At 70.7% G+C, this 228,723-nt stretch carries 198 protein-coding genes, 14 tRNA genes, 1 other RNA gene, 4 pseudogenes and 2 riboswitches (1 of these 219 only partly in view); of the genes and pseudogenes, 106 read left to right on the top strand and 111 right to left on the bottom strand.

The features are described from left to right. Window positions 1–919: the 5' portion of an MATE family efflux transporter gene (locus ACIQ8J_RS14460; protein ID WP_403269364.1), read on the bottom strand. 431 nt of this gene lie to the left of the window's left edge; only the first 919 of its 1,350 coding nucleotides appear in the window; its start codon is at window positions 917–919; its stop codon lies off the left edge, out of view. 423 nt (window positions 920–1,342) lie between these two features. Between ACIQ8J_RS14460 and dnaB the strand changes: the two genes are divergently transcribed. The 9 genes and pseudogenes from dnaB (at window position 1,343) to ACIQ8J_RS14415 (ending at window position 11,348) form a co-directional block, all read left to right on the top strand. Beyond that, entirely contained in the window at window positions 1,343–2,836 is a 1,494-nt protein-coding gene (gene dnaB, locus ACIQ8J_RS14455) for a replicative DNA helicase (RefSeq protein WP_403269362.1), read from the top strand. A gap of 199 nt (window positions 2,837–3,035) precedes the next feature. Further along, window positions 3,036–3,755: a TnsA-like heteromeric transposase endonuclease subunit gene (locus ACIQ8J_RS14450; protein ID WP_403269360.1), complete on the top strand. Its 720-nt coding sequence runs from the start codon at window positions 3,036–3,038 to the stop codon at window positions 3,753–3,755. Continuing rightward, complete coding sequence (locus ACIQ8J_RS14445; RefSeq protein ID WP_403269357.1) at window positions 3,752–5,878, top strand: helix-turn-helix domain-containing protein; 2,127 nt, start codon at window positions 3,752–3,754, stop codon at window positions 5,876–5,878. Before ACIQ8J_RS14450 ends, ACIQ8J_RS14445 begins: the two co-directional genes overlap by 4 nt. Then, window positions 5,875–6,993 carry an AAA family ATPase gene (locus ACIQ8J_RS14440; protein WP_403269355.1) on the top strand — a complete coding sequence of 373 codons (1,119 nt, stop codon included), beginning with the start codon at window positions 5,875–5,877 and terminating at the stop codon, window positions 6,991–6,993. The genes ACIQ8J_RS14445 and ACIQ8J_RS14440 overlap by 4 nt, the downstream gene beginning before the upstream one ends. Beyond that, window positions 6,990–7,220 (top strand): annotated as a pseudogene (locus tag ACIQ8J_RS14435) (hypothetical protein); the annotation flags it as partial. The gene ACIQ8J_RS14440 and the pseudogene ACIQ8J_RS14435, both read left to right, overlap by 4 nt. A 95-nt stretch (window positions 7,221–7,315) precedes the next feature. Continuing rightward, window positions 7,316–7,381: pseudogene (locus tag ACIQ8J_RS14430) on the top strand (hypothetical protein); the annotation flags it as partial. Between the two features lie 147 nt (window positions 7,382–7,528). Further along, complete coding sequence (locus tag ACIQ8J_RS14425; protein ID WP_403269697.1) at window positions 7,529–7,888, top strand: hypothetical protein; 360 nt, start codon at window positions 7,529–7,531, stop codon at window positions 7,886–7,888. After that, entirely contained in the window at window positions 7,885–9,645 is a 1,761-nt protein-coding gene (locus ACIQ8J_RS14420; RefSeq protein WP_403269352.1) for a LysR family transcriptional regulator, read from the top strand. The genes ACIQ8J_RS14425 and ACIQ8J_RS14420 overlap by 4 nt, the downstream gene beginning before the upstream one ends. Window positions 9,646–9,944: 299 nt before the next feature. Continuing rightward, window positions 9,945–11,348: a serine hydrolase domain-containing protein gene (locus tag ACIQ8J_RS14415; RefSeq protein ID WP_403269349.1), complete on the top strand. Its 1,404-nt coding sequence runs from the start codon at window positions 9,945–9,947 to the stop codon at window positions 11,346–11,348. 54 nt (window positions 11,349–11,402) lie between these two features. Here ACIQ8J_RS14415 and ACIQ8J_RS14410 read toward each other — a convergent pair whose 3' ends face one another. Together ACIQ8J_RS14410 and ACIQ8J_RS14405 are read right to left on the bottom strand one after the other, a co-directional pair. Then, entirely contained in the window at window positions 11,403–11,855 is a 453-nt protein-coding gene (locus ACIQ8J_RS14410) for a GNAT family N-acetyltransferase (RefSeq protein WP_403269346.1), read from the bottom strand. 26 nt (window positions 11,856–11,881) lie between these two features. Beyond that, window positions 11,882–12,340: a MarR family winged helix-turn-helix transcriptional regulator gene (locus ACIQ8J_RS14405; RefSeq protein WP_403269344.1), complete on the bottom strand. Its 459-nt coding sequence runs from the start codon at window positions 12,338–12,340 to the stop codon at window positions 11,882–11,884. Between the two features lie 136 nt (window positions 12,341–12,476). On the opposite strand from ACIQ8J_RS14405, the gene ACIQ8J_RS14400 reads away from it, so the two are divergent. Both ACIQ8J_RS14400 and ACIQ8J_RS14395 read left to right on the top strand, forming a co-directional pair. Next, window positions 12,477–13,688 (top strand): MFS transporter, encoded by a 1,212-nt coding sequence (locus ACIQ8J_RS14400; RefSeq protein WP_403269342.1) that lies wholly within the window; start codon window positions 12,477–12,479, stop codon window positions 13,686–13,688. Between the two features lie 35 nt (window positions 13,689–13,723). Beyond that, window positions 13,724–14,152 (top strand): heme-binding protein, encoded by a 429-nt coding sequence (locus ACIQ8J_RS14395; RefSeq protein WP_403269339.1) that lies wholly within the window; start codon window positions 13,724–13,726, stop codon window positions 14,150–14,152. An 88-nt stretch (window positions 14,153–14,240) separates the two neighbouring features. Here the strand turns inward: ACIQ8J_RS14395 and ACIQ8J_RS14390 are convergent, their stop codons facing one another. Together ACIQ8J_RS14390 and ACIQ8J_RS14385 are read right to left on the bottom strand one after the other, a co-directional pair. Then, window positions 14,241–15,095 carry a GNAT family N-acetyltransferase gene (locus ACIQ8J_RS14390; protein WP_403269336.1) on the bottom strand — a complete coding sequence of 285 codons (855 nt, stop codon included), beginning with the start codon at window positions 15,093–15,095 and terminating at the stop codon, window positions 14,241–14,243. A gap of 5 nt (window positions 15,096–15,100) precedes the next feature. Next, window positions 15,101–15,622: a DUF2269 domain-containing protein gene (locus tag ACIQ8J_RS14385; protein WP_403269333.1), complete on the bottom strand. Its 522-nt coding sequence runs from the start codon at window positions 15,620–15,622 to the stop codon at window positions 15,101–15,103. 131 nt (window positions 15,623–15,753) lie between these two features. Between ACIQ8J_RS14385 and ACIQ8J_RS14380 the strand changes: the two genes are divergently transcribed. Then, a complete protein-coding gene (locus ACIQ8J_RS14380) occupies window positions 15,754–16,389 on the top strand; it encodes an HAD family hydrolase (RefSeq protein ID WP_403269331.1) in 636 nt (211 codons plus the stop codon). Between the two features lie 70 nt (window positions 16,390–16,459). On the opposite strand, the gene ACIQ8J_RS14375 is transcribed toward ACIQ8J_RS14380, so the two are convergent. From ACIQ8J_RS14375 to ACIQ8J_RS14360, 4 genes are all read right to left on the bottom strand, one after another. After that, window positions 16,460–16,942, bottom strand: a complete 483-nt coding sequence (locus ACIQ8J_RS14375) for an NUDIX domain-containing protein (RefSeq protein WP_403269328.1) — start codon at window positions 16,940–16,942, stop codon at window positions 16,460–16,462. A 59-nt stretch (window positions 16,943–17,001) separates the two neighbouring features. Then, complete coding sequence (locus tag ACIQ8J_RS14370; protein WP_403269325.1) at window positions 17,002–17,898, bottom strand: LysR family transcriptional regulator; 897 nt, start codon at window positions 17,896–17,898, stop codon at window positions 17,002–17,004. 217 nt (window positions 17,899–18,115) lie between these two features. Next, window positions 18,116–19,246, bottom strand: a complete 1,131-nt coding sequence (locus ACIQ8J_RS14365) for a cystathionine gamma-lyase (protein ID WP_403269323.1) — start codon at window positions 19,244–19,246, stop codon at window positions 18,116–18,118. Between the two features lie 38 nt (window positions 19,247–19,284). After that, the gene (locus ACIQ8J_RS14360) at window positions 19,285–19,665 is read right to left on the bottom strand and encodes a phage holin family protein (protein ID WP_403269320.1); all 381 of its coding nucleotides are present in this window, start codon (window positions 19,663–19,665) and stop codon (window positions 19,285–19,287) included. 50 nt (window positions 19,666–19,715) lie between these two features. On the opposite strand from ACIQ8J_RS14360, the gene ACIQ8J_RS14355 reads away from it, so the two are divergent. The 4 genes from ACIQ8J_RS14355 to ACIQ8J_RS14340 all read left to right on the top strand — a co-directional run bounded on the left by ACIQ8J_RS14355 (window position 19,716) and on the right by ACIQ8J_RS14340 (window position 22,025). Further along, window positions 19,716–20,033: a cupin domain-containing protein gene (locus ACIQ8J_RS14355; RefSeq protein ID WP_399048776.1), complete on the top strand. Its 318-nt coding sequence runs from the start codon at window positions 19,716–19,718 to the stop codon at window positions 20,031–20,033. Between the two features lie 139 nt (window positions 20,034–20,172). Next, window positions 20,173–20,394 carry a DUF5326 family protein gene (locus ACIQ8J_RS14350; protein ID WP_403269316.1) on the top strand — a complete coding sequence of 74 codons (222 nt, stop codon included), beginning with the start codon at window positions 20,173–20,175 and terminating at the stop codon, window positions 20,392–20,394. Between the two features lie 320 nt (window positions 20,395–20,714). Next, entirely contained in the window at window positions 20,715–21,485 is a 771-nt protein-coding gene (locus tag ACIQ8J_RS14345; protein WP_403269314.1) for an IclR family transcriptional regulator, read from the top strand. A gap of 102 nt (window positions 21,486–21,587) precedes the next feature. Then, the gene (locus tag ACIQ8J_RS14340) at window positions 21,588–22,025 is read left to right on the top strand and encodes an SsgA family sporulation/cell division regulator (RefSeq protein WP_403269312.1); all 438 of its coding nucleotides are present in this window, start codon (window positions 21,588–21,590) and stop codon (window positions 22,023–22,025) included. 11 nt (window positions 22,026–22,036) lie between these two features. On the opposite strand, the gene ACIQ8J_RS14335 is transcribed toward ACIQ8J_RS14340, so the two are convergent. Continuing rightward, the gene (locus ACIQ8J_RS14335; protein WP_403269309.1) at window positions 22,037–23,383 is read right to left on the bottom strand and encodes a YibE/F family protein; all 1,347 of its coding nucleotides are present in this window, start codon (window positions 23,381–23,383) and stop codon (window positions 22,037–22,039) included. 71 nt (window positions 23,384–23,454) lie between these two features. Continuing rightward, window positions 23,455–23,589, top strand: a riboswitch (TPP riboswitch). Between ACIQ8J_RS14335 and thiC the strand changes: the two genes are divergently transcribed. After that, a complete protein-coding gene (thiC, locus tag ACIQ8J_RS14330) occupies window positions 23,582–25,360 on the top strand; it encodes a phosphomethylpyrimidine synthase ThiC (protein WP_403269307.1) in 1,779 nt (592 codons plus the stop codon). Its footprint overlaps the riboswitch before it by 8 nt. Window positions 25,361–25,411: 51 nt before the next feature. On the opposite strand, the gene ACIQ8J_RS14325 is transcribed toward thiC, so the two are convergent. The 3 genes from ACIQ8J_RS14325 to ACIQ8J_RS14315 form a co-directional block, all read right to left on the bottom strand. Next, on the bottom strand, window positions 25,412–26,263 hold the full coding sequence (locus ACIQ8J_RS14325) for a hypothetical protein (RefSeq protein WP_403269304.1): 852 nt from the start codon (window positions 26,261–26,263) through the stop codon (window positions 25,412–25,414). 173 nt (window positions 26,264–26,436) lie between these two features. Further along, a complete protein-coding gene (locus ACIQ8J_RS14320) occupies window positions 26,437–27,591 on the bottom strand; it encodes a metallophosphoesterase (protein WP_403269301.1) in 1,155 nt (384 codons plus the stop codon). 261 nt (window positions 27,592–27,852) lie between these two features. Then, window positions 27,853–28,977 (bottom strand): LacI family DNA-binding transcriptional regulator, encoded by a 1,125-nt coding sequence (locus tag ACIQ8J_RS14315; protein WP_403269299.1) that lies wholly within the window; start codon window positions 28,975–28,977, stop codon window positions 27,853–27,855. 407 nt (window positions 28,978–29,384) lie between these two features. Here ACIQ8J_RS14315 and hisC point away from each other — a divergent pair, with 407 nt between their 5' ends. Continuing rightward, complete coding sequence (hisC, locus tag ACIQ8J_RS14310) at window positions 29,385–30,464, top strand: histidinol-phosphate transaminase (RefSeq protein ID WP_403269297.1); 1,080 nt, start codon at window positions 29,385–29,387, stop codon at window positions 30,462–30,464. 57 nt (window positions 30,465–30,521) lie between these two features. On the opposite strand, the gene ACIQ8J_RS14305 is transcribed toward hisC, so the two are convergent. Further along, on the bottom strand, window positions 30,522–30,902 hold the full coding sequence (locus tag ACIQ8J_RS14305) for a cyclophilin-like fold protein (protein ID WP_403269295.1): 381 nt from the start codon (window positions 30,900–30,902) through the stop codon (window positions 30,522–30,524). A 207-nt stretch (window positions 30,903–31,109) separates the two neighbouring features. On the opposite strand from ACIQ8J_RS14305, the gene ACIQ8J_RS14300 reads away from it, so the two are divergent. The 4 genes from ACIQ8J_RS14300 (at window position 31,110) to ACIQ8J_RS14285 (ending at window position 39,026) form a co-directional block, all read left to right on the top strand. Next, the gene (locus ACIQ8J_RS14300; RefSeq protein WP_403269292.1) at window positions 31,110–32,618 is read left to right on the top strand and encodes a cytochrome ubiquinol oxidase subunit I; all 1,509 of its coding nucleotides are present in this window, start codon (window positions 31,110–31,112) and stop codon (window positions 32,616–32,618) included. A gap of 18 nt (window positions 32,619–32,636) precedes the next feature. Beyond that, window positions 32,637–33,638 carry a cytochrome d ubiquinol oxidase subunit II gene (gene cydB / locus ACIQ8J_RS14295; protein WP_403269289.1) on the top strand — a complete coding sequence of 334 codons (1,002 nt, stop codon included), beginning with the start codon at window positions 32,637–32,639 and terminating at the stop codon, window positions 33,636–33,638. Window positions 33,639–33,724: 86 nt separating this feature from the next. Beyond that, on the top strand, window positions 33,725–37,249 hold the full coding sequence (gene cydD / locus ACIQ8J_RS14290; protein ID WP_403269287.1) for a thiol reductant ABC exporter subunit CydD: 3,525 nt from the start codon (window positions 33,725–33,727) through the stop codon (window positions 37,247–37,249). 19 nt (window positions 37,250–37,268) lie between these two features. Continuing rightward, window positions 37,269–39,026, top strand: a complete 1,758-nt coding sequence (locus ACIQ8J_RS14285; protein ID WP_403269285.1) for a GAF domain-containing sensor histidine kinase — start codon at window positions 37,269–37,271, stop codon at window positions 39,024–39,026. 124 nt (window positions 39,027–39,150) lie between these two features. Here ACIQ8J_RS14285 and ACIQ8J_RS14280 read toward each other — a convergent pair whose 3' ends face one another. Next, window positions 39,151–40,029, bottom strand: a complete 879-nt coding sequence (locus tag ACIQ8J_RS14280) for a Cof-type HAD-IIB family hydrolase (RefSeq protein WP_403269282.1) — start codon at window positions 40,027–40,029, stop codon at window positions 39,151–39,153. Between the two features lie 200 nt (window positions 40,030–40,229). Here ACIQ8J_RS14280 and ACIQ8J_RS14275 point away from each other — a divergent pair, with 200 nt between their 5' ends. Next, the gene (locus tag ACIQ8J_RS14275) at window positions 40,230–41,135 is read left to right on the top strand and encodes an LLM class flavin-dependent oxidoreductase (protein WP_403269279.1); all 906 of its coding nucleotides are present in this window, start codon (window positions 40,230–40,232) and stop codon (window positions 41,133–41,135) included. On the opposite strand, the gene ACIQ8J_RS14270 is transcribed toward ACIQ8J_RS14275, so the two are convergent. Beyond that, window positions 41,132–41,596, bottom strand: coding sequence for a hypothetical protein (locus ACIQ8J_RS14270; protein WP_403269277.1), 465 nt, complete (start codon window positions 41,594–41,596; stop codon window positions 41,132–41,134). The genes ACIQ8J_RS14275 and ACIQ8J_RS14270 overlap by 4 nt on opposite strands. Before the next feature lie 209 nt (window positions 41,597–41,805). Continuing rightward, window positions 41,806–42,321 carry a PadR family transcriptional regulator gene (locus ACIQ8J_RS14265; protein WP_403269274.1) on the bottom strand — a complete coding sequence of 172 codons (516 nt, stop codon included), beginning with the start codon at window positions 42,319–42,321 and terminating at the stop codon, window positions 41,806–41,808. Window positions 42,322–42,432: 111 nt separating this feature from the next. Here ACIQ8J_RS14265 and ACIQ8J_RS14260 point away from each other — a divergent pair, with 111 nt between their 5' ends. Both ACIQ8J_RS14260 and ACIQ8J_RS14255 read left to right on the top strand, forming a co-directional pair. Further along, entirely contained in the window at window positions 42,433–42,990 is a 558-nt protein-coding gene (locus tag ACIQ8J_RS14260; RefSeq protein ID WP_403269272.1) for a hypothetical protein, read from the top strand. 4 nt (window positions 42,991–42,994) lie between these two features. Next, window positions 42,995–44,362 carry a carotenoid oxygenase family protein gene (locus ACIQ8J_RS14255; protein ID WP_403269269.1) on the top strand — a complete coding sequence of 456 codons (1,368 nt, stop codon included), beginning with the start codon at window positions 42,995–42,997 and terminating at the stop codon, window positions 44,360–44,362. 154 nt (window positions 44,363–44,516) lie between these two features. Here ACIQ8J_RS14255 and ACIQ8J_RS14250 read toward each other — a convergent pair whose 3' ends face one another. Genes ACIQ8J_RS14250 through ACIQ8J_RS14235 form a run of 4 tightly spaced genes read right to left on the bottom strand, consistent with a single transcriptional unit; the run spans window position 44,517 to window position 49,034 of the window. Beyond that, window positions 44,517–45,446, bottom strand: a complete 930-nt coding sequence (locus tag ACIQ8J_RS14250) for a MerR family transcriptional regulator (protein ID WP_403269267.1) — start codon at window positions 45,444–45,446, stop codon at window positions 44,517–44,519. Between the two features lie 38 nt (window positions 45,447–45,484). Continuing rightward, window positions 45,485–46,417, bottom strand: a complete 933-nt coding sequence (locus ACIQ8J_RS14245; RefSeq protein WP_403269265.1) for a metal-dependent hydrolase — start codon at window positions 46,415–46,417, stop codon at window positions 45,485–45,487. Next, window positions 46,414–48,183, bottom strand: a complete 1,770-nt coding sequence (locus tag ACIQ8J_RS14240; protein WP_403269687.1) for an SDR family oxidoreductase — start codon at window positions 48,181–48,183, stop codon at window positions 46,414–46,416. Before ACIQ8J_RS14240 ends, ACIQ8J_RS14245 begins: the two co-directional genes overlap by 4 nt. Window positions 48,184–48,185: 2 nt before the next feature. Beyond that, window positions 48,186–49,034: a M24 family metallopeptidase gene (locus ACIQ8J_RS14235; RefSeq protein WP_403269262.1), complete on the bottom strand. Its 849-nt coding sequence runs from the start codon at window positions 49,032–49,034 to the stop codon at window positions 48,186–48,188. A gap of 251 nt (window positions 49,035–49,285) precedes the next feature. Between ACIQ8J_RS14235 and ACIQ8J_RS14230 the strand changes: the two genes are divergently transcribed. Genes ACIQ8J_RS14230 through ACIQ8J_RS14215 form a run of 4 tightly spaced genes read left to right on the top strand, consistent with a single transcriptional unit; the run spans window position 49,286 to window position 52,844 of the window. Continuing rightward, the gene (locus ACIQ8J_RS14230) at window positions 49,286–50,311 is read left to right on the top strand and encodes an ABC transporter ATP-binding protein (RefSeq protein WP_403269259.1); all 1,026 of its coding nucleotides are present in this window, start codon (window positions 49,286–49,288) and stop codon (window positions 50,309–50,311) included. Then, window positions 50,301–51,188 carry an ABC transporter permease gene (locus ACIQ8J_RS14225; RefSeq protein WP_403269256.1) on the top strand — a complete coding sequence of 296 codons (888 nt, stop codon included), beginning with the start codon at window positions 50,301–50,303 and terminating at the stop codon, window positions 51,186–51,188. Before ACIQ8J_RS14230 ends, ACIQ8J_RS14225 begins: the two co-directional genes overlap by 11 nt. Continuing rightward, a complete protein-coding gene (locus ACIQ8J_RS14220) occupies window positions 51,185–52,096 on the top strand; it encodes an ABC transporter ATP-binding protein (RefSeq protein ID WP_403269253.1) in 912 nt (303 codons plus the stop codon). The genes ACIQ8J_RS14225 and ACIQ8J_RS14220 overlap by 4 nt, the downstream gene beginning before the upstream one ends. Window positions 52,097–52,124: 28 nt before the next feature. Continuing rightward, window positions 52,125–52,844 carry an ABC transporter permease gene (locus tag ACIQ8J_RS14215; RefSeq protein WP_403269251.1) on the top strand — a complete coding sequence of 240 codons (720 nt, stop codon included), beginning with the start codon at window positions 52,125–52,127 and terminating at the stop codon, window positions 52,842–52,844. Between the two features lie 88 nt (window positions 52,845–52,932). On the opposite strand, the gene ACIQ8J_RS14210 is transcribed toward ACIQ8J_RS14215, so the two are convergent. The 3 genes from ACIQ8J_RS14210 to ACIQ8J_RS14200 form a co-directional block, all read right to left on the bottom strand. After that, the gene (locus ACIQ8J_RS14210) at window positions 52,933–53,694 is read right to left on the bottom strand and encodes a hypothetical protein (RefSeq protein WP_403269249.1); all 762 of its coding nucleotides are present in this window, start codon (window positions 53,692–53,694) and stop codon (window positions 52,933–52,935) included. A gap of 305 nt (window positions 53,695–53,999) precedes the next feature. After that, on the bottom strand, window positions 54,000–55,271 hold the full coding sequence (locus ACIQ8J_RS14205) for a CynX/NimT family MFS transporter (protein WP_403269247.1): 1,272 nt from the start codon (window positions 55,269–55,271) through the stop codon (window positions 54,000–54,002). A gap of 118 nt (window positions 55,272–55,389) precedes the next feature. Beyond that, window positions 55,390–56,070: a FadR/GntR family transcriptional regulator gene (locus ACIQ8J_RS14200; RefSeq protein ID WP_403269245.1), complete on the bottom strand. Its 681-nt coding sequence runs from the start codon at window positions 56,068–56,070 to the stop codon at window positions 55,390–55,392. 96 nt (window positions 56,071–56,166) lie between these two features. Here ACIQ8J_RS14200 and ACIQ8J_RS14195 point away from each other — a divergent pair, with 96 nt between their 5' ends. Then, window positions 56,167–56,853: a rhomboid-like protein gene (locus tag ACIQ8J_RS14195; protein ID WP_403269243.1), complete on the top strand. Its 687-nt coding sequence runs from the start codon at window positions 56,167–56,169 to the stop codon at window positions 56,851–56,853. Between the two features lie 306 nt (window positions 56,854–57,159). Here ACIQ8J_RS14195 and ACIQ8J_RS14190 read toward each other — a convergent pair whose 3' ends face one another. From ACIQ8J_RS14190 to ACIQ8J_RS14150, 9 genes are all read right to left on the bottom strand, one after another. After that, entirely contained in the window at window positions 57,160–57,981 is an 822-nt protein-coding gene (locus ACIQ8J_RS14190) for an HAD family hydrolase (protein WP_403269240.1), read from the bottom strand. Then, the gene (serS, locus tag ACIQ8J_RS14185) at window positions 57,978–59,267 is read right to left on the bottom strand and encodes a serine--tRNA ligase (RefSeq protein ID WP_403269237.1); all 1,290 of its coding nucleotides are present in this window, start codon (window positions 59,265–59,267) and stop codon (window positions 57,978–57,980) included. The genes ACIQ8J_RS14190 and serS overlap by 4 nt, the downstream gene beginning before the upstream one ends. Before the next feature lie 579 nt (window positions 59,268–59,846). Continuing rightward, complete coding sequence (gene pheA, locus ACIQ8J_RS14180; protein ID WP_403269234.1) at window positions 59,847–60,782, bottom strand: prephenate dehydratase; 936 nt, start codon at window positions 60,780–60,782, stop codon at window positions 59,847–59,849. A 74-nt stretch (window positions 60,783–60,856) separates the two neighbouring features. Continuing rightward, window positions 60,857–62,131, bottom strand: a complete 1,275-nt coding sequence (gene efeB, locus ACIQ8J_RS14175) for an iron uptake transporter deferrochelatase/peroxidase subunit (protein WP_403269231.1) — start codon at window positions 62,129–62,131, stop codon at window positions 60,857–60,859. A gap of 11 nt (window positions 62,132–62,142) precedes the next feature. Continuing rightward, window positions 62,143–64,059: a copper resistance CopC/CopD family protein gene (locus ACIQ8J_RS14170; RefSeq protein WP_403269229.1), complete on the bottom strand. Its 1,917-nt coding sequence runs from the start codon at window positions 64,057–64,059 to the stop codon at window positions 62,143–62,145. A gap of 28 nt (window positions 64,060–64,087) precedes the next feature. Continuing rightward, window positions 64,088–64,522, bottom strand: coding sequence for a copper chaperone PCu(A)C (locus ACIQ8J_RS14165; RefSeq protein ID WP_403269685.1), 435 nt, complete (start codon window positions 64,520–64,522; stop codon window positions 64,088–64,090). Between the two features lie 80 nt (window positions 64,523–64,602). Continuing rightward, on the bottom strand, window positions 64,603–65,256 hold the full coding sequence (locus ACIQ8J_RS14160; RefSeq protein ID WP_403269226.1) for an SCO family protein: 654 nt from the start codon (window positions 65,254–65,256) through the stop codon (window positions 64,603–64,605). Between the two features lie 45 nt (window positions 65,257–65,301). Further along, a complete protein-coding gene (locus tag ACIQ8J_RS14155) occupies window positions 65,302–66,021 on the bottom strand; it encodes a YcnI family protein (RefSeq protein WP_403269223.1) in 720 nt (239 codons plus the stop codon). Window positions 66,022–66,127: 106 nt separating this feature from the next. Further along, window positions 66,128–66,982, bottom strand: coding sequence for a hypothetical protein (locus ACIQ8J_RS14150; protein WP_403269220.1), 855 nt, complete (start codon window positions 66,980–66,982; stop codon window positions 66,128–66,130). 250 nt (window positions 66,983–67,232) lie between these two features. On the opposite strand from ACIQ8J_RS14150, the gene ACIQ8J_RS14145 reads away from it, so the two are divergent. Further along, window positions 67,233–67,691, top strand: coding sequence for an ATP-binding protein (locus tag ACIQ8J_RS14145; RefSeq protein WP_403269217.1), 459 nt, complete (start codon window positions 67,233–67,235; stop codon window positions 67,689–67,691). Between the two features lie 33 nt (window positions 67,692–67,724). Here ACIQ8J_RS14145 and ACIQ8J_RS14140 read toward each other — a convergent pair whose 3' ends face one another. Both ACIQ8J_RS14140 and ACIQ8J_RS14135 read right to left on the bottom strand, forming a co-directional pair. Then, window positions 67,725–69,191, bottom strand: a complete 1,467-nt coding sequence (locus tag ACIQ8J_RS14140) for an aminopeptidase P family protein (protein ID WP_403269214.1) — start codon at window positions 69,189–69,191, stop codon at window positions 67,725–67,727. Between the two features lie 117 nt (window positions 69,192–69,308). Further along, on the bottom strand, window positions 69,309–70,793 hold the full coding sequence (locus tag ACIQ8J_RS14135; protein WP_403269682.1) for a PP2C family protein-serine/threonine phosphatase: 1,485 nt from the start codon (window positions 70,791–70,793) through the stop codon (window positions 69,309–69,311). A gap of 442 nt (window positions 70,794–71,235) precedes the next feature. Between ACIQ8J_RS14135 and ACIQ8J_RS14130 the strand changes: the two genes are divergently transcribed. After that, window positions 71,236–71,901 (top strand): bifunctional DNA primase/polymerase, encoded by a 666-nt coding sequence (locus tag ACIQ8J_RS14130; RefSeq protein WP_403269212.1) that lies wholly within the window; start codon window positions 71,236–71,238, stop codon window positions 71,899–71,901. A gap of 199 nt (window positions 71,902–72,100) precedes the next feature. After that, window positions 72,101–72,643: a hypothetical protein gene (locus ACIQ8J_RS14125; RefSeq protein WP_403269209.1), complete on the top strand. Its 543-nt coding sequence runs from the start codon at window positions 72,101–72,103 to the stop codon at window positions 72,641–72,643. A 194-nt stretch (window positions 72,644–72,837) separates the two neighbouring features. On the opposite strand, the gene ACIQ8J_RS14120 is transcribed toward ACIQ8J_RS14125, so the two are convergent. The 3 genes from ACIQ8J_RS14120 to ACIQ8J_RS14110 all read right to left on the bottom strand — a co-directional run bounded on the left by ACIQ8J_RS14120 (window position 72,838) and on the right by ACIQ8J_RS14110 (window position 75,526). Then, window positions 72,838–73,803, bottom strand: coding sequence for a DUF5926 family protein (locus tag ACIQ8J_RS14120; protein WP_403269206.1), 966 nt, complete (start codon window positions 73,801–73,803; stop codon window positions 72,838–72,840). 230 nt (window positions 73,804–74,033) lie between these two features. Beyond that, window positions 74,034–74,645, bottom strand: coding sequence for an ATP-binding protein (locus ACIQ8J_RS14115; protein ID WP_403269203.1), 612 nt, complete (start codon window positions 74,643–74,645; stop codon window positions 74,034–74,036). A gap of 53 nt (window positions 74,646–74,698) precedes the next feature. Beyond that, entirely contained in the window at window positions 74,699–75,526 is an 828-nt protein-coding gene (locus tag ACIQ8J_RS14110) for a glycerophosphodiester phosphodiesterase (RefSeq protein WP_403269201.1), read from the bottom strand. Between the two features lie 262 nt (window positions 75,527–75,788). On the opposite strand from ACIQ8J_RS14110, the gene ACIQ8J_RS14105 reads away from it, so the two are divergent. From ACIQ8J_RS14105 to ACIQ8J_RS14090, 4 genes are all read left to right on the top strand, one after another. Further along, window positions 75,789–77,435, top strand: coding sequence for a S1C family serine protease (locus tag ACIQ8J_RS14105; protein ID WP_403269198.1), 1,647 nt, complete (start codon window positions 75,789–75,791; stop codon window positions 77,433–77,435). 50 nt (window positions 77,436–77,485) lie between these two features. Further along, a tRNA-Ser gene (locus ACIQ8J_RS14100) sits at window positions 77,486–77,570 on the top strand. A 746-nt stretch (window positions 77,571–78,316) separates the two neighbouring features. Then, window positions 78,317–79,441: a hypothetical protein gene (locus ACIQ8J_RS14095; protein ID WP_403269196.1), complete on the top strand. Its 1,125-nt coding sequence runs from the start codon at window positions 78,317–78,319 to the stop codon at window positions 79,439–79,441. 231 nt (window positions 79,442–79,672) lie between these two features. Next, entirely contained in the window at window positions 79,673–80,533 is an 861-nt protein-coding gene (locus tag ACIQ8J_RS14090) for a helix-turn-helix domain-containing protein (RefSeq protein ID WP_403269193.1), read from the top strand. A 226-nt stretch (window positions 80,534–80,759) separates the two neighbouring features. On the opposite strand, the gene ACIQ8J_RS14085 is transcribed toward ACIQ8J_RS14090, so the two are convergent. Both ACIQ8J_RS14085 and ACIQ8J_RS14080 read right to left on the bottom strand, forming a co-directional pair. Continuing rightward, the gene (locus ACIQ8J_RS14085; protein WP_403269190.1) at window positions 80,760–81,725 is read right to left on the bottom strand and encodes a DUF2690 domain-containing protein; all 966 of its coding nucleotides are present in this window, start codon (window positions 81,723–81,725) and stop codon (window positions 80,760–80,762) included. A 172-nt stretch (window positions 81,726–81,897) separates the two neighbouring features. After that, a complete protein-coding gene (locus ACIQ8J_RS14080) occupies window positions 81,898–82,770 on the bottom strand; it encodes a bifunctional DNA primase/polymerase (protein ID WP_403269188.1) in 873 nt (290 codons plus the stop codon). Between the two features lie 465 nt (window positions 82,771–83,235). Here ACIQ8J_RS14080 and ACIQ8J_RS14075 point away from each other — a divergent pair, with 465 nt between their 5' ends. From ACIQ8J_RS14075 to ACIQ8J_RS14035, 9 genes are all read left to right on the top strand, one after another. Then, entirely contained in the window at window positions 83,236–83,547 is a 312-nt protein-coding gene (locus ACIQ8J_RS14075; RefSeq protein ID WP_403269185.1) for a hypothetical protein, read from the top strand. 252 nt (window positions 83,548–83,799) lie between these two features. After that, window positions 83,800–84,981: an acyl-CoA dehydrogenase family protein gene (locus ACIQ8J_RS14070; RefSeq protein WP_403269183.1), complete on the top strand. Its 1,182-nt coding sequence runs from the start codon at window positions 83,800–83,802 to the stop codon at window positions 84,979–84,981. Continuing rightward, window positions 84,978–85,967, top strand: a complete 990-nt coding sequence (locus ACIQ8J_RS14065; protein ID WP_403269180.1) for a bifunctional MaoC family dehydratase N-terminal/OB-fold nucleic acid binding domain-containing protein — start codon at window positions 84,978–84,980, stop codon at window positions 85,965–85,967. The genes ACIQ8J_RS14070 and ACIQ8J_RS14065 overlap by 4 nt, the downstream gene beginning before the upstream one ends. Continuing rightward, entirely contained in the window at window positions 85,967–87,022 is a 1,056-nt protein-coding gene (locus ACIQ8J_RS14060) for an acyl-CoA dehydrogenase family protein (RefSeq protein ID WP_403269178.1), read from the top strand. Before ACIQ8J_RS14065 ends, ACIQ8J_RS14060 begins: the two co-directional genes overlap by 1 nt. Then, window positions 87,019–87,465: a MaoC family dehydratase gene (locus tag ACIQ8J_RS14055; protein ID WP_403269176.1), complete on the top strand. Its 447-nt coding sequence runs from the start codon at window positions 87,019–87,021 to the stop codon at window positions 87,463–87,465. Before ACIQ8J_RS14060 ends, ACIQ8J_RS14055 begins: the two co-directional genes overlap by 4 nt. Next, window positions 87,462–88,628: a lipid-transfer protein gene (locus tag ACIQ8J_RS14050; protein WP_403269173.1), complete on the top strand. Its 1,167-nt coding sequence runs from the start codon at window positions 87,462–87,464 to the stop codon at window positions 88,626–88,628. The genes ACIQ8J_RS14055 and ACIQ8J_RS14050 overlap by 4 nt, the downstream gene beginning before the upstream one ends. Before the next feature lie 156 nt (window positions 88,629–88,784). Then, window positions 88,785–89,615 (top strand): DUF1906 domain-containing protein, encoded by an 831-nt coding sequence (locus ACIQ8J_RS14045; protein ID WP_403269171.1) that lies wholly within the window; start codon window positions 88,785–88,787, stop codon window positions 89,613–89,615. 201 nt (window positions 89,616–89,816) lie between these two features. After that, entirely contained in the window at window positions 89,817–90,362 is a 546-nt protein-coding gene (locus tag ACIQ8J_RS14040; RefSeq protein WP_403269169.1) for a SigE family RNA polymerase sigma factor, read from the top strand. A 175-nt stretch (window positions 90,363–90,537) separates the two neighbouring features. Continuing rightward, window positions 90,538–92,193 (top strand): long-chain fatty acid--CoA ligase, encoded by a 1,656-nt coding sequence (locus ACIQ8J_RS14035; protein ID WP_403269167.1) that lies wholly within the window; start codon window positions 90,538–90,540, stop codon window positions 92,191–92,193. Window positions 92,194–92,209: 16 nt separating this feature from the next. Here ACIQ8J_RS14035 and ACIQ8J_RS14030 read toward each other — a convergent pair whose 3' ends face one another. From ACIQ8J_RS14030 to ACIQ8J_RS14020, 3 genes are all read right to left on the bottom strand, one after another. Continuing rightward, on the bottom strand, window positions 92,210–92,794 hold the full coding sequence (locus ACIQ8J_RS14030) for an antibiotic biosynthesis monooxygenase (RefSeq protein ID WP_403269164.1): 585 nt from the start codon (window positions 92,792–92,794) through the stop codon (window positions 92,210–92,212). A gap of 122 nt (window positions 92,795–92,916) precedes the next feature. Then, on the bottom strand, window positions 92,917–96,876 hold the full coding sequence (locus ACIQ8J_RS14025; RefSeq protein ID WP_403269161.1) for a PAS domain-containing protein: 3,960 nt from the start codon (window positions 96,874–96,876) through the stop codon (window positions 92,917–92,919). Between the two features lie 151 nt (window positions 96,877–97,027). Then, entirely contained in the window at window positions 97,028–97,465 is a 438-nt protein-coding gene (locus ACIQ8J_RS14020) for an SSI family serine proteinase inhibitor (RefSeq protein WP_403269158.1), read from the bottom strand. A gap of 190 nt (window positions 97,466–97,655) precedes the next feature. Between ACIQ8J_RS14020 and ACIQ8J_RS14015 the strand changes: the two genes are divergently transcribed. Together ACIQ8J_RS14015 and ACIQ8J_RS14010 are read left to right on the top strand one after the other, a co-directional pair. Then, window positions 97,656–97,749: transfer RNA gene (locus ACIQ8J_RS14015), tRNA-Ser, on the top strand. A gap of 195 nt (window positions 97,750–97,944) precedes the next feature. Next, window positions 97,945–98,017 (top strand) — tRNA-Arg (locus ACIQ8J_RS14010). Window positions 98,018–98,105: 88 nt separating this feature from the next. Here ACIQ8J_RS14010 and ACIQ8J_RS14005 read toward each other — a convergent pair. The 14 genes from ACIQ8J_RS14005 to ACIQ8J_RS13940 all read right to left on the bottom strand — a co-directional run bounded on the left by ACIQ8J_RS14005 (window position 98,106) and on the right by ACIQ8J_RS13940 (window position 107,291). After that, window positions 98,106–99,341, bottom strand: a complete 1,236-nt coding sequence (locus ACIQ8J_RS14005; protein ID WP_403269155.1) for a tyrosine-type recombinase/integrase — start codon at window positions 99,339–99,341, stop codon at window positions 98,106–98,108. After that, entirely contained in the window at window positions 99,329–99,538 is a 210-nt protein-coding gene (locus ACIQ8J_RS14000; protein ID WP_403269153.1) for a helix-turn-helix domain-containing protein, read from the bottom strand. Before ACIQ8J_RS14000 ends, ACIQ8J_RS14005 begins: the two co-directional genes overlap by 13 nt. Then, entirely contained in the window at window positions 99,535–100,890 is a 1,356-nt protein-coding gene (repSA, locus tag ACIQ8J_RS13995) for a replication initiator protein RepSA (RefSeq protein ID WP_403269150.1), read from the bottom strand. The genes ACIQ8J_RS14000 and repSA overlap by 4 nt, the downstream gene beginning before the upstream one ends. A 47-nt stretch (window positions 100,891–100,937) precedes the next feature. Then, entirely contained in the window at window positions 100,938–102,446 is a 1,509-nt protein-coding gene (locus ACIQ8J_RS13990) for a DNA cytosine methyltransferase (protein WP_403269148.1), read from the bottom strand. Continuing rightward, entirely contained in the window at window positions 102,446–102,640 is a 195-nt protein-coding gene (locus tag ACIQ8J_RS13985; RefSeq protein WP_403269145.1) for a hypothetical protein, read from the bottom strand. Before ACIQ8J_RS13985 ends, ACIQ8J_RS13990 begins: the two co-directional genes overlap by 1 nt. A gap of 90 nt (window positions 102,641–102,730) precedes the next feature. Next, window positions 102,731–103,072: a SpdD-like protein gene (locus ACIQ8J_RS13980; RefSeq protein ID WP_403269142.1), complete on the bottom strand. Its 342-nt coding sequence runs from the start codon at window positions 103,070–103,072 to the stop codon at window positions 102,731–102,733. A gap of 20 nt (window positions 103,073–103,092) precedes the next feature. Beyond that, window positions 103,093–103,257, bottom strand: coding sequence for a hypothetical protein (locus ACIQ8J_RS13975; RefSeq protein WP_403269694.1), 165 nt, complete (start codon window positions 103,255–103,257; stop codon window positions 103,093–103,095). 23 nt (window positions 103,258–103,280) lie between these two features. Continuing rightward, the gene (locus ACIQ8J_RS13970) at window positions 103,281–103,472 is read right to left on the bottom strand and encodes a mobile element transfer protein (RefSeq protein WP_331445673.1); all 192 of its coding nucleotides are present in this window, start codon (window positions 103,470–103,472) and stop codon (window positions 103,281–103,283) included. 18 nt (window positions 103,473–103,490) lie between these two features. Then, window positions 103,491–104,129 (bottom strand): DUF2637 domain-containing protein, encoded by a 639-nt coding sequence (locus tag ACIQ8J_RS13965; RefSeq protein ID WP_403269139.1) that lies wholly within the window; start codon window positions 104,127–104,129, stop codon window positions 103,491–103,493. Between the two features lie 75 nt (window positions 104,130–104,204). Beyond that, window positions 104,205–104,390 carry a hypothetical protein gene (locus ACIQ8J_RS13960; RefSeq protein ID WP_403269137.1) on the bottom strand — a complete coding sequence of 62 codons (186 nt, stop codon included), beginning with the start codon at window positions 104,388–104,390 and terminating at the stop codon, window positions 104,205–104,207. 2 nt (window positions 104,391–104,392) lie between these two features. Further along, window positions 104,393–104,578 carry a hypothetical protein gene (locus tag ACIQ8J_RS13955; protein WP_403269134.1) on the bottom strand — a complete coding sequence of 62 codons (186 nt, stop codon included), beginning with the start codon at window positions 104,576–104,578 and terminating at the stop codon, window positions 104,393–104,395. Window positions 104,579–104,659: 81 nt separating this feature from the next. Continuing rightward, window positions 104,660–106,015: an FtsK/SpoIIIE domain-containing protein gene (locus tag ACIQ8J_RS13950; protein WP_403269131.1), complete on the bottom strand. Its 1,356-nt coding sequence runs from the start codon at window positions 106,013–106,015 to the stop codon at window positions 104,660–104,662. A 2-nt stretch (window positions 106,016–106,017) separates the two neighbouring features. After that, window positions 106,018–106,374, bottom strand: a complete 357-nt coding sequence (locus ACIQ8J_RS13945; protein WP_345259843.1) for a hypothetical protein — start codon at window positions 106,372–106,374, stop codon at window positions 106,018–106,020. 137 nt (window positions 106,375–106,511) lie between these two features. Beyond that, entirely contained in the window at window positions 106,512–107,291 is a 780-nt protein-coding gene (locus ACIQ8J_RS13940; protein ID WP_403269127.1) for a GntR family transcriptional regulator, read from the bottom strand. 18 nt (window positions 107,292–107,309) lie between these two features. On the opposite strand from ACIQ8J_RS13940, the gene ACIQ8J_RS13935 reads away from it, so the two are divergent. Beyond that, window positions 107,310–107,777 carry an NUDIX hydrolase gene (locus ACIQ8J_RS13935; RefSeq protein WP_403269125.1) on the top strand — a complete coding sequence of 156 codons (468 nt, stop codon included), beginning with the start codon at window positions 107,310–107,312 and terminating at the stop codon, window positions 107,775–107,777. Window positions 107,778–107,789: 12 nt separating this feature from the next. Here the strand turns inward: ACIQ8J_RS13935 and ACIQ8J_RS13930 are convergent, their stop codons facing one another. Then, window positions 107,790–108,650: a nuclease-related domain-containing protein gene (locus ACIQ8J_RS13930; protein ID WP_403269123.1), complete on the bottom strand. Its 861-nt coding sequence runs from the start codon at window positions 108,648–108,650 to the stop codon at window positions 107,790–107,792. Between the two features lie 1,692 nt (window positions 108,651–110,342). Between ACIQ8J_RS13930 and ACIQ8J_RS13925 the strand changes: the two genes are divergently transcribed. From ACIQ8J_RS13925 to ACIQ8J_RS13895, 7 genes are all read left to right on the top strand, one after another. Further along, entirely contained in the window at window positions 110,343–111,221 is an 879-nt protein-coding gene (locus ACIQ8J_RS13925) for a DUF2797 domain-containing protein (RefSeq protein ID WP_403269120.1), read from the top strand. 319 nt (window positions 111,222–111,540) lie between these two features. Then, window positions 111,541–111,885 carry an antibiotic biosynthesis monooxygenase family protein gene (locus ACIQ8J_RS13920; protein WP_403269118.1) on the top strand — a complete coding sequence of 115 codons (345 nt, stop codon included), beginning with the start codon at window positions 111,541–111,543 and terminating at the stop codon, window positions 111,883–111,885. A gap of 220 nt (window positions 111,886–112,105) precedes the next feature. Further along, window positions 112,106–113,032, top strand: coding sequence for an amidohydrolase family protein (locus ACIQ8J_RS13915; protein ID WP_403269115.1), 927 nt, complete (start codon window positions 112,106–112,108; stop codon window positions 113,030–113,032). Between the two features lie 78 nt (window positions 113,033–113,110). Continuing rightward, on the top strand, window positions 113,111–113,851 hold the full coding sequence (locus tag ACIQ8J_RS13910) for a response regulator transcription factor (RefSeq protein ID WP_403269112.1): 741 nt from the start codon (window positions 113,111–113,113) through the stop codon (window positions 113,849–113,851). An 8-nt stretch (window positions 113,852–113,859) separates the two neighbouring features. Continuing rightward, window positions 113,860–115,359, top strand: coding sequence for a sensor histidine kinase (locus ACIQ8J_RS13905; RefSeq protein ID WP_403269109.1), 1,500 nt, complete (start codon window positions 113,860–113,862; stop codon window positions 115,357–115,359). Between the two features lie 26 nt (window positions 115,360–115,385). Then, a complete protein-coding gene (locus ACIQ8J_RS13900; RefSeq protein ID WP_403269106.1) occupies window positions 115,386–116,768 on the top strand; it encodes a glycosyltransferase in 1,383 nt (460 codons plus the stop codon). Beyond that, window positions 116,765–118,903, top strand: coding sequence for an ArnT family glycosyltransferase (locus ACIQ8J_RS13895; RefSeq protein ID WP_403269103.1), 2,139 nt, complete (start codon window positions 116,765–116,767; stop codon window positions 118,901–118,903). Before ACIQ8J_RS13900 ends, ACIQ8J_RS13895 begins: the two co-directional genes overlap by 4 nt. On the opposite strand, the gene ACIQ8J_RS13890 is transcribed toward ACIQ8J_RS13895, so the two are convergent. Further along, complete coding sequence (locus ACIQ8J_RS13890) at window positions 118,889–119,746, bottom strand: endonuclease/exonuclease/phosphatase family protein (protein WP_403269101.1); 858 nt, start codon at window positions 119,744–119,746, stop codon at window positions 118,889–118,891. The two genes, ACIQ8J_RS13895 and ACIQ8J_RS13890, sit on opposite strands and share 15 nt — an antisense overlap. A gap of 128 nt (window positions 119,747–119,874) precedes the next feature. Here ACIQ8J_RS13890 and ACIQ8J_RS13885 point away from each other — a divergent pair, with 128 nt between their 5' ends. Both ACIQ8J_RS13885 and ACIQ8J_RS13880 read left to right on the top strand, forming a co-directional pair. Beyond that, the gene (locus tag ACIQ8J_RS13885) at window positions 119,875–121,374 is read left to right on the top strand and encodes an MFS transporter (RefSeq protein ID WP_403269098.1); all 1,500 of its coding nucleotides are present in this window, start codon (window positions 119,875–119,877) and stop codon (window positions 121,372–121,374) included. Window positions 121,375–121,509: 135 nt separating this feature from the next. Next, a complete protein-coding gene (locus ACIQ8J_RS13880; RefSeq protein WP_403269096.1) occupies window positions 121,510–122,343 on the top strand; it encodes a TetR/AcrR family transcriptional regulator in 834 nt (277 codons plus the stop codon). A gap of 258 nt (window positions 122,344–122,601) precedes the next feature. On the opposite strand, the gene ACIQ8J_RS13875 is transcribed toward ACIQ8J_RS13880, so the two are convergent. The 3 genes from ACIQ8J_RS13875 to ACIQ8J_RS13865 all read right to left on the bottom strand — a co-directional run bounded on the left by ACIQ8J_RS13875 (window position 122,602) and on the right by ACIQ8J_RS13865 (window position 126,567). Further along, window positions 122,602–123,420, bottom strand: coding sequence for a YceI family protein (locus ACIQ8J_RS13875; RefSeq protein WP_403269093.1), 819 nt, complete (start codon window positions 123,418–123,420; stop codon window positions 122,602–122,604). Window positions 123,421–123,569: 149 nt separating this feature from the next. After that, window positions 123,570–126,032, bottom strand: coding sequence for an MFS transporter (locus tag ACIQ8J_RS13870; RefSeq protein WP_403269090.1), 2,463 nt, complete (start codon window positions 126,030–126,032; stop codon window positions 123,570–123,572). Window positions 126,033–126,081: 49 nt separating this feature from the next. Beyond that, the gene (locus tag ACIQ8J_RS13865; protein ID WP_403269087.1) at window positions 126,082–126,567 is read right to left on the bottom strand and encodes a MarR family winged helix-turn-helix transcriptional regulator; all 486 of its coding nucleotides are present in this window, start codon (window positions 126,565–126,567) and stop codon (window positions 126,082–126,084) included. Window positions 126,568–126,769: 202 nt separating this feature from the next. Between ACIQ8J_RS13865 and ACIQ8J_RS13860 the strand changes: the two genes are divergently transcribed. After that, complete coding sequence (locus ACIQ8J_RS13860; RefSeq protein ID WP_403269084.1) at window positions 126,770–126,988, top strand: hypothetical protein; 219 nt, start codon at window positions 126,770–126,772, stop codon at window positions 126,986–126,988. Window positions 126,989–126,997: 9 nt separating this feature from the next. Here ACIQ8J_RS13860 and ACIQ8J_RS13855 read toward each other — a convergent pair whose 3' ends face one another. From ACIQ8J_RS13855 to ACIQ8J_RS13815, 9 genes are all read right to left on the bottom strand, one after another. Further along, window positions 126,998–127,744 (bottom strand): hypothetical protein, encoded by a 747-nt coding sequence (locus tag ACIQ8J_RS13855; RefSeq protein WP_403269082.1) that lies wholly within the window; start codon window positions 127,742–127,744, stop codon window positions 126,998–127,000. Between the two features lie 82 nt (window positions 127,745–127,826). After that, window positions 127,827–128,678, bottom strand: coding sequence for an RNA polymerase sigma factor SigF (locus ACIQ8J_RS13850; RefSeq protein ID WP_403269079.1), 852 nt, complete (start codon window positions 128,676–128,678; stop codon window positions 127,827–127,829). A gap of 246 nt (window positions 128,679–128,924) precedes the next feature. Further along, on the bottom strand, window positions 128,925–129,800 hold the full coding sequence (locus tag ACIQ8J_RS13845; protein ID WP_403269076.1) for an RNA polymerase sigma factor SigF: 876 nt from the start codon (window positions 129,798–129,800) through the stop codon (window positions 128,925–128,927). 195 nt (window positions 129,801–129,995) lie between these two features. Continuing rightward, entirely contained in the window at window positions 129,996–130,289 is a 294-nt protein-coding gene (locus ACIQ8J_RS13840; RefSeq protein ID WP_403269073.1) for a Dabb family protein, read from the bottom strand. A gap of 82 nt (window positions 130,290–130,371) precedes the next feature. Beyond that, complete coding sequence (locus ACIQ8J_RS13835) at window positions 130,372–130,533, bottom strand: hypothetical protein (protein WP_403269070.1); 162 nt, start codon at window positions 130,531–130,533, stop codon at window positions 130,372–130,374. A 627-nt stretch (window positions 130,534–131,160) separates the two neighbouring features. Beyond that, window positions 131,161–131,245 (bottom strand) — tRNA-Ser (locus ACIQ8J_RS13830). Between the two features lie 58 nt (window positions 131,246–131,303). Beyond that, window positions 131,304–131,777 carry a tRNA adenosine(34) deaminase TadA gene (tadA, locus tag ACIQ8J_RS13825; RefSeq protein WP_403269068.1) on the bottom strand — a complete coding sequence of 158 codons (474 nt, stop codon included), beginning with the start codon at window positions 131,775–131,777 and terminating at the stop codon, window positions 131,304–131,306. Then, window positions 131,777–132,331, bottom strand: coding sequence for a hypothetical protein (locus ACIQ8J_RS13820; RefSeq protein ID WP_403269680.1), 555 nt, complete (start codon window positions 132,329–132,331; stop codon window positions 131,777–131,779). The genes tadA and ACIQ8J_RS13820 overlap by 1 nt, the downstream gene beginning before the upstream one ends. A gap of 159 nt (window positions 132,332–132,490) precedes the next feature. After that, the gene (locus ACIQ8J_RS13815) at window positions 132,491–132,676 is read right to left on the bottom strand and encodes a hypothetical protein (RefSeq protein ID WP_403269065.1); all 186 of its coding nucleotides are present in this window, start codon (window positions 132,674–132,676) and stop codon (window positions 132,491–132,493) included. A 124-nt stretch (window positions 132,677–132,800) separates the two neighbouring features. Here ACIQ8J_RS13815 and upp point away from each other — a divergent pair, with 124 nt between their 5' ends. Then, window positions 132,801–133,436, top strand: a complete 636-nt coding sequence (upp, locus tag ACIQ8J_RS13810; RefSeq protein ID WP_267058439.1) for a uracil phosphoribosyltransferase — start codon at window positions 132,801–132,803, stop codon at window positions 133,434–133,436. A gap of 64 nt (window positions 133,437–133,500) precedes the next feature. On the opposite strand, the gene ACIQ8J_RS13805 is transcribed toward upp, so the two are convergent. The 3 genes and pseudogenes from ACIQ8J_RS13805 to ACIQ8J_RS13795 form a co-directional block, all read right to left on the bottom strand. Continuing rightward, window positions 133,501–134,133 (bottom strand): LytR C-terminal domain-containing protein, encoded by a 633-nt coding sequence (locus tag ACIQ8J_RS13805; RefSeq protein ID WP_403269062.1) that lies wholly within the window; start codon window positions 134,131–134,133, stop codon window positions 133,501–133,503. A gap of 113 nt (window positions 134,134–134,246) precedes the next feature. Further along, window positions 134,247–134,543 (bottom strand): type II toxin-antitoxin system VapB family antitoxin, encoded by a 297-nt coding sequence (locus ACIQ8J_RS13800; RefSeq protein WP_053725882.1) that lies wholly within the window; start codon window positions 134,541–134,543, stop codon window positions 134,247–134,249. Between the two features lie 357 nt (window positions 134,544–134,900). Beyond that, window positions 134,901–135,554: pseudogene (locus ACIQ8J_RS13795) on the bottom strand (HhH-GPD-type base excision DNA repair protein). A 197-nt stretch (window positions 135,555–135,751) separates the two neighbouring features. On the opposite strand from ACIQ8J_RS13795, the gene ACIQ8J_RS13790 reads away from it, so the two are divergent. The 6 genes from ACIQ8J_RS13790 (at window position 135,752) to ACIQ8J_RS13765 (ending at window position 143,015) form a co-directional block, all read left to right on the top strand. Further along, a complete protein-coding gene (locus tag ACIQ8J_RS13790; protein WP_403269060.1) occupies window positions 135,752–138,088 on the top strand; it encodes a germacradienol/geosmin synthase in 2,337 nt (778 codons plus the stop codon). A 64-nt stretch (window positions 138,089–138,152) separates the two neighbouring features. Beyond that, complete coding sequence (locus ACIQ8J_RS13785; protein ID WP_403269057.1) at window positions 138,153–139,076, top strand: cation diffusion facilitator family transporter; 924 nt, start codon at window positions 138,153–138,155, stop codon at window positions 139,074–139,076. A 45-nt stretch (window positions 139,077–139,121) separates the two neighbouring features. Then, window positions 139,122–139,904 carry an SDR family oxidoreductase gene (locus ACIQ8J_RS13780; protein ID WP_403269054.1) on the top strand — a complete coding sequence of 261 codons (783 nt, stop codon included), beginning with the start codon at window positions 139,122–139,124 and terminating at the stop codon, window positions 139,902–139,904. A 206-nt stretch (window positions 139,905–140,110) separates the two neighbouring features. Continuing rightward, window positions 140,111–140,743 (top strand): MarC family protein, encoded by a 633-nt coding sequence (locus ACIQ8J_RS13775; protein WP_403269051.1) that lies wholly within the window; start codon window positions 140,111–140,113, stop codon window positions 140,741–140,743. 82 nt (window positions 140,744–140,825) lie between these two features. After that, window positions 140,826–142,373 carry an alpha/beta hydrolase gene (locus ACIQ8J_RS13770; RefSeq protein WP_403269049.1) on the top strand — a complete coding sequence of 516 codons (1,548 nt, stop codon included), beginning with the start codon at window positions 140,826–140,828 and terminating at the stop codon, window positions 142,371–142,373. Window positions 142,374–142,499: 126 nt separating this feature from the next. After that, on the top strand, window positions 142,500–143,015 hold the full coding sequence (locus tag ACIQ8J_RS13765) for a GNAT family N-acetyltransferase (RefSeq protein WP_403269045.1): 516 nt from the start codon (window positions 142,500–142,502) through the stop codon (window positions 143,013–143,015). Between the two features lie 48 nt (window positions 143,016–143,063). On the opposite strand, the gene ACIQ8J_RS13760 is transcribed toward ACIQ8J_RS13765, so the two are convergent. Then, entirely contained in the window at window positions 143,064–144,173 is a 1,110-nt protein-coding gene (locus ACIQ8J_RS13760; RefSeq protein ID WP_403269043.1) for a hypothetical protein, read from the bottom strand. A gap of 512 nt (window positions 144,174–144,685) precedes the next feature. Between ACIQ8J_RS13760 and ACIQ8J_RS13755 the strand changes: the two genes are divergently transcribed. Further along, on the top strand, window positions 144,686–145,207 hold the full coding sequence (locus ACIQ8J_RS13755) for a two-component system response regulator (RefSeq protein WP_403269040.1): 522 nt from the start codon (window positions 144,686–144,688) through the stop codon (window positions 145,205–145,207). A 51-nt stretch (window positions 145,208–145,258) separates the two neighbouring features. Here the strand turns inward: ACIQ8J_RS13755 and ACIQ8J_RS13750 are convergent, their stop codons facing one another. From ACIQ8J_RS13750 to ACIQ8J_RS13735, 4 genes are all read right to left on the bottom strand, one after another. Then, the gene (locus ACIQ8J_RS13750; RefSeq protein ID WP_403269037.1) at window positions 145,259–146,602 is read right to left on the bottom strand and encodes a sensor histidine kinase; all 1,344 of its coding nucleotides are present in this window, start codon (window positions 146,600–146,602) and stop codon (window positions 145,259–145,261) included. Between the two features lies 1 nt (window position 146,603). Then, window positions 146,604–147,341, bottom strand: a complete 738-nt coding sequence (cseB, locus tag ACIQ8J_RS13745; protein WP_403269034.1) for a two-component system response regulator CseB — start codon at window positions 147,339–147,341, stop codon at window positions 146,604–146,606. 116 nt (window positions 147,342–147,457) lie between these two features. Further along, window positions 147,458–148,438: an endonuclease/exonuclease/phosphatase family protein gene (locus ACIQ8J_RS13740; RefSeq protein WP_403269031.1), complete on the bottom strand. Its 981-nt coding sequence runs from the start codon at window positions 148,436–148,438 to the stop codon at window positions 147,458–147,460. Beyond that, on the bottom strand, window positions 148,435–149,436 hold the full coding sequence (locus ACIQ8J_RS13735; RefSeq protein WP_403269029.1) for a D-alanyl-D-alanine carboxypeptidase family protein: 1,002 nt from the start codon (window positions 149,434–149,436) through the stop codon (window positions 148,435–148,437). Before ACIQ8J_RS13735 ends, ACIQ8J_RS13740 begins: the two co-directional genes overlap by 4 nt. 310 nt (window positions 149,437–149,746) lie before the next feature. Here ACIQ8J_RS13735 and ACIQ8J_RS13730 point away from each other — a divergent pair, with 310 nt between their 5' ends. Further along, entirely contained in the window at window positions 149,747–150,118 is a 372-nt protein-coding gene (locus tag ACIQ8J_RS13730; protein ID WP_403269026.1) for a hypothetical protein, read from the top strand. Between the two features lie 188 nt (window positions 150,119–150,306). Next, window positions 150,307–151,479, top strand: coding sequence for an alpha/beta hydrolase family protein (locus ACIQ8J_RS13725; RefSeq protein WP_403269023.1), 1,173 nt, complete (start codon window positions 150,307–150,309; stop codon window positions 151,477–151,479). A 17-nt stretch (window positions 151,480–151,496) separates the two neighbouring features. On the opposite strand, the gene ACIQ8J_RS13720 is transcribed toward ACIQ8J_RS13725, so the two are convergent. After that, window positions 151,497–152,153, bottom strand: a complete 657-nt coding sequence (locus tag ACIQ8J_RS13720; protein WP_403269020.1) for a response regulator — start codon at window positions 152,151–152,153, stop codon at window positions 151,497–151,499. Then, window positions 152,150–153,256, bottom strand: a complete 1,107-nt coding sequence (locus tag ACIQ8J_RS13715; protein ID WP_403269017.1) for a sensor histidine kinase — start codon at window positions 153,254–153,256, stop codon at window positions 152,150–152,152. The genes ACIQ8J_RS13720 and ACIQ8J_RS13715 overlap by 4 nt, the downstream gene beginning before the upstream one ends. 365 nt (window positions 153,257–153,621) lie before the next feature. On the opposite strand from ACIQ8J_RS13715, the gene ACIQ8J_RS13710 reads away from it, so the two are divergent. After that, a complete protein-coding gene (locus tag ACIQ8J_RS13710; RefSeq protein WP_403269015.1) occupies window positions 153,622–154,527 on the top strand; it encodes a serine hydrolase domain-containing protein in 906 nt (301 codons plus the stop codon). A gap of 161 nt (window positions 154,528–154,688) precedes the next feature. Next, a complete protein-coding gene (locus ACIQ8J_RS13705; protein WP_403269013.1) occupies window positions 154,689–155,726 on the top strand; it encodes a DUF4185 domain-containing protein in 1,038 nt (345 codons plus the stop codon). A gap of 270 nt (window positions 155,727–155,996) precedes the next feature. Here the strand turns inward: ACIQ8J_RS13705 and ACIQ8J_RS13700 are convergent, their stop codons facing one another. The 4 genes from ACIQ8J_RS13700 to ACIQ8J_RS13685 form a co-directional block, all read right to left on the bottom strand. Further along, complete coding sequence (locus tag ACIQ8J_RS13700; protein ID WP_403269010.1) at window positions 155,997–156,419, bottom strand: PIN domain nuclease; 423 nt, start codon at window positions 156,417–156,419, stop codon at window positions 155,997–155,999. Then, window positions 156,416–156,631: a type II toxin-antitoxin system VapB family antitoxin gene (locus ACIQ8J_RS13695; RefSeq protein ID WP_403269007.1), complete on the bottom strand. Its 216-nt coding sequence runs from the start codon at window positions 156,629–156,631 to the stop codon at window positions 156,416–156,418. Before ACIQ8J_RS13695 ends, ACIQ8J_RS13700 begins: the two co-directional genes overlap by 4 nt. 1,123 nt (window positions 156,632–157,754) lie before the next feature. Beyond that, window positions 157,755–158,744, bottom strand: a complete 990-nt coding sequence (locus ACIQ8J_RS13690) for a hypothetical protein (RefSeq protein ID WP_403269005.1) — start codon at window positions 158,742–158,744, stop codon at window positions 157,755–157,757. Between the two features lie 1,462 nt (window positions 158,745–160,206). Next, window positions 160,207–161,166, bottom strand: a complete 960-nt coding sequence (locus tag ACIQ8J_RS13685; RefSeq protein WP_403269002.1) for a hypothetical protein — start codon at window positions 161,164–161,166, stop codon at window positions 160,207–160,209. 634 nt (window positions 161,167–161,800) lie between these two features. Here ACIQ8J_RS13685 and ACIQ8J_RS13680 point away from each other — a divergent pair. Both ACIQ8J_RS13680 and ACIQ8J_RS13675 read left to right on the top strand, forming a co-directional pair. Further along, window positions 161,801–163,330 carry a hypothetical protein gene (locus tag ACIQ8J_RS13680; RefSeq protein ID WP_403268999.1) on the top strand — a complete coding sequence of 510 codons (1,530 nt, stop codon included), beginning with the start codon at window positions 161,801–161,803 and terminating at the stop codon, window positions 163,328–163,330. 402 nt (window positions 163,331–163,732) lie between these two features. Continuing rightward, a complete protein-coding gene (locus ACIQ8J_RS13675; protein ID WP_403268996.1) occupies window positions 163,733–164,101 on the top strand; it encodes a hypothetical protein in 369 nt (122 codons plus the stop codon). Window positions 164,102–164,298: 197 nt separating this feature from the next. Here ACIQ8J_RS13675 and ACIQ8J_RS13670 read toward each other — a convergent pair. After that, window positions 164,299–164,386: transfer RNA gene (locus ACIQ8J_RS13670), tRNA-Ser, on the bottom strand. Window positions 164,387–164,457: 71 nt separating this feature from the next. Here ACIQ8J_RS13670 and ffs point away from each other — a divergent pair. The 6 genes from ffs to ACIQ8J_RS13640 all read left to right on the top strand — a co-directional run bounded on the left by ffs (window position 164,458) and on the right by ACIQ8J_RS13640 (window position 172,980). Next, an RNA gene (ffs, locus tag ACIQ8J_RS13665) (signal recognition particle sRNA small type) lies at window positions 164,458–164,556 on the top strand. Window positions 164,557–164,694: 138 nt separating this feature from the next. After that, window positions 164,695–166,926, top strand: coding sequence for a DNA polymerase III subunit gamma and tau (locus ACIQ8J_RS13660; protein WP_403268994.1), 2,232 nt, complete (start codon window positions 164,695–164,697; stop codon window positions 166,924–166,926). Window positions 166,927–166,984: 58 nt separating this feature from the next. Then, the gene (gene purD / locus ACIQ8J_RS13655; protein ID WP_403268991.1) at window positions 166,985–168,241 is read left to right on the top strand and encodes a phosphoribosylamine--glycine ligase; all 1,257 of its coding nucleotides are present in this window, start codon (window positions 166,985–166,987) and stop codon (window positions 168,239–168,241) included. 307 nt (window positions 168,242–168,548) lie between these two features. Beyond that, window positions 168,549–170,219 (top strand): hypothetical protein, encoded by a 1,671-nt coding sequence (locus ACIQ8J_RS13650; protein ID WP_403268988.1) that lies wholly within the window; start codon window positions 168,549–168,551, stop codon window positions 170,217–170,219. A 272-nt stretch (window positions 170,220–170,491) separates the two neighbouring features. Continuing rightward, window positions 170,492–171,970 carry a N,N-dimethylformamidase beta subunit family domain-containing protein gene (locus ACIQ8J_RS13645; protein ID WP_403268985.1) on the top strand — a complete coding sequence of 493 codons (1,479 nt, stop codon included), beginning with the start codon at window positions 170,492–170,494 and terminating at the stop codon, window positions 171,968–171,970. Between the two features lie 110 nt (window positions 171,971–172,080). Then, complete coding sequence (locus ACIQ8J_RS13640) at window positions 172,081–172,980, top strand: phosphoribosylaminoimidazolesuccinocarboxamide synthase (RefSeq protein WP_403268983.1); 900 nt, start codon at window positions 172,081–172,083, stop codon at window positions 172,978–172,980. 46 nt (window positions 172,981–173,026) lie between these two features. Here the strand turns inward: ACIQ8J_RS13640 and ACIQ8J_RS13635 are convergent. From ACIQ8J_RS13635 to ACIQ8J_RS13600, 8 genes are all read right to left on the bottom strand, one after another. Further along, window positions 173,027–173,099 (bottom strand) — tRNA-Gly (locus ACIQ8J_RS13635). A gap of 22 nt (window positions 173,100–173,121) precedes the next feature. Further along, on the bottom strand, window positions 173,122–173,736 hold the full coding sequence (locus ACIQ8J_RS13630; RefSeq protein WP_403269678.1) for a response regulator transcription factor: 615 nt from the start codon (window positions 173,734–173,736) through the stop codon (window positions 173,122–173,124). 23 nt (window positions 173,737–173,759) lie between these two features. Beyond that, on the bottom strand, window positions 173,760–175,043 hold the full coding sequence (locus ACIQ8J_RS13625) for a sensor histidine kinase (protein ID WP_403268980.1): 1,284 nt from the start codon (window positions 175,041–175,043) through the stop codon (window positions 173,760–173,762). 31 nt (window positions 175,044–175,074) lie between these two features. Then, complete coding sequence (locus ACIQ8J_RS13620; RefSeq protein ID WP_403268977.1) at window positions 175,075–175,890, bottom strand: ABC transporter permease; 816 nt, start codon at window positions 175,888–175,890, stop codon at window positions 175,075–175,077. Next, window positions 175,887–176,822 carry an ABC transporter ATP-binding protein gene (locus ACIQ8J_RS13615; RefSeq protein WP_403268974.1) on the bottom strand — a complete coding sequence of 312 codons (936 nt, stop codon included), beginning with the start codon at window positions 176,820–176,822 and terminating at the stop codon, window positions 175,887–175,889. The genes ACIQ8J_RS13620 and ACIQ8J_RS13615 overlap by 4 nt, the downstream gene beginning before the upstream one ends. Window positions 176,823–176,968: 146 nt before the next feature. Continuing rightward, window positions 176,969–177,041: transfer RNA gene (locus ACIQ8J_RS13610), tRNA-Gly, on the bottom strand. A gap of 75 nt (window positions 177,042–177,116) precedes the next feature. Beyond that, window positions 177,117–177,188 (bottom strand) — tRNA-Gly (locus ACIQ8J_RS13605). A gap of 125 nt (window positions 177,189–177,313) precedes the next feature. Continuing rightward, on the bottom strand, window positions 177,314–177,631 hold the full coding sequence (locus tag ACIQ8J_RS13600; RefSeq protein ID WP_403268972.1) for an Lsr2 family protein: 318 nt from the start codon (window positions 177,629–177,631) through the stop codon (window positions 177,314–177,316). Between the two features lie 335 nt (window positions 177,632–177,966). Between ACIQ8J_RS13600 and purS the strand changes: the two genes are divergently transcribed. From purS to purM, 6 genes are all read left to right on the top strand, one after another. Next, entirely contained in the window at window positions 177,967–178,221 is a 255-nt protein-coding gene (gene purS / locus ACIQ8J_RS13595) for a phosphoribosylformylglycinamidine synthase subunit PurS (protein ID WP_120722307.1), read from the top strand. Then, a complete protein-coding gene (purQ, locus tag ACIQ8J_RS13590; protein WP_403268968.1) occupies window positions 178,218–178,922 on the top strand; it encodes a phosphoribosylformylglycinamidine synthase subunit PurQ in 705 nt (234 codons plus the stop codon). Before purS ends, purQ begins: the two co-directional genes overlap by 4 nt. Continuing rightward, complete coding sequence (purL, locus tag ACIQ8J_RS13585) at window positions 178,919–181,180, top strand: phosphoribosylformylglycinamidine synthase subunit PurL (RefSeq protein ID WP_403268965.1); 2,262 nt, start codon at window positions 178,919–178,921, stop codon at window positions 181,178–181,180. Before purQ ends, purL begins: the two co-directional genes overlap by 4 nt. A gap of 107 nt (window positions 181,181–181,287) precedes the next feature. Continuing rightward, entirely contained in the window at window positions 181,288–182,085 is a 798-nt protein-coding gene (locus tag ACIQ8J_RS13580; protein WP_403268962.1) for a sterol carrier family protein, read from the top strand. A 288-nt stretch (window positions 182,086–182,373) separates the two neighbouring features. Beyond that, window positions 182,374–183,900, top strand: coding sequence for an amidophosphoribosyltransferase (gene purF, locus ACIQ8J_RS13575; protein WP_403268959.1), 1,527 nt, complete (start codon window positions 182,374–182,376; stop codon window positions 183,898–183,900). Window positions 183,901–183,935: 35 nt separating this feature from the next. Further along, window positions 183,936–185,006, top strand: coding sequence for a phosphoribosylformylglycinamidine cyclo-ligase (purM, locus tag ACIQ8J_RS13570; protein WP_403268956.1), 1,071 nt, complete (start codon window positions 183,936–183,938; stop codon window positions 185,004–185,006). Between the two features lie 123 nt (window positions 185,007–185,129). Here purM and ACIQ8J_RS13565 read toward each other — a convergent pair whose 3' ends face one another. Beyond that, window positions 185,130–185,390 carry a DUF3073 domain-containing protein gene (locus ACIQ8J_RS13565; RefSeq protein ID WP_403268953.1) on the bottom strand — a complete coding sequence of 87 codons (261 nt, stop codon included), beginning with the start codon at window positions 185,388–185,390 and terminating at the stop codon, window positions 185,130–185,132. Between the two features lie 280 nt (window positions 185,391–185,670). Then, window positions 185,671–186,768, bottom strand: a complete 1,098-nt coding sequence (locus tag ACIQ8J_RS13560; RefSeq protein ID WP_403268951.1) for a Leu/Phe/Val dehydrogenase — start codon at window positions 186,766–186,768, stop codon at window positions 185,671–185,673. Between the two features lie 164 nt (window positions 186,769–186,932). Between ACIQ8J_RS13560 and ACIQ8J_RS13555 the strand changes: the two genes are divergently transcribed. Then, a complete protein-coding gene (locus ACIQ8J_RS13555; RefSeq protein ID WP_403268948.1) occupies window positions 186,933–187,775 on the top strand; it encodes a hypothetical protein in 843 nt (280 codons plus the stop codon). Between the two features lie 487 nt (window positions 187,776–188,262). Next, window positions 188,263–188,469, top strand: a complete 207-nt coding sequence (bldC, locus tag ACIQ8J_RS13550) for a developmental transcriptional regulator BldC (RefSeq protein ID WP_003949541.1) — start codon at window positions 188,263–188,265, stop codon at window positions 188,467–188,469. Window positions 188,470–188,867: 398 nt separating this feature from the next. On the opposite strand, the gene ACIQ8J_RS13545 is transcribed toward bldC, so the two are convergent. The 3 genes from ACIQ8J_RS13545 to hrpA all read right to left on the bottom strand — a co-directional run bounded on the left by ACIQ8J_RS13545 (window position 188,868) and on the right by hrpA (window position 193,286). Continuing rightward, window positions 188,868–189,041: a DUF6274 family protein gene (locus ACIQ8J_RS13545; RefSeq protein ID WP_403268946.1), complete on the bottom strand. Its 174-nt coding sequence runs from the start codon at window positions 189,039–189,041 to the stop codon at window positions 188,868–188,870. A 135-nt stretch (window positions 189,042–189,176) separates the two neighbouring features. Continuing rightward, a tRNA-Asp gene (locus ACIQ8J_RS13540) sits at window positions 189,177–189,251 on the bottom strand. A 90-nt stretch (window positions 189,252–189,341) separates the two neighbouring features. Continuing rightward, entirely contained in the window at window positions 189,342–193,286 is a 3,945-nt protein-coding gene (gene hrpA / locus ACIQ8J_RS13535; protein ID WP_403268943.1) for an ATP-dependent RNA helicase HrpA, read from the bottom strand. 84 nt (window positions 193,287–193,370) lie between these two features. On the opposite strand from hrpA, the gene ACIQ8J_RS13530 reads away from it, so the two are divergent. The 3 genes from ACIQ8J_RS13530 to ACIQ8J_RS13520 all read left to right on the top strand — a co-directional run bounded on the left by ACIQ8J_RS13530 (window position 193,371) and on the right by ACIQ8J_RS13520 (window position 195,476). Continuing rightward, complete coding sequence (locus ACIQ8J_RS13530) at window positions 193,371–193,742, top strand: hypothetical protein (RefSeq protein WP_403268940.1); 372 nt, start codon at window positions 193,371–193,373, stop codon at window positions 193,740–193,742. A gap of 88 nt (window positions 193,743–193,830) precedes the next feature. After that, the gene (locus ACIQ8J_RS13525; protein ID WP_403268937.1) at window positions 193,831–194,640 is read left to right on the top strand and encodes a DsbA family protein; all 810 of its coding nucleotides are present in this window, start codon (window positions 193,831–193,833) and stop codon (window positions 194,638–194,640) included. Further along, window positions 194,637–195,476, top strand: coding sequence for a cytochrome c biogenesis CcdA family protein (locus ACIQ8J_RS13520; RefSeq protein WP_403268934.1), 840 nt, complete (start codon window positions 194,637–194,639; stop codon window positions 195,474–195,476). Before ACIQ8J_RS13525 ends, ACIQ8J_RS13520 begins: the two co-directional genes overlap by 4 nt. 81 nt (window positions 195,477–195,557) lie before the next feature. On the opposite strand, the gene ACIQ8J_RS13515 is transcribed toward ACIQ8J_RS13520, so the two are convergent. The 3 genes from ACIQ8J_RS13515 to ACIQ8J_RS13505 all read right to left on the bottom strand — a co-directional run bounded on the left by ACIQ8J_RS13515 (window position 195,558) and on the right by ACIQ8J_RS13505 (window position 195,844). Beyond that, a tRNA-Phe gene (locus ACIQ8J_RS13515) sits at window positions 195,558–195,634 on the bottom strand. Window positions 195,635–195,658: 24 nt separating this feature from the next. After that, window positions 195,659–195,733, bottom strand: a tRNA-Asp gene (locus tag ACIQ8J_RS13510). Between the two features lie 38 nt (window positions 195,734–195,771). Then, a tRNA-Glu gene (locus ACIQ8J_RS13505) sits at window positions 195,772–195,844 on the bottom strand. A gap of 283 nt (window positions 195,845–196,127) precedes the next feature. On the opposite strand from ACIQ8J_RS13505, the gene ACIQ8J_RS13500 reads away from it, so the two are divergent. The 6 genes from ACIQ8J_RS13500 (at window position 196,128) to ACIQ8J_RS13475 (ending at window position 202,622) form a co-directional block, all read left to right on the top strand. After that, entirely contained in the window at window positions 196,128–196,478 is a 351-nt protein-coding gene (locus tag ACIQ8J_RS13500; protein ID WP_403268931.1) for a metallopeptidase family protein, read from the top strand. Between the two features lie 189 nt (window positions 196,479–196,667). Next, window positions 196,668–197,204, top strand: a complete 537-nt coding sequence (locus ACIQ8J_RS13495) for a hypothetical protein (RefSeq protein WP_403268928.1) — start codon at window positions 196,668–196,670, stop codon at window positions 197,202–197,204. Window positions 197,205–197,401: 197 nt separating this feature from the next. Next, the gene (locus ACIQ8J_RS13490; protein WP_403268925.1) at window positions 197,402–199,615 is read left to right on the top strand and encodes a DEAD/DEAH box helicase; all 2,214 of its coding nucleotides are present in this window, start codon (window positions 197,402–197,404) and stop codon (window positions 199,613–199,615) included. 153 nt (window positions 199,616–199,768) lie between these two features. Continuing rightward, window positions 199,769–201,292 (top strand): amino acid permease, encoded by a 1,524-nt coding sequence (locus ACIQ8J_RS13485; RefSeq protein WP_403268919.1) that lies wholly within the window; start codon window positions 199,769–199,771, stop codon window positions 201,290–201,292. 179 nt (window positions 201,293–201,471) lie between these two features. Then, a tRNA-Lys gene (locus ACIQ8J_RS13480) sits at window positions 201,472–201,544 on the top strand. 328 nt (window positions 201,545–201,872) lie between these two features. Next, window positions 201,873–202,622: a maleylpyruvate isomerase family mycothiol-dependent enzyme gene (locus ACIQ8J_RS13475; protein WP_403268916.1), complete on the top strand. Its 750-nt coding sequence runs from the start codon at window positions 201,873–201,875 to the stop codon at window positions 202,620–202,622. 138 nt (window positions 202,623–202,760) lie between these two features. Here the strand turns inward: ACIQ8J_RS13475 and ACIQ8J_RS13470 are convergent. Beyond that, window positions 202,761–202,903: pseudogene (locus ACIQ8J_RS13470) on the bottom strand (arsenical-resistance protein); the annotation flags it as partial. Window positions 202,904–202,979: 76 nt separating this feature from the next. After that, window positions 202,980–203,300 (bottom strand): ArsR/SmtB family transcription factor, encoded by a 321-nt coding sequence (locus ACIQ8J_RS13465; RefSeq protein WP_403269676.1) that lies wholly within the window; start codon window positions 203,298–203,300, stop codon window positions 202,980–202,982. Between the two features lie 108 nt (window positions 203,301–203,408). On the opposite strand from ACIQ8J_RS13465, the gene ACIQ8J_RS13460 reads away from it, so the two are divergent. From ACIQ8J_RS13460 to ACIQ8J_RS13440, 5 genes are all read left to right on the top strand, one after another. Further along, a tRNA-Met gene (locus ACIQ8J_RS13460) sits at window positions 203,409–203,482 on the top strand. Window positions 203,483–203,599: 117 nt separating this feature from the next. After that, complete coding sequence (locus tag ACIQ8J_RS13455) at window positions 203,600–204,358, top strand: TipAS antibiotic-recognition domain-containing protein (protein WP_403268913.1); 759 nt, start codon at window positions 203,600–203,602, stop codon at window positions 204,356–204,358. A gap of 464 nt (window positions 204,359–204,822) precedes the next feature. Further along, a complete protein-coding gene (locus ACIQ8J_RS13450; protein ID WP_403268910.1) occupies window positions 204,823–205,944 on the top strand; it encodes a PP2C family protein-serine/threonine phosphatase in 1,122 nt (373 codons plus the stop codon). A 252-nt stretch (window positions 205,945–206,196) separates the two neighbouring features. After that, a riboswitch (cyclic di-AMP (ydaO/yuaA leader) is annotated at window positions 206,197–206,335 on the top strand. 11 nt (window positions 206,336–206,346) lie between these two features. Next, window positions 206,347–207,417: a M23 family metallopeptidase gene (locus tag ACIQ8J_RS13445; protein ID WP_403268907.1), complete on the top strand. Its 1,071-nt coding sequence runs from the start codon at window positions 206,347–206,349 to the stop codon at window positions 207,415–207,417. Between the two features lie 47 nt (window positions 207,418–207,464). Beyond that, window positions 207,465–208,409, top strand: a complete 945-nt coding sequence (locus ACIQ8J_RS13440) for an aldo/keto reductase (protein ID WP_403268905.1) — start codon at window positions 207,465–207,467, stop codon at window positions 208,407–208,409. Window positions 208,410–208,412: 3 nt separating this feature from the next. On the opposite strand, the gene ACIQ8J_RS13435 is transcribed toward ACIQ8J_RS13440, so the two are convergent. The 4 genes from ACIQ8J_RS13435 to ACIQ8J_RS13420 all read right to left on the bottom strand — a co-directional run bounded on the left by ACIQ8J_RS13435 (window position 208,413) and on the right by ACIQ8J_RS13420 (window position 213,596). Next, window positions 208,413–209,855, bottom strand: a complete 1,443-nt coding sequence (locus ACIQ8J_RS13435; RefSeq protein WP_403268902.1) for a PrsW family intramembrane metalloprotease — start codon at window positions 209,853–209,855, stop codon at window positions 208,413–208,415. Between the two features lie 47 nt (window positions 209,856–209,902). Beyond that, complete coding sequence (trmB, locus tag ACIQ8J_RS13430) at window positions 209,903–210,649, bottom strand: tRNA (guanosine(46)-N7)-methyltransferase TrmB (RefSeq protein WP_403269673.1); 747 nt, start codon at window positions 210,647–210,649, stop codon at window positions 209,903–209,905. A gap of 213 nt (window positions 210,650–210,862) precedes the next feature. Continuing rightward, entirely contained in the window at window positions 210,863–212,065 is a 1,203-nt protein-coding gene (lhgO, locus tag ACIQ8J_RS13425; protein WP_403268899.1) for an L-2-hydroxyglutarate oxidase, read from the bottom strand. 112 nt (window positions 212,066–212,177) lie between these two features. Beyond that, a complete protein-coding gene (locus ACIQ8J_RS13420; protein WP_403268897.1) occupies window positions 212,178–213,596 on the bottom strand; it encodes an MFS transporter in 1,419 nt (472 codons plus the stop codon). 733 nt (window positions 213,597–214,329) lie between these two features. Here ACIQ8J_RS13420 and ACIQ8J_RS13415 point away from each other — a divergent pair. Together ACIQ8J_RS13415 and ACIQ8J_RS13410 are read left to right on the top strand one after the other, a co-directional pair. Beyond that, window positions 214,330–216,459, top strand: a complete 2,130-nt coding sequence (locus tag ACIQ8J_RS13415; protein WP_403268894.1) for an asparagine synthase-related protein — start codon at window positions 214,330–214,332, stop codon at window positions 216,457–216,459. 67 nt (window positions 216,460–216,526) lie between these two features. Beyond that, window positions 216,527–219,730, top strand: a complete 3,204-nt coding sequence (locus ACIQ8J_RS13410) for an ATP-binding protein (protein ID WP_403268891.1) — start codon at window positions 216,527–216,529, stop codon at window positions 219,728–219,730. A gap of 12 nt (window positions 219,731–219,742) precedes the next feature. Here ACIQ8J_RS13410 and ACIQ8J_RS13405 read toward each other — a convergent pair whose 3' ends face one another. Beyond that, window positions 219,743–221,731, bottom strand: coding sequence for a sigma-70 family RNA polymerase sigma factor (locus ACIQ8J_RS13405; protein ID WP_403268889.1), 1,989 nt, complete (start codon window positions 221,729–221,731; stop codon window positions 219,743–219,745). A gap of 224 nt (window positions 221,732–221,955) precedes the next feature. Continuing rightward, window positions 221,956–222,747 (bottom strand): TetR/AcrR family transcriptional regulator, encoded by a 792-nt coding sequence (locus ACIQ8J_RS13400; protein WP_403268887.1) that lies wholly within the window; start codon window positions 222,745–222,747, stop codon window positions 221,956–221,958. Window positions 222,748–223,074: 327 nt separating this feature from the next. Between ACIQ8J_RS13400 and ACIQ8J_RS13395 the strand changes: the two genes are divergently transcribed. Together ACIQ8J_RS13395 and ACIQ8J_RS13390 are read left to right on the top strand one after the other, a co-directional pair. After that, window positions 223,075–224,475, top strand: coding sequence for an NAD(P)/FAD-dependent oxidoreductase (locus tag ACIQ8J_RS13395; protein ID WP_403268884.1), 1,401 nt, complete (start codon window positions 223,075–223,077; stop codon window positions 224,473–224,475). Window positions 224,476–224,613: 138 nt separating this feature from the next. After that, on the top strand, window positions 224,614–226,257 hold the full coding sequence (locus ACIQ8J_RS13390) for a SpoIIE family protein phosphatase (protein WP_403268882.1): 1,644 nt from the start codon (window positions 224,614–224,616) through the stop codon (window positions 226,255–226,257). Between the two features lie 6 nt (window positions 226,258–226,263). On the opposite strand, the gene ACIQ8J_RS13385 is transcribed toward ACIQ8J_RS13390, so the two are convergent. Beyond that, complete coding sequence (locus tag ACIQ8J_RS13385; RefSeq protein WP_403269670.1) at window positions 226,264–227,544, bottom strand: MFS transporter; 1,281 nt, start codon at window positions 227,542–227,544, stop codon at window positions 226,264–226,266. 155 nt (window positions 227,545–227,699) lie between these two features. On the opposite strand from ACIQ8J_RS13385, the gene ACIQ8J_RS13380 reads away from it, so the two are divergent. Further along, window positions 227,700–228,266 (top strand): MarR family winged helix-turn-helix transcriptional regulator, encoded by a 567-nt coding sequence (locus tag ACIQ8J_RS13380; RefSeq protein ID WP_403268879.1) that lies wholly within the window; start codon window positions 227,700–227,702, stop codon window positions 228,264–228,266. Window positions 228,267–228,723: the final 457 nt, after the last annotated feature.

The raw sequence follows: 228,723 nt of genomic DNA, 5'->3' as shown, positions 1-228,723 counted from the left end.
CGAGATAGCGGCCGATGATCGCCTGTCCCGCGATGGCGATCGCGTCGAGGGCGAAGGCCATCAGATTCCACAGGGACAGGATGATCTGGTGAGCGGCGATGTCGGCGTCGCCCAGGCGGGCGGCGACCGCAGTGGCGATCATCAGGACAGACCGGAGCGAGAGCGTGCGGACCAGGAGCGGCACGCCCGCCTGTGCGCTGTTCCTGATGCCCGCCGTGTCGGGCCGCAGCGAGGCCCCGTGTCGTCGGGCCCCGCGCACGACCACCGTCAGATAGACGGTGGCCATGCCGAACTGGGCGATGACGGTGCCCCATGCCGATCCCGCGATGCCGAGCCCGGCACCGTAGACGAGCCCCATATTGAGCACGCCGTTGACCGTGAAGCCGCCGATGGCGACGTACAGGGGTGTCCTGGTGTTCTGGAGCCCGCGCAGCACGCCGGTGGCGGCGAGCACCACGAGCATGGCCGGGATGCCGAGGGCGGAGATCCGGAGATAGGTGACGGCGTACGGCGCCGCGGTGTCCGAGGCGCCGAAGACCCCGACGAGCCAGGGAGCGGCGGGCAGTACGGTGGCCACGACGACGGCGCCCAGGAGCAGGGCCAGCCAGATGCCGTCCATGCCCTGACGGATCGCGGCCCGCAGGTCGCCTGCGCCCACCCGGCGGGAGACCGCAGCGGTGGTGGCGTACGCGAGGAAGACGAAGATGCTCACGGCAGTGGTGAGCAGAGGGGCGGCAATACCCAAACCGGCCAGTTGCGGGGTGCCGAGGTGGCCCACGATCGCGCTGTCCGCCATCACGAAGAGCGGCTCGGCGACGAGAGCTCCGAAGGCGGGAACGGCCAGGGACACGATCTCGCGATCGTGTAGACGTCGGGACTGCCGCCGGTCGTTCTCCGGCGTCGCGGGGGCCAGTGTCATGCGCTCAATCTAATCTTCCACAGGTAATAGATGCAATGCATCTATGATCCTTACCTCGAAGGTGAGGGCCGGTTCTTGCGCGGGTCGTTTGCCGCGATCTTGAGCCAGTCGGGAAAGTTTTTCTCCCCCACAGCCGGTGGACGGAGAAAGCCCAGGTCAGGCCGGTGATGGGTGAGAGGCTATGACTTTGTCCACAGTGCTGTCCCCCGGTCCGTGCACAGGTTCCGGAGACTTCTCCACAGCATCCGGTCGTTCGTCCACATGCCCTGTGGATAACCAGATTGGCTGACGCCGCTCGCGGGCCTAACGTGGTCCGGCGCCCGACGCGCCGGAACCGGAGTCGGGCTTCTCGTTTTGTCAGTGTCGTGCCGTAGAAAGAGTGGCACGGCTAGGTCCGCGGAGCGGACGGGAGGAGGTGGCCCGGTGAGCATTCCCGAGCCGTTGGACGAGCCCTGGGCCGAGACCGGTCCAAGTGACCGTCTGCCTGTTTCCCGCCAGCGCGGTGACAGTGAGAGCCGCGGTCGCGGTCGTGGCAGGGGCCGCGACGACCAGCACGACCGGGGCCAGGACGACTGGGACGGACCTTCCTCCGGCTTCGAGCGGGTGCCCCCGCAGGACATCGACGCCGAGCAGTCCGTCCTCGGCGGCATGCTGCTCTCCAAGGACGCCATCGCGGACGTCGTGGAGATCATCAAGGGCCACGACTTCTACAAGCCCGCGCACGAGACCGTCTACACGGCGATCCTCGACCTCTACGCCAAGGGCGAACCGGCCGACCCCATCACGGTCGCCGCCGAACTGGTCAAGCGCGGCGAGATCACCCGGGTCGGCGGTGCGTCGTATCTGCACACGCTGGTCCAGTCGGTGCCGACCGCGGCCAACGCCTCGTACTACGCGGAGATCGTCCACGAGCGAGCGGTGCTCCGCAGGCTTGTCGAGGCGGGCACCAAGATCACGCAGATGGGATACGCGGCCGACGGCGACGTCGATGACATCGTCAACTCCGCGCAGGCCGAGATCTACGCGGTCACCGAGCAGCGCACCAGCGAGGACTATCTGCCGCTCGGCGACATCATGGAGGGCGCGCTCGACGAGATCGAGGCGATCGGCTCGCGCAGCGGCGAAATGACCGGTGTCCCCACCGGATTCACCGATTTCGACTCGCTCACCAACGGGCTGCACCCCGGCCAGATGGTCGTCATCGCCGCCCGTCCTGCCATGGGTAAGTCCACGCTGGCCCTGGACTTCGCGCGGGCCTGTTCCATCAAGCACAACCTGCCGAGCGTGATCTTCTCGCTCGAAATGGGGCGCAACGAGATCGCGATGCGTCTGCTCTCGGCCGAGGCCAGGGTCGCCCTCCACCACATGCGCTCCGGCACCATGACCGACGAGGACTGGACAAGGCTGGCCCGCCGCATGCCGGACGTCTCCCAGGCTCCGCTCTACATCGACGACTCCCCGAACCTGTCGATGATGGAAATCCGGGCCAAGTGCCGCCGCCTGAAGCAGCGCAACGACCTCCGCCTCGTCGTCATCGACTATCTCCAGCTGATGCAGTCCGGCGGTTCGAAGCGCGCCGAGAGCCGGCAGCAGGAAGTCTCGGACATGTCGCGAAACCTGAAGCTCCTGGCGAAGGAGCTACAGCTGCCGGTGATCGCCCTCTCACAGCTGAACCGTGGCCCCGAGCAGCGCACGGACAAGAAGCCGATGGTCTCCGACCTGCGTGAATCCGGCTCCATCGAGCAGGACGCGGACATGGTCATCCTGCTGCACCGTGAGGACGCGTACGAGAAGGAGTCGCCCCGCGCGGGAGAGGCGGACCTGATCGTGGCCAAGCACCGTAACGGCCCGACCGCGACGATCACGGTCGCCTTCCAGGGCCACTACTCGCGCTTCGTGGACATGGCGCAGACCTGATCCCATGGGCTGTAGGTTCTCAAAAACTGCGCCATATTCTCAGAGCTGACTGCATATCAGGCCCATTTATGGCGTTGTGCTGAGATGTGCAGTTCAGTGTGTTCACCCTTTTGGGTGGTGGGGGCCGGTTCGGTCTCCCTACCTTTGCCGGGGACGGGCACGGTGGTTCGACAGGCATCACCCAGGTTGGGGGTACGCCGTGGACGGTACCGCCGTAGCAGTCAGCGTTCGCTTTCAAAACGGCAAGAGCGGCGAGGACCTGTCCTGGGCGGATGTATCCGTCGACTTGCTGGGTTCGGCTGCTCCGTGGCGAACGTTCCGTTGGTACCGAGGTCAGAAGTACTACTCCGGCACGTACTGGTCGGCGACGATGCAGGACCACGTGATCTACGAGTCGCGGCTGGAGCTGGCCCGATTGCTATTCGCCGACTTCGATCCTTCTGTACACGGCATCGTGGCCCAGCCGTTCCTGATGAAGGCCGTGGTGGCAGGGAAGGCCCGCAAGCACATTCCGGACTACCTACTGATCACCGATCAAGGGCCTGTGGTGGTGGACGTCAAGCCGCATCGGCGGCTGTCCCGGCCCGAGGTGATATTCACCTTCGACTGGACCCGGCGGGTGGTGGAGTCTCGGGGGTGGCAATACGAGGTCTGGAGCGAACCTCCGGCGGCGGAGCTGGAGAACATCCGCTTTCTGGCCGGCTACCGGCGTAGCTGGCTGTTCTGCTCAGAGGTTCTCGACGAACTCCGCCGGGCTGATCTTGACGGCATCTCGTTGGGCGACGCGATCCAGCGGCTGTCCGATCGGCCGGAGCCTTATGTTCGAGCCGCGATCTATCACCTTCTGTGGATTCATGACCTGCGGACGGAACTCAGGCAACCGCTGGACACTTCACGAGTGTTGAGGCAGGCAGCATGAGTGGCGCCGGAGCCCGGGTGGGAGTCGGTACGTGCTTCCGCTACGACGGGGAGACCGTCGAAGTAGTGGAGATGGCCGCGACTACGGCGGGCAACGAGGTAGTTCTCAAAGACGGCCGCGGACGGCTTCTCCGGTTGTCCTTGAGAGAGCTCTTGTTCTCCGACCGGGCAGACGTGATCCCCGATCAGCCCGGTCCGGCGGCTGATGATGCTGAGGAAATTGCCTCGGTAGTGCTGGATCAGCTACAGCAGGTCGACCGACATCACGTTCTCGAACGCGCTGAGCACGTCCGGGAGTTGTTGACGGGTTTCCGCTCTGGCAGCCCTGAGCTGGTGCGCGAGGGAGAACCCCGTCTGGACTATGCGCCCGGCGGGCCGGTGGAGCCCAAATACGCTGCCAAAGCGGTGGAACTCGGGGTTCATGTCCGCACCGTCAAGCAGTGGGTTGCCGACTTCCGACGGCACGGCGAGGCCGGACTGGTTGCGAAGAAGAAGCGGCCTGGCGGTGCGGCAGCAGGGGCCGACGAGCGGTGGGTGGAGACTGCGCTGGATGTGATGGTCGAGCACACTGGGGAGTCGAAGCCCTCGCGCAAGCTGGTGATCGAGCGCACCCGAGCGCGTGTCATCGCCCGTCATGGCCCTGATGCGGTTCGCCTGCCAAGCCAGGCGACGGCCTACCGGATTTTGTCGGAGCTGGAGCGGAGGCATCCGCTGTTCCGGCTGAGTACAAAGCGGAACCGGGACATCGCCGACCGCCCGCAGGGGCCCTACGGGAAGCTGCGGCCGACGCGGCCGGGCGAGTACCTGCTGATGGACACGACGCGGCTGGACGTGTTCGCGTTCGACCCGTTGACTCTCAAGTGGGTGCAGGCCGAGCTGAGCGTCGGGATGGACTGGTACACCCGCTGCATCACCGGGGTCAGGGTGACCCCGGTGTCCACGAAGGCCGTGGATGTCGCGGCGGTGCTCTTCGAGTCCTTCCGGCCCCGACCGTTCGGTCGGGACTGGTCGCGCGGGGCGGTGTGGCCCGAGCACGGCATCCCGCGCACTGCACTGGTCGATGTCGCCGTCGAGGGGATCGGTCTGGCCTCACCGCCGATCGTGCCGGAGACCCTGGTGGTTGACCACGGCAAGGTCTACGTCTCGGCGCATTTGACCAGCGTCTGCCGCCGGATGGGCATCTCGATTCAACCGGCCCGGCTGCGAACGGGCCGGGACAAGGGGCCGGTGGAGCGGTATTTCCGCACCCTGCGCGAAGACCTGTTGCAAGCGCTGCCCGGCTACAAGGGCCCCGATATCCACTCCCGCGGCGAGAGCCCGGAGGACGACGCGTTCTTCTTCCTCGACGAGTTGGAGGAGATCATCCGGGAGTGGACGGCGACCAAGTATCACTGTCGGCCGCATTCGAGCCTGATCGATCCGGGCCTGCCGGGGCTGCGGATGTCTCCGGCCCAGATGTTCGAGCACGGCATGGCCCGCGCCGGCTACATAGAGGTTCCCCGGGACCGCGATCTGGCCTTCGAGTTCCTGCCCACGCAGTGGCGCACGATCCAGCACTACGGTGTCGAGATCGGCCGCCGCCGCTACAGCGGGCCGGGACTGCCCGACGTCGGCATCCGCAGCCCCTACGACGGGCCGGTGAGGAACGGCTGGCCGTTCCAGGTGGACCCGGATGACATCACCCGGATCTACTTCCGCGATCCCGCCACCCGTGGCTGGCACACCCTGGCCTGGGAGCACGCGCCGTCGGCGCGGATGCCGCTGAGCGAGGACGCGTTGGCGTTCGCCCGGAAGCTGGCCGCCGCGAAATACCGCTATCCCGACGACCGGCTCGCCGTCGCTGATCTGCTGGAACGCTGGAATCTCGGGCTGGGCACCACGCTCGCCGAGCGGCGCATGGCCCTGCGGCTCTCCCGCGAGCAGGCCGCGATCGAACTCCCGGCGACCGAGGTGGAGACGGTCGTCTCGCTTCCGTCCGTACGCAAAGCCCTGGGGCAGGACGACGAGCCGGTGGAGTGCGAAGCGCCGGAGCCGGTGGTCGAGATGGGCGATGACGACGAAGCCGATCTGGAGGATCTCGCTGAGGAGAACGACTTCTACGCGGACGCCCTGGAGGACGTGTGAGTACGGCCAGTCTGCCGGCTCTGGGCAACCTGGCGCTGTCGCGCAAGGAGGACTTCAAGGCGTTTGCCAAGGCCCCGCGTCGCACCCAGCCCGAGACGCTGTCCCGGGCCCATCTGAAGGCACTGGGCGAGGAAGCGAGAGCCGAGTACGACCTGCGGCGACGGGAATGGCATGCGAACATCGGCCCGCTCAAGACCCCGCAACTGGCCGAGTTGCACGAGGACTTGTGGGACATCGTCGACAGTAATCTGCAGGACGGCGACAAGGCTAAAGGGGCCGTGGCCATCGACGCCTTCCCCGGCCTGGGCAAGACCACCTCGGCCCTCGCGTTCGCCCGCGAGTTCTACCGCAGGGAGGTCGCCGAGCGGGGAGAGTTCACTGACCAGGGGCACGAGCGACTTCCGGTCTGCCGGGTCGGCCTGACCGGGAACACCGGCATGAAGGACCTCAACCGGGCCCTGCTGGAGTTCTTCGGCCACCCCGGCCGCAACCGCGGGACCACCGCCCAGTTCGGCCAGCGGGCCCTGGACTGCGTGCTGTCCTGCGAGGTCCGCCTCCTTGCCCTCGACGACCTGCACTTCCTGAAGTGGAACCAGCGCAACGGCATCGAGGTCAGCAACCACCTGAAATGGATCGCGAACGAGTTCCCCGTGACCTTGGTGATGATCGGCGTCGGACTCGCGGCGAAGGGCCTGTTCAGCGAAGGCGACGCCAGAGGCGGGCCGGCACTGGCGCAGACCGGGCGCCGCACCACCCGCCTGGGCATGCGACCCTTCACGATCGACTCCGAGGCGGGCCGCTGGGAATGGCGGCAAATGCTGCTGGCCCTCGAACAACGCGTGGTCCTCGCTGGCAAGCACCCCGGCATGCTCGCGGACGACCTCTCCGACTACCTCTTCGCCCGCAGCACCGGCCACATCGGGTCCCTGATGACACTGGTCAACCGTGGCTGCCAGCGAGCCGTCCGCAGTGGCACCGAACGTCTGGACCGTGACCTGCTCGACCAGGTGAGGAACGACGAGGCATCCGAAGCGGCCCGCAGAGAGCTCGAAGCCGCCCTGGAATCAAGGAGGTTGACTAGCGGACCCCGATCAGGCCGGGGGAAAGCGGCATGAGGGCGAGCGTCCGGACACTCCCGGTCCGACTGCCGCCGCTTCCGGGAGAAGCCCTCGATTCCTGGCTGGAGGCACTCGCCCACCGGCTGGACACCCCGCTGGGTGATGTCCTGCGGCACTTCGGATTCCCTGCCAGGGCCCGCAGCGGGAACCATCTGCGGGGCATCCCTGCGGACTGGACGATCCTGCTGAGCGAACCGGAGACCGAGGCCATCGTGCACGCGAGCGGACTCGCCCCGCAGACGGTCACCGGCATGACCCTGGCCCACCACGACCAGCGGCCCTCCGCATCAATTTCGAGGGCCGGTACGTCAACCGCTGGGTGCTCTGGGGCCGGGGCAGCGGTTCCCGGTTCTGCCCCGACTGCCTCACGGACAACGGCGGCCGCTGGCAGTTGTCCTGGCGACTGGGCTGGTCGTTCGCCTGCCTTCACCACAACCGGCTCCTGGCCGACTGCTGTCCCGGCTGCGGTCGCATCCCGCGGTTGCGGCCCCGCTCCGGCCGTGTCGTTCCCCGCCCTGGACACTGCGGCAACATGCCCATGAGCGAGGGCGGCCCGTATTCCGGCGGCTGCGGCTTCGATCTTTCACAGACCCGTACGCTTTCGCTGCCCGCACGGCATCCGGCACTGGCCGCCCAAGCCCAGCTGATGGACATCATCACCTCGGGAACAGCCGCCTTCGGCTCCTACGAGCCCAGTCCCCAGCCCGCGCAGATGGCGCTTGCCGACATCCGGGCCCTCGGCGGACGCGTGCTGGCGGACCTGCCAGCCCACATCATCGCGGACCTGGTCCCGCCGGACCTGACCGGCCCTCACTTCACCGCCGAGCCGGTTCCCGACTCGCTCTCCGGGCGGCTGACCGGCCAGGTTTCATGGCCCCGCCGCGAGCCGTGAGCACCGCCGTCGCGGTGACCATCGCCCTGCACGTCCTCGGGCAGCGCGATGTCCACCAGGCCGGGACCGTGATGCGTGACCTGCTGGAAGCGATGCGCGAGGAGCTCTGGCAGGTCAGCGCCACCAGCATCGCCAGCTGGGGGCGCGGCCAGAGTCCCGTCCTGGGCGCGGTCTATCTCGCAGCCCTTGGCCCGTCGCTCCGGCCCAGCGAACAGCTCCGTTACCGCATCCCCACCGCCATGCCCCGGCTCCCGGCGAAGACGGTCCGGGAGATCACACACCGGGCCCGGAAGATCCCCAGCATGTTCTGGCCCTCCTGGGCGGTTCGCCTCACCCCGCCCGACGGCGTCTATCCCCGCATCCTCGCCCCCGTCCTGGCGGCCGCCCTGCTGGTCGTCGACGGCAAGACCCGCCTTGAAGATGCCGGCGAACACCTCGGCGCGGTCACCGACGGCATCGACATCTCCCGCATCCTGCAACTGCTGGACAACCAGCCCCGCTGGCCTGACATGGTCACCGCGCTGATCCGGCTGGCCGAGCACCTCGACGCCACCGATATCCCCATCGACTATCAGCGGCGCCGCCGCCTGGACTACTCCGAACTGCTGCCGCACGAGCACTGGCAGGAGATCTGCCGCCGCACCGGCACACCACCAGGCACCGGCCGCCGCGAGCGAGCGGTCCGCTGCCAGCTGTTCCAGCGCATCAGCGGCCTTCCTGCCGAAGGCGCCCCTGGCCACCTCAGCGTCAAGGAAGCCCAGTTCCGGGCGGAAGCTGTCCGCTTCGCCACCATCCAGACCCCGGAACTGGCCCAGGCGTTGGCCGATGAAGCCCTCGCCTTCCTTGCCGCACATCGCGTCCATGACGAGCCGGTGACCTGGAAACCGCCCGTCACCCTGCTGGCCGGCCTTGATCTGCCTGGACCCGATCCCGCCCTGATCGACGTTGGCCTGCTGCACCAGCTCGTCCGGCAGCCCACGCACTCGGTTCAGTACGCCGCCGAGACCCTCCACACCAGCATCGAGGCTGTCCGGTTCGTGCTGGACGAGCAGCCGGCGCCCGCACCGCCACTGACGAAGACTGCGGCTAAAGCCACGGGTCATGTCCGTTTCAAAGCCCGTCAGGCAGTCCCGAAAGAAGCCTTCGTCCGCCTCTATCTCGACGAACACCGCTCTCTCCAGCAGATAACCGTCCTCACTGGCTTCTCCCGCGGAACCCTGACCCGACTCGCGCAGGAGTACGGCATCCCCCTCCGTGACGGCCCCCAGGACTACAAACGTCGCGGAACCATCGAACGGGAATGGCTCATCGAGCAGTACGTCGTCCGTCGGCGAACCCTGCCGGACCTCGCCCGCGAGACGGGCATGAGCACCGCGAACATGGCCCGCTGGGCCCACACCCACAACGTCCCCCTCCGCCCTCGCGGCGGAGCCAGCCACCACACCGCTCTCCGCACCGCCGACGAGGCCGATGCTTTCCCCGCCGTCCTTCGCAAGGCCCTGGCCAGTCCCTACGGATGGCAGCGGCTTTCACGCTTCCTGGAAGCCCGGTCCTACCCCACCCTCACCGAAGCAGCCCGAGACCTCGGCATCCACCACTCGGCCTTGGTGATTCAGATCAATCGCCTCGAAGCGGACCTCGGACAGCCCCTCTTTGAACGAGCCGAGCGCGGCAGGGCCATGAAACTGACCCGATTCGGGAAACGCGTCTCCTCCGCCGCCCAGAAGATCCCGGCTGAGGAAATGACACGCCGCTGAGACGGAACATCCCGGCCAAGCCGTGAGACAACCGGAAAACCTCAGGTCACAGCGTCGGGATATGTCACAAGCCGCGAGATCCTACACGGGCTGCCGCCCCGGCGTCGGCCATGTGGGGCGGGGCGGCTTGCGGCGAGCTGGTGGTCGCAGCAGCGCAGGGCTGACAGCAACAGGCGCAGCTTCTGCGTGAACAGGACGAGTCGGAGAAGGTTGCCCGGACCGCACTCCTCGCCCACGAGGCTGCTCCGTAAGGTGAAAAACGGTCGACTGGACGCAGGTGCCCGGATAGACCTTGTTCCATGACTTCATCCAGTTCGCCCGCAGCACCGTCGCCCTTCGAAGAGCTGCTTCCGAGTACGCGACGAGCCCTTCTCCACCGCATCGCCGTCGCCCAGTCCACCGAGCGGGCCCCCTCGCTCGTCGCGGCCGTGGTGCGGGACGGGCAGATGGTCTGGTCTGGTTCGCGCACCTCGGTCGACGGCCACGGACCCGACGCGAACGTCCAGTACCGCATCGGTTCCATCACCAAAACATTCACCGCCGTTCTGGTGCTGCGGCTGCGCGACGAGGGGCTGCTTGACCTCGACGACCCGCTGGAGAAGCACCTCCCCGGCACGGAAGCGGGCGGGGCCACCATCGCCCAACTCCTCGCGCACACAGCCGGGTTGGCTGCGGAGACGCCGGCTCCTTGGTGGGAGCGGACGCCGGGCAGCCAGCGCCCCGAGCTGGCCGATGTGTTGGGCGAGCAGTCGCAGCTGCATCCCGCGGGCCGGCTGCACCACTACTCCAACCCGGGCTATACGCTGCTCGGCTCGCTGGTGGAGGCGGTACGAGGAGTGCCGTGGGAGGAGGCCCTGCGCGCCGAGATTCTTGAACCGCTGGGCCTGGACCGTACGAGTACGCAGCCGGTGCACCCCCATGCCGGTGGCTGGGCGGTGCACCCGTGGGCCGATGTACTGCTTCCCGAGCCGTCCGAAGACCTCGGCCTGATGGCTCCCGCCGGCCAGCTCTGGTCGACCGCCGCGGACCTCTGCAGCTTCGCGGCCTTCCTCGCCGGGGGAGACGACCGGGTACTGAGTGCCGAGTCCGTGGCGCAGATGCGCACCCCATCCGCGCCCCCGCAGGCGGGAGACCGGGAAGGGGGTTACGGGTTGGGCGTACAGCTTGCCCATCACAACGGGCGCGATATCGCCGGGCATACGGGCTCGCTGCCCGGGTTCGTCGCGGGTCTGTGGGTGAGCGTGGCGGACGGGGTGGCCGCTGTCGCCCTCGCCAATGCGACGTCGGGCCCGAAGTGCGGCACGCTGGCCTCCGACCTCGTGCGGATCGTGGCCGAGGCCGAGCCGCGCTTCCCCGAGCCCTGGCGCCCGCTTCCCGAGGTCGATGGGGAGCTCTTGGGGCTCACGGGGCCCTGGTACTGGGGCACTCAGCCCTACGGCCTGAGGCTGACCACCGACCGAGGCGTGGCACTGGAGCCGCTCCGGGGCACCGGTCGGGCCTCCGGCTTCAAGGCCGCACCCGATGGCACCTGGACCGGCCTCGACGGCTACTACCAAGGGGAGACGCTTCGTGTGGTGCGGCGGCCGGACGGCTCGGTGAGCCACCTCGACCTCGGGTCCTTCGTATTCACACGCGAGCCGTACGGGCCCGAGGCGACGGCGGTGCCCGGTGGTGTGGATCCCGACGGCTGGCGCGGGATCTGACGTTTCACGTGAAACGGTCCATGCCACGGCCTGTGTTTCACGTGAAACATAGACTTACAGAGGCTTCTTGAATCCCACGTGCGAGGCCTCGAACCCCAGCCGCTCGTAGAAGCGGTGGGCATCGGTACGGGTGACGTCCGATGTCAGCTGAACCAACTGGCAGCCCTGGCGCCCGGATTCGTCGACGGCCCATTCGATGAGCCGGGTGCCGAGGCCGCTGCCACGTTCGTCGCCGTGGATGCGTACGCCCTCGATGATCGACCGGGTCGCTCCGCGCCGCGACAGCCCGGGGATGATCGTGAGCTGGAGCGTGCCGACAATCCGGCCGCCACGATCGGCGACCACCAAGTGCTGGTTCGGATCGCTCGCAAGGCGGTCGAAGGCGCTGCGGTAGGGCGCGAGGTCGTCGGGCGACTCGCGCTGTGCGCCCAGCGGATCGTCCGCGAGCATGGCCACGATCGCAGGGATGTCCTCGGGCGCAGCGGGCCTGATGTCAAGATCGCTCATGGCCCCGGATCGTACGCCCGGCTGTCTCAGGCAGGGACGTGGAGGGCCTCGACGGCATGGACCAGCGGGGCCAGCTCCGGGCTCTTCGCCGCTTCGTCGAGCGCCTCACGCAGGGCCCTGTCGTTGGTCGGCCGGGCCTCGGCGAGCAGGGCGAGCCCGGACTCGGTGACATCGGTGTAGATGCCGCGCCGGTCGGTGTCGCAGAGATAGCGGGTCAGCAGGCCGCGGTCTTCGAGCCGGGTGACGAGCCGGGTCGTGGCCGACTGGCTGAGCACGACGGCGTCGGCCACCTGCTTCATCTGGAGATGACCGCCCGGCCCGTTGTGCTGGCGGCTGAGGACGTCGAGGAGTGAGTACTCGCGCACGCTGAGGCCGTGGCCGGACTGCAGCGCGCGCTCGATGTGGGTGTCGATCTTGCCGTGCAGCAGGGAGAGCGCGCACCAGCCCTGGGCGAGGGCGGTGAGTGCGGGTTCCGTCGCGGTCATGCGTGTGTCCTCCGTCCGGAGCGGCTTGTCACCAGGATAGGCGACGCGTGCAATAGCCCGCGCTTGCAATTAGTAGGCGTCTGCAATTATTGTGTACGCCCGTAAGGCGCTCACGCAATCTTTGGAAGGGACTCCCATGCCACTCGCGCTCCTAGCCCTGGCCATCGGGGCGTTCGGTATCGGCACCACCGAATTCGTGATCATGGGGCTCCTCCCCGAGGTCGCCGGGACTTTCGATGTAGCCATCCCCACCGCCGGATACCTGGTCAGCGGCTATGCGCTCGGCGTGGTGCTCGGCGCTCCGCTGATGACGGTCCTGGGTACGAAGATCCCCCGCAAGCGGATGCTGATGGTCTTGATGGGCCTCTTCGTCGTCGGCAATGTCGTCTCCGCCGTCGCACCCAGCTTCGGGCTGATGCTCGCTGGACGGATCGTCGCCTCCCTCGCGCACGGCGCGTTCTTCGGGATCGGCTCGGTCGTCGCGGCCGACCTGGTCGCCCCCGAGAAGAAGGCCGGAGCGATCGCGATGATGTTCACCGGCCTGACCGTCGCCAATGTCGTCGGTGTGCCGGCCGGCACACTCATCGGCCAGCAGGTCGGCTGGCGCACGACGTTCTTCGTCGTCGCCGCGCTCGGGGTGCTGGGCCTGCTCGGCATCGCCAAGCTCGTACCGGACATGCCGAAGGCCGAGGGCGTACGGCTGCGGCATGAGATCGCCGCGTTCCGGAACGTGCAGGTGCTGCTCGCGATGGCGATGACGGTGCTCGGCTTCGGCGGAGTGTTCGCCGCGATCACCTATGTCACTCCGATGATGACCGATGTCGCCGGGTACGCCGACACCTCTGTCACCTGGCTGCTCGTCCTCTTCGGCCTCGGGATGGTCGCCGGAAATCTCATCGGCGGCCGGTTCGCGGACCGCGCGCTGATGCCGCTGCTGTACGTGTCGCTGTCCGGGCTCGCCCTGGCCCTGGCGTTGTTCACGGTGGCCGCCCATGACAAGGCCGCGTCGGCCGTCATGGTCTTCCTGATCGGGGCGCTGGGCTTCGCGACCGTGCCTCCATTGCAGAAGCGCGTACTTGACCAGGCCGCGGGCGCACCCACCTTGGCGTCCGCCGTCAACATCGGCGCCTTCAACCTCGGCAATGCGCTCTCCGCCTGGCTCGGCGGCCTCGTCATCGCGGCCGGGCTCGGCTACACCGCTCCGAACTGGGTCGGTGCCGCGCTCGCCGCGTCCGCCCTCGTGCTGGCCCTCGTCTCCAGCGGGCTTGAGCGGCATACGCGTGAGGGCAGCCGGATCGTCGCGGGCGCCGGCCCCGAGCCGGTCCGCGCCACAGCCTCCCACCACTGAATCAACTGCACTGTCCCGTCAAGGAGTTACCCCTCATGAGCACCGCCCTCGCTGTCTCCCCGCTCACCACCCAGGACGCCGAAGCCCTCATCGAAGCGGCCCGCTCCGCCGCCGAGACGGCCGGAGTCGCCGTCGCGGTCACCGTCCTCGACGCGGGCGGCCATCTGCTCGCCTTCCGCCGGGACGACCGGGCCGTACTGATCGCGGGCGAGACCAGCACGCGCAAGGCGTACACGGCACTTCAACTGAACGCCCCCACCGCCGACTTGGTGGACGCCGTCCAGCCGGGCGGCCTGTTCCACACCCTGCCGACGGCGCTCGACCGCCCGTTGCTCTTCATTGCGGGCGGTGTGCCCGTCCACCGCGAAGGCCGCCTGATCGGTGCGATCGGCGTGGGTGGCGGCGCCCCCGACCAGGATCACGGGTTCGCGAACGCGGCCGTGGAGGCCTTGCCCCGGCGCTGATTACCCGAGTGTCCGCACCCAAGTGCCCGCACAATCACGGCACATGGGGCGGACACTCACGGTGTTGTGGAGTTCTTCAGCAGCGCGGTCAGCCCGCAGCCACCGTCAGAGGTGCGAAGCGGCGCGTCCAGTCGCCGGGAAGAGCCGGGATGCCGTGCGTCATCACCGCGTTGAAACCGACCGACTCCACACCGGAAGCCTTCAGCCAGTTCAGCAGAGTCTCATGGCGTACATCCACATCCGTGCGCAGCGGGCGGTCCGTGCCGGCCGCGAGGGAGGCGACGAGAGCCTTCGCCGTCTCCGTGTCTCGGGCGATCAGCGGGCCCACCACATGGGTGTTCATATTGGGCCAGGCGGCCGCGAACCCGGTGAGCCCGGCCGAGTCCTCGGAGACGCGCAGCTGGTCGGCGAAGGCCGGCAGGCGGGCGATCAGGTGGGTGCGGTCCTGGCCGAAGACCTCGGCGTCGAGCCGGAGGATCCTCGGCAGGTCCTCGGCGGTCGCCGGACGGGTCGCCACCGTGGGTGCCGGACCCGATGGCCGGAAGTGCCCCCGGACCATCTCGGCCCGCCCGGTCGTCTCGAAGCCCAGCTCTTCGTACAGCGGGCGCCCGTACGGCGTGGCGTGCAGGGTGAGCGGAGTGCCCTCCAGCTGCCGCAGGACGTGGTTCATCAGGCGGCGTCCGATGCCCTGGCGGGCAAAGCGTTCGGCCACCAGGACCATGCCGATGGCCGCGAGGCCCGGACCGTAAGAGGTGATGACACAGGCGGTGACCAGGCCCTTTCCGTCCGGCGCGTCGATCCCGTAGCCGGTGCCCGCTGCGAGCAGGAATCCCCACTTGTGCTCCTCGCGCGGCCAGCCCCGGTCCTCGGAGAGGTCGGCGCAGGCGGTGAGGTCTTCGGTGGTCAGACGGCGAATGGGGAGCTCGGCGAGCGGTGAGGGCATGAGGGTCAGATTGTCTGACGCACGGGCACGGCGTCCACCACTTTCCGGCTCTCCGCACGGTGCCTCCGGCCACGCCTGGTCAGTCCCCACGGCTTGAGCACCGAGATCGCCGTCATGAAGAAGTACGCGCTGGAGGAGACGACCGGCGCGGCGACCAGGCTGGTGTCGGGCACACCGGCAGCGACCGCGCTGTTGATTTCGGGCCGCAGCAAGAAGGCCGACAGGGAAAGCGTGATCAAGGTCAGCCAGAACTTGATCCAGACCCAGCGATGCCGGGCGAGGCCCCAGCGGGTGCCCAGCGACAGCACTACTCCGGTGCTCAGGGTGACGAGAGCGATGGGCACCACCAACCAGTCACCGAACACCTTCATGGAGCGGTACGCGGCCCCCATCATGGCGGCGGAGTCCGTGGTGTACGCGGTGACACCGAGCGCGAGCAGCCCAAGAGTGAGGCCCAGCCAGCTCACCGAGACCGCGACATGGGCCACCAGCCAGCCCCGGCGGGCTGGCCGGCTCAGATGTTTCACGTGAAACGGCGTGCGGCGCGGGCGGGCTGATGCGGGGTGAGAGGGATGTTTCACGTGAAACACGGTGCCGGTGAACGCCCCCGCAGGGCGTCCGACAGGGGGAGTAACCCCACGTACTAGCCTCGGCGTACATGGCCAGACTTCACCTCTTCGACCTGGACGGAACGCTCATACGGGGGTCCGCCGCACCGATCGAGATATCCCGGCAGCTCGGACTGCTCAGCGAGATCGGCGAGCTGGAGCGGGAGCTGGCCACCGCACGGATCGGGCCGCCCGAGTACGCGGTGCGTGTACACGCCCTGTGGTCCGGGCTCACCGAGCTGCATGTGGCGACGGCATTCGCGACCGCTCCCTGGCTCGCCGGGATCCGGGACGTCTGGCGGGAGATCCGCGAACGGGGCGACTACTGCGCCGTCATCTCGCTCTCCCCGTCCTTCTTCGTGGAGCGGCTCCTGAACTGGGGCGCCCATGCCGCCCACGGCTCCCTCTTCCCTGAGGTGCCCTTCACCCGGCCCGTGGATCCGGCAGGGATCCTCAGCCCGGCCGCCAAGGTGACCGTCATGGGCCGGCTGTGCGCCGAGTTCGGTGTCGGCCCCGGGGATTGCGTGGCGTACGGGGACTCGATGTCCGACGTGGAGCTCTTCGCGGCGGTGCCCGTGTCCGTAGCGGTGAACGCGGACCGCCATCTCGCGGGGCGGGCCACCCACACCTACAGCGGTGGCGACCTCCGAGAGGCCTATGCCCTGGTCCAGGCCGGGGGAGCCTGACGGGAAAGCCGGGCCGGACACGCGGAGTCCCGGCGGGATGCGTACGGCACCCTGCTCGCTGTGGTCCCGGCTACCCCAGATCGGGGGCGTGCATCGCCCGCACGCCCTCGATGTTGCCGTCCAGGTAGTGCCTGAGGGACAGCGGCACGAGGTGGACCGAGGCGATTCCGACCCGGGTGAAGGGGATCCGGACGATCTCGTACTCCCCGCACGGCTCCTCGATCTCGGGGCCGTGCCGCAGCGAGGGATCCATGGAGTCGAGCCGGCAGACGAAGAAGTGCTGCACCTTCACCCCGGTCGCTCCGCCGTCGGCGCCGATGTGCTCGACGGTGTCGACGAAGCAGGGCACCACGTCGGTGATCTTCGCGCCGAGTTCCTCGTGCACCTCGCGGTGAAGGGCTTCGACGACGGTGGGGTCCTCGGGTTCGACGCCGCCACCGGGGGTGAGCCAGTACGGATCCATGCCGGGCTTGGTTCGCTTGATCAGGATCAGGTCGTCACCGTCAAGCAGAACGGCTCGTGCGGTGCGCTTGACCACTGGACGTACGGTCATGGGAGAAATGTGGCCCGAAGGGACGCCTGCGAAACTCACCCGGGCTCCCCCGCCGCCTGTCAGCTCCAGTCGGCCGCGGCGCGCAGCAGCCATTCCTGCGCCCGCGCGATGTGGGGCAGCCCGAGTGTGCCGGTGCGTATCGCGAGGAAGTACGTGCGCAGCGGCGGCACCGGAGGGTCGAGGAGCGCCACCACCGCGCCCTGCTCCAGGGCCGTCTCGCACAGATACCGCGGCAGTACGGCGAGGCCCGCGCCGGCCGCCACCGCCGCGAGGACCGCCCGCAGGTCCGGGGCGACGACCGTGCCCGCGGCAGCCGGTTTGGCGTCGAACACCGACGCCCAGTAGCGCGTCACCAGCGGCAGCGACTCATGGACCTCCACCACCGGGATGGGCTCCAGGGCACGGGGCCCGTCGCGTCGGAGCGCGGCGGGGCCGAGCCGCGCCGCCCAGCGCACCCCCGCGACCAGTACGTGCTCCTCGTCGCACAGCGGTGTCGCGGTCAGCAGCCGGCCGCGCGGCCGGGCGGTGGCGATGGCCAGATCGTGGTGGCCGGCGGCCAGGCCTTCCAGGGTGTCCTCGGCACTGCCGAAGGAGGCCCGCAGCGCCAGGCCCTGCGGGATGAGGCGAGCGAGTGCGGGCAGGGCGCGCAGCGAGGTGAACTCCGGCGGCCCGGCCAGATGCAGGGTCCGCAGGCCCGCTTCCCCGGCGAGACCGGACTCGGTGATCTCGACCAGGGCGTCCAGATGCGGCGCGGCCCGCTGGGCCAGCTCGTCGCCGACGGTCGTCGGGGTCACCCCGCGCGCCTGGCGGAGGAAGAGGGGGCGGCCCAACTGCCGCTCCAGAGTGCGGATCTGGCTGGTCACCGCGGGCTGCGAGAGCCCGAGCAGCGCCGCGGCCCGGGTGAAGGAACCGGCCCGGTGCACGGCGACGAACGTACGCAGCAGGGCGAGGTCCATGCTGCCCTCCCGTCCTGAACTGCCTTACGACGTCCCCGACCGGATCCAACTATAAATATGTCGATAGGTCGCTGTCGCTCCTGTGATTGGACACTGACGCAGAGTCAACTAGCCTTGTCCGGGCGGTTCTTCGCGCGCGGGAACCGGGACGGTCCGAGCCATGAGGGGGGAGGCTCGGACCGTCCGTCTTACGTAGTGGATGTGCTGCCCACCGGAGTCATCCGGCGGAACCTGCCTGGTCGAGGGCGTGTTCCACATCCGCGATCAGGTCGGCGGCGTCCTCGGCGCCGACCGAGAAGCGGATGAAGCCCTCCGCGACCGCGTCGCCGCCCCAGCGGCCGCGCCGCTCGGCCGTGGACCGCACCCCGCCGAAGCTGGTGGCGTCGTCGACCAGGCGGAGCGATTCCAGGAACCGTTCGGCGAAGCCGCGGTCCGGCAGGTCGAAGGAGACGACGCAGCCGAAGCGCCGCATCTGCGACGAGGCCAGGCGGTACGACGGGTCGGACGGCAGACCCGGATAGCGCAGCCCCGTGACCTCGCCGCGCTTGCCCAGTGCCTCGGCGAGCGCCAGCGCGTTCGCCGACTGCCGGTCGGCGCGCAGCTGCAGGGTGGCAAGGGAGCGGTGCGCCAGCCACGCCTCCATCGGGCCCGGGATCGCCCCGACGACCTTGCGCCACGTACGGACCCGCGCGGCGAGGTTTGGATCGCGGCACACCACATAGCCGAGCAGAACGTCGCCGTGCCCGGTCAGGCCCTTGGTGCCGCTGGCGACCGCGAAGTCCGCGCCGAGTTCGAGAGGCCGCTGCCCGAGCGGTGTGGCCAGGGTGTTGTCGACCGCGACGAGGGCGCCCGACTCATGGGCGGCCCGCGCCAGTCGGCGTACGTCGCACACATCGAGGCCCGGATTGGAGGGCGTCTCGATCCACAGCAGCTTCGCGCCGTCCAGGACGGCCAGTTGGGCATCGCCCGCGGTCGGCGCGGTGCGCACCTCGATGCCGTACGCCTCCAACTGCTCGCGCACCAGCGGCAGCGCCTGATAGCCGTCGTCCGGCAGGACCACCGCGTCACCGGAGCGCGCCTGGGAGAGCAGCACGGCCGAGACCGCAGCCATCCCGGAGGCGAAGACGACCGCTTCGGCCGTCTCGTCGGGGGACTCCAGCTCGGCGATGGCCCGCTCCAGGTGCGTCCACGTCGGGTTGGTGTCGCGGCCGTAGGTGTACGGGCCCGCCGCCTCGCCGGGCAGATGGAAGTGGGCGGCGAACACCGGCCCGGGGAGGGCCGGTTCGTACGCCACGGGCTCCGGTAGACCGGCCCGCACCGCCCGTGTGCCGTCACCGGGATTCGTCATGCCGCACGCTCCGCGGCGCAGGAGGGGGTGGCCAAGGCTCAGTCCTTGTCGTCGGGCAGGACGATGTGCATCGCCCAGGACACGATCGAGATGATCAGGGCACCGAGCACGGCGGTCCAGAAGCCCTCGACGTGGAAGCTGAGGTTGAGCCGTCCGGCCAGCCAGGAGGTCAGCAGCAGCATCAACGCGTTGATCACCAGCGTGATCAGGCCGAGCGTGAGGATGAAGAGCGGGAAGGAGAGGAACTTCACCACGGGCTTGACGATGAAGTTCACCACGCCGAACAGCAGCGCGACCAGAACCAGCGTCAGGGCCTTCTTGCCGGTGCTGTCGCCGGTCAGGGTGATGTTGTTGACCAGCCAGATGGCCACCGCAAGGGCCGCCGCGTTGGCGATCGTCTTGACTACGAAATTCTTCATGTGTCTGATCGTGGCAGACCGGATCGGCACGAGTGCAGGGGCAGAGGGCGATGAAAGAATTCCGGCTCGACGAGTTGGAGGCGGAACGGGCCGCCAACGACGGCGCGTATCTGCAGTTTCTGCGCGAGCGGAACATGTCGGTGGGGTTGTACGCCCTCGACGCGGGCGCGCACGACCCGCAGTCCCCGCACGCCCAGGACGAGGTCTACTTCGTGGTGAGCGGCCGTGCCTCGATCACCGTGGGGCTGGAGACGACGCAGGTCGCGCGGGGCAGCGTGGTCTATGTGCCGGCCGGGGTGGCGCACAAGTTCCACCACATCGCCGAGGACCTCAGGGTTCTGGTGGTCTTCTCTCCGCCGGAAAGCTGAGGGTCGCCCCCGATTCTCCCTAGGGGTTCGGTCAGGGGAGTTCAAGGGCTGCGAGGGCCCCGCGCGGCACCCCTTCGCCCCTAGCATCGAGAGTGTCGAAAGCACACAACTCGTGAAACGAACGGAAAGAGGTTGGACGATGGCCGCACGGGAGATCTTCGCGGGGATGCCCTGGTGGGTGAAGTGGGTCGCCGTGCCCGTCATCGCCCTGTTCGTGTTCGGCGGGCTGATCGCGAGCGTGGTCGGCTTCCTGTTCGGGCTGCTCTTCAAGGTCCTGGTCTTCGTGGCCCTGGTCGGCGGCCTGATCTACGTCGTACGGAGGTTCATGTCCTCCTCGTCCTCCTCACGCGGGGACTGGTAGCGGAGCCGGGCGGAACCTGAGGTTCCGCCCGGTGGCCGTACCGGGTCCGACCGGGCGCCGGGTCGATCCCGGCAAGCGGTGACCAGTGCGCTCGGGGATTAGCCCGGCCGGGGGAACGGACCTGTGCAAACCCCCTTCCGCCCGGGGGTCGGCCGTTAGAGTGGCCAAGCCTCTGCCGCCCCCTTGGGAATCACGGGTCCCGACCGCACACGACCGCCGGGCCGACCGGCCCGTGCCGCCGTCCACGGGACCGCGGCGGGCGCGCGGGGGCGGCCCCCGCGGGCGGGCGTGGTGCCCGTCAGGACGCCTGGGGGTGACCTGTGGCCACGGCTTCGAATGCCGCTGTCCCTACCCTGATCGGCTCGGTCCAGCGGGCCCTGCGCCTGTTGGAAGCAGCCGGTTCGCACATGGACGGCGCCCCGGCCAAGCAACTGGCGCGAGAGGCCGGACTGCCGCTTCCCACCGCGTACCACCTGCTGCGGACCCTGACCCACGAGGGCTATTTGCGACGCGAGAACGGGGTGTTCGTCCTCGGCGCGGCGGCCGAGCGGCTGGCGCACGGCGGCGCGCTGCAGAATCGTCGCATCAAGATCGCCGATTCGCTGGTCCACTGGCGGGATTCCATTGGGGTGCCCGTCTACTTCGCGGTCTACCGCGAGGGTGAGATCGAGGTCGCCGGGGTTGCCGACACGCCCGCCGTGCCCGCCGTCGAGGAGTGGGCCGACTTCCGCGAGACGGGGCACGCCCACGCGATCGGGCAGTGCCTGCTGAGCCAGCTCGACGACCGTATGCGTGAGGAGTACCTCGACCGCCACCCGGTCCAGTCGATCACGCCCTACACCGTGCGGGACCGGCGTGCCCTGCTGGACCGGCTGACGGCTACGGAGCGTATGCGGCCCGTGATCGAACGGCAGGAGTACGCGATGGGCACCGTCTGCGCCGCCATCCCCATCACCGCCGGTTCCAGCGCCGCGACCCTGGCCATTTCCATGCCCCTCCACCAGGAAGAACGGCTGCTGCCCGCGATCGAGCAGCTACGGGGCGAAGTGGGGAGCCTGCTCAGTTCGCTCGCGTTCTCTATCAGTATCTGAAAACTCACTCCTTGTGATCTGTTAGCGCTTACAGCACGATGGCGTCAAGAGGGCCATGGGGGATCAATCCCGGCCAGTTTCAGCTAAAGCGGGGTACGTGTGATGCGTGGGTCGGTTGAGGCAGAAGTGATGATGAGCTTCCTCGTCTCCGAGGAGCTTTCCTTTCGGATCCCGGTGGAGCTGACGTACGAGGCGGCGGACCCGTATGCGGTGCGGATGACCTTCCACCTTCCCGGCGACACGCCTGTCACCTGGGCTTTCGGTCGCGAGCTGTTGCTCGACGGCATCAATGGGCCGACCGGGGACGGTGATGTGCGGATCGAGCCCACCGATGCGCAGGAGCTCTCCGATGTGCGCATCCGGCTCCAGGTGGGCACCGACCGGGCCATGTTCCGGGCCGGCGCCGCACCCCTGGTGGCCTTCCTCGACCGCACCGACAGGCTCGTACCCCTGGGGCAGGAGCGGACGCTCGGTGACTTCGACGGGCATCTGGAGGACGCGCTCGGCCGCATCCTCGCCGAGGAGCAGAACGCCGGCTGACCCGGAGCCCGCTACTTCTTGCGGCGGTGGCCGCCCCCACTGCGTACCGGACTCGGCCGTGCGGCGGTGCGAGCGTTGGAGGCCGGGCGGTCGGCGGACACCACCAGGGCGGCCAGCGCGGTGGTCACCGGCACCGAGGCGACGAGTCCGATCGACCCGACCAGCGTGCGGACCACCTCCTCGGCGACCAGTTCGCTGTTGGCCACCGTGCCCACACTGCTCTGCGCGATCGAGAACAGCAGCAGCAGGGGCAGCGCCGCGCCCGCGTACGCGAGGACCAGAGTGTTGACCACCGAGGCGATGTGGTCGCGGCCGATCCGGATGCCCGCCCGGTACAGACCGCGCGGGCCCATCGTCGGATTCGCCTCGTGCAGCTCCCAGACCGCCGAGGTCTGGGTGACCGTCACATCGTCGAGCACGCCCAGCGAGCCGATGATGACGCCGGCGAGCAGCAGGCCCGACATGTCGATGTTCGGGTAGAGGCCGTGGATCAGACCGGTGTTGTCGTCGGTGTTGCCGGTGAGCGAGGCCCAGCCGATGAAGACCGAGCCGAGCAGGCCGATCAGGATCAGCGAGACGAGAGTGCCGAGGACGGCGACGGAGGTGCGGGCCGAGAGGCCGTGGCACATGTAGAGCGCGATCAGCATGATGGCGCTCGCTCCGACCACGGCGACTAGCAGCGGATTGGAGCCCTGCAGGACCGCCGGCAGGATGAACAGGGTCAGCACCGCGAACGAGACCACCAGTGCCACCAGTGCCATCACCCCGCGCAGCCGGCCGACGACCACGACCGCCAGCGCGAAGATCCCGGCCAGCAGTGCCATCGGCACCCTGCGGTTCACATCGGTCACCGAATACTGCAGGTCATGGGGCGCGTCGGGGGCGTACGCCACGATCACGCCCTCGCCCTGGTGCAGTTGACGGGGTGAGTCGGGCTGGACGATCTCGGTGAAGGTGCGGCCCTTCTCCTTGCCCGAGGTGACCTCGACGGTCGCCTTCCCGCACAGGCCCTGCTGGGCACGCCTGGCCTGCTGGCCCTCGGCGGTGGAGGTGTCGCCGTTCGACGGGGTCTGACCGGCATTGACCGTCTTGCAGTCCACCTTGTCCACTTTGATGACTTTGGCCTGCTGGGTCTGGCGGTCGAAGCCGACGCCGGTGCGCTGGTGCGGCGGAGCGCCGCCCGGCCAGAGCACCACGAGACCCACAACTACCGCTGCGGAGAAAGGAATCAGCACAGCGGCGATGACTTTGCGGAGGTGCTTCGACACGGGCGCGGCGGGGCCGTGGCCGTGCGAGTGGCCGTGCCCGTGGCCGTGTCCGCTCGGCTGGTGCGGAAGGTGCGGTTCTGGTGAGGTCACCGCCCGATCATCGCAAGAACGGAGGGGGCCCTCTGTTCAGCGCGCCAGTGATGACGCTAGCGTGGTGACACCTTTGCACACGCGGGAGCTCGGAGCACCGGGCTGAGAGGGCGCTGAAAGCCGTACGAACCGTACGGAACAGGCTGCGCCGACCGCCGAACCTGTTACCGGGTAATGCCGGCGTAGGGAGTAGGTCTCATGACCATTCAGGATGCACGCACGCCTGCCTCCAGCACTGAGGAGAGCGGGAAGTCCATCGGCTGGCACAAGGGGTACGTCGAGGGGTCGCGCCCCGACCTCCGGGTACCGGTCCGCCAGGTGCACCTCACCAACGGCAAGGACGTGACGCTCTACGACACGTCGGGGCCGTACACCGACCCGGACGTCGAGACCGACGTCCGCCGCGGCCTCGCCCCGCTCCGGGAGAACTGGATCATCGGGCGCGGCGACACCGAGGAGTACGCGGGCCGCCCGGTCCGCCCCGAGGACGACGGCATCAAGCACACCTCGCCGCGTGGGGGCCTGAAGAACCTCGACGCGGTCTTCCCCGGCCGTCCGCGCCAGCCCCGCCGGGGCCGCGGCGGCCAGGCCGTCACCCAGCTCGCGTACGCGCGCCGCGGGGAGATCACCCCGGAGATGGAGTACGTCGCGATTCGCGAGAATGTCTCCCCCGAGGTCGTCCGCGAGGAGATCGCGGCGGGCCGCGCGGTGCTGCCCGCCAACATCAACCACCCCGAGATCGAGCCGATGATCATCGGCAAGCGGTTCCTGGTGAAGGTCAACGCGAACATCGGGAACTCCGCGGTCACCTCCTCCATCGAGGAGGAGGTCGACAAGATGACGTGGGCCACCCAGTGGGGCGCGGACACGGTCATGGACCTCTCCACGGGCCGCAACATCCACACCACCCGCGAGTGGGTGCTGCGCAACTCCCCCGTCCCCATCGGCACCGTGCCGCTGTACCAGGCGCTGGAGAAGGTCGACGGCCGCGCCGAGGAACTGACCTGGGACATCTACAAGGACACCGTCATCGAGCAGGCCGAGCAGGGCGTCGACTACATGACGGTCCACGCCGGTGTACTGCTGCGGTACGTGCCGCTGACCGCCCGCCGCAAGACCGGCATCGTCTCGCGCGGCGGCTCGATCATGGCGGCCTGGTGCCTGGCGCACCACAAGGAGTCGTTCCTGTACGAGAACTTCGAGGAGCTCTGCGAGATCCTCGCGGCGTACGACGTGACGTACTCGCTGGGCGACGGCCTGCGGCCGGGTTCCATCGCGGACGCCAACGACGAGGCGCAGTTCGCGGAGCTGCGCACGCTCGGGGAGCTCAACACCATCGCCAAGCGCCACAACGTACAGACGATGATCGAGGGCCCCGGGCACGTCCCGATGCACAAGATCAAGGAGAACATCGACCTCCAGCAGGAGATCTGCGAGGAGGCCCCGTTCTACACCCTGGGGCCGCTGACCACCGATGTGGCGCCCGCCTACGACCACATCACCTCCGGCATCGGTGCGGCGATGATCGCCTGGTGGGGCACCGCGATGCTCTGCTACGTCACGCCCAAGGAGCACCTCGGCCTGCCCAACCGCGATGACGTGAAGACCGGCGTCATCACGTACAAGATCGCCGCGCACGCGGCGGACCTGGCCAAGGGGCACCCGGGTGCGCAGGAGTGGGACGACGCGCTCTCGGACGCCCGGTTCGAGTTCCGCTGGGAGGACCAGTTCAACCTGGCCCTCGACCCGGACACCGCCCGGGAGTTCCATGACGAGACGCTGCCCGCGGAGCCGGCCAAGACCGCGCACTTCTGCTCGATGTGCGGTCCGAAGTTCTGCTCGATGAAGATCTCGCAGGACATCAGGCGCGAGCACGGCGGCGATCTGAAGTCCGATGAGATCGAGGCCGGGATGGCGGAGAAGTCGGCGGAGTTCGCGGCGAGCGGGAACCGGGTGTACCTGCCCCTCGCCGACTGACGTACCGGACCGGGTGTTTCACGTGAAACACCCGGTCCGGCCGTTGGCCGCTCAGTCCGGCTGGTGCTCCGGCCCACCGAAGTCGGGGCTGGTGAAGTCGGGGCTCGTGAAGCTGGGGTGGCTGTTGGGGGAGGCGCCTTCGTCGGGGCTGTCGAATCCCGGGCGGTCGTAGCCGAGGGTGGGGATGCGGCCCATGGGGCGGCGCGGGGTCGGGGCGCCGGGGTCGATGCTCGGGTCGGCGAGCGCGTCACGCAGGAAAGGGTAGATGCCGCGTTCCAGCAGGGCGTGGCGCCAGGCCTCGCGGGCGCGGGCGACCTCCTGGGTGCGCTCGTCGGGCGCGTCCGCCTCACTGTCCTCGTCGATGGCCACGACCTGGGTCGCGCCGTTGCGCAGCGCGGTGAGCAGCAGGCCGATGCCTGCGGCCAGTATGGCGGCGGCGGTCAGCGCGCCGAAGAACCAGCCGGCCGTCAGCATGGTGTCGGCGAAAGCGGGCTGCGGGTTGAGCATCTTCAGGATGTAGCCGACCAGCAGGAAGATCGCGGCGGCGGTGCCCGCGAGTATCGGGGCCAGTACGGTGACGACGGCGCCGATGCCCGCGCCCGAGGGCTCCAGTGCCTCGCCGGCCGCCGACACCAGGTCGGAGCCGCGGCCGGCGTCTCCCTTGCCGGACGGCGCGCGCAGCTCTTCGCGCGCCGCGACGTAGTGCTCGTACTCGGCGCTCGCCCGCTCGGTGATGAAGATCCCGGCGGCGAGCACCATGGTGCGCAGCTGCACGGCGTTGAGGCGGTCGCCGATACCGGACAGCTCGGGCCGTTCATGCGCGGTGCGCAGTGCCTCGTCGAGGATCCGCTCGAACTCCGGGCGGTCCTCGGCCAGCAGGTGCGGAGCGCTGTTCATGTGCATCCCCCGATGCTCCGTAGGGCCGGGAAGCCCGCCTGACGAACGGGCAGTTGGGCGGAAACGGAGGAGAGCCTGCTACGAATAACCCGATGGTAGAGCCGCTACGGCACGGGGTGACAGGGTGTTTCCGTAAATGGCATACCCGGCGCTTTGCGGAACGGCTTCCCCATCAACCGTCAGTCATGCAACGGAAGTTGCTGGACCAGCAGTTTTCCGGCCATGGTCACGCCGCCGTCCATGGCGATGGCGAGACCGTCGGCGTACACGTGCGGACCCTCCACAACCGGGCGCGAGTCCTCCTCGCCGTCCTCGGTGCCGACCTCGCCGAGGAGATACGGAATCGGGCTGTGGCCGTGCACCACGCGCTGTCCGCCGTATGCCGAGAGCAGTTCGCGGGCGGCCTGCGGGCCCGCGTCGTCGCGGAACGCGAAGCGCTTGGTGAACTTGCGGAACAGGTCCCAGCACTCGTCGGCGTCACCCCGGTTGAGGATGGCGTGGACGGTGTCGTTGACGGCCTCGATGGAGTCGCCGTACTCCAGATAGGCGGTGGTGTCGGAGTGCATGAGCAGGTGGTCGTCCTCCTGCTCGATGGCGTCGAGCCGGGACATCCACTGCAGGTGGACGTCCTGGAGCCGGTCCATGTCGGCCTTCTGGCCGCCGTTGAGCAGCCAGGCGGCCTGGAAGGTGGCGGTGCCCGCGCCGGAGTTGACCGGGGTGTCGGCGAACCGCTTGGCGCCGATGAGCAGCAGCTCGTGGTTGCCCATGAGGGCCTTGCAGTAGCCGCCGGCGGCTGCTGCCTCGGCGGAGAGCCGCATCACCAGGTCGATGACGCCGATGCCGTCGGGTCCCCGGTCGGTGAAGTCGCCGAGGAACCAGAGGCGGGCGGTGCCCGCGGCCCAGTTGCCCGACTCGTCGATGAGGCCCTGCTCGCGCAGGGCGGCCAGGAGTTCGTCGAGGTAGCCGTGGACGTCGCCGACGACGTACAGGGGGCCGGGTCCGTCCGGCGCCTGCGGGGCGACGGGCTCGACCGTCGGCAGCCGCAGGGTGTCCCCCCGGTTGATCACCGGGAGGTCGCGGGCGGTCGGCGTGTAGTCCTCGGAGGGTTCATCACCCGGACGGGTGGCCCCGCCGGGTGCCGGAGGCTGCGTGAGCGGCGCGGGTGCTTCCGGGTGGCGGTCCGCTGGCTCCTGGTGGAACACCGGCGCCATCGGCTCCGGCGGGGCAGCCGTTTCCTCCGGGTGTGGCGCAGGGGCCTGTTGCGCGTACGGCGGCACCCGGAAGTCACGCAACGTCTCCGTCCGCACGGGTCCCTGACCGGCCCCCTGAGTCATCGACCCCTCCACCACCGTCGCGCCGCCGTACACCGTAGGAGCCTCCAGGTCGGGAGGGGATCCGTGGTGTCGTGCGCCCATCATAGGAATGAGCTTCATGCTCTGTGACGCACCAGGGGTGGTCAATCCGGGTGCGGGTGGCGTTCACAGGTCGTTATGCCCCGAATGTGGGGGTCTGGTCCGGGCTGATCCTGGTGATTCGACCGGCCCTCAATCCCACACCGGCCGGTCGGCGGTCGCCGACCGGCCGCGGATCACTCCTTAGTTCGGCCCGGGTTGGTCCTTGGCCGGGGAGCGCGGCGGGCTGACCGTGGTGCGCGGCGGACGGCGCTGGGACGACGTCCGCACGATCAGTTCGGTCGGTATCACCTGCTCGATCGGGTGACCGTTGTCGATCCCTTCGATCGCGTCGATGAGGAGCTGGACGACGGCCGTGCCGATGCGGCGCGGTTTGAGCGAGAGCGTGGTGATGGGCGGTTCGGTGGTGGCGTACACGGTGGACTCGCTGCAGCACACGAGGAGCAGGTCCTCGGGCACCCGCAGTCCGTACCGCCGGGCGGCGGCGAGCAGGTCGGTGCCGTTGGGGTCGAAGAGGCCGTACACGGCGTCGGGCCGGTCCGGGCGGGCGAGCAGCCGGTCGGCCGCGACGGCGCCCGCACAGGGGTCGTGGGCCGGGTAGGACTCGTACACCGGGTCCTGGCCGACGCGTTCGCACCAGCTGAGGTAGGCCTCGGTGGACAGCCGGGTGTAGGTGTCGGTGGTGGTTCCGGTGAGCAGGCCGATCCGGCGGGCGCCGGCGGCGGCGAGATGGTCGAGCAGGCCGAGCACGGCGGCCTCGTGGTCGTTGTCCACCCAGGCCGTGACGGGCAGGGAGCCCGCCGGGCGGCCGTCGGAGACGACCGGAAGACCTTGGCGTACGAGTTCGGTGACGACGGGGTCCTGGTCGGAGGGGTCGATGACGACGGTGCCGTCGAGGGCGACGTTCGACCAGACGTCCGCCGGGCTGCGGCGTGAGGTGGCGGGCAGGATGACAAGGGCGTAGCCGCGGGCTAGCGCGGCCGAGGTCGCGGCTCTCGCCATCTCGGCGAAGTACGCGAATTCGGTGAAGGTGAAAGGTTCATCCCCGTAGGTCGTCACGGTCAGGCCGATGAGGCCCGACTTTCCGGTACGGAGCGTGCGGGCCGCCGCGGATGGGCGATAGCCCAGCCGGTCTGCGACCTCGCGGACGTGTCGGCGGGTGGCGTCGGGGAGCCGCCCCTTGCCGTTGAGCGCGTCGGAGACGGTCGTGATGGAGACACCGGCGGCGGCGGCCACGTCCCGAATGCCCGCCCGCCCCAGCCGGCGACCGGTCGACCGGCTCACCTGGTGCTTCCCTGCTGCTGTCATGGCGAGCCGATAGTAGGGCGATGACAGGCGGTTGGCCCTGGTGCATATGCACGCGTTGACAGGCACGTTTCTGCATGATCGTAAGCTGCTAATGGCCTTTATATGCAAGGGGGTTGGGGCAATTGACGTTGTGGTGAAGGTTGTCGACCCGTACGCGGCTGACAACTGCCCGATGTCTCGAAGAGGTCTCAACTCACCCTCATGGGTGATGCGCGCCACGGCGCGGGCCACCGGCGTGCGGCCACAACAGCGGCGCTCCCCCTCCCCGCGCGCCCGCCGGGAACCGGTTCTCGCCCGCTATTCGCAGGGAAGCCGAATCCTCATAAGGTGAGGAGTATTGGATGTGTACGCGGCTGTCCGCGGCGGCGCGCGCAGTACGTGCACGGAACGGTCGAGGAGGACCTGCGGTGAGCGAGACGAGCCCCAAGCTGCGCGCCGAGCTGGACGGCATCCCCACCTATAAGCCCGGCAAGCCCGCGGCGTCCGACGGCCCGGTCGCCTACAAGCTCTCCTCGAACGAGAACCCGTACCCGCCGCTGCCCGGCGTGATGGAGAGCGCGATCACGGCCGCGGGGAACTTCAACCGCTATCCGGACATGGCATGCACCGGATTGATGAACGAGCTGGCCGACCGTTTCGGTGTTCCCGTCGCGCACCTGGCCACCGGCACGGGCTCGGTGGGTGTGGCGCAGTCGCTGCTCCAGTCCACCTCCGGCCCCGGTGACGAGGTCATTTACGCCTGGCGCTCCTTCGAGGCGTACCCGATCATCACCCAGATCAGTGGAGCGAAGTCCGTCCGGGTGCCGCTGACTGCCGGCGAGGTGCACGACCTCGACGCGATGGCCGACGCGATCACCGACCGGACCCGGCTGATCTTCGTCTGCAATCCGAACAACCCGACCGGCACGGTGGTGCGCCGAGCCGAGCTGGAGCGCTTCCTCGACCGGGTGCCCTCCGACGTCCTGGTGGTGCTCGACGAGGCGTACCGGGAGTTCATCCGCGATGCCGAGGTGCCGGACGGCATCGAGATCTACCGCGACCGGCCGAACGTGGCGGTCCTGCGCACCTTCTCCAAGGCGTACGGGCTCGCCGGGCTGCGGGTCGGCTTCGCGATCGCCCATGAGCCGGTCGCAGCGGCGCTGCGCAAGACGGCCGTGCCCTTCGGCGTCAGTCAGCTCGCCCAGGACGCGGCGGTCGCCTCGCTGCGCGCCGAGGACGAACTGATGGGCCGCGTCGGCGCGTTGGTGTGCGAGCGGGCCCGGGTGTACGAGGGCCTGGTGAAGCAGGGCTGGACCGTGCCCGAGACGCAGGCGAACTTCGTCTGGCTGCGCCTCGGGGAGCGCACGGTCGACTTCGCCGCGGCGTGCGAGGAGGCGGGCGTCGTGGTCCGGCCGTTCGCGGGCGAGGGAGTGCGCGTCACGATCGGCGAGAACGAGGCCAACGACCTGTTCCTGAAGGTCGCGGAGGGCTTCCGCAAGCAGATCTGACGCGCCTCAGGGTCTGTGGCCCGTCAGCCGCGCAGGCTGGGGTGTGGCCACAGGCTCTCAGAGGGCGTCGACCCTGATCGGGTCGCCGGAGCGGACCGTGGCGAGCAGCCGCGGGTCGCCGTCGATGCGGCCGAGGATGTTGCAGGGGCTCGCGAGCCGGCACTCCTCGCCGCGCGAGATCGGCGTGGGGCCGTAGGGCAGCGCGAGCGCGTCGCCGTCGGTCCAGAACGCCACCGTGCCCGGCTCCACCACCTGTTGGGCGTCCGGCTCCGGGGCGGGGGAGACGGGGGTGTCGAAGTAGACCTCCTCGCCCCAGGTGTGGGCGGTGGAAGTGATCGGGAGTGCCCCCGCGAGCGCCGTGCTCGTGGGGGTTTCTTCGAGTGTCGCGGTGAGGCTTCCCGCGGGCCATGAGATGCGGATGCGCAGCTGGTTCTCCATGGCGCCGAATTCAACAAGATGTTGAATCTGCCGGGAAGGGGGTGTCCATGTTTTAGGGGGACCCCCCCTGAAGCAGCCGACAGCGTGTACGACATAATGCTTGTGAATGTGAACGCGTTCACAAGCGTGTCCCGTTACTCCCGTGATCGGTGGGATTAAAGGGGCAAACTGCGGCTGTGACCACGGCGACGTAAGGAGAGTGACGACGTGGACCTGGCTCTGGCGCCGGAAACCCTGGCGCGATGGCAGTTCGGTATCACCACCGTCTACCACTTCCTCTTCGTCCCTCTGACGATCTCGCTCGCCGCACTCGTCGCGGGCTTGGAGACCGCCTGGGTGCGAACGGGCAAGGACAAGTACCTCAAGGCGACGAAGTTCTGGGGCAAGCTCTTCCTCATCAACATCGCGATGGGCGTCGTCACCGGCATCGTCCAGGAGTTCCAGTTCGGCATGAACTGGTCCGACTACTCGCGATTCGTCGGTGACATCTTCGGCGCGCCGCTCGCCTTCGAGGCCCTCATCGCCTTCTTCTTCGAGTCCACCTTCATCGGGCTGTGGATCTTCGGCTGGGACAAGCTGCCGAAGAAGATCCACTGTGCCTGCATCTGGATGGTCTCCATCGGCACCATGCTCTCCGCGTACTTCATCCTGGCGGCCAACTCCTGGATGCAGCACCCGGTCGGCTACAGGCTCAACAAGGCCACCGGCCGCGCGGAGCTCACCGACTTCTGGCACGTCCTCACTCAGGACACCACCCTCGTCGTCGTCTTCCACACCCTGACCGCGGCCTTCCTCACCGGCGGCGCGTTCATGGTCGGAATCGCCGCCATCCATCTGCGCCGCAAGAAGCACATCCCGGTGATGCGCACGTCGCTGCGGCTCGGTCTGGTCACGCTGGTGATAGGCGGACTGCTCACGGCCGTCAGCGGCGACTCGCTAGGCAAGGTCATGTTCAAGCAGCAGCCGATGAAGATGGCCGCCGCCGAGGCACTGTGGGACGGGCAGAACTCCGCCCCCTTCTCGATCTTCGCCGTCGGCGATGTGGCCAAGGGCCACAACGACGTCGAGATCTCCGTGCCCGGAATACTGTCCTTCCTCGCCGACAGCAACTTCTCCTCCTACGTTCCCGGCATCAACGACGTGAACAAGTCGGAGCAGCAGAAGTTCGGGCCCGGCGACTACCGGCCCAACATCCCGGTCACCTTCTGGGGCTTCCGCTGGATGATCGGCTTCGGCATGACGTCCTTCGTCATCGGCCTGGTCGGACTGTGGCTGACCCGTAAGAAGTTCATGCTGGCGCCGGGGATGCGGACCGGTGAGGACGAAGTGCCGAACCTGGTGCTCTTCAAGAGCACGGCCCTCGGCGCCCGCCTGACCAAGTGGTACTGGTTCTTCGCCGTCTGGACGCTCGGCTTCCCGCTGATCGCCAACTCGTGGGGCTGGATCTTCACCGAGATGGGCCGCCAGCCCTGGGTCGTGTACGGCGTGCTGCGCACGAGGGACGCGGTCTCCCCCAGCGTCTCGCAGGGCGAAGTCCTCACCTCGATGATCGTCTTCACGACGCTGTACGCCGTGCTCGCGGTGATCGAGGTCAGGCTGCTGGCCAAGTACGTCAAGGCCGGACCGCCCGAGCTCACCGAGGCCGACCTCAATCCGCCCACCAAGATCGGCGGGGATGACCGCGACCCCGACCGGCCGATGGCCTTCTCGTACTGAGGCTGAGGAGATCGAGGCATGGAACTCCACGACGTCTGGTTCGTACTCATCGCCGTCCTGTGGATCGGCTACTTCTTCCTGGAGGGCTTCGACTTCGGAATCGGAGTCCTGACGAAGCTGCTGGCCAGGGACCGCACCGAGAAGCGCGTCCTGATCAACACCATCGGCCCTGTCTGGGACGGCAACGAGGTGTGGCTGCTCTCGGCCGGCGGCGCGACCTTCGCCGCCTTCCCCGAGTGGTACGCGACGCTCTTCTCCGGCTTCTACCTGCCGCTGCTGATCATCCTGGTCTGCCTGATCATCCGGGGCGTCGCCTTCGAATACCGGGCCAAGCGGCCGGAGGACAACTGGCAGCGCAACTGGGAGCAGGCGATCTTCTGGACCTCGCTCATCCCGGCGTTCCTGTGGGGCGTGGCCTTCGCCAACATCGTGCACGGCGTGAAGATCGACGCGCACAAGGAGTACGTGGGCAACTTCTGGGACCTGCTCAACCCGTACTCGATCCTGGGCGGTCTGGTCACACTCTTCCTCTTCACCTTCCATGGTGCGGTGTTCGCCTCGCTCAAGACGCTCGGTGACATCCGGGAGCGGTCCCGGGCGCTGGCGTTCAAGCTGGGGCTGGTGACGGCTGTGCTGGCGCTCGGCTTCCTGATCTGGACCCAGGACTCGCGCGGCGACACGAAGAGCCTGGTCGCGATGGTCATCGCCGTACTCGCGCTGGTCGGGGCGATCGGGGCGATCAAGGCCGGACGGGAGGGCTGGTCCTTCGCACTGTCGGGGATCACGGTCGTGGCTGCGGTGGCGACGCTCTTCCTGACGCTCTTCCCGAACGTCATGCCGTCCTCGCTGAACGATGCCTGGAACCTCACGGTCTCCAACGCCTCGTCCACTCCGTACACCCTGAAGATCATGACCTGGTGTGCGGGCGTCGCCACCCCCATCGTGCTGCTCTACCAGGGCTGGACCTACTGGGTGTTCCGCAAGCGGATCGGCACCAAGAACATCGCCGATGCGCACTGACCTCTGAGGGCTTCCAAAGGTCCTCGGCGGGGTGTGTTTCACGTGAAACACACCCCTCTGGTCCTTCTCTGATCTAACAGTTGGGGATGTTTCACGTGAAACCGATCGACCCGCGTCTGCTCCGGTACGCCCGTGCCACCCGCTTCTTCCTGGCGGCGGTGGTGGCCCTCGGTCTGGTGGGCGCGGGGCTGATCATCGCCCAGGCGATGCTCATCGCCGAGGTCGTGGTCGGGGCCTTCCAGCACGGTCATGACGCGCCCGGGTTGAGGACTCCGCTGCTGTTCCTGGCCGCGGTCGCGGTCGGGCGGGGTCTGGTCTCCTGGCTGACGGAGCTCGCCGCCCACCGGGCGAGCGCGGCGGTCAAGTCGGAGCTGCGGGGGCGGCTCCTGGAGCGGGCGGGGGGGCTCGGCCCCGAGTGGCTGAGCGGCCAGCGCACCGGCTCGCTGGTCGCGCTCGCGACGCGGGGTGTCGACGCGCTCGACGACTACTTCTCCCGCTATCTGCCGCAACTGGGCCTCGCCGTAGTGGTGCCGGTGGCGGTGCTCGCCCGGATCGTCACCGAGGACTGGGTGTCGGCGGCGACCATCGTCGTCACGTTGCCGCTGATCCCGCTGTTCATGATGCTCATCGGCTGGGCGACCCAGTCGCAGATGGACCGCCAGTGGCGGCTGCTCTCCCGGCTCTCGGGACACTTCCTCGACGTGGTCGCCGGGCTGCCCACCCTGAAGGTGTTCGGTCGCGCCAAGGCACAGGCCGAGTCGATCAGGGCGATCACCTCGGACTACCGCAGAGCGACGCTGAAGACCCTGCGGATCGCCTTCATCTCTTCGTTCGCCCTCGAACTGCTCGCGACGATCTCGGTGGCGCTGGTCGCGGTCGGCATCGGCATGCGACTGGTCCACGGTGACCTCGACCTCTACACCGGTCTGGTGATCCTGGTTCTTGCCCCCGAGGCCTATCTGCCGCTGCGCCAGGTCGGGGCGCAGTACCACGCGGCGGCGGAAGGACTCTCGGCCGCGGAGGAGATCTTCGACGTCCTGGAGACCCCGCTGCCCGAGGGCGGCAAGGGCAAGGTGCCGGCCGGTCCGGTCCGTATCGAAGCCGACGCGGTGACCGTGCGGCACCACGGTCGGAGCGAACCGTCCCTGGCGGCCGCCTCCCTGGTGGTGGAGCCTGGTGAGACGGTGGCGCTGACCGGGCCGAGCGGAGTCGGGAAGTCGACGCTCCTGAACGCGGTGCTCGGCTTCGTCGCCCCGCAGGAGGGCGGCCGGATCCTCGTCTCCGGCACCGATCTGGCCACGCTGTCCCTGGCGGAGTGGCGCGAGCGGATCGCCTGGGTGCCGCAGCGACCGCACCTCTTCGCGGGGACGATCGCGGAGAACGTACGCCTTGCCAGGCCGGACGCGGACGATGCGGCGGTGCTCGACGCGCTGCGCGACGCGGGAGCGTACGACTTCGTGTCCGCCCTGCCGAGCGGTGCGGACACGGTCCTCGGCGAGGGCGGCGCGGGGCTCTCGGCGGGACAGCGGCAACGCCTCGCGCTGGCCCGCGCTTTCCTCGCCGACCGGCCGGTGCTGCTGCTCGACGAGCCGACGGCCGCGCTCGACGGCGAGACGGAGGCCGGCATCGTCGACGCGGTGCGCAGGCTGGCGGTGGGCCGTACGGTCCTGCTCGTCGTGCATCGCCCGGCGCTGCTCGCGGTCGCGGACCGGGTGGTGGAGCTGCGTCCCGCCGAAACGACGGCCCGAGTTCCGGTGCAGGGCGCGCCGGTCAGTGTGCCAACTGGGCTCAAGGCGGGGCTCGTTGAGTTCTCTCCTGGCGATAGCTCCACGAGTGCCGACCCGGTCGCCCGGAACCCGCTCGCCAGGGTCCGCGCCGCGGCCCGGGGGCTGCGCGGCCGCATCGCCCTCGCACTGCTGCTCGGCGCGCTGGCTCTCGGCTCGGCCGTGGGCCTCATGGCCACATCCGGCTGGCTCATCTCACGGGCCGCGCAGCAGCCGCCGGTGCTCTATCTGATGGTGGCCGTCACCGCGACCCGGACCTTCGGGATCGGGCGGGCCGTGTTCCGTTACGCCGAACGTCTCGTCTCCCACGACGCCGTGCTGCGGATGCTCGCCGAACTGCGGGTCGCGGTCTACCGGCGGCTGGAGACGATCGCGCCCGCCGGGCTGCGCGAGACCCGGCGCGGCGACCTGCTGTCCCGCCTCGTCGCCGATGTCGACGAACTCCAGGACTACTGGCTGCGATGGGCCCTTCCGGCCGGGGTCGCCGTCGTCGTTTCCGTGCTGAGCGCCGGGTTCACCGCCTGGCTGCTGCCCGAGGCCGGCGCCGTGCTCGCCGCCGGACTCCTCGTCGCGGGGATCGTGGTCCCGCTGGTCAGCGGCGCCTGCGCACGCCGGGCCGAGCGGCAGCTGGCCCCGGCGCGCGGGGTGCTCGCCACCCGGGTGGCCGATCTGCTCACCGGTACCGGCGAGTTGACCGTCGCGGGCGCGCTCGACCGTCGCACCCGCGACGTCAAGGACGCCGACTCGGCACTGACCCGGATCGCCTCGCGGGGCGCTGCCGCCACCGCGCTCGGCGGCGGCCTCTCCGCGCTGGTCTGCGGGCTCACCGTGGCGGCTGCGGCGCTGGTCGGAGCACAGGCGGTCGCGGCCGGACGCCTCGACGGAGTGCTGCTCGCGGTGATCGTCCTGGTTCCGCTCGCCGCTTTCGAGGCAGTGACCGGGCTGCCGCTCGCCGTGCAGTCCCGCCAGCGGGTGCGGCGCAGCGCGGAGCGGGTCTACGAGGTGCTCGATGCGCCCGCGCCCGTACAGGAGCCGGAATCGGCTCTCGCCGCGCCCACGTCGCCCTTCCCGCTGGAGCTGCGCGGACTGTCCGCCCGGTACACAGGTCAGGAGCGGGACGCGCTGCACGACTTCGCCCTGAGCCTCACCCCGGGCAGGCGGGTCGCCGTCGTCGGAACCTCCGGATCCGGCAAGACCACCCTCGCCCAGGTGCTGCTCCGCTTCCTGGACGCCAGGAGCGGAACGTACGAGATCGGCGGGGACGATGCGAACCTGCTGAACGGCGACGACGTACGACGGCTCGTGGGACTGTGCGCCCAGGACGCCCATCTCTTCGACAGCTCCGTGCGCGAGAACCTGCGCCTCGCCCGCACCGACTGCACCGAAGACGAACTGCGCGCCGCCTTGGACCGGGCCCGCCTGCTCGACTGGGTCGACGGGTTGCCCGACGGCCTCGACACCCTCGTAGGCGAACACGGCGCACGGCTGTCCGGCGGACAGCGCCAGCGCCTCGCACTGGCACGGGCACTCCTCGCCGACTTCCCGGTGCTGGTCCTGGACGAGCCGGCCGAGCACCTGGATCTGGCGACCGCCGACGCGCTCACCGCAGACCTGCTCGACGCCACCCAGGGCAGCACGACCGTGCTGATCACGCACCGGCTGCGCGGCCTGGAAGCGGTGGACGAGGTGGTCGTCCTCGATGAGGGACGGACCGTGCAGCGCGGTGCGTACGAGGACCTCGCACTGGTCGAAGGGCCATTGCGGCGCATGCTGGAACGGGAGCACGAGACCGAGGCCACGCAGTACCCGACTTTCCTCGCCAAATAGGACTAACTAGTCTCAAGGCATGTCACTGTCGCCAGACCCGAAGAGACCGACGGGCCACCAGGACGTCAAGGACCTGGACCGCAGGGATCAGGATCCGCTCGAAGCGGCGACCCGGGCCACCCGCAGTCTGCAGGGGCTCTCCACCGAGCTCACCGCTCGGGTGCCCCAGTTGCTGGAGGCGATGCGCTCGGTGGGCACCGGCCTTGAACTGCACTCCACCCTGGACCGGATCTGCGAGACGGCGGCCGAACTCGCCGACGCGCGATACGCGGCCATCGGGGTCGTGGACGAGGAGCGCAGGGGGCTCTCCGACTTCGTGACGTACGGCGTCGGCGACGATGTTGCCCACGCCATCGGGCACCTGCCCGACGGCCATCGCGGGCTGCTCGGCTGGCTGATCCACCATCCGGAGCCGCTGCGGCTCGCCGAGATCTCCGCCGACCCGCGTTCGGCCGGACTCCCCCAGAACCATCCGCCGATGCGCACCTTTCTCGGCGTCCCGATCCGCGTCCAGGGCGAGATCTTCGGCAATCTCTATCTGACCGAGAAGCACAACGGCGCCGAGTTCAACGACTACGACCTGCACATGGTGCGGGTGCTCGCCACCGAGGCCGGGATCGCCATCGGCAACGCCCGGCTCTACGAGGCGGCGCGCCAGCGCGAGCGGTGGATCGACGGCTCGGTCGCCGTCACCACGGCTCTCCTCTCGGGCGGCGACGCCGACGACGCCCTGGAGGTCGTCGCCGAACAGGCCCGCCACCTGGCGGACTCCGATGCCGGAATAGTGCTCCTGCCCGCCGAGGAGGGAGGTCTGGAGATCGTCGCCGTCTCCGCCGACGACCAGGCCACCACGCTCGGTGTGGTGATCCCGCCGGAGAGCCCGGTCGTCTCGACTCTGCTGGCCGGCGAGGCGGTCTTCGTGGAGGACGCCGCATCCGATCCGCGCATGATCACCAAACTGTCGGAGCGGTACGGGCCGAGCATGCTGCTGCCGTTGCAGAGCGGCGGCCGGGTCCTCGGCGCGCTCGCCACGCCCCGGGCGCGCGGCGGACGCCCCTTCACCGAGGCCGAGCGGACCCTGGCCAGCCAGTTCGCCTCGCAGGCCGCGCTCGCGCTGATGATGGCGGAGGCCCAGCGCGACCGGGAACGGCTGGCGGTGTACGAGGATCGTGACCGGATCGCCCGTGATCTGCACGACCTGGTCATCCAGCGCCTCTTCGCCACGGGAATGATGCTGGAGGGTGCCCAGCGCAAGTCCGTGGTGCCCGAGGTGCAGGGCGGCATCGGCAAGGCGGTGGATGAACTCGACGTCACCATCCAGGAGATCCGGACTGCGATCTTCGCGCTCCAGCAAGGCCCGGCCGAGGCACCCTCCGGACTGCGCACCCGCGTACTGCGGGAGATCAACATGGCCGCCGTGCCGCTGGGCTTCAAACCCGCCCACCGCTTCCTCGGCGCCGTGGACACTCTGGTTGGCGAGCTGACCGGCAAGAACCTCATCGCGGCATTGCGCGAGGCGCTCTCGAACGCCTTCCGGCATGCGGAGGCATCCCGTATCGAGGTCGTCGTGGACGCCACCGCGCAACTGCCGGACGGCAGCCCAGGGGTGCGGCTGACGGTCGCCGACAACGGGATCGGGATCCCCTCGGGCGGCCGCCGCAGCGGACTGCGCAATCTCCAGCGGCGCGCGGAGGCGCTGGGCGGATCGAGTTCGTACGGTGCCGGCCTCGGGGACGGCGGGGGTGGGACGACGGTGTTCTGGGAGGCACCGCTCTGAGGGTGTTTCACGTGAAACAGCGAGGGGTGGTGCGCGAGGTGTGTTTCACGTGAAACACAGGACCGAGCCGGGGGCGGCGCCGCCAGGCAGTGCGGTGGCGGCGCGCTGTGGAGACCGGCCGGACTCAGAGAGCCTTGAGGATCTGCTCGATCACGACGGCCACACCGTCCTCGTTGTTGGCGACGGTACGCCCGGAAGCGGCGGCGAGGACATCGGGATGAGCGTTGCCCATGGCGTACGACGTGCCTGCCCAGCTCAGCATCGCCATGTCGTTCGGCATGTCGCCGAAGGCCACGACCTCGGCGGGCGAGATGCCGCGCTCGGCGCAGCACAGGGCCAGCGTGGAGGCCTTGGAGACACCGGCGCCGCTGATCTCCAGGAGCGCGGTCGGGCTGGACCGGGTCACCTCGGCGCGCTCGCCGATCGCCGCACGGGCCAGTGCGAGGAAGTCGTCGGGGGACAGCTCAGGGTGGAACGCGAGCATCTTGAGCACCGGCTGGTCCGCCGTGTCGGCATCTTCGGCCAAGATCTTTTCGGCTGCTGAGACGCTCGCTGCCGGATCCATGTGCATCGGCGGATAGGCGAGTTCGTGGTGGAACCCGCCGGTGCGCTCGACCGCGAAGGACGTGCCGGGCACAGCCGCCCGCAGGAGTGTGACGACATCGAGGGCGGCGGCCCGCTCCAGCGGCCGCACCATCACGAAGCGGTGCCCGTCGCCGACGCCGTGCAGATCGACGACGGCCGCCCCATTGCCGCAGATGGCCAGGCCGTGGCCGTGGACATGGGCGCTGACGACATCCATCCAGCGGGCCGGCCGACCGGTGACGAAGAAGACCTCGATGCCCGCCTCCTCGGCGGCGGCCAGGGCCGCGACCGTACGGTCCGAGACCGATTTGTCGTCGCGCAGCAGGGTGCCGTCCAGATCGGTGGCGATCAGCCGTGGTGCGGTGGGCAGGTGCCGGGTGGCCGGGGCGGGGTCCGTAGCAGAGGTCACAGGAACCATTGTCCCGTACACGAGTGCACGGGCGTGCGAATGGGCGCGCATCTGAGAGCGCGGGCCGGTGCGCCTGGGGCACGAGGGGGCGTACGGGAAATCGGTGATGCTCCGGGAAGCGTGTGCAAAGTGCTGCAGCTGTTTCTGAGGTGGCCCCAGGCATCCCGTGCTTCGGCCGTGCCGGAGGTGACGGGATCCGACGTACGCTCGTGGGTATGCGTCTGAGCACTGTGATTCTTCCGGTACGCCGCTGGCACGACGGCGGTCGCGACGAGTGGCTGCGCGCCGAGGAGCTGGGCTTCCACACCGCGTACACCTACGACCATCTGTCCTGGCGGACATTCCGTGACGGGCCGTGGTTCGGGGCGGTCCCGACGCTCACGGCCGCCGCTGCCGCCACCACCCGGCTCCGGCTCGGCACGCTGGTCACCTCGCCGAACTTCCGGCACCCGGTGACCCTCGCCAAGGACCTGATCACGCTCGACGACGTGTCGAACGGCCGGATCACCCTCGGGATCGGCGCGGGCGGCAACGGCTTCGACGCCACCGCGCTCGGCCAGGAGGCATGGACGCCGCGCGAACGGGCGGACCGCTTCGGCGAGTTCGTGCCGCTGCTCGGCCGACTGCTCACCGAGGACTCGGTGACGTACGACGGCACCTTCTACTCGGCGGTCGAGGCGCGCAACATCCCGGGCTGCGTCCAGCGGCCCAGGATCCCCTTCGCGGTGGCCGCGACCGGCCCGCGCGGGCTGAAACTGGCGGCGAAGCATGGTCAGGCGTGGGTGACCACGGGTGACCCGAAGCTGTTCGAGAGCGGTACGCCCGACCAGTCCGTCGAGGCCATCCGCGAGCAGATCAAGAAGCTGGGAGCGGCCTGCGACGAGATCGGGCGTGAGGTGGACGAGCTGGACAAGATCCTGCTCACCGGCTTCACCCCGCAGCCCGGCCGCCCGCTGGAATCGCTGGACGCGTTCGTGGACTTCGCGGGCCGGCACTTCGAGCTCGGCTTCACGGAGATCGTCCTGCACGCGCCGATCCCGGACTCCGACTTCGCGGCCGACCCGAAGATCTTCGAGCAGATCGCCACCGAGGGGCTCGCGCAGCTCGGCCGTTAGCCCTTACCGCTGCGGACGCGCGCGCTCATCCAGGGGGTGAGCGCGCCGAGCAGGATCAGTTCCTTGTACGTCTCGTCGCCGGGCAGCGGCACCACCAGCCACCAGCCGGGCGGGAAGAACCGGCCCTTGACGTGCGCGAGCCCGCCGTAGACGGAGCGCAGGAAGGCCGGCACGGAGTCGCGCGGCACATCGTCGAACTGCACGCCGTCCACGATGACTTGGGCGTCGTCCTCCGGATAAACCCGCACGGTCACAGAAGGCGAGCCGCCGAGTTCGACATACGCCTCGTGCGGCAGCGAACCGTCCGGGTCGACCACCGCGAAGATCCCGGAAGAGGTGCGGCGAGAGGTGCGATCGGCGCCGATGTCGTCGGTGACCTCGACCGTCAGCCGGTGCTCGTCGGCGATCGCGCGGATGGCGGTGACCGCGGACTCGGTGGTGGGCAGATGCGGATGTTCCATGGAGCCGATCATGCCAAGGTACCCGGGCTCGGGCCGGTGGCCGCAGATACTCCGGCGGGGGTGCGGCGGGCGGCAGACCGAGGTCCACGGCCATGGTGCGGTCCTGGCTGGCCCGGATGGTGCCGCCCGCAACGGCGAAACGCCGCTTGTCGTTGGTGGCGACGACATGGTTGAGCTCGGCACCCCAATTCCCTTGGTAGCGCGGCCTGTTACGGCTTGAGTTGCTCCGCTGCCCACCGGGCCCATTCCTCGTGCATCGTGCTGAGCCGCTTGCCGTACTCCAGGGCGAGGCGGCCGTGCACGGAGATCGCGTCGTCGCCCCAGTCGATGACCGCCTCCGCCTCCTTGAGGCCCGCGAGCTGGCGGGCCGAGCGCTCGGCCTCGGTGAGCAGATATGTCTGCGCTTCGAGCGGGGTCAGCTCGCCGAGGAAGAAGACGCGGAGCAGGGCGTCGCTGCGCCGGGTGCGGACCGGCTCGACCTCGGTGAGCCAGTGGTGCAGCTCGGCCCTTCCCGATTCGGTGATCGCGTACTCCTTGCGGCCGCGCGGGCCCTCGGCGGACACCTCGACCAGACCGGCATCGGCGAGCTTGCCCAGCTCGCCGTAGACCTGGCTCTGGGTCGCCGACCAGACGTGGGCGAGCGAGGTCTCGAACAGTTTCATCAGGTCGTAGCCGCTGGCCGGCCGGTCGGCAAGGAGGCCCAGGACTGCATGGCGGAGGCTCATGAAAGCCACCTTACATTCCACTCTTGACACGTCAAAGCGAGAACCTCTACATTTGACATGTCGAAGTTGGAATGTGGAGCGGGCGAGAGCTCGGAACCGAGGGGGACTCTCATGAACTACCTGCGCGGATTCATTCCGTGGATCGTCTTCGCCGCCGTCGGCAGCTCGCACTGGCAGTGGGGCGCGGTCGCCGCCCTCGCGGTGGGTGCCTGGCTCCTCTACGCCGACCGCAAGCGCGGGGTCTCCGGCGACTCCCTGATTCTCGAGCAGTCCACGATCGTCTTCTTCGCCGTCCTGAGCGTCATGGCCTTCGCCGCTCCCGACAGTGGCCTCCGCGAGTACGGCGGCGCGCTGGCCATCGGCTGGCTGGCCCTGACCGCCTGGGGGACGCTGGCCGTCCGCCGGCCCTTCACCACCGGGATAGCCAAGCGGCAGGCGCCGCGCGAGGTGTGGAACAACCCCGTGTTCATCCGGATCAACGTGGTGCTGACCACCGTCTGGGCGGCCGCCTTCACCCTGACCGCCGCCGGGCTCGCCGTCATCGACGCCGAGTCGCTGGGCAGCCCTGCCTCGATAGCCGTCCAGGTCGCGGGATTCGCCATCCCCGCATTGATCACCGCCCGGTACCCGGAGCGCGCCCGCCGCGCCGCCGTCCAGAAGGCCGCCTGAGACCATGACCGCCACCCACAGCAGCACCGCCGCGATCCCGCCGGCGTCGCACCTCGCGGGTAACTTCGCACCCGTCGCCGAAGAACTGACCACTCACGAGCTGCCCGTAACCGGCGCCATACCGCCCGAGCTGTCCGGCTGGTACGTACGCAACGGACCCAATCCGCACGACGCCGCGTCCGCCCACTGGTTCTTCGGGGACGGGATGGTCCACGGCGTCCGGCTCGAAGGAGGCAGGGCCCGCTCCTACCGCAACCGCTGGGTGCGCACCTCGACCTTCACCGACGGCGCGCGCGTCTACGGCCGGCAGGGCAACGCGGACTTCACCGCCGGAGCCGCCAACACCCATGTGGTGCGCCACGCGGGACGCACCCTGGCGCTGGTCGAGTCGTCCTTCCCGTACGAACTGGACGGCCGACCGGGGCATGAGCTGGAGACGCTGGGGCCGTACGACTTCGACGGCCGACTCACCACCGCGATGACCGCGCATCCCAAGACCTGCCCGGTCACCGGCGAGCTGCACTTCTTCGGGTACGGGATGCTCGCCCCGCCGTATGTCACCTACCACCGCGCGGACGCTCGGGGCGAGCTGGTGGTGAGCCGGCCGGTGGAGGTGCCGGGGGCGACGATGATGCACGACTTCCATCTCACCGCGTCCCATGTGGTGTTCATGGACCTCCCGGCCGTCTTGGACCCGGAACGGGCGATGCGGCCCGGCGGCGGCATGCCCTACCGCTGGGACGAGGAGTACGGGGCGCGCCTCGGCGTGCTGCGCAGGGACGATCCGTACGGCGAGGTGCGGTGGCTGACGGTCGATCCCTGCTACGTCTTCCACGCGCTGAACGCATACGACGAGCCCGGTGACGGCGCCGGGCGCGGGAAGCGGATCGTGCTGCACGTCGTGCGGTACGACCGGCTGGGGGCACCCGGGGCCACCCTGTGGAGGTGGACGCTGGACCTGGCGGCGGGGGTGGTCCGGGAGGAGCGGCTGGACGACCAGTCGTGCGAGTTCCCCCAGGTCGACGACCGGCTGGCCGGGCTTGAGGCACGGTTCGGCCATGTCACGGTGGCGCAGGCACTGTCCTCGGGGCCGATATCGGGGGCGCTGCTCCGCTACGACTTGGGGACGGGGGCTGTGCAGCGGCACGAGTTCGGGGCGGGGCGGGCCCCGGCGGAGGCAGCGTTCGCGCCGGCGGACGACCGGCCGGGCGGCCCGGGGTGGCTCCTCAGCTATGTGTACGACGCCGCCAGGGACGCCAGCGATCTGGTCGTCGTCGATGCGGAGAACCTCGCGGCTCCTCCGGTCGCGACGGTCCATCTTCCGCAGCGTGTGCCGTTCGGCTTCCACGGCAACTGGCTCGCCGATCAGTGACGCCAATCACCTTATCGAGGAGGCAAGTTGGGTTTGGTCCACAGTGAACTCACGTTATCCACAGGTAATTTGGCAGTGCTGTGGACAACTGGAGTGGCATTTGGGGGTTTTGGTGGATTTAGGGCAGATATGGGCGTGTTCGGTGGAATGGCATCTACTTGCTACCCCGAGTTGGAGTCGAGAGGGCGTCCAAGGTGCGGCTCTGCACCTCGCGTTCCGTGGCTGCCGTGATGAACGCGGTGACGTTGTCCGGCCCCACCAGGGCCTGAACAGCCCGGATCGTGTCAGCGGGCAGTGTCACCGGGCCGGGGTCCGCTGCGGGCGGGGCGGCGGCGGGCGTACCCAGGTGGCGCTGGAGGTGGCGGGTCGCGAACAGGCGCATCGCACGGGCGAGTTCGGCGTCGACGGTCTGCTGGGCCAGTGGGCGCAGTCGGCGCACCAGATCGGCGGCTTCGGCGGCCTCGGCGTCGGTCGGGGGGCGGTGACCCAGGTAGCGCGCGAAGACGTGTTCCGTGGTGAAGTCGAGGAAGCGGGCCGCGATGTGTTCCACCTGGCCGCGCAGTTCGCGCAGGTGTCCTGAGATGGCGCTGAGCGGCACCCCGGCCGCATACAACTCGGCGGCCACCGCGAGCTCTTGGGGGCTGGGGACCAGGAACTCGGAGTCGTTGCCCGGGATGCGCTCCAGGATGCCGAGTTCCACCGCGTCGGCGACGGCCGCGTCGTCCTGGGCGCCGCCGAAGGTCGCGTCGAGAGCGGCTCGGGAGATCCGGGCGGCCTCCTCGTCGGTCCAGGGACCGCTGACCTCGGCGACCAGGCCGAGGACTCCGCCCAGACCCCGGCCGGCGTCCCAGGCCTCCAGGAGTTCCTTGATGGAGGCCAGGGTGTAGCCGCGGTCGAGCAGATCGGCGATCTGGTGCAGCCGGGCCAGGTGGGCGTCCCCGTACACATTGGACCGGCCGCGCCGTTCGGGCCGGGGCAGCAGGCCCCGGTCCTGGTAGGCGCGGATGGTGCGGACCGTGGCGCCGCTGGCGTGTGCCAGATCCTCGATCCGGTACTCGGCCGTCGCTGCGGATGGCGGCGTCACCTGCTGAACCCCTGACTGCCCGGACAAACCCACTCCCTCTAACCCAAGGCGGCGCGGCCCACCGCGCCCGCCGCCGCTCGGGCCGCCGGCGAGGTCGCGAGATAGTCGACGGCCTTGCGCAGGGAGCCCTCCTGCGAGGGATGGTACGACCGGTGGAAGTAGCGGGGTATGGCCGTGCCCAGCTCCTTCCAGCTGGGCAGCAGCCCCCGGCGCACGGCCCGGTTGTGCTCGCGCAGCGAGTAGCGCAGCCGGCCGGCCAGCTGGGGGTCGTGCCGGATCAGATAGGAGGCGCCCCACGCCCACAGCCACAGCAGCACCGGCGCGACCACCACCATGCCCTCGACGCGGCGGGCGTACCGGGGCAGCCCCGCTCCGCCGCAGTGCTGGTACATGTCGAAGGCGACCGCCCGGTGCTCGACCTCCTCCGCGCCGTGCCAGCGCAGCAGATCCAGCATGACCGCGTCCGAGCCGGCCCGGTCCAGCCCCTCGGCGTGCAGCACCCAGTCGCCGAGCACCGCCGTGAACTGCTCGATCGCGGCGATCAGCGAGAGCCGGAAACGCAGCCACTCCTGGGTCGGTACCGGCGCCCCCAACGGCGGTTTCTCGCCGAGGAGTTTCTCGAAGAGGAAGTCGACGTGCCGGGTGTAGGCGGCGGTGTCGAGATGCTGCGCCGCCAGATGGTCCAGGACGTAGGCGTGCTGCACGCTGTGCGTGGCCTCCTGGCCCATGAAGCCCTTGACGTCCTTGAGCAGCACCGGGTCGCTGACCAGCGGCAGCGCCTCTTTGAACACCTTCACGAACCACCGCTCGCCCGCCGGGAGCAGCAGGTGCAGCACATTGATGACATGGGTGGCGGTGGGCTCGTCGGGTATCCAGTGCAGCGGCGTTGCGTCCCAGTCGAACGAGACCCGGCGCGGGGTTATCCGGTAGTGCTCCTCGCCTTTCGTGCCTTCTCGGCGCTCGGCGCTCACAGCGGCGGCTCCAATCGGGCGATCGCGCGCAGGACCCCGGGCGCGAAGCGGGACATGAGATGGGCGCCGCGGGCCTCGGGCGTCACCGGTACCACGGCCTGGTTCTGCACCACGGCCCGCAGGATCGCCGAAGCGACCTTCTCCGGTGGGAAGTTGCGCATGCCGTACAGGCGCGAGGTCTTCTTCTGGAGGCGCTGCTCCTCCTGGGTGTCGGCCCCGGCGAAGTGCGTGGTCGAGGTGATGTTGGTGTTCACCAAGCCGGGGCAGATCGCCGAGACGCCGATGCCCTGCCCGGCCAGTTCCGCGCGCAGGCACTCGCTGAGCATCAGCACCGCCGCCTTCGACGTGCTGTACGCGGGCAGCGCCCGGGAGGGCTGGAAGGCGGCGGCGGAGGCGGTGTTGACGATGTGGCCGCCCTGGCCGCGCTCGGCCATCTGCTTGCCGAAGACGCGGCAGCCGTGGATGACGCCCCACAGATTGACGTCGAGCACCTTCTTCCAGTCCTCGGCGGTGGTGTCGAAGAAGGAGCCGGACAGGCCGATTCCGGCGTTGTTGACCAGAACGTCCACCACGCCGTATTCGGTGGCGACCTTCGCGGCGAGCTTCTCCATCGCCTGCTCGTCGCTGACGTCCACGGTCTCGCCCCAGGCCTCGGGCGCGCCGATCAGCCGGGACATCTCCGCGGTGCGGGCCGCGCCCTCCGCGTCCCGGTCCACGGCCACGATCCGCGCCCCGGCCTCGGCGAACGCGAAGGCGGTGGCCCGGCCGATACCGCTCGCGGCACCCGTGACCAGCACCAGCTGGCCGCCGAACCGGTCGGCGTAGGGGCCCGTCGCGATCGCGTCCTGCGCCGGAATGCCGTCTTCGTTGGCGCGGACGAACTCGCTGATCCAGGCGGCCAGTTGGTCCGGCCTGGTGCGCGGCACCCAGTGCTTGGCGGGCAGCGTCCGGCGGATCAACTGCGGAGCCCACTGCTCCAGTTCGGCGTACAGCTGCGGCGAGAGGAAGGCGTCGTCGAGCGGCGTGATCAGCTGGACGGGCACATGGGCGTAGGCGTCGGAGCGGGGGCGGCGCAGCCGGGCGCGGACGTTGTCGCGGTAGAGCCAGGCTCCGTGCGCCGCGTCCTGGGGAAGGGACGCCGTCGGATAGCCGTCGGCGGGCACCTTCTCCACGCGCTGCAGGATCTTCGGCCACTGCTTGCCGAGCGGGCCGCGCCAGGCGAGCTCCGGAAGGACCGGGGTGTGCAGCATGTACACGTACCAGGACTTGGCGCCCTGGCCGAGGAGTTGGCCCACCTTGCGCGGGGTCGGGTGGCTCATCCGGTGTTTGATCCAGTGCCCGAAGTGGTCGAGGGAGGGCCCGGACATGGAGGTGAAGGAGGCGATCCGGCCTTCGGTGCGCTTGACGGTGGCGAACTCCCAGCCCTGCACCGAGCCCCAGTCGTGGCCGACCAGGTGCACCGGCCGGTCCGGGCTGACCGCGTCCGCCACCGCGAGGAAGTCGTCGGTCAGCTTCTCCAGGGTGAAGCCGCCGCGCAGCGGGGCCGGAGCGGTGGAGCGGCCGTGTCCGCGGACGTCGTACAGCACTACGTGGAAGCGCTCGGCGAGCCGCTCGGCGACCTCGGACCAAACCTCTTTGCTGTCGGGATAGCCGTGCACGAGGAGCACGGTCGGCTGGGATTCGTCGCCCAGTTCGGCGACGCAGAGCTCGATCCCGCCGGTCCGCACCCAGCGCTCGCGCGCCCCTTCGATGTTCACGCTCGCCATGCTCACGATGCCTTCTCCTCGGCCCAGCGCCGCACATGCGGCAGGTCGTCATCCAGCCAGAACGCGCTCTGCTCGGGGTCCCTGGAGTCGGTGACGACCAGGATCTCCTCGAACTTCGCGCCCGTACCCCGGAAGCCGAGATGCGGCTCGACCGCCCACAGCCCCGGCTGCGGAGGATGGTCGGAGAACTTGTACGGGGACCACAGCGGCGACCAGCCGTCCCGGTGGCCGTGCATCGCGTCGCTCGCCAGGCCCCTGAGCGCCTGGGTGCCGAACCCGAACAGGGTCGGTGACCAGCGGCGCTCCTTCACCCGGTCGATCTTGTGGGCGATCACGCCGAAGGGATAGGCCCGGTGCCGGTTGGCGTACCCCTGGCGGACCATGAGCCGGTCCACGTCCTCGTAGATCTCGCGCAGCGGCCGCTTCTCGCGCACCTCGCGCAGGATGAGGTCGCGGTGCGCCTCCAGGTCGGCGAGCAGCCTGTTGTGCACCGGGTTGAGCCCGAGGCAGCCGGAGTAGCCGATGTCCGCGGTGCAGCCCTTGTAGACCGGGGCCATGTCGAGGATGAACGGCATCCCCGCCTCCAGGCGCCGGTTGGTGGGGAAGAACTGCAGGGGCACGCGGAAGTTCACGAACGCCGTGCGGTCGCCGAACCAGGCGAACGGCAGGTGGAACCAGTCGCGCACCCCCCGCCCGCGCAGCCAGTCCCGCTGCATCCGCGCGGCCTCCCGCTCGGTCACCCCCGGTTTGAGCTGTGCGGCAACCGCCTCCGCGCACTCGTACGCGAGGCTCTGTACGTCCCTGAACCCGCGCAGTCGCGTGCCGAGTTCAGCCTTCACCGCCGATGGCATCCGTCCACCCCTGTCGCCCTACGCGTGCGTAACTTGACACTGATGAATGTGACAATGCTCGGCGGCTGCGTCAAGGGCCGCGCATCAGCCTGTGGACAACGAGCCGGTTGTGGACAACTCGGTGCCCCGCCCCGGTGGGCCTGTCAGCCTCACGTACGGGTCCGCCTACGGGTCCGTACCTCTGGAGTCGGACACCGATCCAGCCGCCTGGTCTGACGCTTCGTGTGTGCTGCGCCACTACCGTCGATGACGTGACTGTGATCGCGACCGAAAGCCTGAGCAAGCGGTTCCCCAGGGTGACCGCGCTTGACCGGCTCTCGTTGGACATCGGCCCCGGCGTGACCGGGCTGGTGGGCGCCAACGGAGCCGGCAAGTCCACGTTGATCAAGATCCTTCTTGGTCTCTCGCCCGCCACGGAGGGCACCGCTGCCGTGCTCGGACTCGACGTGGCCACCAGCGGCAGCGCCATCCGCGAGCGGGTGGGCTACATGCCGGAGCACGACTGCCTGCCGCCCGACGTCTCGGCCACCGAGTTCGTCGTGCACATGGCGCGCATGTCGGGCCTGCCGGCCACCGCGGCCCGCGAACGCACCGCCGACACACTGCGCCACGTGGGCCTCTACGAGGAGCGCTACCGGCCCATCGGCGGCTACTCGACCGGTATGAAGCAGCGGGTCAAGCTCGCCCAGGCGCTCGTCCACGACCCCCAGCTGGTCCTCCTGGACGAGCCGACCAACGGTCTCGACCCGGTCGGACGCGACGAGATGCTCGGTCTGATCCGCCGTATCCACACCGACTTCGGCATCTCGGTCCTGGTCACCTCGCACCTCCTGGGCGAGCTGGAGCGCACCTGTGACCACGTAGTGGTCATCGACGGCGGCATGTTGCTGCGCTCCAGCTCCACCAGCGACTTCACGCAGATGACCACGACTCTCGCGGTCGAGGTCACCGACTCCGACACCCACCCCGACGGCACGGAGGCGGTGCGCAAGGCGCTCACCGACGCCGGGATCACGCTGCACGCGGGCGTGGAGGACGGACTGCCGGGCGCCGGCCACATCCTCCTGATCGAGGCCACCGGCGAGGACACCTACGACACGGTCCGCGACACCGTGGCCCACCTCGGCCTCGGTCTCGTACGGATGGAACAGCGCCGTCACCACATCGCCGAGGTGTTCAAGACCCCGGCGCAGGAGCCGGTCTCCGAACGCGCCGCAGCGTGGGCGGCCACCGCGGCGGGCGCCGAGCAGAAGGGAGGCGGCCACGATGGCAACTGACAGCACCCAGACCCAGATCCACAACATCGGCTACCGCAACTACGACGGGCCGCGCCTGGGCCGGGCCTACGCCCGCCGCTCGCTCTTCTCGCAGTCACTGCGCGGGGCGTACGGGCTGGGGCGCAGCGCCAAGTCCAAGGTGCTCCCGATGCTGCTGTTCGCAGTGATGTGCGTGCCCGCGGCCATCATGGTCGCGGTCGCCGTCGCCACGAAGGCCAACGACCTCCCGGTGCAGTACACCCGGTACGCGATCTTCCTCCAGGCCGTCATCGGGCTGTTCATCGCCGCCCAGGCACCCCAGACCGTCTCGCGCGATCTGCGCTTCAAGACGGTGCCGCTGTACTTCTCGCGGCCGATCGAGCGCCTCGACTACGTCCTGGCCAAGTTCGCCGCCATGGCGTCGGCGCTCTTCATCATCACGGGCGCGCCGCTGGTGATCCTCTATGTCGGCGCGCTGCTCGCCAAACTCGACTTCGCGGACCAGACGAAGGGGTTCGCCCAGGGGCTGGTCTCGGTGGCACTGCTCTCGCTCCTCTTCGCCGGCATCGGCCTGGTCATCGCCGCGCTGACACCGCGCCGCGGTTTCGGCGTGGCCGCCGTCATCGCCGTACTGACCGTCTCCTACGGAGCGGTCTCCGCGGTCCAGGGCATCGCCTTCCACCAGGGTTCCACCTCAGTGATCCAGTGGCTCGGCCTGTTCTCCCCCATCACGCTCATCGACGGCGTGCAGAGCGCGTTCCTCGGCGCGAGCTCCTCCTTCCCCGGCGGGAACGGGCCGGGGTCCGGGGCCGGAGCGGTCTATCTGCTCGTCGTCCTCGCGCTGATCTACGGCTCGTACGCCGTGCTGATGCGCCGCTACCGGAAGGTCGGGCTGTGACCACCATCGACATCGACCACACCTCGCGCTGGTTCGGCAACGTGGTGGCGGTCAACGACGTCACCATGACGATCGGCCCCGGTGTGACCGGACTGCTCGGCCCCAACGGCGCCGGAAAGTCCACCCTCATCAACATGATGGGCGGCTTCCTCGCCCCGTCCACCGGAACGGTCACGCTCGACGGCGAGCAGATCTGGCGCAACGAGTCCGTCTACAAGAAGATCGGCATCGTCCCCGAGCGGGAGGCCATGTACGACTTCCTCACGGGCCGCGAATTCGTCGTCGCCAACGCCGAGTTGCACGGCCTCGGCGCCCGCGAGGCCGGGCAGGCCCTGGCCACGGTCGAGATGGAGTACGCCCAGGACCGCAAGATCCAGACGTACAGCAAGGGCATGCGCCAGCGCGTCAAGATGGCCTCCGCCCTCGTCCATAACCCGTCGGTGCTGCTGCTCGACGAGCCCTTCAACGGCATGGACCCGCGCCAGCGCATGCAACTGATGGAGCTGCTGCGGCGGATGGGCGCCGAGGGCCGTACGGTCCTGTTCTCCTCCCACATCCTCGAAGAGGTCGAGCAGCTGGCCTCGCACATCGAGGTCATCGTGGCCGGGCGCCACGCGGCCAGCGGCGACTTCCGCAAGATCCGCCGTCTGATGACGGACCGGCCGCACCGCTATCTGATTCGCTCCAGCGACGACCGGGCGCTGGCCGCGGCGCTGATCGCCGACCCGTCGACCGCGGGGATCGAGGTCGACCTCAAGGAGGGCGCGCTCCGTATCCAGGCCGTCGACTTCGGCCGGTTCACCACCCTGCTTCCGCAGGTCGCGAAGGCGCACGGCATCCGGCTGCACACGGTCTCGCCGTCCGACGAGTCCCTCGAATCCGTCTTCTCCTACCTCGTAGCGGCCTGAGCGCCTCCAGAAAGGAGCGGACGTTCCCATGTACAACCCGACCGTCGCCCGGCTCACCTACCGGGCTCTGCTCGGCCGCCGCCGGGCCGCCATCCTCTTCGTCCTGCCTGCCCTGCTGATCGTGATCTCGGCGGCCGTACGTTCCTTCAGCGGGGCCGACGACCAGATCGCCGCCGACCTCCTCGGCAGCTTCGCGCTGGCCACGATGGTGCCGCTGATCGGTGTCATCGCCGGTACGGGCGCGATCGGCCCGGAGATCGACGACGGCTCGATCGTCTATCTGCTGGCCAAGCCGGTGAAGCGTTCGACGATCATCTTCACCAAGCTGATCGTCGCGATCGCCGTCACGATGGCCTTCTCCGCGATCCCGACGCTGATCGCCGGGTTCATCCTGAACGGCAACGGCCAGCAGATCGCGATCGCCTACACGGTGGCGGCGCTGGTCGCGTCCATTGCGTACGCCGCCGTCTTCCTGCTGCTCGGCACGGTCACCCGGCACGCCGTGGTCTTCGGCCTGGTGTACGCGCTGGTCTGGGAGTCTCTGTTCGGCAATCTGGTGCCGGGCGCGCGCACGCTGAGCGTGCAGCAGTGGTCGCTCGCCCTCGCCGAGAAGATCGGCGCGAACGGCGTCATCTCCTCCGACGTGGGGCTGCCGCTCGCGGTGATCCTGCTGGTGGGCGTGACCGTGGCGGCCACCTGGTACGCGGGCCGGAAGCTGCGCACCCTGAAGCTGGCCGGGGAGGAGTGACGGGGGTTTCCCGGACAGGGGCGGGGCCCGGCGACGACAACTCGTCGCCGGGCCCCGCCTGTTGTGCTGCTCGTCCGTCCGCTGCCGGCTACCTCCGACGCCTGCGGCGCTGCCGCGGGACGGCGGGCCACTGCCGCTTGAGATCCGCGACGTCCTCGGAGAGGTCCGCGAGCCGGACGCTCATCGCTCCGACCACGCGGTTGGTGGCGTCGAGCCGCCGGTCCACGGCTTCCAGCCGGTGGTCCATCGCCTCGATCCGGTGATCCATCACTTCCATGCGGTGGTCCATCGCCTCCAGCCGCACCGACATCCGCCTCAGCACCGGACCGAGCTCCTGGAGCGCGGGGCCGATGTGGGCCATGGAGCTCTCCAGATTGGTGACCCGGACTTCGAGACCGTCGTAGCGGGGGTCGCCCGCGATGACGGTCCGGGGGGTCTCCTCGGTGTCGAGGAGGTAGGTACGTACTCGGCGAGCTATGTCGCTGTCGCGAAGGAGCATGGCGATGTTGAGTACGGCTCGGCGGGTGAAGAGGCGGAGGTGAGCCCGGCCCTGTGGATAACTCGCCGATGGCTCGTCTTCTGAAATGGCCAAGTTGGCCATTTCAAAGGCTTGCAGCTCAGAGCCCTTCAAGGTGCGCAGGCCGTTGGTGTGCAGCTCGTCGCGGTGCCGCTTGACGGCACTGTTGACGGCTTCCGCGGGGACATCGAAGTACCGCGCGACGGCCTCTGTGGACAAGTGGATGCCGTCTGGTAGCAACTGCAACGCCTTGACCTTCTCCAGGACGTCGACACGCCCCAGATGGTCGGCGCGCAGGGTGCGCGATTCGAGCAGGGCGACTTCGGATGGCATGGTCGGGCCTTCCGTTCATGGTCGTTGGTGCATGACTGGGACGCCCTATCCCCGGGCCACAGGGGTGGAGGTCCGCTCATCTACGCCACTGACTCAATGACCGGTTCTTGTACCGCGACCGGCAATCCCCAAATTCACGAAAGGTACGACGCCACCAACTCCAGTTGCCTCCACGCACGTTGACAACGAGTGGACTTTCGTACAAGTCACGCATCCGGGGAACGTGTGTTGGGAACAACCGTTTCGCCCGGGTGTCCGGGCCGGGCCGAGCACCCGGGCAGACCCGTCCGGACAGACCGCAGGCGCTAAACCGTCCGGTCCCGGGCCGCGAACAGGCCCACCCCGAGGGCCGCCGCGCACACGCCGAGGACGAGCGCGATCGGCACGGTCCAGCCGCCCGTCGCCTGGTGGACCGCGCCCGCGGCGATGGGGCCGACGGCCGCCAGCAGATAGCCGACCGTCTGGGCCATGCCGGACAGCCGGGCCGCCGTCCGGGCGTCGCCGGAGCGCAGCACGATCAGCGTGAGGGCCAGGCCCACCGCGCCGCCCTGGCCGATGCCGAGGATCGCCGCCCACAGCCAGGCGCCGCTCACCGGGGCGATCATCAGTCCCGCGTATCCGGCCGCGACCAGCGAGGTGACCAGGGCGATCAGCGGGCGCTGGCTGCGCATCCGGCCGGCCAGGAGCGGCACGCCGAACGCACCGGCCACCTGGATCAGGTTGTTGAAGGCGAAGATCACGCCTGCTGTGGAGTGGCTCATGCCGTGATCCGTGAAGATCGTCGGCATCCAGGCGATCAGCACGTACGACCAGAGCGACTGCAGGCCCATGAAGAGCGTGACCTGCCAGGCCAGGGCCGAGCGCCACACGCTCTTCCCGGCCGCGGGCCCCGCTGAGGCCGCGACGCGTACCTCATGCCCCGTACGGCCGCGCGCGATCAGCACCTGAGGCAGCCAGGCCACCGCGGCCAGGACCGCGAGCAGCGACCACACCGCCAGCGAGGCCTCCCAGCTGCCCCCGAACGCCTTCTCCAGCGGCACCGAAGAGGCCGCCACAACCGTCGCGCCCGCGATCATCGCTCCGGTGTAGACCGACGTCATCGCCGCTGCCCGGTCCGGGAAGTCGCGCTTGATCAGGCCCGGCATCAGCACGTTGAGCAGGGCTATCGCCGTACCGACCAGCACTCCGCCGCCGTACAGCGCCGCCGCCGAGTGCACCACCCGCACCAGGATGCCGACCGCCAGGAGCAGCAGGGCGAACAGCAGGACCGGCTCGCTGCCGAAGCGGCGGGCCAGCCACGGCGCCACCAGCGCGCCGAGCCCCAGGAACAGCACCGGCACGGAGGTCACCAGGCTGCTCGCCGTCGGCGACAGGCCGAACGACTGGCTGATCTCGCTCACCAGCGGCGACACACTCGCCAGCGCCGCCCGCATGTTCACCGACGCCAGCACGATCCCGACCAGCAGCACCACCGGATGCGCGAGCAGCGCCCGCCGCGCGGCGGCGCCCTGGAGTGAGGGCCGTACATCGGCCTCGGCATCCGGCAACAGCAGTTGATCAGCATCCGGGCGTGGCAAGGCAAGCACCTTTCTCGAAGAGTGAAGAGCGAAGAGCAAGGTCGATGAGCGAAGGGGGAACGCAAAAGCGCGGAACGCCGTAGGGGGAGCGCAACGTTCGGACGGTTGGACCGGGGCCTCAGCGGGTCTTGGCCACCACCGCGCGCACCGCTTCCAGCGGCTGGCGCAGGAGTTCCCGTACGGCGCGTTCGGCGGCCGCCGGGTCGCCGCTCTCGATCGCGTCGACCAGCGCCTCATGGGTGTCGAGGTCGATCGGCGGCATCTCCTCGTCGCGGAGCGAGGTGATCAGGCTTTCGTGCACCTGCACCGAAAAGAACCGGTACACCTCGATGAACGCCGGGTTGTGCGTGGCCTGCACCACGCCCATGTGGAACGCCATGTCGGCGTCGGCGGCCCGGTCGCCGTGCTCGCGCAGGGTCTGCAGCACGCCCCGCAGGGCCACCATGTCGTTGGTGTCGCGGCGTTCGGCGGCGAGCCGGGCGGCCTCGGCCTCCAATGCGACGCGGAGTTCGAGCACGTCAAGGGCGCCGGCCGCGCGAATGCCCCGGAGGACAGCCGAGGGGTCGGCCGTGGAGCGTACGAACGTGCCGTTGCCCTGGCGCGATTCGAGCAGGCCGGCGTGGACCAGGACGCGTACCGCCTCGCGGACCGTGTTCCGGCCGACGCCCAGCTGCTCGGCGAGCTCGTGCTCGGTCGGAATGCGGTCGCCGACCGCCCACTCGCCATTGGTGAGCTGGGCCCGCAGCTGATCGACCACCGTGTCCACCAGGGACTGCCGTCCCGCCGTACGAAGAGCCACGCCGTCCACTCCATTCACCCGGTTGCCCAGTCATCCTACAACTGCCTTCGGCCGGCCGTGGTCTTGCCCCACAGCCTTCCGCGCCATCATCTAGGGATGACGACCACGCTCCACCGCGGCACCGAGCCCTCGCGGCCGGTCCGGACCTGGGTGCGCTCCACACCCGGGACGCACATCTGGCTGCTGATCATCGCGATCACCAGCCTCGTCATCCAGCTCTCCTCGCAGGGCCTGGAGCACTTCCTCCTGCACCGCAACAGCAGCAACATCCACGAGCTGACCAAGCACCCCGTGCAGTCCCTGTTCACCAGCGCCTTCTGGATCGAGAACCCGTCCTCGTTCCTGCTCTACCTGGTGCTCTTCGAGGTCGTGCACGCCACGGTGGAGCGCTGGCTCGGCACCCTGCGCTGGCTGTGCACGGTCGTCGTCGGGCATGTGGTGGCGACCCTGATCAGCCAGGAGTACGTCCTGTGGTCGATCCAGAACCAGCACCTGCCCAAGCGCCTCGCGCACGCCATGTCCCACGTCGTGGACATCGGGGTCAGCTACGGGCTCGCCGCGTCGGCGGGCATCCTCGTGTACCGGCTGCCGTACCCCTGGCGCTGGCTGTACCTCGTAGGGGTGGTCAGCTTCTTCGGCATCCCGCTCGCGAGCGGCGGTACGTTCACCGACCTCGGCCATGTGACGGCGCTGGTCATCGGCTTCGCCTGCTGGCCGCTCACCAGGGGCGTACCCAAGAGAAAAGCAGTGGCGGCCAACGGCCGTGCGGGGCACAGTGGTTGAGGCAGACGCACGCGGAAGACGCGGACCCGCTGGACCGGGGAGGAGCGCGACGACGACCGTTCTTACGGGTCCGTCGAGCTCCCAGCGGGGTGGCGCAGGGCGGGCAGCGGAGTAGCACCGACTACTCCGGAGTGCCGCTCGCGAGCGGCTGCCGGGGCGGCCGCTTCGAGCGCGCATCCGCGCGAGGCCGCCCCTCTCGTACGTGTAAGGGGCGCCCGCAATGGCGGACGCCCCTTACACGTAACGGTACTTACTGCCCACGTGCGGTACTCACTGCTACCGCGGCCCAGGACTCGACCCGAGCATTCACCGCTGGAGGAGCTGCTCCAGCACCACGGCGATGCCGTCGTCCTCGTTCGACGCAGTGATCTCGTGGGCCATGGCCTTCAGTTCCTCATGGGCGTTGGCCATCGCCACGCCGTGCTCGGCCCAGCCGAACATCGGGATGTCGTTCGGCATGTCCCCGAACGCGATGGTGTCGCGCGCCGTGCAGCCGAGCCGGCGCGCGGCCAGCGAGAGGCCGGTCGCCTTGCTCAGGCCCAGCGGCAGCAGCTCCACCACGCCCGCGCCCGCCATGACCACGTCCACCAGGCTGCCGACCACCTGCCGAGCGATCTTCGCCAGCGCGTCGTCGTCGTACCCGGGATGCTGGATGTACACCTTGTTCAGCGGGGCCGACCACATCTCGGCGACGTTCTCGATGTGCAGGACCGGCAGCGGCCCCTCCTGCACCTGGTAGCCGGGGCCGACCAGGACCTCGCCGTCGATGCCGTCGCGGCTCGCGGCGAGCGCCAGCGGGCCGATCTCCGCCTCGACCTTGGCCAGGGCCAGACCGGCGAGCTGGCGGTCCAGCGTCACCGACGTCAGCAGCCGGTGCTCACCCGCGTGGTACACCTGCGCGCCCTGCCCGCACACCGCGAGCCCCTCGTAGCCGAGGTCGTCGAGGATGTGCCGGGTCCAGGGCACCGCCCGGCCGGTCACCACGATGTGCGCGGCGCCCGCCGCGGTGGCGGCGGCGAGCGCGTCGCGCGTGCGCTGCGAGACCGACTCGTCGGAGCGCAGCAGCGTCCCGTCCAGGTCGGTCGCGATCAGCTTGTACGGGAACGGGCGCCCCACAGCGGTGCTCACTTGGAGATCGGCTCCAGGACCTCGCGGCCGCCCAGGTAGGGGCGGAGCACGGCCGGGACCCGCACCGAGCCGTCGGCCTGCTGGTGGTTCTCCAGGATCGCCACGATGGTGCGCGGGACCGCGCACAGCGTGCCGTTCAGTGTCGACAGCGGCTGGACCTTGCTCTTGCCGTCGGCGGTGTCGCGCATGCGGATCGACAGGCGGCGGGCCTGGAAGCTGTCGCAGTTGGATGCCGAGGTGAGCTCGCGGTACTTGCCCTGGGTCGGGATCCACGCCTCGCAGTCGAACTTGCGCGAGGCCGAGGCGCCGAGGTCGCCGGTGGCGACGTCGATGACCTGGAAGGGGAGCTCAAGGGCGGTCAGCCACTGCTTCTCCCAGTCGAGCAGGCGCCGGTGCTCGGCCTCGGCGTCCTCGGGGTGGACGTAGGAGAACATCTCGACCTTGTCGAACTGGTGCACCCGGAAGATGCCCCGGGTGTCCTTGCCGTAGGTGCCGGCCTCGCGGCGGAAGCACGGCGAGAAGCCGGCGTAGCGCAGCGGCAGCTTGTCGGCGTCGATGATCTCGTCCATGTGGTACGCCGCGAGCGGGACCTCGGAGGTGCCGACCAGGTAGTAGTCGTCCTTCTCCAGGTGGTACACGTTCTCGGCGGCCTGGCCGAGGAAGCCGGTGCCCTCCATGGCGCGCGGGCGGACCAGCGCGGGAGTGAGCATCGGGACGAAGCCGGCCTCGGTGGCCTGCGCGATCGCCGCGTTGACGAGCGCGAGCTCCAGGAGCGCGCCGACGCCCGTCAGGTAGTAGAAGCGCGAGCCCGACACCTTGGCGCCGCGCTCGACGTCGATGGCGCCCAGCGCCTCGCCGAGCTCCAGGTGGTCCTTGGGCTCGAAGCCCTCGGCGCCGAAGTCGCGGATCGTGCCGTGCGTCTCCAGGACGACGAAGTCCTCCTCGCCGCCGAGCGGAACGTCCGTGTGGACGATGTTGCCGAGCTGGAGGAGCAGCTGCCTGGCCTGCTCGTCGGCCTCGTTCTGCGCGGCCTCGGCGGCCTTGACGTCGGCCTTGAGCTGCTCGGCCTTCTTCAGGAGCTCGGCGCGCTCTTCCGGCGTGGCCTTGGGGATGAGCTTGCCGAGCGACTTCTGCTCGGAGCGCAGCTCGTCGAAGCGGAGGCCCGAGGACCTGCGCAGCTCGTCGGCGGAGAGCAGGGCGTCGACAAGGGCGACGTCCTCTCCACGGGCGCGCTGGGAGGCGCGAACACGGTCGGGGTCCTCACGGAGCAGGCGAAGGTCAATCACCCCTCCAGGCTACCGGTGCGGACTCCCGGCCCCCCACCGGATATCCCGGGTGCGCTCCACCCGCGTGTCGCTTTGTCCGAATTGACCGAATTAAGGAATCTGACGTTGAAATTCCCGGCCGGGCGTCAAGGAAATCGGTGCCATTCCCCCGGAAAGAGGTGCTTTGTGGACGGTTGTTGACCGACTGCCTTGCCGCGCACGGGACTTGTCCACAGAAGCCCACAGTGCCGGAAACTTATCCACAGGCTGTGCGGGAGGTCTGTGGACTGTGGAAGAGATCGCTCCGAAAGCCGCATGCAAGCCCCAGGATTCCCGTCTCAAACCCGTTCCACACACTCATTCGGGTGGGAATTGCTCGCTCTAAAGAGTTGATCAATGGAATTGAGGTGACACGGGGCGGCCTGGCGTCCTGTGGACTGATCTGCCGTCACTACAGGGATTTGTCGACTGTGTCCGGTTGCGTTGTCGACTTACCCACAGGTCGAGAAGAGTGCCTGTGGATAACTCTGTGGACAACGAAAATCAGCAGGTAGGACCGCGTGATGCACAGGAGACCGGGCCGGGACGGGCTGCGAAGCCCTACGGGCGGCCGTCCTCGCAGCGCGCCAGCCACTCCGCCGCCTCCACGAACTCCGCGTCCGAGGTCCCGGCCCGCAGCGCCCGGACGTCGTCCAGCGTCACCTCCGCGCGCGGGTACGACCCGAGGAAGCGCACCTCCGGGCAGATCCGCCGCAGCCCCATCAGCGCCTCGCCCACCCGGCGCTCCGAGACGTGGCCCTCGGCGTCGATGGCGAAGCAGTAGTTGCCGATGCCCTGACCGGTCGGCCGGGACTGGAGCAGCATCAGGTTGACCCCGCGCACCGCGAATTCCTGGAGCAGTTCGAGCAGGGCGCCCGGGTGGTCCTCGCGCTGCCAGATGATCACCGAGGTCTTGTCCGCGCCGGTCGGCGCCGCGGGCCGGGCCGGGCGGCCGACGAGCACGAAGCGGGTCTGTGCGTTGACCGCGTCGTGGATGTCGGTGATCAGCGGCTCCAGGCCGTACGTCGCCGCCGCGAACTCACCCGCGAACGCCGCGTCGTACCGGCCCTCCTGGACGAGGCGGGCGCCGTCCGCGTTGGAGGCGGACGACTCCCAGAGCGCCTCCGGCAGATTCGCCCTCAGCCAGTTGCGCACCTGCGGCTGGGCCGCCGGGTGCGCGGTCACCGTCTTGATGTCCGAGAGCTGGGTCCCCGGGCGTACAAGCAGTGCGAACTTGATGGAGAGCAGCACCTCGCGGTAGATCATCAGCGGCTCGCCCGAGACCAGCTCGTCGAGGGTGGTGGTGATGCCGCCCTCCACCGAGTTCTCGATGGGGACGAGGGCGGCGGCCGCCTCCCCGTTGCGCACCGCGTCCAGGGCGGCCGATACGGACACCATCGGGACCAGTTCGCGGGTCGCGGCCTCGGGGAGCGTGCGCAGGGCGGCCTCGGTGAACGTGCCCTCGGGACCCAGATAGGTGTATCGCGTGGCGGACATGCACGTCACACTAATGGCCCGAAGTCGCCCGCACCCAGCGGTCGCCGCGACGGGCCCTTCCCGGCGGGCCCCGGTCACGACTCCAGGAGCCGCTGGCCCACGTACTCGCCCGCCTTCGGACCGCCCGGCACCGCGAAGAGCCCGCTCGCCTCGTGCCGCAGGAACGCCGACAAAGCGTCGCCCCGGTCGAGCTTGCGCTGCACCGGTACGAAGCCCTTGACGGGGTCGGCCTGCCAGCACACGAAGAGCAGACCGGCGTCCGGGGTCCCGTCCGCCGCGATGCCGTCGTGGTACGAGAAGGCGCGCCGCAGCATGGCCGCGCCGCCGTTCTGCTCGGGGGCGGCGATCCGCGCGTGGGCGTTCTCCGGAATGACCAGCTTGCCGTCCGGACCGAACTTGTCGAGCTGCATCTTGGTCGTCTCGGTACCTCCCGAAAGAGGGGCGCCGTCCGACTTCCTGCGGCCTATCACCTTCTCCTGGTCGGTCAGGGGCAGCTTCTCCCAGCTGTCCAGGAGCATCCGGATCCGGCGTACGACCGCGTACGAGCCGCCCGCCATCCACGCGGGCTGCGCGGTGTCCGGCACGAAGATCCGCTGCTCGAAGTCGGCGTCCGAGGGCTTGGGGTTGCCGGTGCCGTCGATCTGGCCCATCAGATTGCGGGCGGTCATCGGCTTCTTGGTGGCGCCCGGGGTGCGGTTGAAGCCGTTCATCTGCCAGCGCACCTTGGCCGCCGACCCGGCGTCCTGCTGGATCGCGCGCAGCGCGTGGAAGGCGACCAGCGCGTCGTCGGCGCCGATCTGCACCCACAGGTCGCCGCCCGAGCGCTGGGGGTCGAGCTGGTCGGAGGAGAAGTCGGGCAGCGGGTCGAGCTGGGCCGGGCGCCGGTCGGTCAGCTGCGTACGGTCGAAGAAGCCGTGGCCGAAGCCGAAGGTGACGGAGAGGGAGGAGGGGCCCGCGTCCAGGGCGACTCCCGTGTCTGCGCTGCCCGCCGGCTCGCCCGCCATCAGGGACTTGGCCGTCGCCGACCAGCGCCGCAGCAGGGCCGCCGCCTCCTTGCGGCCGGCGCCCGGGGCGAGATCGAAGGCGATCAGATGGCCGCTGGCCTGAAGCGGAGTGGTGATCCCCGCTTGATGTTTCCCGTGAAACATCACCTCGGTGGTGCCGACGGTCGTGAGCGCGGCCCCCGAGTCGGGGGCTTCGGTTGCCGCGTAGACCGCCGCGCCGCCCGCGGCCCCCAGCGCCATGCCGGCCACACCCGCCGCGCCGACGGTGCCGAGCAGCTTGCGCCGGGAGATGTCCAGGGCGGGGCCCTCGGTGGTGGCCGGGCCGGAGTTCTTGCTCTCGCTCATGTCAGTTCTACTCAGCCGATCTTGACGTTCTTGTCCACGGTGGTCTCGTCGATCTCGGAGGTCCGTACGGTCACCGAGATCTGCCAGTCGCCCGCCATCGGGATCTGGACGCCGCTCGCGCTCCAGTGCCCGGCGGTGACGCGGTCGGGCACGACGGGCAGCGGGCCGACGGACTTCGCGGCCAGCGTGAAGGAGACCTTCACTTCGGGGGCGTCCTTCGGCTTGCCCGAGGGGTCCTCCAGCCAGACGTGCAGTTCGTTGGCGCCGGTGCGGCCCGGGTCGAGGGTGAGCTTGACGGTGCCCTTGCCGTTCTGGCCGCCGCTGTCGAACGGCAGCCGGATGTCGACCGGCCGGTCCGCGACGGCGACCGCGGACCCGGCCTTCGCCCGGTCCACCGCCTCCTGGGTGCGACCGGGCTCGGTCGAGGTCAGCACTGTCGTCACGGCCAGCAGCACCACCGCGATGCCGGCCTCGGCGAGCACCGTGCGACGCAGCCCGGTCCGCTCGGGGTCGGCGTCCCGGATCCGCTTCTCGCGGGCCGTGCTCATCGCGGCCCGCTGGCGCGCGAGTTGAGCGGCCCGCTTGGCGTCCCGGCCGTCGTCGGGAACGGTGACGGGCTCCGGCTCGCTGGCCCGCTGCTCCACGACCGCGGCGGCCTCGGCCTCCGGTGCGGTGTGCTCCGACAGGCGCGCGGTCCAGCGTCGCGACACGGAGGCGGTCCCGATCAGCACGGCGACCAGACCGACCTTGACGAGCAGCAACTGCCCGTAGGCGGTGTCGACCAGGGCGGACCAGGTGCCGACCTGCCGCCAGGACTGGTAGAGCCCGGTCGCGGCGAGCACGGCCACGCTCCCCAACGCGATGCGCGAGAACCGCAGCACGGCCGCGCGCTCGATGCCCGGGGTCCGGTAGAGCACGACCAGGAGAGTGGCGAGCCCGCCGAGCCAGGTCGCGACGGCGAGCAGGTGCAGGACGTCGACGGGCATGGCGATGCCGGGCTGAAGTCCGGTCGAGGCGTGCTCGGAGAGTGCCCAGGTCGCGGCCAGACCGGCGGCGACGACGGCTCCGCCGATGGACAGGCCGAAGGTGAGGTCCCTCTTCTCGGCCTCGTCGTCCCGCTTGGCGTACGCCCCGAACAGCACGGAGACGAACAGGGCGGCGGCGCCGAGCAGCAGCAGCCGGGAGATCAGCGCCGCGCCCGGCTTGGTCTCCAGCACGGCCCGCAGCCCGTTCAGGTCGAAGGCGTCCGCGAGGTTCCCGGAACCCGTGTAGGGCGTGCGGAGCAGCAGCATCGCGAGGGTGGCCGTGGTCATGGTGAGCCAGCCGCCGACGACGACGCGCTGCACCGGTCGCACGGCCGCCCCGCGCCGCCAGCAGGCCAGCACGAAGGCCGCGCCGCCCGTGAGCAGCACGAAGCCGCCGTACGCCGCGTACCGCGTGATGCCGTAGAGGACGCCGACGAGGCCGCCGCCCACCTGCTGGGAGGGGATGACGGCGGCGGTCGCGGAGGGGGCGCCGATGGAGAAGGTGAAGGCACCCGACACCGGGTGGCTGTCGGCGGAGATCGCCTGCCAGGCCACCGTGTAGGTGCCGTTGGGGATGCCGGTGCGCAGCCTCACGCCGTACTTGACGACGTTGCCGCTGCACAGGTTGATGAGTTCGGCGGTGTCGGAGCGTTTGCCCGTCGGGTCCAGGACCCGGATGGAGTTGGCGTCCAGGGCGACGCCCTCCGAGAAGGTGAGGGCGACCTGGGCGGGTGCGGTGGCGACCACCGCCCCTTCCTTGGGGTCGCTGCCGGTGAGCGCGGCGTGCGCGGACGCGGGTACGGCGCCTGCGAGCAGCGCGCCGAGCAGCGCAACCGTGACGAGCAGCAGCCGGGTCAGGGGCCGGCTCGCGATGGTTCCGAGGCGTGGGGCGGTGGCCGTCATGTCAGTCCCTCAAGTCCCTCTGGGTGCCTCAGTGGTGCTTCGGGTTGTACGTGGCTTCCTTCACGGGGAGGTCGACCTTGACCGGGTCGGCCTTCTCGAAGTGCAGCTCGATGGTGACCTTCTCGCCCTGCTTCGGCTTCTGCTTGAGACCCATGAACATGATGTGGCTGCCGCCGCGTTCGAGGTCCAGTTCGCCGTTGGCGGGGATGTCGAAGGACGTCACCTCCTGCATCTTCTGGTTCTTCGTCTCGTGGATCGTGACGTTGTCGGACAGGTCGCTGGTGACCTTGGTGAGCTTGTCGGCGGTCCCGCTGTCGTTCTTGACGGTGAGGAAACCGCCGGCCATGTCACTGGTCGGCAGCGGCATGAACGCGTCGCTGACCGTGAGCTTCGGCTTGGCGTCGGCGCTGGAGGAGCAGCCGGCGAGGGCGAGGCCCGCGGATATGGCTATGACGGTGGCAATCGAGGACCGCGCGAAGCTCCTTGAGGGGCGGTGGTCGGGCGACGGGTGGGCGGAGCGGATGGTGCGGGTGGTGCGGCGGTTCACGGGTTCTCCCCCTTGATGATCTTCGGCAGGTCCTTGGTGTAGTCGGCCACGGTCGCGTCCTCGCCGTAGAGGACGTACCCCTGGTCCGTCTTCGGGGAGAAGGCGATGACCTGCGCCCCGTGCATCGAGACGACCTTGCCGTCCTTGTCCTTGGTGGCCGGGTCGATGCCGATGCCGAGCTGGCGGGCGCCGGCCTGGATGGTGGCGAAGTCGCCGGTCAGGCCGATGAAAGACGGGTCCTGGCCCTTGAGCCACTTGCCGAGCGAGGCGGGGGTGTCCCGCTCGGGGTCGGTGGTCACGAACACCACCTGGAGCTTGTCCTGGTCGGCCTTGGGCAGCGCCTTCTTGGCGACGGCGATGTTGCCCATGGTCAGCGGGCAGACGTCCGGGCAGTTGGTGTAGCCGAAGTAGATCAGCGTCGGCTTGCCCTTGGTCTCGGCGCGGAAGTCGAACTTCTTGCCGTTGGTGTCCGTCAGGACGAGGTCCGGCTTGGGGAACGGCCGGTCGAGCAGCGTCGCGGCCTGGGTCTTCGCCGAGGCGGAGACATCGGCGACAGGCTTGGAGCCGCTGTCACCGCCGCCGCACGCGGTCAGGGTGAGCGCCGCTGCCGCCGCGAGGGCGGCGGCAGTCAGCGCGGTCTTGTTGCGCATGAGGAGATTTTCCGGTCTTTTCCGGTCGAAGGATGAAAGGGCGGGTTACGCGGAGCGGCGGCGGCCGGCGAGCACGCCGAAGGCCACTCCGGCGACGCCGGCGAGGATGCCGACGACGCCCAGGATGCGGGCGGTGGTGTCCGTGGAGGACGAGGACGTGGCGGAGGCCTCGGTCTTCTTGCCCGCCGCGCTCGTGTCGGCCGCGGGGACCGCATCGGCACCGGCCGCGGCGGAGAGCCGAAGGGTGGGCGCCGGGTTCGCGGGCTCGGGCGCGCCCTTCTTCGACTCCTCGATCCAGCGGACGACCTCGTTGTTGTCGTACGTCTGGAGCGCCTTGAAGACGAGCTGGTCGGTGTCGGTGGGCAGCGTGCCGATGGAGAGCGGGAACTTCTGGACCTGGCCGGGCTCGATCGTCCCGCCGGTCCAGGTCACCTTGGTGACGGCCTCGTTGATCTGCTTGCCGTGCACGGTCAGCGGCTTGTCGAGCTTGGACTTGGTGACCTCGACCGTCCAGCCGGGCACCGGCTGCGGCATCACGGACGACAGCGGGTGGTCGGTGGGGAGGGAGACCTCGAGCTTGACGGTCTTGGCGTTGTCGCGCTCGTTGGGGACCTTGAAGTCGACGAAGGCGTAGCCACCCTTGGCGGCCGCGCCCTCCGGCTGCACGGTGACGTGGGCGAAGGCCGTTCCCGAGAGCAGCAGGACGGAGGTGGCGGCGATGGATCCGACGACGGCGATCCGGGTACGCGAACGGGCAAGGTTCATGGCAGAGACACTCCAGTCAGCAGGAAGGTGCGGACGGTCCACCGCGCCAGGGTGCGCGGGGACCCGCGACACCACTCCTGCGGTACGTGAGGGGAGTGGGCCGCGTTCAGGCTGCGAGGGCGTACGCCGCTGGCGGCCCGCGCCTGATCACCGAGTGCTGAAGTGGCGCCCCGGCCAGGGGAACGGGGGCGGACTGGTGTGCGCGGGGGGCGCGCGGACCCTGCTGGTCCGCCGCCATGAGCCCGGCGCACAGGGACCGTACGAACGCGAGGGCGTGCCGCAGCGAGCGTACGGACGCGGCCTCGGCGGCGGCCGTGACGGACTCGGCGGCGAGGCGGACCACCCGGAACAGGGCGGCCTCGCCGCGCCGCAGCAGCCACCCGGTGGCCAGCGCGGCCAGCAGGTGGCAGAGCAGCATCGGGAGCGAGGGCAGCAGCGAGGCGGCGAGCGACGCGGAGTGCGCCGAGGCCGGGGCGCCGCCGGCCATGCCCGACATCATGTCGGCCATCCCCGGCATGCCGGCCGTGCTCGCCTGGCCGCCGCCGACCCGGGCGGGGTCGATGCCCGCGTCGGTCACGATCCGCTGGGCCTGCGCCGCGGTGAGCGGGGCCGGTCCGGCGCCGCAGAGGAGTTTGCCGGCGAAGCGCACCAGAGGGAGGTCTCCGGTGGTCCCGTCGCCGGAGGCGGCCGCCGTGTGCTGGCCGACGCCGAAAAGGGTGTGCAGGGCGAGCTGTCCGGCCGCGAGCGCGGCCGCGATGGGCGGCAGCGAACGCTCCCGCCCGGCGAGCGGCGACACCACGGCGAACACCCCGAGGAAACCGGCGAGCAGCGTCCACCAGGGGACGGTCGCGCAGGCGGCCATGACGTGCCCCATCGCGGACAGCACGACGCAGACCGCGGCGAACACCGCGGCCCTGAGCAGCCGGAGACCGGCGCCTGCTGGGGCGTGGGGGGAAGACATGGCGGGGTCATCATCGCACTGCGCTTACCCGCTCCATACGGCAGGTCCGGAACGTCGCCTTTGGTCGTGGTCGGGGCCTTCCGGCGAAGCGGACCAGAAGGTTCCGGGGTGCTTTACACCGGCGTGAGGGGCGCGTACATCCGCCGAATGGGCGCCATCACGTCAAGAGGGCGCTTACGGACCGGTAGATGCGGCAATACTGCGCCCGTAGAGAGAAGGGCTTGTCGAGCCGCAGCCAGGAGGCTGGAGCATGAGCATCTGGTGGTCTCTCCACTTGCGGCGCGAGGCTGCGAGCGTTCCGCTCGCCCGTCGTCTTCTGCTCGACACCATGGAGACCGCCGGGGTCGACCCCGACGTCTCCTACGACCTGTCGGTCGCGCTCAGCGAAGCCTGCGCGAACGCGGTCGAGCACGGCGGGGACGCGGTGTCCGGTAGCGCGTCGGCGGCGTACCGGGTGACCGCCTATCTCGACGGCGAGAAGTGCCGCATCGAGGTCGCCGACTCGGGACCCGGATTTCCCGCCCGGCGGAGCCGGCGCACCGCACTGCCGGCCCGAACCGGCGGTCTGCCCGAGCACGGCAGGGGCCTCGGCCTGATCGAACAGCTCGCCGACCACGTGCACTTCAGGAACCGGCCGGGCCGGGGCGCGGTGGTCAGCTTCGACAAGATCCTCAAATGGCGCGAGGGCGCGCTGCTCAAGGTGTCCTGAGCGGCGCGCCCCCGGGCGCTGAAGAGCGGTGGATCAGGCCTGCTTGACCCCGGCCATCCACGCCTCGACCTCGTCGGCGCGGCGCGGCAGCGCGGCGGACAGGTTCTCGTTGCCGTCCTCGGTGACCAGGATGTCGTCCTCGATCCGGACGCCGATGCCGCGGTACTCCTCGGGCACGGTGAGGTCGTCGGCCTGGAAGTACAGACCGGGCTCGACCGTCAGGCACATGCCCGGCACCAGGTCGCCGCCGACGTAGGCGTCGGTGCGCGCGGCCGCGCAGTCGTGGACGTCCATGCCGAGCATGTGGCCGGTGCCGTGCAGCGTCCAGCGGCGCTGGAGGCCGAGCTCCAGGACCTTGTCCACGTCCAGGTCGCCGAGCAGACCCCACTCGACGAGCTTCTCGGCGAGCACGCGCTGGGCGGCGTCGTGGAAGTCGCGGAAGGCCGCACCGGGCTTCACCGCGGCGATGCCGGCCTCCTGGGCCTCGTACACCGCGTCGTAGATCTTGCGCTGGAGCGGCGAGAAGGTGCCGTTGATCGGCAGGGTACGGGTGATGTCGGCGGTGTAGAGCTCGTTGGTCTCCACGCCGGCGTCCAGCAGCAGCAGGTCGCCGGAGCGGACCTCGCCGTTGTTGCGCACCCAGTGCAGGGTGGTGGCGTGCGGGCCGGCGGCGCAGATCGAGCCGTAGCCGATGTCGTTGCCCTCGACGCGGGCGCGCAGGAAGAACGTGCCCTCGATGTAGCGCTCGCTGGTCGCCTCGGCCTTGTCGAGCACCTTGACGACGTCCTCGAAGCCGCGGGCGGTCGAGTCGCACGCCTTCTGCAGCTCCGCGATTTCAAACGCGTCCTTCACCAGGCGCGCCTCGGAGAGGTACACGCGCAGCTCTTCGTCGCGCTCGGCGGTGACCTTGTCGGTGAGCGCGGTCTCGATGGCCGCGTCGTGGCCGCGTACGGCGCGGACCGGACCGGTCGCCTCCGCGAGTGCGGCGGGCAGTTCGCGGACGTCCTTGGCGGGGATGCCCAGGAGCTGCTCGGCCTCGCTCAGCGAGTGGCGGCGGCCGACCCACAGCTCGCCCTGGCCGGACAGCCAGAATTCACCGTTCTCGCGGTTCGAACGCGGCAGCAGGTAGAGCGTGGCCTCGTGCCCGTCGCCCTCGGGCTCCAGGACGAGCACGCCGTCCTCGGTCTGGTCACCGGTCAGGTACGCGTACTCGGTGGAGGCGCGGAAGCTGTACTCGGTGTCGTTCGAGCGGGTCTTCAGGTTGCCCGCCGGGATCACCAGGCGCTCGCCGGGGAAGCGCTTGGACAGGGCGGCGCGGCGGTCGGCGGTGTGGCCGGCCTGTGCGATCGGCTCCAGGCCGCGCAGCTCGGTGTCCGCCCAGCCCGACTTCATGTTCTCGGCCAGCTCGTCGGAAACGCCCGGGTACAGGCCGTTCTTCCGCTGCTTGATCGGCTTGTCGTCCGCTTCTTCCGGGGTCTCCGGCGTGAGCTGGTCAGCCACGGTCTGCCTCCACTAGTACGACATCGGACTCCCCCGAGGCCGTCAGGGCCAGGGGGGCCTCCACCATCGTACGGGCGTGCGGAAGGGGGTCCAGAGCCGTTGTGCCTGTTACCCGCGCTACTCGAAGCGGGCCGCGAGAATCACCACGTCCTCGGTCCTGTCCGCCGTGTCGAGCCCGTCGGGCAGCACGGTCCGCAGGACGTGATCGACCACCGCGTCCGGATCGTCCCGCACCGTCTTGGGGACGCTCGCCGCAGCCGCGTGCAGCCGGGCGAAGGCCCGGTCCATGGGGTCACCGGTGCGGTGCAGCAGCCCGTCGGTGTAGAGCAGCACCGTTTCTCCGGGGGCGGGCGAGAGCTCCACGCTGGGCGCCTCCCAGCAGGCCAGCATCCCGAGCGGCGCCGAGAGGGAGGTCTCCACGAACTCGGTGCGCCGGTCGCCGACGATCAACGGCGGGGCGTGCCCGGCCCCGGCGAGGACGATCTTGCGCCGGGCGGGCTCGCAGTAGGCGAACAGCGCGGTGGCCGAGCGGGCGGGCTCGGTCAGCCGGAGCAGCAGTTCGAGGTCGGAGAGCACGGCGACGGGATCCTCGCCCTCCATGACGGCGTACGCCCGCAGGCTGGCGCGCAGCCGTCCCATCGCCGCGACCGCGCTCGGCCCGGATCCGGTGACGGACCCGACCGCGAGGCCGAGGGCGCCCTCGGGCAGCGGCAGCGCGTCGTACCAGTCGCCGCCGCCGCGCGGCGAGGTGAGGTGGCGGGCGGCCAGCTGGACCCGGGCGACCCGGGGCAGGCGGCTGGGCAGGAGCTCCTCGGCGACGGTCGCCAGCTGGGTGCGGGCCCGCTCCAGTTCGACCAGGCGGCCCAAGTGCTCGGCCGCGTACCGGATGTAGAGCCCGACGAGGTGCCGCTGGCGTTCGACGGGTTTGGCGCTCTCGTCGTAGAGCCAGACGGCCGCGCCGAGCCGTCCCGCGGTGTCGGTGCCGAGGGGGAGTGCGTAGCTGGCGGCGTAGCCGAGGCGGGCGGCGACCTCGCGGTGGCGCGGGTCCAGGCCGCCCTCCGCCATGAGGTCGCAGCCGCCGTCGCCGTCCGGCAGCCCGTCCAGGATCCGGCCGTACGCGGTGGCGCTGCGCGGCACGGTCTCGATGTGGCCGAGGTCGGCGTGGGCGAGCCCGAGGCCGGTGGTGACGGCGGGGCCGAGACCGTCGACGGGTTCCAGGACGACCAGGCCGCGCCGGGCGCCGACCAGGGCGGCACCCGCCCTCAGGAGTTCGTTCAGGGCGTCGTCGAGAACGGTGGTGCGGGTGAGCCGCTCGGTGAGTTCGTGCAGCGTGGTGAGGTCGGAGACCCAGCCGGCGAGCCGGTCCTGGAGCACCGCACCGGGCGGGGTGTGGGCGGTGGGTGAGGGGAGGGGCGCATGAGTGTGCGCGGGGGGCGGAACGGCTGGATCGATTCCAGCCACTTTCGGCAGGTGAGGGGCGCTCATGGCAGCCGGCTTTCCGACTGGTTGATTTCGCTCAATAGCATCGCAAACCCCCATGTCATTCTGCGCCGCTATCAATGCATCCACATGTACACGCACAAGTAAGGGGATGTCCAGCATTGTCATAGCGGGACTATTGGTGTCCGTGGGGCGTCCAACTTGGCCAAAAAATGACCCTGGTGGCCCAGTGCTGGGGTCGACTGAAGCCGTTCAACTGTGCGTCGTTTCAACCGCGTTGGGTACGTAATCGGTGTGGTCCGGGGCAGTTGAGGATGCCTCGGAACCGTGCGACCGGTCTTGAACGTCTCAAGAGCCGACGGGTCGCGCCTCATCCCCGAGCGGCGGGGTTTTTGCACACAGGACGGCAAGCGCCATGCACGCGCCACCCTTCGCCATGCTTTAAATGGTTACAGGCAGTGGCTGTCGCGACCAGTGGTCCCCGCCGGTGATCGGTCCTGGCGGGTTCCCCGTACCGCACGCTCACAGAGCAAGTACGCGCAGAGAAGTGATGCACACACGGTGTGATGTGGACTCGGCGTTCAACGGAAAGGAACGAGCGCTCATGCGCGAGATCCTCGGAAGGCGACGCAGGTTCCGGTTCTGGCGCAGTGAAAGGGCTGCTCAGCTCGGCGCCGCGCTGACCTGTGCGACCCGATGGAAATGGCCTGTGCTCCCCGGCGTGGGACTGGCCGCGGGCGGCCGCGGCTGTGCGTGTCCCGATGCGGAATGCGTGGTGCCCGGGGCGCACCCCTTCGATCCCGGACTGCTCGCGGCCACCACCGACGAGCGGATGATCCGCTGGTGGTGGGCGAACCGGCCGACCGCGCCGGTCCTGCTCGCCACGGGCGCCGGCGCGCCCTGCGCGATCAGCCTCCCGGCCGTCGCCGGAGCTCGGGCGCTCGCCGCGTTCGACTCCATGGGCGTACGGCTCGGCCCGGTCGTGGCGACCCCCACCAGGTGGTCGCTCCTGGTGGCTCCCTACTCGATGGAGCGGCTGGGCGAACTGCTCTACTCCAAGGACTGGGTGCCCAGTTCGCTCCGCTTCCACAGCGAGGGCGGGTACCTGGTGCTCCCTCCGTCGCTGACCGGCAAGGGCCGGGTCCGCTGGGAGCGGGCGCCGCTGCCCGGCTCGGCGGCACCCTGGCTGCCGGACGTGGAGGCGGTGGTGGACGCGCTGGTCGAGGCGAGCACCAGCGCACCGGACGGCGGCAGCCGACTGGCGTACTGAGTGGGGCGGGCCCGGTCGCGATCGGCGCCGGGCGCACCCAATGATCGAGAAGGCGGTCCGGTTCCCGGGCCGCCTTCACTCTTTCGGGTGTGAGCACGGCCTGGTTGTACGGGAATTGGGTGCACGCACGGCAAGGCGTCCGGTTTCCGTGGATACCTTCGGCCCACCATCACGAATTCCAGGGCAGGTGGGTCCCCCCATGAATCTCCAGCACCTCCGCTTGGCCGGGCTCAGCGCCGTCGTGGTGGGCACCGTACTGCTGCCGCTGGTGGCCTCCGCCGGACCCGCCGGCGGACCCGAGAAATCGAGCGCGGCGGATGACGCAAAAGCTCCCCTCGGCCATACCGTCGCGCGGGTGAACAAGCCACTGCGCGAGATGCTGGAGGACGCGGCCGCGCAGTGCGGGCCCGAACTGGTCTCCCCCGAAGGGGTCGAGGCGCAGACCTGTGTGCTGAGCCGGGGGCTCGACACCTGGGCGCGTACCTACTACCGCAACGCCACCGGTCAGGAGCTGAGCTCCGTGCTCACACTGATGGGGCCGGGCGGGCAGACCCTGGAGACGAACTGCCGGGTGGCGGCCGATGACCAGCCGGAATCCTGTGAAACCCCGCATCAGAGCGCGTCGGGGCGCGCTGCGGGAGCGGGGGTGTATTCGGCGGTGTCGGAGTTCGCGGGAGCGGGAGAGGACGCACCGCTGCTGCTGCGTTCCGGTAGCAACTCCACGCAGCCCTCGGCCCGTTGACCGGACCGGCACATGGAAGGGCCCGATCGCTGGCGACGGGGGATGCACCAGCGACCGGGCTCTTAGAACCGTAACAAGAGATCGGTCGTTCGCAAATTCGATCTCGGTAATTCGGACACCGATTTACCTGCGAGTACGGGGAGTTGTGACAGGAGTCACCTGTCGCTCGACCGAAACTCCAGCGGTCGTCACTCTCAGCTGAGGGTCACTTGGCGGTTGGTGAGCCCGCCCCTGGCCCGGCGCTCGTCCGCGGTGAGCGGCGCGTCACTCGCGAGCGCCGTGGCGAGTCGCTCGGCGAACTCGGCGGCCGGCTTCTCGCACTCCTCGGCGGTCATGCCGGCCGGCAGGTCCCACACCGGCACGGTCAGACCGTGCGCCCGGAAGGAGCCGACGAGCCGGGTGCCCTCGCCGAGCGAGGACGTACCGGCCGCGTGCAGCCGCGCCAGCGCGTCGAGCAGCTTCTCCTCGGCGTGCGGCATGACCCACCGCAGGTGGTTCTTCTCGGGGGTCTCGCACCAGTACGAGGAGTCGACGGAGGTCAGGCGTACGGTCGGGATCGCGGCGGCGTTGGCCCGCTCCAGAGAGGCCGACACCTCGCCGGCGGCACCCTCGGCGTCCGGCACCCAGAACTCGAAACCGCTGTGCACCTCCGGCTCGAACGCGGCGGCCGGGTCCAGCAGGTCCTGGAGCCGTACGCCGTCGGAGTCGGCGCGCTGGGCGGCGACCGGCGAGCCGGGCTCGGCGACCAGCGCCCGCTTCAGCGTGTCGGCGAGGTCGCGGCTGATGTCGCCGGAGGGCGTGTCGTTCTGCAGGCCGAGCAGCACGGAGCCGTCCTCGCGGCGCAGCGCGGGCCACGCCATCGGCAGCACGGTCGCGAGCGTCACGGACGGCACGCCGTCGGGCAGCCCGTCCTTGAGCGTCAGCGGGACGGTCGCGGCCGGGACCAGTTCGCGCAGCGCGACCCAGTCGCACTCGCCGGGCAGGCCCTCGAAGGGGCGCTGGACCAGCTCGGTCACGGCGTGCGACGCGGCCCGCCCGTGACAGGCCTTGTAACGGCGGCCGGAGCCGCAGGGGCAGGGCTCGCGGGCCCCGACGACAGGGATTTCCCCGGCGCTGATCTGCGGCTTGGCGGCCTTCGTCTGGGGGCGCTTCTTGGCCATGGTGTGGCTCTCCCGACTGCGGTGGTGCGGTGTCGCTGTGTCGGCCGCGAGCCTAGCGCCCGGACCGCCCGAGGGCGGCCGAGCGAGCCCGGTCACCGCCCGGGGCGGCCGAGCCGGGCTCCGAGCCCCGCCCGGGGGCGGTCGGCGTGTCCCCGGGTGCCGTACGGGCGTGTCGTGAGCGGATGCCGTGCGCGCGTCGCCCTCGGGTCCCTCGGGCTCGTACGCGTTCCTCAGTCCAGGTCGTCGAACGCGTCCGCGAACTCCAGGCCGGGGGCTGCTCCCGGGGACGCAACGCGCGTAGCGAAATCGTCATGGCGGTGCCCCGCGGTGAGAATCACCCACACGGTCACCTCGCCGGACGCGCTGTCGCGCACACCCCAGTCCTGGGCCAGGGCGCTGATGATGTTCAGCCCCCGGCCGCCGCGCGCGGTGACCGAAGGCGTCGCCGGGACGGGTCGCGTCGGGCCGCCCCCGTCGGTCACCTCGACGGTCAGCCGCCCCGATTTGTCGATTCGCCAGGCCGCCTCGATGTCGCCGTCGCCTATGTCGGACCGCCCCAGCGGCCTGCCGTGCCGGCAGGCATTGCTGAGCAGTTCGGACAGGACCAGAACGGCATCGTCCACGACCGGTTCGGACACCCCGCTGCCGAGCAGCTGCTCACGCATCCGGCGCCTCGCCTTGCCCACGCCCGCAGGGCCATGGGGTACGGCCATGCTCGACGACGTGGGCACCTCCTGTGCCACCACCAACGCCACCCCCGAGACCTCCTTCGCCCCACGCCACGGTGTGGATGCCCCAATGGACTGGACCGGAAACCGGCCAACCGTTGGCAGGCGACGCATTTGTCACGATCGAATACGGAGCGAACGCGCCGGTGCACTCCCTGTAATGGCCTTTACATGCGGCCCAGTTGGGACAGAACCTGTTTCGGGCGGTTGGTGATGATTGCCTCCACACCGAGGCTTACGCACAGATCGACGTCCTCGGGTTCGTTCACCGTCCAGACGTGCACCCGGTGCCCCGCGCGGTGCAGCCGCTCGATGTAGGCGGGGTGGTTGCGCACGATCCGCATCCCCGGACCGGCGATCCGCGCCCCGGCCGGCAGCCGCCCGTCGCGCAGCCGCGGGGACAGGAACTGCATCAGATAGACGGTCGGGATGTCGGGTGCCGCCGCGGCCACCCGATGCAGGGAGCGCGCGGAGAAACTCATGATGCGGACCGGGGAGGTTTCACCGGCCGGCGGCGGCTCAGTGAGGCCGAACCTCTTGAGGAGGTGCAGCAGACGCTCCTCGACCTGACCGGCCCAGCGGGTGGGGTGCTTGGTCTCGATGGCCAGCTCGACCCGGCGTCCGGCATCGGCGACGAGTTCGAGCAGCCGCTCCAGAGTCAGGACGGAGGTGAATTCGCGGTCCCCCCAGTCCGGGCTCTCCTCGCTGTCCTTCCAGGAGCCGAAGTCGAGCGCGGCGAGCGCGGACAGCTCCAGCGCGGACACCGCGCCACGGCCGTTGGAGGTGCGGTTGACGCGCCGGTCGTGGACGCAGACGAGGTGTCCGTCGGCGGTGAGCCGGACATCGCATTCCAGGGCGTCGGCCCCGTCCTCGATCGCCTTCACGTACGCGGCGAGAGTGTGCTCGGGGGCGTCCTCGGAGGCTCCTCGGTGGGCCACCACTTGGATGCGGGCGTGGTCTGGGGTGTGCGAGCTGTGCTGCCGTGCTTGGGTCACCGCGTCATCGTGCCATCGCCGGACCACGGCTTGGCGCACTGATACACAGCTCCTGCTTACAGTGGCCTGACGTGCGGTGGGAAAAGCTGAGCGGTGTCATGCGCACCGTGCGGGGTCCGATGTCGGACCCCAGGCGCACCATTGTTGTTGCCGAGGCTCCGCGCCGACGCCCGACAGCAACGCCGAGCACCACCCGCACGACGCCCGTCAGTCCGCCAGCCGTCCGTCCCCCAGACCGAGTGGAAACCGAGGAGAGCAAGCTGTGAGCACCGAGAACGAGGGCACCGCGGTCCCGGCCGTCCCGCCTGCCCCGTCGTCTGCACCTGCTGCACCTCCCGTCCCCGCCGCAGCCCCCACTGCCCCGGCCGCGCCTTCGGATGCCGCGCCCGCCGCTTCGGAGGCGGCGCCCTCGGCCGCGGACGAAGCGTCCGCCGCCGAGGCCCCCGCACCCGCCGCAGCCCCGGCCGCCGCGCCCCGCGAGGCCGAGAGCACCCTCGTCCACGAGGCCGTACCGCAGTCGGCCGCGGCAGCCCCCGAGCCCGGCGCGGGCCCCGGCCCTGAGCCGGTCACCGCCCCGATGCCCGCGACCCCGGCCGCACCGGCGCAGCAGAACCCGCAGGCATACGCGTACGCGGCCCACGAGTCGGCGCCCCCTCAGCAGGGCGGCGCCGGCTGGCCGCCGCCCCCGCCCGCGCTCCCCTCCTACGGAGGCGGCGGCGAGGGCCACGGCGGCGAGCCGTGGGGCGCCCCGCAGCCCCCGGCCCCGCGCAGGCGCGGCGGCGGCCTGGTCGCCGCGGTGGTCGCGGCCGCCCTGGTGGCCGGCGGCATCGGCGGAGCGATCGGCTACTTCGCCGCGGACCGGGGCAACAACGGCTCCGGCTCCACCACCGTGGCGTCCTCCGACATCCCGAAGGACTTCAAGCGCGCCCCGGGCACGGTGGCGGCGGTCGCCGCCAGCTCGCTGCCCAGCGTGGTGACGATCGACGCCCAGGGCAACGACGGCGAGGGCGGCACGGGCACCGGCTTCATCTACGACAAGGAAGGCCACATCCTCACGAACAACCACGTGGTGGCCTCAGCGGCGAGCGGCGGCAAGCTGACCGCGACCTTCTCCAACGGCAAGAAGTACGACGCCGAAGTCGTGGGCCGCGCGCAGGGCTACGACGTGGCCGTCGTCAAGCTCAAGAACGCCCCGGCGAACCTGAAGCCGCTGGCCCTGGGCGACTCCGACAAGGTCGCGGTCGGCGACTCGACGATCGCGATCGGCGCCCCCTTCGGCCTCTCCAACACGGTGACCACCGGCATCATCAGCGCCAAGAACCGCCCGGTGGCCTCCAGCGACGGCCAGAACACCAAGGCCTCGTACATGAGCGCCCTGCAGACCGACGCGTCGATCAACCCGGGCAACTCGGGCGGCCCGCTGATCAGTTCGGCCGGCGCGGTCATCGGCATCAACTCGGCGATCCAGTCGGCGGGCACGGGCGGCATGGGCGGCCAGTCCCAGGCCGGCTCGATCGGCCTCGGTTTCGCCATCCCGATCAACCAGGCGAAGAACGTCGCGGAGCAGCTCATCAAGACCGGGCAGCCGGTCTACCCGGTGATCGGCGCCTCGGTGGGCATCCAGCAGGGCGGCGGCGTCAGCGGCAGCGGCGACGGTGCCCAGATCTCCCCGCAGGGCACCGCGAGCCAGCAGCCGATCACCCCTGGCGGCCCGGCGGACAAGGCGGGCCTGAAGCCGGGCGACGTCATCACCAAGTTCGGCGACATGGCCATCGACAGCGGCCCGACGCTGATCAGCGAGATCTGGACGTACAAGCCGGGCGAGCAGGTCCCCCTGACCTACAAGCGGAACGGCAAGGAGACCACGGTCACGATCACCCTGGGCGAACGCAAGGGCGACAGCAACTGACCCGCAGCCGGTAGGCTGTAGCCGCTTCCGCCGCTGGTCGGCGGGGCGCGGGTGGGTTGCCCGAGCGGCCTAAGGGAACGGTCTTGAAAACCGTCGTGGCGCGAGTCACCGTGGGTTCAAATCCCACACCCACCGCAACAGGCCGGCGTATGCGCTGGTCAGAAGGGGTGCCCCGTGACGGGGCGCCCCTTTCGCGTTGGGGGCGTGAGGAGACTCGAAAATGCGATGCCCAAGGTGTGGAGCTGCGACAGCGCAGGGATCGAGTGGGGGCTGGTCGCGCGGCGACTGCGGGTTGTCTTCCGGGGGCGCCCCGCAGCCTGCCGGATACGCTCCGGACCATGAGTCCATGGCCGCCGGAACTGGATGCGCTCCCCGAACCTGAGCCCGTGTTCACTCCGGAGATCACTGAGGCGGACTGTCGGAAGTGCGGTACCCGCGTGGCGGGACTCGATGGCCGCTACGCCTGCGGCGTCTGCGGGTGGACCAATGATTGGTGCGAGGGGCATCGCCCCTTGCCCACCGGTGAGGACGACCCCGACTATCCGGGGCCTGACGGACCCGGCAACCGTCTGACGCGCTAGGGGGTGTCCCAAATTCTGGGGCACCCTTTCTCAGCGGGACACGCTCGACGGCTGGGGCGGGGGGGAGAGATCTGGTGATGTCCGGATCGGCTCCGTGGAGCATCGGCTTCCGTGCCGCGCCGGTGACAGGCAGGCGCCGCGCTGCCAGAGTGTGCGCGCACGCAACCTTTGCGGGGTTCCGGCCGGACCCGTCCCTGTTGTTGCTCCGGTGCCTGCCTTCTGCGGTGCCGGGCTCCGGGAGCACTCCTCAGCATGCCCCGCCGGCGTCATGCCGGGCCGCGGGCCGGAGAGGGAAACTCGATGGGTTCATGGCAGTGGAACGATCAGCAGAGGCCCACCAGCACGGTCGGTGTCAGGGCCACCATGGGCGCGGTCACCATGAAGGACGACCCGCAGGCAGCACAGCGGCCCTACGTCTTCGTGCGCGGCCTGGACTCGCGGCTGCACGTCAACTGGTGGGACGGCAAGGCATGGCACTGGAGCGCCCAGGGCGCACCCAGCGGGCGCAGCATCATCGAGAAGGTCGGCGCCGTCACGGTTCAGGACAATCCCAACGCGGCGCAGCGGCCGTACGCGTTCGTGATCGGTGACGACTCGAAGCTGTACGTGAACTGGTGGGACGGCTCCAAGTGGAACTGGAGCGCCCAGGGCGCGCCGAGCGGGCGCCTGGTCCGCGAGGGCGTCGGGGTCGTCACCGTCCAGGACAACCCCAACGCGGCTCAGCGTCCGTACGTCTTCGTCATCACCGACGACTTCCGTCTGTGGGTCAACTGGTGGGACGGCTCCAAGTGGAACTGGAGCGACCAGGGCGCGCCGCCGAGCCGCACCATCTCGCGTCCCCTCGGGGTCACCACCATGCGGGACAACCCGAACGCCTTCACCCGCCCCTACGCCTTCGTCATCACCGACGACTCCCGGGTCTGGGTCAACTGGTGGGACGGCTCGCAGTGGAACTGGAGCGACCAGGGCGCGCCGTCGGGGCAGCCGGTCAAGAAGGGCGCGGGCGTCATCAGCGTCCAGGACAATCCGAACGCGGTGGAGCGGCCGTACGTCTTCGTCCAGGGCTACGACTCGAAGCTGTACGTCAACTGGTGGGACGGCTCCAAGTGGAACTGGAGCGCCCAGGGCGCACCCAGCGGGCGGCTCATCCTCGACTCCGTCGGCACGATCACGATGAAGGACGATCCCAACGCCTTCACCCGCCCCTACGTCTTCGTCATCGGCGACGACTCGAAGCTGTACGTGAACTGGTGGGACGGCAGCAAGTGGAACTGGGCGGCCCAGGGCACCCCCGCCGGCCGCGTCATCGAACGCCCCGGTGAGGCCATCACCGTCCAGGACAACAAGAACGCTACGCAACGCCCCTACGCGTTCGTCATCACCGACGACTCCGACCTCTGGGTCAACTGGTGGTCCCTGCCGTAGGCCTTGGCTGCCGGGCGCGGCCCCCGGAGAAACTTGGGGGCCGCGCCCGGCGGCTGTGCGGATCCGGCGGCTCGGCACCATCCCCGCGACCCGCACCCGCCCGGTGTTTCCACTGGTCAGGGCCGTGGGATGTCCCCTCGTGTCCCTGGGATGCGAGCAGGGCTGGCCCTTTGCCGGGGGTGGATCGACAGTGGGTCTCGTTCGGGGTGGTCCCGGGGCGAGGAGCTGTGGGTGAGAGGGCGAGCGGGCCGGGCCGGGAGTTGCGGGGGTGGCGGCGGGGGCAGGTTCTACGCGCTGCCGGATGTCCGGCTGCGGCCCGGGGTCGGCGCCTATCGCGGGTTCCGGCTGACCGGTGAACGGCCGCAGGAGCGGCTGGTCGTGCCGAGCGGGCGGGTGTCGCTGCTCATCGGGTTCGGGGACGAGATACGAGTCGGCCAGGCCGGGCGGCACCCCGGAAAGCCCGTAGTGCACACCTCGTTGGTGTCCGGGCTGCACACCCGGGCCAGGGTGCTCGGGCATGCGGGGAGGCTGCACGGGGTCGAGGTCACGCTGGCGCCCTGGGCCGCGCACCGGATGTTCGGGACCCCGCTGGGAGAGCTCGCGGACATCGTCACCGACCCGGGCGATGTGCTCGGCAGACGCGTCGAAGGCCTCCGCGAGGCGTTGGCGAGCGCGCCCGGCTGGCCCGATCGGTTCGAACTGCTCGACCGCACCCTGCTCCAGTGGACCGCCGACGCGGACCCCGCCCGTCGGCCGGAGGCCAGCGTGCGCGGCGCCTGGGACCTGCTCGTACGCAGCTCGGGGACGCTCCCCGTCCGGGAACTCGCCGCCAGGAGCGGCTGGTCGGTGGGCCACCTGGAGACGCTGTTCCGGCGCGAGATCGGGCTCACGCCCAAGCGGGCCGCCAGGATCCTGCGACTGCGCCGGGCGATCTGGCTGCTCACCACGGGAGTAAAGCCGGTCGATACCGCGATCGCGTGCGGCTTCTACGACCAGTCGCATCTGAGCCGGGAGTTCACCGCGCTGACCGGCGTCACCCCGGGCCGCTTCCTGGCCGCCAGAGCCGACACCAGCGTATGGCTGGCGGGGTGAGCGCGCCCCGCTGCCGCACCGCGATTTTGTCCAAGACCCAATGACGCGGGGGATGCCAGAGTTCCCTTTACGGGGACGGACTTTCTGTCCGGGTGGGCTGGTGGGGTCGTGCTCCCAGCCGATCAGGGCGTGTCCCGAGCCGGCAGGCGCACCGGAGGCTCCGCGGGGGGAGCCTTCGCTGCGTCCGGCCGGGACGGCGTACCGGACCGGGTGTGCGAGGCCCGGTTCAGTGCTCCTTGTCCGGGATGAAGCGGCCCGTGCAGTTCTCCGCGCCGCCCTTGGGCAGGGCCGCGCACACCCAGACGGAGCCGTCCTTGGGCGCCGCGATCAGTGGCGTATAGACGTCCCGGTCGTAGTGCACGACGTTGGCCGACGCGGCTCCGTCCGAGTTGTTGACGACCACGGTGGCGCCGACCTCGGCGAACGAGATGCGGCCCCACGCCGCCGCGCAGGCCCGGCTGTAGCGCAGCTCGATCACCAGGTCCTTGGGGATGGAGCCGGTGCGGACGGTGACCGCGTCGGCGCCGCAGTTCATCTTCTTCGGGTCCTTGTCCTCGCACTGTGTGCCGGTACAGCCCACGGGCGGTCCCGCGATCAGCGACGGCTGCGGCTGGGCGGCGGCCTTCGCGTGGCCGAACAGGCCGGAGGCGAAGGCTATGGTGGCCGCCGCCACGACGACCAGCGAGGCCAGCACGGCGCCCCACACGATGCGCCGCCGCCGCGCGCGGTGCGCGCGGCCCGGATCGCCCGCGTCCGCGCTCGCGTCCGCTTCACCCGCGTTTGCGCCTGCGCTTGCGTCGTCCGCTTCGGCTCCGTGTGCGTCCGATTCGTCCTTGTCCGCTCCGTCCGGGGCGCGTCCGGTGTCGATGGCACCTGCCTCGGCCGGTGCGTCCGCGGCGTTCGCGGTATCCGGAACAGCCGCCTCGGTAGACCCCGGCTCGTCATTCGCCGCGGCCCGTTCCTCGTTCGCCCGCTCCCAGAGTTCGAGCAGCGGGGCCGGGTCGCTGTCGCACAGAGCGGCGATGCTCTCGACAGCCGTACGCGGCGGGAACTGTTTGCCGTTCACCCATCGTTCCCACGACGACTTGGCGTAGTGGGTGTGCTGGCTGAGCCTGGCGAAGCTCAGTCCGGACCCCTGCTTCAACGAGCGCAGCTCGACGGCCAGTTCCACGGCCGGCGCGGCAGATCGCACTTCTTCCGTACGGTCCACTCGGTCCCGCTTTCACCCCATGCGACTCATGCGCATGCCAATCCAACGCGCCCATCCTAAGGCGCCGTTTGTGGCCAGAAATACATGTATGGAGCAAGGTCAGCCTTGCTGTACGCCCCCGGCTGCCCGCCCCACCTGCCGCCCCCGTACGCCTTCACCGAGCCGCGCTCATCCGGGCCGCGGAGGCGATCGTCGCGCGGGCCTCGCCTTCGGTGAGCCCGGTCCGGACCGCGGCCGTGGTCAGCGCGGCGGCCAGCTCCTCGCCGATGCCGTTCTCGTACGCGCGGCAGGCCGCCCAGAACAGCCGGGTGTTGCGCTGGCCCTGGTGGGCGGCCAGGACGAACTGGACCAGGCCCTGCCCCCGGTGGCCGTCGTACTGCTGGGGGTGGTGGGGGCGGTGGGCGCGCGCGGGGGGCGTGAGGAGGCCGAGGAGCGCGCGGGGGCAGGGGGCCGGGCCCAGATGGGCGGTGCCGGGCGCGAGCCGGTAGACCCCCTGGCTGCTCAGCGAGCCGGGCCCGACCAGATAGCCGCCGGCGCCCCGGATGTCGATGCCGGGGGCCAGACGGCTCGCCGAGTTCGGCACGACCGCGTCGGGCGGCCCGGTCAGCCAGATGTGCCGGCCCCCGCTCGGTGTGATCACGACCACGGTCTCCGGAATGGTGAACAGATGGCCCAGCGCCAGGTGTTGGAGTGCGGCCGTGGCATCGGCCGCCGGAGGCTTGGTGTCCAGGTCGATGCCGATGAGGTGGTGCGGCGGCCGGCCGCAGGCGATGCCGTAGCCCGTGGCCCAGGGTGCGGCCGCGAACAGCGCGCGCACCGCGGCCGGGTCTGTGGTGGCGTCGTGCACCCCGTGCCCGGGGAGGCCGCACTCGCCCCGGCAGGGCGCCGGCTGGGGGTCCGCGCGGTGCGGTGAGGGAAGCGCGGGGAGCTTGCTGCGGGACAGCGGGATGACGGGCAGCCCGCGCTCGGCGGCGGACAGCGCGTGGGCGAGGGCCAGGGTGGCGGTCTGCCGGTCGATGGTGGCCATGACTCCATGTTCGTACGAATGTTCGAGAAAGGGAATCCCCTTCGGGGAGTGGTCGGGACGGGCCGGGGCGGGCTCTCGTCGAGCCGCTCCCCTTGGCCGCGCCCCCGCCACCCCCCAGCCGCCCACAGGGCAGCCCCCCGCCACCCGCAAAGATTGGCCGAATGTGTGCTGAAACGGTTCTCCTCGCCAGGAGGAGCGACCCCGGCGCCAAACCCGGTTGCCCGGCCGGGCTTTGGGGGCGCATTGGGGGTTTATCGACATGTCCTCACGCTTGCGGGCGAAAGGTTCCCTCTTGGCGGGTTCGCCGGGGATTCGGTGGGCAATTCTGGTCTCGCGACGTCGTCACAGCGTCCGAGGCGGTCGGCCAACTGCCTTGGAACAGGCCGTACTTACAGACCCTGTGCGAGCAGGACTACTCGTACAAGCCCGTACAAGCACGTACATCTGGTTCCTGGAGGAATTGACATGGCAAGCATCCGTACCGCCCGCGTCCTCGCCGCCGTTGCCGCGCTGCCTCTTGCCGCCGCCCTCTTCTCGGGTGTGGCCGCCGCCGACAATGGCGCGATCGCTGGCCACGGATCGAACGCGGCGGTCGCCACCGCCAGCGACAGCGGGGTCGGCCACGACAACCGGGGCAATTCATCCACCACACAGCAGCAGGCCGTAGGTGACGGCGCCACCAGCCAGAGCAACACCGCCCAGGTGAACGGTTCCGCCTTCACGTCGATCAATCAGGGCAACGGGAACGTCGCCGTGAACTTCTCCCGCCTCTGGTGAGCCTCCGCCCCTACTGCGGGGCCCGATCCGTGCGGTGATCGGCGGCCCGGTCGGCGGTGCTTCGGCGCCGCGGACCGGGCCGTTCGCATGCCCGCCGGATCCGAGGGGGCCGCCGGGGCGGTGCGGCCGCGCGCTCGCGGCCGCTTGGGCATTGACAGGGAGACCATATCTGACGGACAGTCAGAAATCTGGTCCGCAGATCTTCCCGTCCGCCCGTCCTCCCGCCCGTCCGTACGCACGGAAGGCCCCGTCGTGCACCTCGCCCCGACCGAGCGCCAGCAGCGGCTGCGCGCCGAACTCCGCACGTACTTCGCCCGATTGATGCCGGACGGCCCGCCGCTCGGTGCCAGTGCGGCCGAGCAGCGGGTGCTGCTGCGCCGCATCGGCGCCGACGGACTGCTCGGGCTCGGCTGGCCCGTCGAGTACGGCGGCCGGGGACGGGGTCCCGACGAGCAGTTCGTCTTCTTCGACGAGGCCTACCGGGCGGGCGCGCCGGTCTCGATGGTCACCCTGAACACGGTCGGCCCGACCCTGATGAAGTACGGGACCGCCGAGCAGAAGGCGTACTTCCTGCCCCGGATCCTCAGCGGCGAGCTCGTCTTCGCCATCGGCTACAGCGAACCGGAGGCCGGCACCGACCTCGCCTCGCTCCGCACCAAGGCCGTACGCGACGAAGGGGGCGCGGGCGGCGGCGAAGCCTGGTTGATCGACGGGCAGAAGGTCTTCACCTCCAACGCCCAGAACGCCGACTGGATCTGGCTCGCCTGCCGCACCGACCCCAACGCGCCCAAGCACAAAGGGATTTCGATCATCCTGGTGCCGACCGACGCGCCCGGCTTCTCCTGGACGCCGATCGAGACGGTCGGCGGCCTGACCACCACGGCGACGTACTACGACGGCATCCGCGTGCCCGTCGGGAACCTGGTCGGCGAGGAGAACGCGGGCTGGGGGCTGATCACCAACCAGCTGAACCACGAGCGGGTCGCGCTCGCCGCGATCGGCATGCAGGCCGAGGATTTCTACGACGCCGCGCTCACGTACGCCTGTACGCCCGATCCGGTGACCGGTGAGCGCCGTGTTGACCACCATTGGGTGAAAGCCAAGCTGGCCGAGGCGCATGCCCGGCTGGCGGTGAATCGCCTGCTCAGCTGGCGTTTGGTGGGCGATGTGGGGGCCGGTGGACTGGCGCCCGGAGACGCCAGCGGCGTGAAGTTCGCGGGAACGGAGTCCGCGGTCGAAACGTATCGAATGTGTCAGGAAATCGTGGGGGACGCGGGCCTGGTACGGGGTGGTTCGCCCGGCGCTTTCGGGGGCGGAGAACTGGAGCGGATGAACCGGGCGGCGCAGATCAACACGTTCGGGGGCGGGGTGAGCGAGGTGCAGCGGGAGATCGTCGCGACGATGCGGCTCGGGATGAAGAGGGGGAAGAGGTGAACGGGGTGAACGAGGCCGATTTCCTTGGCCGGTTGAAGAAGTTCGAGGGGCGGTCGGCGGTGAGCGCCGGGGTCGGCAAGGACCTCGTCAACGAGCCGATGATCAGGCACTGGTGCGAGGCGATGGGCGACACCAGTCCCGCGTACGCGGGGCCGGACGCCATGGCGCCGCCGACCATGCTCCAGGCGTGGACGATGGGCGGCCTCTCCGGTCACGGCGACGGCTCGGGCCGCGCCTCCGGCCACGACGAGCTGTTCGAGCTGCTCGACGGCGCCGGATACACCTCCGTGGTGGCGACGGACTGCGAGCAGGAGTACGTCCGTGATCTGCGGCCGGGCGACCGGATCACGTACGACGCGGTGATCGAGGCGGTCTCCGAGCGCAAGACCACCAAGCTGGGGACCGGGCACTTCATCACCACCAGGATGGACGTCCGGGCCAACGGCGAACTCGCGGGGACGCACCGCTTCCGCATCCTCAAGTACGCGCCCGCACAACGGAATACGGAGGAACCGGGGCCGAGGCAGCCGGCGGCAGCGAGGCAGTCGCGGAAGTCGGCGGAGGGGAAGGGCCAGGCGCCTCCCGAGGCCCTGCGCCCACGGCCCGTCGTCAACCGGGACAACGCCGGGTTCTGGGCCGGTGTCGCCGAGCACCGGCTGCTCATCCAGCGCTGCGGCGACTGCGCCGAGCCGCGGTTTCCGTGGCTGCCGGGGTGCCACGCCTGCGGGTCGGCGCGGTGGGACGCCGTCGAGGCGAGCGGCGGCGGGACCGTCTTCTCGTACGTCGTGATGCACCACCCGCCCTTCCCTGCCTTCGACCCGCCCTATGCGGTGGGGCTGATCGAGCTGGCGGAGGGAGTGCGGATGATCAGCAATGTGGTCGGGGTGGCGCCGGACAAGGTGCGGATCGGAATGCCGGTGCGGCTCGAATTCCTGCGCGTGGACGATGAGTTGGAGCTCCCCGTGTTCCGGGCGGAGGCGGCCTGATGGACTTCACGCCCACTGAGGAGCAGTCGGCCGTCGGCGGGCTCGCCGGGCAGATCTTCGGCGACCTGTCGACGCACGAGCGGCTCGCCGCGGCCGGTACGGGAACGGATGCCGAGCTGTGGAAGGCGCTGTGCGGGGCCGGATTGCTCGCCGCCGTCGAGGAGGTCGGCCTCCTCGGCCTGGTGCTCGCCCTGGAGGAGCAGGGCAGGACCACGGCCCAGGTCCCGTTCCCGGCGAGCTGTGTCTACGGGATCCTCGCGCTCACCGCACACGGCACGGCCGAGCAGCGTGAACGGCTGCTGCCCGCACTGCGCGACGGCACGGCGGTGGCGACCGGCGCGTTCCCCGCGGCACGAGGAGGCGTACGGGCAACGGCAGAGGGCGAGTTGACCGGCGTCGTCCCGCTCCTCCCGTGGCTGCGGGACGCCACCTTGGTCCTGGTCCCGGACGCGGAGCGCGGGCTGTGGCTGGTGAGCACCGCCGACGCGGAGGCCGAGCCGGTGGAGACGACCGCACCCTGGTCGGCCGGACGGCTCACGCTCAGCGGTGCCCCGGCCGAGCGGGTGGGCGGACCGGGCGCGTACGACGATGTGCTGGCCACCGCCCGTACCGCGTTCGCCGGGCTCCAGGCCGGGGTGTGCGCGGGCTCGCTGGCCAGGGCGGTCCGGCACACCACGACCCGCGAGCAGTTCGGACGCCCGCTCTCCACCAACCAGGGCGTGCTGCTGCGGGCCGCCGACGCTTACATGGACACCGAGGCGATACGGGTCACCGTGTACGAGGCGGCCTGGCGGCGGGACGCGGGGCTGCGGTACGGGACGCATGCTCTGACGGCGGCCTGGTGGGCGTCCGAGGCGGGCACCCGCGTCGTGCACGCGGGCCAGCACCTGCACGGCGGCCTCGGCGCGGACCTCGAACACCCCGTCCACCGGCACTTCCTGTGGGGGCGCCAACTCGACGCGTACTTGGGATGCGGGGGTGAACTCCTGGCGGAGCTCGGGGAGTTGATCGTCGCGGAGAAGGAATCGGGGATGGGAGAGGGGGTGGGGGCGTGAAGGTCGGAGACGAGTTGCCGGCGCTGGAGATCCCGGTCACCCGCACGCTGATCGTGGCCGGGGCGGTGGCCTCACGCGACTACCAGGACGTGCACCATGACGCGGTGCTCGCCCGGGAGAAGGGGGCCCCGGACATCTTCATGAACATCCTGACCACCAACGGCCTGGTCGGGCGCTACATCACGGACCACTTCGGGCCCGCGGCCCGGCTGCGGTCGGTGAAGATACGGCTCGGCGCGCCCAACTACCCGGGGGACACCATGACGTTGACCGGCACGGTGACGGCCGTGGACGGGGAGGTCGCCGAGGTTCGGGTGACCGGGGTCAACGGGCTCGGCCACCACGTCACGGGCACCGTACGCGTGGCCATACCCGCACCGCCCGGACCCTCCAGTCCCTCCGCTGCCTCCGGCACCCCCGCGCTCCCCGGGGCCCAGTCATGAGCGTGCGCGGGGTCGACTCGCTCGGGGGGAAGGCGGCCATCGTGGGGATCGGGGCGACCGAGTTCTCCAAGGACTCGGGGCGCAGCGAGCTGAAGCTGGCGGTCGAGGCGGTGCGCGCGGCGCTCGACGACGCGGGGCTCGTGCCCGCCGATGTCGACGGCATGGTCACGTTCACCATGGACACCAGCCCGGAGATCACCGTCGCGCAGGCGGCGGGCATCGGCGAGCTGTCGTTCTTCTCGCGCATCCACTACGGGGGCGGCGCGGCCTGCGCGACGGTGCAGCAGGCGGCCCTCGCGGTCGCCACCGGGGTGGCCGAAGTGGTCGTCTGCTACCGGGCGTTCAACGAGCGCTCGGGTCGGCGGTTCGGGTCCGGGGTGCAGCACCGGGAGCCGTCGGCGGAGGGGGCGGCGCTCGGCTGGTCGCTTCCGTTCGGGCTGCTCACGCCCGCGTCCTGGGTCGCCATGGCAGCTCAGCGCTATCTGCACACGTACAACCTGACGCCCGACGCGTTCGGCCAGGTCGCCGTCACCGACCGCCGTCACGCAGCGAACAACCCGGCGGCGTACTTCTACGGCAAGCCGATCACCCTGGCCGACCATGCGGCATCGCGGTGGATCGTCGAGCCGCTGCGGCTCCTGGACTGCTGCCAGGAGACCGACGGCGGGCAGGCGATCGTCGTCACCACCGCCGACCGGGCCAGGGATCTGCGGCAGCGACCCGCCGTGATCACCGCGGCCGCGCAGGGGGCCGGCCGCCGGCAGGAGGGGATGACCAGCTTCTACCGGGACGGGCTGACCGGACTGCCCGAGACGGGTGTGGTCGCGCGACAGCTCTGGCGGACCTCGGGGCTCACACCCGCCGAGATCGATGTGGGGATCCTGTACGACCATTTCACGCCATTCGTGCTGATGCAGTTGGAGGAGTTCGGTTTCTGCACACCGGGTGAGGCGGCCGACTTCGTGGCGGCGGACGCGCTGCCGCTCAACACACACGGGGGCCAGCTGGGGGAGGCGTATCTGCACGGCATGAACGGCATAGCGGAGGCGGTCCGCCAGCTGCGGGGCAGCTCGGTGAACCAGATACCCGACGCGGCCCACGTCCTGGTCACGGCGGGCACGGGTGTCCCGACCTCGGGACTGGTGCTGGGGAGGGACGGCTGAGGCGCTGTCAGCGCATGCTGCCTCCAGGCGGATTGGTGCCGGCGGCATGCGCGCTCAAGGGTGGGCACTGGCGCGGACGGCTGATCCTGGGCTCGGACGGCTGAGGCGGCGGGCCGAGCGGTGGCCGGTTCGGGTGGGGGCACGTTCACTCGGCCCATGCGCCGTCTCACGCTGACCCTTGCCTCTTGTGCCGCCGGCCTCCTCGCCCTCGTCACCCTGCTCGCCCCGCCCGCCGCCGCGGACGAGGGGGAGGAGCAGCAGGAGGCGGTGGCCGCCGTGCCCTTCCGCGGCTCCGCCTTCGACACCTGCAACGCGCCCTCGCTGGCCGCGATGCAGGCCTGGCGGAGTTCGCCCTACCGGGCCGTCGGCATCTACTACGCCGGGCGCGGCCGCAGCTGCCAGCCCCAGCGGAACCTCAACAAGCGCTGGGTGGCCGAGGTGCACCGGATGGGCTGGCAGGTGCTGCCCGTGTTCCTCGGCTCGCAGTCCCCGTGCGTCTACGCCCAGAACAAGAAGGGAGTCAGGATCGGCGGTCGGCCCGCGAAGCAGGGCGCGTCCGAGGGGAGCCAGGCCGTGCAGCAGGCCCGTGCGCTCGGAATCCTGGCGGGCAGTCCGCTCTTCCTCGACCTGGAGCCGTACAACGTGGGCAACGCGGCGTGCGCCCGCACCACGCTCGCCTTCGTGCGCGCCTGGAACCGGGAGGTGCGCGGGCGCGGATACCTGCCGGGGTTCTACAGCAGCGCGGATTCGGGCGTACGGCACATGGAGCGGGCCAGGCTGGCGGGGGTGGGCGACCTGCCGGAGGTGATCTGGTTCGCGCGCTGGCACACCAGCCCCGCGCTGTACCAGGAGCAGGACCTGCGCAAGGACGCCTGGCGGCACCGGCGCATCCACCAGTACGCGGGCAACACCGCCGAGTCGCACGGCGGCCGGCGCCTGGTCATCGACCGCAACGACGTGGACGCCCCGGTCGCCCGCATCGGCTGAGGCGGGCCCCGGCGGGGTCGAGCCGGGCACCGCGCCCGCCCGGCGGGCAGGCCCTCGGATCGGCGGCTGAACCCTGAGGGGCGGGGATGCGTCCTCCACCTTCAGGAGGTGCAGCCAGCCCTACCCCTACAACCTGAGGCGGACACGGCTTCGGGACCTGGGGCCGATCCCCTGGCGCCCGACCGCTCATAGCGTGGAGTCATGACAACGCCCGTCTGCACCAGCGCCTCCCGAGCGGCGACGCCCTACCACGCGTACTCGTCGTTCTCGTCGTACGTCCGCGCCAGGGGCCCCGTGCTGCTGCGCACCGCGCGTTCGCTGACCGCGAACCCGAGCGATGCCGAGGACCTGTTGCAGACGGCGCTCACCAAGACGTACGTCGCCTGGGACCGGATCGAGGACCACCGGGCGCTCGACGGCTATGTGCGCCGCGCGCTGCTCAACACCCGCACCTCGCAGTGGCGCAAGCGCAAGGTCGACGAGTTCGTCTGCGACGAGCTGCCCGAGCCGGAGGTCGTGCCGGGGCCGGACCCGGCCGACCAGCAGGTCCTGCACGACGCGATGTGGCGGGCGGTCATGAAGCTGCCCGACCGCCAGCGGGCGATGGTCGTCCTGCGCTACTACGAGGACCTGAGCGAGGTGCAGACCGCCGAGGTGCTCGGGGTGTCGGTGGGCACGGTCAAGAGCGCGGTGTCGCGCGCGCTCGGCAAGCTCCGCGAGGACCCGGAGCTGGAGCCCGTCCGGTGACGCGCGGTGACGGCCGGGACGGCGGAAAGGATGGTGGGCTGAAGTATCCGCAGGTAACTTCCCCGAACCTCGGCTGAAACTACTCCCGGGTAGTGACATACCGCGCGGTACGTGCGCAGAATCGGCTCACCCCTATCGCCACAGAGCGCACCGCAGCGCTCACCGGGAGGACGCCGTGCTGAGCACCATGCAGGACGTACCGCTGCTGATCTCGCGGATCCTGACCCACGGGTCGACGATCCACGGCAAGTCCCAGGTCACCACCTGGACCGGCGAGGCCGAACCGCACCGCCGCAGCTTCGCCGAGATCGGTGCTCGGGCCGCTCAGCTGGCCCACGCGCTGCGCGAGCTCGGCGTCGAGGACGGCCAGGCGGCCGGGACGTTGATGTGGAACAACGCGGAGCACGTCGAGGCGTACCTGGCGATCCCGTCCATGGGAGCCGTGCTGCACACCCTCAACCTGCGGCTTCCCGCCGAGCAGTTGATCTGGATCGTCAACCACGCCGCCGACCGCGTGGTCATCGTCAACGGTTCGCTGCTGCCGCTGCTCGCCCCGCTGCTGCCGCATCTGCCGACCCTTGAGCACCTCGTCGTGTCCGGGCCCGGCGACCGCGCGCTGCTAGAGGACATCGACGGCGCGGGCCCGCAGGTGCACGAGTACGAGGAGCTGCTGGCCGGGCGGCCGACGACGTACGACTGGCCGCAGCTGGACGAGCGCAGCGCCGCCGCCATGTGCTACACCTCCGGCACCACCGGCGACCCCAAGGGCGTGGTCTACTCCCACCGTTCGATCTACCTGCACTCCATGCAGGTCAACATGGCCGAGTCGATGGGACTCTCGGACAAGGACACGACGCTGGTCGTGGTGCCGCAGTTCCATGTGAACGCCTGGGGCCTGCCGCACGCCACCTTCATGGCCGGGGTGAGCATGCTCATGCCCGACCGCTTCCTGCAGCCCGCGCCGCTCGCCGACATGATCGAGCGCGAGAAGCCGACGCACGCGGCCGCCGTCCCCACCATCTGGCAGGGCCTGCTCGCCGAGGTCACCGCCCGCCCCCGCGACCTCACCTCCATGCGGAACGTCACGATCGGCGGCGCGGCCTGCCCGCCCTCGCTGATGGAGGCGTACGACAAGATCGGGGTACGGCTCTGTCACGCCTGGGGCATGACGGAGACCTCGCCGCTCGGCACCATGTCCAACCCGCCCGCCGGCCTCAGCGCCGAGGAGGAGTGGCCGTACCGCATCACCCAGGGCCGCTTCCCCGCTGGGGTCGAGGCGCGGCTCGCCGGTCCCGGCGGTGAATTCCTGCCCTGGGACGGGGAGTCGGCGGGCGAGCTCGAAGTACGGGGCCCCTGGATCGCGGGCGCGTACTACGGCGGCGCGGGCGGCGAGGACTTCCGCCCGGCCGACAAGTTCAGCACCGACGGCTGGCTGAAGACGGGCGACGTCGGCGTCATCAGCGCGGACGGCTATCTCACCCTCACCGACCGCGCGAAGGACGTCATCAAGTCCGGCGGCGAATGGATCTCCAGCCAGGAGCTGGAGAACGCGCTGATGGCGCACCCCCAGGTCGCCGAGGCGGCGGTGGTCGCCGTCCCCGACGACAAATGGGGCGAACGCCCGCTCGCCACCGTCGTGTTGAAGCCGGACGCCACCGCCGACTACGCCGAGCTCAAGGCCTTCCTCGCCGGGAAGATCGCCAAATGGCAGCTCCCGGAGCGCTGGGCGCTGATCGAGGCGGTGCCGAAGACCAGCGTCGGCAAGTTCGACAAGAAGGTCATCCGCAAGCAGTACGCGGACGGTGAGCTGGACGTGACGGAACTGCGCTAGCCCGCCCGGCCGACGGTCAGCCGTTCAGCCAGCGGCGCAGCAGCCGGCTCATGTTCGGCATGGCGACGTACGTCATGAGCACGCTGAACAGCACGGTGAACACGGCCGTGCGCACCACCAGGGGCAGGCCCGCGACGTACGGACCGAGCACCGCGTTGCCCAGCAGCGAGATCGGGAAGATGGCGAGGCCCGAGCTGATCGCCATCTTCCAGCGGGGCGGCGCGGGACGGGTCTCGCCGGGCTTGGTGAACCAGGTCTCCATGCCGGTCAGCTCGCGCCGGGCTGTCTCGCTGTGGTGGTGGCCCGTGCAGTTGGCGAAGAATCCGGCCCGCTCCGGGGAGCCCTGCCAGCGTTCGAGCGCGGCCGAGTCGCGGAAGCGGTGCACGAGGAACCAGGGCGCCCCGTCCGCCGACGGCCGGAAGAGCCCGTGCCCGAGGTGCCCGGGAAAGCGGGCCGCGGCGGCGAGGATGTCGCGCGCCCACACCTCGAACGACTCCTCGTAGCCCTCCTCGACCTGGCGGGCGATCAGCAGGGTGACCTCGCCGTTGTCGGCGGGGACGGTGGCGTGTTCCTGACGCATGGCAGAGCTCGCGGTGGCCACGGGGGCTCTCCTCGTGATTCGTACGGTGTCGCGCGCCGCACGCCAGCCTATGCGCGCGGCGGCGTGACCCGTCGAGGCCGATCACCTACTGGTTGACCAGTGGGTGATCGTTGGCTCGTTGGCTAGTTGGTGCCGATTTTCGCCAGAAGGTCCACGATGCGGCCCTGGACTTCGCCGCTGGTGGACCGTTCTGCCAGGAACAGGACGGTCTCGCCGGACGACAGCTTGGGGAACTCGGCCTCGTTGATGCCGGCCGAGGTGTAGACGACCAGAGGGGTGTGGTTCAACTGCCCGTTGGCGCGCAGCCAGTCGACGATTCCGGCGCGTCGGCGGCGTACTTGCATCAGGTCCATCACGACCAGGTTCGGCCGCATCTGGGTGGCCAGGGTGACCGCTTCGGAGTCGGTGGCGGCGCGGGCGACCTGCATGCCGCGCCGCTCCAGGGTCGCGGTCAGCGCGAGCGCGATCTCCTCGTGCTCCTCGATCAGCAGCACCCGGGGCGGGTGCTGCTCGCTGTCGCGCGGCGCGAGGGCCTTGAGCAGGACGGCCGGGTCGGCGCCGTACGCCGCCTCCCGCGTCGCCTGCCCGAGACCGGCCGTGACCAGCACCGGAACCTCGGCCGCGACCGCTGCCTGACGCAGCGACTGGAGCGCGGTGCGGGTGATCGGACCGGTCAGCGGGTCCACGAAGAGCGCGGCGGGGAAGGCGGCGATCTGCGCGTCGACCTCCTCGCGGGAGTGCACGACGACCGGACGGTAGCCGCGCTCGCTGAGCGCCTGCTGGGTGGAGACGTCCGGCGCGGGCCACACCAGCAGCCGACGCGGGTTGTCGAGCGGCTCCGGAGGCAGCTCGTCGTCAACGGGCTGCGGCTGCGGCCGGTTGGCCACCTCGACGGCGCCGCCGGGTCCGTCGAGCGGCTCGGGCCCCTCGGCGCCCTCGTCGGGCGCCCCGATGGCGTACGCGCGGCCCTGGCCCTCCGAGGGGGGCGAGGGGAGTACGGGGTGCGGCCGGGCGGCCGGTTCGGCGGGCCGCTCGACGCCCTCGGGAGGTGTGGGCGTGCCGAGCTTGCGCCGCCGCCCGGAACCGAGCGAGCCCGCCGACGTCTGAGCCTGCGTCTGGCCGAACGGCGCGCCTTGCCCGAGCGTCCGCACACTGAACGCCCGGCCCTGGGTGTCCCCGCCGGCGACCGGGATCCCCTCGGGCGGAGTCTCAGCGGGCAGCGGCTGCCGAGCGGGCTTGGCGGGGGCGGCCGACCCGGATCCCGCGGGGGCGGGCGCGGCCTGGTTCTGCGCCTTGGGCTGGGCTTGGTTCGGATTCTGGTGCTGCGGCGGTACGGGGCCGATGGCGCCCGGGGCCGAGACCGCGCGGGCGGCCCACTCGGGCTGCTCGGCCGGGTGCGGCTGGGGCGGGGTGTGATCGGCCAGCGGATCGCCGGGGGCGGGGTTGCTCCGCCCCGGGGTGTTCGGGGCCGGGTTGTTCCGGCTCGGACCGGCCGCGACGGGGGCGGCGCTTGCGGGCCCGGGGTTTGCGGGTCCGGGGTTTACGGATGCCGCCTCCGTGGGCCCGGCCGCGATGGGTCCGGCGCCTGTGGGGGCACCGGCCGTGGGGGCGGCACCCGTGGGCAGAGCGCCTGTGGGGCCAGCGCCCGTAGGCCGCGCGCCCATGTGCCCGGTACCCATGTGCCCAGCCTCCGCAGGGCGTACGGAGTCGTGGCGGCCCTGTGCGGACGCGTTGACCGCATTCGGGGCCGGGGCCGGGGCCGGAGCCGGAGCCGCGGGGTGCGGGGCGCGGTCGGCGTCGGCGGGCGGCAGCGCGAATGCCGTCCGCACCGAGCCTTCCTGGCCGCTCGCAGCGTTCGCGCCGCCGCTCGGAGCGGCGCCCAGGGCTCGCCGGGCCCGGCGTCCGGTCGGCTCGGCCGGGTTCTCGGCAGGGGTGGCGGGTGCGTCGGCTGCGACGGGGGCGGGCAGCGCACGCCGGGCGCGCCGGCCGGTGGCCTCGGTGGGCACACCTTGCGGCGGCACCGTCTCGCCCAGCGCGGCCCTGCCCATGCCGGAGGACTCGCGGGCGCTCTCGGCACCGGTGACGACGGACCCCTCGGCGGCCTGCCCGAGCGGTCCAACGGGCTGCTCGGCAGGACTGGGCCGACCGCGACGCCGCCCAGACCCAGAGCCACCACCGGCCCCAGCCTCATCACCAGCCGCAGAACCGGACCCAGAATCAGAAGCGCCCCCGCCTCCGACTCCACCCGCGACTCCTTCCTCAGGGACATCACCACCAGCAGCGTTCTGCGCGTTCTGCGTGCTCTGCTGGGCCGGGATTCGCCCACGCTCACCAGACGCCCCGCCGCTGGTCTCCCCTGCGCCGCCCGCCGCCTCCGACCGTGCCCGGCGTCGTCCGGTCGGGGACTTCTCCTCGGTGACCGGGCTCTCCAGGAACGCGTCCGTGGACGCCCGCCGGGCCCGCCGACGCCCGCCGCCGTCCTGCTGGGCGGGCAGCAGCGCCTCGTCGGGCTGAGAGGTCGCCTCGGCCTGCGCGGCCGCCTCGACCGTCCCGGCACCGGTGCCGAGCGGCACTTCGAGGACGTACGCCGAACCGCTCATGCCCGGCACTTCCACGGTCTGCAGGACGCCGCCGTGTGCCCGCACGATGCCGCGCACGATGGGCCCGTGGACGGGGTCGCCGCCCGGGTAGGGGCCGCGCACCTCGATGCGTACGACCTCGCCGCGCACCGCGGCCGCGACGACCACGGTGGAGTCCATGTAGCCGCCGGCGGCTACCGGCGCCTTGCCCGTCGCGTCGACCCCGGCCACGTCGGCGATCAGGTGGGCCAGGGCGGTGGCCAGGCGGGCGGCGTCGACCTCGGCCTCGATGGGCGGGGTGTGCACGGCGAACTGGGCGCGTCCGGGGCCGATCAGCTCGACGGCCCCGTCGACACCGCCGCCGACGACCGAAGCGACCAGCACCTTGGCCTTCTTGAGCTCCTCGCTGCCCGCGTCGAGCCGCTGGTAGCCGAGGACGTTGTCGACAAGGGTGGTGATGCGGGAGTACCCGGCGGCGAGGTGGTGCAGCACCTGGTTGGCCTCGGGCCACAGCTGTCCCGCGTCATCGGCGGCGAGGGCGGCGAGTTCGTGCCGCAGCTCGTCGAGGGGCCCGCGCAGCGAGCCGGCGAGCACCGAGAGCAGCTGCTGGTGCCGGGCGGCGAGCGCGTCGTAGCGCGAGGTCTCCCGCTCCAGGACCTCGGCGTGCTTGGCCGCCTGCTCCTCGTACGGGCGCCGGTCGGTGAAGGTCATGACGGCCCCGACGAGCAGGTCGCCGTCGCGCACCGGAGCGGTGGTCAGGTCGACGGGCACCTTGGCGCCGCTCTTCGTCCAGATGACCTGCCCGCGCACCCGGTGCTTGCGCCCGGACTTGAGGGTGTCGGCGAGCGGGCTCCCCTCGTACGGGAACGGATCGCCGTCCTCGCGCGAGTGCAGCACCAGCGGATGCAGTTCCTGCCCGCCGAGGTCGCTGGCCCGGTAGCCGAGGATCTGCGCGGCCGCCGGATTGACCAGCACGACCCGCCCCTCGGTGTCGGTCCCGACGACGCCTTCGGCCGCCGCGCGCAGGATCATCTCGGTCTGCCGCTGCGAACGGGCGAGTTCGGCCTCGGTGTCGACGGTGCCGGAAAGGTCCCGTACGACCAGCATGAGCAGTTCGTCACCGGAGTACGAGCCGGGCCCGCCGCCGCTGCCGTACGAGGCGTACGCGTCCCGCCCGTCCTCCAGGTTGGCGCTGGTCACCTCGACCGGGAACTCGGTGCCGTCGGTGCGCCGCGCGATCATCCGGGTTGGCTTGGTGCGGCCCTGCTCGTCCTCGCTCTCCGGCCGGCGCATGGAGCCGGGGATGAGCTTGGAGTCGAAGGTGGGCAGCAGATCGAGAACTCCCCGCCCCACGAGCCCGGTACCCGGCGCCTCCAGCATCTCCAGCGCGACGGTGTTGGCGTTGACGACCGTGCCGTTGCAGTTGACGAGCAGAAGCCCGTCCGGAAGGGCGTCAAGTATGGCTGCGAGGCGAGCAGCGCCTCGGGATGGCCTGCTGCTCACGACGACGCTTCCTCCCTGAACCACTGCACCTTGCGGCCTGTCACTGGGAGGGAGTCTAAAGGCAGCCGGTGTACGAGCGACGGCGGATGAGGGGGAGCTCTCACCAAGGTTGTGTGACCACGGAGTACGCGAGGTGGGCGTACGGGGCCTCCTACCTGGCTCTCGGCAGCACCGGCACCAGGTTGTCCCAGCGCGAGATCTCGCACCCGTTGGCACGCTTGTACGTCGCGTCGACGGGACGCCCGGCCCAGCTTCCGGTGATGTGCGCGGTGGCCGGGCCGCCGTAGATCATCGTGCACACCGCGTCCTTGGGCACGGGCGCGAAGGGGTCCTTGCCCCAGGTCGTCGTGGAGTCCAGCCGTTCGCAGGCCTGCTCGCGCCGCGGATGGCTCCCGCCCGCCGGATGGCATTCGAGTGTGTACGTTCCCTCGACTCCCGGGTCGTGCTCGACGGTGACGGTGAGCCGGTCCTCGGTGTGCCCGTCGCCCAGCAGGGGCAGGGGGACCGGGAGGGGGCCCGCGGTCGCGGCGGGCGCGGCGGCGAGGGCGCTGACGGAGGCGGCGGCGGTGACGAGGAGGCGGCGCAGCATGGTGTCGTACTCCAGGTGTTCGGCGGTTTTCGGTCTCCCGGGGTCTAACGCGCGTCAACGCCCGGCGTTGCGCCACACCAACGCCTTTGCCCTGGCGCCCGCCTGCCTAGTACCGTGGGGTTCGATTGGTGACGGCCCGCAAGGCTGTGTCATCATCTGCACGCACCACTCGCGCAAGCGACGGTGTGCTGGAGGCGTCGCCTAGTCCGGTCTATGGCGCCGCACTGCTAATGCGGTTTGGGTCTTAAAGCCCATCGAGGGTTCAAATCCCTCCGCCTCCGCCAGCAACACCCGAAGCCCCGGCCCCACGGCCGGGGCTTCGGTCGTTCCTGGCCCGCTCCCATGGCCCCGCGACTGCTCACGCAGAGACATTCCCGCAGGTCAGAGGCGGTGGAGCTAACGGATTTCGCGTCACGGCGCAGGTCATGTAATGTTGTTCTCGCAACGCCGACGGGGCAGAAAAAACCCCGGAAGCACAAGCACTCGTAGCTTAACGGATAGAGCATCTGACTACGGATCAGAAGGTTGCAGGTTCGAATCCTGCCGAGTGCACAGCAGCTCAGAGGGCCCGGGAGATCATCCCGGGCCCTCTGGCGTTGGGGCGTACAGCAGCGAAGTACAGCAACCGCGCCGACTGCTGTTAGCCAGCACTACCCATCGCGGCGGACAGCTTGCGCAGCGCCTTACGGATGTCGGCCTCGCTCGCTTCCGCGTAGACCTCCATCGTCATGGCGATCTGCGAATGCCGCAGGATGCGCTGAGCCACCTTCGGGTGCACCTTGAGCGCGACCAGGAGCGAGCTGCACGTGTGCCGGGTGTTCCGCAGCGGGATGCACCGCACACCGGCACGGGCCGCCCGCAGAGCGAACATGCGGGTCAGGTTGCCGGGCTCGATCGGAGTGCCGTACTTCGTCGTGAAGATCAGACCGAGCGAGTCCTGCCAGAGCTCGCCCGCAGCCTTCTTGTCCTTCTGCTGCTGAGTACGCCTGATCTTGAGCGCGGCCAGGCAGACGTCTGGAAGCGGCAGGAAGTCGTCCGAGTCCTCAGTCTTGGTCTCCCGGTGCAGGATCTGGCGACCGGCCCGCTGGATCTGGTGGTCGATGTTCAGCTCACCGGCCGCGAAGTCGACGGACTTCCAGGTCAGTCCGAGCACCTCCCCACGGCGCATGCCCAGGCACAGCACCAGCATCCAGGCCGCGAACAGGTGGTCGTCCCGAGCCGCCGCATCCGCAAGGAATTGCCCAGCCTCAGCGACCGACCACGGCTTGATCCGGCGACGACGAGGCTTGGGCACCTTCACCAGTGCCGCCACGTTCTTGCCGATCTCCTCTTCGGTCACGGCGTGCGTGAGCGCGGCCCGCAGGGCGTCCCGGGCGGCCTGGACGACCCGCTTGGAGGCGTACGTCTCGCAGCACTCTCCGACCGCACAGCAACGGCGCTGATCGGCACGGCGCTTGGCGTCCTTACCTTGGGCGCAGCACTGACAGAGACCAGCCAGCTTCGTGAGCCACTCGCGGACGTCCCGGACGGTGAGCTTGTCGAGCCGCTTCGAGCCGAGGTGCGGGGCGATGTAGAGCCGGACGGAGCCCTCATACGAGATGTACGTCAGCGGCGCGAGGTTGGGCTTAACGATCGAGTCGAGCCAGTAGGCGAGGAACTGCGCGACCGTACGGTGCCGGGTGGCAACCGGTCCTTTCTTCGCCTCAGCGTGCAGCGCGAGCCACTTGCCGTGGACCTCTTCGCGGGTCTTGCCGTACGCGTACTTCCGGGCCCGCTTCCCGTCCGGTTTGGTGACCCAGACGTAGGCCGCGTACCCGTTCTTGTACGGGTATATGGAGCCTTCGCCATTACCGCGCTTGCCGCTCACGCCGACCACCCCTGTTCGGCTTCCTGGGCACGGCGCTCGATGTACTCGTCCACGTAGCGAGGCAGGATACGCCGGTTGCGCCCGTCCTTGATGGAACGGATCTCCCCGCTGAGGATCAGCATCTTGGTCTTGGAAAGGCTGTAGCCGAGCATGGCGGCGACCTCGGCCGTGGTGTGCCACTTCCGTTGGATCACGGTGGTGGTCATGCTGCGGCTCCTTCCAGGGCCAGTTGGTCGGTTAAGGCTTCGCGGGCGGTTTCGCGATTGAGTTGGATGTCGCGGGCGATGGTGACGGCGAGGGTGGATTCGCCGGGGGTGTGGCCGTGGCCGGCGTATTGCCAGTCGGCCAGGACCAGGACGGTGTCCGGCTCGCGGTCGAGGCCGAGGGCTTCGCGTTCTTGGGCGGCGCGGAAGTCGGCGCGGGCCTGGCGGAGTGCGCTGAGGGTGGTGGAGTAGCGGCGGGACTTCGAGGAGAAGTGGCCTCGGAAGCCGAGCATGTGTGCCCAAGCCCACAGGCGGCGGTCCGGATACAGGTCGTCGAGGTCTCGGCACGCGGTGATCAGGCGGCGGGCGTGGCCGGGGACTCCGTGGCGGTCGAGTTCGGCCAGTTCGCCTATGCGGCGGTCGAGCGTGCCGGTGTTCTCTGCTGCCTTGGTGGCGTACTTGGCGACGTAGGAGGCGACTGCCTGTTCTGTGAGGTCGGAGCCGTCGCCGAAGGCCGTGACGGGGCGTACGTCGAGCTGTTGGCCCCAGCGGAAGGTACGGGCTGGGTGGTCGCCCGAGGCCGGGACGCTCACGGTCGTGTACGCGTGGTGCGCGGCGGCGTGGATCGAGTCGGTGAGCAGCTGGACCGTTGCCCAGGATGGGGGCGCGGTGTTCGGGCCGTCGGGTCCGTCGAGGCGGATCACGGCGTGGAAGTGGATGGCGCCGCGGTGCTGGAATTCGGCGACCTTGCCGTAGGAGATTCGGGCGGCTTCGGCGAGTTCGCGTTGGGTGAGTCCGGCCCGTTTGGCGATCTCGCGGCGGAGCCGGTTGGTGAAGCGCATCCACAGATCACCGGCGTGGTTGTTGAACAGGACCGCGCCCGCGTAGTCGTACGTCGCCGGATCGAGCGCGGTCCCGAGGACCGGGTCGCCGTCGGCGTGGCGGGTGCCGCAGCGGCAGGTGCCGCGGTCGGGCCGGTTGTGCACGGGGCCGAAGGAGGGGCCGGTGAAGGTCGCGAAGACACGGGGGTGTTCGCGGACCGTGGCGGAGATGTCGCGGCGGTCGTCGCCGGCCAGCCCAGCGCGGATCAGTTGGTAGGTGTCGCCCGCGTACGTCCAGGCACAGGAAGGGCAGCGGGAGGCACGCCGGTTGCCGCACGCGAGGCGCAGCCGCCCGCCAGGCTCGCCGTCGGTCGAGTAGTGGTGCAGGGTCTCGCCGGTGACCTTGTCCTTGGTGAGGGTCCAGCCGGTGAGGTGGATCGGGTCGGCGCAGCCACCGGTGCGGCGGATCTGGTCCTGCCAGCGGTCGAAGTCCGGGGCCGAAGCCACCCTGAGCAGATCGCCCAGGGTGGTCATGTCTGCCAGGAACGCAGGCACGGGGCGCGTCGGCGGTGCGGCGGGTGTCACAGCACCTCCAACAGGCGGGAGGCGATCCACTGGGCGACGTTGCCGGGCACCGCGTTCCCGGCCTGCTTGGTCTGCTCGCCGCCGTGGCCGAGCACGGTGTAGTCATCGGTGAAGCGCTGGGCGCGCAGGTGCTCGCGCGGGGACAGCATCCGGAAGTAGCAGTCCTCAACGGCGATGTCCGGCACGTCGGTGTCGGCTCCCAGGACCACCCCTGCCGACTCCTTCGTAGCGATGGTGTGGAGTGGGCTGCCGGTCGTGGTCGGTCCACCCTTGCGGTACGGGATGACCAGACCGTGATGGTTGCCCCCGGCGGTGATCGACCCGAGGGGATCATCGATGGCGCGGGTGGTGGAACCGCCCCCACGGTGCTCGGTGATGAACGGGGCGGGCAGCAGCAGCGCTTCGGCGTCGCGGGTGGTGCGGGTCCGCATCGGCACGGTGACGGCGGACGCATCGGTGTTCCAGGTACCGCCCGCCGGGACCAGCAGTGGCGGCACCGCGATGCCGTCGCCGATCCGGACCGTGCGGGTGGGCAGCGGCGCAGCGAACGCGGGGAAGGCTCGGCCGTCGCCCTGGTCGACGTGGTTGACCGTGACGACGGACGGCACCCGGTGCTTGGTCAGCCCAAGCCGAATCTTGCGGACGGTGGAAGCGGCCAGCGGGCCCCGGCCGTGGTCGGCCCGGTCGCCGATGCGAATGCCGAGGTCGGACCAGCTGATGGCGCTGGCGGCGGGCCGGACGTAGGGCTCCACGATCTGGTAGCGGCACCGGGAGTGGGGGCACCGGAAGTCGTACTGCTGCCGGTACTTGCCGACCTTCCGCCTGTTGCGCCAGGACTGAACAGCCAACACGTCCTGTTCACAGCCCGAGCACCAGGCGGGTGGACGGACGTCGAGGTTAGGCGCAGGCATGTCCGTGCGGGTGAAGACGATGAAGATGCGGTCACGCCATTGCGGGGCGTGCTCGTTGTCGTCGCCGCCGATGTGGGCGGCTGTGACCGAGACGATCTGGTAGCGGAAGTTGAGGATCTCCCAGGCGTGCAGCCACCAGGTGAACAGAGGCCAGGCGGTGGCGAAGCGGGGCACGTTCTCGCACACGACGGCATCGAAGTTGCCGACTTCGGCGGCACGCAGGATGTCGTAGGCGGTCAGGCGGGTGCGCTCCCAGGCGGCGTCTTGCATGGGGCCCTGTTCCAGCAGGTCCAGTTGGCCCGGGGTGGGCGGGGCCTTGGGGCGGCTGACCCCGTCGGCGGGGCTGCCCTCGGTGCAGATCGGGGAGCCGACCAGGACGCGGGCTTTGGGCAGGCGTCGCATGTCGTAGTGGTCGAGGTCGACGCAGAGGTGTTCGGCGTCGGGGAAATTCGCGGCGTGGGTCTCGACAGCCCGGGACCAGTGGTTGGCACCGAGCACGACGTCGAAGCCGGCGCGGCGGAATCCATCGGAGTCACCACCGGCACCGCAGAACAGATGGATCGAGGTCGGACGAGACGTAGCAGGGAGACGCATCACCGACCGCCCCCGACCGAGGCGGAGGAGAGGACGCGAAGTGCGACGTATCCGGTGCCGTGGCAGGCCTGGCAGTGAGCGGTGATGGTGCGGCGGTGGCCGTGCCGATCGCGTCCGCCCAGGGTGACGGCGGCTGCGGCGAAGCCGTCGCAGTTCGGGCATACCTGTCCCTGGGCAGGGGGGTGGTCGGTCATGATGGGACTTCCTTCCGGATCGTTGGTTCGGGCAGGAGGCACGGCTCCGGAGCGGACGAGACTTGGCGGTTGAGGCCGCTCCGGGGCCGGTCAGTGCTGGTTGCGCTCGGTGTTGAACAGGGAACGCAGGACGACGGCGCACACCGTGACGGAAACTCCAGTGATGGCGACCGCGAGGAGCATGGAGACCAGCACGGCGCCGACGACCAGGACGATCGCGGTGCCACCGGCGAGAGCAACGGCGAGACCGGTGCCGGTCAGCCGGACCGAAGGGCCGGGTGCGCGGCTCGGCAGCGGGGCCACGTGGGCGGGATGCGTGCAGGCGCACGGCGACGTGGGCCGATCGTGGACCGGGGTGACGGCGGTCCGCTCCACCAGTCGCGGGACCAAGTGGGTCGGAGCCGGGTTGACCGGGATGTGAGGACGGAACACGATGTTCTCCCTTCCGGAGATCAGCGGTTGAGGGCGGTGTTGATCGTGGGCGACAGGAAGCTGTCGGCGAGGAGGTAGCCGCCCAGGAGCAGCACGACGACCAGCCACAAGGGCGGGCGGGCGAGCTTGAGGCCGAGCCAGCCGACGACGAGCAGGGCGAACCAGAGCGGGATGCTCATGTCCATGACAGATCTCCCTTCCGGGTAGGTCAGCGGACGCGGCAGCGATGTCCTTCGGCAGCGATCGAGGCAGCGGCGTAGCTGTCGAACGTGCCGGACCAGCCGCAGTCATCAGCACCGCAAGCAGCGACGTAGGACATCTGGCCGTTGCGGTTCTGGCCAGTGCCGATGGTGATCGGGCCGCACTGGCGGAGCTTGCGGAAGATCAGGTGCAGGGGCATGGCAGTTCTCCTTGTCGATCAGGCGAGTTGGGCGGCGATGGCGTCGGCCAGCGGGGCCGGAACGCCGAGCCGGGCGCGCAGGGTGTCGTTGTCGATCGCGGTCCCGGTGCGGGTGTGGTGGTCGGCGGCGACCTTGCGGGCGTGGTCGACCAGGGCGGGCGGCACGTCCGGAAGCGGGGCGGGAGGCAGAGCCGGGGCGGGTTCGGAAGCCGGGAGCGGTTCAGCTGGCGCGGGCGTTGCCGAGACGGAGTCCGTGGGCTCTTCGGCCCGGGGCTCGGGACCGGCGCTCGGGGTGTGCACGAGGAGCGTGCCGCCGAGGAATGCGAGGGCGGGCCATCCGGCGACCAGGATGCGCAGCCAAGCGGGAACGGCCGACAGGTCCAGGAGTCCGGCCGTGGCGACGTTGGCGCCGAGCGAGGCAGCCAGGGCGACGGCGAACCAGGTCCAGGCCGCGCGGGTCGGGCCCTGGGCGGTCCGCAGAGAGCGGAGTCGGTGCCAGGCCGCGACCAGGAGCAGGTCGACGCTGATCGGGTAGGCCCAGGCCTTCCAGCCGTGTTGCCCGGCAGCTTCGGCGATGTCGTGCAGGTGGGCGAAGGACAGCGCACCGGCGATCACGGCCTGGATCAGTACGGCGTCGGGGCGGATCGGTCGGGTCACGGTCGTTCACCTCCTTCGGGTGGTGGCCAGGGCCGGGCGGGGATGGGTGCTCCTGCCGCCCGGTCCCGGCGGGCTTCAGTCGGTCGGGGCTTCGCCGGTACCGAGGCAGGTGAGGCACAGCGCTTCCTGCCGGTCGGCGCTGGTGTGCTTCTTGCGTCCGCCTACCTGGAAGGACTCCTGAACCTGGCCGGTCTGGCAGTCCGGGCACGGGGTCGGCTTCTTCGCGGCACGGCGGGTGGCGGGCTTCTTCGCGGCGGTCACGGTCACCCCTGGCCGGGATAGTCGGGGCCGTCCTCGAAGCCGGACGGGGGCACATCGGGCAGGGAGGCGGCGAGAGATCCGCCAACCACCTCGATGAACACCGGGTCGGCGCCGGGTGTGTGGGCGTACAGGGCCACGTCGCCGAGCATCAAGACCGTACGGTTGAGGTCCTTGCACCCTTCGCACATGGGATCTCTCCTTCGGGATTCGGGCATGGAGCGGGTAGGGACCTGGCGCGAAGCGGTCACGCCGACCGTGGTGCGGGGGAGCTAGGTGCCCGCAGGAACCGGCTTGCGGAGCACGACGCCGGACAGCGCCGGGGCAGGAAGCACGGGCCGGTAGGCGGCCAGGGCGGGGATGTCCGGGGTGAGGTGCGCATGCCGGTTGCAGGCGTTCACGGCCTGGCGCAGCGTGGTGTGCGGGGTGCGGGCGCGCACCCATCCGCCGGTTGAGTCGCCGACGATGACCGTGCCGGGCCGGGCGTTGGAGATCTGCGTGGTGGCGAACACGGCGTGGGCGGAGATGTCGCCGAAGACCATCTTCGCGGACGACTCGTCGTTGACGCGGTGAGCGGTCCGGCCGGTGAGCTGGGCTCGGAGCATGGTGATTCCGGAGCCGAGTTCGGAGCCGAAGCGCTGCCCGTAGATGTCGAGGTAGATCCCGGCGGCTCGCCCGAGCTGTGCCAGGCGGACCAGGGCGGTCACGATCCGATCGCGCCGCTTCTCCTCGATCTTGCTGGTGAACAGGGCCAGTTCGGCGACCTCATCCACCGTGACGACGACCGGGACCGGTCGCAGGTGTTCGGGCAGACCCCAGATGTCGGCGGTGATCTCCGCATCCGGCACGTCCGCACTGATCCGCTGCTCGGCCCGGATGACCTGATAGACGTCTTCCATGTAGTCGATCAGCGCGCACAGGAGATCGGCTGCCATGTCGGGATCGGTGGCGAGCGCCGTGAACCGACGTGCCATTGGCGCCAGTTCAACACCCTGCTTGCAGTCGATACCGACCAGGGCGACGCGCTGCGGAGCGAGCTCCTTGACCAACTGCCGCTGATAGACCGACTTCCCGGACTTCGTGGCGCCGACGTTGACCGAGTGCGGCACCTCTCGATAGTCGCGATGGTGCACCGTGCCGTCTTCGCGGATGGCCACCGGAACGCGCAGCAGTCCGCGTTCTGCCTTGCTCGGGAGTTGGACGTGACGCAGGACGTCGTAGCCGGTCAGGACCACTTCAACGATCCCGGCTTTGATCTCGCGAGTGGTGACCTGGTGGGCGGTGAAGGAGTGTCGCAGCCGGTCGGCGGCGGCGGAGTACTCGAAGGCGTCCTGCCCCGGAAGCATCTTGATCCGTAGGGCCAGGCCGGTCCGGGTCGGCTTGACCCGGACGATCCGGGGGACGCGTTGGCGCGGCATGGGTTGCTTGAGCCAGCGGGCCAAGGCGATCCGGAACCGGGAGGGTGCGGTGGTGAGCTGGCAGGCCTCCATCACGGACCCGAACCGAGCCAGCACCCGCACCAGGGCGAGGACGACACCGAACGTCAGCCAGTACCAGGCCGGACGCCGCCACCGCAGTACCAGTGCGATACCGACGAGCAGGGCCAGGACGACCGTTAACCCAGTCACCGTCATGCCGCCTTCGGCTTCACCGCACCGGTGACCAGCGACGTCACCGCGACCGCGCGGAAGGCGATGCCGTGGCGCTTCTGGCCGTTGAACTCGTTCTCCCACGGGCGGCCGACCAGACCAGTCAGCCCGACCGGGGTGCCCATCGTGAGCTCACCGGAGATGCTCGGCTGTGGAACGGTGATCGAGAGGATCTCAACTTCGTCGTTCACCGCGAACATCACGTCCACGGTCATCAGCGTCGCACCGGTCTCGGTGTCCGTGGCGATCTCGCCGGAACGGCGGTCCTTGACCTTGGGCTGCGGGGGCTTGGCCACCATCACGGTGGCGGCGGAGGTGTCGATGGGGATCTGACGCATGAGGACCACTCCTCTAGATGAGTTGAAGTCAGGCACTCATGTATATGAGTGATGTGATTAAGAGTTACCCACTCCTATACATGAGTCAACCCGCCAGGAGGAAGAATCTTGGCGGGTTGTCAGGAACTAACGATGCGTCAGTCTGTAGCAGGGATGCGGTAGTCGAGAACGAACTGGTCAGCGGCCATGATGGTGTCGCAGACCTCGACCACGCGCCCTGATGTGGTCACGGCATCCCGCGTCAGGTGGATCACCGGAGAGCCAGGGCTGAGGCTGAGCGCGGTTGCCTCCTGCTTGGTCGCGAGACGTGCGCGGACCGTCTCGATGTACTCCGTGAACTCATGGCCATGCTCTTCGAGGCGGGCGTAGATACCTCCCCCGCCCGGGTTTTCCTCGAACAGCTCAGGGATGTCACGGGCGATGTCCCAGGGCAGGTAGGACGTGGCTTCCTCGGTCGGCACGCCATCACTGAAGTACAGCCGACGTCGGGCAAGCACCTTGGCGCCGACCGCCACGCTCAGCCGGTCAGCGATCTCGGCCGGGGCCTCCACCGGGCCGATGGAAAGCACGCGAACAGTGGGCTTCACTCCAGCCTGTTCGGTCTCAGCGATGTACGCCGCCTTGCCGGCCAGTCGATGTGAACGCCTGAAGCGATCGGACGACTTGCGCCGCACAGGCGGACGGGACTTCACGAACGAGCCCTTGCCGTGCAGCGTGTCCACCAGCCCCACAGCACGTAGCTGGGCGACGGCCTTGCGCACGGTGCCGGACGAGACCCCGTACCGTTCCATCAACTGAGCTTCACTCGGAACCTCGGCAGCAGGAGCCAGTACCCCAGTCTTGATCTGCTCTTCGATGTCGTCCGCGATCTGGAGGTACCGGGGCTTGCCAGATTTGGCCCCTACTGTGCTCGCCATAGTCCTTCTGTTCCTCCTATGCTCCTGTATATGAGTAACAGTGCCCACGACGCCCGGTCAACGCCGCTTCACTCCGTGTCTGTCGCGGGAGCGGTCGTGCGGGAAGACGGCCGCGTCCTCACCATTCGCCGGGCAGACAACGGGACTTGGGAACCGCCGGGCGGAGTCCTCGAACTGGACGAGGCACCGGAGGAAGGCGTTCGCCGAGAGGTCTACGAAGAGACCGGCATCAAGGTCGAGGTCGAACAGCTCACCGGCGTCTACAAGAACATGGCTCGCGGCATCGTCGCCTTGGTCTTCCGCTGCCGACCCGAGGGCGGTAGTGAGCAACTGTCGGACGAGTCCACCGCAGTGGAATGGCTGACCCCCGACGAGATCGCCGACAAGATGGGTGAGGTCTACTCCGTACGCATCCTCGACGCGCTGCGCGACAGCGGGCCATACGTTCGCTGCCACGATGGACGACGCCTCAGCGGCGCGAGCTGACCCCGGTCAGCCTCAGGCGTCCTCCCATATGGTCTTGCGACGGGCGATCTCGTAGAGCTGTCGTACCTGCTCAGGCTGGAGCACTCCCGTGAGAGGACCGAGCGCGGAGACAGCCCGCTCCTCATAGACCCGGACGTCGAGCAAGGTGGCGACCTTGTCCAGGCGGCGGATGTCGACGAACACCAGGACCGGTGTAACCGGGACCTCGAAGTCGCAGTAGCGCTCCAACACCCGCCGAACCCGCCTGGCTTCGGCACGGCTCTTTCGCGGGTAGGGCTGTGGCTTGCCGTGATTGATCTTGGCTACGTCGTCACCAACCCAGACATCCTTGTCGGGGTGGCGCTTGGTGTTGATGCTGAACACCCCTCCGGGACCGATGAGGAGATGGTCGACATCGACCTTCCGCGGCAGCGGCACGGAGTGCAGTACGAACCAGCCGTCAGCGGATAATCGGCGTAGCTCTCGACCCACCCGCTTCTCGCCGGCCAGCCCCTTGCGCCAGGAGTCCCACTCGGTTTTGCGGCGCAGAAGCAGATTCACGAAGCGCTTCCAGGGGCCAGGTCCCTCAGTGCGGAGCTTGTCCCGCAGACCCTTGCCCGGCGGCCAAAGAGCGAGGTCATCCTCCAGACTGAGCTCCGGCAGAGGACGCACCTTAGGACGAGGAGGCGCCGAAGACCGAGGTGGAGGAGCGGGCTCGGCAGCGGGAAGGTACTGAGCGAGAGCCTCAGTAGCGGCAGATCGATACTCCGCCCTCAGGATGGTGACCTTGCCGGTGTGCCGGTCGAGGAATGCGACGGCCACCCCGTTCGGCAGGTTCACATACAGTCGATCATGCCCGTACCGCTTCCACACGGTGATCTTCAGATCGCTCACGCAGGCCCCCGGCGTCGGTGTGCCACCCCTACCAACATGGCAACAGTCCGGGCCCGTCCCCACAAGACGACGTACGCGGTAGGACTTTCCCTACTTCATCAAGGCTCGCTGCGCTCGCGGCTGCCTGCTCCAGCCGCGAGCCAACAGGGCCCCGACGTACGGGACATCTGCCCGCGGTGACACTGGTGAGCCGACACCGCACCGCCACCGCGATCCGACCTCAGGAAGGGGAACAGGGACAGCGGACCTCGTTGCCCTTGGCCACCAGGAGGCCGACCCCAACAGCCTCACTACACCCGCACTGCCTGACGGAGTCAGGTCGATCATTCGGGGATCGACGGCCGCGCACAGCGCGGCGGCGCCGGTCGGCCGGCGCCCCGCTGCCTCCATGTCTGCGCCACCGGCTGCGCGTCACCGTCCGCCCGTCGCCGCACGCAGCGGCCAAATACAGCACTGGGCACGGTGGGCTTGAGGGATTGCCGCAGGCGCGGGTCACAGACGCTTTGTGTTACCGAAAGAGGTCAGATCGCGGCGGCGGTGCGGTGTCGTCCCACCCGCTCCCGTGGACGTTGCCCGGTGGCTGGGGCGGTCGGCTCCACGGCTTTAGCCACCTCCCCGATTCGGGTCCCGCGCCGAGCAAGACCAGGGGGCCACTCGATCATATTGCGGTCAGGCTCAACGACCTGACCGAGTTGCCAGCCAGCGTACGGCCCCCTGATCATGCTCGACCCCAAACCGGGCAGGACACCGGCCAAAGCCGCTCCGCCGACCTCGTTATCCGCCCCCGCGCCTCCTCCGCCTATATGCGATGCCTCCAGTGAATTCACAAGGCCACAAGGTGGGACACAAGGGAGGACACAGGGACACACGCAGGACCGCATCCATGCAGGCAAGCAGGCGCACAAACACGTGAGCAAACAGGTATGCAAACCGCCGTGCAGGAAGGCATGCAAGAACCAGGGCGCACCCGGGCACCGCGAGCCATGCACTTATGCAAGCAAGCTAGCAAGCAAGCATGCCAGCAAGTAGTTTTGAAGGCAGAAGTCGTTGATTCGAAGGTCAAGGCCCGCTGATTTCTTGATCGAATCAACGAACCTAAGATAAAATTCCGCCCTGACCTTGGAAGTTGCTAAACGGGTTATGGGTGGTCACAATCAACTCACCAAGCCCGCCGGGGCGTTCGACATGCATGAGGCCACCCGCGTATCCGTAGGAAGAGGCGCGGGTGGCCAACGGCCCCAAGATAGGACCGGTTCAAGTATGAAAGATCGTTGGAGGCAATTCCAGACACCCGTACCCGCTGCGGGCTCAAGTGGTATATACATCTTTGCCCTCCTGGCTGGGGTGATCTTGATCTGTTCGGGGAGAGCGTCGGTCCCGGAAGCAACCGGGTACATCACGCCGTTCCTCCTGATCCACGAACGGATGATCACCCAGGCGCGGACGGCGTTGCAGTACAGCAGTGGAGTACAGCAACCGCAGCAACCGATTGCGTCCGATCAAGGCGTTCAGAGGACTCGAAGGAGCCGGAATGACCGGCGCTGACCGATCTGGATAGAGCTACGGATCAGAAGGTTGCAGGTTCGAATCCTGCCGAGTGCACAGTGAAGAGAAGGCCCCCGGAGAGATCCGGGGGCCTTCTTGTGTTTCCGGGGGAGCGGCGTTGTCAGTGGGGGTCGGTACCGTCGAGGGGTGGCTGGGTTCTGGCGGTGTGCGGGGGTTCGGTGGGGGGCGGATGGGCCTCGGCTGGTGTGGGAGGAGGGGCGGGTCAGTCCGCTTGCCTATGGGCGGGGGGTGGCGTTCCGGGTCGTCGGGGAGCGGAGGTGTGTGGGGGCGCGGGGGAATGCCTGTCCCGTGGCGGCGCCGGTGCCGGGGCGGAGTACGCAGGCGCGGTGCGGGGAGTGTGCGCGGCTGGACCGGGCGCATTCCGTCGCCGCCGATACGTACGTCGATGATCCGCGGACCTATCGGGTCTACCTCGCCTGGTTCGGGAGCGGGATGGTCAAGGTCGGGATCACCGCCGAGGAGCGGGGTTCGGCCCGGCTGCTCGAACAGGGGGCGGTGGCCTTCGGCTGGCTGGGACGGGGGCCGTTGATGGCGGCGCGGCGCAGCGAGGAGTTGCTGAGGACCGCCCTGGGCGTGCCGGACCGGATTCCGTACGCCGAGAAGCGGGCGGTGCGGGCCCGCCTGCCCGGGGTGGCCGAGCGGGCGGCGGAAGTGGCCCGGCTGCATGCGCGGGCCGTCGCGCTGGCCGACTGGCCCGAGTCCCTGGAGCGGCTGCCCTGTGAAGTGGTCGACCACGCCGAGGAGTTCGGGCTCGCCGGACTCGCGCCGGCTTCCGGTGTGGTGACGGAGCTGGTGGACGGCGGGGTGGTCGGCGGTCGGCTGGTCGCGGCCGCCGGGCCCGATCTGCATCTGGAGGCCGGGGACCGGGGTGAGGTTGTCGTTCTGGACACGCGGCTCATGAGCGGGTGGGATCTGACCGCCGTCGGCGAGGGGGCGGGCGGGGGCGTCAGCGTGCCCGTGCGGGACGTGCCGCGGGAGGGCGGGGTGCAGGACCTGTTGTTCTGAGGCCGCGTATCTGACGCGCCGCGTAGGGGATCTGTTGTCTGACGCGCCGTGCAGGGCGACCTGTTGTCTGAGGCACCGCGCAGGACCACCTGGTGTTCGAGGCGGCGTGCAGGGCGGCCTGGTGTTGTGAGGATGTGCGCGGGACCTGTTGTTCGGAGATCCAGGGTGCGCTGGGGCGTCGGTGCTCGCGCGTTGCGGCTGGTGCCTCCTTGGCGGGGCCCTGCGTGCGCAAGGGGCATCGTCAAGACTTGGATCCCTTTTGGATCCCTTCGGGCAAGGGATCTGGACAGCGTCGGCGGCCGCGGCCGAGGGTGGGGGCATGAGCGATCAAGTACACGGGCTGGTTTCGGGGATCGAACCGCCTTATTACGCCGTGGTGTTCACCTCCCTGCGGACCGAGGGCGACAACGGGTACGGGGAGACCGCCGTCGAGATGGGGGAGCTGGTGAAGGAGATACCGGGGTACCTCGGGTACGAGAGCGCGCGGACTCCGGGCGGGCTCGGGATCACCGTCGGGTACTTCAGGGACGAGGAGGCCATTGCCGCCTGGCGGGGCCGGCTGGAGCACCAGCGGGCGCAGAAGCACGGCCGGGCCCACTGGTACGAGAGCTACAGCGTCCATGTGGCCAAGGTCGAGCGGAGTTACAGCTTTGAGCGGGGGTGAAGGGGGCGGCGGCCCCGCCGTTCCCGGGCCCGATGGCCGCGGCGCCGCTGCTTCCGGGTCCGGTGCGGGTGGCCCCGCCGTCCCCGGGCCCGGCGATGCTGAAGGGGGCGGCATGGGGGCCTCCCGTCCCGGCGAGGCTGAAGGGCGCGGCTTTGGGGCCGCCGGGCCCGGTGGGTGTGGCCCCGCCGTCCCCGGGCCGGGCGATGCTGAAGGGGGCCGCATGAAGGGCTCCGGGCCCGGCGAAGCTGAAGGGGGTGGCGCTGGCGTTCGGGGGTTCTGGGGGCGGCTCGGGGTGCCCGGTGGCATCGACGTACACACGCACTTCATGCCCGAGCGCGTGCTGAAGAAGGTGTGGGAGTACTTCGACTCCGCCGGGGAACTGGTGGGCGGGGTCGAGTGGCCCATCACCTATCGCGCCGAGGAGGCGGAGCGGGTGCGGCTGCTGCGGGAGGAGTTCGGGGTGCTCGCGTTCACCTCGATGCTCTATCCGCACAAGGCCCGCATGGCCGAGTGGCTCAACGGGTGGGCGGCCGGCTTCGCGGCCAGGACGCCCGACTGCCTCCATACCGCCACCTTCTTCCCCGAGCCCGGCGTCGGCCGTTACGTACGGCACGCCCTCGACGCCGGGGCCCGGGTCTTCAAGTCCCATGTGCAGGTGGGGAGTTACGACCCCGGTGACCCGCTGCTCGAACCCGTCTGGGGGATGCTCGCCGAGGCCGGGGTGCCCGTCGTCATCCACTGCGGCTCGGGGCCCGCGCCCGGCAAGTACACCGGGCCGGGGCCGGTCGGGCGGGTGCTCGCCCGGCACCCCCGGCTGCGGCTGGTCGTCGCGCACATGGGGATGCCGGAGTACGCCGACTTCCTCGACCTCGCCGAGACGTACGGCTCCGTCATGCTCGACACGACCATGGCCTTCACCGATTTCAGCGAGCGCGGCGCGCCCTTCCCCGCGACGGAGCGGGGCAGGCTGCTCGACCTGGGCGACCGCATCCTGCTCGGTACGGACTTCCCGAACATTCCGTACCCCTACCTCCACCAGCTGGAGGCCCTGGAGGGGCTCGGGCTCGGGGACGGCTGGCTCCGGGCGGTCTGCCACGACAACGCCGCCCGCCTCTTCGGACTGCCCCGCCCGGCCCCCACCGCCTGAGCCCCGTCGGCCACTTTCTCAGGGAAATCACAGGATCGGGCAAGGATGTTCTCAGGGCTCCCTCACAGGGTGGGGGCCATGACCGTTACCTCCTCGCCCCAGGGGCGGACCGAAATGCTCAGGCCGGACGGGAGTCCCGTCCGAGTGCTCGTCGTGGACGACGAGGCGCCGCTCAGCGAGCTCCTGTCGATGGCGCTGCGCTACGAAGGCTGGGACGTGCGCAGCGCCGGCGACGGGGCCGGGGCGGTGCGCGACGCCCGGGACTTCCGGCCGGACGCCGTGGTCCTCGACATCATGCTGCCCGACATGGACGGTCTCGCCGTGCTCGGCCGGCTGCGCCGCGAGCTGCCGGACGTGCCGGTGCTCTTCCTCACCGCCAAGGACTCCGTGGAGGACCGGATAGCCGGGCTCACGGCGGGCGGCGACGACTACGTCACCAAGCCGTTCAGCCTGGAGGAGGTCGTGGCCCGGCTGCGCGGGCTGATCCGCCGCTCGGGCACGGCGGCCGTACGGAGCGAATCCGTGCTGGCAGTCGGCGACCTCACGCTGGACGAGGACAGCCACGACGTGACGCGCGGCGGGGACAGCATCCACCTCACCGCGACCGAGTTCGAGCTCCTGCGCTTCCTCATGCGCAACCCCCGCCGGGTGCTCAGCAAGGCGCAGATCCTCGACCGGGTGTGGTCGTACGACTTCGGCGGGCAGGCCAACGTGGTCGAGCTCTACATCTCCTACCTGCGCCGGAAGATCGACGCCGGGCGCTCCCCGATGATCCACACCCGGCGCGGCGCGGGATATCTGATCAAGCCCGGGGAGTAAGCGTTCCGATGGCCGGGTTCCGGCGGCCCTGGTCGCTCCGTACTCGTCTGGTCGTGTCGGCGGTGACGCTGCTCGCGGTGGTGGGCGCGGTCATCGGCACGGTGACGGTGCTCGCCATGGGGGCGAACCTCCAGCGGCAGCTGGACGACCAGCTGCGGACGTCCGTACGGATGGGGCACGAGGGGCCCGGTCTTGACCCCATGAGCGGCGCCGACCACCTGGAGTTCCTCGTCTCCCGGCCGGGTCAGCCGCGCAACACGATCGGCGCGGGCACGCTGCCCGACGGCCGGCCGGCCGGCCTCCAGGCCGTTCAGCCGGAGCGGATGGGTCAGCCCCGCTCCACCTCGCTGTCCGACGAGCAGACCCGGGCGCTGGACACCGTCCCCAAGGACGGCGCCGTGCACTCCGTGTCGATTCCCGGCCTCGGCGACTACCGCGCCTCCTGGGACCGGGACAGCACGGTCGTCCTCGCCTATCCCACCGACAGCGTCGACTCCACCGTCGACACCCTGGTCCTCGTGGTCATCTGCGTGACCGCCGCCGGTCTGGTGGCCGCCGGCATCGCCGGGACGGCCATCGTCGGGGTCGCGCTGCGCCCGCTGCGGCGGGTCGCCTCGACCGCCACCCGGGTGTCCGAACTGCCCCTGCACAGCGGGGAAGTCGCGCTGTACGAGCGGGTGCCGGGGGCCGAGGCGGATCCGCGGACCGAGGTCGGGCAGGTGGGCGCGGCGCTCAACCGGATGCTCGACCATGTGCACGACGCGCTCAGCGTGCGGCAGGAGAGCGAGACGCAGGTCCGGCAGTTCGTCGCCGACGCCAGCCATGAGCTGAGGACTCCGCTCGCCTCCATCCGCGGGTACGCGGAGCTGACCCGGCGCGGGCGCGAGGACATCGGGCCCGACACCCGGCGCTCGCTGGGGCGGATCGAGTCGGAGGCGGCGCGGATGACCGTCCTGGTCGAGGATCTGCTGCTGCTCGCGCGCCTCGACGCCGGACGCCCGCTCTCGTACGGGAGCACCGATCTCTCCTCGCTCGTCGTGGACGCGGTCGGTGACGCGCATGCCGCGGGGCAGGACCACAAGTGGCTGCTCGAACTGCCCGGGGAGCCCGTCGCCGTGCGCGGGGACGGGGCCCGGCTGCACCAGGTCCTGGTCAATCTGCTCGGCAACGCCCGTACGCACACCCCGCCGGGCACCACCGTCACCGCCCGGGTCCACGAGCGCGGGCCCTGGGTCGTCGTCGAGATCGAGGACACCGGGCCCGGCATCCCGCCCGAGCTGCTGCCGCACGTCTTCGAACGGTTCGCGCGCGGTGACGCCTCCCGCTCCCGCAACGCCGGGTCCACCGGCCTCGGGCTCGCCATCGTGCAGGCCGTCGTCGCCGCGCACGGCGGCCGGGTGACCGTGCAAAGCGCCCCCGGGCGGACCGTGTTCGGGGTGCACCTCCCGGCCGCCGAAGGCGCGGGCCGCTTCTCACAGGCTGGGCACAGGCTGACCACACAGGTGTGACAGCGCTCCTCGCGAGGGTCGCTGCCATGCGAACCGAACCTTCCGCCACGAGTGTCCTGCGCGCCGCAGGCGCACCGCATACGGTCGCCCTCCCCGCCCGCCGGCACCTCCCCGTCCAGCCGGCCGGCACCCCCGTACTCGATGTGACGGTCCCCGTCCACAACGAGGAGCAGGACCTGGAGCGGTGTGTGCGGCGGCTGCACGAGCACCTCGCGCGGACCTTCCCGTACGGCTTCCGGATCACGGTCGCCGACAATGCCAGCACCGACTCGACTCCCTTGATCTCGGCCCGGCTTGAGCGGGAGATACCGGAAGTCCGAGCCTTCCGGCTGGAGGAGAAGGGGCGCGGGCGGGCGCTGCGTACCGTCTGGTCGGCGTCCGACGCGCCCGTGCTCGCCTACATGGACGTGGACCTCTCCACCGATCTCAACGCGCTGCTGCCGCTGGTCGCGCCGCTGATCTCCGGGCATTCGGACCTCGCCATCGGCTCCCGGCTCGCCCGCTCCTCGCGGGTGGTGCGCGGTGCCAAGCGGGAGTTCATCTCGCGTACGTACAACCTGATCCTGCGCGGTTCGCTCGCGGCGCGGTTCTCCGACGCCCAGTGCGGGTTCAAGGCGATCCGGCGCGAGGTCGCGGAGCGGCTGCTGCCGATGGTCGAGGACACCGGGTGGTTCTTCGACACCGAGATGCTGGTGCTCGCCGAGCGCGCGGGGCTCCGGATCCACGAGGTGCCGGTGGACTGGGTGGACGACCCGGCGAGCACCGTGCACCTGGTCAGCACGGCGATGGACGACCTGCTGGGCGTGTGGCGGATCGGGCGGGCGCTCGCCGTGGGGGCGCTGCCGCTCGACCGGCTCGCCCGGCCGTTCGGCGACGACCCCAGGGACCGGCAGCTCACCGGGGTGCCGGGCGGGCTCGCCCGCCAGCTCGTCGGGTTCTGCGTGATCGGCGGGCTCTCCACCCTCTTCTACCTCGTCCTGTACTCCCTCTCGCGCACCGCGATGGGGCCCCAACTCGCCAACGCCGTCGCCCTGTTGGTGTCGGCCGTCGCGAACACCGCCGCCAACCGCAGACTCACCTTCGGGGTGCGCGGCCGGGACCGGGCGGTGCGCCACCAGGCCCAGGGCCTGGCGGTCTTCGCCATCGGACTCGCGCTGACCAGCGGCTCGCTCGCGGCGCTCGACGCGGCCGACTCCGGCGCCGCGCACTCCACCGAGGTGGCCGTCCTGCTCGCGGCGAACCTCGCGGCCACCGTCCTGCGCTTCCTGCTGTTCCGCGCCTGGGTCTTCCCGGACCGACCCGCGCACGCCACCGCAGCCCCGCACGACACAAGCAGCGACACCCCGCACGTCACCGACACCGACACCGCAGCCCCGCACGACCCCGACCCGAAGGGCCACGCACGATGACCACGACCTCCTACCAGGCCGATCCGCGCGAGGGGGTCGCGGCGACCGGGCTCCGGACCGCCCGGAACCGGCTGTGGCGCGGCCGGCCCGACGACCCGGCCTGGGTGCGGCCCGCGCTCCTCGCGCTGCTCGCCGCCACCTTCGGCTGCTACCTCTGGAACCTCGGCTCCTCCGGGTACGCGAACTCCTTCTACTCGGCGGCGGTCCAGGCGGGCAGCCAGAGCTGGAAGGCCTTCTTCTTCGGCTCGCTCGACGCCGCCAACGCGATCACCGTCGACAAGCCGCCGGCCTCGCTGTGGCCGATGGCCCTGTCCGTACGCCTCTTCGGGCTCGGCTCCTGGCAGATCCTGCTGCCCGAGGTGCTGATGGGCGTGGGTACGGTCGCCGTGCTGTACGCGGCGGTGCGACGCCGGTTCAGCCCGGCCGCGGGGCTCATCGCGGGCGCGGTGGGCGCCCTGACGCCCGTCGCCGCGCTGATGTTCCGCTTCAACAACCCGGACGCGCTGCTCGCGCTCCTGATGACGGTCACCGTGTACTGCGTGCTGCGCGCCCTGGAGGACGCCCGGACGAAGTGGCTGGTGTGGGCCGGGGTGGTGATCGGCTTCGCGTTCCTGACGAAGACGCTCCAGGCCTTCCTGATCCTGCCGCCGCTTGCGCTCCTGTACGCGGTGTGCGCGCCCACGTCCCTGCGCCGGCGCCTCGGCCAACTCGCCCTGTCCGCAGGGGTGTTGATCGTCTCGGGCGGCTGGTGGGTGGCCGCCGTGGAGCTGTGGCCCAAGTCCTCGCGCCCGTACGTCGGCGGCTCGCAGCACAACTCCTTCCTGGAGCTGACCTTCGGCTACAACGGACTCGGCCGGATCAGCGGCAACGAGAAGGGCAGCGTCGGCGGCGGCGCCCTGCCCAAGGGCGTGGAGCTCACCGGCGGAATGAAGCGGATGGGCGGCGGCGGTGGCTGGGGTGCGACCGGCATCGGCCGGATGTTCAACTCCGAGGTGGGCAGCCAGATCTCCTGGCTGCTGCCCGCCGCCCTGCTCCTGCTGATCGCGGGCCTCTGGGTCACCCGGAAGGCCAAGCGCACCGACACCGCGCGGGCCGCGTTCCTCGCCTGGGGCGGGGCGATGCTGATGACCGCCGTGATCTTCAGCTTCATGGCCGGGATCTTCCACCAGTACTACACGGTGGCCCTCACCCCCTACATCGCGGCGCTCGTCGGCATGGGCGTCACGGTGCTGTGGGAGGAGCGCTCGCGCCTCCGGGCGGCCCTCGCGCTCGGCGTGACGGTGGCGGTCACGGCGGTCTGGGCCTACGTGCTGCTCGGCCGCACCCCGGACTATCTGCCGTGGCTGCGCTGGGCGGTGCTCGTCGGCGGGCTGCTCGCGGCGGTCGGCCTCGCCTTCGCGGGTCGGCTGAACCGCAGGGTGGCGCTCGGGGTCGCCGGGGCCGGGCTCGCGGCGTCGCTGGCCGGGCCCGCCGCGTACACGGTCAGCACGCTCAACACCGGGCACACCGGCTCGATCGTCACGGCGGGCCCGGCCGGGGCCAGTACGGGCGGGCCCGGGGGCGGCGGCCGCATGCGGTTCGGCCGCGGAGCCGGCCCGGAATCCGCCGGGCTGCCCGGTGGGTGGAACGGCGGCCGGCAGCCGGGCCAGGGCCAGGGCATGCCCGGCGGGGCCATGGGCCAGGCGCCCGGCGGGCCGGGCCGGGGCCAGAACGGCCAGGCGCCCGGCCGGACCGGCGGCATGCGCGGCGGTGGCGGCATGGGCGGCCTGCTCGACGGCGCCAAGGTGAGCGCACAGGCCGGTGCCCTGCTGAAGCAGGACGCGCAGAAGTACACCTGGGCCGCGGCCGCCGTCGGCTCGCAGAACGCCGCGAGCTACCAACTCGCCACCCAGAAGCCGGTGATGGCGATCGGCGGCTTCAACGGCAGCGACCCGTCGCCGACGCTCGCCCAGTTCAAGAAGTACGTGGCGGAAGGGAAGATCCACTACTTCATCGCGAGCGGCGGCGGTTTCGGTGGCGGCTTCGGCGGCGGCGCGGGGAGCAGCAGCTCCATCAGCAGCTGGATCGAGGCGGGCTTCAAGAAGGTGACGGTCGGCACCGCCACCTTCTACGACCTGACCTCACCGGCGAAGTAGCAGATCGGCGACGACGGGGCGGTGGTCCGAGGCGAGCGTCTCGGCCACCGCCGCGTCGCGCACCCGTACCCCGCCCCTCTGCACGGCCACATAGTCGATCCGCCGGACCGGAACATCCGCCGGGAAGCTGTTGGCGCGGGGATCCGCGTCCGTCAACTCCCGCCACAGCGGCGCGAGTTCGGGCGCCGACGGTACGGCGTTGAAGTCGCCGAGCAGGATCGTGCGGGCGCCCCGGTCGGCCGCCATGATGCGCCGGGTGTCGGCGACCTGCGCCACCCGTACCGAGGGGTCGCCCCGGTAGTCGAGGTGGGTGACGTACACGTGGACCGGCACGCCCCGCACCCTCAGCTCCACCTCGCCGAAGCCGGGCGCGGGCGCCGGCACCGGGTGGGGGTCCTGGGTGGAGAGCCGGGTGATGTCGTGGTTCTCGGCGGCCAGGATCTCGTACCGGGACAGCACCGCGACACCGAACTCCCGGCGGGGGCCGCCCGGTTGCCCGGGATCCAGGCTGTAGATCGGCGCGAACGAGACATGCATGCCGAGCCGCGCCGCCAGCTCCGCGGCCACATCGCGCCCCTGGCTGCGCGCGCCCCAGTGCACATCGACCTCCTCCAGGCCGATCACATCCGCGTGCAGCGCCCGCAGGGCGGCGGCCTGCCGGTCGAGGTCGAAGACGTCGTCCATCCCGGCGCCCGCATGGATGTTGTACGTCGCGACCCGCAGCGGCACCTCCCGCCCCGAGCCGGGGGAAGCCTGCGCCACAGGCGCCAGGACCGACCCCAAAAGGCTTGCGACCAGGGCCAGTTGAGCAACAGTCGCGCGCGTCTTTCGCCTCCGTGCCATGGCACTCTCCTCATCCTGCCCACGTCCCGAACGCCGGCGAGAGAAATTGGCTTTACGGTGTAGAAGAACTCCCTATACGGTGTACAGCGACATCGCCCGTACACCGTATAAGGAGCCAGGGAGCCGGCATGACGGCAACGACAACCGAGCACCGCACCACCCCCGCCGCCCATCCGCAGCGCTGGCTGATCCTCGGCGTCATCTGCCTGGCCCAGCTCACGGTGCTGCTCGACAACACCGTCCTCAACGTCGCCATCCCCTCCCTCACCACCTCGCTCGGCGCGTCCACCGCCGACATCCAGTGGATGATCAACGCGTACTCGCTGGTCCAGTCCGGGCTGCTGCTCACCGCGGGCAGCGCGTCTGACCGCTACGGACGCAAGAAGATGCTCGCAGCGGGACTCGCGCTCTTCGGTATCGGCTCGCTGGCCGCCGGCCTCGCGCAGAACTCCGGTCAGCTGATCGCCGCCCGCGCGGGCATGGGCATCGGCGGGGCGCTCCTGATGACCACCACCCTCGCCGTCGTCGTCCAGATCTTCGACGACGAGTCCCGGGTCAAGGCCATCGGCATCTGGGCCACCGTCAACTCGGTCGGCTTCGCCGCCGGTCCGCTGATCGGCGGGGCCATGCTCGACCACTTCTGGTGGGGCGCGATCTTCCTGGTGAACATCCCGGTCGCGGTGCTCGGCCTGGCCGCCGTCCTCGTCCTCGTACCGGAGTCGAAGAACCCGCAGGGCGACCGGCCCGACCTGCTCGGGGCGCTGCTGTCCACGATCGGTATGGCGGGTGTCGTGTACGCGATCATCTCGGGCCCGGGGCACGGCTGGCTCTCCGGCCAGGTGCTCGCATCGGCCGGGGTCGGTGCCGTGTTCCTCGCCGCCTTCGTGCGCTGGGAGCTGTCCATCGAGCACCCGATGCTGGACATGCACTTCTTCCGCAACCAGAAGTTCATCGGGGCGGTCGCCGGGTCGATCCTGGTCGCGTTCGGCATGGGCGGCTCGCTCTTCCTGCTGACCCAGCACCTCCAATTCGTGCTCGGCTACGGGCCGTTGGAGGCGGGGCTGCGCACCGCGCCGCTCGCGCTCAGCGTCATCGTGCTCAACATGTCGGGGGTCGGCGCCAAGCTGGTGGCCAAGGCCGGCACCCCGCGCGCCATCGCCATCGGCATGACCGCGACCGCGGCCGGGCTCGCCTCGATCGCGCTGCTCGGCGGGCACAGCTACGGCGGCACCCTGCTCGGCCTGGTCGTGATGGGCTCGGGCATCGCGCTCTCCATGCCGGCCATGGCCAACGCGATCATGAGCGCGATCCCGCCGGAGAAGGCGGGCGTGGGCGCGGGCGTCAACGGCACGCTCGGCGAGTTCGGCAACGGGCTCGGCGTGGCGGTGCTCGGCGCGGTACTGGGCTCGCGGTTCGCGGCGCTGGTCCCGGTCGCGGCGGCCTCGCTGCCCGCCGCGCTCGCCGCCGCCGGAAGCGACGCCGAACGGGCGAAGGTCGCCGACGCGTTCGCCTCAGGACTGGAGACCAGCCAGCTGGTCGGCGCGATCGCGGTGCTCGCGGGCGGCCTGCTCGCGGCGGCCCTGCTGCACCGCGCGGGGCGGAACACCCAGGCTCCTCCGGCCGCGTAAGGGGTGTCCGGTGGGTCGGGGGCGGCTCCGGCCGTGACCCACCGGACACCGCCTAGCATCGTCGGGGAATGAACCCCCCAATTGCGGAAATGACCCCTGCGGGTCGGCAGATCCCAGACCCGAGGAGGCGGCGCGATGGTTTCGGCGGCGGACCGCGAGAAGAACGCGGGGCGTACCAGCGTGTGGATCGCCAGCAGGACGGGCACCCGGGTGCGCCGCGCGGAACCCTCCGCCGAGAACGGCCAGCCCGCCCTGGACCGGGACCGGATCACCGCCGAGGCCGTACGGCTGCTCGACACCGAGGGCCCTGCCAAGTTCTCCATGCGCCGGCTCGCCGCCGAGCTCGGGGTCACCGCGATGTCCCTGTACTGGTACGTCGACACCAAGGACGACCTCCTCGAACTCGCCCTGGACGCGGTGTTCGCCGAGATCGGGCTGCCCGACACGACGGACGACTCGGCCGACTGGCGCGACCAGCTCCGCGCGCTCGCCGTCGGCTACCGCGCGGTCTTCGTCCGGCACTCCTGGGCCTCGCCGCTGATCGGCCGCTACCTCAACATCGGCCCGCACGCGATGGCCTTCTCGCACACGGCCCAGCGGGTGATCGCCCGCACCGGCGTGCCGGCGCACGGGCAGATCGGCACACTCTCGGCGGCCTTCCAGTTCGTGTACGGATTCGGCACGATCGAGGGGCAGTTCGTGCAGCGCTGCGCGGACGCGGGGGTCACCCAGGACGAGTACTTCACGCGGGCCATGGGCGCGCTGAACGAAGAGCCCCAGTACCGCGCCCAGTTCGAGGACGCGGCCGAGCTGATGGCCGCGCGGGGCGGGAACACGGTGGCGGAGATGCGGGAGAAGGACTTCGACTTCGCGCTGTCGCTGCTGATCGCGGGGATCGAGGCCAAATCGAGCCCCTCCGGCGCTCAGGGAGAACCAAGCCCGTCATGGGGGTCCCCCCTGGACCTTTAGGGGGTGTCCGGTGGATCATGGCCGGGGTCGCGACGCCTGGCACGGCACCTCGCCGCGTTGCCGAAACGTCCCGATAGCTCCTCCCCCAAGGCCTCAAGGGCCAGGGGGGACCCCCATTCGAAACGCTCCGACGCCTTGCGATGCACCGCACCAGCCGCCGCGCCCTGTCCGACCCTGACCCACCGGACACCCCCTAGTCCTTGGGGGAGGATGAGGAGCGGGGGTCCGGGGGCGGCGCCCCCGGACGGTGGGCAACCGTCAGGCGCCCGGCAGGGTCTCGCCCTGAACGGTCTGGATGTCCAGCTCCACCTTCAGCGTCGTGCCGATCGCCGAGATCCCCGCCTGGACCACCTGGTTGTAGTTCATCGCGAAGTCCTCGCGGCGCAGCTCCGCCGTCGCCCGGTAGGCCGCCCGCACGCCGCCCCACGGGTCGGGGCCCGTACCGAGGTAGGAGAGGTCGAGGCCGACCTCGCGGACCACGCCGTGCAGGGACAGCTCGCCCCGCACCGTCCAGCGGTCGGGCCCGGCCGGGACCAGGTCCGTACTGCGGTAGGTGATCTCGGGGAAGCGCTCCACGTCCAGGAAGTCGGGGGACTTGAGGTGGCCGTCCCGCATGGCGTTGCCGGTGTCGATGGAGGCCGCGCCGATGACCGCCTCCACCCGCGACTTCTCCAGGTCCTGGGCGATCTCGATCCGCCCGCCGAACTCCCCGAACCGGCCGTGCACGCTGGAGATGCCCAGGTGCTGGGCGACCGCGCCGACCGACGAGTGCGCCGGGTCGATCGTCCAGGGGCCCGGCGGCGGCAGCTCGGCCCCGCCCTGGCGGGCCAGCACCACCGTGCCGGCGTCGGCCCGGCCGCTGGCCGTGACCAGCGCGGTGGAGGCGGCGGGCGCGTAGCCGACGGCCGTCACGATCACCGTGTACGGGCCGGGCGCGAGGGCCACGTCCGCCGCCACCGAGCCGTCCTGTGCCGCCGAGGCCCGCAGCACCTGCGTACCCGCCATGTCGGTCATCGTCACCACGGCGTGCGAGACCGCCCAGCCGTCGCGCGTCCGTACCTGTGCCCGCAGTCCCATCCCGTTTTCTCTCCTCTGAGTGCAAAAGGTCGGGCCCCGGGCCCGGAACGTCAGGCCGTCCCCTGCCTGCCGCTCCGGATCCGGGGCCCATTTCCACGCCGGGTGCGGTGCCGCCTCCGCTCGAAGCGGCGTCCGCACCCGGGGGTCGATTACTCGCCCGGGTGGGCGAGTTCGATGTCGTGGCCGTCGACGCCGCGGCCGGCCACGGTCAGCGCGCCGGCCACCGGCGGGTAGCCGGTCGCGATGAGCGTGTACTGGCCGGAGTTCAGGTCGGCGAAGGCGTACGCGCCGTCGTCACCCGTCGTCGCATGGGCGACCACGTTGCCCGCCGCGTCGACCAGGGTGACCCGGGCGTCGGTCAGCGGACGCCGGTCGGCGCCGCCCCGTACCGTGCCCTGGACCAGCGCGCCGGACTGGAGCGCGGCCTCGATACGGGTCACGCCGTGGCCCGAGATCTCCACCGGCAGCGCCAGCGGCCGGAAGCCGTCCGCGTTGACCGCCACCGTGACCTGGCCCGGAACGAGCTCGCCGAAGGTGAACTCGCCCACCGCGCCCGACTTCCCGGTGGCGAGCACATCGCCGCGCACATCGGTCACGATCACCATCGCGCCCTCGACGGGTGCCCCGGTCTCGGCCGCCTTCACCGCACCCGCGAGACCGCTGGTGCCGGACAGGAGGATGTCGTACGCGAGCGGCTCGGTGCCCACGACCACGGTCGAGGCCTGCGGCTGGAAGCCGTCGGCGGCCGCGATCAGGACGTACGAACCGGTGCCCGGCGCATCGAGCAGGTACCCGCCGTCGGGCCCCGCCACCGCGCGGCCCAGCTGGCTGCCGCCGAGCGAGATGAGGGTGACGGCCGCGGAGGCGACGGGCGCCCCCTCGGCGCCGCGCACCGTGCCGTGCAGCGCGATGCCGCCGATCACCGGGGCCGCCGGGGTCACCGGGGTCATCGGGGCGGTGGCTTCAACCGCCGTCGCCTGGGCGGGAATTGAGGCGGTCGCCGCCGCGGGCGCCTCCTCGGTGGTACCCACCGCACGGGTCCGCAGCGGGACCTCCTTGATGAACAGCGTGACGAAGAAGGCGAGCAGCGCGCAGGGCGCCGCGTACAGGAACACATCGCCGACGCCGTGTCCGTACGCGCTCTCGATGACGGTACGGATCGGGCCGGGCAGCGTCGCCAGGTCCGGGATGGTGCCGGAGCCGCTGGAGCCGTGGCCCATGGCGGCGCCCTGCGGGCCGAGTGCGGTGAGGCCGTCCTTGACGTAGTGGGTGACCCGGTTGGCCATGACCGCGCCGAGCGCCGAGACGCCGACCGCACCACCGAGGGAGCGGAAGAAGACGACGACGGAGGAGGCCGAGCCGAGGTCGGCGGGGGAGACCTGGTTCTGGGTGCACAGGACCAGGTTCTGCATCATCATGCCGACGCCGAGGCCCATCAGCGCCATGTAGACGGCGAGGTGCCAGTACGGGGTGTCGTAGCGCATCGTGCCGAGCAGACCGAGGCCCGCCGTCACCAGCACACCGCCGCTGACCAGCCAGGCCTTCCACTTGCCGGTCTTGGTGATGACCTGCCCGGAGATGGTCGAGGCGATGAACAGGCCGCCGATCATCGGGATCGTCATGACACCGGACATGGTGGGCGTCCTGCCGCGGGCCAGCTGGAAGTACTGGGAGAAGAACACCGTGCCGGTGAACATCGCGACACCCACGAAGAGCGAGGCGATCGAGGCGAGGGTGATGGTGCGGTTGCGGAAGAGGCGCAGCGGGATGATCGGCTCGCTGGCCTTCGACTCGGCGAACACGAACAGCGCGCCCAGCACGATCGAGCCGCCGACCATGGCGTACGTCTGCCACGAGATCCAGTCGTACTTGTCGCCCGCGAAGGTCACCCAGACCAGCAGCAGCGAGACGGCCGCGCTGATCAGGAAGGCGCCGGTCCAGTCGACCTTGACCTCCCGCTTCACGACGGGGAGCTTCAGCGTCTTCTGGAGCACGACCAGCGCGATGATGGCGAACGGCACACCGACGTAGAAGCACCAGCGCCAGCCGAGCCAGTCGGTGTCTGTGATCACACCGCCGAGCAGCGGGCCGCCGACCGTCGCAACCGCGAACGTGGCACCCAGGTAACCGCTGTAACGGCCGCGCTCACGCGGGGAGATCATCGCGGCCATGACGATCTGGGCGAGCGCGGAGAGACCGCCGACGCCGACGCCCTGGACCACACGGCAGGCGATGAGCATGCCGGAGTTCTGGGACAGACCGGCCACGATCGAGCCGGAGACGTAGATGACCAGGGCTATCTGGACCAGCAGCTTCTTGCTGAAGAGGTCCGAGAGCTTGCCCCACAGCGGGGTGGTCGCGGTCATCGCGAGCAGCGAGGCCGTGACGACCCAGGTGTACGCGGACTGGCCGCCGCCCAGGTCGCTGATGATGTGCGGCAGGGCGTTGGTGACGATCGTCGAGGACAGAATGGCGACGAACATGCCGAGCAGCAGCCCGGACAACGCCTCCATGATCTGCCGGTGAGTCATCGGCGCGCCGTCACCGGCGGGCGCGTGCCCGCCGTGCTTGGCGTGGCCGCCCCGCACACCGGCTGGTGTGGTCGTAGCCATGAAGTTCCTTGTCTTGTACGTCTGTTGGGCAGGTGTACGGGTGTGTTCGCTATGCGGGTGCACGGGTCTCGACGACCCGGGACTCGGGGATCCGGACGTGGGGTGCCCGGCAGTCCCCGAAGGAGTCGCGCAGGCGGGCCAGCATCGTGTTGAGCTGCCCGACCTCGTCGTCGGACCAGTCCTTGAGGGTGTGCGCGAACATCTCCGTGGTGCGCAGCCCGAGATCGTCGATCATGGCCTGGCCCGCGGGGGTGAGCCGCACGATGCGCGAGCGCTTGTCGGCGGGGTCGGCGGACCTGTCGATCCAGCCCCGCTCCGCGATGTGCGCCACATGACGGCTCGTCACCGACATGTCCACCGCGAGGAGTTCGGCGAGCCGGCTGATCCGCATCTCGCCGTACCGCTCCAGGAGGGTGAGCGCGGCGGCGGAACCGGCCGGGCACTCGGGCGGCAGGATCCGCGCGAGTCCTCGCTTCACGGCACCGATGGCGCTGAGCTGCCGGGCCAGCTCCTCGTAGAGGCTCTGCGCGGCCATGGACACCTCCCGACATCTTGTTGCTTAGGGCAACCATAAGATTGTTGGTTGCCGAAGGCAAACTAAATCGGGGGATTGGCGGCAAAGGAAGCGCAAAGCCTTCGCATATGGAAAGCCAAGTTGCAGGTCGGCGGGCTCGGGGGCGTCTTCGCGCGGGGGCGGGGGTTGGGTGCGACCCCCAACTTCGCTAGGGTCCTGCCCCATGGCACACAACCCCCACGCGCCCCAGGGTCCCGAGGGCAACTACGACCCGGCGGGCTCAACTCAGATGTTCCGCGCCTTTGTCGACGAGGGCGGGCCGCAGGGCCGGCAGCCGGCGACTCCGGCCGCGGCACCGGCCGGCCCGCGCGTCGGCCTGATCGTCGGAGTGATCGCGGCGATCGCCATCCTGGGAGCGGTGGCCTGGCTGGCGCTGGGCTGAGCCTCTCCCCTACCTCCAGCCGGCCGTCACCGAGCGCGTCTCCACGTGCATCCCCAGCGGCACCCGCCACGCATCCACGCACACCCCGTACGTCTGCGACCGCACCGCCCCCGCGGCGATCGGCACCGGCAGCGCCTGGCTGGACGTGATCGTCGCCCAGTCCACGCCGAGCAGCCCGATGATGTGCGTCGCGAAGGTGACCGTGCCCGACTGCACCGCCGTACCCCCGGTATTGCGGAACTGGACCGTCACGTTCTCGCACCAGCGCTGATCCCCCGCCGAACGGCTCGGCGCCCCGAGGCTCAGCACCGCGGGCGAGGAGGGGGTGGGGGCGGACGTTCCGGGGGCCGAGGGGCCCGGGGACGCTGAACGGCCGGGCGGGGCAGGGGAATTGGCGCTGCCCGGCGCGGTTCGCGTAGCCGGTGCGACCGGTGTGGCGGAGGTTCGGCCCCCAGGGCCGGGCGATCCGGCCGGGCCGCCGCCGGAGCCCGGCGGCGTACCGGCCGGACCAGGCGTACCGGATGGGCCGGGCGCGCCAGGCACGTCGGGCGTACCCGAAGGCGCCCCGTCCAGTGGCACCAGCTCCACCCCGCCGCGCGGCGGCACCGCGCGGTCCGGGGCCGATGGGCCGGTGCCCGCGGCGCCGACCGCCACATAGCCCGCACCGTCCCCGCCGCCCGCGCGGGCGGCGAGCGTGCCGCCCAGACCGAGCACAAGCACCGCAGAGACGCCGATCACCACAGCACGTCGTCGCATCGCGCCAGTGTGTCTGACGATGCGTCAATTGGCCAGAGAGGTAACCCCGGTGGGGATCCCCGCGGCCGCAGTTCGCGGATCCTCAGTCGGAGATCAGGCCCTCGCGGAGCTGGGCGAGCGTGCGGGTCAGCAGGCGCGAGACGTGCATCTGGGAGATGCCGACCTCCTCGCCGATCTGCGACTGCGTCATGTTCGCGAAGAAGCGGAGCATGATGATCTGCCGTTCCCTGGGCGGGAGTTTGGCGAGCAGCGGCTTGAGGGACTCGCGGTACTCGACGCCTTCGAGCGCGGTGTCCTCGTAGCCGAGCCGGTCCGCCAGCGAGCCCTCGCCGCCGTCGTCCTCGGTGGCCGGCGAGTCGAGCGAGGAGGCGGTGTACGCGTTGCCGACCGCGAGCCCGTCGACCACGTCCTCCTCGGACACCCCGAGAACCGCGGCCAGTTCGGGGACCGTCGGCGAGCGGTCGAGCTTCTGGGCGAGCTCGTCGCTCGCCTTGGTGAGGGCGAGCCGCAGCTCCTGGAGGCGGCGCGGCACCCGCACCGACCACGAGGTGTCGCGGAAGAACCGCTTGATCTCGCCGACCACCGTCGGCATCGCGAACGTGGGGAATTCCACGCCCCGTTCGCAGTCGAAGCGGTCGATCGCCTTGATCAGGCCGATCGTTCCGACCTGGACGATGTCCTCCATCGGCTCGTTGCGGCTGCGGAACCTGGCGGCCGCGTACCGCACGAGCGGCAGGTTGAGCTCGATGAGCGTGTCGCGCACGTACGTACGCTCCGGGCTGTCGGTGTCCAGGGTGGCCAGCCGCAGGAACAAGGAGCGGGACAGCGTGCGGGTGTCGATGGCTGCGGTGTTTGCGGCGTGTCGGCGCACGGCGGGTGCTGATGCGCTCTTGGTGAGCGTGAGCACCTTCGAGCTGCCCTGTTCTGCGGACATGCCACCCCCTTGAGGTCGCGGACGGTCGCGTTGGGCCACGACCATCGGAGGAAGCAGCCTCCACCTGAATACCGGACGCGGGGCTGCGGCAAACGCGGTTCCAGCAGAATGTCACATGTCGGCAACACGCTGTAGTGACTTGTCGACAAGTCGGGCCGGAGTACGTGCAGGAAGCAGGGGGTGCGGGGTATTTCCGGGCAGAATTTTCCGTCGGGGCGTGCCAGGAGCGCGGACCACTCGATCCGGTTACGCCTCGATCCGATTTGCGGATCGAAGCCGGGCGAAACTCCTGGCCAGAAGCCTTGACACATGCATCTGCGACACTCCCAATTCCTGACTGATCTGGGACTGCGTCAGATTGCTGTAATAGCGGAGCATCAGGATCCGCTGTTCCCGTTCGGGCAGTTGTACGAGCAGATGGCGGACCAGATCGCGGTGTTCGACCCCGGCGAGCGCGGGGTCCTCGTAGCCGAGCCGGTCGAGCAGACCGGGCAGCCCGTCGCCCTCCTGGGCGGCCTCCAGGGAGGTCGCGTGGTACGAGCGGCCCGCCTCGATGCAGGCGAGCACCTCGTCCTCGCCGATCCGGAGCCGCTCGGCGATCTCGGCGGTGGTGGGGGAGCGGCCGTGCAGGGTCGTCAGGTCCTCGGTGGCGCCGTTCACCTGCACCCAGAGCTCGTGCAGGCGTCTGGGCACATGCACGGTGCGCACGTTGTCCCGGAAGTACCGCTTGATCTCGCCGACGACGGTGGGCATCGCGAAGGTGGGGAACTGCACGCCCCGGTCCGGGTCGAAGCGGTCGATCGCGTTGATCAGGCCGATCGTGCCGACCTGGACGACGTCCTCCATGGGCTCGTTGCGGGAGCGGAACCTGGCGGCCGCGTACCGCACGAGCGGCAGGTTCGCCTCGATCAGCGCCCCGCGCACCCGGTCGTGCTCCGGCGTGCCCGGTTCGAGCCCCTTGAGCCGACCGAAGAGCACCTGGGTGAGGGCGCGGGTGTCCGCGCCCCGGGTGGAGGTTCTGGCGGGGCCCCGGGGGCCCTCCGGGGAGTCCTGGGCGGGCACTTCGGGGGCGTCCTGGGGCTCGTTCTGGGGTGGGACTTGAGGCGTAGTACTGGCCGGCACTGTCACGCCACCCCTTAGCGTTCGGTCAACTCATCCGTCAAAAGCGGTCATAGCATCACAAGACATGTCCACTGTGTGCAAGCACCGTATAGCTACGTGTTGAGGGCAAGTTGGGACAGATGGGCCGGTCAGCGGCCTGCCGGGCAACGAAAAAGCCCCGCACCTCTCGGATGCGGGGCCGGGCTGCGGGCCGGGTCAGAACGGGTAGTCGGCGATCACCCAGGTGGCGAACTCGCGCCACTGCGCGGCCGCCGCCTGATGGGCCGGGTGCTCCAGGTACCGCTTCAGGGCGTCCGCGTCCGCCACGGCGGAGTTGATGGCGAAGTCGTACGCGATCGGCCGCTCGGTGATGTTCCAGGCGCACTCCCAGAACTCGATCTCGGGGACGAGCCCGTCGAGCTCCTGGAAGGCCTTCACGCCGGCGGCCACCCGGGCCTCGTCGCGCCCGACGCCCTCATTGAGCTTGAACAGGACCAAGTGGCGGATCATGAACGTCTCCTACGACTACGACTACGACTACGACTGCGACGTACGACTGCGGCTGTGACTCGGCCGACTCGGCCGGGCCGGCTCAGCGGACCAGGTTGGTCATGAACTTCCCGACGCCCTTGGCCGCGCTCGATATGCCCTCGAACCCAGTCTGGACCATCCCGGCGGCCTGCACCGGCGACGTGATGATCGTGTACAGCACGAAGACCACGACGACGTAGAGCAGGACCTTCTTGATGTCCACTTGCCTTGCCCCTCCCCGGCGGTCCGCTGTGCGATCGGGCGAGTCTAACCGCCATTCGGCCGGTACTCACCCGGCCTTTATGGACCAAGGGCCCGGCGATCGGGGCCCTTCGCCGGGCGGTACGGATGTTACGAGGGAGCAGGATGGTTCCTGAGCCCTCCGGATCTGGCAGGAATGCGGAGGGCCAGGAACAGGGCCTCACTGCGGGGCCCGCGCCGCGCGCTTCCCCCTGACTGCGGCGCAGGGCTTGCAGGTTCTGTTCTCGTCGGGGGGAGCGGCTTGTCCCCCCGATGCCGCTTCCCCCGTCCCCACGTCGAAGCCCCGGTCATTTCCCCGACCGGGGCTTCTGCGCGTCCTCGTACGTCAGCAGGAAAGCCGCGAGAAGGTCCTTTGTGCCGAGGTGGAGGGTCGGCTTCGGCGACTGCAATTGACGTAATCGAAGGGGGAGTTGAGCGGTGTCCGAGTCCACGAGCCCGCGTGCTCCCCGTGAGCTGTCCCCTCGGCAGGTACCCGCCAACTCGCAGGGAGATCAAGGGCATTGGAGGTCCGGCACCCCTGCCCGTGCGCACGGTGCACGCAAAACACCCCGCTGACCCGGGTTTCCCCAGGTCAGCGGGGTGTTGAAAGCGGTAGCGGAGGGATTTGAACCCTCGGTGAGTTTCCCCACACTCGCTTTCGAGGCGAGCTCCTTCGGCCGCTCGGACACGCTACCGAGAGAGAGCTTAGCCCAAGGTGGGCCGTGGTTTGAAATCGGTTCGGCGAGACGTCGGTCACCGCTGCCGGAAGAACGCCGTCAGCTGCGCCGAGCACTCCGCTTCGAGGACGCCCGCGATCACCTCGGGGCGGTGGTTGAGCCTCCGGTCGCGCACCAGGTCCCACAGCGAGCCGGCCGCGCCCGCCTTGTCGTCGCGGGCGCCGTACACGACCCGGTCGATCCGGGACTGCACGATGGCGCCCGCGCACATCACGCACGGCTCCAGGGTGACGACGAGCGTGCAGCCGGTCAGCCGCCACTCGCCGGTCCGCTCCGCCGCGCGGCGGAGCGCGAGGATCTCCGCGTGCGCGGTCGGATCGCCGGTCGCCTCGCGCTCGTTGTGCCCGGACGCGAGGAACGAGCCGTCCGCGGCCAGCACGACCGCGCCGACCGGCACATCGCCGGCCGACTCGGCCTCGGCGGCCCCGGCCAGGGCGGAGCGCATCGGCTCCGCCCACCGTTCCCGTACCGGGTCGTGCGGCTGCGGCACTAGCGGACGGCCTCCAGGACCTCGGCCGCGCCCAGCGCGTCCGCGATCTCCACGAGGGCGTCGCCGTCCAGCGCGAGGAGCTGGCGCTCGCTCACGCCGAGGTCGGCGAGGATCACGCTCTCGCCGAGCGGCCCGGCCGGTACGGCGCCGTCCGACAGGTCGTCCCCGTCGTCCGGATCGTCCGCGACCGCCTGGGCTGCTTCGTCCTCGTAACCGTCCTCCGTGCCGTCGAGGTCAAGGGCCTCCAGCTCGTCCTCCTCGTCGTCCTGGTCGTGGCCGAGCAGTTCGTCGGTGAGCATGGCCCCGTACGAGGAGCGGGCTGCGACGGCGGCGTTGGAGACGAAGACGCGCGGGTCCTCCTCGCCGTCGACGCGGACGACGCCGAACCAGGCGTCCTCCTGCTCGATGAAGACGAGCACCGTGTCGTCGGCCCCGTCGGCCGCTGCTTCCCGGGCCAGGTCGGCCAGGTCGGCCAGCGTCTCGACATTGTCGAGCTCCGTGTCGCTCGCTTCCCACCCGTCTTCGGTGCGCGCGAGCAGTGCGGCGAAGTACACCGTGACTCTCCCACTGGTCATAGGCGTGCCGGTTGGGGGTCCCCCCGGCTGTGGCTTCCTTCGGAATCGTGGCAGAAAACCACGCGGTTGCGAGAGTTCTTCCACGGTTGCGTTTTTCCGGTGCCGCGATCACGGGCTCGGGGGCGCCGTTTTCGCGGGTCACCAGCGGAAGGTTCGCATGCGCATGGCCTGTCGCATACGGGCCGCGCGGGCGCGCCGGGGCTGGACCCGGTCGCGCAGCGCCTTCGCCTCGTGCAGTTCGCGCAGGAACTGGGCGCGTCGCCGACGGCGGTCCACGTCGTTCTCCGGCTGCTGGTCTCGGTCGCGCTCGCGCTCGTCCGGCATTGGCTCACACCGCCCCGGGGTCGGTTCGTGCCTCCCACCTTCCCCCCGTCCGGCCGCTTGACGCCAGCGCGAACCAACCGCAGGTGGGGCGCGGCGCCCCTACGCCCCGGTTACTGTGGACGTCATGCGGATCCATGTCGTCGACCACCCTCTCGTGGCGCACAAGCTCACCACGCTGCGTGACAAGCGCACCGACTCCCCGACCTTCCGGCGGCTCGCCGACGAGCTGGTCACCCTGCTCGCCTACGAGGCCACCCGGGACGTGCGCACCGAGCAGGTGGACATCGAGACCCCGGTGACGCCGACGACGGGCGTGAAGCTCTCCTACCCGCGTCCGCTGGTGGTCCCGATCCTGCGAGCGGGCCTGGGCATGCTCGACGGCATGGTGCGCCTGCTGCCGACCGCCGAGGTGGGCTTCCTCGGCATGATCCGCAACGAGGAGACCCTGGAGGCCTCCACGTACGCCTCCCGGATGCCCGAGGACCTCTCGGGCCGCCAGGTGTACGTCCTGGACCCGATGCTGGCGACCGGCGGCACGCTGGTCGCGGCGATCCGGGAGCTGATCAAGCGCGGCGCCGACGACGTGACCGCCGTGGTGCTGCTCGCGGCCCCCGAGGGCGTCGAGGTCATGGAGCGCGAACTCGCGGGCACTCCGGTGACCGTGGTGACCGCCTCGGTCGACGAGCGCCTGAACGAGCACGGCTACATCGTGCCGGGCCTCGGCGACGCGGGCGACCGGATGTACGGGACCGCCGACTAGGCGCTCCGCGGGAAGGGCGTTCGTCGGCTGCGGGCCGGCGAACGATGCCGTTTCCCGTACGTACTCAGCACTTCCCGGAGGGCGCGGGCGCGGGTGCGGGCTTGGCCAGCGCGGCCAGGGCCGTGTCCGCGTCCTGCGGCGTGTTCAGGGCGCCGAACGTCGTGCCGATGATGAGGTCGACGTCCGGCGTGTTGCGCGTGTCGGTCTTCTGCTCCGCGCCCTTGAGCTGCGCACCGAGCACGGAGAACGGGCCTTGGGTGGCCGCGGGGGCGCCGAGCAGTATCCCGTTTCCGGGGACCTTCTTGTCGTACTCCCCGGGCGCGTTGCCGACCTTGCCGATCGCGAAGCCGCGCTTCTTGAGCTCGTCGGCCACCTGCTTGGCAAGGCCGCCGCGCGCGGTCGCGTTGTAGACGTTGACGGTGATCTGGGCGGGCTTCGGCAACGCCTGGGCCGGGGGGGCGCTGGACGCGGGGGGCGTCTTGCAGTCCCGCTTGGGGGCGGCCGCCTTCGCGCCGCTGTGGCCGCCGAACACGTCGATGAGCTGGACCGTCCCCCAGCCGATCAGGCCGAGGGCCAGGACCGCGCCGACCAGCACGAGGACGAGCCGGCCGCGCTTTCGGGGACGTCGCATCCGCGGGTACGCGTCGCCCGTGATGCGGTACTTTCCGCCCATGCCGGGGGGAGTGAGCATGCTCATAGCGGCAGGGTAATGCCGCTGTGTGACGATGCCTACTAAATGATCAATGACCGGCGCGCGTGTGCGCCCGTATGCGCCTCAAAAGGTCCGAAAGGCTCACCCGGCTGTCGGGGTCAGTCCATTTCGAGTACGCGCGCGTGCAGGACCTGGCGCTGCTGGAGCGCCGCCCGTACCGCCCGGTGCAGCCCGTCCTCCAGGTAGAGGTCGCCCTGCCACTTCACGACGTGCGCGAAGAGGTCGCCGTAGAACGTGGAGTCCTCGGCGAGCAGGGTCTCCAGGTCGAGCTGGCCCTTGGTGGTCACGAGTTGATCGAGCCGGACCGGGCGCGGCGCGACGTCCGCCCACTGCCGGGTGCTTTCCCGGCCGTGGTCGGGGTACGGCCGCCCGCTTCCGATGCGCTTGAAGATCACACGGAAAGCCTACCGGGCGAGCGGCTCCGGGCGCAGCCATGGAACGCGAGTGCAATCCTGTGCAAACCGTAGGAAACCAGACGTGGGGGGCTCGTCATGACCGACAGCGACCGGACGGCGGCCGCGCCCGAGCCCATCAGCGCCGTCGGCACGGTCGAAACCGGAGCGCGGGATCCCACCGGGGCGCCCCCTGCCGCGCCCGCGCCCCCACCCGCGTCGGCCGCGTCCGAACTGCCGCCCCCCGCCGCCGGTGGAGGTCCCCCTGGTCCTGAAGAGCCTGGGGGAGGATTCACCCAGCCCGCCCTGGAGCCGGGCGCCCTGCTCCGGCGGCGGTGGCCCCGCCCGCGAGCGGCTCGCTCACTTCGCCGCCTTGGCCGCTTTCGCCGCCGCCTTCGCCTCCTGCTTGTGCGCCCTGACCTTGGTCAGGGACTCGGGTCCGGTGATGTCGGCGACCGAGCGGAAGCAGTTCTCCTCGCCGTACGCGCCCGCGGCCTCGCGCCAGCCCCTGGGGCGGACGCCCAGTTGCTTGCCGAGCAGGGCGAGGAAGATCTTCGCCTTCTGCTCGCCGAAGCCGGGCAGCGCCTCAAGCCGGCCCAGGAGCTCGGCGCCGGTCTTCGCCCCCGTCCACACCCCGGCCGCCTCGCCCCCGTACTCCTCGACGAGGAACTGGCAGAGCTGCTGGATCCTCCCCCAAGCTCTTAAGGAGCAGGGGGGACCCCCACGGCCATCGAGCCCGGGTAGCGGTGCACGGCCGGTTTCTCCTTGAGCAGCTCGGCGAAGGCCTCCGGGTCGTACGCGGCGATCGCCCCGGCGTCGAGATCGTCCGCGCGCATCCGCTGAGCGATCGTGTACGGGCCGGAGAACGCCCACTCCATGGGGACCTGCTGGTCGAGCAGCATGCCGACCAGGGCGGATGGGGGTCCCCCCTGGTCCTTAAGACCTTGGGGGAGGGCTGCGGCCGAGCAGCTCGTCGGCCTCGGGCTGCTGGGCGAGCCGAAGGGTTGTGTTCATGCCTCGATGATCGGCGGACGGCGGCCCGGCCGCATGCGGGACACCAGCGGGCGAAGCACTGCGTGCCGGGTCCGCAGGGGATGTTTTCGAGTGGACTCACGCTTTCGTATGACAGGCGTACGGGCGCCGAATGGGCGCGGGGCGGCGGGGTAGTTCGGGGCCGACCGTCAACGCGCGTACCAGGAGGGGCGACCGCAGTGACCCAGCCTTTTGTCCTGCCGGATTTCTACATGCCGTATCCGGCCCGGCTCAATCCCCATCTCGAAGCGGCCCGGGTGCACACCCGGAAGTGGGCCGCCGAGATGGGCATGCTGGAGGGCTCCGGGATCTGGGAGCCGAAGGACCTCGAAGCGCACGACTACGCGCTGCTCTGCTCGTACACCCACCCCGACTGCGACGCCGAGCAGCTGGCCCTCGTAACCGACTGGTACGTGTGGGTGTTCTTCTTCGACGACCACTTCCTGGAGATGTTCAAACGGACCCTGGACCGCACGGGCGGCAAGGAGTACCTCGACCGGCTGCCCGCCTTCATGCCGATGGACCTCGCCGACGGATTCCCGGAGCCGACCAACCCCGTCGAGGCGGGCCTCGCCGACCTGTGGGCGCGGACCGTGCCGTCGATGACGAACGAATGGCGCGAGCGCTTCGCCGTCAGCACCCGCAATCTGCTCAACGAGTCGCTGTGGGAGCTCGCCAACATCAACGCGGGGCGGATCTCCAACCCCGTCGAGTACATCGAGATGCGCCGCAAGGTGGGCGGGGCGCCCTGGTCGGCCGGGCTCATCGAGTACGCGGCGAACGCCGAACTCCCCGCCTCCATCGCCGGGTCGAGGCCGCTGCGGGTCCTGACGGACGCCTTCGCCGACGGCGTGCACCTGCGCAACGACCTGTTCTCCTACCAGCGCGAGGTGGAGGACGAGGGCGAACTCAGCAATGGCGTCCTGGTACTTGAGACCTTCCTCGGCTGTACGACACAGGAGGCGGCCGAGGCCGTCAACGACCTGCTGACCTCACGGCTCCAGCAGTTCGAGAACACCGCGCTGACCGAAGTCCCCGCGCTGTGCCTGGAGAAGGGCCTCACGCCCGCCGAGTGCGCGGCCGTCGGCGCGTACGTCAAGGGCCTCCAGGACTGGCAGTCCGGCGGCCAGGAGTGGCACCTGCGCTCCAGCCGCTACATGAACGAGGGCGCCGTCACCGGCCCCTCCCTCTTCGACGGGGTGCTCGGCACCTCGGCGCTCGACATCACGACCCTGTTCGGACGCCCGGCCGCCGCCCGGCAGCGCAGCTTCACGCACGTACCGATGCAGAAAGTCGGGCAGTCGCTGCTGCCCGACTTCGACGTGCCGTACCCGCTGACGGTCAGCCCGCATGCGGCCGAGGCGCGGGAGCTGTCCATCGCCTGGGCGGACCGGATGGGGCTGCTCGGCGACATCTGGGACGCGGAGAAACTCGCGGGCTACGACTTCGCGCTCTGCTCCGCCGGACTCGACCCCGACGCGACCCTGGAGGAGCTGGAACTCAGCGCCGAATGGCTGACCTGGGGAACGTTCGGCGACGACTACTACCCACTGGTGTACGGGCGTTCGCGCAATCTGGCCGGAGCGCGGGCCTGCACCGAGCGGCTCTTCCCGTGCATGCCGGTGGACGAGCCGGAGGCCGGACTCGCGGTGGCCGAGACGCCCATGGAGCGCGGCCTCGCCGACCTGTGGGCGCGCACCGCCGGGCCGATGTCCCCCGAGGCCCGCGCGGCCTTCCGCCGGGCGGTCGACGTCATGCTGGAGAGCTGGCTGTGGGAGCTGCACAACCAGTCCCAGCACCGCATCCCCGACCCCGTCGACTACATCGAGATGCGCCGGTACACCTTCGGCTCCGACCTCACGATGAGCCTGTCCCGGCTGCGCCACGCGGGCGAGCTGCCGCCCGGGATCTACGAGAGCGGCCCGATCCGCAATCTGGAGAACTCGGCGGCGGACTACTGCTGCCTCCTCAACGACGTGTTCTCGTACCAGAAGGAGATCGAGTACGAGGGCGAGCTGCACAACGGCGTCCTCGTCATCCAGAACTTCTTCAACTGCGACTACCCGACGGCGCTGCACATCGTGGACGACCTGATGCGGTCGCGGCTGCGGCAGTTCCAGCACGTGGTGGACAACGAACTCCCCGTTCTGCACGAGGACTTCGCGCTCGACGAGGTGGGGCGGGCGGCCCTCGACACCTATGTGGCCGAACTCCAGGACTGGATCGCGGGCGTCCTGAACTGGCACCGCTCGGCCCGCCGCTACATGGCCGATGACCTGCCGGGGTCCCTGCCGCACGGTGGCGGCCTCCCTGCGGAGCCGGAGGCGGGGGCGGCACCGTGGTGGATGCGGCCCACGGGGGTGGGGACGTCCGCGGACCGGGTGCGGCTGCCGGAGGTGATCGCTTCGGCGCTGCCGGGGCTGGGGGCTTCTTCGGCGGGGGTGGGGGCCGCGCCGGGTGCGGCCGCGTTGCCCTCGCTTCCCGTCCCCACGGTGGCGGGAGGCCACACCTCGTGATCCTCTGAGGTGTGCGGGGGCTCCATGCCGTGTGCGGGGCCCCATCCGGCACGAGGAGGCGCGTATGGGACACGACCACGGCGCGCCCTCGGCGGCAACCGGCACGCTGAGCGGTACGTACCGCAAGCGGCTCCTGTGGACCATCGGCATCAGTGCGTCGATCACCCTCATCCAGGTGGTCGGCGCGCTGCTGTCCGGCAGCCTCGCGCTGCTCGCCGACGCCGCGCACAGCTTCACCGACGCGATCGGGGTGTCCCTCGCGCTCGGCGCGATCACGCTCGCCCAGCGCGCCCCGACCCCGCGCCGCACCTTCGGCTTCTACCGGGTGGAGATCTTCTCGGCGGTCCTGAACGCGCTGCTCCTCGCGGCGATCTTCGTCTGGGTCCTGTGGTCGGCGATCGGCCGCTTCAGCGAGCCGGTCGAGGTCAAGGGCGGGCTGATGTTCGCGGTCGCGGTGGGCGGGCTCGCCGCGAACCTGGTGGGCCTGTGGCTGCTGAAGGACGCCAAGGACAAGAGCCTCAACCTGCGCGGCGCCTATCTGGAGGTGCTCGGCGACGCGCTCGGTTCGGTCGCGGTGATCGCGGGCGGCCTGGTCATCCTGCTCACCGGCTGGCAGGCCGCGGACCCGATCGCCTCGATCGTCATCGGGCTGCTGATCGTGCCGAGGACGTACGGGCTGCTGCGCGACGCCCTGCACGTGCTGATGGAGGCGACCCCGCAGGACATGGACCTGGCCCAGGTGCGCCGCCACCTGCTCGACGAGCGGGGTGTGGTCGACGTACACGATCTGCACGGCTGGACCGTGACCTCCGGGATGCCTGTGCTCACCGCCCATGTGGTGGTGTCGGCGGCGGCTCTCGACGGCGGGTACGGGGCGCTGCTCGCCCGGCTCCAGGGCTGTGTGGGGGAGCACTTCGACGTGGCGCACTCCACGATCCAGCTGGAACCGGAGGGCCACAGCGAGGCCGCGGAATCCTTCCACACCTGACTGTCACAGACGGCGGGCCCGTCCCGTCCCTCAGGTATGGACACCATGAACACGAAGAGCACGGACACGCTGGACATCGCGGTCGCCGGAGGCACCGGCACGCTGGGCCGCCATGTCGTGGCGGAACTGCGGGCGCGCGGCCACAACGTGCGGGTGCTGAGCCGGAGTTCGGCCGAGTACCGGGTCGACCTGACCACGGGCGCGGGCCTGGCGGGGGCGCTCGTGGGGTGCGACGTGGTGGTCGACGCGGCGAACTCCACCTCCCCGCGCACCATGCGCTCCACCCTCGTGGACGGCACGCGGCGGCTGCTCGCCGCGGAGCGGGAGGCGGGGGTGGGCCATCACGTGTGCGTGTCGATCGTGGGGTGCGACCGGGTGCCGATGCCCTACTACAAGGTCAAGACGGCGCAGGAGGACGCGGTGGCGGCGGGCCCGGTGCCGTGGACGGTCGTGCGGGCCACACAGTTCCACGAGCTGGTCGCGACCCTGTTCACCGCGACGGCCCGCGCCCGTGTGCTGCCGGCCCCGAAGAACGTCCGCATCCAGCCGATCGCCGCGGCCGAGGCGGCCGGGGCCGTGGCGGACGCGGCGGAGTCGGCACCCCGCATGGGCCGCGTGGAGGCGGCGGGTCCGCAGGTGACCGACCTGCGAACCCTGGCCGGGCAATGGCGGGCCACCACCGGCCACAGGGCCGCCCTCCTCCCCGTCCCCCTCCCGGGCCGCCTCGGCCGGGCCCTCCGCGCCGGCGGCCTCACCTCGGACGATCCGCAGGCCCAGGGGGCCACGGAGTTCGCGGAGTGGCTGCGGGAGGCTGCGCCGTCGAAGTGACCGGGGGCTCCGCGGGACGTGGCGTGCGTCGGCTGCGGGCCCGCTGTGGCTGGTCGCGCAGTTCTCCGCGCCCCTTCAGGGCGCGGTACCGCAGCGGACTCCCGCAAGACCGCTCAGGCGCGGAGCGACCCGCAACGGAACCGACCCGGCGCGGCGCGCCGGGCGGTGCGCGGCTTCGGTGACGCTCGGTGGCCATGATGCGCAAGGTGACCACTCTGAGTTTTTCCGCCGCATTCATCACGTTCTTCTCGGTGGTCGGGCCGCCCAAGGTGCTGCTCGCCTTCGCCGGACTCGCGCAGGTGCATCCGCGTAAGCAGCTGGCGACCGTCGCGCTCATCGGGTCGGCCACCGCGGTGCTGGTCGGTCTTGTGACCGGGTTCGCCTCGCCCTGGCTGCTCGACCTCTTCCACATCACCACGCCCGCGCTCCAACTGGCCGGCGGCGTCATCTTCTTCATCTACGCGGTGGGCCTGGTGCTCGGGGTGCACATCGGCGGCGAAGGGCCGCAGCAGGACACCCCCGATCTGGCCAGCGGCTTCCGCGAGCTGCTGATGCCCTATGTGGTCTCGCCACTGGCCATCACCGCCGTGCTGATCGAGGCCGCCGCGCGCGACTCATGGAGCTGGCGGTCCACCGTGGTCGGCGCGTATGTGACCGTGATCGCGCTGGACCTGGCCTGTGTGCTCCTGCTGGCCGGCATTCTGCGCCGTACCCACCACACCACGATCGAGCTCCTCGGCCGGCTGCTCGGGCTGCTCCTCGCGGCGGTCGGGGTGGACCTGGTCCTCGACGGGCTCGGCGCGCTGGGGGTCGCGGCGCTGGGCCGGGGCGGCTACTGAGGGTGAGCGGGGTCCGGCGCGCGGGATGGGACGGGGGTGCCTAGCCTGGTCGGGGGGCTTGGCTTCCTGGAAGGGTGAGTCGATGCTCGCTCGACGTGTGATCGCGGCCGGAGCCGGTGCGGCTCTGGCGCTGATCGGCCCCGCGGCCGTCACCGTCGCCGCCGGGCCGGATCCCGATCTGGGGCGGTTCTACCAGCAGAAGATCGGCTGGGCGGCCTGCCGGCCCAAGGAGGGCCAGACCGGCGAACTCCTCGATTCCGTACGGGAGATGGAGTGCGGCACCCTCAGTGTGCCGATCGACTACGCGCATCCCGGCAACGGCGCGATCTCGCTCGCGGTGTCCCGCTTCAAGACGTCGGCGCGCGGCAGTGACCGCAAGGGCTCCGTCGTCTTCAACTTCGGCGGGCCCGGCGCCTCCGGGGTCGACGGCCTGGCCGGGTTCCGGGCCGAGGCGGCCGGCATCGGCAAGCACTACGACCTGGTGAGCTTCGACCCGCGCGGGGTCGCACGCAGCTCCCCCGTGCACTGCGGCGGCGAGGGGGCAGCGAGCCGGCTGGAGGGCGAGCGCCCGAACCCGCCGGGCACGGCCGCCGCCGCGGTGGACGAGGCGAAGCGGATCGCGCGGGCGTGCCACGACAAGACCGGCCCGCTGCTCGACCACGTCGGCACCATCAACGCCTCCCGGGACATGGACGTACTGCGCCAGGCGCTCGGCGACAGCAAGCTCAACTACCTCGGCATCTCGTACGGGACGCGGCTCGGCGCGGTCTACGCGAGCCAGTTCCCGAAGAAGACCGGGCGGATGGTCCTCGACGCCGTCGACACCTTGCAGGGCACCGCCAAGCAGGACGCGCTGACCCAGACCAAGGGGTTCCAGCAGGCGCTCGACGCCTTCTTCGCGGGCTGCGCCCAGCAGAACTGCGAGCTCGGCAGCAGTCCGCAGGAGGTCAGGGCGACCTTCGACAAGGCGGTCGCCCTGCTCGCCGACGGGCGGGTGGTGACGTCCGCCGGCAACCAGGACTTCACCGGCGCCGAACTCCAGAGCGCCGTGCGGTCCGCCCTGTACAGCCAGTCCTCCTGGCCGGTCCTGTCCTCCGGCATCGCGGCCCTGCTCCAGGACAGCGACCCCTCGGTCCTCGTCTCGATCAACGACGCGATGCAGGACGCGCTCCCTGACAACGCCAACGAGGCGCTGCTCGCGATCAATTGCGCGGACGATCCGGAACGGCCGGCCGACCCCGTCAAGGAATTCGACGACGTACGCAAGCAACTGGCGGCGGAATCCCCGTACTTCGGCCCCGACTCGGCGGGGCGGGCCGTCGCCTGCACGGGGTGGCCCGCGGGCACGGACTACATCCGCCGGATAGACCACCCCGGCGCGCCCAAGATCCTGGTCGTGGGCGGCAAGGGCGACCCGGCGACGCCGTACCAGTGGGCCCAGGACACCGCGCAGCGGCTCGGCTCGGGCGTGCTCCTCACCTACGAGGGCGAGGGCCACGGGGCGTACTCGGCCTCCCAGTGCATCCGGGCGAAGGTGGACGCGTTCTTCGCGGCGGGGACGGTGCCGAGGGAGGGGACGAGCTGTCCGGCGGAGGTGCCGGATGAGGGAGCAGAGGTTCCGGACGAGTGATGAGCAGGGCGGGGCCGCGTGTGGCGAGGGGGCATGGTGCCGGTCGAGGTGGCTGACCCGGGTGGTAATTCGGTGGCCGGCAGGCGGGCCGAATGTGACGATCGGTGGCATATGGATACCTCACACATGTGCCCTGACACCCCGTGGACCACCCGGCCGGAGGCCCCGGCGGACCGGGCGGCCGTACGAGCGGTGAACCTGGCCGCGTTCCCCACCGCCCACGAGGCCGACCTGGTGGACGCGTTGCGCGCCGACCCGGCGTGGATTCCGGGGCTTTCGATGCTGGCGACGGCGCCCGACGGCACTGTCGCGGGCCATGCGCTGCTGACCCGGTGCCGGGTCGACGGCGCCCCGGCACTGGCGCTCGCGCCGGTCGCGGTGGTTCCTGAGCACCAGCGCACGGGCGCCGGTTCCGCCGTGGTGCGGGCCGCCCTCGATGCCGCGCGGCTGCTGGGAGAGGACCTGGTCCTGGTGCTCGGGCACCCGGACTACTACCCCCGGTTCGGCTTCACCCCGGCCTCCGGATTCGGCATCCGGGCCCCCTTCGACGTACGGGACGAGGCGATGATGGCGCTCCGGCTGAAGGCGGACGGGCCGGTGCCGACGGGGGTGATCCGCTACCCGGCGCCGTTCGGGGCGTAGCGGCGACGGCCCCCGGGCTTCGCCCGCCCGGCATCCTCCCTCCTCCCCCTACACCCTCCGCACCCCGCTCCCCCTCCCGCACACCTCGGCCCCCGCGGCCCGCGTCAGCGCGCCCAACACCCAAGCCGTGTACCGCTGTTCGGTCACGACGTACACCGGCGTCGAGCCGTCCCGGCACTCCACCACCTGGGAGCCGGGGGCGGGGCGGGGGCCCGGGTCGGTCCAGTAGGGCGGGCGGACGCGGACGGGGGTGAGGGTGCGGGGGACGGGGTGGCGGGCGAGGTGGCCGGTCGGGTCGGGGGTGGAGGCGAGCAGGCCGGGGGCGGCCACCAGGTACCCGAACCCCTCGTGGCTGTACGGGACTTCGCCGAGCACCCGGCCCGGAAAGCACTCCCGTCCGCCGGGCAGCAGCGGGGTCACCCTGATGGTGTCCGTGGTGCGGCGGCGGTGGCGGCGCGTCAGCCACGCCGCCCCGGCCAGCACCGGCACCGCCCCGGCCGCCGTGAGCAGCAGCGCCGTCGGCACCCCGCCGGCGACCCACGGCGTACCGAAGGCGCAGCAGGCGAGCAGCAGTGCGGAGGCCAGCGGCACGGTGAGGCGCCAGGGCTCGTGCGCGGGCGGCTCGGTGGCGCGCCGGGACCACCAGTGGGCGCCGCGCAGAGCCGCCCCGCCCACGAAGAGCAGGACGAGCGCCGCGGCGAACGGCAGCCGGTAGCCGCCGCGCGGATCCGCCGAGGTGTACTGGCGCAGGTCCCGGTACTCGACGTATCTGATCTCCCCTTGCCAGTACGTGAGTTGGGCCATGGCGCCGGGCTGTACGGCCGCGAAGACCGGGGTGCGGCCGTCCATCTTGACCCGGAGCGGCGAGGCGGCCTCCGGCCCGTTCGGTACGGGGTCGAAGCCCAGCCAGTAGTACGTCGAGCGGTGTTTGTGATCGGCCACCACGGAGGTCACCGTCGCCGCGACGGAATGTCTGCACTCCGCCGAGACCCGCGCGACCGGGCAGCCGGCCGCCGACGTGAACGCCCGCTCGTCGTCGAGCGCGCGGGGCACGGTGACCAGGAACAGCCAGCCGGCGCCGAGCACGAGCGCGGCGCCGAGCACCGCGGCGACGAGGGCGGCCGGGCGGTTGCGGCGCTGGGGGGCGGGTCCGCTCATCGCTCGCCGCGCGTGGCCGCGTACCGTACGAAAGGGGATGACGAGATCATCATCCGGTCATTCTGGAGGCTCCCGGCGATCAAGTTCCGCGCGGTGGACGGTGGTTCAGACCACTTTGCGGAGCATGGGCGCGACCTGCGGAACCCACCCGTATGGGCGCTTGCGGGCGGTCGGGCGCACCCTGGAACAGGGCCCCATACGCGCATTCACCGATTCACCCGCAGGTGTGATCAACTGCGCTGAATGGGCCTGTGGCACTTGCGTGTCGGCGCCGGGCGGCGCCAAGGGAGCGGGCAACCGGGGCCGTCGACACCCTGCTGTTCCGCACCGCCCGGTGCGAGAATTCCCCCCACGCGAAAACCAGCCGACGAGCATGTGCGGACATTCCGGGTACATGCCCGCATCCGGTGCATTCCCCACGTGCACACCACAGTTGTGCTCTCCGACTGCGTACGAGCCGCCGTGAGCGGGCATATGCCCAAGCGGCGCTCCCGAGTGAAGGTGATGGGGCCATGTCCGCGGACATGAAGGTGCTACTGGTCGACGACCACGAGGACAACCTGTTCGCCATGGAGAGCATCCTCGCGCCGCTCGGCTACCCGCTGGAGTTCGCGACCAACGGGGACGCCGCGCTCAAGGCCGCCCTCCACGGGCGCATAGCCGTCGCGATCCTCGACGTGGTGATGCCGGGCGTGAGCGGCCTCGACGTGGTCCGCTATCTGCGCCGCCTGGGGCAGACCCAGCTGATCCCGGTCGTCCTGGTGACCGGAATGGACCAGAACAACGAACTGGCCGCCGAGGCCCTGCGCCTGGGCGTCGCCGACTTCCTGCTCAAGCCCCTGGACCCGTGGGCCCTGCGCATCAAGGTGAAGTACCTGTACCGCACGAGCGTCCTGCTGACCGGCGCCCCGCACCGCCAGCAGGCCCCCCGCACCCACCCCTCGGACCCGCCCCAACTCCCCTCCGGCCACGCCCGGTTACGCCCCACGGAAACCATCCGCATTCCGTGGCAGCCGGAGGAACCGCCGTTGTGAGAGCCCGCCGGGAGCCACGGCGGTGGCTCCCTTCCAGGAACGGGCCGAGCTTCAGGCCCGGCCCGGCAGCCGGACCGTAGCGATCGCTCCCCCCGCTCCCGGCGCGTTCGTCAGCGTCAACCGGGCGTCCAGCAGGTTGGCCTGGGCCTGGGCGATGGTGAGGCCCAGGCCGTGGCCGTGGCCTCGTTCGGGGGCGGCGGTGCGGAAGCGCTGGGGGCCCTGGGCCAGGAGGTCCTCGGGGAAGCCGGGGCCGTGGTCGCGGACCACGATCGTCGTGCCCTCGACCGTCACCTCCACCGGCGCCGCGCCGTGGCGGTGGGCGTTGAGGACGAGGTTGGTGACGATGCGGTCGAGGCGGCGCGGGTCGGTCTCGGCGACCGGGTGGCCGGTCACCGAGACGTCCGTGGCAAGGCCCGTGCGCCGTACGGATTCCGTCACCAGGTCGCCCAGCGGCACCAGTTGGGCGTCGGCCTCCTCGGCTCCCGCGTCCAGGCGGGAGATCTCCAGGAGGTCGTCCACGAGGGCGCGCAGCACCTGGACGCGGTCGCGGACCAGGTCGGTGGGCTCGCTCTCCGGGAGGAGGGAGGCGGAGGTGACGAGACCGGCGAGCGGGGTGCGCAGTTCGTGGGCCACGTCGGCGGTGAAGCGCTGCTCGCTGCGCAGCCGGTCCCGCAGGGCGTCCGCCATGAGGTCGACGGCGGAGGAGATTTCGCCGATCTCGTCGCGGCCGCGGGCACGGGTCCGTGCGTCGAGGTCGCCGCCCTTGATGCGGCGGGCGGTCATGGCGACGCGGCGCAGCCGGCGGAGCACCAGTTCGGCGGCGAGCAGGGCGAGGGGGACGACGACGGCGAGCGTGGCGATCGCCGCGTACTTCATGTGCCGGTCCAGGGCCTGGAGGTTGAGAATCTCGGTCGTCGTGCTCATCCTGACCGCCAGCGCCCGGCCGTCCACGCGGCTCGCCGCCCACATCCAGCCCTGAGTCGGCTTCCGGGTGTCGTACCAGTACACGGGCGGATGGCCGGAGGCGAGCCGGGACAGCAGCGGATCCGGCAGCTCGTCGTCCACGAGGTAATCGCGGGCCCCCGACGGGGGCGGCTGCCCGCCCCGGAACTCGGCCTCGGCCGGGCCCAGTTCGTTCAGCGCCTGCGCGCGGAGGATGCTCATGGAGCGGTCCTCGGTGGTCCGGTGGACCAGGACCCCGATGCCCAGCGCCATCGCACAGGCCGCCGCCGCGACGCCCGCTGCGATCTTCCAGCGCAGGGACAGCGGGTTGGCGAGGCGCCGCAGCACGCCGCCGTCGTGCGCGTCCGCGCCGGATGCGCGGGAGCCGGGGTCGGTGTCGCCCCGGTATGCGTGCGAGCCCGGGGCGGCGTCGGCTCCGTGTCTCCGTCGCATCTCAGCGCCGGAACTTGTAGCCGAAACCGCGGACGGTCTCGATGTGATCGGCGCCGATCTTCTTGCGCAGCCGCTGCACCGCCAGATCGACCACCCGGATGTCGCCGTCCCAGCCGTAGTCCCACACCTTGCGCAGCAGCGTCTGCCGTTGCAGGGCGATGCCCGGGGCGGCCGCGAACTCCAGGAGCAGCCGCAGTTCGGTCGGGGTGAGCGCGAGCGGCCGGCCGTCGAGGCGGACCTCCAGGCCACGGGTGTCTACGGTGAGGTCGCGGAAGGTCAGCACGCTGTCGGCATCGGCCGGCCGGGGCTCGGCCGCGGTGAAGGTGGCCCGCCTCAGCAGCGTACGGATCCGCGCCACCAGGACGTTGGTGTCGACGGGTTTGACGACATAGTCGTCGGCGCCCGCCTCCAGGCCGGCCACCACGTCCAGCGCGTCGCCGCGGGCGGACATCATCAGGATGGGCGCCTGGCTGGTCTCCCGGATCCGGCGGCACAGCCCGATGCCGTCGAGGTGCGGCAGCATGATGTCGAGCAGCAGCAGATCGTGCCCTCCGTCCCGGAACATCTCCAGGCCCGTCAGCCCGTCGGGCGCCGCCGACACCTGGTAGCCGTAGCGGTCGAGCGCCATCCCGACGGACCGCCGGATCGTCTCGTCGTCCTCGACCAGCAGGACGTGGACCGGGCCGGGGGCGGGGCCGCCGTGCTGCCGGCCCGCCGCTTCACTGTCGCGCTGTCGCATCCGTCATCCCGTCATCACGTCGGTGGGTACGGAACTGCTCACGCGCATCCCGCCGTACGAAGAGGTAATCACCGCTGAGGTCACAGACGTAACAGAGGTAACCACTGTCCGCCCCGTCACAGGCGCAGTGCCGCCGCGACCGGCAGGTGGTCGCTTCCGGTGCGCGGCAGGGTCCACGACGAGACCGGGGTGATGCCCTTCAGCAGGATCTGGTCGATCCGGGCCACCGGGAAGGCGGCCGGCCAGCTGAAGCCGAAGCCGTCGCCCGCCTCGTCCTGGGCCGACCGCAGCTGGGAGGTCACCGGCCCGAGCGCCCGGTCCCCGGTGCTGCCGTTGAAGTCGCCCACCACCACGACCCGGGGCAGCGGTTCGGCCCGTACGGCGTCCGCGAGCCTGCCCGCCGCCTCGTCGCGCCGCGCCGTGGTGAAGCCCACGGCGGGCAGTACCCGTACCGAGGCGAGGTGGGCGACGTACACGGCGACCGGACCCTTCGGGGTGTCGGCGGTGGCCCGCAGGGCGCGGGTCCACGGCATGATCGCGACCGGCCGCACGTCCCGCAGCGGGTACGTGCTCCACAGCCCGACCGTGCCCTGCACCGAGTGGTACGGATAGCCGGCGGCCAGAGCGCGCTCGTACGTGGGTGCCGTGTGCGGGGTCAGTTCTTCGAGGGCGAGCAACTGGGGTCTGGCGGCGGCCAGTTGGTGTGCGGTGCCGACCGGGTCGGGGTTCGCGTCGTTGACGTTGTGGCTCACCACGGTGAGGTCGCCGCCGTCGGCCCGCTTGTCCATGAGGACGCCGCCGAACAGGGCGCACCAGGCGACGGCCGGAAGCAGCACGGCGACCGCGGCGGTCGCGGACCGCCGCACCGCCGCGAGGGCGAGCAGCACGGGCACGCTCAGTCCCAGCCAGGGCAGGAACGTCTCCAGGAGGCTGCCGGGGTTGCCGAACACGTTCGGCACCGCGGAGTGCGCAGCCATGACCAGCGCGCACAGCACCGCACCGGCGGCGATCAGCCGCCCGCGCCGCCAACTACCCTTGTGGATATGGGCAGGTGCTCCAGGCGTTTCGGACCGCGGGCGATGGACGAGTGTCGTCATGACGGCACGCTCTCCTTGCTGCCGGGGCCGGGAAGCATCCCGGCGACGTCCTTGGACCGGGGGCGGTCCCCGGGCAGGGCCTTGGCGAGCGCCCCGGAAAGGCCGCTCCGCACGGCGTCGATCAGACGGCCGCTGCATTCCAGGGCGGCCTGCATGCCCTCGGTGGGCGAGGTGTTGACGTGCTGGGCCAGCACCACACCCAGGACGAGACGCCGGTCCGGGCCCGCTTCGGCGGCCCACATGAGGTTGCCGCCCGCGGGCGTGCTCGACCCGGTCTTCAGCCCGATCACGCCGGGCTTCTCAAGGAGCCGGTTGGTGTTGACGACGGTGCCGGGCACCCCGGGGACCGTCGTGTCGCGCATCGCGACCACCGCGCGCAGCACGGGTTCCTTCATGGCCTCGCGCGCGAGGCCGAGCTGGTCGTCGGCGGTGCTGCGGGTGGTGGGTTCGATTCCGCTCGCCCCGGTGTACGTGGTCCGGGTCATCCCCAGCGCCGCGGCGGCCCGGTTCATCTTCGCGACGAACGCCTCCTGGCTCCCCGAGTCCCAACGGGCCAGCAACCGGGCGATGTTGTTGCCGGACGGAAGCAGCAGCAGCTCCAGGGTCTTGCGCTCGCTGAGCCGCTGCCCCTCGGTGACCGGGGCGGTGGACTCGCTGAGCGAGTACGCCTCCTGCGCCGCGGCCGCGTCGACGGTGATCTGCGGGCCCTCGTCCCCGTCCCTGAGCGGGTGCTCCTTGAGGATCACGTACGCGGTCATCACCTTAGTGACGCTCGCGATGGGCACCGGCCGCTGTCCGCCCGTGCTGCCGAGGCCGCCGACGCCCTCGACCTCGATGCTCGCCTGGCCCTCGCCCGGCCAGGGCAGATCCATCCCGGCGGCCACCCGCGCCACGTGCGCGGCGGCGGATCCGGCACCCCGGGCGCCGTCGCCGCCACCGGCGAGCGCGAACCAGCCGCCGGCCCCGGCCGCGCCGACCACCACGGCCGAGACCCACACGGCCCCCCGCCGGGTCCGCCCTCCCCGGCCCGGACCGGGAGAAGCCCACACCGCCCGACCACGGACCCACCCCGCCGCAGCAGCACGTATCCGCCCAGCACCCACCGCCAACCACCTCTCCCAGCCCGCCCGGCGTACCCGAGAACCGGGTACGCCCCGAAGCCTGGGAGACGACCACGTCCGGCCGGTCAGGACGGTGCGTCCGCCGGCGCGCGGATTTGTGTCAGCCAGGTATCAGCGCGGGGAGCGGGCCGCTGAGGGTGAGGGACGCGCACGGGAACCAGGGCCGGACACCCCGCGTCCCACCCGCATGAACCAACACCCCGGCCGGGCACCGGGCATCGCGTTCGTCCTGCTGGGCGGTCTCGTGCTCGCCGCCTGCGGGCAGGGGGATGTCCGCTCCGCTCAGCCCATCACGAGACCCACCGTCCTCGGCGCGGACGGGCGGACCCTCACGACGGAGATCACCGCCGGGGGGTGCCAGAAGGGCCGACTGGCGGGAGCCGAGACCGACTCCGAGGTAACTCTGACCCTGGAGCTGATCACCCATCAGAAGTCCGGCGAAGCCTGCCCGGCCTACGTCGCGCTCGCCCCGGTGAGCTTCGTGCTCCGGGCTCCCCTGGGGACTCGCAAGGTAGTTGACGGAGTGTCAGGGATGCGGCTGGCTGTCGCCAGGCAGTAGCTCGCCCGCGCCTCGGTTGACCGGCTGCGGTTGGCGGCGGGGGTGATGACGCGTCCCGCGGGGCGTCAGTCGGTCCTGAAAGGGTGCTGTCCCCCTGGGAGTTGATGTCCCGTCCGCCTGCGGGGTTACGTTCCGGTCCGCTCCTGAGGGGGCGTCAGGGGGTGTGCCGCGGACCTAGCGTCCTGGGCATGAACAGAATCCGTCGTACCGCCGCGGCCGCGGTGCTCGCGCTCGCCCTGCCGCTGCCGATCGCCGGGGTGGCGTCCGCCGCACCCGGGCCCTCGGCCGCCCCTTCTTCCGCGGCCTCGCACGCGTTCAGCGTCCCGGAACTGCCCCGCCCGACGGGTCCGCACGCGGTCGGTCGCAGCACGCTGCACCTTGTCGACCGGCACCGCCAGGACCCGTGGGTGCCGGCGGCGGGCGCGCGTCAGTTGATGGTGTCGATGTACTACCCCGCCCGCCCCGGGACCGGCGGGCCAGCCCCGTACATGACCACCGAGGAGGCCCGGCTGTTCCTGCAGGAGAAGGCTCCCGGCGCCGGCCTCCCGCCCGAGCTGCTGAGCGGTACCCGGACCTGGGCGCGGGCCGACGCGCGCCCGGCGCCCGGCAGGTTCCCGCTGGTGCTGCTCTCGCCCGGCAACGCGTTTCCGCGTGCCAGTCTCACCGGGCTCGCCGAGGACCTGGCCAGTCGGGGGTACGTCGTCGCACTGGTCGACCACACCTACGAGTCGCCCGGCGTCACCTTCCCCGACGGGCGGACCCTCACCTGTGTCACCTGCGACCGTCCGCCGGCCGGAGGGCTGGAGGCCATGCCCCGGAGCCGGGCGAAGGACATCTCCTTTGTGATCGGCCAGTTGACCGATCGCCATTCCGCCTGGCCGTACGCCCACCTGATCGACCGGCGGCGGATCGGCATGGCCGGGCACTCCATCGGCGGTGATGCCGCCGCCGTGACGATGGCCGGGGACGAGCGGGTGCGGGCCGGGGTGAACCTGGACGGCACCTTCCGGGAGCCGAACCCCGCCGCCGGCCTGCACGGCCGCCCCTTCCTGCTGTTCGGCGCCCAGGGCGACGAGAACCCGGGCATGGACACCACCTGGGACACGGCCTGGGCGAACCTGGACGGCTGGAAGCGCAGGCTGACCGTCGCCGGGGCCGGCCACGGCAGCTTCACCGACGTGCCCCTCCTCGCCGCGGCGGCGGGCCTGCCCAACTCCTACGCCCTGTCCGCGGAACGCTCGGAAGAGATCACCCGCGACTACGTCGGGGCCTTCTTCGACCTGCACCTGAAGGGCGTCGCCCAGCCGCTGTTCGACGGAGCGTCCCCGGCGAACCCGGAGGTCACCGTCCAGCGGCCGTGACCCGGCGCCGCCCGGACTCAGCCGGTCGGTGACACCAGGCCCGCCTGGTAGGCGGTGATGACGAGCTGGACACGGTCGCGGGCGTCGAGCTTGGTCAGCAGGCGGGCCACGTGGGTCTTGGCGGTGGCGGGGCCGATGAAGAGGTGGGCTGCGATCTCGCCGTTGGACATGCCGCGAGCGACCAGGGTCAGTACCTCACGCTCCCGTTCGGTGATGCCCTCGATCCGCCGTACGGGGGCGGCGGGTTGAGGCCGTACGGCGAACTCCTGGATGAGGCGGCGGGTGACGCTCGGCGCGATCAGGGCGTCGCCGGCGGCGACCACGCGGATCGCCGCGAGGATGTCCACCAGCGCCATGTCCTTGACCAGGAATCCGCTCGCACCGGCGCGGAGCGCGGCGTAGACGTTGTCATCGTCGTCGAACGTGGTGAGGATCAGCACGCGCGGTGGGGCGGTGCCGGCCGTGATCGCCCGGGTGGCCTCGATGCCGTCCATGCCGGGCATGCGGATGTCCATCACCACGACGTCGGGCCGGACGTCGCCGCTCACCCGGACCGCTTCGGCACCGGTCGCGGCCTCGCCCACCACTTCGAGATCGGGGAGGTCGGCGATGACCATGCTCAGCCCGGCCCGCACCAGCTCCTGGTCGTCGGCGAGCACGACGCGGATCGTCATGCCGGCAGCCTCGCCGCCACCTGGAAGCCGCCTTCGGGACGCGTCCCCGCGCTGAACCGGCCGTTCAGCAGGGCGACCCGCTCGCGCATCCCGGAGATCCCGTACCCGCTCCCGGCGGCCGCACCGGCACGCGCGGCACCGCGCCCGTCGTCCAGCACCTCGATGGCCAGCTCCTCGTCCCGGTACTCGACGGACACCCGGCAGCTGCGGGTCCCCGAATGGCGCACCGTATTGGTGACCGACTCCTGGATGATCCGGAAGGCGGCCAGGTCGATCTCGGGAGGCAGCGGGCGCCGCTGACCCAGCCAGCGCACCTCGACCCGCACCCCGGCGTCCGCCGTCGCCTCGGCCAGCCGGTCGACGGCCTCCAGGCCCACCGCCGCAGCGGCCTGCGACGGGTCCCCCTCGGCCTCGGCCTCGCGGAGCGAGACGAGCATGCGCCGCAGTCCGGCGAGCGTCTCGCGGCTGGTGGCTTCGATGGCGCCCAGCGCCTTGCGTGCCCCGGTCGGCTGGGTGTCGATGACCAGGCTCGCCGCACCGGCCTGGATCGCGATGACGCCGACGCTGTGGGCGACCATGTCGTGCAGTTCGCGGGCGATCCGCAGCCGTTCGGCCTGGACCGCACGGGCGGCGGCCTGCGTGCGCAGGGCCTGGCCGTAGACGCGCTGCCGGTGGATCGAGTTGCCGATCGACCAGGGGATGAAGACGCCCGCCGCGACGGCCAGCAGAGTGCTCACGGCATCGCTGAACTGCTCCTGACCGTAGTCCGCGGCCCCCAACTCGCCGATCCACGCGGCCAGTTCGACTGCGGCGGCGACGACGGCGGTCCGGCGCGGCCGGGTGGCCGCGACGTAGCAGAGCAGACCGCCCAGCGCGAGGAAGAACGGCCAGGTCTTCTCCCCGAGCGCCAGCGCCGCCACCGATTCGGCCAGGACCACCCCGAACACCGGCAGCGGCCGACGCCGGGCCCATCCGATCACCAGCGCCAGGACGACGGCCAGTGCCGCCCGCAGAACGGGCCCCGGGAAGATCGGTTGCCGCGCGTGCCAGAAGAGCGGCGCCGCCCGGTACGTAGTCGACGCGAACAGCACGAGCGCGAACAAGGCGGCAGCGCACCATGTCAACGCCGTCCACACGCCCGACGGCAGCCGTATCAGCCACGGAGGTCGCGGCAGAGCTTGATCCACCGGGCGATCGTAGCCACCCCGTCCACGGCGGGACGTCCGCCTGGGGGCGTACGCCCGGCGGTGGAGCGGCCCCGCCCCAACCGCATCGGGCGATGGGCATCGGAACCGCTCACCGGGCGGCGGTGCCGGGGGTTGTCCCCACGTCGCAGGGGCGGGTTGCCCGGTTGGTTCGGTGGATCTTGGACGCGCAGGCTGGACGGGACCGTTCTCCGATGCAGCCAGCAGGCAGGACGCGTCCGGCCTCCGATGCAACCAGCGTGCTGCACAAGGGGAGTTCACCCATGTCCGGCCGTTCTCACAAGCTCCGGCAGCGTGTTCACACCACATCACTGTCCGGGCCGCGGCGGGCAGTCGCGGCGGTAGCGGTGGTGGCCGCCGCCCTGACCGCGGCCGGCACGCCGCCCGCCGCGGCGGAGTCCCGCGGCGCTCGTGATGTCGTACGCACCGGCCTGGAGCGCCTGGTGACCGACGACCGGTTCCCCGCCGCCCTGGCCGCCACCTTCGACCGCGACGGGCGCACCCGCAACTACACCGCCGGCGTCGCGGACTTGAGGACGGGCGCGAAGGTGCCGGTGGACGGGCAGGTGCGGGCGGGCAGCAACACCAAGGCCTTCACCGCGACCGTCGTCCTACAACCGGTCGGCGAAGGAAAGGTCCGACTCGACGCCCCGATCGAGAAGTACCTGCCCGACCTGGTACGCGGCGAGGGCATCGACGGCCGCCACATCACCGTACGCCGGCTCCTCCAGCACACCAGCGGACTGCCCGACTACCCGAACTTCATGGCCGATGCCATCGTGGGCAGGGCTTCCCGCCACACCTACTACCAGCCCCGTGCGCTGCTCGATGTGGCGCTGGCCCACAAGGCCCGGTTCGGGCCCGGGACCAGCTGGGCGTACAGCAACACCAACTACGTCCTGGCCGGCCTGCTCATCGAGAAGGTCACCGGCCGGCCCGTCGCCGAGCAGATCACCCAGCGGGTCATCGACCGCGAAGGGCCTCACCCACGCCGACGCCCTCCTCGACACCACCCTGTGCAGGAAGTGAGGGCCGGGTCGCCGTCGCCCCCTGCACGTGATGGTCGCCGGTACGGCACCGCCGCGCGGGCCCGCTCAAATGGAGCTGGCGGTAAAGCCGTTCGGTTCCGTGGGGTGTTGGCGCTCCGGACGCGTGGGCCTGCGATATGAAGCTGGCGTTCTGGTATTTCGCCGTCTGTTTCTGAGCAGGGAGTGATCGTGCGGGTTGGTGAAGGTGGCGGTGTGCTGGTCGGGCCGCACCGTGCGAGGTGTTGAGCAGGTCGACGTTGCTCCGGGCGACAGCCGGAGCCCTGATGGCGGGAGGTTCGCTGGTGGGTGGGTCGCCCGGCGCGCGGGCCGTGGGCGGGGCCGGATCCGGCGGCCGCCGCGGGGAGACGGACGGTCTCGTGGTGACCAAGGTCGCCGATCTGACCGGTCCGGGGATCACGTCGCGGTTCCGGATGGAGGCGGCCGATCTCGGCATCCCCGTCCGGACGCCGGACGGGCGGCTGCTGTTCGTGTTCGGTGACACCTTCGAGGAGCCGCGGGTGGGCGGCGGCTGGTGGCGCTCGCCCGTCGCGCTGTACGCGTCCATGCTGGACGGCGGGGAGATCGTCTGGACCGGCGCGGTGGGCGGGAAGTATGCCCGACAGCTGCGCCCGTACGAGGACGACAGAGCGGGCATGTTCACCGTGCTGCCCACCGACGTGATCACCATCGGCGCCGACATGTTCCTCCATGTCGCGATGCACCGGGGCTTCGGGAACGTGGTGGGGAGCGAGATCTGGCGCTCGCACGACTCGGGCGCGAGCTGGCACCGTACCGCCGCCCGGTTCCCGGGAGGCCTGCACGGCGGACTGTTCCAGCTGCTGACCTGGGGGCTCGGCAGCGACGGTTACGTGTACGTGTACTCGACGGGCTTCCAGCGGGACAAGCCGGTCATCCTGCACCGGGTCCCCGCCGACGAGATCACGGACCCCGCCGCCTACCAGCCGTGGGGCCGACGCGACGGCGTCTGGGGCTGGGGCCGCCCGCCCACCCCGGTCCTGGAGGGGAAGTCCGGCGAAATGTGCCTGCGCCCGCTCGCGGGCCGATGGGTTCTGACGTGGTTCAACGCGGGCGAATACCGGATCGACGCCGCCGTCGTGGACACCCCCATGGCGGACCTCTCCACCGCGTACCGCAGGACGCTGATCCGAGGAGGAACCTGGGGGCACGAGGACGACTCGCACGTGGCCCAGCTGTACGGCGGCTACATCATCCCGGGCTCGACCCTCGACGACCTCCACCTGTCGGTCAGCCAGTGGAACACCGCCGCCGGATGGCCGTACCGCGCCATGCAGTTCCACGTCCAGGGCCTCACCGCCTGAACAGCGACCTCCCAGGCCCGGGGCGGCCGCCACCACACACGTCGATGGGCCCCACTGCAAGCAGCGGGGCCCATCGACATCGTGCCCGGTGAGGCACTGGCGGAGGATACGAGATTCGAACTCGGGGGCCCCAACGTGTTTTCCAGGTCTTCGTCTGGGAGTTCTGAGGCGTACCGGAACGTTCTGACCTGCGGTGCAGTCGACTCGGTTGGGGCTTCTGAACGATGTTGTACGGCGGTGAACGCAACCAGAACTGCAACCACTGCTGACCTACTTGCCGTGCTCCGGGCCGTACCACTGGAGGGCTTGTCCGGTCACTGCGGCGATGCACTCGAAGTCGTGATCGCGATGGAGCAGGGTGAGCCCCTGCAGCTCAGCGGTCGCGGCGACGACCAGATCGACCGCTCCGGCGCTTCGGTGTTTCCCCTGCTTGGTGAGGGCTTCCTGGACCTGCCAGGCGCGGTCGTAGGCACGGTCGTCGACGGGAACCCAGCCGAAGATCAGCCGCATGTCCTCGATGCCGCGCGCCCGGTCGGCGGCCGACCGGGCGCTGTAGAAGAACTCGAGCTCGGTGATCGGGCAGGTCGCGATGAGCCCAGCCGCAGCGGCCTGGTCCCAGCCGTACTGCTCGGCGTCCCCGCGCATGAACCGCGCGAGCGCGCTGGTGTCGATCATGAACTGGGCCGCGTTCACCGGCGGTAGTTCCCTTTGTCCTCGAAGAGGTCGAGGTCGAAGGCGCCTTCGCCGGCTGCCGCACGCAGCCGGGTCAGGGCGAGAGCCCGCCGTCGGCTCTCCAGTACCTCGCGCAGGGCGGTGTTGACGGTCTCCTTCTTGGTGTTCGTCCCGAGGGCTTTCGCCACGTCCGCGACCAGGTCGTCGTCCAGGTCGATTACCGTCCGAGTCATGTGCGCCTCCCTGATATCAAATGTGGGGCTAAGTATATCTTGCGAGGCGCCTTGTGGGGTGCCATGGGGCGCCCGGCCTGGCCACCGAGTTCTTCGCGGGCATCACGCCGTGGATGCGGGAGAGAGTGAAGACGCGTTCCGCTTGGCGCAGGTGCACCAGGCACCGAGGTAGGCGGGTCGAGTTCCAGGTCGCTGAGGGTGCGCGCGGTTCGGTTGCCCGGGGTGGTGCGGTACTCGACCATGCTGGCCGCACCGGTGTCGATGGCGTGGGCGACCTGGTGGGCGTCGCTGTTCGACACATGCTTTGCGTACGCGGCGACGATCTCCTCGGTGTCCGTCGCGAAAGGCATGCCGCTGCCGAACGGGTCGGGTTCCGGTGCGGTTGGCGGGGCCGCGAGCAGCTGGTCGGCCAGCATGTCAAAGCCGGAGTCGGCGGACCTGTCCGCGGCGCGAGTGGCGGTGGTTCGGGGGCCGCGCCGTCCGACGTTCCTTCAAGGGGAGCGATGCGCACTCGTCTCTGGCGTGCGGTGTCGCCGATGAGATAGGTCGGCGGCTGCGGCAGCGCCGCCGTGGCGGAGCAGGCTGCCAGGCCGTTCGTGATGTCGGTCGGGGTGTAGCCGACGTCCAGGGCCCTCCCCAGGGCCGCCAGCGTCTCGGCAGCCCGCAGGCGTGGCAGGGGGGGAGTTGTGGCCGGACGAGTGCCACGGACCCCGCGGGTTGGAGACGGTCCGCCAGATCCCGGAGGAGGCGGCGTCCCCCCGATTGGCGAGTACGCGTGCCGGGCGGGAGCCGTCGAGTTCGCTCAGCCAAGTCGCAAGCGATGATCGGGACTTCATGAAGGGGCGCCACGACGGACATGGAACGTGTCACGGGCGGGCAGACCGAAGTCGCTTCGGAGACGATCAAGGATGGTGCAGTTCCATGGTCTGCGGATGCCGCACGAAGACAGTTCCCGGGGCATCCCCGCCCGACGCGACGAGCCAGCGGCAGAGGATCTGCCATGCCGAAGAGCCGAGCCCGATCGCCCGTGTCAGACACTGCCCCGGCTCGTCCGTCGGTCGAGCCGGGCGAAGTCGCAGCAGAGGACTGGTCCGCCTTGGCAACGAAAGTATTCGTCGATTTTCTATCCTCCGCCGACATGGGAAGCTCCATTCTCCACATCATCGGGATGCACGATGGAGTCAGGGATGCCCAAGGTGTGCATAAGCGACTTGACCGATACGAATCGACTATTGCCAATCCAGAGCACTCTAAAGGAGAGGGAGCCCTTGCCGGCCATTCTTGATGCTTGCGATCCTGAAAGGCCAACAATATTGGCCGCCTCGCTGAAAGCGATATATTGTGGCAGGAGGTCAGAAATTCGATAGTAAAGATTCTTCCCGTCCACCCAGGATCGCCCCATCTGTGCAGGAGTAAGTGAGTGGGAATCTACCTCATCACGGCAACCGCGGCGGAGTTTTTCATGAAGGATCTTGGCGTGGCCCATGGCTCCCATTCGTTGCAGTAGGGCTCCCGTGCGCTCGCCTCGAATTCTCTCGTCGGCATCCGGATCCCGCACTGTGCCGACGTCGATGATTGACGATGCGCGCATCGTTGAATCTTGCTCATGCGCAGCATCAGCAACCAAATACTCCGAACTTGCCGCACACGTTTCCGAGCTTCCGGCATCCACCAGGGTACGAGCGCTGGTGAACGCGCGAGTCATCATGGCATCCAGGAGTTTCCTGGAAGGCATGCCACCTGCCATGGAAAACCATGCCTCCAGGGCGCCGTCCATCATCGCAGACCTAATGTCGGAGATCTCATAATGCCATTTTTGTGCCAACTCTTTCGACCACCTCCCAAAGTATGGAGTCAGTAGATCCAGTAGGATCATCAGCCATTTCTCCCGCTCCGGTTGGCTGCTTTCTCTCGCCAAAGTGACCACCGACTCCCAGAGGCGCAAGCTGGCTACGGATTTTGATCGGCCAAGTCGAACTTTCTTGCGCAACACCTGGTATGTGGGATGGTTCTTGATTGTGCACACTTGAACATCGCCGACATGTGCACAGATGGGCTCCCCGCCGCAGTCACGCAGAACTCGTTCAGTGACGATAGTGAAGACATCGCGCATGGTTTTCCTCTCGCGCCGCCAGATCGGGCCTACGGAAAATCATGAGGCGCGGCAGCTACACTTTGGGGATTTCTGCGGGGATCCAGTCCCATTGAGTGAACTATGTTTGGTGGCACGGCAATATGCGGGGCGTAAGTAGCGGCATTCGACAGGTGGCGCTCGGCCCGCGGCAGAGTGAGGTCCTTGGCCTCCGGTGGACGCATGTCGACTTCGTGCTAAAGGCCCTGACGGTCCACCGCCTGCGCGCACGGCTGCGTCATTCGCTGCGGGCGCAAGTCTGGCTACTGCCTGCGCTGCCGTGAACACGGCGACAAGTTCCGCAGTTCCTGGTGTTCGGCTTCCCCGCTCTTCCAGTCGGCACCGGTACGCGGTATCGAGGCTGGCGTGCAGCCGGCCTTCGACGCTGACTTCGCGCCTTGCTGAGGCACTCCTCGTGCAAGAGCTTGTGGCTGCCGAGTGAGAACAGGTGATGCAGAGCGCTGTCGAGTGCCGCGTCGTGGTCCTGGCACATGTGCTGACCTGAGGCCGGGTGGTACTCGAAGATGTGGTCGTGGGTAGTCGCGCACAGCTTCTTCGGCGAGGCTTCGCAACTGGCGGCCTTGGCCGTCGAAGGAGGAGGTGAAGAGGAGGCCGTTGAGGCAGATGTCCACCACGTACCTGGTTCGTTGAGGACAGCTCCGAGCCTCGCGAGAAGCCGAGTGTTCGGCGGTGATGATTCGGCTGCCAACGGCGCGAAGAAGCGCAGGGCAACGAAGAGTGGATTCTGGCGGTGCGGACTGGTGGCGAGCGCCGGCAGGGAGGCGTCGATGGCTCGTCCAGATCGACGGCCCACCCGCCGCGGTTTTTGAAGGTACCGGAGGGGTGCGGCGCTGCTGATGAGAGCCGGGTCATGGTGGAGGCCAACGGAACCGAAGAAGGGCCCCACAACAAGCGGTGGGGCCCTTCGACATCGTGCCCGGTGAGGCACTGGCGGAGGATACGAGATTCGAACTCGTGAGGGGTTGCCCCCAACACGCTTTCCAAATGTTCGTCTGGCTGTTCAGAGACGGTTACGAAAGTTCTGACCTGTGGCGATTCGGTTCGCTCGGCCGGCTGTGGACTGTGCTGGACCAGGATGAACGCAACCAAAACTGCAACCGGTCGAGTGGTGTTCCCGCCACGCGCCCCCGGCAGTGCGACGAGGCTGCCTCAAGCCTGTCATCCCGCTGCTTGCCGCAATCGCAGGTCTCCCCAGCCGAACGCAGGCTGTCCGTGACCAGTTCCGAGCGCCGCGCCAGAGCCCGACCAAACTCCGGGACCCGCCAAGGAGCCGACGGTGAACGACGCCACACCTTGACACTCATCTCATATACCTCGGCTGCCAGGAGCCCAGGGCCGCCGACGACTTCGTATCACCAGCACGTGGCAAGGCTCCCCCACGACTAGATGTGCTTGTTCCGGCGGGAGCCGTGACCCTGTCCCTTCACCCGATCGACCCTGTGCCGTCATTCCCAAGCCAATTGTCACTGATGTTGATGGCCGGCTGAATGACTTCCGGATAACGGTCCGGAGGGTACTCCTGCTGAATCTCCTTGCCGGTTCGTCGATCCTTGATGATCTTTACGCCAGCCGCCTTCATTTTCTTCAGGGTGCCAATAGAGTCACCCGATACGAGGGCGTTGAATGCTTTGATAGCCTGAGCCGACTGCTGAACACTGTCCCTACTCACGACCCCGCGGTTCACATTGATCATGGTGTTCGTGTACAGGGATCGAGGGTCTCGCCCGACAAATTCGCGGCTGGTCTCGCCGATGCCATCAAAGAATAGGTCGGCGATACTCTCGGGCCATACTTCTGTAATAATCGTGCGCGCGACGATCAATCCTGTTGCGCTGGAGTGGCATTGCTTTCCCTTGCTGACCAGGCGGACGATGCGCTCCTCGTCCACTGGCCACCTTGGGACCAAATCCTGTACTTGTTCGGCAGTCAGCCGTCCGCTGGTCCACCTCATCCAGTGCAGCCCCGCAGCGCGGTTTGCGAGGATCTTAAGCGCGGCTGCATAGACGTTGGAGTTGCTCTGCCTCATCTCCGTGATCTGTGCGACGAAGTCGCCAGCTGCACGGACACGACCACCGTCAATTGCGGCAAAGGTGTCCGGGCTGAGATTGTACGTGACCTGTGCGGTCACCGTAACGCCGGTCTCGATAATGGCGGCGGCTCGGTGCTGTCCGTCGATGAGGCAGCCATGCCAGTCCAGAGCGAAGCCTTGATGGGTAGTGCGAAACTGCCTATTTCGCAGAATGCTCTTAAACTTGTCTACATTGGACCGCTTCAAGGGGACGCGGTTGCATGTCCTTTTTTCCATCCAGGCCGAACACTTGTCGGGCGTCACTTCGGTGATCTCGGTGCGTGTGCGCGGATTCTCGCTGTCTTCCTCGGTCACGTTCTGCCCTCTCCTCGCTTTGTGTCGATTGTCTTGTGGGTCGAGGGTGGCGCGGCTGCGCGTCTCGGTCACTCGCTAGAGATGCTAGGGGATGGTTCTTCGAGTTGCATCTGATTGTTGTATTGCGGGCATAAGTGACCATCTAATTGGCAATTTGGATTGATGTTGACATTCTTCGACTATTTTTGCTCGATAGTTTGAGTTCTAGGACGGAGTGTTGTCTCCCAGCTCTCGTCTGCAAATGAAGCTGGCTCCTCTGCGCCGTTCGCTCCGTCTGTGAGTGCGCGTCCGTGTTCGCAGCTGATGACCTGCGCCAGCAGCGCCTGACGACGACTAGAGCCGCGGAATCGCCGTATGCCTGACGGGTGCTGAACTCTCCACTCAAGCCGAGTTGCCGGGCGTTTGTCGTGGCATATCCAGTCATGCCACGACCTGGGCGTCAGCACTTGCCTCAAATCGTCGTGACCCACCCCGAGCCCATGCTCAACGTCTTGCTTCAGCGCCACTGGCTTCAGCGATGCGCTCCGTTCGGAGGCCGATCGCGGCGAGGTCCTGCTCATCGGGCTCGCCGAACTCTGCGGCTGACCTTGCTGAATAGGGGCTCCGGGTTCCGGGGCCCGTCAGCAGACGGCGCATGGGCTTGCTCGATCAAGAAATCCAAGAGAAGGAGAGGGAGTTCGCGCAGATGAACCGACATGGACGAGAGACCGAGGTCGAGGCCTTACTGAAGGGCACGTGGACGGACCGGCAGAGGCTCGAAGAGCACGTCAAGCGTGAGGGATGGCGGGTGATCTCACGTCCATCGCCGGAAGCCTTTCCGTCCGACGGACGGGATTACGCAGGTGTGTACGTGCTTGGTGTCCCCGTTTTACAAGGTCCGGGATGCTGGGCGGAGTGCGAGGCCGTGCAGCAGGTGGAATCGCTGGCGGACGACGTAGGGGTCGATCTTGAGCCCCGCCATGCGTCGCCGCAGGGGCGTCGGCGCTGTGTGCAACCGAAGTGGTACGTGTGTCTTCCCGCGCGGACAGCAGGCCGGGCCCTCCCCCGATGGGTGTTCAACACCGCGAGGAAGTGGGGGCTGCACGACACCGGTGAGATCCTTGTCGGCCCTCTCGCATGGGCCCAGGCCCGAGCCGGCGGCCGGAGTCTGCGGGCTCCCTACGGTGGCGACGAGGATTCCCACGACCAGATGCCGCGGATGATAAGCGATGAGCAACGCCGGACTCTGATTCAGATGCTGACCTTCTCCTACGGGGCGGGCCTCTGCGGGGGATGGGCATCGGGGGCAGGCCCTTGGTGGGAGATCACCGTGGCGGCACTGCTTGCCTTCGGGCTGCTCGTGGTGACGTACAAGCTGGCTGCGCGCACCGTGTCGAGCCGCAGACGTCTCCGGGCCGGGACGGCGTCTTTCGTCAGCTGTGGGTGGCTCTTCGCTCTGGGGGCGTTGGCCGGTCTGCAGGCGGTGGTGTTCATCGGCGCTTCTCTGCTGGTGCTCCATGGGGTACGTCTCCTGGTACGAACAGGGAGTAAACGGCCGTTCCTGGTGGCAGCCGGACTCGCGCTGCTCCCGGTCGTCCTGCCCCCGGCGCTGGGCATGGGGGTCGTGCTCCACACCTTCTACGGTGCTGCCTTTGGTGTGCCGCCCGAGGAAATGGACATTGCGCATCCGTCGCAGATCCTGGCCTCGCTCCGGGTCCTCGTGAGCACGACCTCACTGGCCCTGGTCTTTCTGGCGTGCTGGGGATATGCCACGTACTACCTGAAAGCAGTGACGGACCGACTGCTCGTTCCCCTCATGGCCCTGATCGCCGTCATGGCACTAGGCCTGGCATGGCTCATCACGGTGCCGGAATCCCCGCAGCAAGCCGGGGAGCAAGCCGTCGCCCAATGGCGGAATCACCGCGTGCCGGAGCCGTACGAAGGCATCAAGGTGGAGCCGGTCTGCGTCACGCCGCTGGGCGCACTGGACGAAATGCCGGCGTACGGTCGTTCTCTGCAACCGTCCAAGGTGTACGCGGCGTTCGGTGTCGTTGACGGCAAGATCACGCTCTGGGATCCCGAGGAAGACACGGACTTCTCCGTTCCGGCGGACGGGGTGCGAGCCTTGCGTGCGGGGACGGGCAAGCCAGGGGACCCGATTCCCCGGTCGTGCTCCAAGAGCTGACTTTGTCCAAAGCGTTTACGCCGAGACAGTCGGCTGCAGTGCTACTCGCCGGGGTTACCGACAATGCGACGTCCCGTTTTTTTGTCCGCCCTGCATCCAGCGGATCGCTCTGGTGCAGTTACGCCCGGGGCCAACGGTGGTCAGGGACTCCGTGAACCTGTCTCGGGCTGCAGGGTGAGCGGTTGAGGAACCGGCGCTTCATGGTCCGCAGCGCGCCCTTCGACCGAGGCGTCTCCGGAGGTGGGCCTGCGTGAGCTGTCGCGTGTCACGGATGGGTGATGGTGCAGCTGGTCGCGGAACCAGCCTCTTTCTTGGCTGCGTCGCAAGATTCAGCCAAGCTCGGTGGCATCTGAGCCAGGCGTCAGGTGGATTCCCGCATTCCCACGGCGGATAAGGATGCGCATGAGCCAACCAGCAGAGAAAGCAGGTTCGTTGCGACGGCCGTCGGGCGAGCGCCGACGACTTGCTAGACGCATTCTCGACACCCCGCTGCCGCAGCTCGTGGACGAGCTCGATGTCCTGCTGCATGAGTCCTGCATCACGGATGACGGATTCTTCGGTGCGGCGATCGACTCCGGGGACGGGCGGCTCGTCCTCTCGATGCCGGTCGGCCGCAGCGATCTTGAGCGGGATGCGATCGCCCGCTCGCTCCTGTCACATCTCTTCGATGCTGGTCTCGATCACCTCCCTGACCCGTTTGTCACCATCAAGGATGGGGATCGGGAGGTGCGAGTGCAGCTCACCGATTCGGGGTTGTCGGAAGGCGTCTGAGCCGAGGTTCGGCGAGGGCCGGGCGAATCGCCATCGGCTCAAGGTTCTGGCTTGGCTCCGGTCCCTGCCAAGCGGTCCACCAGCAAGCCGCCCCTGCGAGCGGCCCGAAGGAGCTCACGGGGCCAACCAGGACCACGCATGTCGATGGGCCCCGCTGCAAGCAGCGGGGCCCTTCAACATCGTGCCCGGTGAGGCACTGGCGGAGGATACGAGATTCGAACTCGTGAGGGGTTGCCCCCAACACGCTTTCCAAGCGTGCGCCCTAGGCCACTAGGCGAATCCTCCGCGGCAAACAATACAAGACGTTGAGGGGTGCTCGCGAACTCGTTCCCACGTCAGGGATCGGGTACCCTGTGCGGAGCCCCTCACGTGGCGCTATCTGACTGAACTCCCCCAGGGCCGGAAGGCAGCAAGGGTAGGTTGGCTCTGGCGGGTGCGTGGGGGGCGCTTTATTTTCCGTGCGGGTTCCGTGGGGGTGCGGGTCCGATCCGCCCTGCGTACGCGCTGATTCGGGCGGTCGTGCGCCGTCCCGAGACGGTGGGGGCCCCGGTTGGCGGGGCCGGTTGTCAGTGGGCCCCGATAACCTCGTATGCGTGTCGTCCCTTGCGCTGTACCGCCGCTACCGCCCCGAGTCGTTCGCCGAGGTCATCGGGCAGGAGCATGTCACTGACCCGCTGCAGCAGGCGCTGCGGAACAACCGGGTCAATCACGCGTACCTGTTCAGCGGGCCGCGTGGTTGCGGCAAGACGACCAGTGCCCGGATTCTCGCCAGATGTCTGAACTGCGAGCAGGGGCCGACGCCGACGCCGTGCGGGGAGTGCCAGTCCTGCCAGGACCTCGCGCGCAACGGGCCCGGGTCCATCGACGTGATCGAGATCGACGCCGCTTCGCACGGTGGCGTGGACGACGCCCGTGAGCTGCGCGAGAAGGCCTTCTTCGGGCCCGCCTCCAGCCGGTACAAGATCTACATCATCGACGAGGCCCACATGGTGACCTCGGCGGGCTTCAACGCGCTGCTGAAGGTTGTCGAGGAGCCGCCGGAGCACCTCAAGTTCATCTTCGCCACCACCGAGCCCGAGAAGGTCATCGGGACCATCCGTTCGCGCACCCATCACTACCCGTTCCGCCTCGTCCCGCCGGGCACCCTGCGGGAGTACCTCGGGGACGTCTGCGGGCGGGAGGGGATTCCCGTCGAGGACGGGGTGCTGCCGCTCGTGGTGCGGGCCGGGGCCGGGTCCGTGCGTGACTCCATGTCCGTCATGGACCAGCTGCTCGCCGGTGCCGCCGACGACGGTGTGACGTACGCCATGGCCACCGCGCTGCTCGGATACACCGACGGGTCGCTGCTCGATTCGGTGGTGGACGCCTTCGCCGCCGGTGACGGGGCCGCCGCCTTCGAGGTGGTCGACCGCGTGATCGAGGGCGGCAACGACCCGCGCCGTTTCGTCGCCGACCTCCTGGAGCGGCTGCGCGACCTCGTCATCCTCGCGGCCGTTCCCGACGCGGGGGAGAAGGGGCTCATCGACGCCCCCGTCGACGTGGTCGAGCGGATGCAGGCGCAGGCCTCGGTGTTCGGGGCCGCCGAGCTCAGCCGGGCCGCCGATCTCGTCAACGCCGGGCTCACCGAGATGCGCGGGGCCACCTCGCCCCGGCTCCAGCTCGAATTGATCTGCGCCCGGGTGCTGCTGCCCGCCGCGTACGACGACGAGCGCTCGCTCCAGGCCCGGATCGACCGCCTTGAGCGCGGGGCCAACTTCCAGGCGGCGCCCGCCGGTGGGCCCGCCATGGGATACGTTCCCGGGCCCGAGGCGCATGCGCCGATGCGGGGCGGTCCCGGCGGGTCCGAGGCTGCTCGGGCCGCGGTGCGGGGTGCGGGGCCGGGGGTGGCTCAGGGACCGGAGGGCGGGCCCGCCCCCTCGGTGCCGGTGGCGCCGTCCACCCCGGTCACCCCACCCGCTCCGTCGGCGCCGGTGGCGCAGCCGCAGCCCCCCGCCCAGCCGCAGCCCGTTCAGCCCCAGCCCGCCCCGCAGCAACCCGTACAGGCTCCGCCCGGCGGGCAGGCCGGGGCCGGGGCCTGGCCGTCCGCCGCCGCACCCGGGCAGGGCGGCGGTCAGCGGCCCGGCGCCTGGCCCGGTGCCGCCGCTCCCGCCGCGGGCTCCTGGCCCTCCGCCGCAGCCGCGCCCGAGCCCGCCCCGGCCCCCGTCGCTCCTGCCGAGCCGGCCCCGGCCCCCGCGGGCCAGGGCAACGCCGTGCAGGTGCGGAACATGTGGCCGGACATCCTGGAGGCCGTGAAGAACAAGCGGCGCTTCACCTGGATCCTGCTCAGTCAGAACGCGCAGGTGGCCGGTTTCGACGGCACCACCGTCCAGCTCGGCTTCATCAACGCGGGCGCCCGCGACAACTTCGCCAGCAGCGGCAGCGAGGACGTGCTGCGCAGCGTGCTCTCCGAGCGGTTCGGGGTGCAGTGGAAGGTCGAGGCGATCATCGACCCGTCGGGCGGCGCCCAGCCCCCGGCCGCCGCGGGCAACTTCGGCGGCAGCGTGCCCAGGTCCCCGGCGCCGCCCGTGCAGCAGCACCAGCCGGTGCAGCCGCCCCCGCAGGCCCCCCGGCCCTCAACTCCGGCCGCTCCCACGCCAGTTCAGCAGCAGCCGCAGGCTCCCGCTCCCGTACGGCATGAGGAGGAGCCACCGCCCCCGGTCCGGCCGGAGGACGACGTTCCGGAGGACGACGACCCGGATCTGGTGGACAACGCGCTGTCCGGGCACGACCTGATCGTGCGCGAGCTCGGGGCGACCGTGGTGGAGGAATATACGAACGAGGGGTGAGGGTCCGCTCGGTGGCCCGCACAAAGATCACGCCACCGCGGCGGCTAGGCTGGCTGCCGTGAAGGTCCTTGTCATCGGCGGCGGTGCCCGCGAGCACGCCCTGTGCCGTTCCCTGTCCCTCGACCCCGACGTGACGGCGCTGCACTGCGCCCCCGGCAACGCCGGGATCGCGGAGGTCGCCGAACTCCACCCCGTGGACCAGCTGGACGGCGGCGCGGTCGCGCGGCTCGCCGTCGAGCTGGGCAGCGACCTGGTCGTCGTCGGGCCCGAGGCGCCGCTGGTCGCCGGGGTCGCCGACGCCGTACGCGGTGTAGGCATCCCCTGCTTCGGCCCCTCGCGGGAAGCCGCGCAGCTGGAGGGGTCCAAGGCCTTCGCCAAGGACGTGATGGCGGCGGCGGGCGTGCCCACCGCCCGCTCCTACGTGTGCACCACCCCCGAGGAGATCGACGAGGCGCTGGACGCCTTCGGAGCCCCGTACGTCGTGAAGGACGACGGTCTCGCGGCCGGCAAGGGCGTCGTCGTGACGGACGACCTCGCCGCGGCCCGCGAGCACGCGCTCGCCTGCGACCGCGTCGTCATCGAGGAGTTCCTCGACGGCCCCGAGGTCTCGCTCTTCGCGATCACCGACGGCGTGACCGTGCTTCCGCTCCAGCCCGCGCAGGACTTCAAGCGCGCGCTCGACGGCGACGAGGGTCCCAACACCGGTGGTATGGGCGCCTATTCGCCGCTTCCGTGGGCCGACCCCAAGCTGGTGGACGAGGTCATGGCGAGCGTGCTCCAGCCGACCGTGGACGAGCTGCACCGCCGGGGTACGCCGTTTTCCGGACTTCTTTACGCGGGCCTGGCGATCACCTCGCGCGGGGTGCGGGTCATCGAGTTCAACGCGCGGTTCGGCGACCCCGAGACCCAGGTCGTCCTCGCCCGCCTCAAGACGCCCCTCGCGAGCGTCCTGCTCAACTCGGCCAACGGCACGCTCGACGTCGAACCGCCGCTGAACTGGCGCGACGACGCGGCCGTGACCGTGGTCATCGCCTCGCACAACTACCCCGCCACGCCCCGCACCGGCGACCCGATCGAGGGCCTGGACGAAGTCGCGGCCCAGGACGCCCCCACGGCGTACGTCCTGCACGCCGGGACCAGGCGGGACGGCGACGCGGTGGTCAGCGCGGGCGGCCGGGTCCTCTCGGTCACCGCGACCGGCAAGGACCTGGTACAGGCCCGCGACCGGGCGTACACGGCGGTCGCCCGGATCCGCCTCGACGGCTCGCAGCACCGCACGGACATCGCACGCGAGGCGGCGCGGGCGCGGGGCTGACGGTTGCGGCGGGGCTCGCGAGGCCCTGCCCGCACCGGACTCGGTGAACCCGGCCGGGGGCCTGTCCCACCGCCTCCGCGCCCCGCCCCGCTCCACCCAGCCCCCGCCCCGCAGCAATCGCACCTTTACCCAAAGCCATTCCATCGAGTGACGAACGGCCCATCCGGATGACTCCTGCCGGGGCCCCAACTAGGGTGCGGCGAGGGCGTTGCGGCACTTGGCCCACCGGCATTGCGATGTCAGTGGCGGGTGCCACAGTGGGGGAGTGAGCAACGCCGCCGCAGGGCAGAGGGGGTGAAGTCCGGCCGTGTCCGATACCGGAATGGGTGGAGAGGCGGGTGCGCTGCATGCGCGCTCGCGGGCTCTCGCCGTACTGCGCATCCGTAGCAGGGCGCTCGCCGTGGCCCTGCTGCCGGCCGCGGTCGCCGTCGTGCTGGGCGTCGCCGCCGTCCAGGGCCGCATCGACGGCGGCGGCTGGGACACCGCACGCTGGGCGGTCACCGCCGCCGCGCTGCTCGTGCTGCTGTTCGCGGGCGCGGTCGCCGCGGTGATCGCAGGGGCCAGACCCGCCCTGTCCCCGACGGTGCACCTCGCGGAATCGTCCGCCCCCGACCTGTACCGCCTGGTCAGGGACCTGGCTGACCGGCTCGATGTGCCCGCGCCCTCGGCGATAGCCCTCACCCCCGACTGCGACAGCTGGCTGGAGGACCGTACGCATCGGGCGCACGGCGCCGCCGAGGCCGCGCTGTCCACCCGCTCCATACCCGGCGCCGCCGATGTGCGCTCAGGCCGCGCCCGGCGGGTGCCGGCCGCGCCGGTCCTGGTCATCGGCTCGCCCTTCCTGTGGTGGATGCGGGTCGGCGAGCTGCGCGCGATCCTCGCCCCCGTCGTCGCCGGTACGGGCCCCTCCGCGCACCCGGACATAGCCGCCGCCCGCCGATTCGTACGGGGTCTGGACGCGGCGGTCGCCGTGGCCACCCGCCCCGGGCTCGACCCGGTGCGCCGTCTCGCGCTCGGCCTCGTCGGCTGGATGGCCCGGCTGCTGCTCCGGGGCTGCCGGGTGCATGTCGCCGAAATGGAGCGCGGGGTCGCCGCCGCCGCGTCCGAGCGTGCACAGGGTGTGGACTACGGGGTGCGGATCGTCGCCCAGGAGCAGGTCGGGCTCGCCTACGCGGGCTGGGACCGGCTGCTCACCCGGGTCGCGCTGCCCGCCTGGCGGATGGGGCGCTGGCCGTCCCGGCTGGATGCCGGCGTGGTGTCCGCGCTCACCGAGCTGTCCCGGCGCGACCGGCTGGCCGAGGGCTTCGCCTCCCGGCTCGGCGAGCGCCCGGCCTGCGACCTCCTGGAGGAGCCCGGGGCCGCCGACGAGGCGACCTCGCTGCTCGCGGCCCGGCTCTTCCACGGCGGCCCCGCCGAGCCCGGCCCCGACTGGGCGCCGGTCGACTGGGCCGCGTACCCGGAAGAGGTCGTCGACCGCAAATGGCGCCTGGAGGCCGCCCGGCTGCACCGCGTCCTGGACGGGCTCGGCGAGCGCCGCGGCGCGGAACCGGCCGCGCCCACGCTCGCCCGCGTCATCGACCACCTCGCCGCGGGCGACGGCGAGGCCGCCGAGCGGCTGGCCGCCGGTATCGCGGCGGAGGTGGCCGACGAGGAAGCCGCGTCCGCGCCGCCCGCGCCGGGCCCGGAGTCCTGGGGCGCCGACGCGATACCGCTCTTCCCGCTCCAGCCGCCGAGGACGGGCCGCGAGCTTCTCGCCGACCACGTGACGGCGATGGTGTGCTGCGCCGCCGTCGACACGGCGGGCGCGACCCCCGGCCTCGACTGGCTGGACGGCCCCTCGCTCCTGGTCGACGGGGCGCGGCGGTCCGACCTGGTCTCGCCCGTGCTGACGCTGGTCGAGGACGGGGACGGGGAGGAGCTGCGCGGCTGGCTCTCGGCCATAGGCATCCGCCCGGAGAAGCCGGTACGGCTGGTCTGAGGAGTCGGAGGATCCGCGGGCCCGGTGCCCCCGCACTCGGCGCCGACCCCGCCCCGCGCCAGCCCGCGCCACCCCTCGCGCCGCCCACTGCGCCAGCCACATCCGGAACATCAAGTTCCCCTTCACGTCAATTCGCGACGAACGGTGACGGAGTGCGTGCGTTATGTGATGTGCTGGGGACCGGTAGCTGACAGACGGTGCGCCGCAGTCGTACCGCAGCCGCATCACACGTCGCATCACTGGTGTCCCGGGGGATCGAGGGAGGGAGTGACATGGGGGTGGAACGGTCGGACCACATCCGGCGCTGGGAGTCCGGGGCCCTCGCGCACGCCGTCTCGGATCCCTTCGGCCAGGGCCCGCTGCCCTGGCTGCGCGGCAGCGAGCACTACTTCGACGACACCGGCCATGTGGTGCCCTGGTACGTCGACCATCTCCCGCTCCAGCGCGGCACCGCCCGGGTCACCGGCCCCCGCACCGCCGACGACGTACACCAGCAGATCAAGGGCTTCGCCTCCAGCGGTGCCGTCGAGCCCGGCGAGGCCATCGACTTCCACATCACCGTGGACCCGCCGCAGCAGTTCACCGTCGACATCTACCGGATCGGGCACTACGGCGGCGACGGAGCCGCGAAGATCGCCACCAGCCCCCGGCTCTCCGGGATCGTCCAGCCGCTGCCGCTCGCCGCCGACCGGACCGTCTCCTGCCACCACTGGTGGCAGTCCTGGCGCTACCAGGTCCCCTCGCACGCCTCGATCGGCGCCCATGTCGCCGTGCTGACCACCGCCGACGGCTACCGCTCGCACATTCCGTTCACCGTCCGCGACAGCCACCCCGCCGATCTGCTCCTGCTGCTGCCCGACATCACCTGGCAGGCCTACAACCTGTTTCCGGAGGACGGCCGCACCGGCGCCAGCCTCTACCACGCCTGGGACGAGGAGGGCCGGCTGCTCGGTGAGGAGGACGCGGCCATCACCGTCTCCTTCGACCGGCCGTACGCGGGCGCGGGCCTGCCCCTGCACGTCGGGCACGCCTACGACTTCATCCGCTGGGCCGAGCGCTACGGCTACGACCTCGCCTACGCCGACGCCCGCGATCTGCACGCGGGCCGCGTGGACCCCAGCCGCTACCGGGGTCTGGTCTTCCCCGGCCACGACGAGTACTGGTCGGCCCCGATGCGCCGCACCGTCGAGCTGGCCCGCGAGGGCGGCACCTCGCTCGTCTTCCTGTCCGCCAACACCCTTTACTGGCAAGTGGAGTTGGCGCCCTCCCCGTCCGGGGTGCCGGACCGCCTGCTGACCTGCCGCAAGCGGCGCGGCCCCGGCCGGCCGGCCCTGTGGCGCGAGGTCGCGCGCCCCGAGCAGCAGCTCCTCGGCATCCAGTACGCGGGCCGCGTCCCCGAGCCGTACCCCATGGTCGTACGCAACGCCGACCACTGGCTGTGGGAGGCGACCGGGGCCGGCGAGGGCGACGAGATCGAGGGCCTGGTCGCGGGCGAGGCCGACCGCTACTACCCGCGCACCGCCCTCCCCGAGCACCAGGACCGCATCCTGCTCGCCCACTCCCCGTACCGGGACAGCGAGCAGAACGCCCGGCACCAGGAGACCTCCCTGTACCGGGCGCCCTCCGGGGCGCTCGTCTTCGCCTCGGGGACCTTCGCCTGGTCACCCGCGCTCGACCGCCCCGGCCACGTCGACCCCCGCATCCAGCGCGCGACCGCCAACCTCCTCGACCGCATCTGCAAGCGGGACTGAGCCCCTCCCCGGGGAGGAGGCGCCGCTCCCGAAGAAGCCCCGCGACCGGGGTGCCCGTCCGCGTGCGAGAGAATCGGACTCGTTCCTGGATCAACCTACGCGGAGGAACCGTGTCCGGATTCGTAGAAAAGCCCGAACCGCTTCAGGTCCCGGGCCTGACCCACCTGCACACGGGCAAGGTGCGTGACCTCTATCAGAACGAGGACGGCGACCTGGTCATGGTCGCCAGCGACCGGATGTCCGCGTACGACTGGGTGCTGCCCACCGAGATCCCCGACAAGGGCCGGGTGCTCACCCAGCTCTCGCTGTGGTGGTTCGACCTGCTCGCCGACCTCGTGCCCAACCACGTCATCTCCAGCGACCTCCCCGCAGGCGCCCCCGCCGACTGGGCGGGCCGCACGCTGGTGTGCCGGTCGCTCGCGATGGTCCCGGTGGAGTGCGTCGCCCGCGGCTACCTCACCGGATCGGGCCTGATCGAGTACAACCAGTCCCGTACGGTGTGCGGCCTCGCGCTCCCCGAGGGCCTGACCAACGGCTCCGAGCTGCCCGCGCCGATCTTCACGCCCGCCACCAAGGCCGCGGTCGGCGAGCACGACGAGAACGTGTCGTACGAGGAGGTCGCCCGCCAGATCGGCGCGGAGACCGCCGCCCAGCTGCGCCAGGCCACCCTCGCCGTCTACGGCCGGGCCCGCGACATCGCGCGCGAGCGGGGCATCATCCTCGCCGACACCAAGTTCGAGTTCGGCTTCGCGGGCGAGGAGCTCGTCATCGCCGACGAGGTGCTCACCCCGGACTCCTCGCGCTTCTGGCCGGCCGCCACCTGGGAGCCGGGCCGCGCCCAGCCCTCCTACGACAAGCAGTACGTGCGCGACTGGCTGACCTCGCCCGCCTCCGGCTGGGACCGCACCTCCGAGCAGCCGCCGCCCCCGCTGCCCCAGCAGGTCGTGGACGCGACCCGGGCCAAGTACATCGAGGCGTACGAGGTCCTCACCGGCAACAGCTGGTCGTAGACAGCGAGAAGCCCCCCGGCCGACCGGCCGGGGGGCTTCTTTTCTGAGCGAACGACGAGGTTCGAACTCGCGACATCCACCTTGGCAAGGTGGTGCTCTACCAGCTGAGCTACGTTCGCATGCGCCGTGGCGCGGAGACCACTATACCCAACCCCGGTCGCGGGCGAGACGCACGGCCGTGTGACGGTTCTCCGCACCCAGCTTGGCGGCCGCCGACGAGAGGTAGTTGCGCACCGTCCCCTGCGACAGCGCGGCCCGCTCGGCGATCTCCGCGACGGGCGCCCCGTCGGCCGCGAACCCCAGCACCTCGGCCTCCCGCGCGGTCAGCGGGGAGTCCCCGGCGGAGATCGCGTCGGCCGCCAACTCCGGGTCCACATAACGGTTTCCGGAGTGGACGGATCTGATGATCTCGGCCAGCCGCTGGGCGCTCACCGTCTTCGGCACGAAGCCGCGCACCCCCGCCGACAGCGCCCGCTTGAGATGTCCGGGACGGCCGTGACTGGTCACGATCATGGTCCGGCAGGACGGCAGCTCGGCCCGCAGGGTTGTGGCCACTGTCACACCGTCCGCGCCCGGCATCTCCAGATCGAGGACCGCCACATCGGGCCGGTGCGCCCGCGCCATGGCGAGCGCCTCGGGCCCGGACGCGGCCTCCGCGACCACGATCAGATCGTCCTCCAGGCCGAGCAGGGCGGCGAGCGCACCCCGGATCAGATGCTCGTCGTCGGCGAGCAGCACGCGTACGGCCCCCCTCACGTCCGCACCCCCCGTCTCCCCGCTCACGCCCGCACCTCCCGTCTCCGGCCGGCCGCGGCCGGTGCCTGTTCTTCCGTGCCGGGGCCATCGGCCAGCGGCACTCGCGCCGTCAGGCGGAACCGGCCCCCCGTGACCGGTCCCGCCGTCAGCGTCCCCTCCAGTACGGAGAGGCGTTCGCGTAGCCCGGCCAGGCCCGATCCGGGGGCGCCGGCGGGGCGGTCCGGGGCGCCGTCGTTCTCGACGACGAGGCCGGCCGCATCCTCCGTGGCGGTCACCGTGACCGAGCAGTTCCGGGCGTCCCCGTGCCGCAGCACATTGGTGGTGGCCTCGCGCACCACCCACCCCAGCGCCGACTGCACCTCGGCGGGCAGCGGGTCCGCCGTCCCGCGCACCGTGCAGGCGATCCCGGCGGCCTCCAACACCCCGCGGGCGCCGTCGAGTTCGACGCCGAGGTCGGCCTCGCGGTAGCCGCGCACCACTTCGCGCACCTCCCGCTGCGACTCCTGGGCGATCCGCTGGACCTCCACCATCTGCGCCACCGCCTCCGGGCGGCCGCGCTGGGCCAGCTGCACGGCGAGCTCGCTCTTGAGCGCGATCACCGAGAGGTTCCGGCCGAGCACGTCGTGCAGATCGCGGCCGAACCGCAGCCGCTCCTCGGCGACCGCGAGCCGGGCCTCGCTCTCCCGGGCCCGGTCCGCCTCCCCGAGCACGGAGAGCTGCCACGCCCCGCAGCGCGAGACCAGCAGGACGTACAGGCCGCTGATGACGGTCACGAACGCCAGCCCCGCCAGCTGCGGTCCCGCCATCCCGGCCAGCGCGAACAGCACCACGAGGGGCATGCAGAGCGCGGGAAACCGCAGCAGGAAGGCCCGGGTCGGCAGCAGCAGGCAGTACGCCATCCCGAACGGCAGCAGCGTGAAGAGCAGGACGAACATCACGAGCGGGTCCTTGATGCCGTGCGCCGCCCGGAGCCCCGCGAGCAGCGCCACCGAGACCGCGCAGAGCACCCCGGCCGTGACCAGGCCGCCGCGCGGTGCGGCGGCCCGCCCCAGGTAGTGGTCGACCGCGAGCCGGTGCACCCGGTTGCCCTGGACGCACTGCGCCACGCCCGCCACCAGCAGCGCCGCGGCGAGGGCCAGCGGCAGCGGTCCGCGGCCGAGTCCCTCCAGGACGAACATCAGGTCCCAGCTGACGAAGAGGAACCAGGTCGAGGCGGTCCAGATCAGCCGGCTCTGCACCCCGACCTTCTCCACCCTGCTGCGGTCGCGCCACTTGCGCCGGTGCCAGCTGCGTATCCGGTCGCGCACTTCGCCGTCCCCCTGTGTGTCTTCGCCCTGTTCAGCGCCGCGGTTCCCACCGGAAGCGGCTGCGTACAGCAAACACCGACAGCGCGGTCCAGGCCACCACGGTCGACAGCATCCGCAGCACCTCGCCGGCGTCCGGGCTTCCGGTCCAGCCGGCCCTGATGAGCCCGATCACCGGGGTCAGCGGCAGCAGTTCGCAGGCGGTGGCCACCTGATCGGGCAGCACGTCGAGCGGGACGATCATTCCGGAGCCGGCCATCGAGAGCAGCAGCATCGGCATGATGGCGATCTGGGCGCCCTCGGCGGACTTGGTGAACGCGGCGGTCGCCGCCGCGAGCGCGCAGGTCATCACCAGGCCGAGCGCCAGCCCGACGAGCGCGAACCACACGGCCCGGGGCGCGCCGACCTGCATGACGATGCTGCTCCCGACGGCGAGCAGGACGCACTGCGCGAGCCCGATCAGGACCGACGGCAGCGCGGCCCCGGTCAGGATCTCCACGTCCCGCAGCTCCCCGGTGCGCAGCCGCTTGAGGACGAGTTCCTCACGCCGTACGACGTAGACGCCGACCAGTCCCGAGTAGACGGCGAACAGCAGGACGAAGCCGAGCGAGCCGGGCAGCAGCACGGTGCCGACGGTCAGGCCGGTGTCCTTGAGGTCGATGCCGCGCACCCCCGAGTACATCGACATCGTCATCATGGCGGGCAGCACGAGGACGGTGAACAGGCTCGACTTGTTCCGTCCGAGCAGCGTCAGCTCGGCCCTGGCGAGCGCCTTCATCCGCCCGCTCCGGGTCACCACGGCCGGTTCGGCCGCGCCAACTGCCCCGATCCGTACGTCGGTTGTGGTCATCGGACCGGCTCCCCTTCTCGCTGCTGCTCCCGCGCGATGTGCAGAAATGCCTCTTCGAGCGATGCCGACCGCACATCGAGCCCGCGCAGCTCGACCCGGCTGTCCCGGGCCCACAACAGCAGTCCGGTGGCGGCCCGTTGCAGCTCGGACGTCTTCAGCCGCACCGAACGGCCCGTCACCTCGTGCCCGGTGACCCCGAGTTCACCGAGCGGGGGCAGATCGCCCAGGTGGTAGCCGTCGGGCAGCTCGAAGGCGAGGTGCGAGGGCTGGGCGGCGACCACGTCCTCGACGCGTCCGCTCGCCGCGATCCGTCCTTCGTGGAGGATGGCGAGCCGCTCGGCGAGCGCCTCGGCCTCCTCCAGGTAGTGGGTGGTCAGCAGCACGGTGGTACCGCCGTCGCGCAGCGCCCGCACCAACTCCCAGGTGTCGGCCCGCCCTTCGGCGTCCAGACCGGTCGTCGGCTCGTCCAGGAAGAGCACCTCGGGCCGCGAGAGCAGCGCGAGCGCCAGGTCGAGCCGCCGCTTCTCGCCCCCGGAGAGCTGTTTCACCCGTACGTGGGCCCGCCGGGCCAGATCGACCAGCTCCAGCGCCTCGTCCACCGGTCGGGCCCCGCTGGTGCAGCCCGCCCACATCTGTACGGTCTCGGTGACCGTCAGCTCGGCGGGGAAGCCGCCTTCCTGGAGCATCACGCCGGTCCGGGGGCGCACGGCGGCCCGCTCGGTGTACGGGTCGTGCCCGAGCACCCGGACGCTGCCGCCGCTCGGCGGGGCCAGCCCTTCGAGGAGTTCGACGGTGGAGGTCTTGCCCGCGCCGTTGGTGCCGAGCAGCGCGAAGAGTTCGCCCCGCGCCACGGAGAAGGAGATTCCGGAAACGGCCTCGAAGCCCCCGGCGTAGGTCCGCCGCAGCTCCTCGACCTCGATCACATCTGCCATGGCTTCAGCGTTCCGCGGGAAGAGGAGCCGGGGCAGTGCGCGGTGTCATCACCGCCCATGACAAATGTCAGAAGTCGCGGACGCTGACCGCACGGGCATATGACTAAGGCCCCAGTTCGATGAACTGGGGCCTTTAGTGCTTCCTGAGCGGACGACGAGATTCGAACTCGCGACCCTCACCTTGGCAAGGTGATGCTCTACCAACTGAGCCACGTCCGCATGCTGCCACTCAGCTTTCACTGGGTGGTGCGAGCACTACTCTACCTGATCCACAAGGGTTGGTAAGCAATGCAGAGCGGGTGACAGGAATTGCACACTGCGCCTTCCCCCTGGAAGGGGGATGTTCTGCTACTGAACTACACCCGCACGCTGCGTGAGGTCCGGGGCCTTGCGGCCTCGCCCCTCGGCGTGTTCCAGACTCTAGCCGATCAGCAGGGGGGGTTTGCAACTCCGTTGGCCGGGGCGGCCGCAGAGCCGCCCCGGCCGGGAGGTCAGCCGGCCTCGGCGAAGGCCTCGTAGACCTTCTTCGGGATCCGGCCGCGGGCGGGCACGTCCATCTTGTTGGAGCGGGCCCAGGCGCGGACGGCCGCCGGGTCGGGTGCGACGGCGGTGTGCCTGAAGGTCTTCCCGGACTTCGACCGCTTGCGGCCCGCCGTCACGTAAGGCGCGAGCACCTTGCGCAGTTTCTTTGCATTGGCGGGATTGAGGTCGATCTCGTAGACCTTTCCGTCCAGGCCGAACGTGACCGTTTCCGCCGCTTCTCCGCCGTCGATGTCGTCGAAGAGTGTGACCACTACGCGCTGAGCCACGGATATCGGTTCCTTCCTACGGTGTCGCCCGTCGCATGTCGCCAGTGGCACATGCCTGACGTGCGGCGATACCGGCCTTCCGGCTGTTTTGGAGCAATGTTGCTTTCGCTGGGATTCCTTTGTACAGCGGCACCCATTGCAATGTGAAGCCCAGCCAATTGCATCAGCGTGTCTCAACGCAATGACTTCGGCGACTTTTTCTTGGGATTTTTCCCACGTGTTGTCGCGGCCGAAACCAGAACGTGATCAGGCCATAGCGATATCTACCCGCGTAGATTTTCTGGGCGGGTACTCTGGCGGAACCGCCTTCGCACCACACCACACCGGGAGTGCCAGTGGCACGCGTCGTAGTCGACGTCATGCTCAAGCCGGAAATCCTCGACCCGCAGGGACAGGCGGTGCAGCGCGCACTGCCCCGTCTCGGCTTCGAGGGGATCGGCGACGTACGTCAGGGAAAGCGTTTCGAGCTGGAAGTGGACGGGCCGGTCGACGAGGCCGCCCTCGCCCGCATCCACGAGATGGCCGAGACCTTCCTCGCCAACACCGTCATCGAAGACTTCACCGTCAAGGTCGAGGAGCAGTCCAAGTGACTGCTCGCATCGGCGTTGTCACCTTCCCCGGCACACTCGACGACCGGGACAGCCTGCGGGCCGTCCGCATCGCGGGCGCCGAGCCGGTCTCGCTCTGGCACCGCGACAAGGACCTCAAGCAGGTCGACGCGGTCGTCCTCGCCGGTGGCTTCTCCTACGGCGACTACCTGCGGGCCGGGGCCATCTCCCGCTTCTCGCCGGTGATGGAGACGATCATCGAGCAGGCGAAGGCCGGTCTGCCGGTCCTCGGCATCTGCAACGGCTTCCAGATCCTCACCGAGTCGCACCTGCTGCCGGGCGCCATGCTCCGCAACAACCACCTGCACTTCATCTGCCGCGAGCAGAAGCTGCGGGTGGAGAACGCGGAGACCGCCTGGACCGCCGACTACTCGGCCGGCCAGGAGATCCAGGTCCCGCTCAAGAACATGGACGGCCGGTACGTCGCCGACGAGCGCACGCTGGACGAGCTGGAGGCCGAGGGCCGGGTCGCGTTCCGCTACCTGGCCCGCGGCGAAGCCGCTGATGGATACGGCAACCCCAACGGCTCGCTGCGCGACATCGCCGGCATCACCAACGCCGCCGGCAACGTCGTCGGCCTGATGCCGCACCCCGAGCACGCCGTGGAGCCGCTGATCGGTACGGGACGTACCGACGGCCTCGGATTCTTCACCTCGATCCTGAAGAAGTTGGTCAACGCATGACGCTGGACACCGTCAAGCACGCCGCCGAGACGCCCGACGTCGAGCAGCCCTGGAAGGAGCTCGGCCTCAAGGAGGACGAGTACGCGCGCATCCGGGAGATCCTCGGTCGCCGCCCGACCGGCGCCGAGCTCGCCATGTACTCGGTCATGTGGTCCGAGCACTGCTCGTACAAGAGCAGCAAGGTCCACCTGAAGCAGTTCGGCGACAAGGTCCCGGCCAACGACGCGATGCTCGTCGGCATCGGCGAGAACGCCGGTGTCGTGGACGTCGGCCAGGGGTACGCGGTCACCTTCAAGGTCGAGTCGCACAACCACCCCAGCTACATCGAGCCCTACCAGGGCGCGGCCACCGGCGTCGGCGGCATCGTCCGCGACATCCTCGCGATGGGCGCCCGCCCGGTCGCGGTCGTCGACCCGCTGCGCTTCGGCGCGGCCGACCACCCCGACACCAAGCGCGTCCTGCCGGGTGTCGTCGCGGGCATCGGCGGCTACGGCAACTGCCTGGGCCTGCCGAACATCGGCGGCGAGGTCGTCTTCGACGCCTGCTACCAGGGCAACCCGCTGGTCAACGCCGGCTGCATCGGCGTGATGAAGCACGAGGACATCCACCTCGCCAAGGCGAGCGGTCCCGGCAACAAGGTCATCCTGTACGGCGCCCGCACGGGTGGCGACGGCATCGGCGGCGTCTCGGTCCTCGCGTCCGAGACCTTCGAGGCTGCCAGTCCCGGTGGGGCGCAGGCCAATCGCCCCGCCGTCCAGGTCGGCGACCCGTTCCAGGAGAAGCTCCTCATCGAGTGCACCCTGGAGATCTTCCGGGAGAAGCTCGTCGCGGGCATCCAGGACCTGGGCGGCGCCGGCCTGTCCTGCGCGACCTCCGAGCTGGCCTCGGCCGGTTCCGGCGGCATGCGCGTCGAGCTGGACACCGTGCCGCTGCGTGACGCGACGCTCTCGCCCGAGGAGATCCTCATGAGCGAGTCGCAGGAGCGCATGTGCGCGATCGTCGAGCCCGACAAGGTCGAGCGGTTCCTGGAGATCTGCGAGAAGTGGGACGTCATCGCCACCGTCATCGGTGAGGTGACCGAGGGCTCCCAGCTGGAGATCTTCTGGCACGGCGAGCAGATCGTGGACGTACCGCCGCGCACGGTGGCGCACGAGGGCCCGGTCTACCACCGGCCGTTCGCGCGCCCCTCCTGGCAGGACGCGCTCCAGGCCGACGACGCGGGCAAGCTGCCGCGCCCGACGACCGGCGACGAGCTGAAGGACCAGGTCCTCAGGCTGGTGTCGTCCCCCAACCAGGCCTCCAAGTCCTGGATCACCGACCAGTACGACCGTTTCGTGCAGGGCAACACGGTGCTCGCGATGCCCGAGGACGCGGGCATGGTCCGGATCGACGAGGAGTCGAACCTGGGCGTGGCCATGGCGACCGACGGCAACGGCCGGTACGCCAAGCTCGACCCGTACACGGGCGCCCAGCTCGCGCTGGCCGAGGCGTACCGCAATGTCGCGGCCTCCGGCGCCAAGCCGCTCGCGATCTCGGACTGCCTCAACTTCGGCTCCCCCGAGGACCCGGACGTGATGTGGCAGTTCGCGGAGGCCACCCGCGGCCTCGCGGACGGCTGCTTCCAGCTCGGCACCCCGGTGACCGGCGGCAACGTCTCGCTCTACAACCAGACCGGTGAGACCGCCATCCACCCGACGCCCGTCGTCGCGGTGCTCGGCGTGATCGACGACGTGAACCGGCGCACCCCGATCGCGTTCGCCGAGGAGGGGCAGCTGCTCTACCTCCTGGGTGACACGAACGAGGAGTTCGGCGGCTCGGCCTGGTCCCAGGTCATCCACGACCACCTCGGCGGTCTGCCGCCCAAGGTCGACCTGGACCGCGAGAAGCTGCTCGGCGAGATCCTGATCTCGGGATCCCGCGACGGCATGATCGACGCCGCGCACGACCTGTCCGACGGCGGTCTGGTGCAGGCGGTGGCCGAGTCCTGCCTGAAGGGCGGAAAGGGCGCGCGTCTCGTCGTTCCCGACGGGCTCGACGCCTTCACCTTCCTCTTCTCCGAGTCGGCGGGCCGCGCGATCGTCTCCGTCCCGCGCTCCGAGGAGCTCCGCTTCACCGACATGTGCGGTGCGCGCGGGCTTCCGGCGACCCGGATCGGTGTGGTGGACGGCGAATCCATCGACGTCCAGGGCGAGTTCACCCTCGGCCTGAGCGAACTGCGCACCGCCCACGAGGCCACCATCCCGGGCCTGCTGGCCTAGGGTTCGGCCTCAACTCCCCGACCCCGTACGCCTGTTGAAGACGTACGGGGCCGCGGAGTGTCCGGGCGCAGGCGGGCGTGATCCCGGCCCGGCGTAGGCTCGGGTTCATGCCTCCGGCCAAGAAGCGCACCCGCAGCTACGACCCGGCGAAGATCCGGGCCGCCGTCCTCGCCCAGTTCGGCCACGTGCGCGAAGCCGTGCGTACGCTCACGCCCGAGCAGCTCGCCCGGCCCACCCGGCTCGGCGACTGGACGGTGCGCGAGCTCGCCGTGCACCACACCATGGCGCTCGGCATGCTGGAGCGCTACCTCGCCGAGGACGAGCCGCTCCAGCGGGAGGTCGCCCTGCTCGACTGGCCGTTCGCGACCGCTGCCGCAGCTGAGCAAGTCGCCGACGGCACAAGGGAGTCGGCGGCACAGGTCGCCGACCTCGACGCGCTGTACGAGGCGCGGGCGGCCCGCACCGCGGAGCTCTTCGCGACCACCGCGGACACCCGGCTGATGCCGACCCGGTTCGGCGCGATGACCTTCGCCGACGTCCTGGTCACCCGGACCGTCGAACTCTGCGTCCACACCGACGACCTGAACGACGCGGTGCCCGGCCTTGAGGTCCCCTACGACCGGCAGGCGCTCGCCGCGTGCACCCGGCTGCTCGCCGACGCGCTCGCCGTGAAGGCGCCCGGCGGCTCGGTCGAGGTGCGGATCCCGCCGTACGCGGTGGTGCAGTGCGTGGCCGGGCCCAGGCACACCCGGGGCACCCCGCCGAACGTCGTGGAGACCGACCCGCTCACCTGGCTCCGCCTCGCCACCGGGCGTACGGGCTGGGCCGAGGCGCTGGACGCGGCGAAGGTGGCGGCGAGCGGGGAGCGCGCGGACCTGGCGGCGCTGCTGCCGGTCATGTCGTAGTCGACCCTGGCTGTGCCGCTCCCGCGCCGCTGTCAACGACCGTCCCGGACGCCGGAGGCGAAGCGAACTCCGTCACACTCGGCCCGGTCGCAGTCCGTTACCGCAAGCAGTCGCAAACACCGCGAACGACCGGGGCGCAGCCGGGCCCACCTGCGGTGACGTCGTCCCGAAGGCGTCCGCGGCCGGCCCTCGCAGGCCGAGGCGCGAAAGCTACAAAAGCGGCCATCGCGCCCGCCTGTCGATATCCCCAATTCGGACCAGTGGTCGATCTCGCCTACACTCGGTGGCGTGCCACGTGGTGACGGACGACTCAACCACGACCTGCTCCCCGGTGAGAAGGGCCCCCAGGACGCTTGCGGCGTCTTCGGTGTCTGGGCTCCGGGTGAAGAGGTCGCGAAGCTCACTTACTTCGGGCTCTACGCCCTCCAACATCGGGGCCAGGAATCCGCGGGTATCGCGGTCAGCAACGGCTCCCAGATCCTCGTCTTCAAGGACATGGGACTTGTCTCCCAGGTCTTCGACGAGACCTCGCTCGGTTCCCTCCAAGGTCATATCGCGGTCGGTCACGCCCGCTACTCGACCACCGGTGCCTCCGTGTGGGAGAACGCTCAGCCGACCTTCCGGGCGACCGCCCACGGCTCGATCGCGCTCGGCCACAACGGCAACCTGGTGAACACCGCGCAGCTCGCGGAGATGGTCGCCGAGCTGCCCAAGGAGAACGGCCGGGCCACTCAGGTCGCCGCCACCAACGACACCGACCTGGTCACCGCGCTGCTCGCGGGCCAGACGGACGACGACGGCAAGCCGCTGACCGTCGAGGAGGCGGCCGCCCAGGTCCTTCCGCAGGTCCAGGGCGCCTTCTCGCTCGTCTTCATGGACGAGCAGACCCTCTACTGCGCCCGTGACCCGCAGGGCATCCGCCCGCTGGTGCTCGGCCGCCTGGAGCGCGGCTGGGTCGTCGCTTCGGAGACCGCCGCCCTCGACATCTGCGGCGCCAGCTTCGTCCGCGAGATCGAGCCGGGCGAGCTCGTCGCCATCGACGAGAACGGACTCCGTACGTCCCGATTTGCGGACGCGAAGCCCAAGGGCTGTGTCTTCGAGTACGTCTACCTGGCGCGCCCCGACACCGACATCGCCGGCCGGAACGTCTACCTCTCCCGGGTGGAAATGGGCCGCCGTCTCGCCAAGGAAGCGCCGGTCGAGGCCGACCTGGTGATAGCGACTCCGGAATCGGGCACCCCCGCCGCGATCGGATACGCGGAGGCCAGCGGCATCCCGTACGGCTCGGGACTGGTGAAGAACGCCTACGTCGGCCGTACGTTCATCCAGCCCTCGCAGACCATCCGCCAGCTCGGCATCCGGCTCAAGCTGAACCCGCTGAAGGAAGTCATCCGCGGCAAGCGCCTGGTGGTCGTCGACGACTCGATCGTCCGCGGCAACACCCAGCGCGCGCTCGTGAAGATGCTCCGTGAGGCGGGCGCCGCCGAGGTCCACATCCGGATCTCGTCGCCGCCGGTGAAGTGGCCCTGCTTCTTCGGCATCGACTTCGCGACCCGCGCGGAGCTGATCGCCAACGGCATGACCATCGAGGAGATCGGCACGTCCCTGGGCGCCGACTCGCTCTCGTACATCTCGACCGACGCGATGATCGAAGCGACGACGATCCCCAAGGACGACCTCTGCCGGGCCTGCTTCGACGGCGTGTACCCGATGGAGCTCCCCGACCCCGAGCTGCTCGGCAAGCAGCTCCTGGAGTCCGAGCTGGCCTCCGGCCCCGCCGCGACCGCGGCCGCCGACGCCCTGCGCCGCCCGTAAGACCCTGCAGTACGACACGAAAGTTCTCCAGAGCCATGTCATCTGAGACTACTGGTGCCAGCTACGCAGCGGCGGGCGTCGACATCGACGCGGGCGACCGCGCCGTCGAGCTGATGAAGGAGTGGGTGAAGAAGACGAAGCGCCCCGAGGTCCTCGGCGGCCTCGGCGGGTTCGCCGGACTCTTCGACGCCTCGGCCCTCAAGCGCTACGAGCGCCCGCTGCTCGCCTCCGCCACCGACGGCGTCGGCACGAAGGTCGACCTCGCCCGCAGGATGGGCGTGTACGACACCATCGGCCACGACCTCGTCGGCATGGTCGTGGACGACCTGGTCGTGTGCGGCGCCGAGCCGCTGTTCATGACCGACTACATCTGCGTCGGCAAGGTCCACCCCGAGCGGGTCGCGGCCATCGTGAAGGGCATCGCCGAGGGCTGTGTCCTGGCGGGCTGCGCGCTGGTCGGCGGCGAGACCGCCGAGCACCCGGGGCTGCTCGGCCCCGACGACTTCGACGTCGCCGGCGCCGGCACGGGCGTGGTCGAGTACGACCAGCTGCTCGGCGCGGACCGCATTCGCGAGGGTGACGCGGTCATCGCCATGGCGTCCTCCGGTCTTCACTCGAACGGGTACTCACTCGTCCGTCATGTGGTGTTCGACCGGGCCGGGATGACCTTGGAGCAGCACGTCGAGGAGTTCGGCCGCACGCTCGGCGAGGAGCTCCTGGAGCCCACCAAGATCTACTCGCTGGACTGCCTGGCCCTGACCCGCACCACCGAGGTGCACGGATTCAGCCACATCACCGGCGGCGGCCTCGCCAACAACCTGGCCCGGGTCATCCCGGACCACCTGCACGCCACCGTCGACCGCTCGACGTGGACGCCGGGCGCGGTCTTCGACCTCGTCGGCACGGCCGGCAATGTCGAGCGGCTCGAACTGGAGAAGACGCTCAACATGGGCGTCGGCATGATGGCGATCGTCCCCGAGACCTCGGTCGACGTCGCGCTCCAGACCCTCGCGGACCGCGGCGTGGACGCCTGGGTCGCGGGCGAAATCCTGGACCGGGGTGACCGCCGCGACGGCGCCGAGCTCACCGGTACGTATTCACATTAAAAGCGCCGCCAAGTAAGCCCTCGCAGGCAGCACTAGACCCGGTCCGGGGCCAGAGCCCCGGACCGGGTCGGTGTGTTCAGAGCAGCAGAAACGAAGGCTGCTGCGGAAACGGGATCAGCGTAGTCAAGCGCCGCGGCGCTGCGACGACGGACCGGACTCTTCGTCCTCGTCATCGTCGTCATTCCCGTACAGGTCCGCATAGCGGGCGTACGGGTCGTCCTCCTCGTCCTCCAGTGGCTCCGCGTTCGGCGGTTGGCTCACTGTCGGGTTCGGAGTAGATGCGCCCAGCTCGTTGGCCAGACGCGACAGGTCAGTCCCGCCGCTGCTGTACTTCAGCTGGCGGGCGACCTTCGTCTGCTTGGCCTTTGCCCGGCCGCGCCCCATGGCTCGACCCCCTCGGTGACGGGGCTCGACGGCCCCAGAGTCTTGACACGCGTTCATGATCCGGAACGGACTCTCCGTGGAGAGACCGTGTCCGTAGGGCTTCAACGGTACCTGCTTCCGCGGCCATACGGTACGCCGCCCGCATGACGCGCCACTTGGCAGAACCAACAAAGAGCCCTGTCCTCGCTGGTCAACCGCGATTTTAACCTCTTCTTGGCGCCCGACCCGCCGACCGGCGTGAGTCATGTCTCTCAGCCCGGTCGGCGGGCCCTTCAAAGGCTCAGTGTTGACGTGCCTCCGCCATCCGCTGTTCGGCGATCCGGTCGGCCGCGGCAGCCGGCGGAATGCCGTCTTCCTTCGCACGCGCGAATATGGCGAGCGTGGTGTCGAAGATCTTCGCCGCCTTGGCCTTGCAGCGATCGAAGTCGAAGCCGTGGAGCTCGTCGGCGACCTGGATCACGCCACCGGCGTTCACCACGTAGTCGGGCGCGTACAGGATCGAGCGGTCCGCGAGGTCCTTCTCGACGCCCGGGTGCGCGAGCTGGTTGTTGGCCGCGCCGCACACCACCTTCGCGGTGAGCACCGGCACGCTGTCGTCGTTCAGGGCGCCGCCGAGCGCGCACGGGGCGTAGATGTCGAGCCCCTCGGTGCGGATCAGGGCGTCCGTGGAGGCGGCGGTGGCGACCTCGGGGTGCTGGGCGGTGATGGCGCGTACCGACTCCTCGCGCACGTCCGTGATCACGACCTCGGCGCCGTCCGCGAGCAGGTGCTCGACCAGGTGGCGGCCGACCTTGCCGACACCCGCCACGCCCACCTTGCGGCCGCGCAGCGTCGGGTCGCCCCACAGGTGCTGGGCACAGGCGCGCATGCCCTGGAAGACGCCGAAGGCGGTCAGCACCGACGAGTCGCCCGCGCCGCCGTTCTCGGGGGAGCGGCCGGTGGTCCACTGGCAGGTGCGCGCCACGACGTCCATGTCGGCGACATAGGTGCCGACGTCGCAGGCCGTCACGTAACGCCCGCCGAGGGAGGCCACGAACCGGCCGTAGGCCAGCAGGAGTTCTGTCCTTCGAGGGCCCTCGAAGGCATCGGGGTCGCCGATGATGACGGCCTTGCCGCCACCGTGGTCGAGCCCGGCCATGGCGTTCTTGTACGACATGCCCCGCGACAGGTTGAGGGCGTCGGCGACGGCCTCCGCCTCGGTCGCGTACGGGTAGAAGCGCGTCCCGCCCAGGGCCGGGCCCAGGGCGGTGGAGTGGATCGCGATGACTGCCTTGAGCCCACTGGCTCGGTCCTGGCACAGCACGACCTGTTCGTGGCCGCCCTGGTCGGAGCGGAACAGGGTGTGCAGTACGTCATCGGCGCCGGTCACATCGGTCACGGTGGTGACTCCCAAGTACGAAGCGGCGGTTGACGGCCCGCCTGCGGGTGGGGCGGGCCTGGTTGTGGAGCAGATTAAGTCCTACGCGGCCGTAGATCAGGCGCAGTGCTGAGGATCACCCCCGCGGGCGCGCACGAGAGCAGACCCGTGGGACGATGCGGAGCATGGCGCTGGTGTCCTCGGTGATCGTTCCGTACGCGTCCTACCTGCGGGTGTACGAGCCGCTGGCCGCCTTTCCCGAACCGGAACGCGGCCACTGGCTGCGCTATGCCGAGCGCGGGCGCACCCCGACCGCCCAGGACGAACTCCGGCGCGCGCTGGCCGACTTGGTGCCGACGCCGCCCGTCCCGGTGCCGGTGCACGAGAGCGCGGACGCGTTCGTGGCGGAGATCGACGGGGTGGTGTGCGTCTGCCCGTGGCGGACCCGGCTGCGCGGCTGGCAGGCGCTGGAGGGCCTGGAGGGCCAGTTCCCGGCGCCGGTGCTCGACGCGCTGCTGCCCGAGGTGGTGCGCCGCCAGGCCGCGACCGACTACGAGCGCTGGCGGGAGAAGAACCCGGACGCCCGGCCGTGGATCTTGACCAGTGTTTGGCACGTTCCTGTGAGCTGGTTCACGGTCTTTTCGGACGAAGAGCGCGAGTATGCCCGAGGTAAGGGTGCGGCGGCGCCCTTGCTGCGCTACCGCACCCCGATGGTCCAGGCCCGCCGGCGCCTGGCCAGGGCGCTCAAGGCGGTGCGGGACCACATCGACGAGGGGCCGCTGACCGAGGGCCTGGTGGATGTCGGGCGGTGGCTGGAGGAATTCCATCCGCGCTCGATGGTCGAGCTGGACTACGGCGGTCTGGTGCACGCTCTTCCTGCGGCGAGTCTGGAGGCGGACCGCTCGGCGGCCGATGTCGCGGAGGGGGTCGCCGCGCTGCGGGCCGGCGACGAGGAGGGCGCGGAGGAGGCGTACCGCCGCTTCACGGAGCGCTGGCGGGCCGTCAAGGAGCGCCGGATGGCCAACTGAGGCCCCGGGCCGCTTTCTGAGGGCCCTTCGTGTGGTTGCCTCGGGACGTAGGTCCTGATACGGGCCTTTGCCCCAAGCGTGACGGAACGCACTTATCTCACCCTTGCGCCCAGACCCCACCCTCGTGCCAAAATAGGACAAGGGGTCTGGGGAGGATCCCTTTCCGCCCAACTGGTGGTGGAATGCTCGGTATTGCTCGCTATGGGGGGTCTGACGACTCCTGATCGCTCTGTGACTGATCGTCACTGTGGCGTGACTGTCCGCTATGGCATGGTCCATCGGCTTCCGTCGCTGATGAACACCTGGGAGGGCAATTCCATCGGTTTGGCCGACGTGGCTGGACGGATGGTGTAGTTGTAGTGCCGAGGACAAGCCGTTCGTCCTATAACCGACTCGGCTCGCGTCCGCCATTTCGGGCAACGCGGGTCAAGGTGCAGAATTTAGAGGAAAGAACCGAGAAGGTTCGGTTCTCCCGAGGAGGCCGCTCATGACCGCTCGCACCCCTGATGCCGAGCCGCTGCTGACCCCGGCTGAGGTCGCCACGATGTTCCGCGTGGACCCGAAGACGGTGACCCGCTGGGCCAAGGCTGGCAAGCTCACGTCCATCCGCACGCTGGGTGGGCATCGCCGGTACCGCGAGGCAGAGGTCCGCGCACTGCTGGCGGGTATTCCGCAGCAGCGCAGCGAGGCCTGAACAACACCCCAATAATCCGGGCGTACCGGGGCCCCCACCCCGGCCAGGCCCGCCTATAGCTCCACATGACGCATGCCCGCCCCAACGGGCCGCGTCATCGATCGCGCTGGACTCCGCCGGGTCCAGCGCGATCTTTTTATGTCCGGGCTTGTCCGGCACGTCCGGCAGCTCCCCGGCCCGTGTGACGGCCATCCGGCGGTCACTGCGGAGGGGGTAATTCCGCCGGCTCGTGGCGCCCGCCGTTCGAGGTGGTGCAATTGCACATATTAAATGGGAGCGTTGTATGAGGTGTGTAAGTTCACCTGTTCCGGAAACTCATTCCGTGACTCCCGTCACACCGTCAAGGCCCATGCCATTAGAGCCTCCCACCGCCGGGGCGGTCACCGGCCCGCCAATGGTCACCGCTTGGAGGGTCTTTCGTCCTCGGGGTGCGCGGGCTCGGCCGGGTCCATGGCGAGCCGCAGGAGCCGGTGGCAGACCTGGCAGTGGCGGGTGAGGTGGCGATAGCCCGAAGCGGCCGCCAGGTGGGCGCGCAGCAGCGCCCGTGTCTCGTGCCTCGACGACCCGGTCATGCGCCACCTCCCGGGGAGGGCTCCGCCTTCCCCTCCTTGCAGGGGTACCGGCGGCAGGTGCCCCCGTCAAGACGCAGCCCACCGAAAACGCCGAAACCCCGCATCCGACGACGGATACGGGGTTTCGAACTACTGCGGTCCTGACGGGATTTGAACCCGCGGCCTCCACCTTGACAGGGTGGCGAGCACTCCAAACTGCTCCACAGGACCTTGTTTCGCAGCCCGTTGGTGCTTGGCTGCGAATGAGACTGTACAGCAGATCAGCAGGTCAGGTCGAACTCACTCACAGCGATGCCCGCGCTACGGGGCTGCCGCGTCGATCGCCTTCACGATGCGCTTGTCGGAGACCGGGAACGCGGTGCCCAGCGCGTGCGCGAAGTAGCTCACCCGCAGCTCCTCGATCATCCAGCGGATGTCCAGGACCTGCTGCGGCACCGGCCGGCCCTGCGGCAACTGCTCCAGCAGCCACGCGTACTCGTCCTGCATCTCGTGGACCTTCGCCATGCGCGTGGTGTCGCGCTGGACGGCCGTCGGCATCTGCTGGAGCCGGCGGTCCACCGCGACCAGGTAGCGCATCAGGTCGGGCAGGCGGCGCAGCCCCGTCTTCGTGACGAAGCCGGGCGGCACGAGGACCGCCAGCTGGTCGCGTACGTCCGCGACGTTGCCGACCAGGGTCAGGCTGCTGGTGGCCTTCAGGCGGCGCTCACAGGCCTGCCAGGCGGCCAGGATCTGCTGGACCTGGCCGACGGTGCGCACCGTCGTGTCCACGAGGTCCGCGCGGACCCTGTCGTACAGCTTGCGGAACGATTCCGCGTCCCAGGCCGGGCCCCCGTGGTCCGCGATCAGCTGGTCCGCGGCCGCCATCGCGCAGTCGTCGAAGAGCGCCTGGATCGAGCCGTGCGGATTGCGGGACAGGGCGAGCTTCTGCTGGTTGGTGAGCTTGTCCGAGGCGAACTTGGCCGGGTTCACCGGGATGCCGAGCAGGATCAGCTTCCGGGTGCCGCGCCACATCGCCTGCTGCTGCTCGGCCTCGGTGTCGAAGAGCCGTACGGAGACGGTCTCGCCCGCGTCCACGAGCGCCGGGAAGGCCTTCACCGGCTGGCCGGCCCTTCGGGTCTCGAAGACCTTGGTCAGGGTGCCGATCGTCCAGTCCGTGAGGCCCGAGCGCTCGATGGACTCGCCCGAGGGACCCGCGGTCGCCGCGGCGGCCTGGGAGAGGGCCTGACGGGCCTTCGGGCGCAGCTGGAGCTTGAGCGCCTCCAGGTCCTTGTCCTCGGCGAGCTTCCTGCGCCGCTCGTCGACGATCCGGAAGGTGATCTTCAGATGGTCTGGCACGCGGCTCAGGTCGAAGTCGTCGGCCATGACCGGGACGCCCACCATGCGCTGGAGTTCGCGGGCGAGGGTGACCGGGAGCGGCTCCTGGAGGGGCACGGCCCGCTCCAGGAACTTCGAGGCGTAGTTGGGCGCCGGTACGTAATGGCGGCGGATCGGCTTCGGCAGCGAGCGGATCAGCTCCGTGACGACCTCCTCGCGCAGACCGGGGATCTGCCAGTCGAAGCCCTCGTCGGTGACCTGGTTCAGGACCTGGAGCGGTACGTGCACGGTCACGCCGTCCGCGTCCGCGCCCGGCTCGAACTGGTAGGTCACCCGGAACTTCAGCGGACCCTGGCGCCAGGAGTCCGGATAGTCGTCCTTGGTGACGGCCCCGGCCTTCTCGTTGATGAGCATCTCGCGCTCGAAATCGAGGAGTTCGGGCTCGTCGCGCCTCTTGTGCTTCCACCAGGAGTCGAAGTGCGCGCCGGACACGACGTGTTCGGGCACCCGCTGGTCGTAGAAGTCGTACAGAGTCTCGTCGTCCACCAGGATGTCGCGGCGGCGGGCGCGGTGCTCCAACTCCTCGACCTCGGTGAGGAGTTTGCGGTTGTCCGAGAAGAACTTGTGGTGCGTGCGCCAGTCGCCCTCCACCAGGGCGTTGCGGATGAACAGCTCGCGGGACGCCTCGGGGTCGATGCGGCCGTAGTTCACCTTGCGGTTCGCCACGATCGGCACGCCGTACAGCGTCACGCGCTCGTACGCCATCACCGCGGCCTGGTCCTTCTCCCAGTGCGGCTCGCTGTAGGTGCGCTTGACCAGGTGCTGGGCGAGCGGCTCGATCCACTCGGGCTCGATCTTCGCGTTCACCCGGGCCCACAGCCGGGAGGTCTCCACCAGCTCCGCCGACATCACGAGCTTGGGCTGCTTCTTGAAGAGCGCCGAGCCCGGGAAGATCGCGAACTTGGCGCTGCGGGCGCCCAGATACTCGTTCTTGGCTGTTTCCTTCCCGCCCTCCCCCCCTGCGTTCTTGAGCCCGATGTGCGAGAGCAGACCGGCGAGCAGCGAGGTGTGGACGGACTGCTCGGGGGCGTCCTCCTCATTGAGGTGGATGCCCATGGTCTTGGCGACCGTACGCAGCTGGGAGTAGATGTCCTGCCACTCGCGGATGCGCAGGAAGTTCAGGTACTCCTGCTTGCACATGCGGCGGAACGAGGACGAGCCGCGCTCCTTCTGCTGCTCGCGGACGTACCGCCACAGGTTGAGGAAGGCGAGGAAGTCGCTGGTCTCGTCCTTGAAGCGGGCGTGCTGCTGGTCGGCCTGCGCCTGCTTCTCGCTCGGCCGCTCGCGCGGGTCCTGGATGGAGAGCGCGGCCGCGATCACCATGACCTCGCGTACGCAGCCGTTGCGGTCGGCCTCCAGGACCATCCGGGCAAGGCGCGGGTCGACGGGCAGCTGGCTCAGCTTCCGCCCCTGCTGGGTGAGCCGCTTCTTCGGATCCTTCTCCGTGGGGTCCAACGCCCCCAGTTCCTGGAGGAGTTGGACGCCGTCGCGGATGTTGCGGTGGTCCGGCGGGTCGATGAAGGGGAACTTCTCGATGTCGCCGAGGCCGGCCGCGGTCATCTGGAGGATGACGGAGGCCAGGTTCGTCCGGAGGATCTCCGCGTCGGTGAACTCCGGCCGGGTGAGGAAGTCGTCCTCGCTGTACAGGCGGATGCAGATGCCGTCGGACGTACGGCCGCAGCGGCCCTTGCGCTGGTTGGCGCTGGCCTGGCTGACCGGCTCGATCGGCAGGCGCTGCACCTTGGTGCGGTGGCTGTAGCGCGAGATGCGGGCGGTGCCGGGGTCGATGACGTACTTGATGCCCGGGACGGTGAGGGAGGTCTCGGCGACGTTCGTGGCGAGCACGATCCGGCGGCCGGCGTGCTGCTGAAAGACGCGGTGCTGCTCGGCGTGGCTCAGACGTGCGTAGAGCGGGAGCACCTCCGTCGACCTGAGGTTCTTCTTGATCAGCGCGTCCGCCGTGTCGCGGATCTCGCGCTCGCCGGAGAGGAAGACCAGGACGTCGCCGGGGCCCTCGGACTGGAGCTCGTCCACGGCGTCGCAGATCGCGGTGATCTGGTCGCGGTCCGAGTCCTCGCTGTCCTCTTCGAGGAGGGGGCGGTAGCGCACCTCGACGGGATACGTACGCCCGCTGACCTCCACGATCGGCGCGTCGCCGAAGTGGCGGGAGAAGCGCTCCGGGTCGATGGTCGCCGAGGTGATGACGACCTTGAGGTCGGGGCGCTTGGGCAGCAGCTGGGCCAGATAGCCCAGCAGGAAGTCGATGTTGAGGGACCGCTCGTGGGCCTCGTCGATGATGATCGTGTCGTAGGCGCGCAGCTCGCGGTCCGTCTGGATCTCGGCGAGCAGGATGCCGTCCGTCATCAGCTTCACGAAGGTCGCGTTCTGGTCGACCTGGTCGGTGAAGCGGACCTTCCAGCCGACCGCCTCGCCGAGCGGGGTCTTCAGCTCCTCGGCGATCCGGTCCGCGACCGTGCGGGCCGCGATCCGGCGGGGCTGGGTGTGCCCGATCATCCCGCGCACCCCGCGGCCCAGCTCCATGCAGATCTTGGGGATCTGGGTGGTCTTGCCGGAGCCGGTCTCGCCCGCGACGATCACGACCTGGTGGTCGCGTATCGCCTGAAGGATGTCGTCCTTCTTCTGGCTGACCGGGAGCTGCTCGGGGTACGTGACCTCGGGCATGCGGGCGGACCGCCGGGCGATGCGCTCGGCGGACTTCTGGGCCTCGGCGGCGATCTCGTCGAGCACGGCCTGGCGGGCCTCGGGCTTACGGATGCGGCGGGCGCCTTCGAGACGGCGGCCGAGCCGGTGGGCGTCGCGCAGCGACGCCCCGTCGAGCAGCGTCTGGAGATCGGCGAAGGAAGTAGACATACCTGATTCAGGATCTCACCCGCCGCGGACGAGTGGCGAACGCATTTCGGTGTCCCTCGGTGAACACCCCGTACCATTTCGGGCATGCCCCGCTCCCGTGCCCCGCGCCGCCGCCTCACCGCGGTGCTGCTGATGGTGCTCGGGGTGTTCGCGATGGCGCTGTGCGGGCCGGTCTCGACGGCCGCGCCCGGGGGAGCGGCGGCGCAGAAGGCGTCGGCGCCCGCGTTCACGGACGGGCCGGCCACGCCCGGCTGCAAGAAGAGCGGCCAGAACCAGGGTTCCGAGCCGGCCGCGCCGGTCCGCGCCCGCACCGCCCACGACCAGGCACCGGTCCTGGAGGACCGCATCGCGCCCGCCGCCCTGTGCGGGCTCTACGCGGCACACCGCAACCCGCCGGTGCGCGGGCCCACACTCGCCGCACTCTCCCCCGTCGAACTCTCGGTGCTCCGGGTCTAGACGGCCGGCCCGCCACCCGGCGACCGCCCGTCCCTTCCCCGTACGCGTCCTTCTCGTACGCGCCTTTCGTACGCACCGGAGTTCCCGCATGCCCAAGAACACGAAGTCCACGAAGAACACGCAGACCGCCAAGTCCACGCAGGGCGCGAAGACTGCGCAGTCCCGTAAGCCCGGCACGCCGTCGCCCGCCAAGTCCAGGAAGCCGTTTCTGATCGGGGCGGCAGTGGTGGCCGTGGCCGCCGTCCTCGGGATCGCCTCGTACCAGGCGACCTCCCCGGACCCCAAGCCCACGGTCAACGACACCGCCTCCTCCGCCGACGCGTCCGCCGGCACCCACCCCGAGCTGGAGAAGCTGGCCCGCCGCGACGCCAAGGACCCGCTGGCCCAGGGCCGCGCGGACGCGCCCGTCGTGATGATCGAGTACGCCGACTTCAAGTGCTCGTACTGCGGGAAGTTCGCCCGCGACACCGAGTCGCAGTTGGTGAAGAAGTACGTCGACAACGGCACCCTGCGCATCGAGTGGCGCAACTTCCCGATCTTCGGCGCCGAGTCGGAGGCGGCGGCGCGCGGGGCCTGGGCGGCCGGGCAGCAGGGGAAGTTCTGGCAGTTCCACGCGGCGGCGTACGCGGAGGGCTCGAAGGAGAAGGGGTTCGGCGCGGACCGCCTCAAGGAGCTCGCCAAGGAAGCGGGCGTGCCGGACGAGGCCCGCTTCGCGGCGGACCTCGACAGCGACGCGGCCAAGGCGGCCGTGAAGAAGGACCAGGACGAGGCGTACGGCCTGGGCGCGAGCTCGACCCCCTCCTTCCTGATCAACGGCCGTCCGATGGCGGGCGCCCAGCCGATGGACGCGTTCGCGCAGGCCATCGACGCCGCGGCGAAGGCGGCGGCGAAGAAGTGACCCCGGACATCGGCTACTTGGCCGCGTTCCTCGGCGGTCTCCTCGCGCTCCTGAGCCCGTGCAGCGCACTGCTCCTGCCCGCGTTCTTCGCGTACTCGATCTCCAGCCGCACCAAGCTGCTCGCCCGCACCGGCATCTTCTACGCGGGCCTGGCGACCACCCTCGTCCCGCTGGGCGCGGCGGGCTCGTACGCCGGGCGGCTCCTCTACGGCCACCGGGACCAGCTGGTCCTGATCGGCGGCTGGCTGATCATCGCGCTGGGTCTCGCCCAGATAGTCGGCATGGGCTTCGCGAGCCGCCGCATGACGGAGCTGTCGGGGAAGATCCGCCCCACGACGGCCCTGTCCGTGTACGCGCTGGGCGCGGTCTACGGTCTCGCGGGCTTCTGCGCGGGGCCGATCCTGGGCAGCGTCCTGACCGTCGCGGCGGTGAGCGGCAGCCCGGTCTACGGCGGCCTGCTGCTCGCGGTGTACGCGCTGGGCATGGCGGTCCCGCTCTTCCTGCTGGCCGTGCTCTGGGAACGCTTCGAACTGGGCGGCCGCAAGTGGCTGCGCGGCAGGGCTGTGAAGCTGGGCCGCTTCGAACTCCACACCACGTCACTGCTGTCGGGCCTGTTCTTCATCGCCCTGGGCGCGCTGTTCCTCGCGTACGACGGCGCGACGGCCCTGCCCGGCCTGCTGAATGTCGACGACTCGTACGCGGTGGAGGAGTGGACCAAGGGCATCGCGGACGCGGTCCCGGACTGGGCCCTGCTGGTGGGCCTGGTTGCGCTGGCCGCACTGGTCCTGGGCGTACGGGGCTGGCGAGGCCGAACCCGCGTGTCGGAGGAAACCTGATGTGAGGGGGCCCGCCCAGGGGGGGGCGGGCCCCGCCCGGGTACGGCGAAAGCCCCGACCGGATCGGTCGGGGCTTTCGGGTGGTGGCTGGGGCCGGGGTCGAACCGGCGACCTATCGCTTTTCAGGCGATCGCTCGTACCAACTGAGCTACCCAGCCACGGTGTTTCACGTGAAACACCAGCGGTCCTGACGGGATTTGAACCCGCGGCCTCCACCTTGACAGGGTGGCGAGCACTCCAAACTGCTCCACAGGACCAAGCTGTTGTGTGAAACAGTGTCTCACACGATGTTGCGTGCCCCCAACGGGATTCGAACCCGTGCTACCGCCTTGAAAGGGCGGCGTCCTGGGCCACTAGACGATGAGGGCTAACTGACCAGTACTGCCTTGCTTCTTAGTTCCCGGAGTGCGAGCCCCGAGGACGTGAGAAGCATGTGACTCCGCTTTCCCCCGGAGGGTTCGGCTTTTCCTTCGACCGTGTGGTCTCGGGACGGTCAAGCCCTGACCGTTGCCCTTGGGCAGGTCAAGACTTTACACGGCGCTGGGCGGACGGCCAAACCGAATAGATCACGGGCCGCTCAAGGCTGGTTCCCCTTCAGCCGGGTGCCCCGCGGACGCGCCCGTATGCCGGTGTGTGGCCGACAATGGCGGGGTGCTGGAGATGACGCGCGAGGAGTTCGAGGAACTGGTCGGCGAGGCGCTGGACCGGATCCCGCCGGAGCTGACGCGGCTCATGGACAACGTCGCGGTGTTCGTCGAGGACGAGCCCGCCGCGGACGCCCCCGACCTGCTCGGCCTCTACGAGGGGACCCCGCTCACCGACCGCGGCGAGTGGTACGCCGGCGTGCTCCCCGACCGGATCACCATCTACCGGGGCCCGACGCTGCGGATGTGCGAAACCCGCGAGGAAGTGGTCGCCGAGACGGAAGTGACGGTGGTTCATGAAATCGCCCACCACTTCGGCATCGACGACGAACGGCTGCACGCGCTCGGGTACGGGTGAGGCCGGGGCGGGTGAGGCCAGGAACGGGGTGAGGCCGGTCGGCCCCGCCAAGGCTCGCGGCCGGGGTTTTTGACGTGGCTCGGACGAATGTCGGGGGCAAGCCGGTGCGGGCCGGGCGTGTCCCCGGTGGGGGCGCGGGAGTTGGGAAGTACGACCCCGCTGCTCCCCCCTGTCCCGGAGGTGCCCCCCGTGCGCCAGTTGACCACCCCTGTCCGCCTGGCCGAGCTGGCCGTGACCGTTCTGGTGCTCACGGCGTCGGCGGGCTGCATGAGCGTGAGCGACGACGCCCGGCCGAAGCCCTCGGCGACGGCCGGGCACCACGGCGAGGGGGCCAGGTCCGGCGGCGGCAAGGGGGCACCCGAGGCGGGCCGGGGCCGTACCGGCAGGCACGACCCGAAGGAGCCCGCGGAGGCGTCCGGAACGCCCAGCCCCAGCGGCTCGGCCGCTGCGCCGGGCCCGGCCGCGCCCCCGGTGGCTGCCCCGCCGAAGCAGGGCGGACCCGGTCCGGCCAGGCCCTCGCAGGGCGGCCCCTCGCGGCCGCCGGCCTCGCCCAGCCGGCCGGCGCCGACCCCGCCGTCCTCCTCGCCGACCCCGGACCCCTTGCCGACCCCGGACCCCTCGCCGTCCACGACCCCGGGAGCCGACACCCACAACAGCGCGCTGCGCCGCAGCGGGGCCGCAGTGGAGAAGGAGCCGACCGCATCGCCGCAGGTGGGACCGGTTTAGGGGGACTCGGTTTGCCTTAGGGGGGTGAGGGTGCGTATGGTAGTAGATCGTTTGATCCCATTGCCCGGCGCCGACACAGAAGAGCGCCGTGTGGCGCGTACTCTCCCTAGCCGTGGCTGACCGCATCGAGGCGGTCGAATTGCGAATCACGGAGTTGACGGGCGCGTGCCGAGACTCCGGAAGGTTTCGCATTTCGCATGTCCATTTCCAGCACTGATCACTCCGTCCTGCCCGAGAACGAGAACATCGCCCTTGAGAACGACGTCGTCGAGGCCGTAGCGGCCTCCGACGTCATCGAGGTCGTCGAGATCGAGGCGGACGAGAACACCGAGCCCACCGTCACCTTCGCGGACCTCGGTCTGCCCGAGGGCGTCGTGCGCAAGCTCGCCCAGAACGGGGTGACCACCCCCTTCCCGATCCAGGCCGCGACCATCCCGGACGCCCTGGCCGGCAAGGACATCCTCGGCCGTGGCCGCACCGGCTCCGGCAAGACCCTCTCCTTCGGTCTGCCGACCCTGGCCGCGCTGGCCGGCGGGCACACCGAGAAGAAGAAGCCCCGCGCGATCATCCTCACGCCGACGCGTGAGCTCGCGATGCAGGTCGCGGACGCGCTTCAGCCGTACGGCGACGTACTCGGCCTGAAGATGAAGGTCGTCTGCGGCGGTACCTCGATGAGCAACCAGATCTACGCCCTGGAGCGCGGTGTCGACGTCCTCGTCGCCACCCCGGGCCGACTGCGCGACCTCATCAACCGCGGCGCCTGCTCGCTCGGCGCCGTCCAGGTCGCCGTCCTCGACGAGGCCGACCAGATGTCCGACCTGGGCTTCCTGCCCGAGGTCACCGAGCTGCTCGACCAGATCCCCGGCGGCGGCCAGCGCATGCTCTTCTCCGCCACCATGGAGAACGAGATCAGCACCCTGGTCAAGCGCTACCTGACGAACCCGGTCACGCACGAGGTCGACAGCGCGCAGGGCAACGTCTCGACCATGACCCACCACGTCCTCGTCGTGAAGCCGAAGGACAAGGCGCCGGTCACGGCCGCGATCGCCGCCCGCAAGGGCCGCACGATCATCTTCGTCCGCACCCAGCTGGGCGCGGACCGCATCGCCGAGCAGCTGTGCGAGTCGGGCGTCAAGGCCGACGCGCTGCACGGCGGCATGACCCAGGGCGCGCGTACCCGAGTCCTGGATGACTTCAAGAAGGGCTACGTCAACGCGCTCGTCGCGACCGACGTCGCCGCGCGCGGCATCCACGTCGACGGCATCGACCTGGTCCTCAACGTGGACCCGGCCGGCGACCACAAGGACTACCTGCACCGTTCGGGCCGTACCGCCCGAGCCGGCAAGTCCGGCGTCGTCGTGTCGCTGTCCCTGCCGCACCAGCGCCGCCAGATCTTCCGGCTGATGGAGGACGCGGGCGTCGACGCCTCGCGCCACATCATCCAGAGCGCCGGCGCCTTCGACCCCGAGGTCGCCGAGATCACCGGCGCCCGTTCGCTGACCGAGGTCCAGGCCGACTCGGCGAACAACTCGGCCAAGCAGGCCGAGCGCGAGGTCGCCGAGCTCACCCAGCAGCTGGAGCGCCTGACGCGCCGGGCCGGCGAGCTCCGCGAGGAGGCCGACCGCCTGGTGGCGCGTGCCGCCCGCGAGCGCGGCGAGGACCCGGAGGTCGCGGTCGCCGAGGTCGCCGCCGAGGCCGAGGCCGAGGTCGCGGCTGCTGCCGCCGCCGTTCCGGCCCAGCCGGAGGCCCGCGAGTCCCGCGACGACCGCGGTGGCTTCCAGCGCCGCGACGACCGGGGCAACTTCGACCGCCGCGACAACCGACGTGACGACCGTGGCGACCGTGGCGGCTTCAACCGCGACCGTCGTGACGACCGCGGTGGTTTCCAGCGCCGCGACGACCGTCCCTCGGGCGGCTTCCGTCGTGACGACCGTCCGTCGGGTGGTTTCCAGCGCCGTGACGAGCGTCCTTCCGGCGGCTTCCGTCGTGACGACCGTCCGTCGGGTGGTTTCCAGCGCCGCGATGACCGTCCTTCCGGCGGTTTCCGTCGCGACGACCGCCCCTCGGGTGGCTTCAACCGCGACGACCGCGGTGGCGACCGTGGCGGTTTCCGCCGTGACGACCGCCCGTCGGGCGGCTTCAACCGCGACGACCGTGGCGGCGACCGCGGCTTCAACCGCGACCGTCGTGACGACCGTCCCTCGGGCGGCTTCAACCGCGGCGGCAGCGACCGCCCGTTCAACCGCGACCGCCGTGACGACCGCCCCGCGGGTGGTGGCTTCCGCGCCGGCGGCCACGACCGTCCGTACGGCCGCCGTGACGACCACCGCGGTTCCGGTTCCAACACCGGTACGAACACCGGCTCCTTCGGCCGCCGCGACGACAAGCCCCGCTGGAAGCGCAACGGCTGACGTGACTGACGCCGTCGCCTGACGGCTCAGAGTCTCAACAGGGCCCGTACGACACCTGGTTGGTGTCGTACGGGCCCTGTTCGTATGTGATCCACCCGATTCCGGCCACCCGAGGGCGCATGCCGTCCCCCCGGCGAGGGAATCGCTGGGGGCATGACAAACGACGCCAGCTCCACCTCCCCAGGGAAGCAAGGAACCGCCGGCGTACCGACCGACGAGGAACGCCTGGCGCAGCTGGGCTACAAGCAGGTCCTCGCCCGCCGCATGTCGGCCTTCTCCAACTACGCCGTCTCGTTCACGATCATCTCGGTGCTCTCCGGCTGCCTGACGATGTACGGGTACGGCATGAAGACCGGCGGCCCGGCCCTCATCACCTGGGGCTGGGTCGCGGTGGGTCTGATGACGCTGGTCGTCGGCCTCGCGATGGCCGAGATCTGCTCGGCCTACCCCACCTCGGCGGGCCTCTACTTCTGGGCCCACCGCCTGGCGCCGCCGCGCAGCGCCGCGGCCTGGGCGTGGTTCACGGGCTGGTTCAACGTGCTCGGCCAGATCGCGGTGACCGCGGGCGTCGACTTCGGCGCGGCGTCGTTCCTCGGGGCGTACCTGAACCTCCAGTTCGGCTTCGGGGTCACCCCGGCCCGCACGATCCTCCTCTTCGCGGCGATCCTGCTCCTGCACGGCCTCCTGAACACCTTCGGGGTGCGCATCGTCGCGTTCCTCAACGGCGTGAGCGTGTGGTGGCACGTGCTCGGCGTGGCGGCCATCGTCGCGGCGCTGGCGTTCGTCCCCGACACCCACCGCTCGACGTCGTTCGTCTTCACCCGCTTCGTGAACGAGACCGGCTTCACGAACAGCGTGTACGTCGTGTTGATCGGCCTGCTGATGGCGCAGTACACCTTCACGGGGTACGACGCCTCCGCGCACATGACGGAGGAGACCCACGACGCCTCGACGGCGGGCCCGCAGGGCATCGTCCGCTCCATCTGGACGTCCTGGATAGCGGGGTTCGTGCTGCTGCTCGGCTTCACGTACGCGATCGGCGCGTACGACACCCAGCTGAACTCCGACACCGGCGCACCCCCCGCCCAGATCCTCCTGGACTCGCTGGGAGCGACCGGCGGCAAGCTTCTGCTGCTGGTGGTGATCGGGGCCCAGCTCTTCTGCGGAATGGCCTCGGTGACCGCCAACTCCCGCATGATCTACGCCTTTTCACGCGACGGCGCGCTCCCCTTCTCGCGCCTGTGGCACACGGTGAGCCCCCGCACCCGCACCCCCGTCGCGGCGGTCTGGCTGGCGGCGGGGGCGGCCCTCGTCCTCGGCCTGCCGTACCTCATCAACGTGACGGCGTACGCGGCCGTGACGTCCATCGCGGTGATCGGCCTCTACATCGCGTACGTGATCCCCACGCTGCTGCGCCTGTTCCACGGGGACTCCTTCACCCGGGGCCCCTGGCACCTGGGCCGGTGGTCGCGCCCGATCGGCATCCTCGCGGTGGCCTGGGTGGCGGTCATCACAGTCCTCTTCATGCTGCCCCAGCTCTCCCCGATGACCTGGGAGAACTTCAACTACGCCCCGATCGCGGTCCTCGCCGTCCTGGGCTTCGCAACGGCCTGGTGGCTGGCGTCGGCGCGGCACTGGTTCCTGCGGGGGACGGGGGATGCGGCGCCTCGCGCGTAGGCCCTCGTGGGGGTGTGGCGGGGTGATGCGGATGCGCCTCGTGGGGGGTGTGGCGAGGTGATCCGGATGCCCTCGTGAGGGCGCGGTGGCCGATGCGGATTGCTTCGCGACGGGCCCGACAGCCGATACCCGATCGGCTGCCGGGCGCCGTCCGGCTATGCTCGGGGGTGACTCGCCAAGGGCCATTAGCTCAATTGGCAGAGCAGCGGACTTTTAATCCGTTGGTTGTCGGTTCGAGTCCGACATGGCCTACCGCGTGCGGGGACGGGGTTACACCCTCTGACCTGCTGCTTAGCGCCCCGACCGGTCTTGTCCGGTCGGGGCGCTTCGTCGTTCGGGCCCTGATGCGGGGAGCGATGCGGGAGCGGCGGTGCCGGCAACGCCGTTCGCTGTCACAGCCGGAGGGGCCATCGGGGCGGCACAGCGGTCGTTCGGGCTCTGCGGCATGAGCAACTGCCGTGCCTCGTACGCCGCCACGCCCGTCCCGCTCGGCCTTCGCGATGTCGGAGAGCGGGCCGTCGCCGAGGGCATTCGTCGCGATCGGCGGCCTGTTCGGCGGCCGGCCGTAAAGTACCGGCCCGTGACCGACACCACCGACCTTGGCCGGGCGGACCTCGCCGGCCTTCTCGATGCCGTCCGGGGCTCCGCCGCGCGGCTCGGCGACACCCTCGGCGGGCTGACCGACCGCCAGGCCCGCGAGCCGTCCGCGCTGGCCGGGTGGAGTCGCGGGCACGTCCTCACCCATCTCGCCCGCAGCGCCGACGTCTACCGGTGGCTGCTGACCCTGGCCCGTACCGACCGCGAGCCCGGACCACGCGCCGACGGCCCCGCGCTGGAGCGCGCGCTGCGCGAGGGCGCCGGACGCGACGCCGCCGAACTCGTCGGTGACGTACGCGGCAGCCTGGACCGATTGCTCGGGGAGGCCGCAGCGATGCCAACCGGCCGATGGGCCACCCTGGTTACCGCGCTCGCGGGCTGGCGGCACCCCGCCTGGTTCACCCTCCACCGGGCGTGGCGCGAACTCGAAACCCACCACGTCGACCTGAGCCTCGGCTACACCACCGCCGACTGGCCCGCCGACTACGTCGCCTGGGCCCTCGACAGCACCGTCGCGGCCCTGGCGGCACTCGACTTCCCGGTCGCCCGCATCGAGGCGACCGACCTCGGCCGCTCCTGGCCCCTTGCCCCGACCGGCCCCACCGCCACGGGCCCGAGCCGCGACCTCCTCGCCTGGCTCTCCGGCCGCAGCACGGCCGCATGCCTACCGGCGGACCACCCGCTGCCGACCCCGCCGGCCTGGCCGCTTCCGCCGTCCCCGGGCTGGTCCTGACGAACGCCTGCGGGCTACGGCGCGGGAGCCGTGCGCCCCGGCGGAACGGACCTCGGCGCGGCCGTCCGTGAGATGGGTGAGGAAGGCGGCCGCTGAGGCCGCCGGAGCAGCGGGGCCGGGCGAGAAGCGCGGGGCGGCGAGGGCGACGTACACCAGGAGCGGCGGTGCGATCCGTACGACGTCCAGGGGCTGGGAGGTGGTGGCGTCCCCTTGCAGACCCGAAGAGCACCACGCTGGTGCGGCAGCCCGTACAGGGCCAACGGGCGTATGCGCGGGGGCAGTTGGGTCTGGTGCGAATCCGCACCGCAAGGAAGCGGTCGAGGAACGGCAGGCGCCCCGCCACCGTGGCGTTCGTGTTCATGGGGTGGTTCCGGCGTGCGCCGCGGGGCGGGTGAGGATGCCGGCGAGCTTGTCGGTGGTCTCGGGCAGCAGCCAGTAGTAGACCCAGGTTCCGCGCCGTTCGCAGTCGATGAGCCCGGCCTGCCGCAGCAGCTTGAGGTGGTGGGAGACCGTCGGCTGCGAGAGGCCGAAGGCGGGGGTGAGATCGCAGACGCACACCTCGCCGCCGTCCCGGGAGGCGATCATCGACAGCAGCCGCAGTCGCACGGGGTCGCCGAGCGCCTTGAACACCTTCGCCGGCTCCACCGCCTGCCCCTCGTCCAGCGGGGCGGTCAGCAGGGTCGGGCAGCATCCGTCGGCGTCACCGGGCCCCGGGGCGCCCCGGGCGCCATGCGCCGTAAATGGTTCGGAGCACCCCTCCGAATGGCGTACAGTTGTGTTTACCGACGCGGGGTGGAGCAGCTCGGTAGCTCGCTGGGCTCATAACCCAGAGGTCGCAGGTTCAAATCCTGTCCCCGCTACTGAACGAAGAGGCCCGGCACTTTCAAGTGCCGGGCCTCTTCGTGTTCCCCGGTACGTTCCCGGCCCGCGAAGCCGCCCTTGACCTTGACGCAACGTCAAGATCTAGCGTGGTCGATGTGAACGGCAAGGAGTGGTCGATCCAGGAGATCGCCAAGACGGCCGGGACGACGAGTCGCACGCTTCGGCACTACGGGGAGCTCGGCCTGCTCGTTCCGAGCCGGATCGGAAGCAACGGTTACCGCTACTACGGCCAGGACGCCCTGCTCCGCCTCCAGCGGATTCTGCTCCTGAGGGAGCTCGGGCTCTCGCTGCCCGTGATCGGCGAGGTGCTGGAGGGCGAACGCGATCCCGCCGTCGCCCTGCGGACCCATCTGCGCCTCCTGGAACAGGAGCGCACCCGCATCGCGCGGCAGATCGCCTCCGTGCGGACCACCCTGCGCAAGACCGAGAGAGGGGAAGAGCTCATGGCCGGGGAAGTGCTCGACGGCTTCGACCACTCGCAGTACGAGGAGGAGGTCAGCCGGCGCTGGGGCCGGGACGCGTACGAGAAGGGCGACCGCTGGTGGCGCTCGCTCAGCGCGGGGCAGAAGAAGGAGTTCCGGGAGGAGCACGAGGGCATCGCCCGGGACTGGGGGCGCGTCCGTGCGGCGGGGCTGCCCGCCGACGGCGAAGCGGCGCAGGACATCGCCCGTCGTCATGTCGCCTGGCTGTCGACCACCACGAGCGTCACCGGGTCGTACGTCAGCGGCCTCGGCCAGATGTACGTCGACGACCCCCGCTTCGGCGTCAACTACGACCAGCACGGCGCGGGCACGGCGGAATTCGTGCGCGATGCCCTGAAGGTGTACGCGGAGCGGCACCTCTCGGACGGCTGAGCCGCCTGGCGCGCATGCGTGGAGTAGCCTCGCGTGCGCCATGAGTGAGCGTTCGGTGGTTCCGGGGAGAAGCGCGGGGGTGCGGCGCATCGCCGTGCTGCTCGCGCTCGCCCTCTGTGCGGTCGTGGTCGGGCTGAGCGGTTGCGACCGGGTGGGGGAGGCCGGGCCCGTCAGGGGTGGTGGTGCGGGTGCGCAGGCTCCGGCGTACGCCGATCCCGGGCGCGGGTGCCGGCTGAGCGCCGGTGACTGGGCCGCGCTGCCGTGCGGGTCCGACCAGGCGGCTAACCACCGCCATACCAGGGGGAGTTGCGGCCGGGGGCGCCCGGGTCCGCATCGCTGCCGCCGCCATTGACGGGCTCATCCTGTGGTCCGTCGCCGATCGTGGCGGGCCCCGCCGCCGGCCCCGGCACCCGCACGGGCGCTCCGGAGTCGCCGTCGGCGGTCGGACGGGGCAGGCTGGACGGGTGCGGCAGCAAGCAGAGGGCGAGAGGCGCCTGGTACGGGCGCTACCCGTACTGCTCATCGTCGTCGGCTTCGTCTTCGACGCCACGACCCCGCCCGACCTGACCGCCGCAGCCCTGTTCGCGGGCGCCCCGATGGTCGCCGCCCCCTTCTACTCGCCCCGCGCCACCGCCGTCGTCGCGGCGGGCTCGGTGCTCGCCGTCGTGGGGCTCTGGTTCGTACACGGCCTCCCCAGCCTCGGCGAAGGCGCCAGCGAGCTGTGCACCGTGCTGACGGTGGGCGGTCTGGCCCTCGTCATCAACCGCATCCTGCGCCGCAGCGGCGAACAGCTCGCCTCGGCCCGCGTCATCGCGGAGACCGCGCAGCGCGCCGTGCTGCCCACGCCCGCGGCCCGCATCGGCGGCCTCCACGTCGCCGCGCGGTACGAGGCGGCGCAGGCGGACGCGTTCATCGGCGGGGACCTGTTCGCCGTGCAGGACACCCCGCACGGGGTGCGGCTCATCGTCGGCGACGTACGGGGAAAGGGGCTCCAGGCGGTGGAGGCCGTCGCCGTGGTGATCGGGGCGTTCCGGGAGGCCGCCGAGCAGGAGTCCTCGCTGGAGGCGGTGGCCCAGCGCCTGGAGCGGGCGCTGGCCCGCGAGGGCACCCGGCGCGACCGGCTCGACGCGGTCGAGGGGTTCACCACCGCGGTGCTCGCCGAGGTCCCGCGCGGTGACGGCACCGTACGCCTGGTGAACCGGGGCCACCCCGAGCCGCTGCTGCTGTACCCGGACGGGGCCCTGGACATGCTCGTCCCGGCCGAGCCCGCGCTGCCGCTCGGCATGGCGGACCTCGGGGTGTGGCCGGACCGGTCCGAGGAGCGGCCGTTCCCGGCCGGGGCGACGCTGCTGTTCTACACGGACGGCCTGTCCGAGGCGCGCGACGGACAGGGCGTCTTCTACGACCCGCGCGCCCGGCTGCGCGGCGCGATCTTCCCCGGCCCGGAGGAGGTCCTGGACGCGCTCGTGGACGACGTACGGCGCTATACCGGCGGCGGCACGAACGACGACATGGCGCTGCTCGCGGTGGCCCGGCCCGCCGAGGGCCAGCCCGAGCGCCGCCGCACCGTCAGGATCGTGAAATGAGCCCGGCGGGAGGCTGTCACCGTGGGTGCCCGAAAGGTGTCCCTGCGCATAACATTTGACACACCGTCAGAAAACAGCTGTGACGCGAGTCGCGCTGAATCGCCGTCAACTCGCCCGTTTTGACCCGGCTGTGGGTACTAAGTCCAGGCCAGGACCGTTAACGATCAGTGGGAACGGCTTGGAATCCGGACCGGGTGTCTATTAACGTTCGATAACGCAGCGCGGTCGGCCCAGCCGCCGCAACGGCGGCACCGCGCGCATGCGCCGAATCCCGAAAGGGAACCGGGGAACCACCAACTTGGGGTGAATCAGGCGCCTTTACGGGGGCCTGTAGGAGACCTTCCTGCTCCGAACCCGTCAGCTAACCCGGTAGGCGAGAAGGAAGGAAAGGAGCGCGCCCTCGTGGCGTCCAACGAGCCTGCCCTCGACACCCCGATACCTCCCGACTCCCTGTACGGCGACGTGCCCGGCGACAGCGAGAGCTGGGAGGAGTGGGACCCGACCGCGGAGTCCGTACGCCCGGTACGCGGCCGGCACCGGGTGGCCAAGCAGCGCGGCGGACTCGCCCGCAGCTCCACCGTGCTCGGCGTCGGCGTCATCGCCGCGGTCGGCGCGGGCGGCATGGCCACCGCGCAGACCAAGCCGCCGGTCTCCATATCGCTGCCCGACTCCCTCGCCCAGAACCTGCCGGACCTCGGGTCGCTGCCCGGCGTCGGCGAGCTGGTCTCGCACGACGCCCCGGACACCCCGAAGACCGAGGCCGCACGCGCCGACCAGAAGATCGCCGCCTCCCCGCTGACCATGACCGGCCTCTCCACCGCCGAGGCCGAGCAGGGCGCCACCGACGCCGGTGAGGCGCTGCGCGCCCGCATCCTCCAGCAGGCCGAGCAGCAGAAGGCGGGCGCCGCGGCCGAGGCGAAGGCGGCCGCGCAGAAGGCCGCCGCCGAAAAGGCCGCGGCCGAGGCCAAGGCCAAGCAGGACGCGGCGACCGCCAAGGCCGCGGCCGAGAAGAAGGCGGCCGAGGAGGCCGCGGCGAAGAAGGCGGAGCAGGAGCGGCTGGCCAAGCTGGCCGCGAGCTACTCGCTGCCGGTCGGCTCGTACACGATCACCTCCACGTTCGGCGAGGCCGGCTCGATGTGGTCCTCGGGCCACCACACCGGCCTGGACTTCGCGGCCCCCACGGGCACGCCGCTCAAGGCGATCCACTCCGCGACGGTCAAGTCGGCGGGGTGGGCCGGTGCGTACGGCTACCGCACGGTGCTCACGCTCGACGACGGCAGCGAGCTCTGGTTCTGCCACCAGTCGTCCATCGCGGTCAGCGCGGGGCAGAAGGTGGCGACGGGCGACGTCATCGGGCGGATCGGCGCCACCGGCAACGTCACGGGTCCGCACCTCCACCTGGAGGTCCACACCCCGGACGGCACCGGCATCGACCCGATGGCGTGGCTCCAGTCCAAGGGGCTCAATCCCTGATCCGAACGGTCCGGAATACCGCCCGGCGCACGGGAGTTGATCACCTCATGACCTCTCTCCGTGCGCTCGGCGGCTCCGACCTGTCCGTCTTCCCGCTCTCCCTCGGCGGCAACGTCTTCGGCTGGACCGCCGACCAGGACCAGTCGTTCGCCGTCCTCGACGCCTACACCTCGGGCGGCGGCAACTTCATCGACACCGCCGACGCCTACGCCCACTGGGTCCCCGGCCTGTCCGGCGGTGAATCCGAGACGATCATCGGGAAGTGGGCGGCGGCCCGCGGCAACCGGGCCGATGTCGTGATCGCCACCAAGGTCGGCTCCCACCCCCAGTACAAGGGGCTGGCCGCGAACACCATCAAGGCCGCCGCCGAGGAGTCGCTGCGCCGCCTCGGCACCGACTACATCGACCTGTACTACACGCACTTCGACGATCCCTCCGTGCCCGTCGAGGAGATCATCACCACCCTCGACCAGCTGGTCCGGGACGGCAAGGTCCGCGCGATCGCCGCCTCCAACATCACCCCGGAGCGGCTCCAGGAATCCCTGGACTTCTCCGACCGCGAGGGCCTCGCCAAGTACGTGGCGCTCCAGCCGCACTACAACCTGGTCTCGCGCGACACCTACGAGGGCGCCCTCCAGGAGACCGCCTCCCGCGCGGGCCTGGCCGCCGTCCCCTACTTCGCGCTCGCCTCCGGCTTCCTCACCGGCAAGTACCGGCCGGGCGTTACCGTCGACAGCCAGCGCGCCGCTGGCGCGGTCAAGTACGTGGACACCGATCGGGGCCGCAGGGTGCTCGGCGCGCTCGACCGGATCGCCCAGGAGCGCGGCGCCGAGATCGCCACGGTCGCGCTGGCCTGGCTGGCCGCCCGGCCCACCGTCGCCGCCCCCATCGCTTCGGCCCGTACGGTCGAGCAGCTGCCCGCGCTGCTCGCGGTCGCCGACCTGGAGCTCACCGACGCCGAGGTCTCCGAGCTGACCGTCGCCTCGGCGTAGGCCTCAGCGGAGGTAGGGGTTGTACTGCGCCGGGCCCGGCAGCGGGCCCGGCTGTCCGTACGGCGAGTACGGCGCGTACTGGGTGCAGGGGTGCGGCGGGGCGAACTGCGGGGGCAGCCAGATCCGGCCCGTCGCGCCCGCCGCGTACAGCAGCGCCGGGGCTGCGACCGGCTTGCGCTCCCACAGATGGTGGAGGAGCTCCTGCTCGCGGGCCGCGAAGTCGGGGTCGGGGCCGGTCGCGCCCGCGCCGCGGTAGGCCCGGTGCCGCAGGAAGGCGAGCGAGGTCGCGAACGCCTCGTACTCGGCGACCGCCCGCGCCGCCGGCTTTCCGCCGAAGCTGTGGTGCGCGAAGTCCCGCGCGGTGGCGCGGGCCCGCATCGAGGACAGCGCGAGCGGCTCCGCGGGCCCGAGCCAGCCGGCCGCCGCGTACGCGGGCAGCTCGGCGGCCACCGTACGCAGCTCCCGCTGCCGGCTCCATATCGCGAGCCAGGTGAGCAGCCCGAACACCGGCACCATGAAGGCCCCGTACACGATGTAGAAGCCGTACGTCCCGAACAGCGTCGAGCTGTTCCACAGGGCGTGCATGCCCATCGCGAGCACCAGGCCGAGCAGCGGGAACGCGATGCGGCGCGGCCGCTTCGCGGGCGGCGAGAGCGCGGCCGCGCCGAAGCCGATGCCGGTCAGCACGGTGAACAGGGGGTGCGCGAACGGCGACATGACGACCCGGACGAAGAAGGTCGCGGCCGTGGTCGAGGCGAGGCCCGCGCTGTGACTGGCCTGGTCCGCGCCGAAGGCGTTGCCCAGGTACAGGATGTTCTCGGTGAAGGCGAAGCCGGTCGCGGTGAAACCGGCGAAGACCACGCCGTCGACGATGCCCGTGAAGTCCCGTCTGCGGAACAGGAACAGCAGCAGTACGGCCGCCGCCTTCGCGCTCTCCTCGACGACCGGGGCTATGACGCTCGCGCCAAGGTGGTCGGCCGAGGAGGGGTCGGCGGTGGCCGTGGCTATCCAGCGCGTCGCGAACGAGTTGGCGATGATCGCCACCAGCGCGGCGGCGCAGGCGCCCCAGGCCAGGGCGAAGAGCAGGTGGCGCCAGGGACCCGGGTCCACCCGGTCCAGCCAGCGGAACGCGGCGCCGAGCAGCGGCACCGGAAGCACCGCCAGCCCGAGCCCGACCAGGAAGCCCTCGGTGCCGGTCTGTTCCCGTACGAGCGCGAGGATGACCAGACCGCACAGCGCGAGCAGGGTGATCAGCGCGCCCGCGCGGACCGCCCTGGAACGCCAGAAGCCGCGGCGCGGCCGGTAGCGCCACTTCGTCCGGTCCGGCGGCACGGCCTCGAACCGCGGCTCGTCCGCGCACGCCGGAACCGGCCGGGCCGGAGGGACCGGGCCGGCCTGCTGCGGCTGCCCGGGGTGCGGGCGATGCGGAAGCGGCTCGAAGGACACCAGACGACCCTAACGAGGGTCACTGACAATGCGCGACGGTGTCGGCACTACCCGCTGTGCGCGACCCGGCGGAAGAGGAGGTCGTGCACGACGTGGCCCTTGTCCAGGCCCTGCCCTTCGAACCGGGTCAGCGGCCGGAACGCGGGCCGGGGCGCGTAGCCGCCGCCGTCCACCGTGTTCTCGAAGTCGGGGTGCGCGCTCAGCACGTCGAGCATCTGCTCGGCGTAGTCCTCCCAGTCCGTCGCGCAGTGCAGTACGGCGCCGGGCTTCATCCGCGTCGCGGCGAGCGAGAGGAACTCGGGCTGGATGAGGCGGCGCTTGTGGTGGCGCTTCTTGGGCCAGGGGTCCGGGAAGTACACCCGGAGCCCGTCCAGGGCGTCCGGCTCCAGCATTTCGCGCAGCAGGATGATCGCGTCGCCGTTGGCCACCCGGATGTTGCTCAGGCCGGCCCGTTCGGCGAGGCCGAGGAGGTTGCCCTGGCCGGGGGTGTGCACGTCCACCGCGAGGATGCCGGTCGCCGGGTCCTCCGCGGCCATCTGCGCGGTGGCCTCGCCCATGCCGAAGCCGATCTCCAGGACGACGGGAAGACCGTCGAACATCTCGGCGAGATCGATCTTCCGCAGCCCGTCGATGTCGAAGCCCCACACCGGCCACAGCCGCTCCAGGTACTCGCCCTGGCCGGTGGTCACACGGCTGCGGCGGGGCTGGAAGCTGCGGATGCGGCGCTCGTGGTGCGAGCCCGCGGGGTCGGCGGCGGGGCCGCCGGGGAATCGGGGTGCCTTGTCCCTTGGCAGGACCTTTTCGGTCGGCCGGGCCGGGGATTCTGGGGTGCGGGGCTGCTCAGACACAATGCGGCCGATTCTACGGTGCGGGTCGGGTTCTGCGGTGCTGCTGTCGGCGGGGCTCGGCCCCGGACCCCGGGCTGCCCCGGTGGGGCGGCGCGCTTCCGCGTCTGACCGGTCGGCTGCGGGTTGTGTGTGACTGGTCGCGCAGTTCCCCGCGCCCCTTCAGTGCGCGCCCAGGGTTGCGAGGACCCGCCCCGCAACCTCCCTGCCGATCGGCAGCGACGCCGTCGCCGCCGGGGACGGGGCGTTCAGGACATGCACCGTGCGCGGGGCCTCGCGGATCAGGAAGTCGTCCACCAGGGTGCCGTCGCGCAGCACCGCCTGGGCCCGCACGCCCGCCGGGGCGGTGCGCAGGTCGCTCTCCTCGACGCCAGGGAGCAGGCGGCGCACCGCCTCGGTGAAGGCGCGCTTGGAGAGCGAGCGGTGCAGCTCGCCCGCGCCGTACCGCCAGTGTCTGCGGGCTATGTGCCAGGTGCCGGGCCAGGCGAGGGTGCCGGCCAGCTCGCCGGGGCGCACCGTGCGCCAGTCGTAGCCCTCGCGGGCCGCGGCCGGCACGGCGTTGGGGCCGACGTGGACCGAGCCGTCGACGCCCCGGGTGAGGTGGACGCCGAGGAACGGGAAGGCGGGGTCGGGCACCGGGTACACCAGGCCCTTGACCAGACCGGGCCGGGCCAGCTCGTAGTACTCGCCGCGGAACGGCACGATCCGCACGCCCGGCTCGTCACCCGCGAGCCGAGCCACCCGGTCGCAGTGCAGGCCCGCGCAGTTCACCAGGGCGCGGGCGCGCAGCACCGTGCCGTCGGCCGTGCGCACCGCGACGCCTTGCGAGGGGCGCCGCGCGATGCGCACGACCTCCGCGCCGTACCGCAGCTCGGCGCCCGAGAGCTCCGCGAGGCGGGCGGCCACCGCGCGGTAGTCGCACACCCCCGTTGTGCCGACGTGGATCGCCGCGAGGCCGCGGACCTCCGACTCGTACTCCGCTATCTGCGCCGGGCCCAGCTCCCGCACCGGGATGCCGTGCTCGCGGCCGCGCTGGACCAGGGCGTGCAGCCGCGGCAGCTCGGAGCGCTCGGTCGCCACGATCAGCTTGCCGGTCACCTCGTGGGCGATGCCGTGCCGCGCGCAGAACTCCACCATCTCGGCCGCGCCCCGCACCGCGAAGCGCGCCTTCAGCGAGCCCGGTCTGTAATAGATGCCGCTGTGGATGACTCCGCTGTTGCGCCCGGTCTGGTGCCGGGCGGGGCCGCTCTCCTTCTCCAGGACGACCACCCGCGTCCCGGGCGAGGCCTGGCTCAGGGCGTAGGCCGTCGACAGGCCGACGATTCCGCCGCCGACCACCAGCACATCGCAGTCGTACGTCGTCACCCACACACCTCCCGCCCCGGCCGCGCCATTCCCGGAGGACCGCCCCGGACCCCCTCCTCCACATACTGCACTGACCCACTGACAATCCCGGTAAACGCCCAGTGGAAGTGATCTACGCCGGAGCCACCAGAAGCGGCCTCGCCCGCTCCCGCAGTTCGGCGACCCGCGGCTCGTCCCCGTACGGCTCCAGGCGGTGCAGCAGATCGCGTACGTACTCGGTGGTGCGGGCCGAGGAGATGCGGCCCGCGACCTCCACCGCCCGGGTGCCCGCCGCGCACGCCGCGTCCAGGTTCCCCGACTCCAGCTCGGCCACCGCGCTCACCACCAGACGCAGCCCGTGCGAGCGGACGAACTCCTCGGTGGGCCGCGAGAGCGCCTGCTCGGTGAAGCGGCGCACCTGCCGGGGCGCCTTCAGGTCGCGGTAGCACTCCGCCGCGTCCGCCGCGAAGCGGTCGTAGGAGTAGAAGCCGAGCCAGGACGGGTCGCAGTCGCCGTCCCGCGAGCGCTCCAGCCAGGACTCGGCGGCCTTCAGCGCCGCTTCGGCCGGGTGCCCGTCGCCCGCCTTGGCGTGGGCACGCGCCTCGACCAGGCGGAAGAAGGACATGGTGCGGGCGGTGGCGAGCCCGCGGTTGCGTTCGACGGCGGCCTGCGCGAGGTCGACGCCCTCGTCGGCGAAGCCGCGGTAGGTGGCCTGGAGCGACATCGACGCCAGGACGTATCCGCCGAGCGGGACGTCGGCCGCGGCGCGCGCGAGGCGCAGCGCCTGGATGTAGTAGCGCTGGGCGGCTTCCTGCTGGCCGGTGTCGAAGGCCATCCACCCGGCGAGCCTGGTCAGTTCGGCGGTCGCGCCGAACAGGCCGCGCCCCACCTCGTCGCTGTACGAGCCGAGCAGCAGCGGGGCCGCGTCGACCCGTAAGCATTCGGGGACCATGGACGAACGCCAGTCGCCCCCGCCGTACTTGGAGTCCCATCTGCGCGCGTCCTCGGCCGCCTCGCGCAGCTTGGCGACATCGCTGTGGCCGACTTTCAGCGGTGGCAGATCGCCCGGTTCGGGGCTGCGGGCCACCGAGGAGTCGGCGGGGGATATGAGCCAGCGGGAGGCGGGCGTCGCATAGGCGCTGACCGCGAAGGAACCGGCCAGCGACTGCCAGATGCCGCCGCTGCCGGCCCGCCGCCCGGCCAGATCCAGCCGGTAGAGGTCGGTCGCCGAGCGCACCGCCTCGGAGACGTCGCGCGGGAAGGCTAGCCCGACCTCGGGGGCCGGGTCCGCGTCCGCGAGGCCGATTTCGTGCAGCGGGACGGGCCGGCCCAGCTTGGCGCCGATCGCCGCCGCGATCAGATGGGGCGCGGCGCCCTGGGGCACCATGCCCTTGGAGACCCACCGGGCCACGGAGGTCTTGTCGTAGCGAAGGGTCAGACCGCGCTGAGCGCCGAGGTCGTTGACCCGTCGGGCGAGGCCCGCGTTGCTGATTCCCGCGAGGGCGAGAACGGTGCCGAGCTTCTCGTTCGGCCCGCGTTGCTCCCTGGACATGAGCCACCCCTCGACACAGACGGCGTTCCCCGGGTGGTGTGGTGTCCGGTTCGTCGGCCGCAAAAGCGTGTGGCCGAGCCCCCGGGAATATGCCACCCGTGGAGAACAGCAGTAAACACAGCGTAGTTCGCCGCATCCCGACCGTTAAGGGGCGGTCTTCCGTATGGCGAGATTGCTTTCCGTACGGACGGTCGCCGACACCTGTCGTCGCGGACCGATCGCGGTCGTCGTTGCGCCGGGGGTGCGGCGGGCCGGACGCCGTCGCGCTCCCGCCGTGTGGCCGTGCGCCCGGCCGTGCGCTCTCGCCGGTCCGCCGGGGGAGCGCTTCCATGTGTGGTGCGTGGGTCGGCCCGCTGCACTGGATCCAGTGGGCTGGGGGAAGCCGCCGCCTCAATCCCCGCGGGCGGCGGACCGGTCCGGGAGGCGGACAGCGCCTCCCGGACTGTGTTTTCTGTGTCCCCGGAGCCGGCGGTGGCGAAGCTCCAGCCGCCCGAGAATGGCTGAATATCGACCATCGCCCGGAGGCTCAAGGGGGCCGCCGCGATCGCGCGGGCGCTGTCCCGTACGCCCCGAGAACGGCACCAATCGGCCATCCGCCGGGGCGAGTTCACTTTTTGCGCGCGTTACCCGGGGTCCCTCCCGGGCGCCGTTGTCGTGGCAAGCTGGGGTCCCGGACCCCTTCGGTCCGTGCTGGATGTTGTCCACGAGTTGTCCACAGCCTGTGGAGGCGGCGATGCGGTGGTTGGTGGGGTGGAGCAGCGTCGCCGCAAGTTTCCGCGCGGGCTCCTCCTTCGACACGGCCTCCTTCGACACGGCCGGCTCCGTCGGCGAGCCCGAGGAGGGCCGCACCGTCCACCCCGTCGGCGCCCAGCTCCTGTGGGGCGACCCCGATCCGCTGTGGGCGGTGGGCGACTGGCGCCCCGACGAGATCCGGGTGGTCAGCGTAGGCGCCGACACCCGCCTCGCCGTACTCGGCTGCTGCGCCGCCACCGACGAGGAGCTCCGGGTCGGCCTGTTCGCCGCGCGCGGGGGCGCGCTGCGCCACCTCTCCGCCTGGCCGGGCAGCTACACCGCCGTCGCCCAGGTCGCCCGCCGCGTCACGGTCGTCGGCGACCTCGCGGGCGCCCGGCCCGTCTTCTACACCCCCTGGGCGGGCGGAACCGCCTACGGAACGGCGGCACTTCCGCTCGCCGACCTCATCGAGGCCCAGCTCGACATCGGCCACCTCGCCGCCCTGCTCGCCTGCCCCGACGTGCCGGAGGCGCTCGGCGACTCGACGCCCTACGCGGGGGTCCGGCGCATCCCGCCGGGCCATGCGCTCGTCCTGCGCGAGGGCTCGCGCGCGATCACCGGGTACGAGCCGGTCGCCTCCCTCGCCGTGGCCGCGCCCCAGCGGGAGTCCGCCGCGGCGGTGGACGGCGTGCGCGACGCGCTGGTGTCGGCGGTACGGGCCAGACTCACCGCGCCGCGGCACGCCCCCGAGACCCTGCCGCCCGACCCCGGCCCGGTCCCCGGCATGGGCCCCGCCGAGCGGCGCGCGGCCCGCGGCGGCCCGGCTCCCGGCATAGGGTCCGACCTCTCCGGCGGCCCCGCCTCCGCCACCCTCGCCCTGCTCGCCGCCGGACTCCCGGGCGTGCCCGGCACGGTCCTGGGCCACGGCACCGGAGCGGGCGAGCGCCTCCTCGCCGTCACCTTCAACGACCTCACCGTGCCCGGCGCGGGCCGCCAGGCCGAACTGGAACGGGCCGGCGCGATGGCCGCCAACCCCCGCCTCCACCACGTCGTCGTCACCGGGTCCGAAGAGTCGCTGCCCTACGCCGAGTTGGAGGGCCCGCTCACCGACGAGCCGGGTCCCTCGCTGATCGCCGCCGCCCGCCACCGGCGCCGCCTCCTGGCGGGCAGCGCCGACCACTTCACCGGCAGCGGCGCCCGCCAGGTCCTGGACGCCCATCCGGCGCGCCTGGCCGACCTTCTGATGGACCGTCAGCGCCGCCATCTGCTCCGACCCGCCACCGCCCTCGCGAAGGCGGGCGGCCCCTCGGCCAACTCCCTCTTCGTGCCGCTCACGGTCTACCGCGCGGCCCGGCGCCTGGCCCGTACGCCCTACCGCACCGGCATCGAATCGGCCGCCGACGCCCTGCGCGAGCCCCGGTTCGACGACCCCACAAGCCCGCTCTCGATCTCGCTGGCCGCCCTGTCCTGGACCCGCCCCGGCCCGGCGGCCCGCTGGCTCACCGGGGAAGCACTCGCCGAAGTATCGGTTCGGCTGATGGCCTCGGCGACCCGCCCGGCCCCCTCGCAGCGCCCCGGCGAAGCCCGCGCCTCAGCGGCCCTCGCCCGCTACGCCGCCGACCACCGCATCCTCGAACAGGCCGCCGAGGTGCGCAGCCAGCGCCTGCACGCGCCGTTCCTCGACAACCAGGTCGTCCGCGCCTGCCGCGCCCTGCCCGAATCCCTGCGGGTCCAGCCGGGCGCCCGCGCCACGATTCTGCGCACGGTGCTCTCGGCATCCGGCGTACGAGACCTGCCGCCCGGCTGGGGCGCCCCCTCCCACGCCCCCTCGGCGGCCGCCGCCCGAGCGGGCCTGCGCCTGGCCGCCGACCCGCTGATCGACCTCTTCGAAGCCCCGCTGCTCGCGGACGCGGGCCTGATCGAGGCCCGCACCGTACGCAAGGCGGTGCGCGCGGCGGCCGCGGGCGAACCCCTCCCGCTGGACGGCCTGGCCGACCTGATCTCCACGGAACTGTGGCTGCGCCGCCTCCTGTCCCGCCGCGGCACCTGCTGGACGGGCACGGCGGCGCCGAGGCAGCGGGCGGTGGCGGGAGGCGTGGCACCGGTGCGGCGGCCCACGTTGAAACCCTGAACGCGGGGAGCGGGCCTGCGGGAAGGCCCCGGACCCAACCCCCGTGCCCGCACGACACAATGGCCTCGTGCGGTACTTGATCCTGGGCGCCACGGAGGCGCACGACGACACCGGCACCGCCATCCCCCTCGGCGGCCGCCGCCTGCGCGCCCTGCTGGCCGCCCTCGCCCTGCGCCCCACCCGCCCCGTGCCCGTACCCGCGCTGATCGAGGACGTATGGGCGGGCGATCCGCCCCAGGACGCGCCCGCCGCCCTGCAGGCCCTCATCGGCCGGCTCCGCCGCGTCCTCGGCAAGGAGGCCGTCGAGTCGGGCCCCGCGGGCTACCGGCTGGCCGCGGCGCCGCACGAGATCGACCTGTACGAGTTCGAGGAGCGGGCGGCCGCGGGCGCCGCCCAGCTCGCCGCGGGCGACCCCGAGACCGCCGCCCGCACCCTGCGCGCCGCCCTCGCGCTGTGGCGCGGCCCCGCCCTCGCGGACCTCCCCGAACGCGACGCCGCCGTACGCCCTGAGGCCCAGCGCCGGGCCGCGCTGCGCGACCGCGTCGAGGCCGACATCCGGCGCGGCGCCACCGGCGCGCTGCTCCCCGAACTGACGGAACTGCTCGCCTCGCACCCGTACGACGAAACACTGCACGCCCAGGTGATCCGTACGCTGCGGGCCGAGGGCCGCCGGGCCGACGCCCTCGCCGCGTACGAGGCGACCCGCCGCACCCTGGCCGAGTCCCTCGGCACCGACCCGGGACCCGAACTGACCGCCCTGCACGCCGAGTTGCTGGAAGCGGACCCCGCGCCCGCGCCGTCATCCGCGGGCAACATCCGCCCCCGCCTGACCTCGTTCGTCGGCCGTGAGACCGAACTGGCCGCGATCCGGGCGGAGTTGAGCGCCTCCCGCCTGGTCACCCTGACCGGGCCGGGCGGCACGGGCAAGACCCGGCTGGCGGAACAGGCGGCGAACACCCACCCTTCGCGGCGAACCGCCCCGGCGGCCTCCGCCTGGCTCGTGGAGCTCGCCCCGCTGGACCACCCCGAGGCCGTCCCCGGCGCCGTGGTCTCCGCGCTCGGGCTGCGCGAGACGGCCCTGCTGGGGCGGGAGAGCCAGGCGGCCGCCTCCGGCGATCCGACCGCCCGCCTCATCGAGGACCTCTCGCAGCGTCCGGGCACCCTGCTCGTCCTCGACAACTGCGAACACGTCATCGACGCCGCAGCCCACCTCGCCGAGACGCTGCTCACCCACTGCCCGAACCTCCGCGTCCTCGCCACCAGCCGCGAACCCCTCGGCGTTCCCGGCGAGGCGGTCCGCCCGGTCGAGCCGCTGCCGCCGGGCCCGGCCCACCGCCTCTTCGCCGAACGCGCCCGCGCCGTACGCCCCGACTTCGACCCGGACGCCGACCCCGAGGCCGTCGCCGAGATCTGCCGGCGGCTCGACGGACTGCCCCTGGCCATCGAACTGGCCGCCGCCCGGCTACGGATGCTGACGCCACGTCAGATCGCGGACCGCCTGGACGACCGCTTCCGCCTCCTCACCGGCGGCAGCCGCACCGTACTGCCCCGCCAGCAGACCCTGCGGGCCGTCGTGGACTGGTCCTGGGACCTCCTGGACGAACCCGAGCGCGCCGTGCTGCGCCGCGCCTCCGTCTTCGCGGGCGGCTGGGACCTCGCGGCCGCCCAGGCGGTCTGCCCCGGCACCGACCACCTCGCGGCGCTGGTCGACAAGTCCCTGGTCATCGCGGTCCCCGCGGACGACGGCACCGGCATGCGCTACCGCATGCTGGAGACGATCCACGAGTACGCCGCCGAGCGGGCCGCCGAGACCCCCGAGGTGCTGCGCGAGGCGGCCGGCGCCCACACGGCGTACTACCGCGAACTGGTCCGCCATGCCGAGCCCCGCATCCGCTCGCACGAGCAACTCCCCTGGATCCGGCGCCTGGAGACGGACCTGGACAACATCCGGGCCGCGCTGCGCCGCGCGACCGACGAGCCCACCGCCGACGAGCCCGCCGCCATCGAACTCGCCCTGGCCATGGGCTGGTTCTGGTGGCTGCGCAACTACCGGTCCGAGGGCGCCGCCTGGGCCGGTGCCATCGGCGCTCTCTCGCCGCCCCCCTCCGACGAGCGCGACCCCCGCCACTGGCCCCGGCTCCACCTCGATCTGCTCCGCTTCTTCCTGCTCGCCGACACCGCCGCCACCGAAGAGATCGCCACCCCGGCCGTGCAGGAGCGGCTCGGTCAGCTCCGGGCGGCCTTCGGGGTCGGCGGGCCGCAGTCGTCCCGCTTTCCGGGGCTGCTCTGGCCGTTCACGGCCTTCCTCACCGACACGCCCGCCGCGATGCGCGAGTCGGTCGACGCGGCCGTCGCCAGCTGCCGCCGGTACGGCGACGACTGGGCGACCGGCGTGGCGCTGCTGTTCCGTGCCCACCTCATCGTCGACGCCCCCGGCGGCTTCGACGGCATCGACGCCGACCTGGCCGAACTGAGCGAGCTCGGCCGCCGCGTCGGCGACCGCTGGCTGCGCGCGCAGGTCGCCGGTGCCGCCGCCGAGGCCGCGATGGCGCGCGGCCGGCCCGAGCGGGCGCGCGCCGCGTACGAGGAGGCGCTGCACCTCGCCCGGGAGCTGGGCGCCCACCACGAGGCCCCGTTCCTCACCGCCCGTCTCGGCGAACTCGCCTACCGGACCGGCGACATGGAGGCCGCCGAGAAGGCGCTCACCGAAGCGGAGGCGGAGGCGGAGCGGTACCGGGCGCCCGACGCCGTGCCGTACGTCCACTCGCTGCTCGCCACCATCGCCCTGGACCGGGGCGACACCGCCGCCGCCCGCGCCCTGAGCGACCGGGCCCGCGACGCCACCCGGGGCGGCACGATCCCCGTGCACTTCACCGCGCTGCTCGGCGCCCTGGACGCCCGGGTCACCGCCGCCGAGTCCGGCCCACCTGCGGGCCTGCGGGGCCTGGCCGACGCCCTGCGCACGGCGGCCGGCGCCGAGTGCCCGGAGGCGGTCCTCGCCCACCTGGCCGAGCTCGCGGCCGAGTTCCTCTGCGACCTCGGCGAGCACGCCCGCGCCGTACGGGTGCTGGCCGCGGCGACCGCCTGGCGGGCCGCAATCCCCCGTTCCGTACCGGAGCTGGCGATCGAGGAGTCCGTCACGGCCCGCGCCCGCCGGGCGCTCACCCCCGAGACGTACGAGGCCGAGCACGCCAGGGGCGCCGCACTCACGCCCGCGGAGGTCCCACCCGTACTGGACGACGTGATCGCGGCGGCGGCCCCGGGGCCCTGACCGGCCGTCCCGTCACCGGCAGCTGATCTCCGACTGGGCCCAGTCGGCCAGCGCCGCCCCGGCGAACGCGCCCTGCGGTTCCACCACGAGCCGGATCGTCCTGCGGCCCGTGAGGTCGGCGTGCACCGGCACCGCCGGGTCGCCGCCGTTCAGCACCGGCGACTGCCACAGCCGGGTCCCGTCCCCGTACACCGAGAACCGCACCGGCCCGAGCCCCATCGTTAGACGGTCCAGGCCCGCGAAGGCGTCGTACGTACGGCACTGGCGGTTGAGGTCGATGGTCACCGAGGACCGGCCGTGCACGGTCACCCCGTGCGGATACCTCTTGTCGCCGATCCGCATGCCCGAGCGCTGCCACAGCCAGCTCGACCCGCCGAGCCGCACCTCGGGCTTGGTGCCGTCGCCGAAGACCCCGTACTGCAGGCGGTTCACCTGGTACACGGTCGAGGCGGGCGGCGGGGGAGGCGGCGGCGTCGGCCCGGGAGGCGGCGTCGGGCGCGGCGGGGCCGGCTTGGGGGGCGCAGGCTTCGGCGGCGTGGGCCGGGGGGACGGCTTCCGCGCCGGCGTGGGCGGAGGCGTGGGCGCCGGCGCGGGAGGGGCGGGCGCCTGGGGCGCGGGCGGCGGCTTGCGCGGTACGACCGGAGCCACCGCCGGCGGCTTCGCGTCGGGCTTCGGCGGCGCCGCGTGGTTGCCGGTCAGCGCGAACACGACACCCGCCGCCACCGCGACGGCGACCGCCGCCGCGATACCGGCCTTGGCCGGGGCGCCGAGCCCCTCGGAGGCCGCGGCACCCCCCGCCGTACTGCCGGACGAACCGCTGCCCGTCGCGGCCGCCGCGGCACCCGCACCCGCGGCCCCGGCGGCGCCGCCCGCCACCACTCCGGCGGCCTTGAGCGAGAACCCGGCGGCGAACCAGCCGATGACCGCGACCGGAAGCAGCGCGGGAATCCCGGCGTTGACGTCTTTGAGCTCGATGACCGCCACCCGGCACTGCGCGCACTCCTCCAGATGCTTGCTGAGCCCGCGCTCGGCCCGCATCCGCAGCCCGCCCCGCGCATACGCGCCGAGCCGGTCGGCATAGTGCGCGCAGTCCCCGCCGGAGGTCAGCGCGGTCGACACATGCGCCTGGAGGTAGGCCTGCTTGAGCCCCTCCCTGGCCCGGCTGGCCAGCACCGCCGTGGCGTTGGCGGTGAGCCCGAACAGCGGCGCGATCTCGCTCGGCGACTCCTCCTCGACGGTGGTGTGCCACAGCACCGCCTGCCAGCGCTCCGGCAGCGAGCGGAACGCCTGCATGGCCAGCGTCTGCTCGGCCTCGTGCATGGCCCGCACATCGGCGCCGAGGTCGACGGTGTCGTCGTCGGACACCTCCGAGGAGCGCGCGGCGTCCTGCGCGAAGACCGCGAAGTCGTCCACCAGCTGCTCGCGCCTGGCGGTCCGCGTCCAGGAGGCCGCGACCCGGCGCACGGTCGTCATCAGATAGGCGCGCACGGCCTGTTCGGGCCCGGCACCGCCGCGCACCGCCTGGAGCGTGCGCGCGAAGACCTCCGCCGTCAGGTCGTCGGCGGTGTGCGCGTCCCGGCAGCAGCTGCGGGCGTAGCGCCGCACCGCGCCCGAGTGGCGCCGGAACAGCTCCTCGTACGCGCTGTCGTCGCCGGCCCGCATCGCGTGGATCAGATCGGCGTCGGACTTCCCGGCCTCCGCGATCTCGATCAGCGCGCCCTCGCGCAACCCGCCCTCGCGCTGCGGCGGCACACTCGCGCCCGGCTCCCCGATGCCGTCCATGGGCCCCCAGGGCCCCGGCAGTACCGTTCCGCCGAGCCCACCGCCGCCGCCGGAAGCGGAATCTCCGGAACTCGGCCCGGGAACGGGCGCGGGCCCGCCGGGCGAGCCGCCCGGTCCGCCCTGGTTCGGCACCTGCCGGGACGGCGGCGGCGCACCGTCCGACCCGCCGGATTCCGGACCGCCGCCTGAGCGCGACTCGTCCCGCTCTTCAACGCCCATCGCGGAAGCTCCCGTAAGCACGCTCAGACCCGACCACCGGGCAAGCGTGCCACAAGAGCGCAAGCGGAGCCGAGCCTCAGGCCCGGCAACCACTCATCCGGGGAGACTTACCGCACCCGAGCACTAGCCGTCACCCTTTCGGGGAAGGTTCGCAGGCTCGGCCGCCATGGATCACCGGGCTCAACTACCGCAGTGCGTGCGGTAGTTGAGCCAACGGCCCGAACTCAGGACGGGCGGGAGCGGAGCCCCTCAAGCAGGATGTCGAGGAGCCGCGCCGACGCGGCGGCCTGCTGGGTGGCATCCGGCAGCGAGGGCGCCGCCGTGGCTATCACGAGGAGCACATCGGCGACGGTCACATCGCCGCGCAGCTCGCCCGCCGCCCGCGCCCGGTCCACCAACTGGCCGACCACTTCCAGCAGTTCGGCCGCGCCCGCGTCGTCGAGGTCCTGCTCCACAGACGTCCGCGGCTCGATCACCCGGCCCCAGCCCGGCCCCTGCTCGCCGGCCGGTCCGGCCGAGCCGACCTGACGCTGCTGCGGCACCCGTGCCTCGTCGGCACCGTCCCGTACGGCCTCGGACTCCTCGGCGTCGACGCCGACCCTGAGCACCTGCGGCGGAAGCAGCCGGCCCGCGCCCGAGGCCACCGACGTGCGCAGGAAGCGGGAGAGCGCCGACCAGGGCTCCTCCTCCTGGCCGAGCGCCGTGCGCGCCTGGTCGGTCAGCCGGGAGGTCTCCTCCTCGGCTATCCGGCGCACCAGCACGTCCTTGCTCGGGAACCGCCGGTAGACGGTGCCCACACCGACCCTGGCCCGGCGGGCCACGTCCTCCATCGGCGCCCCGTAACCGAGCTCGCCGAACACCTCGCGCGCGGCGCGCAGCACGTGCTCAAGATTGCGCTGGGCGTCCACCCGCAGCGGCGCGGAACGCGATCCGCCCGCGTTCAGACCCGTGGCCACCCGGCCATTGCCGTCGGACGCCGCGACGGCGGTCTGCCAATGAGAGTCCTGAATGTGCATTTATCCCCCGGTAATAACGTCTCCCCCCGGAGACTCCCCGCCCTGACAGCCGGAGACCGGTCCCTGACCCGACACTCCGACGAGATACGAACATAGTTGAGCCGGAGTCAATTCAGAAGGGGTTCTTCCGCACGGTGTGCCCCCCGATCGGACCAAGGACCGAAACCTGATGGAATCGGACCCCGCACATCACGTGTCACTTCCCCCCTGACCTGCACATCTCTCCCCCCGGAGAGAAGAGCGGACCACCCGCCGCACCAGTGCCTTCCAGTCACACAATTTGTCGAGCCTGTGGACAAAGCCCGGGGCCCGTTGCGTCATGGGGTAGTGACAGAACCTGCGCGCATTCTCGTGGTCGGCGGCGGATACGTCGGGATGTACACAGCGCTGCGCCTGCAACGGAAGCTGAAAGCCGGACTGAAGAGCGGCGCCGTCGAGATCACCGTGGTCACGCCCGAGCCGTACATGACGTACCAGCCGTTCCTGCCCGAGGCGGCGGCCGGAAACATCTCCCCGCGCCATGTCGTGGTCCCGCTGCGCCGGGTCCTGGACAAGTGCCGGATCGTCATCGGCCAGGCCGACCGCATCGACCACGCCGCGCGCACCGCCACCGTCACCACCCTCGCCTCGCCCGAGGACGGCACCGGCGCCGTCCGGTTGACGTACGACGAACTCGTCCTCGCGCCCGGTTCGGTCTCCCGCACCCTTCCGGTCCCGGGACTCGCCGACTACGCCATCGGCTTCAAGACCGTCGAGGAGGCCATCGGCCTGCGCAACCACGTCATCGAGCAGATGGACATCGCCTCCTCGACGCGCGACCCCGCCATCCGCGACGCCGCCCTCACCTTCGTCTTCGTCGGCGGCGGCTACGCGGGCGTCGAGGCGCTCGCCGAGCTGGAGGACATGGCCCGCTATACGGCGCGGTACTACCACAACGTCAAGCCCGCCGACCTGAAGTGGATCCTCGTCGAGGCCAGCGACAAGATCCTGCCCGAGGTCGGCGCGGAGATGGGCCGGTACGCCATCCGCGAGCTGCGCGCCCGCAACATCGACGTACGCCTGGAGACCCGGCTCGACTCGTGCGAGAACCGGGTCGCCGTCCTCAGCGACGGGTCCCGCTTCCCCACCCGTACCGTCGTGTGGACCGCCGGCGTCAAGCCCGCCCCGATCCTCGCCGCCACCGACCTGCCGCTGAACGAGCGCGGCCGGCTCGTGTGCACCGCCGACCTGCGGGTCGAGGGCGTCGCGCACGCCTGGGCGGCCGGCGACGCCGCCGCCGTCCCCGACCTGACGGCTGGGGGCACCTCCCAGGCTTTCGGCACTGGGGGAGAGAAGGGCAAGGAGTGCGCGCCCAACGCCCAGCACGCCGTACGCCAGGCGAAGGTGCTCGCCGGGAACATCGCCGCGGCCCTGGCCGGCACCCCGCTCAAGGAGTACCGCCACACGTACGCGGGCTCGGTCGCCTCCCTCGGCCTCCACAAGGGCGTCGCCCACGTCTACGGCCGCAAACTCAAGGGCTACCCGGCCTGGTTCATGCACCGCGCCTACCACCTGAGCCGCGTCCCGACGTTCAACCGCAAGGCCCGCGTCCTGGCCGAATGGGCGCTCGCCGGGCTCTTCAAACGCGAGATCGTCTCGCTCGGCTCGCTGGAACACCCGCGCGCCGAATTCGAGATCGCGGCCGGCGGCGGCCCGCCCGCCAAGGGCCCCGCCCCCCAGCAGAACTGACGGTTGTCAGTGCGGTCGGTCACACTGGACGTGTGACCATAGGTGGACCCACACCTGCACAGAGTGATCCGCGACCAGCAGTACCGCACCAGCACCGGCAGCACAGCACCCGCAGCAACACACGAGGCTTGGAACACCGTGAACTTCACGCGTTGGAGCGCCCGGCTCCCCGGTACGCAGCGCCGCTCCGCAGCACGGACCGACCGCGCCGACCGGGGCACCGTGCCCGCGGCCCGCGGTGAATCCGGGCCGCAGCCGGATCCCTGGCCGGAGGAGGCGGCCCAGGCCCTCGCCCTGGACGAGCTCTCCGTGCGCGACATCCTGGGCCAGCTCCCCGCCCTGGTCGCCCTGCTCCACGGCCCCGAGCACCGGATCGCGTACGTCAACGACGCCTACGCCGCGGCCTTCGGCACCCGCCCGCTCGGCGCCCCCGCCGCCACGGTCTCGCCCGAGCTCACCGAGCTCGGCCTGCTCCCGCTGATGGACCAGGTGCTGCGCAGCGGCAAGCCCCGTACGGTCAAGTCCCGCAAGACCCAGGGCGCCGGCTCGTACACGGTGACCTGCACGCCGGTGGAGATCCCGGGCCGCAGCGAGGGCGGCGTGCTCGTCTTCGCCGCCGACGTCACCGACCACGCCGAAGCCGCCGAGCGGCTCCGCGCCAGCGAACGGCGCCACCGCGAAACCGCCGTCACCCTCCAGCGCTCCCTGCTCCCGCAGGAGCTGGAACAGCCCGACGACCTGCGCGTGGCCTGCACGTACCAGCCCGGCGGCACGGACGCGGCGGTCGGCGGCGACTGGTACGACGTGATCACCCTCGGCGCCGGCCGCACCGCCCTGGTCATCGGCGACGTGATGGGCCGAGGCGTGCGCGCGGCCGCCGTGATGGGCCAACTCCGCACCGCGGTCAGGGCGTACGCCCGCCTCGACCTGCCCCCGCACGAGGTGCTCCAGCTCCTGGACGGCCTGGCCGCCGAGATCGACGCCAGCCAGATCGCCACCTGCGTCTACGCCGTGCACGACCCCAACGAGGGCCGTCTGGTGTACGCGTCGGCGGGCCACCTGCCCGTTCTCGTACGCCATGAGGACGGCACCGTCCACCGCGCCGAGGACCCGACGGGCCCCCCGCTCGGCACCGGCGGCTGGCTGCACACCTCCGGCACCATCGCCCTGCCGCCCGGCGCGACCGCCGTCCTCTACACGGACGGCCTGGTCGAGCGCAGGGGAGAGGACATCGACGAGGGCGTGGCCGCGCTGGAGCGGGCGCTGGCCGGCGCGGCCGGCACCCCGCAAGTGGTGTGCGACCGCCTGATCCGCTCGCTCGGCGTCACCGCCGAACACGACGACGACGTGGCCGTCCTGGTCTGCCAGCACCCGGCCCGCACCGGCCCGGCCGCCGAGCTCTTCCACAACGCGGCGCTCGACCTGCTCGGCGGCATCGAAGCGGCCCCGCGCGCCCGCGCCTTCGCCTCCGGCGTCCTCGCCTCCTGGCGCTTCCCGGTCGAACTGCGCGACCTGGGGGTCCTGGCCACCAGCGAGCTGGTGGCCAACTCCCTTCAGCACGGCACCCCGCCGATGCGCCTGAGGCTGCGCCGCACCGACCGCCGCCTGATCATCGAGGTGACGGACGGCGACGACCACCTGCCGCGCCGCCGCCGGGCCGACCCCGCAGACGAAGCAGGACGAGGCATCTCGATCGTCGCGACGATCGCCTCGTCCTGGGGTTCGCGCCGCACACCGGGCGGCGGAAAAGCGGTGTGGTGCGAGTTCGCCCTGCCTCGCTAGGCGCCTTTAGGCGGGCACCTGCTCGGCCTCGGGCTTGTGCACGGCCACCACGCGCGAGGCCCCCGCGCGCAACGGATGGTCCTGCGCGGGCGTCAGGTTCTTGCCGAGCCGCAGCGCGAGCACGGTGATGCCGAGCGAGAAGAGCACGAACGTCACGATGTACGGGCCGTGCAGCGCGGCACCCATCGGCCCGCCCACTGCCGGACCGACCGCCAGCGCCAGCTGCTTGACCAGCGCGAACGCCGAGTTGTACTGCCCGACCATCGACTCCGGAGCGAGGTCCGCGACCAACGGTGCCACGGTCGGCGACAGCATCGCCTCGCCGAGCCCGAAGAGCGCGTACGTCGACACGAAGGCGGCGGTCGCCATCGCCTGGCTGCCGTGTCCGAGCCCGGCGTAACCGGCCGCGATCCACGCCACGGCCCAGATGAGACCGACGGACGCGATGACACGGCTGCGGCGCCGGCGCTCGACGAACTTCAGCACCAGGAACTGCGCGACCACGATGACGGCCGTGTTGGCGGCCAGCGCGATCCCCAGCGTCGAGGGCTGAACCCCCGCGGCCTCGGTGCCGTACGCGGCGAGCCCGGACTCGAACTGCCCGTAGCAGGCGAAGAAGAGCACGAACCCGAGCACGCACAGCTGCACCATCGCCCGGTGCCCGAGGATCGCCCGGATCCCGCCGCCGGAGCCCTGCTCACCCTTGGGACGCGCGTCCGAGAGGACCGCCGAGTGCGGCATCTTCACGGAGGCCGCGATCCCGGCGAGCACCAGGAACATCACCGCTTCGATGGAGAAGAGCAGGGTGAAGCTGGAGGGGTGGCTCTTGTCGACGATCTGGCCGCCGATGAGGCCGCCGATGCCGAGGCCGAGGTTCTGCAGGAAGAACTGCATGGCGAAGGCGCGGGTGCGGGTCGCGGTGCCGGAGCACCAGACGATCATCGTGGCGAGCGCGGGCTGCATCACGGCGGTGCCCGCGCCGAGCAGCGCGGCCGAGGCCACGGCCGTGGGCACGCTGGAGGCGAAGCCCATGCTCAGCGCGCCGAGGGAGGCGAGCACCGCGGCGCCGACCAGCACCGGCAGCGGCCCGCGCCGGTCGATGACACGGCCGGTGAACGGCAGCACGACGAGTGCGGCCATGGCGAAGACGGCGAGCACGACACCGGCCGTGGTCGCACCCAGATCCCGCACTTGAGCCACGTACACATAGAGGTACGGAACGGTGAACCCGAGTCCAAACGCGCTCAGCGCGTTACCTGCCTGGATCCGGCGCATCGCTGCACCCATCGCCTTGGTCACACTCACCACCTTGAGGTCTGGAAGAGCTTGGAGGGCTTGAACCTGAAGGGCTCAGTCCTGAAGACTTCAACACTAAAATTAGAACCTTAACAATACACACTCAAGGACTTAGACGCCAACGCACCCCGTGCCATACTCGCGCCATGGCTGAGACCACCGAGCCCGCGGAGCCCGACGGCCCGCAGGAGCCGACCCTCGACGAGCAGATCGCCGCGTACCAGCGGGAGTACCGCGACCTCGACCCCCAGGTGGAGAAGGTCGTCTCGGCCCTGGGCCGCCTGAACCGCCGGATGAACGTGGCGTACGGCCGCCAGGTCGCCGCCCTCGGCATCAGCAACGCCGAGTGGGAGGTCCTCAAGACCCTGCTCCTGGCGGGGGAGCCCTACCGCCTGGGCCCCGGCGAACTCGCCAGGCGCCTCGGCCTCACCCCCGCCGCCATGACCCACCGCATCGACCGCATGGCCGGCGAGGGCCTGGTCACCCGCGACCGCGACGAGAGCAACCGGGTGCGCGTCATCGTGGAGCTGACCGACGAGGGCCGTACGAAGTGGCTCGAAGCCATGCGGATGGCCAGCGACTTCGAAGAGGACCTCCTCCAGGACCTGTCCCCCGAGGAGCGCGGCGTCCTCGGCGAGATGCTGATCCGCCTGCTCCGCCGGGTGGAACACGCGCAGCCGGACGCGGGCGGACGCCTCACCGACCTGGACTGAGGGCATCCGGGGCCGAGTTGACACGGCCCCGCTCGATCCGTAAGGTTCTTCGAGTTGTCGCGGAGCCGGTACGGTTCTGCAACAACCGTCCGCCGCAGATTCTGCGGCAACCCAACTCAGCACGATCCCCCGACCGGGGCTGAATTCGGCATGCCGAATTCCATTCGATCGGGCCCGAAAACACTCGATTACGAGTAACCGGGAAAGTCCGCTAGAGTTCGGGAGTCCGAACGGCCCAACAGCCGGGAAGACAAGCCGACTTGGCCCCGGGAGACCGGGAATCAGGCCCGAAAGGATCTGATAGAGTCGGAGCCGCCGGAAAGGGAAACCCGAGAGGGAGAACCTGAAAGGCACCGAAGAAGTCGGACACGAAAGCGTCTGATAGAGTCGGGAACACGAAATACCGAAGGGAAGCGCCCGGAGGAAAGCCCGAGAGGGTGAGTACGAAGGAAGCGTC

It is taken from the genome of Streptomyces sp. NPDC094147, from assembly GCF_044764265.1.
GTDB lineage: Bacteria > Actinomycetota > Actinomycetes > Streptomycetales > Streptomycetaceae > Streptomyces.
This window is presented reverse-complemented; position numbering and strand designations above follow the sequence as displayed.

Coding starts and splice junctions, on each gene's coding strand:
- purM (WP_403268956.1), top strand. CDS start 183,936: ATGTCATCTGAGACTACTGGTGCCAGCTACGCAGCGGCGGGCGTCGAC.
- ACIQ8J_RS13710 (WP_403269015.1), top strand. CDS start 153,622: ATGTCCGGCCGTTCTCACAAGCTCCGGCAGCGTGTTCACACCACATCA.
- ACIQ8J_RS13990 (WP_403269148.1), bottom strand. CDS start 102,446: ATGCGTCTCCCTGCTACGTCTCGTCCGACCTCGATCCATCTGTTCTGC.
- ACIQ8J_RS14060 (WP_403269178.1), top strand. CDS start 85,967: ATGGACTTCACGCCCACTGAGGAGCAGTCGGCCGTCGGCGGGCTCGCC.
- ACIQ8J_RS13780 (WP_403269054.1), top strand. CDS start 139,122: ATGAACACGAAGAGCACGGACACGCTGGACATCGCGGTCGCCGGAGGC.
- ACIQ8J_RS14340 (WP_403269312.1), top strand. CDS start 21,588: ATGCGTGGGTCGGTTGAGGCAGAAGTGATGATGAGCTTCCTCGTCTCC.
- ACIQ8J_RS14255 (WP_403269269.1), top strand. CDS start 42,995: ATGACCGCCACCCACAGCAGCACCGCCGCGATCCCGCCGGCGTCGCAC.
- ACIQ8J_RS14080 (WP_403269188.1), bottom strand. CDS start 82,770: ATGGCCACCATCGACCGGCAGACCGCCACCCTGGCCCTCGCCCACGCG.
- ACIQ8J_RS13725 (WP_403269023.1), top strand. CDS start 150,307: ATGAACAGAATCCGTCGTACCGCCGCGGCCGCGGTGCTCGCGCTCGCC.
- ACIQ8J_RS13895 (WP_403269103.1), top strand. CDS start 116,765: ATGACCACGACCTCCTACCAGGCCGATCCGCGCGAGGGGGTCGCGGCG.
- ACIQ8J_RS14320 (WP_403269301.1), bottom strand. CDS start 27,591: ATGACTCAGGGGGCCGGTCAGGGACCCGTGCGGACGGAGACGTTGCGT.
- ACIQ8J_RS13545 (WP_403268946.1), bottom strand. CDS start 189,041: ATGACCGGGTCGTCGAGGCACGAGACACGGGCGCTGCTGCGCGCCCAC.
- ACIQ8J_RS13555 (WP_403268948.1), top strand. CDS start 186,933: ATGGCGCTGGTGTCCTCGGTGATCGTTCCGTACGCGTCCTACCTGCGG.
- ACIQ8J_RS14380 (WP_403269331.1), top strand. CDS start 15,754: ATGGCCAGACTTCACCTCTTCGACCTGGACGGAACGCTCATACGGGGG.
- ACIQ8J_RS13885 (WP_403269098.1), top strand. CDS start 119,875: ATGACGGCAACGACAACCGAGCACCGCACCACCCCCGCCGCCCATCCG.
- ACIQ8J_RS13750 (WP_403269037.1), bottom strand. CDS start 146,602: ATGCGACGGAGACACGGAGCCGACGCCGCCCCGGGCTCGCACGCATAC.
- ACIQ8J_RS13985 (WP_403269145.1), bottom strand. CDS start 102,640: ATGACCGACCACCCCCCTGCCCAGGGACAGGTATGCCCGAACTGCGAC.
- ACIQ8J_RS14160 (WP_403269226.1), bottom strand. CDS start 65,256: ATGCGCAACAAGACCGCGCTGACTGCCGCCGCCCTCGCGGCGGCAGCG.
- ACIQ8J_RS14265 (WP_403269274.1), bottom strand. CDS start 42,321: ATGAGCCTCCGCCATGCAGTCCTGGGCCTCCTTGCCGACCGGCCGGCC.
- ACIQ8J_RS13910 (WP_403269112.1), top strand. CDS start 113,111: ATGACCGTTACCTCCTCGCCCCAGGGGCGGACCGAAATGCTCAGGCCG.
- ACIQ8J_RS13940 (WP_403269127.1), bottom strand. CDS start 107,291: ATGGCGAGCACAGTAGGGGCCAAATCTGGCAAGCCCCGGTACCTCCAG.
- ACIQ8J_RS14390 (WP_403269336.1), bottom strand. CDS start 15,095: ATGCCCTCACCGCTCGCCGAGCTCCCCATTCGCCGTCTGACCACCGAA.
- ACIQ8J_RS14425 (WP_403269697.1), top strand. CDS start 7,529: ATGCCCATGAGCGAGGGCGGCCCGTATTCCGGCGGCTGCGGCTTCGAT.
- ACIQ8J_RS13840 (WP_403269073.1), bottom strand. CDS start 130,289: ATGATCCGCCACTTGGTCCTGTTCAAGCTCAATGAGGGCGTCGGGCGC.
- ACIQ8J_RS13690 (WP_403269005.1), bottom strand. CDS start 158,744: ATGCGCGATGTCTTCACTATCGTCACTGAACGAGTTCTGCGTGACTGC.
- ACIQ8J_RS14130 (WP_403269212.1), top strand. CDS start 71,236: ATGCGCGAGATCCTCGGAAGGCGACGCAGGTTCCGGTTCTGGCGCAGT.
- ACIQ8J_RS14415 (WP_403269349.1), top strand. CDS start 9,945: ATGACTTCATCCAGTTCGCCCGCAGCACCGTCGCCCTTCGAAGAGCTG.
- ACIQ8J_RS14445 (WP_403269357.1), top strand. CDS start 3,752: ATGAGTGGCGCCGGAGCCCGGGTGGGAGTCGGTACGTGCTTCCGCTAC.
- ACIQ8J_RS14150 (WP_403269220.1), bottom strand. CDS start 66,982: ATGTCTTCCCCCCACGCCCCAGCAGGCGCCGGTCTCCGGCTGCTCAGG.
- ACIQ8J_RS14350 (WP_403269316.1), top strand. CDS start 20,173: ATGGCCGCACGGGAGATCTTCGCGGGGATGCCCTGGTGGGTGAAGTGG.
- ACIQ8J_RS14325 (WP_403269304.1), bottom strand. CDS start 26,263: ATGCACATGAACAGCGCTCCGCACCTGCTGGCCGAGGACCGCCCGGAG.
- ACIQ8J_RS13785 (WP_403269057.1), top strand. CDS start 138,153: ATGGGACACGACCACGGCGCGCCCTCGGCGGCAACCGGCACGCTGAGC.
- ACIQ8J_RS13400 (WP_403268887.1), bottom strand. CDS start 222,747: ATGCACATTCAGGACTCTCATTGGCAGACCGCCGTCGCGGCGTCCGAC.
- ACIQ8J_RS14050 (WP_403269173.1), top strand. CDS start 87,462: ATGAGCGTGCGCGGGGTCGACTCGCTCGGGGGGAAGGCGGCCATCGTG.
- ACIQ8J_RS13865 (WP_403269087.1), bottom strand. CDS start 126,567: ATGGCCGCGCAGAGCCTCTACGAGGAGCTGGCCCGGCAGCTCAGCGCC.
- ACIQ8J_RS13720 (WP_403269020.1), bottom strand. CDS start 152,153: ATGACGATCCGCGTCGTGCTCGCCGACGACCAGGAGCTGGTGCGGGCC.
- ACIQ8J_RS13415 (WP_403268894.1), top strand. CDS start 214,330: ATGCGGTGGTTGGTGGGGTGGAGCAGCGTCGCCGCAAGTTTCCGCGCG.
- ACIQ8J_RS14075 (WP_403269185.1), top strand. CDS start 83,236: ATGGCAAGCATCCGTACCGCCCGCGTCCTCGCCGCCGTTGCCGCGCTG.
- ACIQ8J_RS14365 (WP_403269323.1), bottom strand. CDS start 19,246: ATGACGAATCCCGGTGACGGCACACGGGCGGTGCGGGCCGGTCTACCG.
- ACIQ8J_RS14315 (WP_403269299.1), bottom strand. CDS start 28,977: ATGACAGCAGCAGGGAAGCACCAGGTGAGCCGGTCGACCGGTCGCCGG.
- ACIQ8J_RS14260 (WP_403269272.1), top strand. CDS start 42,433: ATGAACTACCTGCGCGGATTCATTCCGTGGATCGTCTTCGCCGCCGTC.
- ACIQ8J_RS14395 (WP_403269339.1), top strand. CDS start 13,724: ATGAGCACCGCCCTCGCTGTCTCCCCGCTCACCACCCAGGACGCCGAA.
- ACIQ8J_RS14235 (WP_403269262.1), bottom strand. CDS start 49,034: ATGCCATCGGCGGTGAAGGCTGAACTCGGCACGCGACTGCGCGGGTTC.
- ACIQ8J_RS13915 (WP_403269115.1), top strand. CDS start 112,106: ATGAAGGGCTCCGGGCCCGGCGAAGCTGAAGGGGGTGGCGCTGGCGTT.
- ACIQ8J_RS13850 (WP_403269079.1), bottom strand. CDS start 128,678: ATGTCCGCAGAACAGGGCAGCTCGAAGGTGCTCACGCTCACCAAGAGC.
- ACIQ8J_RS13730 (WP_403269026.1), top strand. CDS start 149,747: ATGAACCAACACCCCGGCCGGGCACCGGGCATCGCGTTCGTCCTGCTG.
- ACIQ8J_RS14305 (WP_403269295.1), bottom strand. CDS start 30,902: ATGGAGAACCAGCTGCGCATCCGCATCTCATGGCCCGCGGGAAGCCTC.
- ACIQ8J_RS13405 (WP_403268889.1), bottom strand. CDS start 221,731: ATGGGCGTTGAAGAGCGGGACGAGTCGCGCTCAGGCGGCGGTCCGGAA.
- thiC (WP_403269307.1), top strand. CDS start 23,582: ATGACCATTCAGGATGCACGCACGCCTGCCTCCAGCACTGAGGAGAGC.
- ACIQ8J_RS13905 (WP_403269109.1), top strand. CDS start 113,860: ATGGCCGGGTTCCGGCGGCCCTGGTCGCTCCGTACTCGTCTGGTCGTG.
- ACIQ8J_RS13530 (WP_403268940.1), top strand. CDS start 193,371: ATGCCCCGCTCCCGTGCCCCGCGCCGCCGCCTCACCGCGGTGCTGCTG.
- cydB (WP_403269289.1), top strand. CDS start 32,637: ATGGAACTCCACGACGTCTGGTTCGTACTCATCGCCGTCCTGTGGATC.
- hrpA (WP_403268943.1), bottom strand. CDS start 193,286: ATGTCTACTTCCTTCGCCGATCTCCAGACGCTGCTCGACGGGGCGTCG.
- ACIQ8J_RS13920 (WP_403269118.1), top strand. CDS start 111,541: ATGAGCGATCAAGTACACGGGCTGGTTTCGGGGATCGAACCGCCTTAT.
- ACIQ8J_RS14215 (WP_403269251.1), top strand. CDS start 52,125: ATGTACAACCCGACCGTCGCCCGGCTCACCTACCGGGCTCTGCTCGGC.
- ACIQ8J_RS14285 (WP_403269285.1), top strand. CDS start 37,269: ATGTCACTGTCGCCAGACCCGAAGAGACCGACGGGCCACCAGGACGTC.
- ACIQ8J_RS14375 (WP_403269328.1), bottom strand. CDS start 16,942: ATGACCGTACGTCCAGTGGTCAAGCGCACCGCACGAGCCGTTCTGCTT.
- ACIQ8J_RS13765 (WP_403269045.1), top strand. CDS start 142,500: ATGTGCCCTGACACCCCGTGGACCACCCGGCCGGAGGCCCCGGCGGAC.
- ACIQ8J_RS14355 (WP_399048776.1), top strand. CDS start 19,716: ATGAAAGAATTCCGGCTCGACGAGTTGGAGGCGGAACGGGCCGCCAAC.
- ACIQ8J_RS14000 (WP_403269153.1), bottom strand. CDS start 99,538: ATGACCACCACCGTGATCCAACGGAAGTGGCACACCACGGCCGAGGTC.
- ACIQ8J_RS14240 (WP_403269687.1), bottom strand. CDS start 48,183: ATGGCGAGCGTGAACATCGAAGGGGCGCGCGAGCGCTGGGTGCGGACC.
- ACIQ8J_RS13855 (WP_403269082.1), bottom strand. CDS start 127,744: ATGCGACGACGTGCTGTGGTGATCGGCGTCTCTGCGGTGCTTGTGCTC.
- ACIQ8J_RS13565 (WP_403268953.1), bottom strand. CDS start 185,390: ATGGGGCGCGGCCGGGCAAAGGCCAAGCAGACGAAGGTCGCCCGCCAG.
- bldC (WP_003949541.1), top strand. CDS start 188,263: ATGACCGCTCGCACCCCTGATGCCGAGCCGCTGCTGACCCCGGCTGAG.
- ACIQ8J_RS13975 (WP_403269694.1), bottom strand. CDS start 103,257: ATGGACATGAGCATCCCGCTCTGGTTCGCCCTGCTCGTCGTCGGCTGG.
- ACIQ8J_RS14120 (WP_403269206.1), bottom strand. CDS start 73,803: ATGGCCAAGAAGCGCCCCCAGACGAAGGCCGCCAAGCCGCAGATCAGC.
- efeB (WP_403269231.1), bottom strand. CDS start 62,131: ATGAGCGAGAGCAAGAACTCCGGCCCGGCCACCACCGAGGGCCCCGCC.
- ACIQ8J_RS13935 (WP_403269125.1), top strand. CDS start 107,310: ATGCTCCTGTATATGAGTAACAGTGCCCACGACGCCCGGTCAACGCCG.
- ACIQ8J_RS14145 (WP_403269217.1), top strand. CDS start 67,233: ATGAGCATCTGGTGGTCTCTCCACTTGCGGCGCGAGGCTGCGAGCGTT.
- ACIQ8J_RS13805 (WP_403269062.1), bottom strand. CDS start 134,133: ATGAGCATGCTCACTCCCCCCGGCATGGGCGGAAAGTACCGCATCACG.
- ACIQ8J_RS13900 (WP_403269106.1), top strand. CDS start 115,386: ATGCGAACCGAACCTTCCGCCACGAGTGTCCTGCGCGCCGCAGGCGCA.
- ACIQ8J_RS13870 (WP_403269090.1), bottom strand. CDS start 126,032: ATGGCTACGACCACACCAGCCGGTGTGCGGGGCGGCCACGCCAAGCAC.
- ACIQ8J_RS13955 (WP_403269134.1), bottom strand. CDS start 104,578: ATGTGCGAAGGGTGCAAGGACCTCAACCGTACGGTCTTGATGCTCGGC.
- ACIQ8J_RS14155 (WP_403269223.1), bottom strand. CDS start 66,021: ATGAACCTTGCCCGTTCGCGTACCCGGATCGCCGTCGTCGGATCCATC.
- ACIQ8J_RS14125 (WP_403269209.1), top strand. CDS start 72,101: ATGAATCTCCAGCACCTCCGCTTGGCCGGGCTCAGCGCCGTCGTGGTG.
- ACIQ8J_RS13525 (WP_403268937.1), top strand. CDS start 193,831: ATGCCCAAGAACACGAAGTCCACGAAGAACACGCAGACCGCCAAGTCC.
- ACIQ8J_RS13620 (WP_403268977.1), bottom strand. CDS start 175,890: ATGACCACAACCGACGTACGGATCGGGGCAGTTGGCGCGGCCGAACCG.
- ACIQ8J_RS13860 (WP_403269084.1), top strand. CDS start 126,770: ATGGCACACAACCCCCACGCGCCCCAGGGTCCCGAGGGCAACTACGAC.
- ACIQ8J_RS13890 (WP_403269101.1), bottom strand. CDS start 119,746: ATGGCACGGAGGCGAAAGACGCGCGCGACTGTTGCTCAACTGGCCCTG.
- ACIQ8J_RS14115 (WP_403269203.1), bottom strand. CDS start 74,645: ATGCGTCGCCTGCCAACGGTTGGCCGGTTTCCGGTCCAGTCCATTGGG.
- ACIQ8J_RS13770 (WP_403269049.1), top strand. CDS start 140,826: ATGCTCGCTCGACGTGTGATCGCGGCCGGAGCCGGTGCGGCTCTGGCG.
- ACIQ8J_RS13740 (WP_403269031.1), bottom strand. CDS start 148,438: ATGACGACACTCGTCCATCGCCCGCGGTCCGAAACGCCTGGAGCACCT.
- ACIQ8J_RS14040 (WP_403269169.1), top strand. CDS start 89,817: ATGACAACGCCCGTCTGCACCAGCGCCTCCCGAGCGGCGACGCCCTAC.
- ACIQ8J_RS13675 (WP_403268996.1), top strand. CDS start 163,733: ATGAGCCAACCAGCAGAGAAAGCAGGTTCGTTGCGACGGCCGTCGGGC.
- ACIQ8J_RS14400 (WP_403269342.1), top strand. CDS start 12,477: ATGCCACTCGCGCTCCTAGCCCTGGCCATCGGGGCGTTCGGTATCGGC.
- ACIQ8J_RS14405 (WP_403269344.1), bottom strand. CDS start 12,340: ATGACCGCGACGGAACCCGCACTCACCGCCCTCGCCCAGGGCTGGTGC.
- ACIQ8J_RS14410 (WP_403269346.1), bottom strand. CDS start 11,855: ATGAGCGATCTTGACATCAGGCCCGCTGCGCCCGAGGACATCCCTGCG.
- ACIQ8J_RS14370 (WP_403269325.1), bottom strand. CDS start 17,898: ATGGACCTCGCCCTGCTGCGTACGTTCGTCGCCGTGCACCGGGCCGGT.
- ACIQ8J_RS13440 (WP_403268905.1), top strand. CDS start 207,465: ATGACCTCTCTCCGTGCGCTCGGCGGCTCCGACCTGTCCGTCTTCCCG.
- ACIQ8J_RS14270 (WP_403269277.1), bottom strand. CDS start 41,596: ATGGAACATCCGCATCTGCCCACCACCGAGTCCGCGGTCACCGCCATC.
- ACIQ8J_RS13420 (WP_403268897.1), bottom strand. CDS start 213,596: ATGTCCAGGGAGCAACGCGGGCCGAACGAGAAGCTCGGCACCGTTCTC.
- ACIQ8J_RS14225 (WP_403269256.1), top strand. CDS start 50,301: ATGGCAACTGACAGCACCCAGACCCAGATCCACAACATCGGCTACCGC.
- ACIQ8J_RS14360 (WP_403269320.1), bottom strand. CDS start 19,665: ATGAAGAATTTCGTAGTCAAGACGATCGCCAACGCGGCGGCCCTTGCG.
- ACIQ8J_RS13385 (WP_403269670.1), bottom strand. CDS start 227,544: ATGGGTGCAGCGATGCGCCGGATCCAGGCAGGTAACGCGCTGAGCGCG.
- ACIQ8J_RS13615 (WP_403268974.1), bottom strand. CDS start 176,822: ATGGCAGATGTGATCGAGGTCGAGGAGCTGCGGCGGACCTACGCCGGG.
- cydD (WP_403269287.1), top strand. CDS start 33,725: ATGTTTCACGTGAAACCGATCGACCCGCGTCTGCTCCGGTACGCCCGT.
- ACIQ8J_RS13945 (WP_345259843.1), bottom strand. CDS start 106,374: ATGCGTCAGATCCCCATCGACACCTCCGCCGCCACCGTGATGGTGGCC.
- ACIQ8J_RS14195 (WP_403269243.1), top strand. CDS start 56,167: ATGACGACCACGCTCCACCGCGGCACCGAGCCCTCGCGGCCGGTCCGG.
- pheA (WP_403269234.1), bottom strand. CDS start 60,782: ATGTCCGCCACGCGATACACCTATCTGGGTCCCGAGGGCACGTTCACC.
- ACIQ8J_RS13815 (WP_403269065.1), bottom strand. CDS start 132,676: ATGCCGGACGAGCGCGAGCGCGACCGAGACCAGCAGCCGGAGAACGAC.
- cseB (WP_403269034.1), bottom strand. CDS start 147,341: ATGCGACAGCGCGACAGTGAAGCGGCGGGCCGGCAGCACGGCGGCCCC.
- ACIQ8J_RS14045 (WP_403269171.1), top strand. CDS start 88,785: ATGCGCCGTCTCACGCTGACCCTTGCCTCTTGTGCCGCCGGCCTCCTC.
- ACIQ8J_RS13645 (WP_403268985.1), top strand. CDS start 170,492: ATGGGGGTGGAACGGTCGGACCACATCCGGCGCTGGGAGTCCGGGGCC.
- ACIQ8J_RS14135 (WP_403269682.1), bottom strand. CDS start 70,793: ATGCTGGACATCCCCTTACTTGTGCGTGTACATGTGGATGCATTGATA.
- ACIQ8J_RS13875 (WP_403269093.1), bottom strand. CDS start 123,420: ATGGGACTGCGGGCACAGGTACGGACGCGCGACGGCTGGGCGGTCTCG.
- purL (WP_403268965.1), top strand. CDS start 178,919: ATGACGCTGGACACCGTCAAGCACGCCGCCGAGACGCCCGACGTCGAG.
- ACIQ8J_RS13485 (WP_403268919.1), top strand. CDS start 199,769: ATGACAAACGACGCCAGCTCCACCTCCCCAGGGAAGCAAGGAACCGCC.
- upp (WP_267058439.1), top strand. CDS start 132,801: ATGCGGATCCATGTCGTCGACCACCCTCTCGTGGCGCACAAGCTCACC.
- ACIQ8J_RS13580 (WP_403268962.1), top strand. CDS start 181,288: ATGCCTCCGGCCAAGAAGCGCACCCGCAGCTACGACCCGGCGAAGATC.
- repSA (WP_403269150.1), bottom strand. CDS start 100,890: ATGACCACCCTGGGCGATCTGCTCAGGGTGGCTTCGGCCCCGGACTTC.
- ACIQ8J_RS14020 (WP_403269158.1), bottom strand. CDS start 97,465: ATGCTGCGCCGCCTCCTCGTCACCGCCGCCGCCTCCGTCAGCGCCCTC.
- ACIQ8J_RS13680 (WP_403268999.1), top strand. CDS start 161,801: ATGGGCTTGCTCGATCAAGAAATCCAAGAGAAGGAGAGGGAGTTCGCG.
- ACIQ8J_RS13695 (WP_403269007.1), bottom strand. CDS start 156,631: ATGACTCGGACGGTAATCGACCTGGACGACGACCTGGTCGCGGACGTG.
- ACIQ8J_RS13380 (WP_403268879.1), top strand. CDS start 227,700: ATGGCTGAGACCACCGAGCCCGCGGAGCCCGACGGCCCGCAGGAGCCG.
- ACIQ8J_RS14210 (WP_403269249.1), bottom strand. CDS start 53,694: ATGCCATCCGAAGTCGCCCTGCTCGAATCGCGCACCCTGCGCGCCGAC.
- ACIQ8J_RS14280 (WP_403269282.1), bottom strand. CDS start 40,029: ATGGTTCCTGTGACCTCTGCTACGGACCCCGCCCCGGCCACCCGGCAC.
- ACIQ8J_RS13880 (WP_403269096.1), top strand. CDS start 121,510: ATGGTTTCGGCGGCGGACCGCGAGAAGAACGCGGGGCGTACCAGCGTG.
- ACIQ8J_RS13970 (WP_331445673.1), bottom strand. CDS start 103,472: ATGCCCCTGCACCTGATCTTCCGCAAGCTCCGCCAGTGCGGCCCGATC.
- ACIQ8J_RS13760 (WP_403269043.1), bottom strand. CDS start 144,173: ATGAGCGGACCCGCCCCCCAGCGCCGCAACCGCCCGGCCGCCCTCGTC.
- ACIQ8J_RS14095 (WP_403269196.1), top strand. CDS start 78,317: ATGGGTTCATGGCAGTGGAACGATCAGCAGAGGCCCACCAGCACGGTC.
- ACIQ8J_RS14170 (WP_403269229.1), bottom strand. CDS start 64,059: ATGACGGCCACCGCCCCACGCCTCGGAACCATCGCGAGCCGGCCCCTG.
- ACIQ8J_RS13755 (WP_403269040.1), top strand. CDS start 144,686: ATGTCCGCGGACATGAAGGTGCTACTGGTCGACGACCACGAGGACAAC.
- ACIQ8J_RS13490 (WP_403268925.1), top strand. CDS start 197,402: ATGTCCATTTCCAGCACTGATCACTCCGTCCTGCCCGAGAACGAGAAC.